The following is a 230,686-nucleotide window of genomic DNA, read 5'->3' on the forward strand; positions in this document are numbered from 1 at the left end:
GGCAAGGCCTCGATAATCAATTACATTACCGGATACTACAGCCAAGTCAGGCCACATCAATACAATGGTGGGCTAACACCGAACGAGTCAGAGCGCCGCTTCTGGCTCACCCATAAAACCGTGGCCAGTTTTACTTGACCACTTCATACCGCTTCAATGATTAGCTTGATGCTTTATCGAAGCAAAAGTTGGAAGAAGTGGTTGAATATCAGTGTATGCTGGCTCGTTGTTATGCTCGGGGCTAATTATTATCATTTCTTCGTCGGTGATGCCTATGCGTTTGGAGCTAAAGAAATAACAAACACCAAGCAGTCACTACCCGAACTTGATTATACCGTCTACCCTGGCCTGGCTCCGGTCTATCAGGCACAGCCCATCAACATTGTTGTGGTGGGTAGTACCCCCCAGAAACTCATGGACGAACTAGGCTGGATTGAAAATAAGACCTTCTCGCGAGATGACGTTACGTTTAGTCGTTACTTAAGTTTACTTTCTAAAGAGCTTCCTCCGATATCAGATCTTTACTGGGATCGTCAGCCACAATGGTACGCCTATCAACTTGCTGGTGATCTGATCAACAGGAAACACATTCGCTGGTGGTATGCAGGAAAAGAAGCACAATCGAAAAAGGAAATATGGGTTGGATCTGTCAGTTATGATAACGCACTAAAGCTTGCGCACTATAAGGGAATAATTACCATCTTGCATGCGATCGATCCTGATATCGACATGGAAAGGGATAAAGTTGCAGAGAGCGCCTCAGAGGCTGGGTGGGCAGTCCAATACAAGCAACTAGGCAAACCCGTCGCCTATTCAAAAAGCCGTCACTATTTCAGTGACGGCCGGGTCGTCGTACTCTCAAAGAAAAAGAGCATAAACAAAATATGACTCGCCGCTAACACATAGGCTGGCGGCGATGCTCGCTAATATTAACGTGGGCGAGCAAATACCTGAGTCCAATAAATACTGTACTGTGCACTTGAATTAGTCACTGAAGCGGCTCCCATCTGGGTAAAGTTTGCACCCATGATGTTTTTGCAGTGACCAGGGCTGTTAAGCCAGCTATCCATTACTGTAGCAAGATCTTTCTGGCCAGCAGCGATGTTTTCACCTACCGAGCTCCAGCTATAGCCCTGATCAGATACACGATCGCTTGGCTGATCGCCATTCAGGCCCGTGTGGCTGAAGAAGTTATAGTTCGCCATGTTGCTTGAGTGGACAAACGCAGCCTGCTCTAGACTATAATCCCACGTTAGTGCAGGCACTGCAGGCATCATCTGACCGCCACAATCACGAGCCTGTGCACGAGCAGCATTTACCGCCGCTAGCATCTGATCTGCAAAGTCCCCGCTCTGTGGCTCGCCATTGCTGCCGTTATTTCCGGAATTGCCATCGTTATTCCCAGAAGTACCACCATTATCAGAGCTACCGTCACCTGAAATTACCGTTCCGTTTCCAGAATTTGAGCCACTGTCAGCAACGGCACCATCATCAGAGCCGCCACCTGAACCACAACCTGTAACTAATAGCGTAGAAAGAATTAATAGTGATAATGTTCGCATGGGTACATCCAGTATATGTATAATTGAATTTATGATTTCCAAATAAACTTATATCGTATCCAAACAGCAAAAAAGTATATTAAGAAAACAAAGATTTGTTTCTAAGCCAATTCCCAATCAGCCTTAATGTGGTGAACAATATACTGACTCACAGCTGAACAGTTCAATATGCAACGGTTATTTTTCACACATCCTGACACACTTTTGACAAATAACACAAAACGAAAACACTGTTCAAGAACAAATAAAAACAATAAAATTCAATGCACTACCAACACAAAAACAAACATTTAATAATTGTAGACTTTTTAATGCAAGCGTATCCAGATAACTTGAATTATTTAATCTTTTCGTGCAAGAGCATATCCGAAAAGTTTGACATTCAGTTGAGACTGATATTAATAAGAGAAAAAACCAACCGCAAATAATTACAACTATTAACTTTATTATTGGTGTTTATTTGCGGTCGGTTATTAAAGTAGGATATTTAGCAATGCTGTTTATACCAATGCTTTCAACAGAGCTATTTACCAGAAGGACTATGCCAAATCATCCTGTGTAACACTCACCCCTTTGATTTGCGCAAAAACCTCATCACCAACCTTTAAGCAGAGCTCGTCAGCAGCCCATAAAGTAAGATTAGCCCAAAGCTGCGCCTCTCCAACACGAAGTCTTACTGCCACTTTCTCCTCCTCATTAACAGAAAGGATCTTATCAATCCTTGCCATCAATATATTTCGGATACTCGTTTGTTCCGGCTTAGCTTTAGTAATCGACACATCATTAGAGTGAATACGCACCCTTACCCATTCACCACGCGGGCGATGAAGCTTGCTAACCCATAGACAGGCATCATGGCTAAGCATTACCTGTGTCAAAGCATAGTCCGGATGAGTCTGATTTACCCGGGCGCTGATCAATGAACTTTGCTCTTTGGCTGGCAACCACGGTCGCATTTCAGGTGAACCCCAAACGCTATTAACATTACCTGCTACAACAACCTGCCCCTTGTTGATCATCACCATAAAATCAGCAAGACGTAAAATTTCATCAAGGCTGTGAGTCACGTAAAGAATAGGTGTATTTACCTGCTTAGCCAGTTTCTCCAAATACGGCATAAGTTCCTGCTTGCGGGGCAGATCCAGCGACGCCAATGGTTCGTCCATTAACAACATATCGGGTTTCATCAACAATGCCCTGCCAATAGCAACCCGCTGCTTTTCTCCCCCCGATAATGACGAAGGATAGCGTTGCAGCAAGCTATCAATTCCCAAAAGCCGAACCACATCATCAAAATGCGTTTGATCTTTGTCACAACAGCCATAGGTAAGATTGCCAGCTACAGTATAATGCGGAAATAAACGAGCATCTTGGAATACATAGCCGATCTTTCTTTTTTCGGGCGGCAGGAAAATCCCCTTTGCGCTGTCGCACAATATTCGGTCACCCAGTTGAATACTGCCTTTATCGGGTTTGCTTAAGCCACTCAACACATTAATCAGTGAAGTCTTACCTGTACCTGAACGGCCGAAAATTGCAGTAATTCCCTGCATAGGCAGGTCAAGCTTGATATCCAGTTCAAGGCTTCCAAGCACTTTTTGTACGTCTATTGTTAGCATTGGGCCTCCACTCGGTTACGTGCCATTCTCGTCATCCATTCAGAAACCAGCAATGAAGCCAAAGCAATAACAATTGCAATAATACATAAGCGCGCCGCTTCAGTTTCGGCACCCGGTGTTTCTATGAAAGAGAACATTGCCAACGGAATCGTCTGTGTCTCACCAGGAATATTAGAGACAAAAGTAATCGTTGCACCAAACTCACCCAAAGCCCGAGCAAAAGCTAGAATAGTTCCGGTCAAAATACCCGGGAGCGTGAGTGGAAGCGTAATTGTAAAAAATACTTTCACCGGGCTGGCACCAAGCGTTCGGGCCGCCTGTTCCAGCTTAAGGTCAACCCCCTCTAACGCCAGACGAATAGAACGAACCATTAACGGAAAGGAAACCACAGCCACTGCAATTACCGCTCCTCGCCAACTAAAACTGAACGTCAGACCAAACCAATCATAGAGTGTTCTGCCAATGATTCCCTGCCGCCCCATTAAAGTAAGCAGAAGATAACCAATAACAACGGGTGGCAGTACCAATGGCAAATGTACAATACCATCCAGAATAGCTTTACCATGGAACTGACACCGAGCCAGTAGCCATGCACACAAGATACCCAATGGCAGACTTACCAGCACCGCCACCCCTGAAATTTTCAAACTGAGCAACAGTGCCTGAAGCTCATAATCTGTTAGCACGCTTAGTTAACTCCAAAACCGTATTTTTCAAAAATCTCGCGCGCTTGATCAGACTGCAAGAACTCATAGTAGGCATCAACTTGTGTGTTAGCCTTATCTTTAACAACTGCGACAGGATATGTAATGGCCGTATGGCTGTTATTCGGTAACTCAGCAACAACTTTTACCTTCTTGGAAATCAAGGCGTCGGTTTTATACACAATCCCAAGCAATGCTTCCTGCTTTTCAACCAGCAGCAATGCCGAACGGACACTGCTTGCCCGAGCAAGCAATGGCGATGCCTTCTGCCACAAACCAATCTTCTCCAACGACTCCTTGGCGTAAATACCAGCAGGAACGTGTTTCGGATCACCCGTAGCCAACCGCGTCCCGTCAAGTGCCTTGGCCAGATCCCATGATGCATTTACTGTAATGTTATCTGCTGGGTACGAATTAGGCGCCACTAACACTAAGCTATTTTTCAGCAAACTTTTACGTGACGATGATTCGATAACCTGCTGCTGCTCAACATAATCCATCCACTTTTCATTGGCAGACAGATATATATCAGCCGGCGCCCCTTGCGCAATCTGCCTGGCAAGTGCTGATGATGAGGCAAACGAAAGCGTTGACTGAGTACCCGTCTTTTCCTTGTACACAGCAGCCACTTCATTCATTGCGTTAGTCAGCGAAGCCGCCGCGAATATTGTGACCTTCTCTGCTGCCAGCACAGAGCTCGATACTCCCAGAGCACAACTTACAGAAAATAAATATGTTAACAAGCGCTTGTTCATTTTTAACCTCTAGTTATCAGCATACTCAATAGCGTTATATAGTAAAGTATATAACGCCAACTGAAAACCTCCCTATCTCTCATTTTTTTTGGAAAAGCTGTCGATAAAAACACTTCCTCCACTTTGCAAGGAAATAAATAGTTCAAGTCGTTTTGCAACGCCCTCGACTGGAATTGCCTATAATTCTAGTCTCTTAGCATCTGGCAATTGAGAAAGATTTGAGCGTCAGGCTCAACACCAGTAAAGTCGAATGTTTCCAAAAATTCTTGCTCTTGTTGAGAAAACATCTAAGCCACAAAGCTTCTGAACCAAGTTCAGGAGCATGCTTGATTTAAGTTTTCTTAGTTGTCATTGTTCACCTCGTTAGTGCTTGTACTCACTTAACTCAGTGTTCAAAACTCCTGGTGCGGACAACGCTCGCAGAAAGCAGACTTGACCCCATTTCATGTTGTTAATGTAGCTTGTAGCACCCAAACTACTTTTATGTGAAAAACCTTGCCTCTCCCTACGTATTCCGATAAGAATGATACGTAATTCTAACGGAAACAGACGGATAACTATGGATCTCAATCTGCTTAAGACATTCGATGTCGTTATGAAAACACGAAGCGTTAATAAAACAGGCGAGAGCTTAGGCATTACAGCTCCTGCCGTTAGTCATGCGCTCAACCGACTACGAGAACAGTACCAAGACCCACTTTTTATTCGCAAAGGACGTGGCATTGCACCAACCAATTTCGCTATCGAATTGCATGAAGAGATCCAAGAGCCTTTGAACCTACTAATAAATGGTGCTAAATCGAGACAACATTTTAATTCTAAAGCGAGTCAACGTACGTTTCGCATCTCGAGTCACAAAGATCTAGATTTAGTACTCGTGCCACCACTTATTGATTATCGAGACCAATACGCTCCAAACGTCCAGCTGTCAGCAGGTGTCGAGCATGTTGACGAAAAAAATCGTCAAGATGACTTACGTATGCGCAAGGTGGATCTTATTATCACCACAACCCCTCTAGACGAGCATGGCTACCACAATGAATTCCTGCTTGAGCTACCATTGGCTGTTGTATGTAACAAAGAGCACCCTCGTATTCAGGGCTCATTAGACCATGAACAGTTTTTTGCAGAGCGTCACCTATTGTGGGGCACGCAACGCCTGAATCAAGATATCCTTGATTCATTGGTTCGCGAGCCGCAACCCTCTCGCCGTATCGCCTATAAAACTGATTCTATCTGCAATGCGGTAATGATGGCTGCACAAACCGATTGGTTATGTGTCGCAAGCCAATGGCATGCTGATCTACTTGCTGCTAGCCACCAACTGCAAGTTTTCCCACTCCCGTTTGAATTAATGCCTCTGTCTGTCTACATGACTTGGCATCATTCTCAGCAGCAAGATACGGGGCATCAATGGTTAAAAGAGTCCTTGCTGAATGTCACAAAGAAGTATCGATAGCACTATCGTAAATTAAATATAACTAAATCCACATTTAAGCTTCAGACCATCGATCAATAAATCCAGAATTCATATTATCTCCTCATCGACGAACGCATATCCGTTCGGACTTTCAGAGAGAGATGACTTATGAACTTTCAAAAATCAATTGTATCTTTATCTATCATTGCCGCTATTGCTCCAGCATTCAGTTTCGCAGCGCCAACAACAAGTGCACCGAAAGACGCGTCAAGTTTCACCGTTGAGAAAAACGACCAATTGAAACAATACCTAGACTTCGCAAATCAAAACGACTTTGACGATGCTTCTCGTGGATTCATTGCCACTTGGCCAGAAAAAACCATTAAGGACGCTGATGGCAAAGTTATTTGGGATTTCAGTAAGTACGACTTCATCGAACAAGATAAAAATACCGATACCATTAACCCGTCACTGCTTCGCCAAGCAAAATTAAACAACATTGATGGCCTATTCAAAGTGAAAGACGGCATCTACCAAGTGCGTGGGTTTGACCTATCAGTGATGTCCTTCATTCGTGGTGATGTAGGTTGGGTAGTAGTTGACCCACTGATCTCACCAGAAACAGCTGCTGCTGGCCTAAAGCTACTTCGTGACAATGTTGAAAATTTACCTGTAACAGGGGTTATTTTTACCCACTCACATGTTGACCACTTCGGCGGTATCTTAGGCGTAACCAGCCAAAAGGACATTGATGCAGGTAAAGTCGACATTCTTGCGCCAGAAGGGTTCTTCTCTCACTCAATTGCTGAGAACTTAATGGCGGGTAATACCATGTCACGCCGCGCATCATACATGTACGGTAATTTGCTTGATGCGAGTAGCAAAGGCCAAGTAGACGGAGGATTGGGTAAGACTACCTCTTCTGGTGCACCTGGCATTGTCAAACCTACGCATATCGCCAACATCACGGGCCAAGAGATGGGAGTGGATGGTGTTGAGCTAGAGGTCGTGATGGCTCAGGAATCCGAAGCACCTTCAGAGTTCATGTTCTACTTCCCACAGTACAAAACCATGATGGCAGCGGAAGTAATGACGCACACTATCCATAATATCTCGACGCTACGCGGCGCTAAAACGCGTGATGCTTCTTCATGGGCACAATACATTGATGAAGCGCTACATACGTACGGTGATAAAGCGGACACCATGATTGCGTCGCACCACTGGCCAACCTTTGGTAAAGAAAAAATCCAAAACCAGCTAGAGAAAACACGTGACATGTACAAATTTGTCCATGACCAAACGCTTCGTTTAGCTAACAAAGGCTACACACCAAATGAGATGTCAGCATCGATTAAGCTGCCAGATTCATTGGGCAAAGAATGGTACAACCGTGGTTACTACGGTACGGTATCGCACAACGCACGTGCAACGTATGATTTCTACTTTGGCGCATGGTGGGATGGTAACCCAGCAAACCTAAATCCGCTTACTCCAACTGAGCAAGGCACAAAATATGTCGAAGCAATGGGCGGTGAAAAGAAAGTCATCGATCTAGCTGAAACAGCAATTGAAAGGGGCGAGTACCGCTGGGCGGTAACATTACTCAACAATGTCACTTTCGCAAACCCAGAAAATATGGATGCGCGTTACCTAGAAGCCGATGCAATGGAGCAATTAGGTTACCAAGCGGAGTCTGGCCCATGGCGTAATTATTACCTCGGCGGTGCAAAAGAGCTTCGTCAGGGTATAAAACCTGTCGCGACACCAAATACCGCTGCAATCGCGAAGAACATGCCGTTTGATCAGTTCATGAACTACCTTGGTGTCACTGTAAAACCTGACGCAGCGAAAGGCTTAGACATTAAAGTCAATATCGATGTGAAAGGCGATGGCCAATACGCAATGGATTTAAGTAACTCGGTACTCAAGTCCTACTCAGACAAACAATTTAGCGACGCAGATTTGACGATTACCATGACACGTCAAACATTCGAAAACATGATGACAAAAAAGGCAACACTTCAGGAGGAAATCAAAGCAGGTAACTTTAGAGCTTCTAATCAAGTTGAGTTTAACAAACTAATGTCTGTGTTTGACCAATTTGATATGTGGTTTGGTGTTGTAACACCATAAGCCACTATTAAAATCCAAATAGTTGTTTAAGTGAAAGCCCGTCATCCGCGGGCTTTTTGTAGTGTTCTGCACCAGTAGTTGCTAATTGACATTAGAGTAATAGCCTCTGAACCTTACTGAGAATAGAATTACCTATGCTTAAGTTAAGTGCCAAGTTCCTGCAGCTCGTTTATATCTGTTTTTTTGCCTTTGCTTGTTCGTATACTGCCTGAATACTCATATAACGACAAAGCCCGCTAATAAAGTGACAGAAACGTGTCTATACCTACCTCCTTTAGCAACGAAATCTGTCGGTTCGGTAAATAATCGCTGATTATCATGATAACCTAACTGGCTCCCTTAGTTTGTTACAACGTTTGTTTGCTAAAAAAATCAGATGCAACCGTCAGAAAATCTGTGGTGATGCCATTCCAATATCGCCAAGTATGGCCACCAGGCGCAGTCTTGTATGTAAAATCAACGCCTTCATTTTTTAACAACTTAACAAGGCTTTCATTGCCGGAAAAACTAATATGGTCATTAGTACCACAATAGATATAAAGCTCTGGCTCCATGGTGATTTTTTCCGATTGGAATTCAGGATAATAACTCAGATCAAAATAACCACTGAGTGGCACAGACAATCCAAAAACATCCTGATGGCGATGCGCTAAATAAAGTGCGCCAAATCCTCCCATAGACCCCCCCGAAATGGCGGTAAATTTTTTACCCAATTTTATGCGGTATTGACCCCTTACATAGGGAATTAACTCCTCCATAATATGGATTTCTCTGTTGTTCACATACTGACTTTTGTCGCCATAGGGCATGACTATAATAAATGGTTCAATTGCACCTGCATGAACAAGATTATCCATGAAGTTTTGAACCTTCCCATCTCTTACCCACTGATTTTGATCGCTACCATAACCATGAAGTAACAGTAGAAGAGGATAACTTTTGTGGCTATCTTCTGAATAACCCGGTGGCAGATATACAGTAAAAGGACTATTTTCACCAAGAGCTTTACTGTCAAAATCACTGTTAATGACTGAGCCATGAGGGATATTCGAGTTGACGCTTAATTCCGCAAGTTCTTTCCCTAAAACAATAACCGAATTTAAACCGTCAAAGCCATCATCTGTTGTTTTTGGATTGCTTTTATCATATATCCACTGTCCATCTACAACGAATTTATACTGCCAAGCTCCTTGTGGTAAATACAACGTCAAAGACCAATTATTGTTTTCTCCTCGCTGCATTTCAAATACATTATCTTGCCAATCACTCATCTCTCCAGCAAGATAAACAGTTTTAGCGTCGGGAGCTGTTAATGAAAAAGTGTGGGCAATAGTTCCTTCTCTTGGTGATAGCATCGAATTTTTTTCTTGAACTCCCGATTGGATCGACGCCACATTTACCGTCGCCAAAATAGTGCCATTTATTTTAGTTATGCCTGAACACTCTGTATTACCATCACTCCATTTCCAATCATAACGTCCTTCTATTTTCTGATTCTGAATTTTGGCAGTCGCAGCAAGATAGGTGGCTACGCCGCCATCAATAGACCAAGGGGGGACATTCCATTTAACATCTGTGCCATCAATCGTACCAGTAGCACCATAATTATTTGATAGTTCACACCCTTCCTGGGTGACTGTGAATACCATTGTTTCTTTTTTTCCTGAGCCACCGCATTGTGAGTTGTCAGTATCTGCAATCAACTCCCAAGTGCCTGCCACGGAGGAGCAAGCTGATATTGTTGAACCGGGATTAATATAGCTATTACAACCAATCATAACCAAGAGTAACGTTGCGCTAACGCCCCCAATAAACCGCCTTAATGCTCTATTTTTATTTATCATATTCAACCACAATCTATTGTTATTTCTATTATTTAAAATCACCATCCTGAAGCAACCCAAGTAAAAACTGACGCCCTAACTTGGACATTTCGGATAAAGAAGCATAGCGAAACTTATACTGATGACGATTAGATATCTAGCTATTCTTTTTTATTTTCTAACCAGATTCTAGTGCTATTCCCGTCGTCTTATCTGCTTCTAGGTAGGCTTCGAAAATATTTCCACCGTTACGATCTAACAAGAAAAAAAACAATGAATCACTAGCATAAAGAATGAGATTAAGATTACAAAAATCGGCACTAAACCTAATACATCAAGCTTGAGCAATATAAAGCCAAGTACCAACAGTATTGCTGAAATAATTACTATGGACTTACTAGGCACATGTTTTTGCATAGGAAACCTATATACTTCAAAATCTTGTGTAGGCTACTAACAATTAATTGCACATACTTTGATATAGTCGGCAAAGATTGAAGCTTATAGACGAGATAAGGTGCATCGCATTAAACTCACCTTATCCGCTGATCTTCACATCAAAAATGCCGAACGCAACGCGTAATATTGATGACTTTCGAAAAGCTATGGGTGAGTTGTTGCTTTTACCTCTTACAATAACTTATTTAGGGCAAATCCATAAAAACAAAATGTGAATGAGATGTTACCCAGCAATAAATGGGGCATAAACGTGCCAGAATAGTATATTTGACACATGTGTGCCTCTGGCACAAGGTAGAACAGAAATATGATAGTGCTTATTCTCATTTGAGCTTAAAACTAAACTTAACAAGCTTTAGGTTAACGGCTTTCTTCTATGGTAAGTTTCTATATAAATATACTGGCATATAAAAAATTGACAGTGAGATTGCGTTACACCCAAACAGATTGGAAGAGCTAAATAATGAGTATAGAGAACAACACGGAACAGAAACATGCTTGGCAAACCACTATGCCACACGACCAGTTTGCGTTTATGAAGAAGGTACTTGCCTCGCCTTCACCAATTGGTTTTGAAGCCGCAATGAGCTATGGCGTGATCAAACCTGAATTTGAATCTTTTATGCCAGCCGGTTGGGGGGTTCATCAGTTTAAAGGGAATGCGGGTTTGGTTTTCGATTCTCATCCGGGTCGTGATGACCTAGTTAGCGTGATGATAGTTGGCCATGCTGACAAAATCCGCATGCAGGTACGAAAAATTGATGACGATGGCAAAGTGTGGATTAACACCGACTCTTTCTTGCCAACAACTCTGATCGGTCATGAAGTCAAAGTATTTTGCCAGAACCCGGATGAAGCAAGTAGATTCAAAGTGATTGAAGGGTGCACTGTTGAAGCTCTGGGAGCGATTCACTTCTCCACACCTGCTCAGCGCACAGGCGAACAAGGTATTAAACCAGAATCGATTTATCTGGAGCTACACACCCATGGTGAAGATCGTAAAGCACAAGTTGAAGCTTTAGGGCTACGCCCAGGTGACCCGATTCTTTTAGACCGCCCAATTAAGCATGGTGTTTCTCAGGATACTTTTTATGGTGCTTACTTAGATAATGGTCTGGGTTGTTTCTCTGTCACTGAGATTGCGCGTTTAGTGGCCGATGAAGGTCTTGATAATGTTCGTGTCCTTTATACCATTGCAACCCATGAAGAGATTGGCCGATTTGGCTCTACACAGTTAGTGGGTGAGCTTAAGCCAGACGTATTAATTGCAACTGACGTGAACCATGACTACGAAGCAGCGCCGGGAATTGGCAACCGTAAAATGAATCCACTGAAGATGGGTGATGGCTTTACCATTGGCCGTGGCTCTGTTACTTCAGAATTTTTAGTTCAGTCTTTAGAAAATGTCTGCCGCGAGCAAGACATTCCTTACCAGTTAGACTTCTCTGGTCGTGATATGGGCACAGATGGTATGGCTGCTGCATTAGCCGGCGTTGATAGCGCGGCAATCACCATTGGTTATCCAATTCGCAACATGCATACATCGTCAGAGTCTGCACACACGGGTGATCTACTTGCTTCTATCCATGCTCTTGCCGGATTATTACGCCAGTTTAATTCACTAAATGATGGTAAGGGTATTACGCGTGATGATCTAAAAAATAGCCATATCCGTCTGGATCACATCTAACTCACGGTTCATTCTGAATGACTAAACAGAGGTGCACAATCGCGCCTCTGGTTGTTTACATGTTATCCGTGAGCATTGAATGGGGTATAAAGAGGCTAAACTGAATGGCACCGTGACATTAATATTTAATAACTAAACGTATTCAACTAGGCTAAATAAAGATTCGTCCTCTCAGCCCAAATACAAAAGCGTTACTCTCACTTGAAAGCAGTGGGTTATTGATCCACTGTAGATCCGGTGTTAGCTGAAAGTACTCCCCAAACTGCATGTTATAGAAAACCTCAATAGCCGATTGGTTCTCATCTGTTCCCCAAGCTTCTTTGTTTGCCTGACTCCAGTTAACCGCAACACCAACGTTATTATTTGGTGTACCGAGTGCAAAGTAACCAAACCCAGCAGAGACCGAAACATCATAAAGCGCCGCATCACCTTCAAATGAGAACCCACCGCGTAAAAAAGGCATCAGCTGTGGCGTGGCAAAATAACTCAACGAGTAATTCAAGCCTTGACTTGCAAACGCGCCATGCCTGGCACTGCCATCATCATTAAATGTTGCATCGAGATGCCAATAAGTCAGATGAATATTATCTGTATAGATCTGCTCTTGCGAAGCCGTCCAGCCAAGCTCTAAAGTTGTAAAGTAGTCGTGTTTATTAAACAGAGTATCGAAGCCTTCAAACACATCTTCAATGTCCGATCGGCCATTAGCATCAGCCACACCCGCTACTATATAAAAATTGTCGGTGAGCATATGGCCAGCAGAGAGAGACAGTAAACCATCATCAGGCAATCCCATTGCCCCCGCCCCTGTTTGAAAGGCGAGATTAGAAAATGCTGTCCATGGGCTAGCCAAAGCGTAAGTATCAACGTAATCAGTCACATCCTGAAAACCAACAATGATTGAGGTTTTGCCGCTATTCAAGCGCTGCTTCCAGTGAAAATTAGTAAGGCGGCTACCTTGGTCATTAAATGCAGGCTGAATAAGGCCAATATAACCCAAGCCCTCATTACCGCTGAAACCAGAAAGGAAGGAATAATCTTTCGGTGGATAATCAGAGTAAGCATGCCGGTGTTCAACCTTCCATACCAAGCCCCCCGTATTACCTGTATCACGCCCAATAATATCCCACTGCCCATAGAAACGAGCCACACCGCCACTGGTGCTAACACGATTACCTTCACTGCCATTGGCCGAATTAAAGCCGACCGAGTTGTAATCGAGACCAAGAGTCACCCCCTTTTGCACAAGCCCTTCACGCCACGAGCGTTTCTCCGCGGGCTGCCCTGAGATAGTGTTCTCAACAGAGTCTGGACCTCCGAAATTTGCGGCAGAAGCAGCAGTTGAAAACAACGATGCAACCAATAGACCGCCACCATAGCTCTTAGTGTGTAGCATACACCTACCCTATCAAATCATGCTTACATTCAAACAATGCTCAATACGGTAAAACAACTCGTTATTGCGTATCAATTTGTATTGAGATATCACTCTAAATAAGATTAAAACTATTTATAATCAACTACTTTTGAAGCATCCAAGCTGTATCCCATCGTTATATTACTGATACCATCTACAATGTAGACATCTTCAGATTTAACAAACGAACTGATGATACCTTCCACCCAAACCGGGTGTTGAATATTTCTCATCTTGTACCCGCCAGGAAAGGATATCCGGACAATCTGGTTGGCTGGCGGTGGCGGCATATGTATACAAGCACCAGCAACAGGTACGAGTAAGAAATCGGTCGTCACCATAGCGTCAGAGAACTCTATTGGCACAAGAAATCCTGGGATTCGAACTTTTTTGCCATCGAACTCAGTGGTGATCGTTTCAGCCGCTTTTTTTTGCGCTTGTATGTACATTTCTCGTGATTTAAGCAACTCATCAGCATCAACACCTTCGATCTTTAGCTGCTTCTTTATTAAGGCTATACGCTCTAAATCTCGCGCTTCGCCAGATTGCATTAGTGTGAATATCTTTTGAAGCTGAAGTCGATTTTCATCACTAAGCTCAGGAAGCGTTATCTGATTTATTGGTGTTTCTGGCCTTAATTCTTGCCAATCAAGATCAATGGGGGCACTAGCGTTGCTGTATAAAGGTACAAATGCGAATAGCAATGGAATTAGCTTGTTCAAAACTACACACCCTTTCATCAAGCTCTGCATCATCAAACTCGGTGTCATCAAATCCACTCTCAACAAACACTGAAGTCACGGTACTTAAAGAAAGATTCACCTAGAGAGTATTCTTATAGATCACACCATCTTTCATGATGAGCTTAATCGTCTCAGGGCTCTCTGAACGCTTCTCTGCACCAAACCACTTATCACCAGTACCGACCACTGAAAAGTCACTTAATGGGTTGCCCTCGAGCAAAAGGATATCTGCGTAAGCACCAGCTTCAATCACACCCAATTTTGCTTGAGGGTATGGGTTAGTAAAATCACCAGTCAGCTTTGTGATTTCTCCACCGACTGACGTCATAGTCTTCAAAGATTCGTAAGGCCCAAAGAAATCATTGTTTAAGTGTTTTTCGTAAGCAATCTGAATATTACATGCATCGACAGAGCCAACGCAGTCAGTCTGGAATCCACGCTTAACCGGGCACTTCTTCATGTTTGGTATGTAATTTTTAAACGTTTCAGTCGCTGATTTCGCTTTCGCCAGACTAGAAGGAACATTTTTTACTGCAGGAATGTCTAAAAGACCAGGATCAAATGCTGTCAGGTTCGTAGTTATATATGCCCCTTTTTCATTCATTTTTTCGGCTATTTCACAATCAAAAGCGAAGCCATGCTCAATGGACATTACACCAGCATCGAGAGCGCTAAGAATCGCTTCCTTACGGTAAGAGTGAGCCATCACATAACTGCCATAACTTTCAGCAACCGCAACTGCTGCCTCAATTTCTTCAGGGGAGCCAGCCAGAAGCTGCCAAGGGTCAAATGCAGATACAACGCCACCAGACTGCATGTATTTCAGCTGCGTTGCCCCCATGCGAAAATTGTTTCGGGCGTATTTTTTAACCTCAGCAACACTGTCAACTTCTTGCGAGAGGTTTAGGCGGCCAAAATTAGTTTCTGTACCAACAGGGGCCGAGTAGTTTGCAAAATCGGCGTGACCACCGCGAGTGCCCAGAAATGCACCCGATGGATAGTAACGTGGACCTACAATCTCTCCTGCATCAATAGCTCTCCTCAAACCACCGTTTGCACCACCAGCATCACGCACAGTGGTGAACCCTTGCATCAGATACATCTCAGCCATTCGGGTGCCATGGATGGCAAAGTCTTCCCAGGTCTTATCGGCCTCCATCGCTGGCAGGTTCGGCCCCATTAACATCAAGTGAGCATGGTTTTCAATAAAGCCAGGAGTGAGGGTTTTGCCCGTACCATCAATGACAGTCGCGTCGTCTCGAGCATTGATTTTCTCAGCGGAAATGATTTTGATGATATTCCCTTCAACCAAGACATGATGATTTTCAAACAGCTTATTTTCAATTCCATTAAATATATCGACATTCATAAAAACAATTTGGTTTACTGGTTGCTCAGTAGGTGGCTTTTCTGTCGCAAAAGCCACTGAGGTCATCATGCTAAGCGTAGATGTAAGAATAACCTTCTTCATTTAAACCCCTATAATAATAAGTTTTATCGTCATTGGCATAATGCCCATATATTTGGGCAATATAGCGTTGTGACCTCAACAGGAAGTTAAGCCCACGCTTATAATCTTGTCAACATTATGCAAAAACAATAGATTTAAATATTTACATTTAGTCCTATACACTCCAAAAATTAACATTCACCTCTCATTTAACATCCAGCAAATAATATAAATACTTTTCACACACCGTAGTAGTATATAAGAATCAGTTAAATACAGTATTACAGGAAAGGAATTAGAAGCGACCAATAATGTCCAGGCAAATGGAAGATAGCGATCAAGTATCTGCATGTGTCCTCAACTTGTTATTCTAACCTTACAAACAAGATTATCAAAATCGAAAAGTTAAACTAAATAAGACGAATAATTTAAGGGAGCAAATAGCTCCCCACTCATAACCTAAGCGATGCAGATATCATATTTCGGAAGAACATCACGAACGACCTGAAGCCTGAATGTTTTCAAAGCATCATGAAAGAGTTTCCAATCAGAATCTAAAAAACTTTCATTGTATTTATACTCAACAACATCATTAAGCATTGGAATAGATGTACCTCTACCACGAGCCTTATATTTCCAACTTTCCTTACCACTTGTGATAAAAGTTAGCTCTATTGGATCGAAGTTAAAGTGACCTTCTGCTATTAATTTCAACCACTTCTTGTGACGTTCCTCACCATCATCATCGGTTATGGTCTCAAAGACAGTTCTGATTCTATTTAAATCGTCAGAAGGCATATGATCTTGCCGATCAATCTGCATCTCATCATCTCCTGAAAGGTAACACTTAATCACTTTATACATATGATTTGCAGCGTCAGTGAAGATCTCGGTGTTGTCTCTCGCAACCATCTCACCCAGTCCGTTAGTATATGACCATTTTACATACGGTCTATCAGGAAATGAGAGTGCAGGACCATGGCCAAGCGGAGAAACCGAAGAAACACTCCAGGTCGCAATCCCATCCTTTACTCTTTCAAGCAAACTACTAGACTCCGATTCAATATCCTCAACTTCATTAATCTCATGAGAAACACCAGCAAATCCCTGATGAGCAAAGGTATCTGCATAAACATGCATTGCTATTCCCATCAAATGTAGCCCAAACTTTTCATTTCGATGCTTCGCTGCGACCTTTAGCATGTCATGCGCAACATAGCTGTTGGGTTTACAAACTAACTTTTTAATAAAACTCCCATCTGGATTTTCTCCTGCCGGTAAACCATCATTACCCAGGAGGAAATGAAAAGGAATCCATGCCAAATGGTTGGCCATTGCATTGGAATTACGATAATCAATCATCTTATGTGCTGATGAAATCCGAGAATACATTGCACCATTCTTGAATTTAACCGGAGCTGAGTTCACCGCCTCATCTACATATTGTGCACAATATGCAAGCTTCTCAGCATCTCCATGCGGCATCCCCGCTATTCTTGCTACAACATAAGTTAATGTATGATGTCCATCTATTTGCATCGCAAGTTCTCCTTTAATTAGAATCACTTGCTAAGGCTACCCCTTTAGCTGTTTATTTCTTATACAGCGGTCTCAATTCTTGAATACAGCTGATTTATATATACAGCAGATATATGTAGCAATAACATTAGGCATGTGTGGATGTATTGGTAAGATAACTATGAACTGAAGTGCCAGTAGTGAGAATAATAGTGTTATTCGAATAGAGCCAGAAGGGATGATCCGTTTAAAAAACCATAATCTTTTTATTAAATAGCGCTCTTTTCTGATTGAAGACATCGATAAGATTTATGCTCGAGATCGTTTGCTGTCAGACCAAACTTACTTGCTAAACTAACAAGTTCAGAGCGATAACTTTCTAACAAACCTTCCTCATCAGTCATAATCGCAAATTCTGCAAAGTTACCGATGCCTTCTAAATGGTCGACGGTAATATGAAACTTATCGACAAAATAGATACTTCGTTCCTTTTTCATTTCCAGCATGACATCATAGCCCATCGTTTTTAACATGCTCCGAGCATTATTGGCATCGGTGATATTTGTTGCTTCGCAACGATCTGATTCTGGCCCCTTCACTATCCATAACTTAATGCCCGATGGTTCCATTTCTCGTATACAGACACTTTTATTTTGAGCTAATAGGTGTTGTTCCTTTGTGTCAAAATAACTGTCTGATTCAATATTATCTTGAAGCATCACCTCATGTTCCATCGAGCCTAGTACGTCTATAAATGCTGACTTTGATGCAAGACGATACTTTAGTTCAACCTCAAATTTCCCCTTAAAATGATCGTGACTCATCGGTTATTACTCTCGGTTGATATCGATTGGTATATTTGCCTAATTAACAAAAGTGAATTCAACTTAAAGCCCCTTGTTATGGGGCTTTCAAAGATTAAATCAGAAAATCTTCCAGTGATTTACCTTCATTTTCAATCGCTTCCTTCAGGGGCGCAGGCATACGACCTTGACCTGTCCAAGTACGCTCTTCGCCATCAATAGTAAATTTATACTTGGCAGGCCGAGGAGCACGTTTAGACTTTGGTGCATTACCTAGCATAGCCATCAATTCTTCAGGTTCGATACCATCTGCGGCCAACATATCTCGATAAGTTTTCAGTTTGTCTTCGCGTTCTTTATTCTTAGAACGTTCTTCAGCTTCAGCTTCTTCTCTTTCTGTCACTACAGATTGTAATTTCTGAAGGCCTTCTTGAAGCTCTTCTAGTGTCAATTCACGTGCAGTTGCCCGCAGTGAACGCAGGTTTAATAGTGTGTTGAAAACGTCGCTCATAGTTCTAATTCTGATTCAAATGGAAATAAGAGCGGTATTCTAACCAGAATTTACTCTTTAAACCAGATAATGATTTATCTATATCTTATTTTTATTAACTCACGCGTCATATAAAACTTATTGTTTAGCATGACCAGTAAAATCAAAGCTATCATTTTTGATTTATACCGTGACTAAATATGGGCTTAATTTCATCAAATAATGGCAATAAAATGAGCGGTGGGTCACTTAATACTAAAAACCCCAGTTAACAATCGTCTATTCTATCATCATGTCACTCCTGCGGCTTCAATGTTGACACAGAGGTTACAAACAGATGGAGAAAAAGGCTAATATTGTCATTATTTGCTGCCTTTTCAGATTATGATTCGCTTTCAACATCTTGGCTTACTTGTTACTGGTCTTATTACTACTGGCTTTATTGCTATGGCCTCTAGTCCTTTGCCAACCACCACCCAAGAAAGTGCAATAGACCTTCAAAGCCTTTGGCAGCAGTTTTATCAGCAAGCTGATCAACTCGCCCCTCAACAAAAAATTAGCCAGACAGAGATCAATCACTATCCGAAACTGCTACTTTTGAGCAATAGTCAATACCCCGACTTCAGTCAGCTTAAATGGCAAGAAATCCAGAAACTGTGGCAGGCCCGTCAGAACTGCAGGGTTGACCAACCATACCAGGCCAATGCCAACCTGAAAGATGCTATCGAATTTGAGCTGGCACTATGCCAAAAAAGGCCATTGGCAAACTCATGGTTTAATAAACAGCTTAATAACAAAGCTTTGCTTCACCCATCTGGAGGCAGCTTTGCCGACAGGTATCTGGCATCGCTCGATCAAACTACCGCCAACAGTTTTCTGGTCCAACATCAGAATCAATTGACATTGGCTAACAAAGCTCACCCGCTCCACCCTTTACTATCAGAACTAGAGCCTAAAGGCGTTGATGCTTTGTTGTCAGGCTATCGAGCCTATCTATCTAAGAAAAATACATTATGGCTAAACAATGAATCGGGCTGGAAAGCCATCGCCGTCAATCAATGGCAACCACTTGCGCAGGCGATGAAATTACAGATAGTAAATAGCCCAACAGCAAGCTGTTCATTTCGTTACAGCAATCTTTGTTTAAATATCACGACACCTGAATCACAGTGGTCTCGATGGGCACTGGCTTTATGTTCATTGATCATTACCTATCTGGTATTTCGTAGCCTTCATCAGCGCCGACAGGATACAAAAGAACGACAGTTTATCCTCCAGTTGCTAACTCACGAACTGAGAACACCAATCACCAGCTTAGGCTTAACCGTTGAGCTGTTTCGTGATCAGTTTGATAATCTAAACGATCACACACAGCAGGCGGTATGGCGCTTAATGGCTGACCACCAGCGGCTAGCTCAACTGACCGAAACCAGTACAGGATATTTGACCACCAACTCTGACGTTCAATTCCCACGCCAACGTGCTGATATTACAGATTGGCTGGATCACTGCCTAGGTAAATACCAGCTTCCATACTCCATCAATGAGGAACACGAGTTGGAACTGCCCTACTACTGGCTCGGGATCTGTCTCGATAACCTAATTAAAAATGCCCAGCAGCATGGTAAAGGCGAAATAACCATCGATGTTCAGGTCGATAAAGTACTACGTATCCAAGTTTCCGACCGGGGCCATTTCCCAAACTTTATCCAGCGCTGGTTTAACATTGTTCCCCCCTCCTCACGCCAAGCCAATATGGGGATTGGTCTCACTATCGTCTCACGCTTGATGAAGAAAATGGGCGGCAGGCTTATCTGCCAACGCAAACCCACCCGCTGTATTTTGGAGTTACCGCTATGAGTCAAATTCTGTTGATTGAAGACGATAAACTGCTCGGGGAAGGACTGAGTGAATACTTAAAACAACACGGCTTTAGCTGCCAATGGCTTAGCAATACCAAAAGTATTGAAAAACACTGGTATCGTGCTGATTTAGTGATCCTTGACCGTCAGTTGACAGAAGGAGACAGTATCAACTTTCTTCCCCAGTGGCTCATGCTCAAAGCTCTGCCGGTTATCATCCTTACCGCAAAAATTGACGTTGAACAGCGAGTCGAAGGATTAATGGCAGGGGCAAAAGACTACGTCCTTAAGCCGTTTTCACACCAAGAACTACTGGCCCGCATATACGCCCAACTACGTCCTCTGGGGGACAGTACAATTTGTTATCAACAAGTAGAAATCGATGTTTCAAATCGAGCTGTAACTGATAGTGGCTGCAGTATCGACTTAAAACCCAAAGAGTTCCAGCTACTGCTAATGTTGGTGCAAAACCAAGGCCGCGTATTTCACCGAGAAGAGCTTTTGAATAAAATATGGGGCTATCAAGCATTTCCGACCACCAGAACCGTGGACAACCACGTGCTACGGCTCCGACAAAAAATCCCAAACTTACAGATAGAAACGCTGCGTGGTGTCGGCTACCGATTGGTAAAAGATATATGAAAAGACTGACTTTTTTCGTAGTTAGCAGCTTATTAAGTTCGAGTTCGCTAGCCAATGATTGGTTTCCAGAAACTCCGCTGAAAGCAAGCTATTCAGCATTAGTCGAAGGCAATACGCTGCTTGCCTGGCAAGAACTCCAGCTCAGCTTAAGCCGTCATAACGTTGAAGAGCGCTACTGGCGGCCGGTCAAACAAGCGATATTGAGCGAAACCCAATGCGGTAGGCACCTTACCAGCACAGCTTCTATAGCTGCAAATATCAGCCTTACTATCATCAGTAAAGGCAACGCGAACAATCAAGGCTATCAAGTCAAACTGTCGACAGAGCAAATCACACAGCCTCTTGAGCTGCAGCTGTTTGATGAATACAACACACTGATCGTGTCAGCGACAGTCACTTCACCGACCAAAGAATATCTCGAATTTGAAAGTGACGAACTATTGAGCGAACCGAAAGCAGGACTGTATCAATTAGCGGTTAATGGCATTCACTATCCATTGATCATTTCCTCGTTTACAACGACACCCTGGCTTCATTCCACGGCAGCTCGAGCTTTCAAATCCTTGACCATCACACCACCCAACCAAATCGCTTCATGTGCACCAGCCTCTGTTCGTTGGCAATGGTTTGACGAAGACTACAACCTGCTTGAAAGACCGTCCCCTATGAACCTTACACCCGCCATCACGGATAACAATGACTCGTATAGCGTATCACTTCCTCCTGCTGCGCCAGCCAAGGCCTACTGGTTAAGCGGTGTAGTTAGCCAATTTGAATATCAAGGGAGAATAAAAGTGGAATATATCCAGCGCTTTAGTCTGCCCACGTCGGTAATAGAGACATATAGGTGACAAATCGGCTCTGGCTTTGGTTTCTAATAAAAACAAATCCACACAAGACAGTCGCGATGAAAACAATAACACCTCTATTCATGAGCTTAACAGTAGCAATGAGCTTTTCGGCTTACAGCACTGAAATACAGCTAACTCAAAACAATCAGCGTATTTCTATCGATCCGGCCAGCTTACAAATTAGCTGGCAAAAACAGCGTCACAACCTATCGGTAAACCAAGCTGCACTTGCTATCAACGGTCTGCCACAGCGCGCAACACAACTATCAAAAAATGCCGAAAACCAGGCATCTTGGTTGCTCAAACCAAGCAATGTTGAGGTTAGCGCCACATTTGATAAAAGCTTGAAACTGGTATTTGCCGTTCGCAATGAAACGACCATCAAGCGTAACCACCCAATCAAGTTAACTTGGTTTGATTTGGCAGAACATGAAACGCAAAATTTGTTGCTCCCTTTTAACGAAGGCATGCGCGTACCAACCAATAACAAAACATGGATACGCTACCTAAGCGAAGAACATTCCGGTTCAAATACTACTCAAGATCTAAAAATGCCGTTTTGGACAACTGAGCAAGACGGTCTATTTGTCAACTATCAGCTACTTACTGCCACAGACAACGAACTCAACTTCACGCAGTCGCAGAAAAAACTAGATATGCAGGCAACACACGACTTTACCCAATTAAACCGAGAGCAAGCCTTCAGCGTGCAGATCACCTTGGGCAGTGACGCGTTAGCTGGAGCAAAACAGTACCGTGAATGGCGGATCAAACAACAGAAGGCACAGCCACTCTCTGCCAAGCTCAATGATAATCCTGAGGTCGAAAAACTAATCGGTGCCAGTCATGTCTATTTGTTTGGTCGTGATGCCTTTGCGGTGGAAGACGTAAAAGATTGGTGGGGGCTAAAAGATTGGTACTTCAGCCAACCAAACCTCGAGCCATCCCAAGAAGCGACAAAAGAACTCAACAACCTGCATCAAGGGCAAGATTGGCTAAGCAACTATCATAAACGCCTGTTGGTTGAGAGTATCAATCAGTCGGTAAACCTCGCCTTTCCTGTCGTGCCAACGATGCCAGATAGTAATCGTATAAAAGAGCAGTACCAAGCAGCGGAGCAACGCAAAAATTGGCTTGCCAAATACGCTGGCCGCTACCTGATCTCACCAGAACGATGGGGGCAGGCAATCTCTCAAGATATGGTCAATAATCTGAAAAAAGCTGGCTTAGAAAAACTCTGGTTAGGTTTCGACAACTGGATGCCCGCGTTTTATCAACCGCAAGTCATCAACCAAGCCAAAGAGGCGGGATATCTCGTAGGCACTTACGACTCTTACAATACCGCAATTCCCCCCGGTGTTAATGACACTTGGCTTACCGCGCAGCTTCCACGAGAAATGCGCGAAACGTGTGCCATTGAAAAAGCCAATGGTCAAAAACAAAAAGGGTTTCGCGGCAATGGCTTTTACCTAAACCCAGCCTGCCGTCGAGACTATGTAGAACAGCGAATCAAAGACATAATCCACTTTGGGCGCTTTAACAGCTTGTTTTTAGATGTTGATGCGACGGCAATGGCTCGAGAAGATTACAGTGAGTCAGAGGCTCGTATGAACTCAGATAGCATGAAACACGGCGGAGTGAACCTAGGCGGAATGAGTCAGGCAGACATGCTCACTGCGTTTAATGACCGTATGCAGTGGATCGCAACCGTTCCTAATGTGTTGCTAGGCTCGGAAGATGGAAACAGTTTAACAACTCAGGGCATTGCCTTCGCACATGGAATGGAAACGGTCGGTTTTGGTTGGACAGATCCTGATATGAAGAGCAACCGCCGATCTCCCTATTTTTTAGGTGCTTGGTACCCAGACCAGAAGCCAGACTTTTTCTTCAAATCAGCTCAGGTGAAGGAACCCTATAAAACACTGCTTTTTGCTCCGCAGTACAGAGTACCGCTGTACCAAACGGTATTCCATGACGAAGTCATTAATAGCCATCACTGGCATAGCGACAGCCTGAAGTTCAGCAATGTACAAATGGAACGCGACCTAATTGCCATGCTGTACAACACCCCGGCAATGGTGCATCTAAGCCGTGATGAAGCAAATAGCATCAAGGCTCCGCGCTTACAGGCGCTAGTCCACTATCAAAAAGGCTTTACTCCCATTCACCAACAGCTATGGAACAAAGCAATGGTTGATTTTCAATGGCTTGATCAGCAAGGGCTACTGCAGCAAACCCGCTTCAGTGATGGCAGCAAAATTATCGCCAACTTCTCTGAACAGACCCAAGAAACAGAAGATCAAATGCAGATACCTTCAGGTGCAATTTTGGCATTATTAAGCAATGGCGAGAAAGTACAGTGGCGTTCTTTGGCAACAGAGAAAACTGATTAACTTCGTTTAAAGCGACGAGTATCTTAGAATTCAGGCTGCAGTATCATGCAGCCTGTCTCGTTCACCAGCGCGTTGAGATTGGTTTTAGCCAGTTCAATTCACGAAAAGAACACGTCAATTCGGCTTGTACTTTGACGAGGAGCTCTTATTCATCGCCTTTTCGAGCTAGAACTCGAATATTGTCGTTTAGCATATTGAGCGGGATATCTGTTCTAAGTGACTTTACTGTATTGAATTAACGAGTGTATATCTGTCAATATATCCCAAGGTCTTTCTTTATATGATCGGTCAATTCACTTTCATATAACCTTTTACAGTTAAACTCTCCATACATAAATGAACTTTTAATAAATCGCGTAATGACTCTAGAAATAAAACGTTTCATTTATCCAACCTAAATATCATCTTTGATGACAGAATATCAAGATACAACTTTAGCAGCTTAATAATGCCACCTTTTATGTTTGAATTACTTTTCATAACTTCCCCATGATTTTAAGACAACAACTATGGCCACACATACAAATTAACAGAACACTTGAATTTCAACTTAATAAGCTTTAGTTTAAATATATATTAGTAAATACAAATTCAACAAATGGTTTTCACTTAACACATTGTTACTGAGAAGGAACAGTTAGATGCTTGATTCTTACAATGAACTAATCACATTTGCTTTTATATGCAAGACGTTGTCCATTACTGATGCAGCAAAAGAACTAAATAAATCGAAAGCCCATGTTAGCCGTCAATTATCAAATCTAGAGAAGCGCATTGGTACAACACTGGTTTACAGAACAACTCGTAATTTAACATTAACTGAGAATGGATTAGCACTCAAAAATGATGCGATTTCGTTGTTAAATACATCAGTACAGTTAGATTATAAAGCCAAATCATTATCAATCGGCATATGCGGCAGGTTTTGTATTACCATTCCTACATCTATAGCGACCTCGATCTTTTCGGAGCTTCTTTTAAATTTAAATCAAAACTTTCCAAACGTATCATTCGAGATAATCGTCAGTAATAAAGTAGAACCTTTACTTAATAAGAGAATTGACATGGCAATTCGCATTGGTGAGGTTAAAAATGATAATTTAGTAGCACACAAAATTGGCTCTTATCGCGATGTTTTTATATCATCAAAAAGCACAGAGCTTCCCAATAATATTGAATCATTAACATTCATCAACAATTCATACCATAACCAACTTGATTTGAAGTGTTATCTAGAAGACGAAACGTTAAAGATTAACGAATTTAAAAACATCATATCTGTAAATGAGGCAGCAACACAACTAACATTTATAAAAAATGGATTAGGTATTGGACTAGCTCCTTCCTACATACTTAAAACTTCAGAGAACAATAACAAGATATATAACATATTCCCTGAGTATCATAGTAAGGAGCGAGACATGTATATTGTTTACCCTTTCCAAACGCCATTACCAGAGAAGCTATCAAAAATTTCAATGTACTTAAAGAAAGAACTTAAAAAATATCTAGAACAATAACAAAACTCACAAAATCCGGTACATATGCCTTAATTGAAATATTATTTAATCACACCCTATCTAAAAGCTTCATAGCCAAAAAATAATGAGCCTAATTATATTGATAAAGCAATGGGACAGGATAGTGAAATTAAATTTTAGTATTTTTTGTGAATTTCAGTTTTATTGACTCAGAAAGTTTCCTCTATTCTTCGATGCCATAAGATTGTACAAACTTCACAAATTATCAAATCGAATAGCATTCAGCCCCTTTTAAGCTGGATAAATTAAGTTCGTATTAATTTAAATAAATCTGTAGTCATCATCAATAGATGAACACTACGAGGCGCCTCAAATCTTGCATAATTATCACGACTAACAAGAAGCTCGCTAGAAATATGGACCTAAAGTTTGACAAACAAGAAGTCACCATCAACTAGTGAAATTTCAACTCTGAAAGGTTAGAATCGCCGCCTAACTGCCGCAGGAGCTATATGCTCCTTCAGCTCTCAACTGTTATTACAATAGATCAGCATATGCACTCCCCGGAACATTGTTTTACGCCATTTAAAGAATCAATCGACACATATAGCTTGCCAGAACGGTTCACTTTTCCTTTCTATTATGAGCCCCACCCTTTATGTTTACTGGCGGCGAAAGAGCTTCAGCACCACCTACAAACACAAACGCTGTGGCAACATAACTTTGGCCTTTCCGAGGACAAAACTGCCGCTATCGGTAAAATGTTTGGCGTTCTTCTGGTCCAAAATACACAAGGTGAGATTGGCTATCTATCTGCTTTTTCTGGGAAAATAGCCGAACAAAACCTGCTGCCAAATTTTGTGCCTCCGGTGTTTGATATGCTAGCGGAAGATAGCTTCTTTCTTTCCGAGCAAGTAGAAATCAATAAGATCACCGCCAAGATCGAACAGCTAGAACGCAACCCGAAAATAGCGGAAACTGAAAAGACACTGAAAACCGAGCAAGCAACCAGCAGTGAGCAGCTAAACGCTCACCGAAACCGAATGGTTGAAGGACGTAAAGCCCGCAAAGCACTTCGTGCTAACGGCTCTGAACTTGTGCCCGATGAGCTACGAGAGCTGAAACAACGGCTTAGCCAAGAAAGTGTCATAGAAAAGCTGCAGCTAAGAGATCTGAAACTACATTGGGAAGCACGCCTAAATACGGTACAGCTTCAGCTAAGTGCACAAACGGATGAAATTACCGCACTTAAAACCAAACGAAAAGCACTCTCGGCCGCTTTGCAAAAGAAACTGTTTGCCCAATACCGTTTCTTGAACGTAAATGGCATTGAGAGAGATCTCAATGATCTGTTTATCGATACCACACGACAAACTCCCCCAGCAGGTGCGGGTGAGTGTGCAGCCCCCAAATTACTACAATATGCCTTCAAATGGGGAATGAAGCCGCTAGCTATTGCTGAGTTCTGGTGGGGATCATCACCCAAGTCCGAAATCAGACAACATGAAAATTTCTATCCTGCCTGCAAAGGAAAATGCCAGCCAATTCTTGAACATATGCTGGAAGGTATAGATATGGACGAAAACCCGTTACTTGCCAACCCCTGCGAAGGAAAGACCGTCGAGATTATCTACCAAGATAACGACATGGCCGTAGTTAACAAACCGGCTGAGTTTTTATCTGTGCCAGGGAAAACTATAGAAGATTCCGTTTACCTTCGGATGAAGCAACATTTTCCGGATGCTACTGGACCGCTTATCGTTCACAGGCTTGATATGTCTACTTCAGGCTTGATGGTTATTGCCTTAACCCATAGAGCAAATAAAAGCCTACAAAAGCAGTTTATTCAACGAACAATCCAAAAGCGTTATGTGGCTTTGGTTGATGGTTTGATAGAGCAGGATGAAGGCATTATCAATTTGCCGCTACGCGGTGATCTTGATGACAGACCGCGTCAGCTGGTCTGCTACGAACATGGCAAGCCGGCAGAAACAAAGTGGGAAGTTATCGAGCGAAAGTGCTCACGAACTAAAGTGTATTTATACCCCAAAACAGGTCGGACACACCAACTCCGTGTTCATTGCGCCCATGTAGAAGGCTTGCACATGCCAATGATTGGCGACGATCTCTACGGCAACAAAGCTGATCGATTACATTTGCATGCCGAACGGCTAGAGCTCGCACACCCAATCACCAACGAATTCATGCAATTTCAGGTTGAGGCTGAATTTTAAAAAAAGCCCGGCTGATAGTTATTTATATCAGCCGGGCTTGTAGTCATTCACTGAATCCGTACTACCAATTACTTGGAGTCAGCACGGCTCATAAACTTATGTTCAGTGGTATTAATTTTGATTTTTTCACCGCTTGCGATGTACTCAGGGACTTGAACGGTCAGGCCTGTTGAAAGCACGGCTGGCTTTGTACGAGCACTTGCCGATGCACCTTTAATTGAAGGATCCGTTTCAACAATAACCAAATCAACTGTAGCAGGCAGCTCGATAGCAACAGGAGAACCGTCAACAGTCAGGATTTGAATACCTTTCGTCTCTTCTGTAATGAACAGAAGCTCTTCAGCAATCGCCTCTTTGTTGAAGTTGTATGGCGTATAGTCTTCGTCATCCATGAAAACATACTCGTCTCCATCAATATAAGAGAAAGATGCTTGATGACGGCTAAAGTCCGCAAGATTAATCATCTCATCAGCCTTGAAACTCTCATCAGCTTTCGCGCCAGTTGCTACATCATAAAGACGCATTCTGTACAGACTTGCGCCTGCACGGCCGCTAGGTGTTAACTTGCTAATTTCTTTAACAAGGAACACTTTACCGTTATGTTCGATCGCTGCAAACTTTTTAATTTCACTTGCCTTTGGCATGGTAGTTATCCCAAAAATAAACAGTGAGGAGAAATTATCATGAACTGGATGTTAGGCAAGTATTATTGGAAATAAATGCTGGTTTATTGACCGTTCAATCCATTCAAATACAACTAAGCACTTTTTAGCAGTATCTCTTGCTACTTATTACCCGTCCAGTGATGTAACAGCTGACCTGAGCGTGTTTCCAGATAATCTCCATCAGCCACTTTCCGGCAGCCATTAACCCATAAATCACGTAAGCCAGTGGCGAAGACTTCCGGTTGGTCTACTGTCGAATTATCCCTGAATTCATCCGTAAACATGCTGATATCAGCATAGTAGCCCGGTACAATTTTTCCACGCTTGTGCAGCGCAAAAGTGTCAGCGCTCAAAGCCGTCATCTTGTGTATCGCTTGCTCTAGGGGGAGTAGTTGCTTGCGCTTAACAAACTGATCAATAATTCGAGGGAAAGTACCACTGACCCTTGGATGGATCCGACCACCGAAGATAGTATCAGTCCCAACCATTCCTCGCGGATGTTGAAAGATCCTTTCCACCAAAGCCTCATCCATAAAATAATCGATCATCCGTACATTACCGCGTTCGCTAATAAGAAGATCGAGAACAAAATCAACTGGGTGCTGATCGGTTTGCTGAGCACACTCGAACACTGAACGTCCCAGCCATTGCCTTGCTGGCTGATTTTCAACCTCGCATATCAGGATATTCTCCCAGCCCACCAGTGCCGGTAGGTTATCCCACGGCTCACCAGCCTGCGGTAAAATCCGCTCGGCAAACCAGTCACGCACCTGTCGCCTGATTGCTAATGTTTTCAATGCTTTCATCAACTCATCCGGGGCATACTCGCGTATAAGCGCCGGAGGCAAGATTGAAAATAGAGTCGTACTACCATAGTGATACGGATATTGATCAAAGGTGAGATCGTGGCGGTCAATTAATGTCAATAATGGCTCTAACTTGGGGGCGTTACGACGACCGATCAGCTTCAGATGAGATATATGCAACTGACATCCTGCTTGGTTCGAAATCGCAATCATTTCCTGCACGGCTTCCAGGATCTCATCACTCTCGCTGCGCACATGCACGACTAACGGTTTTTGATGCTGTGCCGCAACCTGTGCGACTGTAAGCAACTCTTTCTGATCACTAAACAGTGCCGGATGATAAATCAGTCCCAAACTGACGCCCCAAGCTCCGGCAGCCAAGCTCTCATCCGTTAACCGCGCCAATTGCCGTAGCTCTTCCGAGTTCATCGGCAAATGGTTATTGCCGCATATCTGATAGCGCAACAAACCATGTGGAAGAAAAGCAGATACATTGACTTCGAGGCCACGCTGACTAAGTGCAAAACCAAAACTAGAATAATCATCCCATGTCCACTCGACCGGAGGATTACCAATAATCAAGCGGTCTCGCACTTCACGCTGTAATGCCTTCGGTAGCGGAGCAACACCAAGCCCACATAGGCCAACCAGCTCAGTTGTGATCCCTTGCAGTACTTTGGGCCTGGAGCCCTGCGGCATAAATGTCGCCAAATCGGAATGGCTGTGTACGTCAATAAACCCCGGAGTCAAGTATGCGCCATTTGCCTCTATAATCTCATCAGTTACCGCGGTTATGCTCGGTGCAACGGCTTCAATCACCTTGCCGTTAATTAATACATCACCGTTAAAAGCATCACCGCCACTCCCATCAACAACCGTGGCATTTTTTATCAACTGACGCATCGTAGTACTCCCAAATAGCTCTGCTATTACAACCAACTATGCCTGAACATTCTATACCTCAAACAGACATAAGCAACCGGTTGATATACTTCACAGCCATTCAATTTTAACAGGTAAAAGAAAGCCACCCTGTTTGGGGTGGCTCAATATTATCAATCCAGATAAGTCGTTAAACTTAGTAATAAACCTAACTGATGGTTATGGCTTTATCTTGCTGAAATCGGTAAACCGACTGGTGTATAGAACACCTTCCGGTTTCTCTTCATTGTCAGCGAGCGTTACGACCTTCGGAGTGCTTGTTGATGCATCAATCGCATTGATCGTTCTGTCATAGTTGACGGTATATAGCACATCATTAGCAAAACCATTTGGCTCCTGCCAGTACCATACCTGAGTATTTTTAGCGAAATCTTCAGAGCAATTAGAACTTAAGAACAAAGTTCCACCCTCAGTATCGAGACACTGATAAATATTGGCAATACTACGATAGCGTTTTTCCTGATCGTAAATAAACGACTGAGATTTAGAACCGTCAATACAATCCTCAAATGCTAACGTACTACCCTCCTTAACAGTCAGACACTTCGCAGTTTCTTGGCTGAGATAGGTTGATTTAATCGTCACAGAATCAGCACCGAGGAACCACGGACTATCCCAGTCCACCATCAAAGAGAACTGGTCGGTATAAGATAGTTTTTCAAAATCAACTGACTCTTTCCAATCACGATCGGCACTGGTATTTGATGTCCACAATTGGCTACCCGATGCATAACGACGCCCTAGAATCCAACGGTTATGACCAAACAACGCTAAACTGTTTACGGTCGTCTTAACCGTAATATTAGACGAGCCCGACACCGTATCTTTCGCTGCAATCTTGGCAACAAAATCAGGCCGTAGCCCACTGATGGCGAGCGAGTTATTCGCTCTTAGCTTGTCAAAGTCCCATGGGTTACCACGACGCTCATCATAATCCCAGCACCAACCATCTGCCGTACCCAGATTACAAAACCCATTAACAGCCTTAACAGCCGAACCATATTTGTTGTTCACGTATTTGATGTTGTAACCATCGCTGTTCGTTTTGGTTACCAAGCCAAATTCTTTTTTATTGGTGATGCTGTATTTGTCGGTAAAGCTATATTCAATATCCTTGATCGGAATCTTCGGTGAGAAACCTAAACCGACTTTGATACTAGTACTGGTTTCTTTTTCAATTTTAGATTCAACTTGATCCTGCATCCTTGGATATAGGTCATTAAGGTATATTTGCCCCGACTGCAGCTTCGCTTTGTCGTTAACTTTAATATCAACATCAACTGCATCAAGATATTCATTGTAAACGTAGCTAGTGTTGCTGTTATGGTACCAACGACGATAAATGTCAGACCAGCTACCCTCCATCCCCATATCGACGCCTGAACCTTCGGCAAGTACAATTTCTACATATTTATCCTTGTCGCCAGAACGGGCATAAAATGGGGACTTGCTGTAATAACGAACTTTATATTTTAAAGTGACATTACCCTTATTCTGGCGCTCGACATTGAAGCGTCGATGAAGAACAAACTCCATCACACTGCCACTGTCTTGAGCTGTTGAGCGTCGACTCCGGCTTCGCTTGCTAAGATCATTCACTAGGCTTGAAACGATATAGTCTGTGTCCATGTTATCAAGAAGGTAGATTTCTCTTTTTTTAAGGTCGTTCGGCTTTGTAACCAATACCGCTTCACTTTCTACCCCTAGGCCCAACACCCCATATGTAAATGTTTTTCGTTGTTCTTTACTTACATCTGTCAGGTTTAAAACATAATAACCACAGTCATCAGGTAACGACTCTTCCGTTCCGTATAAATGGCATTCCTGCTGAAAATAGGGTGTTGTGGATTGGATTATATCGGATATTGTGTCTGTCTGGCTGAGGTTTGACGAGTAACCGAATGCGCTAAACGTCATGAAAGTTATACCTGCTACAGGGTATAAGATCTTACTCATGTCATTTCCTTTTATTAATTTACTACTTATTCACCGAAATGATGCTTCAGGGGAATTCTAGAAATAAAGTAAATACTCAGCCATAGTGAAAAGTAATAAATGAGTGGCTGAGCAAGAAAATAATCACTTTTTCAACAACTGATGCTTCTATGATATTACTTTATAAAATACGGGCTAAAAACAACTCACACAGTGTATTAATATTTCACACAAATAAAGTTAAAGACATTTCAAACAATGACAAGTTGATAACATCAATAGATGTGAATCTACGTTGCACGCACATTACATTAAGTGTAGCGGCTAGATTTAAATACCATACGAATAAGGAAAAATTCACATCAAATTAGAACACTAATGTGTATTGTATTATTATCATAAATATCAGGCGACGCCCTACAGTATTCCCTAAAACCATCAAATCAATAGTTGGAAGGAATATCTCAATTTTCACGATCGCCAATTGAACACAAATATTCAACCAATAACATAGCCCGCTATTTCATAATGAGACTAAATTATAGTCCCATGCAATAACTCGGGAATTTCTACCATATGAGCTTTAAGAACCTGTCAGTCGGAAGAAAGATTGGCGCCGTATTTATCGTCATCTCTATCGCAATCGCCGCGTTGGGGGGCTTTTTAACCTCTGAAGTCGGAAAATTAAAAGACAGTGTATTAGTACTAACAGATACATCGCTACCTAGCATTGTTTTAGTAAAAGATATGCAGACAGATGCTGCCACGATTCGTAAAGACCAATTCTCTCTCATTCCTAATATCAACCATCCAAGCATCAATTCTTGGTTAAACGACTACGACAAAATGATGAGCGAGATGGACCATAAGCTCGCACAATACAAAGAAACCCTGTGGAGTGAAGAAGACGTTAGGCATTACAATGCTGTAGACACTGCCTGGAAAAGCTACAAAACACAGCAAAACGCATTTATTGCCGCCATTCAGGCCAAAGAGACCACACGCGCGAACGAGCTCGTATTAAGCAGCTTTGATAGTTTCCTAAAACTGGATCAAAGCATCCAAAGTTTATTTGAACTCAACCAGTCCTATACTGCAGAAGATCGGTTAAAAGTCTTAGACCGTGTGTCACAGGCAAACACCTTAACAATTGCCGGTATTGTCATTATTTTGGGCTTTATGGTCGCGATGACAATATTCCTCACTCGCCAAATCTGCCAACCGCTAAATACAACAATAGAAATGGCTGAGCGAATTGCCGCTGGCGATCTCACTTATCAGCTTGATCTCAATACGTTAGGCAATGATGAATTAGGCAAGCTGGCATCAGCTTGTGTCTCAATGCAGGACAAGTTGCGTGATCTGATTCATGATATATCGAGTGCTGTTACCCAATTAAGTGCTGCGATTGAAGAAGTCAGCGCCGTATCCGAACAAACCTCGCAGGGCATGAAGCAGCAACAAGATGAAATCAACATGATTGCAGCAGCAATGAACCAAATGCAGTCAACAGTCAACGAAGTTGCCAGCAACACAGAAGATGCCTCTCACTCAGCAACCACCGCCACTGAAAATGCCAATCGCGGCGGTAAAACCGTACGACACAATATCCAAAGTATCCAACAAGTCGCTGAAGTTATCGAAGATGCTGGCAACATGGTTGAGCAGCTTGAGAAAGATTCAGCCAGTATCAGCATGGTCGTTGATGTGATCAGCGGAATTGCCGAACAAACCAACTTGCTAGCCTTGAATGCCGCGATTGAAGCCGCACGAGCAGGTGAACAAGGCCGTGGTTTTGCAGTGGTCGCCGATGAAGTCCGTACCCTTGCAGGAAGAACACAAGCATCAACCAGTGAAATCATCACTATTATCGATCAACTGCAAGCTCGAGCCAAACATGCAGGCGAAGCGACGAAACAAAGCTGCACACTTATTCACGGATGTGTGGACCAATCGCAAGAGACAGGCAACGATATCTCCGGCATCGAACAGGAAGTTAGTCAGATTGCATCCATGAGCATGCAGATTGCCAGTGCGTGTAGCGAACAAAATTCAGTGACTGAAGAACTAGGGCGTAATGTAGAAAACATTAGCCAGTCCTCTGCAGAAGTCGCTTCTGGCGCCGGGCAAACAGCCCAAGCCTGTGTAGAGCTCAGTCAGTTGGCAACAGGCTTACAAGATAATGTTGCACAGTTTAAGCTCGCATAACCTAACTGCTGAACGCAAAAAGGAGTTTTCGAGGGATTAATTTCACCAAGCCCATTAGCTATTACAGTTTTATTAATGATTAGTGGGCAAAGCCCTCACCGATAGATATAAATAATACTTTATATTTTAAACAAAGCCTTTATTATTAATCACAACATAATCCTAATCCGTTTTAAATATAACGGTTCATCTTTTATCATATATTTCGCTATCAACGTCCAGTATTAATTGATATCACCCACTCATCATCCCAGAATAAATTGTGTGAGTATTGCCACATTTATTATGTATTAATAAAAACTTCCAATAACAAGCGACACCAAGCAATATTCCCTCAACTACATAAAGCTATAGTTGGAATAAATATCTCAAATTTCATGTTCACTAATTGAACACACATACTCAACTCGTAACATATCCCGCAATTTCATAAAGAAACTAAAGCATAGTAGCATCTACTAGATTGGGAATTTTTATCGTATGAGCTTTAAGAACCTGTCCGTCGGAAGAAAGATTGGCGCAGTATTTACTGTAACCTCTATCGCAATTGTTGCATTAGGAGGCTTCCTAACCTCTGAAGTCGGAAAACTAAAAGACAGTGTATTGGTACTTACCGATACTTCACTGCCAAGCATTGTATTAGTGAAAGATATGCAGACTGAAGCTGCAACCATTCGCAGAGATCAATTCTTTCTTGTTTCGAATATCAACCACCCAGACATTAAAACCTCGTTAAGCGACTATAACAAACTGCTGGGTAAGATGGATAGTAAGCTCACACAGTACAAAGAAGGCCTTTGGGATGATGAAGACGTTAGGCATTATAATACCGTCGACAATGCATGGCGTCAGTATAAAACACAGCAAAGCGCTTTTCTTGCAGCCATTAAAGCAAAAGAGACTGCGCATGCCAATGAGCTGGTATTTAATAGCTTTGATAGCTTCCTCGCATTAAATCAATCCTTGGAAAACCTGTTCAAGCTCAACCAATCCTATACTGCTGATGATCGTTTGCTGGTAATAGATCGAGCATCACAGGCAAATACCCTGACATTTACCGGCATTGCCATCATTTTGGGTTTTATGATCACGATGACAGTGTTCCTCACTCGTCAGATATGCCAGCCTCTTTACACAACGATAGAAATGGCTGAACGAATTGCAGCTGGTGATCTCACTTATCAGCTTAATCTTAATACCCTCGGCAACGATGAGTTGGGTCAACTGGCATCAGCGTGTGTCTCAATGCAGAACAAGCTGCGCGATTTGATCAACGAGATTTCAAGTGCTGTTACCCAGCTAAGTGCCGCGATTGAAGAAGTCAGTGCCGTATCCGAACAAACATCGCAGGGTATGAAACAGCAACAAGATGAAATTAATATGATTGCTGCGGCAATGAACCAGATGCAGTCTACAGTCAACGAAGTTGCCAGCAACACGGAAGATGCCTCTCACTCCGCGACCACCGCCACTGAAAATGCCAACCGTGGCGGCCAAACTGTACGACACAATATCCAAAGCATCCAACAGGTCGCCGAAGTTATCGAAGATGCAGGTAACATGGTTGAGATGCTAGAGAAAGACTCTGCCAGTATCAGCATGGTTGTTGATGTGATCAGCGGAATTGCCGAACAAACCAACTTGCTAGCCTTGAATGCAGCGATTGAAGCCGCCCGGGCAGGTGAGCAAGGCCGTGGATTTGCTGTTGTCGCCGATGAAGTTCGCACCCTGGCGGGAAGAACGCAGGCATCAACCAGTGAAATCATCACTATTATCGATCAACTGCAAGCGCGAGCCAAACATGCAGGCGAAGCGACGAAACAGAGCTGCACACTTATTCACGGGTGTGTAGACCAATCACAAGAGACAGGCAACGATATCTCCGGTATCGAACAAGAAGTTAGCCAGATTGCATCCATGAGCATGCAAATTGCCAGTGCGTGTAGCGAACAAAACTCAGTGACTGAAGAGTTAGGACGCAATGTTGAAAATATTAGCCAATCCTCCGCAGAAGTGGCTTCTGGCGCAGGGCAAACAGCTCAAGCCTGTATGGAACTCAGCCAGTTGGCTACCAGCCTGCAAGATAATGTTTCCCGTTTTAAGATCGCCTAGTTTAGCCAATACGTACAAAGGATAAATCCGAGGTACTGCAAAACACCAAGCCCATGTGACCTCTTTTCTTAGTAGGATTTCATGGGCTTGGCTACTTTCTTATTTAAACAACAACCATATCCTGCTGCCTGCGCAAGATCCGTTGTTCAGCAATTGTTGAGAGTATGAACATCATGACATACCCCAATCCGAGGGCGACAATAATGGCAACAACATTGGTGGTAAACATAGAAAGAAAATAAAACGCAGCAACCAAAGTAACGATACCACTAAAACGAATAAGCAAGCTCTGAGTGAAATTACCGTGTGCTTTAATATAAGCCAACTGGTACGCATTGAGCATCATGAATACAAAGAAGATCGAAAAATGGAACAATACCGGCACTGCGCTTTTGTATTCAGCAGGGAATACCCACAGTACGATCTTCTCTCCCCACAATAGCATGCTTACAAAAAAGATAGCTGAAACAGAAACAGCCAACTTAAACACCCAGCGCCGAATTGATCTAATTTGAGCATGCTGTTCCTTACGCACGCAAACAGCCAGCTCTGGCAATACAAAGCGGTATATTGGGAACACAAATAACATGGTCATATAAGTAAAGACCGGTCGTACAATCACCTGAAAATCCCCAAGCTCATCGACACTGAAATGGCTGATGGTCAGCAATACCGTGATATATATCATCAATATACTCGCACCGGCTTCCAACGAGGCCGTGAAGCTTTTTTTGACATAATTGATGAGTGACGGATTCAGGTGTACCGTGGCCAAAGGCCGGGTTGCTATCTCTTTTCTACGGCGGATATACATGAATGCAGCCACACTTAGAGATGATAAGCTCATGCTATAGAATAAGGAGGAAAGCGCCTCAAGCTTTAATACGTAATAGCACAGCAGGAACAGCACCACATTACCCAACGGCTCCATCCAGGTCACCTTGTTGGAAATACTGTACAGCCGGTACATAGCTACCAGGTTGGTAAAGTAGACTTTCAGCCCCATGCTAAATATCACACCGACCAGCTCCAGATAACCCACGTTGATATGAAGCCGGTGCTTGATATAGGGAATCACCAGCCCCCAGGTAATCAGTACCATAACTATGAGGCTGAATCGAAAAATGTTGATAATGTCGCGATCATTTTGGGTCTGGCTGTAGCTCACTACCATCGACGAGCGAAATCCTGTCATCAAAATCAGTGACAGCGAAATAATGTCGACCACGCTGTGAAACAGGGCCAGGTCCCCTTTCGGCACCCACTGCGCCAGCCATATTTTGAAGAGAAACCCAACGGAAATACTGGCCAAAGTTGCCCAAACACCGGTGATAAATGCTTGTTTGAGCCGAGACAGTGCATCATCTTGCGGCATCTCTTGAGCTAATTTCTTTTCCATAACACTGACAACGTTAACTTCGATGACTGCATATTACTTCATTCACGAAACCAGATCCCTGCGAAGTGATGGTAAAACTAAAAAATAAGTATTCTCATTCGGAGGTGAGAAGGCTATACACCGAAAGAATTCCTGCCCTATTGAAGAAAATGTCAGCAACATAACTATACTTACCAACTGGTACGATCTGTATGCAATTAATTATTGCCGTTTTGTTTCCAACAAAATTGGTAATTAAAAAGGAGATAACAGGCATGACGGAATCAGTGGTACAGGACAATCCGCTAGAGAAACGAACCCTGAACGACCTCCCCCAGCCCAAAGGCTGGCCAGTACTCGGTAACTTCCTCCAAATACAAACGACTAAGCTACACCAGCAATTAGAACAATGGGCAACTGAGTATGGTGATACTTATAAAATTGATATTGCCGGCATGATATTTGTGGTGATTTCTGATCCCGTTGTCGTCAAAGATATTTTGCGTCGTCGCCCAAAGTCCTTTAACCGTACTGCCAGCCTGGAACGAGTATTCAAAGAGCTTGGCATCCACGGCGTACTTTCCGCCAATGGCGAAAGCTGGAAGCGACAGCGCAGACTCATCATGCCCGCATTCAGCAAAAAGAGCCTCGCTTCATTCTTCCCATTATTAGAGCAAACTAGCGAACGTCTTAGACTTCGACTATTACAAAGCTGCAGTCACAATACCAATATCGACATTCATGATGATCTCCGGCGTTTTACCGTCGACATAACAACTGCTCTGGTATTCGGTCATGACACTCGGCTGTTGGAAAAAGATGAAGACGGGCTTCAGATGTACCTCGAAGTCATTTTTCCACAACTTAACAGCCGTACAAAAATGCCCTTCCCCTATTGGCAGTACATCAAACTAAAAAAAGATCGGAAATTAGATCAAGCATTGGTCGAGGTTGAAAAATACGCAATGAAGATAGTCGACCAGACTCGGAGCGAGTTACTATTAAAGCCGGAGCTGGCAAATGCACCCGTTACTATATTGCAAGCTATGGTTGCCGCATCTGATGATGAAGATAACCGCCTAAGCGATGAAGAGCTGTTTGCCAATATCCTGACTCTGCTGCTGGCAGGCGAGGATACAACCTCCAACCTGATCGCCTGGATGCTGTATTTCCTCCGCCAAATGCCAGATGTTCAGCAAAAAATCACCGAAGAAGCTAACAGAGTCTGCACAATGCATAATGGTTCTCTTTGTGTTCAAGGGCTTGAAGAGCTTACATATCTAGAAGCTGTTGCTCGGGAAACTCTGCGACTAAAATCCACAGCACCAATGATATCGGCAGAAACTGCCAGCGAACAAACACTACTTGACGGAACTGAGTTGCCTGCCGGAACCAGTCTTTTTCTACTAACTAGGCTCGGCGGGCTGAATGCTGCACATTTTCCTGACGCCGAGCAGTTCAAGCCTGAACGCTGGCTAGAAGGCTCGTTAACCCAAGAAGCCTGCCCGCATAGAGCCACCAGCCATTTTCCCTTCGGTGGCGGGGCCCGTCATTGTCCGGGAGAAACACTGGCCTTCATGGAGGCAAAAATGGTTGTTGCTATGCTTTGCCAGCACTTCGAGATCTCTCAACCAAATGTCTCCACCGTTGTGGAAGAGGAATTTGCTATCACTATGCGGCCGAAAAACCTCCAAGTTTGTTTACGGCCAAAGCCATAAGGAATGGCTGAAGGTGGACGGCAATTCATGCGCATAACAGCATGAATTGCCACGCTGTACTGATTTACCGGCCTCTTTCGGTGTCAGAGGTATCAAACTGCAATTCACACAGACGCTGATACAGCTCAGATTGTTCCAGTAACTGTGCATGGGTCCCTTGGGCCAATATCCTGCCTTGATCCAGCAGCACGATCATATCAGCATGAATAACGGTAGAAAGCCGATGAGCAATGATTAGCGTTGTCCGGTTTTCCATTAACTCGTTAAGAGCAGCCTGTACATGAAACTCGCTTTCTGCATCCAAGGCACTCGTGGCCTCGTCCAGGAGCAAGACTTCCGGATCTTTCAGGATCGCTCTGGCAAGCGCAATGCGCTGTTTTTGGCCGCCGGATAAACGTACACCTTGCTCACCAAGGTAGCTCTTGTATCCTTCAGGCAGATCAAGAATGAATTCATGAGCATGTGCTCGTTTGGCTGCCAAGATAACCTCTTCATCCGTGGCATCGGGACGACCATAACGGATATTGTGCCAGACATCCGAGCTGAACATGGTCGGCTGTTGTTGCACCATCCCCATCTGCTGGCGAAGATGTTGCGGTTCAAGCTGTTGAATGGGAGTCTCTTTGAACCTAATTTCACCCAGAGACGGATCATAGAAGCGTTGTAGCAATTCAAACAGCGTCGTTTTCCCGGCTCCCGAAGGTCCAACCAAGGCAACTACCTGTCCTTTTTTAATATCCAGACTAATGTCTGCCAAAGCCGCGCTATTCAGACGTGACGGGTAGCTGAAATGTACCTGTTCAAATGCAATGACAGTGTCGGCTGACTCATCAAGTTTTGCCACTTTGTGTGGCGCTTTAATTGCACTTTCTACCGCCAATAGCTCAAACAACCGTTCTGCCGAACCCGCCGCCCGCTGTAGCTCACCATACACTTCCGAGATCGTGGCCAGAGACATGGCAACCATAACGGCATAAAAAATAAATGCTGCCAATTCACCTTCGCTGATCCTGCCTGCCAGCACATCCATGCCGCCGACCCACAGCATGATACTGATGGCGCCAAATACCAAGAAAATCACTGCCGCTATAAGGACAGCCCGTTGCTTTACCCGTTGCCGCGCAACGGCAAACGCGGTTTCAACTTCCGCGCCGAAAGCCTCCTTTTCCTCCCCCTCTCGGGTATAGCTTTGAACCACTTTGATATTTTGAATGATCTCACCTGCATAGGTTCCTACATCGGCAATACTGTCTTGGCTTTTTCTCGCCAATCGACGAACCTTACGACCGTAATAAAGCATCGGTAACAGCACAACAGGTACGAAGCCCACCACCAGCAGGGTCAGCTTCAGGTTGGTAAGCACCAACATCAGCAAACCACCGACAAACATCAAGACACTTCGCAACGCCATAGAAAATGACGAACCAATAATAGACTGCAGCAAAGTGGTATCTGTCGTCAGGCGAGACATGATCTCGCCGCTACGGTTTTCTTCAAAATAACTAGGATGAAGGCCGAGCAAACGGTCGAACACAGCCTTGCGAATGTCGGCGCAGACTCTCTCTCCCAGCCAGGACATCAGATAAAAACGGATAAAGGTGCCCACAGCCAAAATACTGATCATCACCACCATCACGCCAATTGCATGGCTTAGCTGCTCTTCTGAGCCAGCCATAAAACCGTTATCAATAATCATCTTAACCCCCTGCCCTATTGACAGAGTGATAACGGCCGTCACCAGCAAGGCCAGTAGCGCCGCAATAACCATTGTTTTATAAGGCTTCACGAACCTCAGTATCGGCAACAGTGGATCCAGTGCTTTTGTATATTGAGTGTTGTCACTCTTGTCGTGGGGCATAACCTACCGTGATGTTGGGTGTAAAGGATAAGGATAATACGTCGGAATGGATGGATTAGAAAAGTGCTGATTAGTCAGTATATTTACGAAGCGCCCATACAGCATCCATGCCGCGGGCACTTCGCTAGGGGCTTAGCTATGAAACGGTTTAACATCACCCGGCTTTCTAAGCATTTTGTCGACCTCATCAAGGTGCAGTTCTTCCTGGGCTATCATTTCCCTCGCATACTCTTCCAATAATACCGACTCACCTTCAGCTAAATGCAAAAGCTTATAATACAGGGCCAAAGCGGATTTCTCATGATCCAGGCTTTCCCTGAGAATATCGCCAATATCGTGTTTTCGTGTTTCCAATAAAGGACCGACCTTCAACGATGGATGCCCGCCAAGTAAAGTTACCATTTCACCGGCTTTGTGGGCGTGGGTAAGCCCCTCATTGGCATTACCTTTTAGCCAGGAAACAATCGGTATCCGGTTATAACCAAAAACCATCAAAGAATAGTGGGTGTAGCGAACCACACCGGCCAACTCTACTTCCATAATATTATTCAACAAATCTATTACTTGTTGTTTTTCACTGTCATTCATCATGAATCCTTACCTGTCTGCAAAAGGCAACAACATGTGATTCGAAGCCACCGCCTAGAGTGAAAGTAACCAGTACAATTTTAGTCGAGAAACAGGTATGAGGTGCGATGTAGTATAGTTCACTCCAACCATATTAATAGCTCAACTTATCAGATACTTAGCTCCTGAGATCATTGGCAGCTTGTACAAATTGTCCATCAACTTTCGATGCCGTCTTTCCTCGTTGTTCAAAAGCCGATAAAACGACCGTAACTCATTGTTGAGATAAACATCGCTACCAAACGTCGCCTCCAACTGATACGCCCGTCTGATAATCTGTGCATTTATATTCCTGTTTTTTGGCAACGTGTGGTTATAAGTTTCGATTGCATCAACCCTATTAAGTATATGTTTTATATAAGACATATTTTTCAGGTAATTTTTCTGTGCAAAACCGTTGATATGCGGAATCGAAAGATAGCATTGCCTTTCTGCAAGCAAATCAAGATAGTAATAAATGTCTTTGTTAGTTCTCTTCATTCTGCTGCGGTGCTTATTACCCTCAACCTCTCTGCGATAAAACGCCTCAAGATCTGCTATCTCCTTGAAATAAACTAAAACATCAAAGCCATCTTCACACCCAAGTTCAATACCTGGTACATTATTGATACCAGCCTCATAAGCAGCAACGGCTCCCCTAATTTCATTATGATCCGTAATAGATATCAGGTGTTTTTCTCTCTTCAGAAATTCATGCAAAAAAGGAAATGTTGTAAAGCAATCTGAAGCGGTTGTGTGCAAATGAAAATCGAGATAAATAAATTCATCCCTTGGCTTAAACTCATAAAAACCCGAAAAAAAATCGGACACTTTATCAAATTCAATCATAACGGCCCCCCTAATAAAGATAGAAGAAACCGTCCAATGTTGATAAGCATATTGGCGTATCAACAAGCCCTCCCCTGACATGTCACCTCAGATGAATTCACCTGTAAAGTCAGTCAAAAAGATCATTGATTATTATACTTAGCGATACAACAACGATGATAGGTGAACCAGCGCTATGAAAGATTTTTCATCAAAAAACAGCCCACTTAGTGGTAAGGAGGTTATCTCAACCCAAGCAACAAAACTGAATGCTGGCGAGTTGTACCACCCCTGTGACCCAAACCAATTCGATTTTGAAACCACCAACGACATCGAACAAAGTACCAGCCCTCTCGGGCTGGACCGCGCTATTGAAGCAATCAAATTGGGTATTGGGATCCGATCAACAGGCTTTAATATCTTCATCATGGGTTCAACCGGACTCGGTAAACATGCTATCGCAGAGCAACTGCTTCTTCAGCATCGAGATCTCAACAAAACGCTTTTCGACTGGTGTTATGTCAATAACTTCGATGATGCAAACAAACCTGTCGCACTTCAATTACCCGCCGGAATGGGCGTTAGGCTGAAGTCTGAAGTACATCAACTCATAGAATCGCTTAGAAAAACTGTCCCCTCATTATTGCAAAATGAAGACTACATCCAAAATACAGATCGGCTTCAAAATGAACTTAACGAGAGGGAAATTGCAGCATTTCAGTCAATCGAAGAGAAGGCTAAAGCCCAGAACTGTATCTTAAAAAGATCCCAAAACGGTTACCTTATTCATCCAGTCAAAGATGGTAAAGTTCTCAGTAAAGAAAAATTCGCCAAACTACCCGATAATGAAAAAGAGGTAATCGACAAGTCCATTGAAGAGCTCCGTCTATTGCTAGTAAATCTACTCAAGCAGGTTCCTCTCTGGGATCAGGAGATGAAAGAGAAGAAGAACAAACTAGAGCGAGAATATGTAGTCATCACTGTTGACTATCTTGTTGGACAGCTTCCTGAAAAATTGATGGCTATCGACTCCGTTAATCACTACATAGAAAGTCTAAAAAGACACGTACTCGACAACATTCCCCTCTTTACCGGTAGCCTTGAGACAGAAGTCAACGAATATACAGGGCAAAAACTCAGCTTTAGCCCTTTTACCGCTTATGATGTAAATATTATTATCGATAACTGCAACACTGACGCGCCGCCAATTATTTATGAAGACAACCCCACCTACGCCAATTTAATTGGTCGAATTGAACACAAAGGAGAATTAGGCACTTTTTTAACTAACTTTACCTTAATTAAACCCGGTGCTTTTCATCGTGCCAATGGTGGATATTTAATTATTGATGTTATTCAGCTGCTTAATAAACCCTTTGTCTGGGATGTATTTAAACGGACATTGCTTTCAAACAAACTGAAAATCCAACCCTTGGAACAGCTTCTTAGCGTCAATAGCATCGCCAGCCTGGAACCTGAGAGCATCCCTCTTGATGTCAAAATCATTTTGGTTGGTGATCGCCTAATGTACTACATGCTCAAACAGTACGATCCTGAATTTGGTCTGCTTTTCAAGGTTCAGGCAGACTGTTCTGAAGAAATCAATCGAACGACGGAGTCTTGCTTGCTCTATTCACAGCTTATCAGACAGATTCAAGCAGACGCACAAACACGCCCGCTCGATCGTACCGCAGTGGCAAGGGTCATTGAATTTGCTGCGCGTCAAGCAGAAGACGGTGAAAAGCTAACCCTTCATAGGGGCAACATCAGCACTATCATACTCGAAGCTAATTTCTGGGCAGAGCAACATAACCATGATGTAATAAACAGTAGTGCAATTCAGCAAGCTATAGAGGCAAAGCAGTTCAGAGCCGGCTATCTGAAAGAGTGCATTACCGACAATATTCATCGCGGCATTAACCAAATTGATACCCAGGGAGAAAAAATAGGCCAGGTCAACGGACTTTCAGTCATTAGTGTCGATGAAAATATGTTTGGCCGCCCCTGTCGTATCACTGCTGCCGTCCATCTGGGGCAAAGTAATGTCGTCAACATTGAGCGCGAAGTGGATATGAGCGGCCCAAGCCACTCCAAAGGTGTAATGATCCTGACAGCCTTTCTTCGCGAACAATACGAGCAAAGACAACCCCTATCCTTCTCGGCAACTCTCACTTTCGAGCAATCCTACGGAATGGTTGACGGTGATAGTGCTTCTACCGCTGAGCTCTGCGCCTTGTTGTCCGCAATTGCACAAATCCCGCTAAAGCAAAATATCGCAATCACTGGAGCTATCGATCAGCATGGAAATATCGAGGCTATCGGCGGCGTCAACGAAAAAATCGAAGGCTTCTTCGATATTTGCAACCTCAATGGATTAACCGGAGAACAAGGTGTCATCATCCCGAGAACTAACATTGCCCACTTAATGGTTAATGAGAACGTTCGTCTATCCGTATTAGAAGGACGCTTTCATATTTGGGTCGCAGATCATGTCAATCACGTAATGACTCTACTCACCGGAATACCGATGGGGAAATTAAACACCAAAAAACAATACCCGGCCAATAGCGTCAATGCAGCCATTACTTCCCGAATTAAACAGATGAACAAAGCCCTTAATACGCCTAATGGTACAAGGGCTTCCAGAAAAAGATAAGCTATAATGCCAACTTATATGAAACAACAAACAACTGCTTGATACCCGGATAGATTTCTTGGATAACCTCTTTGAGTACAGGTAATGACATATTCTCTTGTTCTGCATGAAAATCTGATAGCTCATCAAACAAGATTGGCTCTACCGACAAGATTTCTAACCGGCAAAACTCTCGACCATCTTCAAATGTCGAAACATTGACAACGGTACCCGGCACATAATTATTCTCAGATTCATCACGAATCGTTATCGTCTTTTTTCCGGCTAAAATATCGGCTTCAAAGCGTTCAAAGAAAGTCATCACTGTTGGGGCTGCCATACTAATCCGTTTTATCAAAATTTAAGGGATAGTCATTGTACCCTAGCCAACGGTAAGCGAAAGTACATACCTCCAAAAACGCCTACCACTCACCTTATATCCAACACATAACGCTAGCAATCCAACAATATTAACAGGTATTCATTTATACCCACAAAGCATTAACATACTCAAACTTCCTATTAATGTGTTTTGTATATAATCCTGTTTCAGCTTCTTTAATACCTTTTCATCGATAATTATTCATTTTCTAAAACACGATGAAACCAGAACAAGGCTCAACACAAACAGCTGTACAACAATAACCATATAAATATTAAAGGATTTTTCGTGTTTAAAACAATTCGAACACGTATTGCTATCAGCGCTGGTATTGCGATGGCATTTACACTAATTATTGCGATGGGTATGACTACAAGAGCGTTTACTAATGTTAATCAACAAGTTAGTGACAAGGTTAAAATTCAACTTAGTGATGCGACGAACCTTAACTTAAAGGCCACCGCTTCCGAACAAGGCAAAACCATCGCAAACCAACTGTTTCCAGTTCTTGCCAACCTCAACCAGATACGTTCTATTATTGAACTAAGCGGTGAAAATGCATCTGGTGCAGACACCATAGTTAAACAGTTTACTGCCGCACTAGAAGCTCAAGATCGCGCAGTTTTTGCTGGCTACATGGTATGGGAGCAGAAGACTTGGCCAGCAAGCTCTGAACTTAATGCCGCTGCGGCAATCAACAGTAAAGGCTACCTTGCACCGTTTTTCTCTCCAAACAGCAACGACAGCTTTGACCCTGTTGCCATGGAAAGCTTTAGTAACACAAAGCTAAACAGTAATGGCGAACGCACGGATGACTGGCACTTAATGCCATTCGAAACGGGACAAACATTTGTCATGGAACCTTACATGTATCCAGTACGTGGCAAAGAGGAGCTCATCACAACCATCAGCCAACCTATCATTGTTAATGGTCAAACCGTTGGATCACTGGGTTTCGACTTATCTCTGGCTGAGCTCCAGGGGCAAAGCGAGGATCTCGCCAGTAATTTATTTAACGGCGAAGGCAATATCATCATAACCTCCTGGAAAGGTGCAGTACTGGCAAACAGTGGTACACCTTCTCATGTCGGTAAAAAGGTCGCCAGCGAACTCGCATCGCAATGGTCCGATATCCAGTCATTGGCGCGTCGAGACGGTATAGACCGCATAACGATCGGAACCGAAGAATACGCCATCACTTCCGTCGATACTTCTGGCGCACCTTGGATTGTGATGGTGTCTGTGCCAGGTAGCAAGCTTCTCCAGAGCATTTCAGCATTTGAACGTTGGATCAGCGACCAAAATGACAATGCCATTCAAAAAGGCGTTTTTGCCGGACTGATTGCAGCGATTCTTGGTATTGCTGCTATTGCAGTCATCGCTAATTCACTCGGTAAGGTACTGTCTAATCTCGTTGAACGATTTAAAGATGTCGCCCATGGTGATGGTGATCTGACTTACCGCCTAGACGTAAAAGGGCAGGATGAAACAGCTCAGCTAGCCCATTGGTTCAATACTTTTTTAATTCGGTTGCAAGAGACACTCTGCACCGTAAAGCTGACAGCCGATCAAGTTGACCATAGTGCACTGGAAGGAAGATCAAAAGCCGAAGATTCCAAAACGAAGCTGTTAGATCAAGTCAATGAAGTCAACTCGCTTGCAACCGCAATCAATCAAATGAGTGCTTCCGCGCAAGAAGTCGCGGGGTCTGCTGTTCAAGCCGCAGCGGCTGCAAGTCAGGTACAATCTAGCAGCATCAGCGGAATGGGCCAAATGGACAATACCGCGACGACTGCCGGCGAGCTTGCAATTCGTATCAATGATGCTCAGGGTCAAATCCAAAGCCTCGCCCAGTCCAGCGCTGCCATTCAAGGACTGTTGACAGAAATTGGCGGTATTGCTGATCAAACTAACTTACTTGCACTCAATGCTGCCATCGAGGCGGCACGTGCAGGTGAAGCGGGACGAGGCTTTGCTGTTGTTGCTGATGAAGTACGTAATCTGGCCACCCGAACTCAAACTTCAACTGAAGAGATCCGTTCTATGCTTGGCCGTCTAGAACAAGACACCCAGTCAATCGTTGTATCAATGCAGCAGAGCCAGCAACAGGCAATGGATACCAAAGAAGAAACACAGGCCGCTCAACATGCTCTTGCAGAAATCAATGATGCAATCGAAGTCATCAATGACATGAACAACCAGATCGCTTCCGCAGCTGAGGAACAAAGTGCAGTAGCAGAAGAAATCAACCGCAATGTTGTCGTTATCAATGATACCGCCACGGATGTTATGGATAGCATGAGTTCTTCACTCATAACCAGTGAAGAACTCGCAGAGAAAGCAACTGATCTTCATAAAGAGCTAAATAAGTTTAAAACCTAAATCTCTGTATCAAAAATTTAATCTATTCATCAAAGCGGCCAATTATTATTGGTCGCTTTCTTATCTAACTCGCCACCCAGAAACTTAAAATTATTTTTGCCGTTTCAGATAATATAGAATTATTCCCCACCCTATAATAAAGCCCGTTTCTTTGTTCCTGGCATAAACCAAAGAACAAAGATCCGCTTATCGCATGATTCATACGGCTGATATTGGTAATGACATTACAACTCGAGTTTTTTAATTAATTCCTCTAATGACTCCGATGGTGTTTTAGCGAAGGTATCAATCCTAATCACTGCTTCCTCCCACTTATCATAGTGCCTATTCTGTACCTGCTGCCAACTCGGAAGTTGCAAGTTCTCGATAGTGCATTCTCGATGGTCGACTCGATATTTATGTTCATTTTCATCAGAGCAATACACTTCGATGTTCACATAGTTTGCATTGGTTGCGGTAGCTACTGCTTTCCATTCGGTACGTGTTAGAGCAATAGGGTTACATGAGTCAGCTATCACGCTATGAGCTAATTTCAAGTTATCATGAGCCAACCGATAACTTAGCCGATAGCCTTCGCCTTCAACCTTATAATCACATAAATCTCTTAAGCCTTGCTCCACAGTATCAATTCGAAGGTAGAACGCGTTTATTTGCTGAGACAGTAGACGTGCTAATGTTGTTTTACCCGAGGCTGGCAGCCCAGAAAAAATATACAACGTCGGATTAACCATTAGTTTTCTATTCGCTTGGCGAGTTTCCCATGTTTCTTTACTCATTATCATGGTTCCTTATTAGGCCGTCCAAACAAAAATAGTCAACATGCTTTAATTACATTCAAAGTAATAAACAGAGAGCTCTTGCTAGCTTGATTGGGTTATTTTTGCCACTGATAATTCAGATATTTTCACACCAAAACTAGATATATTGGGTAGCGTGCAATTGTGATGCTCCCGAATTTGTTGCCCCGTCGCATGATCTTTATCATGTGTCGTGTGAGCATCAGATACAAGGTCAATCGAATAGCCAAGTCCTGCTGCGCGCCTGGTCGTTGTGTCAACGCAAAATTCTGTTGCATAACCGCAAATAACCAAATGTTCGATATCTTCCTGTTTGAGGATACTTTCAAGCTCTGTGCTCAAAAAAGAGTCTGGTGTAGTCTTACGTACAAACTTATCATCAGATTCAACAACTAAACCTACTTGTAATTTCCAGCCATCACTTTCAAACTCAATGCTTGTATTAGGTTGCTCATGCTGAATAAAAATAACGGGATGACCACTCGTCCTCGCCCACTTTGTTACTAAGTTAATTCGGTCTACAACTTCTTCCGCCTCAAAGGGCTGAGGCATAGGGTCAAATAATACACTCTGAACATCTATTACCAATATTGCTGTTTTCATAAGATTCCTTTTATTACTCTTAAAATCCAAACCAGCTCAAGCGGCTTGAAATTAGACTTGCTAGCCGATATTCGGTGTGCTCCGAGTTCAATTATTGGATGCTGACTGAGCGACAACTTCGCCAATCCCTTGCCAAAACTGCTCGACGGCTGGACGTGTTGCCCCTTTAGCACGATAACAAACAATATCCAACGGGATTGCAAGTTCAGACCTTTCCGGAAAAGCTTGGACTAGTGTGCCTTGCTCCAACTCACTCTCAATGGCATGCAAAGGTGCCCATGCGATCCCCATACCACTGACAGCCATTTTAATTAACGACTCGCTCAAGGTGGTTTCAAATACCTGTTCAAGCGGAAGCTGCATTTGCTCCGTTAATGGTGCGACAACATTAAACAAAAAGGTATGTTCAGAGTATGCCAGATAAGGATAACTCCCCCCTTGCGGAATGCTTTCTAACAATTCGGGAGAGGCTACTGGGATGATTTTTTCCTTAAGTACCAAACGTCGTTCTACTTGGTCTTCGAGCAGAAACGAAGGGCGCATCCCCTTGGTGTTATAGGCAAGCAATATATCATTGGAATTATCCAGCAGCGCCTGAAAATGGTTGTCGATTCCCTGCACAGAAGGATTAAGGGCCAAGTTGAGGCCATCCAACAATACCCCTGCTTCTCGAAACAATCGTGGCATTAGATTCACCGCGAAAGAATGCAAGCAGACTATGCGAACCGAGTTGTCTGTTTTGAGTGACGCCTGGGAAAAATCTTCTTTGGTAACTTTGATCATTTCGAGCAAATTTTCGACATAGGGAACAAACTTTTTGCCATGTTCAGTCAACGTTATCGGGTAAGAGGTACGATCGAATAACGGCACCCCAACCCACAACTCCAAAGCCTGGATCCGGCGGCTAAAAGCCGACTGGGTAACATGCCTAGCTTTGGCTGCCGCAGAGAAGTTACCTAACTCCATTAGACTCATGAAGTCATCTAACCATTTGAATTCCATGAAAATACCCTCGAACAACAACACCTATGATCTGAGCGAATACTATCATTCAAAATCAGCAATGGAAATCAAAATACTTATATCAATAGTAGGGGTATGCTCATTCCCGTTGATTGGAAGCCTTACTTAACAGAGCTTTTTTTCATCATATTACGATGTGTTTCAATACGTGCAACAAGCAACGATTATCCAAAACAATACGAAGAGGAAATCATGTTTACCCTACTAAAAAATACCAACCTCTATAGCCCGGAGCATATTGGCAAGGCCGATATTTTGCTCAGCCAGGGCAAAGTCCTGGCGATAGAGCCAGATCTGAATATCTGCGGATTGAGTGAAGTAACAACCATAGATTGTCGAGGGAAAACCGTCTCCCCGGGCCTGATTGACCAGCATCTCCATCTTACCGGTGGCGGCGGTGAAGCTGGCTTTGCCAGCAGGACACCCCAGGTTACACTGACGAAGTTGATCCAGGCTGGAACCACTACCGCTGTCGGAGTGCTAGGTACAGACGGGATCTCCCGTTCACCACGGGATCTGTACGCCAAGGCTGCAGCACTGTCCGAGGAAGGTATCAGTGCTTTTATGCACACTGGATCCTATGAGGTTCCGACCAAAACGATTACCGGTTCTATCCGCGACGATCTCGCTTTCATTCCTGCCGTACTCGGGGTAAAAGTCGCTCTGGCAGATCATCGGTGTTCTTTCCCTACCACCCAGGAACTGGCCCGGATTGTCTCTGATATTCGAATTGCCAGCCTGCTATCAGGAAAGCGAGGCTTACTGCATGTCCACATGGGCAGTTTGCCGCAGCCGTTTGCCCAGATCAACGAACTGCTTGATATGGGACTGCCAATTCATCACTTCTCCCCAACCCATGTAGCCCGTACCGAAAGCCTATTTGACGAAGCAATAGGATTTGCTCTGCGTGGCGGCAGTATCGATATTACCTCCGGCGGCAGCCGATTTACCCAACCCGAACAGGCAGCCAAACTGGCACTCGAATCAGGTGTCGCAGCCAACCTGATCACCGTCAGCTCTGACGGCAATGGCAGCTTGCCAAAATTTAACTCACAAGGAGAGCTCACCGGCTTAGCTGCTGCCAGCGTCGATAGCAATCTTTTATTGCTGCCAAAACTGATCGATCAGGGAATAGCTCCGCAGCAGGCTATTGCCTTAATGACAGCCAACGTTGCCGACTCGCTCGGAATCAACAAAGGTCGCATTCAGCTTGGCCGAGATGCCGACCTCTGTATCTTCAACGATGACTTCAGCCTACACGGCGTGATTGCCAAAGGTAAGACATTACTGCTCGACAACGAACTTCTGGTAATCGGTAACTTCGAGTAAAGGACTAATGATGAGTTTACTTATTGCTTTGATCGGACTGGTATTTGCCGGTCGACTGATCCTGAAAAACTATAATCCTCAGGCCGTACTGTTTCTTACCGGTATTGCCATGATGACCATTGCCATTTTTACCAACAACGCCGTGTTTGTCGATAAATCAACTGGCTGGATCGGCTTTGATATCTTCGAATATATTCGCAACACCTTCAGTAACCGAGCCGGTGGGCTTGGCCTTAAGATCATGCTGATTGGCGGCTTTGCTATGTTCATGTCGGCTATTGGTGCCAGTCAAGTCATGGTTAAGGTAGCAGCCAAGCCGTTAATGAAACTGAATTCGCCTTACCTGATGCTTGCCATGGCCTTCATCTTGGGGCAATCACTGTCACTGTTCATTTCCAGTGCAACTGGGCTAGGTCTGCTACTGATGGCCACACTCTATCCAGTACTGATCCGTCTAGGCTGCAGTAAAGCCGCTGTTGCCGCTGTACTCGCCAGTACATGTGCCATTGAGTTCGGGCCAGGATCAGGTAACTCTATTCTTGCCGCTCAAACTGCTGGGGTAGACATTACCGAGTTCTTTATTAACGAACAGTTACCGGTGATCAGTATTTTGATTGTGGCGGTTGCCGCTATTCACGCTCTGGTACAACGGTACTTTGACGGCAAGCTGGATCAAGCCGAGCAGTCTGTCCAATTACAGGGCGAGAAACAGGATACCGAAGCGGGTGCGCCACTTTACTATCTGCTGCTGCCCATGTTGCCGCTGTTTTTTATGCTGACATTCAGCAAAATGGGAGTAGGCACGATCAAGGTTGGCATGGCCACTGCGATTCTACTGAGCCTTTTTATCAGCCTGGTCTGTGAATATATCCGCCTAAAGCAAGCCAAACCCGTATTTGGAAAGCTACAGGGGATCTTCAATGATATGGGAAAGGTCTTTGCTACTGTGGTCACCCTGATAATCGCAGGTCAAACTTTCGCTATGGGACTAAAATCTATCGGAGCTATCGACGCCCTTTTAAACATGGCGAGCAGTGCCGGCTTTTCCGCCAGTGTTATTGTACTTTTTATGGCTGTACTGACCTTTTCAATTTCGGCCCTGATGGGTTCGGGTAATGCAGCGTTCTTCTCCTTTGCTCCTATGGTGCCGCAAATTGCAGAGAAAATCGGTACTAATGTCACCGATATGATCCTCCCTATCCAGTTATCGGCAGGCTTTGGTCGAACTATATCCCCGATTGCCGGGGTGATCATCGCTGTAGCCGGTATTTCTGGTTTGTCACCTTTTGATATTGTCCGCCGTACCCTCATACCAATGCTGAGCGGTTGGTTAATCATGCTGGTAATTACCTTTACCCGTAGTGGCCAGATAATGCAATTACTTCCCTTCCTGATAGGTATCGTCGTGCTGGTAGCAATAATAACTCTTATTATAAAAAAAAGGTCAGGACAACAAATCACCAGCGACGCTTAATAATATTAAGAAACAAAACTAAGTTTGCGGGCCATATTTGTCCATTAAAAAAAGGGCTAGGCATACAATGCCTAGCCCTTTTTCAATCCTTCAGAATTATTCTGCGAACTGTAGCAGGTGTTGCTTCACTGCATCAGACGCGAATGAATGCTCGACACTAACTTTGTAGATAGCAAAGTAATCTTCGCGGCTTAGGTCGAACTCTTCCACAACCTTGCGAACTTCATCAGTCATCGTTGTGTTAGACACAGTCCGGTTATCAGTATTGATGGTGATCAATACGCCATCTTTATGGAAAGCTTTAATCGGATGGCTACTCAGGTTGTCAACGGCCTTCGTCTGGATATTGCTGCTAGGGCAGGTTTCTAATGCCACAGCTTCATTCTTAACTAGAGCATACGCTTCTGGGTGGCCTTTGATATGAATACCGTGACCAATACGCTCCGCACCTAATAGTGATACCGCATCATGCACATTTTGACCATCTCCTTGCTCACCGGCATGGATAGTGACTCGGTATCCCTTCTCAATAGCATACTTAGCATATGGAATGAACTCATGACAAAAACCCGAGACTTCACTGCCGGCCAAATCGAAAGCAACGACACCGTCATTCAGATACTTTGCACCCGCATCAATAACTTCGTTAATACGATCTTTCGGCATTGTTCTCAGTATCGACAGGATATAGTTGCCTTTAATGTCATACTGTTCTTCAGCTTTCTTCATCCCTTTAACAACGCTACCGATGATCTGGTCAAAAGTTAGGCCGTTTTGCAAGTGAAGCATAGGACCGAAGCGCACTTCCAAATACTTGACGTTCTCTTTGGCTGCGTCTTCAAATACCTCAAATGAAATACGCTCAAGGCCTGCTTCTGTTTGCATAACAGATAGCGGCAGCTCGAAACGCATCAGGTACTCATCAAGGTTTTGACATGTCTCTGGCGCGACCATCAGTGATTTAATTTCACTAATATCTTCACTTGGTAGGGTTAAGTTTTGCTGGTGTGCAAGATCAATAATAGTTTGCGGACGAACGCTACCATCCAGGTGGCAATGAAGATCGATCTTGGGCAGGTTGAAGTAGTTCATGAGTCTCTACCTTTATTAAAATGGTACATAAAGTTACAGACTTCATAATCAAGAGTTTAAGGCTCTTGGTAGAAACTCCCAAACCATATCATTGGGATTATACGAAGCAAGTTGGCTGAGGAGTCTATCATTGTGATTAACGCCCTGCAATCCATACGGTTAGCGTATCGATTACAGTCAAAATGAACATTCTTGCTACAGAGGAAAGAGCCCTATGCGATAGCAGCAACTACGCCGCTATTGAATAGGACTCTCGTCCTCCGTGCTTACCCTTGCGCTGAAAACTACCCTTCCCTTTTTTCGCCTTCGCTACTCGGGTTCGAAATAACTTGCTCGTCACTGCTGCCTTCAGGGCATTGTCTTGAATTGTGCCGCGACCTAGCTCCGTTTGTAGCTCACTCTGCTCAGCTAACTGGACATTGTCCACCAGCTGCAACTTCTTTTTTCTTGCCATTGTTTAATTCCTTCGATAATCAATTATTGTCGAGATAGCGATAAAGTCCAGCCACCTCTGGGTGTAAATATTACCGCCGAAGAGGCAAAGAAGCAAAAAAGGAAAGCGACTACTAGCTAAAGGCTCACTCCATATGCTTTCTATAGAGCTCTAAGAATTCAAGTACGATTTCCCTCGCGACCTTCGTTTCGCAATTGGTTAAAAAAACCATTCCCGTTTGAGTGATCCGATTAAAAACCATCTCCGTCCTGATCCCTTTAACCCATCCCCCGTGGTGAACAAACCCCGTGATCCCTTTGTAGTCAAAAGTACGCCAGCCCAAACCGTAATACACGTTGCTTAGCTTGGCCCGATAACGGTACTGATTCGCTCTGATATGGGGTTTATGCATAATTTCCAATGCCGATGAACGCAACACAGAAGGGTTATGACCAAATTGTGCCAACATCCACTTTGCCAGATCTTGGGCACTGGCATTCACCCCGGCAGCAGCCGGAACCTTATAGTAGTAAGGAGCTGGTTTTACAGCTGCATAGCCTGACTTAACTTTGACGTGCGGAACAACTCTATTCGGAGTCTGCACGAACTCATCCAGCCCGTATGATGCATGGTCCATTTTCAACGGGATAAATACCTGTTCTTTGACCAAGGTAGGAAAATCCTTTCCAGAAGCCTGTGCTAACATATCCGCACTTAGGTTATACACCACGTTTTGATAGCCGTAACAATTTCCGGGTTCACAAACAAACTTCACTCGTTTAAGCGCCCGAAGTATCCGAGTATAGCGAACATTATCTTCAAGCATATCCGAATAGGCCTGAGGTACCAGCCCACTGGTGTGTGACAGCAGATGCCTCAATGTGACATTCTTACCAAGATCCGGATCACTGAACTCAATGTTATCGAGATAAGGCACCACATGGGTATCCCACTCAATAAGTCCTTTTGAGACCAGTATTGATGTCGCTGCCGAGGCAAATGTTTTTGATATCGATGCGAGAGGAAAGACCGTCGCCGAATTAATCCTCTTTTTCCCTCCGGCTTTCGTTACCCCATATCCACGCAATAACCGAATATTTCCATCAATTACAATAGCCAACGACGCACCGGGAATGCTCTGTTTCACCGACTGTTTTACATAGCTGTCGAGTGCAAAAGCTATTTCATCCTTAGGTGCAGAATATCCAGCACCATAAGGCAGCAGGAGAAGAATGACAGGCCATAATCTGTACATCACAGAAACACCAACCTTATCGAATTTTCACTAAGGGTAGTGCCAAACAGCGTCACTTCATCTTCTCTGTATTGAGAATCAAACTCGATAACAATAAAGTGTCAGCAAACATCACAAAAAAAATCATTTATAAGAAAATAGTGCAAGAAATGTACTTAATTTTCCACTATGATTATTTTATTGTTCAGTTTTGACATGGTGCACTTATTTGCTATTAGTTTATCTAAAATTATATTTTCTGCTTACAAGTGTTCGCTAAAAATAGCATTTATGCGTACAGGTGTTCGCTGAAATTATTATTTCCTGTGTACAACTGTTCGCTGAAAATAGTGTTTTATTGTGAATAAACACCACTTGTGTGAAATATAGTCAATTTATTAGATTATTTACACTATCCTTAATAAATTCGTATATTATTGATAAATAACAATAAACACTCATCGGATGAGCTGTAAAGTGAGACTTGGGGCACAAAACTTCTTTTATTGTTTCGTATAGCCGTTACAATACACCGCCTCAGCCACTTCAAGACACATATTAATAAGGTCACATAGTCATGAATGTAGTCGATTTTTTTAAACAAAAGCGTGATGTTTTATCAGTACATCCGTTCGAACTTAAAGATCTCCTATCTCCTTCCCTGCGTGACTACTGGCTTGAATTGATAAACAAAGCGAACAATAGCCAACTCGGTGTCTTAATTAAGGATCATAAACTGGCATCCAACGATGATGTTGCAGTCCCTGTCAAGCCAGTTGTTCAGCCAGCTCCTATTGTGATGAAACCTGAAGCGCAAGAGCTGCTGAATGAACTGAACGATACTCTTGGTGAGGTGATTCATGTCGGTGAGTGGCTGACTGTCGATCAAAGCCGTATCAATAGTTTTGCGGATGTCACCGAAGATCACCAATGGATTCACACCGATCCTGAACGTGCCGCTGCTGAATCACCATTTAAAACAACCATTGCGCACGGCTTTCTTACCCTGTCACTACTTTCCGTTCTAACTGACAGCGTTGATCCTGAAAATCAAAAATTCCCAACAGCAAAAATGACGGTTAATGTCGGTTTGAATCAGGTGCGCTTCCCATATCCGGTAAAAGCGGGTAATCGCGTTCGTGCCAGCACCAAAATTCAATCCGTTACACCTATCAAGCGTGGACTTGAGATTGTTCAGGAACTTACGGTTGAAATTGAAGGAGTGCGTCGTCCTGGCTGTGTCGCTGAATCCGTGATCCGTCTACACTTCTAAGCTCACACCTGAATTTATTAACCAGAATTAAAGAAGGCCATCAGATGGCCTTTTTCGATTATAGAACTTGCTCTCTATACTTTTTCAATAACTTTCAGTGCTTCTTTTTTACTCAGTGCGGAAAGCTTATCTGAGTAATTTGCAACGAAGTCTGACACAAAACCAGGATCTGTTTTGGAGTACTCTCTCAATACCCAACCTATTGCTTTTCGGATAAAAAACTCTTCTTCATGAGCTAGCATCAAGATTGTCTCTTCCAATAGAGGCACATTAGTTTCTGCCTTATGCTTGAGGTGAGCCAGCAATGAAGCTCGGCGCAACCACATATTCTCAGACAGGCGCCATTCTCTGAGTTTTTCTTCTAGCTCACGGTGCTCTTTGATCAGGCCACCGATGAGATTAGACGCTATTTTATCTACCGTATCCCAATTGCTGGCTTCTAGCAGCATCTCTTCATAAATATTGAAGGCTTCTCTGGTACGAAAAACCTTGTAATGCTCGGCAGCATCCATGGCCAAGTATTGTTCTTCCCGGTTCTCTCCAGACCAAAGCCAGAGAACTAAACGGCTATATTCCGTAAAAGTGCTCACCTTGGTATGCTCGCGAGCTTGTTTGAATATGGCCTGACGTTCGGGCGTCTTTACCCCGTAAAAGGGCTGCTCCGTCTTCATGTATGCCTGCATCGCCTTCGTATCCTCGGGGTTGCCAGCTTCGGCCATACGTTGCTGCATTAAGATCACCATGGGGATGATGAGAGACATAAGAACTTCCTTTACAACTAACTATTATTATTTTTATATTTGAACACAGTTCTTAACAGCAGAAAATTAGTTTTTGGCCGACTTGCCCTGATAGGCTAAATATTCCAGAATACTATCAATTTGCTGAAAGCTGAGATCGGTGTGATCGGGCATCTGGGTATATCTGAATTTTGAAGGCTGACGGATATACTCGCGCAAGGTGTCAGCGTCACGATAAGAAAGGATACTCCTCGGAGCGTTCAGATCCGGACCAACTTTTCCTCCTTGTTGATCTAGAGCATGACACTTCATGCACCGGTCTTTAAACAACCTGAAACCTGCGAATACACTGGTCGTTTCTTTTACACTATGTGGGTACAGTGCCGGGTATTGATTCTTGAACTCAACGGTGTCTACAGCCGCAAGCTGATAAGGCCATGGAAATGCTTGTTTCGGTGTTTGTTTACTGCCAGTCCAAACTAAATAGAAAGGCCCCGGATTTGATTGGCTACGCCCAATCAGCTCCCAACCAGGCAGATCTGCATCACGGTAAACAATATAACCTCCTTGCTCTAGTAACTTGTCAAAAGAGGAAACGGCCTGATAACCATCTAATGCGGCAAACTTCACGTCTGTACATAGCTTGCCCTCCCAAGACTTTCCATACGCCAACGCCATTACATCATGCAGTGAAAAAGCCAGATATCGCTTATCTTTACCATACTGGGGATCATAGATACTAACCTGGTGTGTCAATAGTTGCTTCTTCATTACCCCCAAAGTCAGTTCCTTAACAACTTCTCCTTCTTCAGAAAAAACAAGTTTCGCCGAATAGACATTTGCCGACCACACACACAGCAAACAAAGAATTGATAACCATTTCATCCAGAAAATCGCTCTTATCATCTTAATGCCCTTTATTCGTTCTATTTATTCAGCTATTTACTAACTACCTGATTTAGTTTGAATATAGTCAGTAATCATCAAGGGGACCAAAGCCTTGAAGACGTTGGAACTAAGGTCACAGGTTCTGTTACTTTTTCGCCATTTTTGAGCAAATAACATATCACCGACAGCAATCATATGAGCCATTAGCCAGCAGATCTCATCCTCATCGCAAGCTATAGGCCTCACCTTAGTTGACTAATACCCTTCGCCTTCCTACGTTAAATATATCAGCCACCTATAAAACCTTATTAAGTTAACAATGACATTATTCGGCTGCTCTTACATTGAACAGGGATGCCAGCAATATGGAAGCAAGAGATGTAAAAACGATCGACGATGCCAAAGCCATTATTAACGACCGTGGACTCACCCATGTCAAAGTCGGATTATTTGACAATGACGGCGTCATGCGCGGCAAATACATGTCGAAAAGCAAGTTCTTCTCTTCGCTAGAACACGGGTTTGCCTTTTGTGATGTCGTCCTCGGGTGGGATGTGAAAGATCAGCTCTATGACAACGCCCAATATACTGGCTGGCATACCGGTTATCCCGATGCACCCGTCCGTATTATTGCTGACAGCTGCCGAGATATACTCGACGAAGATGGAATGCTGCTGTTCATTGCCGAGTTTTCCGGCAAGGCTGAATCGATTTGCCCCCGAGCCACATTAAGAAAAATGATCGAAAAAGCTGACGAGATGGGATTCGATGCCTTGGCTGCGCTTGAATATGAGTTTTTCCTCTTCAATGAAACCCCGCATTCAGCAAGAGAAAAAGGCTTCAGAAACTTAGAAACTGTCACGCCAGACTGGTTTGGCTATTCAATGATCCGCAATTCAACCTATTCAGATTTGTACAAAAGCATTCTGGCCATGGCCGAGACTATGGATTTCCCAATTGAAGGAATACACTCAGAAACAGGCCCAGGGGTAATAGAAGCCGCAATAGCCGTCGACCACGCCGAAGCCGCAGGCGACAAAGCGGCCTTGTTCAAAACCTATATGAAGGTGCTCGCACAAAAACAGAACCTGCTAGCCACTTTTATGGCCAAGTGGAGCAACGACTACCCCGGCCAAAGCGGTCATATTCATCTTTCACTGATGAACAAGGACGGCTCGTCGGCATTTTATGATTCAAACCAGCCCTATGCCATGAGCCAAATACAGCGACATTTCCTCGCGGGCCAACAACGGCTAATGCCAGAACTGCTGTGCATGATAGCTCCTTCTGTCAACAGCTACAGCCGAATGATCCCAGGGTTCTGGGCCCCTACCGATGCGACATGGGGTATAGAGAACCGCACGACAGCCCTGCGCGTGATATCAGGCTCCGCCAAAAGCCAGCGGATTGAGTACCGGATCGGCGCTGCTGACGCCAACCCCTATCTTGCCCTTGCTGCAGCTCTAGGCTCAGGGCTCTATGGCATAGCAAGGGGCTGGGCTCCCTACGAAGCCGTTACTGGCAATGCCTATGAACAACCGCATCCATCCGATTTAGAACTTCCTCGCACCCTTTGGGATGCCACCCAACGCTTTAAAGCTTCACAAGCCGCACGAGAGCTATTTGGTGATGCCTTTGTCGAGCATTTTTCCGCCTCTCGGGAGTGGGAAGATCGAGAATTCAGGAAACATGTGACAGATTGGGAACTCAATCGTTATTTTGAAATCATCTGAGGCCAGCTGGCATGACAAATCAACATGATGAACACACAGTTTTAGAAACAATCTCCCCGGCGGACGATAGTATCCTTGTCACTCAGCCACTAGCTAACCAGAAAGATATTATTGAGTCGCTGGAACGGGCAAATATCGCACAAAGTCACTGGCGCCAGACTCCCCTTGCACAACGGAAAACCTATTGCAGCAGAGCAATTGATGCCCTGCTAACACACAAAGAGATGATCGCCAGCGAGATCAGTTGGATGATGGGGCGGCCAATTCGCTATAGCAGTGGCGAACTATCGGGAGTAGAAGAACGAGCGCGCTATATGATATCAATTTGTGATGAAGCGCTGGCCCCTATAAAGCTTGCTGACAAACCCGGCTTTACCCGCTATATCAAACATGAACCTCTCGGTACCGTCTTCGTTATTGCCCCCTGGAACTACCCATACCTCACGGCCATCAATTCCATCATTCCAGCATTACTTGCAGGCAATACAGTCATCCTCAAGCATTCGTCACAAACACCGCTGTGCGCAGAGCGGCTTCAACAAGCCTTTGACGAAGCTGGTCTGCCAAGAGGGATTTTCCAACATCTATTCCTCAACCATTCCAATACCGAACAACTGATCGCCAGTGAGCAAATACAGCACGTTACCTTTACCGGCTCAGTCTCCGGAGGGAAAATGGTCGAAAAGGCGGCTGCCGGACATTTCCACAATATCGGCTTGGAACTTGGCGGCAAAGACCCGGCCTATGTACGCGCCGATGCCAATCTTGAACATGCCGTTAAAACAGTCGTCGATGGGGCTCTGTTTAATTCAGGACAATCATGTTGCGGCATCGAGCGGATATACGTCGATGCAAGTATCCATGATGAGTTTGTTGTCAAAGCCAAACAGGAGATCTACACATACCAACTCGGGTCCCCACTCGAACACGACACCACCTTGGGACCACTGGTACGAACCACTGCCGCTAATTTTATTCGCGACCAAATTCAGCAGGCTATAGAAATGGGGGCAACCGCCCATATTAATGAATCTGATTTTCCGGCTAGCCAACCAGATACGCCGTATTTGGCCCCTCAGCTATTGACCGGTGTCACCCACCAAATGAGAGTCATGACCGAAGAGACATTCGGACCCGTTGTTGCCGTACAAAAGGTTCACTCCGATCATGAGGCAATCGCCCTGATGAATGACAGCGAGTTCGGGCTGACAGCAAGCATTTTCACCCGCAATACAGACCAAGCCATCGAATTGGGCGAACAACTGGATGTCGGGACCTTTTTTGTCAACCGCTGTGACTACCTTGATCCGGCGCTCGCCTGGACAGGCGTCAAGCACTCCGGTCGCGGCTATGCACTATCGAAGCTTGGGTTCGAAACCTTAACCAGACCAAAGTCTTTCCATATCAAGCACCTTCAGGAGTAACCGTTATGCTTGAGGCCCAATGGAACTACCCCACAGCTATTACCGTTGCCGAACATTGCTCAGACAAACTCGCTCAATATTGCCAAGAAGCTGGCATCAGCGCACCTTTGATGGTGACCGATCCCATCTTGGCCGACAGTAAAATGGTTCGCAACGCTCTGGGAGCGTGTCGCCTTTCAGGTTTGGCTATCCAGTTATTTAGCGGCGTACAGGGCAACCCGACAGGCCAAAACATCGAGACAGGGATCCGTCACTACCTTGAGGGCCAACATGACGGCATTATTGCTTTTGGTGGTGGTTCCAGCATAGATGCGGCCAAGGCCATAGCGTTAGCCGCCAATCAATCCCTATCGCTATGGGAGTTTGAAGACAAAGGGAACAACTGGAAAAAAGCCGACACCGATGTTATTGCACCAATTATCGCAGTGCCGACGACGGCCGGCACAGGATCTGAAGTAGGCCGTGCAGCGGTTATCACCGACGAAGAGCATCAGGTTAAAAAGATTATCTTTCATCCAAAAATAATGCCAGTTCATGTCTTGCTTGATCCTACGCTGACAACGGCACTTCCACAACCTTTGACAGCTGCAACAGGCATGGATGCCCTCTCCCATAACCTAGAAGCCTTTTGCTCACCTTCCTATCACCCCATGGCTGAAGCCATTTCCCTCGAAGCGATGCGGATGATCATGCACTATCTTCCCGTTGCATATCTTGACGGCGATAACATTCAAGCTCGTACCCACATGCTTGTAGCCTCCACCATGGGCGCCACCGCCTTTCAGAAAGGACTCGGTGCCATGCACGCCATCGCTCATTCGTTAGGTGCGGTCTACAATCACCATCATGGATTGCTCAATGCCATTTTGATGCCTTATGTACTTGCAGCCAACCAACCAAAGATAAATGAAAAAATGGGCCGCCTCGGACGGTATCTGGCTCTGACTCAGCCTAATTTTGATGGTGTCATGAAGTGGATTCTCACGCTACGACAAGAATTGAACATTCCCCATACCCTCGCCGATATCGGTATCGACAGCCAACAGGCACAGCGTATTGGAGAAATGGCAGCTTCTGACGCTGCCGCTTCAGGCAACCCCGTCCCGTTCACTGCTACACAATATACGGATATCTTTAACCGTGCCGTTGATGGCACGCTAACTAATTGAGGCGATATGATACTGGGTATTTTACTCTGTGATGATGTGAGGCCAGAGCTACAGACAAAACACGGTAACTATCCCGCCATGTTTAGTGAACTATTTAGCCAGGTCGATTCAGGTATCGTGCTCAACTTCTATCGGGTTATGGATGGCCAGTACCCTGAGTCATTGGATGAGTGTGATGCTTATATCAGTTCAGGCAGCAAGTTTAGCGTCTACGATAACATAAGATGGATCCGCACTTTTGAAGCCTTCATTCACCAGTTGTACCAGCAGCACATTCCTTTTATCGGGATCTGTTTTGGCCATCAGATGATTGCGAGAGCACTGGGAGGCGAAGTGTGTTGCTCGAACAAAGGTTGGGGGCTCGGTGTCGCCAATGTGAAATTGAATCGAGACATGGTAAGTCAACACGGTTGGCTTACTGATCCAAAGAAGGGCTATTCACTACTTGTTAGCCATCAAGACCAAATCACCGAACCGCCCAAAGACACAATTGTACTGGCAGGCAGCGAGTTTTGCCCTTACGCGATGATCCAGGTCGGCCATCATTTTCTCGGGATTCAAGGGCATCCGGAATTTACTCCAGATTACAGCCATGATCTAATCCAGCTACGTAGTGATAACTACCCGCCACAAATAACCCAAACAGCATTGGCTTCATTAAGCCAACACACCGATCATCTGGCCGTCACCCTGTGGATCATTAACTTTATCAAGCTACGCCATCTCAGCTTCTCTCGCTGAACACTTACTTATCCCGATTATTATTCGAAATATCTGAACATCTTCTTCCACATTGACCTATGGCGGTCACTAGGCATAACGGTCAATCCATGATTAGACCCTTTGTTTTATCCTTTTCCTAGGCCACAACAGCAGCCAGATATATCGAGACAAGGTAGCAAGAAAAGCACTCTACAATTAATGCGTTGGTTCACATTACAATACCGGGCAGAAGAGAAAATAACGTTACCACTCCAAACCATCATCAATCACATGACATTAATCATTAAAAACAGACTCACAAAGTAAGCGTCAAAGAAACACCACGACGCCATATTTATGACACCTATCACACCGAAATGAGAACCAATGATATTAACCGCCATTTATTGGGATAAAGATCACTGTTCGGACCAGTCTGAGCTTTCTCCTTATCAAAAAGATGGAAAAACAAAAAAAATCATAAACCACTTACTAATCAAAGAGATATAAATAGAGTATTTATACGAAAATTTAATTGGGTGCCTGATTTTTTAGTCACCATAAAATGGATTTTAATACTCACCTATTGATATTGATAATGAAAATAAGTAACCTCTCGGCCGTAATATAAACATAAGAAATATAAATAACACGGATATTGATTGAGCTGATATTGATTTCATTTTAGGTAATGAATTCGAAAAATAATCAGCCTTTAATTTGAAAGCCTCACTTGCATTGGTTACAAAGCACATTTTTATAAGATCATATTAGCCTGACAAACTTCGTTGTCTGTCCAGCTTATATAAATAGGTAGTAGAATGAATCAAAACTGGGGACTAAGAGGCAAACTATTGGCTTGCTTTTCAACGTTGGCATTCTTAATCATAGTGTCATATTCAACATATTCATACAATGTAATATACAGAACGGCAATTGATGGATTAGACTCAAAGCTAACAGCTTCTGCATATGCCTTAAATGGTTTAATTGGTGAAAATGCTCATGACACATTACCGTCAGTTTCAGATAACTACGAATCTATTAGTAATAAGATTAGTCGATTTACAAAAAAATCAGAAATTGACTGGGCTTATTCGACAATAGAGAAAAATGGAAAAGTATATTATACCTACATCAATCAATCAGATAATGAGCTAGCCTCTGGCAAGTATAAGAACTGGTACCTTGAAGAGTATAAAGTTGTTCCCCAAGGCTTACGTGATGCATTCCAAACTCATAAAATTCAGTTTGAAGAATACGAAGGTGAATTTGGAATGTGGCGTTCAGTTTTCATTCCATTTAGAAATATCAACGGCGAGTACTATGTCATTGGCGTTGATGTAGCATTAAGTTACTTAGATACGTTAAAAGATCAAATACTAGTTCAAGTTGGTATTTTTGCAGCCATTATTATTTTGATCACATTGCTAGTGACATACAATATATCAATAAGAATAGTCAAACCACTAAACTACCTTAACCGCGTATTACAGGGCTTTGCAAATGGCAACTGGGATTTAACGAGGGAAATACCGACCACTAGTCATGATGAAATCGGGAAAATAACTAAATCGTTTAATATTTTCATTGCATCCCTTCGGATTAGAATTCTGGAGATTAACGATGGCTCAAACTCCATAACAGACACATCAAAACAACTCAATAATATCTTTAATGGAATATCTGATCGTTCCACTTCTCAGGCTGAAAATGTACGCAGTAGTGCCGCTGCTATCGAGGAGTTAGCCGCCAGTATCCAAAGTGTTTCAGGCATAACAAATAGCATAAACGATCAAGCAAAACAGTTTGAAGTACAAACACAGGAAACCGTAACAAAAGTCGATCAAGCTGTAGATGGTATGGTAGATGTTCAGGAAGGGGTCAATGAACTGGCTTCAAACCTTGAAGAATTAGATAAAAGTGCCAATAAAATTAATACGATTGTTTCTGTCATTAAAGATATTGCAGATCAAACCAACTTATTGGCATTGAATGCTGCAATAGAAGCCGCTCGTGCCGGTGTACAAGGACGAGGATTCGCTGTTGTTGCCGATGAAGTACGTAACCTTTCGGAACGAACTGCTCTTGCAACAGTCGAAATCGAGAATATGCTAAAAAACATCCATCACGATACCAACATTACTTCTGAAAATATGAAGAACTCAGTTGATCTAGTCAACATAAGTACTTGTCATGCAAACGAAGCACGAAGCTCACTGATAAGCTTTACTGATGAAATTATTTCTTTACTCAATAACATGGAGCAGATATCTAACTCTATGCAGGAACAATCAGATGCAGCTCAACACTTGTCAGGCAGTGTGTCTTGTTTAAGTATAAGTGCCGATGATAATCAGATTGCAACTAAAAACTCCGAAACTGAGTTAACAGATTTGAACAATCGCACAAGTAATCTTCATGATATTGTTGGCCAATTCAAATTATAACGACAGTTGAAATAACTTCAATTACATAAAATCCACATGAGAGTATTAAATGAAATTTAAATTATCGCTTATAGCTTTTTCAATTTCTCTTGTTGCCAACAATGCCATGAGTGCCCCGTTCATTCTATCAAGTAATGATATTACACAGGAACAGCAAGCAATGCAGCCTAATGCCTGGGTTGAAGTTGATAGAGGCATTTTCGAAAATAATATTCAACTGCTTCAAAAAGAAGTTGGAAACAAGACCAAAATTTGTGCTGTGATGAAGGCAGATGCGTATGGAAATGGGATCGAAAACCTTATTCCTTCAGTTATTAATAGCAACATTTCATGTATAGCAATAGCCAGTAATGAAGAAGCCAAAATAGCCAGAAAAAAAGGCTTCAATGGTCAAATACTTCGAGTAAGAGCCGGTGCTCCTGATGAAATAGAAGCTGCTGTTAAATTTAATATTGAGGAGCTTATTGGCACCCTTGAGCAAGCTGAAGCTATCTCTAAAATCGCCAAAAAACACAATACAAGTATTTCAGTACATCTTGCTTTCAACTCTGCAGGAATGGGGCGTAACGGTATTGACCTAACAACCGATAGTGGTAAAAAGGATGCTGTCAAAGTAACAAAAACACCACGCGTTAATATTGTAGGTATGATGACCCACTTTCCGACAGAGGATTTAGATACAACAAGGCTAGGCCTAAAACGATTCATGAATGAGACTAGTTGGCTAATAGAACACTCTGACTTAAAGCGAGATGATGTAACTCTTCATGCAGCTAACTCTTACACGACATTGATGCTACCAGAAGCTCGTTTGGATATGATCCGTCCAGGAGGAGCACTGTATGGTGACACAACATCACAATTTCCAGAGTACAAAAGTATTGTATCCTTTAAAACAGAAATTGCTTCTGTTCATAAATTCCCTGCAGGTTCGACTGTTGGTTATGATAGTACCGAAATCTTATCGAGAGAATCATTACTGGCTAATCTGCCTGTAGGTTATTCTGATGGTTATCCTCGGTCACTAAGTAGAAAAGGCCATGTCTTAATCAATGGTCAAAGAGCCAAAGTCATTGGAAAGACATCAATGAATACAACGATGGTTGACATTACAGACATTAAAGGTGCAAAACCTGGAGATGAAGTCGTTCTATTCGGTCAACAAGGTGATGGCGAAATATCCAGATCAGAGATGGAAAACAAAACCGGACGACTATTATGCGATTTATATACTCTATGGGGAGGCGTTAATCCAAAGTATATAAAGTAGCCTCGATATAACAGCTAAAAGAATAATTGTCAGTAAGTATAAAACCACTAGAACACAGCTTGGCTGACACAATCTAAAGAGGGGTATCATAATGAAAGACGGTGATGATGAACAGCCTCAGTTAAACACTCATCAAAACCTAGTAGTTATCGATAAGGACAAAAAGTTCATGGGCTTTAGCGAGTTTAATAAGTACTGTGATAGTGCTGGCTGTGTACCATTTATTAATGTGTTTGATATTTATGAAAGCTGGAAGCATCTAAATAAAGCCGAAAGCCCGAAAGATGATAATCAAAACATTCAATGATATTTTTAATATAAAAGAGTTCGTTGCTCGATCTCTTTAACACTGGCTACATGACGTGTAGAAAGGAAAAAAAACGCCGCATGGATGCGGCATATAACAGTTTCATTGTTATTGCTTCACTTTAACCTTTCTTACTCAACACCAGAGCAATACCACCAAGAATCGCAGAAGAAGCCAAGAACAAGCGTATCGAAATCGACTCGCCAAGGAAAAAGACCCCACCGATTGCTGCGAGTACCGGAACACTTAGCTGAACCGTAGCAGCCGTAGTCGCCTGCAATGCAGGAAGTACGCTATACCACATCACGTAACCGATCCCCGACGCTATAGCACCGGATAAAACGGCATACCCGACTCCCGTCCAGTCTAACGACATGCTGCCGAGCATCAGAAAGCTCAACGCTAGGGAAAATGGTACGGCTCTAAGAAAATTACCAGTGGTTGCCAAAACCGGATCGACAGCCGTTTTACCTCTTATTGAATAAATCCCCCAGGCAATGCCTGCCGCCAACATTAATACCGAACCCAGCAATGGTGGAGCCGACACACCGGGTAGCAACAGCCCTAAAAGACCGCCTATCGCCAAGCTAAAACCTAGCCATTGAATAGTAGTCAGACGTTCCCCTTGCCAAAGACCGTACCCCAACATGGTTGTTTGCACTGCCGCAAAAAGCAGCAGCGCTCCAGTGGCCGCGGACAGGTTAATATAGGCAAAAGAAAAACCTGCAGCATAAATAAACAAGGCAAGTGCAGACGGCCAGTTTCCCTCTGTATGCTGAGAACTGTTTTTCCAAGTAGAAATCCACCACAACATCACCGCCCCTGATAGCATACGTATCGATGTAAAGGTGGCAGCATCTATATCAGTATCAAGCAAAGCCAGTCTGTTTAGCAGTGAGTTTCCGGCAAACGCCAACATCGCAAGCGTAGTAACAATCATCACTCTGGAAAGCTGCATTTGATTTGACGGCATAAAGCTCCCCACATAGATATCATTGTTTTCTATAGCGACTGATATAAAAAGAGCAGCGCCCACAAGTGCTGGGGAGCTGCCCTATATTATGACTGATATATCTCGCTTAACGCGCTATACCTCGACTATCACCTTCTTAGCCAACGACATCGCAAGATTATTATCGTAATACGCCGCCTCATTGATGAAGTGCGGGTAGGCTTCATAATCCCCTATCCAGCAAATTTCCTTGCCATCAAATAAGGTAAACACCGGATCGCCCGAACGTATTGGTTTGAAATCAGCATCTTGGATATTTCTATGTACCATGCCAATACGTTCCCCTTTATCATCTTCCGGTAACTTCAGCGTTTCTTCGTATTTGAATGCCTCATAGCTTGCCGGTAGCGTCGGCAAAGAACCCGTATTATGTAACTCGACATAATCAAGAATATGCTGAGTCATCTCTTCCATCCAGTCCAGTACATCCTGACGGAGTACCGACTGCGACTGCGGGCCAACTTCAACAATCACTCCCTGCTTGGTGATTGAACTCAGGAAGTAATGTTCCTCGACAGTGGACTGATCTTCCAATACCACGACGGCCTCGGGCATTTTAGCTTTAACGTAAGCGCCCATTTTGCGGTTAAACGCATCAGACTGCAGTAGGATTAGCGTCGGGCCCATATTGCTGGTTGTATTGTGCAAATCAATAATGAAGTCAGTCTTGGCATTCCCTTTCGGGCCAACCTGAAGGTTGATGGCTTTTGCCCTGCTCTGCTCATAATTAGCCAGTTCAGGATTGTTCAAATCATCAAGGCTAAACTGGCGATTCAGATCGCAATCAAGATAGCGCTTGTTTTCCTCAAACGCTTTCGGATTGGCAAAAACAGTTTGGGTCGAAAAGGAATCTCGGATAATCAACGTGGGATTTTGCTGCCACTTGCGAAGCAAGTAAATCCCGCTGAATTCGTTTCCATGCGTGCCGCCGATAACAGCAACCGAATTAATTGTATTCGTCCTTGTATTCACAGGCCTGGTTCTCACTCGTCATTCTAAAGAATTGATCTCAATATAAAATGAATACCAGTTTCACTCTCTATTTGCCAGTGAAACAGACTAATTTTCGACAGGTCGGGTTTGTGCCAACTTCAGATAAGAGTGCAACTCACCGTTTTTATACTCAATTGCCGAATGGATATTAACCGTTCTATTTGCAAGCACGGCACAACGATACTGGTCTTCACCTTTGTAAATAACCATCTCAATCACGCCATCAATCAACTCCCACCGCCCAGTGGTTCGCTGGCGATTAAATAACGTATATTCATCCAGTCGGCCATCAGGAAAGAATGTCAGCTCAGTAATATACCCTGCACTACAGGTTTTTATCCATTGCTGTGACGCGATCTCGTCCGGTGAAAAGTTTCGCTTGGTAGCAAGCCAATCATGCATATTGGCTTGCTCGTCTGTATCCAATACCGGCAATGCATCCAAGTCCAGCAACCTGACACGTTCTGACTCACGAAAATACAACTGGAGCAACTGGCATGTTTTCTTCTCTGACATCCATATCACCTTTACACATCATCATGTTAGAAGTGAAACTAAACGCTATCGAGGCATCTTTCACGAACTAAAGAATCAAAGTGTTAACCTGCTCAAAACTTAACCTTCCCTCGCATGTTTTTCGTCTGCCCACGCTGAGTTTTCTTATCCATCCGGCGCCGCTGCGACCCTTTCGTAGGTTTGGTCGCCCGACGTGCCTTCTGCTGAACGACGGAAGCTTGTATCAATTCTTTGAGCCGTAATAACGCGTCTTCCTTATTCTGCTCTTGAGTACGATACTGCTGTGCCTTGATGATGATCACACCATCTTTTGTGATGCGGTGATCAGATAATTTAAGCAGACGCTCTTTATAAAAATCCGGTAAGGTTGAGCGTTTTATGTCAAAACGGAGGTGAATCGCACTGGAGACCTTGTTGACATTTTGACCACCCGCTCCCTGAGCGCGAATCGCGGTAATTTCAATTTCCCAGTCAGCAAGTTGTACAGAATTGGAGATAGTTAACATGAATAGAAGTGCAAACCTGTTACGAAAAGGTATTCAGCTTCGATTATAAAGTATCTAGTACCACTTGTACGAAAATATGACTGATCCATTTTTCACCAAAAAATATCCTAAATGTGATCATGCTTACAGGCTCGTCCAAAGAGAGTACTGGCAATAGATAAGAACCAGTATTCTTTGCTGCATCAAACATCATTACTCTTATCTTCATGAATATACTGATTGAGTTTCTAGCAGATTCCGGCCAATTCATCCGCCCTTGGCTTAGTGAAATTTCAACGGCAATGATTGCTTGCCTGCTTGTTGTTTTCGGTGCTGATATTAACCGGCTACTCAGACGGCAACTATCTGGGACCAATTTTGTAATACGGACCCTTGTGTTTATCCTGGTCAACGCTTTTGGTTATGGCTTTCTGATTATCACGGTTTCACCTTGGTTGGCCAATCAGCTCAGTCATATTCCCAGCCAATGGTTAATATGTCTGGTTGCAGCGACTTTTATCTTTATAGGCACATGGGCACAACGCAACAGACAAGCCTAGAACGAGATACAAAAACTGACAAAAATAAAGCCCGGCAATTTAGCCGGGCTTTATTTTTGTTCAACGAGCATTTTTCTACAGTTACGGAACCTGCGCTGTTACACTCTGCGATAAGGCAGGTAAGCTGGCTCCCACATATGTTCAGCTAGCTCCTGTTCAACATCTTTGCCTCGCAAAATACTATTAGGATCCGTTGCCTGCATATTGTGCAAAATGCTGGTAGCAACACGTAGTGAGACTTCTTTTAGCTCACTGATCCGTGGATAGACACAACCCACAGCCAAATCCTCCTCAGACACACATTCAGCCAATGCATAAGAAGCCATGGTGAACATATCGAGAGTGATTTTCTTCGAACGTGAAACAATGGCAGCAAGACCTACACCAGGGAAGATAAACACATTATTACCTTGTCCAATCCGGTATTCATAACCATTGTAACTAACATTATCAAATGGGCTGCCTGTCGCCACGATCGCCTGTCCGTCACTCCATTTATAAATATCTTCTGGTAGTGCTTCACAGTTGGCTGTCGGATTCGATAACGGGAATACCATCGGACGCTTGGTATATTCCATCATTTTCTGGACATGCTCTTCTTTGAACGCACCGCCAATACCACTCGTACCAAGCAAAACCGTAACCGGATGGTTATCAATTAGCTCGGTCAAAGATACTTTACCCAACACCTCGGTATGCCAATTGTCTGCCAACGAACGAGGCTTCGCATACCGTTTCTTATATTCATCCAGCCCTTCACGATCATCAAAAACCAAACCTTGAGAGTCAAGAATGAAAATCCTGTCTCGAGCTGCCGTGTGAGAACAGCCTTCTTTTAGCAAACCGGCATAGATCTGGTCAGCAACCCCTACCCCTCCAGCACCAGCTCCATAAACCACATAGGTTTGATCAACTAATGACTCACCTTTGATTTTGACTGCGCCTAAAATACCGGCAAGAACCACCGAACCTGTACCCTGAATATCATCGTTAAATGATGGTAAGAAATCTTCGTAATCGGCCAAATTATCAAAAGCATTCGACTTGCTAAAATCTTCCCACTGCAAAACAGCTTTCGGGAAGTGTTGCTTCACCTGACGAACAAATTTCTTGATGAAGGTTTTGTATTCTTCGCCACGCATACGCTTGCGCGGTACACCCAAATACATAGGATCATCCAACAAGTCCTGATTGTCGGTACCCACATCCAGTGCGATTGGCAAGCAGTGTGCAGGATGGATCCCCGCTCCCAATGTATAAAGCGACAGCTTGCCAATCGGAATTCCCATTCCGCCAACACCCTGATCACCCAGCCCCAAGATTCCCTGGCTATCTGTTACCACAATTATTTTAATATCTTTACCGGTAAAATGGCGGGCCTGCTCGGCCATGCTTTCTACATTGTCTTCAGTGATATATAAACCACGGGCTTTCTGGTAGCGGTGGCTGAACTCCTGACAGGCTTTACCGACTGTCGGGGTGTAAATAATCGGCGTCATTTCTTCAATATGGCGAGACAACAACGCATAAAAGAGGGTTTCATTACGATCCTGGAGGGCACGCAAGAACAGGTATTTCTCAATATCAGTCGATGCATTTCTAAAGCCGTCGTAAACACGATTGAGCTGGTCATCAAATGTTTGGACGCGCGGGGGTAACAAGCCACTCAGCTGAAAAGCCTCTCTTTCCTCGTAGGTAAATGCAGTACTTTTGTTGAGTGTCCGGTCGTTAAGCAACTCTGTTCCCGTCAAAGAAACAGGTCTGAACTCATTGCCATCTTCATCTTTCCAACGCAGATATTTGCCTATCGTCATGGTATCCCTCCAGTCTTATTTTTGACTATCAGTCCTCATGAAATTTCTGTGGCGATGACAGACAATTGGAGGGCTGACATTGACTCCGTTAGGAGATAACGAAAGATTCTACGCCCTTAGTTGGATGAAAAATGTGATATTCGGAGAATAATTAGTTGATTTTATGGTAATTATTTTAATGAAGAACCCGCTTGGGTACCGGGTTCTTCAAATATTAGAATTTGAACGTTCGACCACTGGCGGTTAATACTTCACCAACAAAACTCGAATCAATGGTTAGCTGGTCACCGGCCTTTTCGGGGTCGTCTTCGCCGCCATTACATACTAAGACGATGTCATAACTACCTAGCGGCACATAACCAATCTCAAACTTGCCAGAAATAAGATCAACCCCTGCCGAAGTATATGGTTCGCTTGAGGATCCTAAATCCCCGTGCGCACCACCTGTAGGGGCACTATACACATAGACGAACGCATCATCGATAATGTTGCCACACGCACCACCTCCCAGCTCTACTTCACCGGAGATCGTTGCAACGTCTTGATTGTTTACCAAACGAATACCACGAGGCTTCAGCTGATAACCGTTGGCGTTTTCAACCATACTTTTACGCAGATCGAACTCAAGAGTATAGGCTTGGGTTGCATCAGCCACCACATCAAAACCATCAAGCTTCAATTCTCCGCTCGGAACACGAATTCCCTCAGTTGCGTTCGTATCAGTAACAACATGCGAGTAAGGTGTTCCATCAGTGTAATTACCTTTCTCAAGCACAGACAAACGCATCTGAGTGTATTGGCCAGCTTCCATCTGCTCGTCACTTAGCACCTGCAAAAACTGTTCGCCTTGATAAGCCATCAAGTTGATAACCATAAATTCAGGGTTACCGTTATTATCAACTGGGATAGCATGTCCATCAGGGACACACTCAGCAGAACCTTGATCCGCAGCAAAAGACGTTGTTCCCCAGTTAGATTCATTACCGTTTATGTGATGTACCGTGATCTTGTCGAAAGCAACGCAAACTTTTTTCAGACCGTCGACAGGCGCATCCGAGAATGCCAAATTGAACTTTCCACTGTTGCTACTACTTTCCGATGAACCTGAATCACATCCTACTAACGCCAAACTAACTAAACTGGCAATGACCAACTTGCGCATTGATAAAACTCTCAATAATTAATCCTGACCGGAAGAATACCCATCTTTACATTATTCCCAAAACCGATAGTTCCCGTCTGGCGCAAGTCTGACAGAGATTTTACATAACGATACTCAAGTGACCTAAATAAGCAAAATAGTGCTTCCCGATAAACGAGTTAGTGCTTTCTAACAAAAGAAGCCTCACTGCGTGAGGCTTCTGGAAGAATCATGATAGTTAGTGTAAAACAGCCGTCTCTAACCGTATTAAGCAGCCACCTTTTCCGGTGTACGTAATACCTGGCGATCATTATCAACCCGCTTGATCCAGCCATCGGACTCCATACGGTTCAATACCGGAATCATATACTTTCGTGACAGACCGGTTCGGTCACGGGCATCAGAAATCTTAAAACGCTCGTTAACTTCTCGTCCCTCGATGATCTCGTTGACCAACTCATCATAAAGGCCTTTTTCATAGTAAATTTTGCCTTCGAGAGGCACAACAAAACCAAGCCTAACCAAGTTTCTTAGCTCTTTCTGAGCACCTGGAATTTTCTCTTTATCGGCTTCATAACCTTGCTTCTCGGCCCGAGTCAGTCGCTCAAGGATCTGTTTTGCCGTTGGTGATAGCTGGGCTTCACTGCGTCCATTTCCAAGCGAGAAAAGCTCACCGCTCAGCTTTAGTTTCCCTTCTTCAACAAGCTCCTGTAGCAATGCCGACAAGACATCAATTGGCATCTGAAGCTTGCCACTGAGTTCATTGGCAGACAAATCAATCTGCTCTTGCTTGAGAATCGATTCTATTGCTTGATGAGAGCTGTTATAACACTCTTCGGTAAACAACCAATCACTGCAAGCTTTATACCCAGCTTCATCAAGCTGGTGATCACCTCGCTTAGCGTAGCCATACAACGACATGTTAATCGTGACATAGTCTTCCCATGACGGCAGATCTGGCATTGCCATTAACAAATCATACAGCTTATTGCGATATTGCTTGGCAGCTTCCCCTCCCCATACAATTGCACCACAATTGATAATGCTACTGCCACCATGCTGGATGAGCAATGCGCGCTGATTCCAGAAACAACAGGCCGGCTCTTTCAAGCGCAGACGAGCGAGGTTAGTTCCTTTGAACACAAATATTTTGGCGAGCGTATTAAAGGTGCCAAATGCCACTTCTACCTCGCTGTTATTACGACATTTATTCTCAAACAACATGCCGTCGAGCCGCACAATCAATTCATCAACAACAAAGCCGGACTCGTTCGAGGCCATCAGGCAAAACCCGCGCTCAACCTCTTTTTTCTTCACACCTTTCAGTGCAATTGCAACCCGTGATACTGGCTCCGCCGTCTCGATATTCTGGTGATAGGACTGCAAGCTTTTTACCTGAACCTCCCTCCCTGACGGTTGAAGGATCAGCTTCTGTCCGACATGAAACTCACCACCGCACAAGCTGCCTGTCACGGTCGTACCCACGCCGTTTACCGTGAACACCCGGTCAATATATAAATGAGCCTGGCGCTGCATTGCCGTCTGTTGACGTTTTTCATTTGAATGATTATCGAGTTTCCGGCAGATATGGTAGCGTAGCTCATCGATTCCTTTTTGCTGATGGGCAGATACCACCATTGAGTCTGGAATAAAGCCTGCAATTTCAAGGAACTGTTCCAGCGCTTCTTCCTCAACCAGCGCCAACATCTCATCATCGACCAAATCAGATTTGGAGATCACCAAGGTAACGTTGTCGATACCCATCGATGCAATAACCTTTAAGTGGTCAGTTGACATTTGCATCCAGCCTTCATCGGCTGCGACAACAAACAGCACCATATCGAGGCTCCATACCCCCGCCACCATATTACGAATAAATCGCTCGTGGCCCGGTACATCAATAACCCCAACAGGCGTACCGTCTTGATGCTTAAAAAATGCAAAACCAAGATCAATCGTCATCCCGCGCTTCTTTTCCTGTGGCAGGTGCGCGGTATCTATTCCTGTCAGGGCCTTAATTAATGCTGACTTGCCATGATCGACATGCCCAGCCGTTCCGACGACATAACTCATAACAACACCTCCGCCAGCTGGCTACGTAGATAAGAGATTTCAGCTTCTTCTATCGTGGCAAGATTAAGCTGCACTCTGTCATGTTTAATCACTCCGATCACTGGCAACGGCCAGCGGCGCATTACTTGTAATAACTTCTCGGCCGAGCGCTTGTTTTGACCATTATCAGCCATGATCTCAACTGACCATGATGGATCGCTTTGATCCGGCAGTGAACCTCCCCCCACGGTCATCTCTGAACGAACGGCCCGAACTTGATCGCCAAACCCATCCGATAGCAAACGTGCTCTTCTCTCAAGCTCTGATTCACAGAGTGAACGCTTGCTTTCAGCAACACCCTGCCCGCTTTCAAGTTGATTCAGCTTGCGTACCACCAGCTCTTCAAGTAACGAATACACAATTCTGCTTGGTCTGAATGCCCGCATCATTGGGTTTGTTTCAAGCTGCTTGATCAACGATTGCTTACCGGTTACCAGTCCCGCCTGCGGGCCACCCAGTATCTTGTCCCCCGAGAAACAAACAATATCGGCGCCTGATTGGATATAACTGGCGACCGTAGGCTCATCAGGCATATCTTCGAAAGTCGTTCCTGATCCCTGATCGACAGCAAGGACGACATGATCAGGAAGATCCCGTGCTAACTCCTTGATATCAGCTGATTCCGTAAAGCCACGGATCTTGAAGTTGGAGGTATGAACAATCAATACCATTGCAGTATTTTCAGTTACCGCATCAAGGTAGTCCTTCGCCGTTGTAATGTTAGTCGTTCCGACCTCCACCAGCTTGGCACCAGAGAGTGCCAGAATATCTGGAATTCGGAATCCTCCACCAATCTGAATCTGTTCGCCACGGGAAACAATAACTTCTTTGCCTTTAGCCAACTCATGCAACATCAGGTAAATTGACGATGCATTATTGTTAACGACCAAGGTGTCCTCACCTTTGACCAGATACTGCATCAACTGCTGCAACATCCCCTTACGCTTACCGCGCTTTCCGGTATGTAGGTCAATTTCAAGGTTGTTGTAATGCGTATTTACCTCGCTGACGCTTTGCCATAACTCAGCATCTAACGGAGAGCGCCCCAAATTAGTATGAACAATAACGCCAGTTCCGTTTACAACACGCTGAAGACGCTGCTGATTCATTACCCAGCAGCCTTGTTCGATATAGTCGTAAAGCAACTCTAAAGAGAACGGAACACCATCAGGATCGCTTAAGTGCTTTTTTTTATAAGTTTGTACCTGTTCACGAACAATATCAGTCACGACCGGGCGACTTAATCTTTCGATATAAGGAGACAAAAAAGCTTGCTGAAGGATTTTTTCGATTTGTGGAATAGAAGATAAGGTGCTTACTGTCATAATCAAGCCCCGGTTGAAAATTAATGAAAACAGAAACTCAATCAATACTCAGAGTAAACCAGTTCTCGATTTATTTCAGGTAACTAATTGAGAAACCATTCAAGAGAATGTTTTGAATTTTTTCAGAGGGCTATGTATGGAAGAGTTCAGAGGCCAGTATAAAGATGAAAACTAACTTTCTATTATTAGTTGGCGAGTAACATTGCCACCGTCATTCTTCTTCTAACCCTGACTAAAACAAGTATAGATATTTAATATATACTCATTCTTAATAATTAGTCTCTATAACGTTTATGAATTGACAATATAGTGATTGTCACGTTAAAGAGTTGGCGGAAGGAGCAGGAATCGAACCTGCCAAAGCCTATTCAGCTCACGTCGGTTTTGAAGACCGGGAGGGCCACCAGACCCCATCCACTTCCGCGTTTTGATGAGGCCAATATACCGAATAAGATTATGATTTAAAAGTGCTTAACAGAGATTCTGTGAGCTTTTCAGCAAAGATGATCATATATGAAACTTCTTTCCAAATTGGTTATCTGGCTAACATTTTTTATCACCAGATACCGATAGTAACACGTTAATTTACCCATAAATAAAACAGCAGAGTCACATCTTTTTCACATTAGCCGTTAACAAATTCATGATGGACATTAGTTATCCTAATATTGTTTAACAAATAGCAAAAATAAGATGTTTGCCAGTAATTAATAACTTTACTTTTATTATAATAATAATCACCAACTGAACGCTTTATAACCATCTGAGCAGTAAACCTTTTATTGTTATGGTTATATTTAGGGATATAAAAATGAGATACGACAAACTTGAGATCATTACTAACAATCCAAGCATTGCAGATTTAAACACTTCAATAAAGTATACCCAGCGAAACCATATCGAAGATGTATTGATGCTAACCAGAGATAAAATACATCTTGGCGGAAAGCTTATCTCCCACCCTCTCGCGGGTAGTGTCAAACCTCATGAAACACCCTATCGCAGTATTATTGTGTTTAATAACCATGACGAACTGGATATGGAATCTTTGAGCACTATCGAGCAGGCAATCGAACGTTATCAGGCTCTTTGTAAGGCTAACCCCAAACACTTAACTCTCACGAATGAAGAGATTGGCGTTCAGTTTCCTGAAAAGCAAAGGACTGATTTTGGTTTCATTGATCTACAGCTAATCAAATCCTGTCTCGACTCACTTGGCTTCAAGGGCCTTAGCTAAATTCCCCCTTCCGCAAAACGTCATCCCCGCAAAGGCGGGGATCCTTTACCAGCTTACTATCTCCAGCTTCAGGTTATTAAGTCATCGTTGAACCAGGTATGACCAACCCCATCTAGCTTCCCCTTTTATAAACTCTTTCGATCTCAATAAATTATTGAACAAGGGGAAGGACTTTCTCTGATGTTGAACTATCACCACTCATATACAGTCGCAGCTGTTAACGGTGATGACTAACTTCCTACTGATGAAGAACCTACAGGCACAGTGGATAACTCTCCCCCTAAAGTGAAGTTCTAACTTGGCAACAACTGTTACCAGAAGGGGGAGCTGGAGGGGATTGAAAGCTCGGAGCTAACGACTCTCACACTAGATAGAAAATCTCCATCTTCCAGTTTCGGAATGCAGAAACAAAAAAAGCCAACCGAAAAACCGGTTGGCTTTAGTGCTTCTTGCTCTATTGTTTTCTAATATTTAGAACACAGTCTGCTCATCGATCTTAGTCTGAAGTGCACCTAGTGCTTTTTCAACTAGCTGACGACGTGCATACTTCTCTTCTTTCGGCTGCATCTTAGGATCACCCAGTGGGTGAGGGATCGCAATTGCAGGAACGATACGGTTTGCACCGACCGTTTTAGAGATAGGCACGACAGTTAGAACGTGAACTACAGGCATTACTTTCTCGATTTCTTTAAGCATCGTTGCACCGCAACGAGTACAAGTTCCTCAAGTGGAAGTAAATATGGCTGCGGTAACCCCAGCCTTCTGAAGTTTCATCGCAATCTCTGCGCCGTATTCTTTCGCCTTCGCGACCGCCGTACCGTTACCGACCGTGGTGTAGAACATGTCATGCAGGCTTCCGATAACACCTTCTCGTTCCATGTCTCGCAACACGTCGACTGGAAGAACTCGGTTAGGGTCCTGGTTACAAGCAACTGGGTCATATCCACCGTGTGCTGTTTCATGAGTCTCTTCCGTCAAGGTTTCCAAACCACGAATACTATACTCGCCATACTTAGATGCACTTGAAGATTCGATATGGTCAGGGTTACCTTTAGGAACTACACCACCTGATGTCACTAGCGCAATCTTAGCTGTGCTCATCATTTCAACTGGCGGCTGAGGATCAACACGGTCAAACACCGGCATAGGATATTCAGTCGTAAACTCAGGTCCTGCCAGCTTGGCAATCAGCAAGTCAACTGCACGCTCTGCACCACGTTTTTCTGCGAAGAAATTCACGCGGATACCACGAGGCATATAACCCGCTTCTTCTGGTGAACCAACGTCACCTTCCGTTTCAACATAGCGGTTAATCAGCTTAACCATCGCAGGTATGGCTTTACGCATGCTCGCTGCACTGTTACCAGTTTCAACCATGTAAGCATACTGACGGAACAGTTCATAACCAGGGTTTTCCAGGTACATGCCTGAAATGGTGGTAATACCCATTTCGTGCGCAACTTTCGCCACGGTACCACAAGCCATACCATAACGACCGGCGTTGAAAGCAGGACCCGCAACAATCAGATCCGGTTTCAGCTGAGCTAGGATTTCTTGCAATCCATGGCAGCACAAGCTTTCATTTTCGTTGAAATAGGAGTCACCACAGATAATTGTATGCGTGATCTCAGCCTTGTCCTGTAGCATCGTGTTCACTTGTGAACCAACGCCAACAGTACCTTCTACCACTTCCATCGGAATGTGGGCCATCTCTTCGCCACCTTTTTGGGCGAAGAATTGGTTCAAGTAATAAACTACTTTCAATGTCATGTGAGTATCCTCGCTTAGCTTGCTTTAGTGGTGAGGTGATGATAACCAAGTTCACTGGTTGCGCTAAGAATAGCCTGTATTTCAACCGTGATAGAGCCATCTTCATGCAAGCTGCCATGGAAACCACCGGCAACCATATCCGCATAGCGGTCATGACCGATCACTTTGTCCATCGCAGGTAGTGTCACTAACTGGTTAGCATTACCATTGGTGATCACGGCATCAGCACTCTTATGAGAGTCCGCCAATGATTGGCTTTCACCGTTTTGACCTGCATATTCATCGGTCAGCAAGACAGTTTGAATACCGGCTGCTTCTAGCTTGGCACAGTTCATCATCAAATCGGCATCAGGGTTACCAAAGCCTTCCTCACTAACAATCGCAGCGTCCCAACCCATTTGCTTGGCAAGCTTAACGACAAAGTTAGATGAGCGATCTTTGTCACGCAGAGTGACGTTTTCGTTAGTCACGATAACGCCCATGAAGTTGTACTTCGAACCATGGTGACGATAAAGATCATAGATAACCGGACTGTTCTGGTGAACAAAACTGGTGTTCTTATCACACGCCGACACGCAGTTACCGCTGATAATTGCACCGTCCATCACTTCTGTTGGGTACATCAGTGTAGGAAGCATGCCTTTTACATCAACACCGTAATAGTAGCTATCGTGCAGTAGGCCTTGGCTCTGCAGCATGTAAACATAACCGACTTTTGGCAGGTTAGGATACTCAGCCGCCTGCTCTAGCAGCGGTTTTGTTTCGTAAGTGTGGATCTCGTCTGGCTCAACATCAGCTGCCAACTTACCAATCCAGCGACCCGCTTCCAGTCCAACCAGACGAAGTACACCTTCGTGATCGTACTGGTCACAAGATTCATCCACTTCACACTGAATCACCAGGTTCATGGTTGAAGAGAATGGTGTGAATTCCGCACCAGGGCCGCTCATATCCAGGATACCTTCCTGGAAGCCGACAACCTCACCGGTAGTGATCACCGCCATACCTTTCAGCACATGCGTACGACCTTCACCAACCATTGCTTCTTCACCTAAGTGACGTCCGGGGAAGATGTCTCCACCACCGTTGACTTTCACTCGTGGTTCAATAGCATCTTTTACCGGCATGATGCGGATGCTATCGCCTGGTTTTGCGATTGATAGTTCAATCGAGCGGATGCGGTGATCCAGTTCGCACAAGTAGTTCAAAAGTGCTTGCTGTTCAATCACAACTGTATTTTCTTTTACTTCGCTCACTGGCCCGAAAGCCAAATCACGAACATGAATATTGCCTAGTTCGAGTTTCATTTATATCTCCAAACAAGCGTCAATTGGGATGGGTAGCCTTCAATATCCGTACTAATGGCTTACTTTGATGCCGGCTCCTGCCTCGGCGTACCCGACAACCCAACATGGTTCTTCACTATTACTAAATTCAGTTAATAAAGCATCCAGACAATCTTTCGGTACCGCTGCCAACAAGCCGCCGGATGTTTCCGGACAACAAAGCTTGCGCTGCCAGCTTTCATCTAGATCCGGTGCAAATTCAATCTCGTCATGATAGGCATCCAGGTTACGCTTCGCCCCACCGGGGAATAACCCCTGGGCGGCGTAATCTTCTGCTTCAATCAGGAAAGGCACCTGGGTCGCATTAAAGTGCATACAAACTTCGCTTTTTTCAGCCATTTCCAGAGCATGGCCAAGAAGCGAATAACCAGTCACATCAGTACAGGCTTTCACCGGATAGCGAGCGAAAATTTCTGCAGCCTTACGGTTAAGCTTTTTCATACTGTCGGTTGAGGCCGCAATAGCCTGCTGACTAGCCTTACCCCGTTTTGCTGCGGTTGAAATTAAGCCAGTACCAATTGGCTTGGTAAGTACCAAGATATCGCCGCTGTCAACAGCTGCCTTGGTTTGCACTTTGGAAGGATGGATTGTACCCATTACCGACAAACCGAATTTCGGCTCATCGTCTTCGACGGTGTGACCACCAACCAATACCGCACCAGCTTCACGGACTTTCTCCGCTCCACCTTTGAGGATTTGGCCAACGACCTCTTGGGGAAGATCACTTGGAACACAAAATATATTCATTGCCAATGTTACTTGACCGCCCATGGCGTATACATCGCTGAGTGCATTCGCAGCAGCTATGGCGCCAAAGTCATACGGGTCATCCACAATTGGAGTAAAAAAGTCCAATGTCTGAATAACGGCAATATCATCAGTAATTTTGTAGACGGCAGCATCATCACTTACCGTCAACCCAACCATCAGATCGGGATACGCTTGTTCGGGAAATAGGGGTGAAATGGACTGCAGAACCTGCGCCATGGCCTTAGGGCCAATTTTCGCCGCTCACCCAGCTTTTTTGGTCATCTGCGTAAGACGCACTACTGTTTCTGTCATCTCTATATCCTTAATAACGGACGGTAATAGCGCTACTCTCTATGCTGCCGATTTCGCGCTCGCGAATTTCCTAATAAGTGACTTCTCTTGTCATCGAAGTAGATTGACTGGAGTATTGGGCTACAGTCACAATCAACCGATATATTTCGTTTCAGTCAATTGCGTCCGAGCCTGCTCCAAATCATCTCTTGCGACCAACACTATCGGGCCAGTACAACCCATCCCAGTACGGGCAAAAATATTGGCTTTCCACAGCACCTGGCATGCATCTTCGATCTCAAGGATGTCGATACCGCCAATCTCTGCATCTGTCACTTTCTCCGGAGGCGCAGTCACTTCAGCCTTGGCTTCAGCGGGTTGCTTAGGCTGGCGATACTTGGCCAGCACACTGTTCAGCCCCGCCAAAGACGCCGCTTCCCACTCTTCGTCGACTCGCTTCATGACACTCCCTTTCGCTGCATCAGCACACAGTCTCATCGCACCTGCTACAACAGGGGCGCCAGAGGCTCTTGAAATGATATTTACCAGCTTGTCGGAAGCGCCCTCACCCAATCCCGGCCCGTAACCGAAGCCTGATGCTTCATAGCTACCGCCAGTCGTGAATGAGGAGAACATTTTCATGAGTAGGTTACCGGTCAGGCTATCTGTCACCATGACATCAGGAGTACCTTGCAGCAAATCATTGCCTCGCATGGCTATCCCACCGTCGGCACGGCCTGACTGGGCAAAATGAATGTCGTAACCAGCATCGGCCAGCTCGCGCAAGCTTCGCTCGCACAATGCCGCACCATCGATATTCAACACCCCAACAGTCGGCTTTTCGATACCGCTGGCTTTTGCCAGTGCAATACCGTAAATGGTATTTTTCAGCAGCGCCGCCTGTCGGTTAGTGTCAGTTGTTCCCGTTGTTGATGCGATGATCATTTCACGACCAACCCCAGGTGTCACCACTTTACCCATGGTGCTCACCCCTAACGGGAATGCATAATGCAAAGTCACGCAGCCATCAATTTTTTTGTCAGCAAACAGCGCTTCCATCACCTTGTGACATTCATGCAAATCTGCTGCCGGATAGCATTCGAATCCACATTCAGGGCCTTCGCAACCAATCAGTACTGGCTCGATATCGCTATACTGACGTGCAACCAGTTCTGCGCCTCGAAGAAGTTCCTGGGGACCGTGCTCACTGCCAACCAGTGTCAGAGCAATGCGGATCTTTTTGCCAAACTGACCACTCAGCAGGCCATCAGCCATTGCATTGAAGGTGTCGGACAGTTGTTGATTGATGTTCATAGCAACCTCCGATTACTGCTCACGCGGTTCGCGATTAAGCAAGTTCTCAGCCACATCACGCATTGCCTGGGCAACAACCTGCTTGACCTGAGTCTCATCAAACACTTCTTCCTGCTTTCCGCTGTTCTTCTGAACGACAAAGCTCAGACCATCAAACAGGTTGGTCATACGGCCAAGGAACAAGCTGCCCTTACCTACCATCATGAAGTTGTTGATGTCACCGTTGATGATCATTTCACGGCCAAAGCCAAGGAATGGAACACCCGACGGAATGTGGCCCTGAGTCGGTGCAAAGCCTGTCATACCATGTTTTTCAACAAAGGCAGGTAGCTGAGTACGCTCAAGCTGGCCTTCTTTAACAGCCAATGCCGCAATCATTTTGTAGTTTGACTCTGGTACGTTACCTGCGCCGGCAGGCTTGGTAATTTCAGGGTTCTGCATCTCGACAGAGTATTTATCAATATCTGTCATCGCCATTCCGGCATTTTTCAGCGGGGTGGCAATCAGTGCAGTCATAACAGCCTGAGGGGAAGAGCCGGTACCGATCTGATGGCGACCAACGATATCAGTATTGATTTCAGGGCTGATACCGTCGTTTTCTGTCACCATACAAGCAAAGCCAGCCAGACAATCTTCCAGTACCGGCATGTTATTTTTAACATGGTCACGGCCGTTCATGCCTAGTTTTGCAACAGCACCACCAGCGACAACCATAACGTTCTTGAATATGCCTGATTTAACAAGAGCAGCAGCCAGTGTCATAGCATGAGCTGGTGCGGCACAGAAACCACGAACATCCGAACCCGTTGCGCTGTTACACCCAATGACCTCACCAATCGCCTTGGCAAAGTTACCACCACCACGCTGGTTGATATCACCGCATGCTTCTTCTGAACATTCGATAAGATAATCGACCTTGTCTAGCTCAATGCCCTGTTGCTTCAGGTTCATTGCCGCCATCACGCCTGATGCCTTGGTACACAAGTTCTCGAGCATGATGTGAGCTGACAGGTTTTCATCTTCATCGTGGGCGGCTTTTACACAACCGACCAACTCACCGTTCATCATCAGCACTTCCGCCTGATGATTTTCAACCAGTGCCAGGATCTCATCTTTGGTGATAAGCTGATGGCCGGCAAACAAGTCAACATCGCCATATAGGGCATGTTGACCAGCCGTTGATTGATAGGTGTCGATAAATTCTTGAGTAAGATGAACCAGGTTGAACACGTCTACGTGATTCAACATGGCGTAAAACTGGGCTTGGTTATAGATTTCGCCGTACTTGCCTTCGTGAGAAGTATATTCTTTATTCTCAAACCATGGCTGGGGAATATCTGCCAACTGTTGTGGGGTCAAGTTACCGATATAACATTGGTTAGCTGGGTAAGAAACCACTTCTTCGAATGGACGTAGGTGGTCTTTTAGCTGCTGTAAGTAGCTGTCTGCCGGGTCTTTTGCCCGAGACTGCACTTGTACCGAACCATGTTGAATCAATACATCTGGGGTATGGGCGAGCATGTAGCTCACACCTTTAATTACTGCGTATCCCATTGTTACTCCTGCATCCGAGCCGGATAGTAGGTTCGAGCCAGGAGTCTGACCCGAACCAGCATTGAGATATACTTATGCTAATGCAGTTTCGCTGCGGTATTGTTGCATTTCCGCTTTAATCGCATCGACATCAAGTACCATTTCCATCATTCCGACCTGTTCTTCATAGACAGCTGGATCGACGGCTTCTTTTACTTCGTCTTCAACCACGTGATAACAAGAAAGTCCTAACTGGACTCCCGCCAATGGTCCTGCAAAAGTCGGATCGCCGGTGGTGACGGTTTCACATGCCAGGCCAGAAGCTTCTGCTTCTGCGCCGCCAAGAATCACAACTAGATTCTCTGCGCCTTTTTCCTCAGCAAGGGTTTTAATCCGCTTTTGGTTCTCAAGATCCATTGCGCCTGCGCTTGTTCAGACGAAACATTCTGTAGTAGAGAAAGCAACGTGAGCACCTGTGGTCTTCATGCAAGCTTCGATTGCCTGACCAGGTACGCCATCGCGGTCTCCAAGAATGATCACTGTTTTATTAGCGAACACAATCTTTCTCCCGATTAAACATACTTTCCGAATTGCTCACGATACTCTTTGACCTCTGCCACGATGGCATCGACGTCAAGTACCATTTCCATCATGCTTATCTGCTCGTCATAGACAGCAGAATCCACATTATCTTTAATTTCCGGCTCAACCACATGATAACAAGAGAGTCCTAACTGGACTCCGGCTAATGGACCGGCAAAAGTAGGATCGCCGTTTGTTACGGTTTCACATGCTAGGCCCGAAGCTTCAGCTTCAGCACCACCAAGTACGACTACCAGATTCTCTGGGCCGAACTCGTCAGCAAAACCTTTGATCCTCTTCTGGTTTTCCAGATCCATAGCACCTGCGCTGGTTCAGACGAAACACTCAGTTGTAGAGAAAAGAACATGTGCGCCAGCAGTCTTGATACAAGCTTCAATAGCTTGTCCTGGTACACCGTCTCTGTCTCCCAAGATAATAACTTTCTTATCTTTGAGCATTGTTCACTCCAAGGGTACAGATTACTAAGGTTATGTTGTTGCCAGTTGACTGGTACAACATGTTTTATTAAAAACGCAGTTCCTCGTCGAAACATTGTTTTTACTATTTGTTCAACAGGTTAAAAAACCTATTCAATACAAATTCTTTAAGTGCTCGTACCGTCGCTTATTAAGCGCCGACACCAATGTAGCTTTCTACTCGCTGTGCTACATCTTCCATTTCTAGCTCTTCGCCAGAAAGATGTTCAATTTTTTCACCATTCTTGTAGAACACAAATGAAGGCAAGCCCATCACTTTTTGTGCCATAGCCAAACGGCGGTTACCCTGAATATTCAGCTTGCAGAATTTGATTTCACTGCCATATTTCTCAGCAAGTTCCATCACATCAGGCATTAGCTCAATACAACGGCCGCAGTTTTCGCTCCAGAAATCCACCAAAACAACACCGTCAACGTTAACTTCAGCATCGAAATTTTCTTTGTTCAATTCGATCATTGCTTTTCCCTTAATACAGAGTTTCTAACTCAGCGATATCCTTCACATCTACTCGCTTGGCTTCCTGCCCAGCGTCAAATCGGATTACTACGGGTACTTCGGTAACATCGAAGCGATTGGCAATGTTCTGGCTCTTGTACGTATCAATAGTAACAACGCGCTGATCAGGATTATCTTTGCAGTTTTGTTCAAGCTGGTTAATCACTTCTAAGCTTTCTTTGCTCAGCGGGTTCCAGAATGCCACCATTGCCGTACCACCAAATTCAGCAACAGACTTACGCCAGTTCTCTTCTTCTTCGATATAACGGTCTGCAGCAACTGCTGCGACTGCGCCGTCACCGGCTGCCGTCACTACCTGACGAAGGAATTTATCTGTTACATCACCGACCGAGAAAATACCCGGAACGTTGGTTTCCTGCTTCTCGTTAGTCAGTACATAACCCTGTGGTGTCAGTGCAACCAAACCTTTGATAAAGTCTGTTTTTGGCACGGTACCAACAAACATAAAGACACCATCAGCTGACATCTCGCTGATTTCACTCGTTTTTAGGTTCTTCAGCTTCACGCCGCCCACGAGGTCATCACCTGTAATTTCTTCCACGACAGAGTTCCAGACAAACTCAATTTTATCGTTCGAGAAAGCTTGCTCTTGTGCGGTACGGTCAGCATCCAGGATGCCCTGCTCATGCAGAACAATCATGGTAACTTTGTTGACAAACTTGGTTAGGAATACTGATTCTTCAACCGCTGTATTGCCTGAACCAACAACCACTACATCCAAGTCTTCATAGAAGTCTGCATCACAGGTTGCACAGTAAGAAACACCTTTGCCTCGGAATTCAGATTCACCCTTAATACCTAGGATTCGTGGTGTCGCACCTGTTGCAACAATAACGCTCTTGGTCTGGTACTCTTCGCCTTTATTGGTTTTCAGGGTTTTGATAAACCCGTCTTCAGCGAGACTGATCTCAGTGACTAACCCTTTAGCGAACTCAACACCAAATTTATTACAGTGTGCACGGAACATATCCATTAACTGTGGGCCCGTAGCTTCAAGGATCCCTGGATAGTTTTCCATCTCACTGGTCGTTGCCGCCTGACCACCGGTATTACGCTTCTCTTCAATAATTAGCGTTTTCATTTTGCCGCGAGCTGCATAGACACCTGCTGACATACCGCCCGAGCCGCCACCAATAATGATGACATCGTATAGTTCTGACATATTTTTCACCGATTTGTATTTTCACTACCACATGCCATTAACTTCGAACAATTCTTAGTGCTTATTTCACCTTGAATAAATATTGCGAATATCTATGGCACATCAAAATAAATCAGTTTCCGACGCAAGCTTAATAAGCCCTACGGTTAATACGAACAATGCGAGATAACTAAATTTCATTCTCTACATTTTAAATTTGATAGTAAAAGGAACGACGATCTCTATATAAATAATGAATTTACTGTTTTCCTTTATATTAGAGATGGTCTCTTATTCCTTAACAACTTGAAGGCGATTATAATTAGTAATGTTTATTTTTTTGTGAGCAAGACCCAATTACAGGATAAAACACTGAAATAGAACTGCTAATGATACATAGATCATATTCAACAATAAACGCAGTGCATAACGGGATTGCTTTTTATTACCAAAAGCAATTAAAACAGGAAATACTGTTACACTATAGGAAATTCCATACCCATATGGTGTCAAATTCCATCAATTTTCTATGATATGACACTTTAACTACCAACATTTTATAAATTTTAACAAAGCTGACAAATAACCTTTACCATTAGAATAACTAATGATTGACGCAAAAAAATATAGTGCACTAGTTGCACATGAAGTTGACACCAACCTTGTGATTAAATTTTAGGCGCAAATTATTATGATTTATCGAGTAAATATGATTTAAATTTATTTACTATCAATATATTTAATACATAGAAGCATCAGTAACAATACGAGCCTCAGGGTTTAAAGTTAACTAAACAATCAGTTCGTTTGATTTTCAGGTTTGTATCGCCAAAAAGAGCAACAATACGAACTAATGACTCAAAATACTCAGCGAAATAGCGAAACCCGCCCAATATGTTTTGAGTGATAAGAGGATAATGCTCACAAAAACCTTATTTAATAGAATGATAGTCTCCGCTTCGAAGTTCACATAGACATTTGGAGTTACGCAATGGATACACTGCACTACACTAATGGTTGGCTCAATCTTAAAAATAACCGAATCGATGAGATCAATCATTTCTGTGAAGACTATAAACATTTTCTCAATGCAGGAAAAACAGAACGCCAATGCGTGAAAGCATCAATAGCTGAAGCTGAACAGCATGGCTTCCGCCCTATTGAAGAGTTTGAACAATTAGTCGCTGGGGATAAAGTCTATTTCATCAATCGCAACAAGAACGTTGTATTAACCGTTGTTGGCAAGCGTCCTATTCGCGAAGGTATTCGTTACGTCGTTTCTCATATTGATTCCCCTCGCCTCGATCTAAAACCAAATCCACTGTACGAGAAAAGTGAGCTTGCACTAATGCGTACTCACTATTATGGCGGCATCAAAAAATACCAATGGGCATCTCGCCCTCTAGCCTTACACGGTATCGTCGTCACAAAATCGGGCCGTAGCGTCGATATTGTTATCGGCGAAGATCCTCAAGACCCTGTTTTCACCATTCCTGATCTGCTGCCGCATCTGGATAAAAAAGTTCAGCGCGAGCGTACTGCTGCAGAAGTACTGAAAGGTGAAGAGCTACAGATCATCGTCGGCTCCGTACCAATGGCTTTTGATGACGACAAAATTAAAGACAAGGTCAAACAGCATATCCTCATTAAGCTTCACGAGAAATATGAGATCTCTGAACCTGATTTTATCTCAGCCGAGCTAATGCTGGTGCCTGCTGGCGATGCGCGCGACGTAGGTATTGATCAGGGATTGGTTGGGGCCTATGGCCAGGACGATCGTATCTGTGCCTACACTTCACTCGAAGCCATTCTGGATATTCCAACCCCTGAGCAAACTGCAGTCTGCTTCCTCGTTGATAAAGAAGAAATTGGGTCTTCAGGCGCTACAGGCCTTGAGTCACGCTACCTTGAATTCTTTACCGGCGAATTATTGATCCGTCAGTCAGACGGTAACTATAACGATCAAATGCTACGTCGCTGCCTATGGCAATCCTATGCCTTGTCTTCAGATGTTAACGCTGGTCTCAACCCGCTGTTTGAATCTGTACATGATGCGCAAAATGCCTCCAAGCTAGGCTATGGCTTAGTACTGACCAAGTATACCGGTCATGGCGGTAAGGCAGGATCGAATGACGCCGATGCCGAATATGTTGCAGCACTGCGCCGCATCTTCGACGACCATGAAATTACTTGGCAAACAGGCCTGCTTGGCAAAGTAGACGAAGGGGGCGGTGGTACGGTAGCCAAATACCTCGCACATTATGGCATCAATACAATTGATGCAGGTGCTGCCTTGCTGTCAATGCACTCGCCATTCGAACTTTCCTCTAAATTCGATATCTACGAGCTGTACCGTGCCTATAAAACGTTCTACACCCAAAAATTGTAGCATCCCAGTACTAATGGAGAGTAAGTCATGAAAAAACGTCATCCGTTGACCTTTTACATTCTATGTTCATGCCAGTTCTGGTGGGCACTATCTTTCTATAGCCTATGGGCTATCTTGCCGGTATTCCTCGGTGAAGAGTTAGGTATCGATCAAAAAACCTCATTTGCAACATTTGGTGCTTTTGCCGCACTGGGTGCCGCTATGCTGTTTGTCGGTGGCTGGCTTGCAGATAAAGTTCTTGGCGCCAAGCGGACTCTTGCTTGGGGCTTTTTCTTCCAAGGTCTAGGTTATTTTATCATTGCCTATTCCGCGGTAACGGCTCAACCGCATTTTGTCTTTATTGGTTTGGGTACCGTCGCAGTAGGTCGTGGTATTGGTAGTGTGGCTCCTCCTACTATTATTGCCGCTTCATACGATAAAAACGACCCTCGCCTTGATGGTGCTTACACCCTGTTCTATATGGTCAACAACATTGGTGCATTCCTCGCTCAACTGGGCGCGCCAATCATGGCATATAGCATCGGCTGGACATCGGCCTTCATCTTGTCTGCCGTCGGTATGACCGTCAACGTGGTGACATACTTACTTCTTAACAAGAAAATCAAGCAGGCAACTGAAGCCGACAAACGTGCGGTTCCATTCAAGACCAACAGCCTGTTCCTGTCAGGAGCACTACTTGCGGTTGCTGCAGCTAGCTACTTGCTCACCAACTTGCCGCTGGCACAGTTTGTCTTGGCAATAGCGGCTCTGACTATCTTGTTCCTAATAACAAAGGAAATGAAGAAAGAAAAACCAACCAGCCGCAAACGTATGGTTGTTGGGTTGGTATTGATGGGGCAGGCACTGGCATTCTTTATCCTATACAACCAGATGCCAACGTCACTGAACTTCTTTGCAATCAATAACATTGTACCTGAAGTATTTGGTATTGCAGTCAACCCCGTATCCTATCAGTCTCTGAACCCGATGTGGGTTATCTTCCTTAGCCCTATTCTTGCTCATATATATACGACACTGGGCGAAAAAGGCAAAGACTTGTCGATGCCGGGTAAGTTCGCTCTGGGTATGCTTATTTGTGCGGCTGCATTTGCCTGCGCAGGTTTCTCACAATACTTCGGCGACGAAAAAGGAATGCTAAATCCATTCTGGATTGCAGCGCCTCACTTCTTGTTTGCTATTGGCGAACTGCTTATCTCTGCTTTGGGTCTATCGGCAATCGCCAAACTGTTCCCAAGCCGCATCCGTGGTTTCATCTACGGTGCATGGAACATGACATTAGCCATCGCTTCTGTTGCAGGGGCTTGGGTTGCAGGGCTATCTTCATCTGGCGAAGTCGAAATGACTCCGGTAGAAAGCTTAGTATCCTACGGTAATTACTTCTTCGCCCTGGCTGTTGCTTCCACTATCGTCGGTATAGTCTGTGTTATCTTAGCTCCTCGCCTGAACAAACTGATTGAAAGCGACACAGAAGAACAACAAAAAGAAGATCTACAAACTGCTTAATGCACAAACGTAAAGTTGGCTAAATCAAAAAGCGAGAGCTGCTATTGGCTCTCGCTTTTTCTTGTCTTACCTATCAAAGATACGTCTTGCTCTACGCATTTATTTTAATATGTTTCTTAACTTTCTTAAGCGCCATCTGTTTTTTTAACGGAGAAAGATAATCGATAAACAATTGCCCCTTAAGGTGATCAATTTCATGCTGCATAGCAATTGCTAAAAATCCATCACTTTCAATCGTAATCTCCTTTCCGCTCCGATCTAGAGCTGAAACCGTAACCTTGGTAAATCGCTCGATATCGGCATAATACCCAGGTACCGACAGACAACCTTCTTGCCCTGTCGCCTTGTATTCCCCGCTTTCAACTTTTGGGTTAACCAGAACTAACGGTTCTTTCCGAGACTCCGAAATATCGATTACAACGATAGCCTCAGTGCTACCTACTTGGGTTGCAGCCAGACCAATACCATTATCAGTGCTGTACATGGTCTCAAGCATATCGTCTATTAACGGTTGAACAGCCTCGATATCTACCACATCAGATGCTTTAAGTTTCAACTTTTCGTTTGGAACAGTCAGTATTTCTAATATTGCCATTTGTCCTCGAACTATCGCTATTAAGTGCTATAACGTAAGATAATTACATATCTTGAACCGCAATGCTCGCAAAGCTAGAAGCTAACAACTTTATCTGCTGCAAGCGTCCATTGCGCCAAATCATCCAATGTTCCTATTTCAGCCCCTTCAATAAGTGGCAAATGGGTTAGTCCTCGAGCATCCGTACACGTCTTGCATAACCTCACTTCAGCACCTTGTGCCAATAGAATTTCTATCATCTGCTGAACATTATACCCTTCAGCGGGAACTTGCTTGACAAGAGCACAGGCAACTGCATCCGACATTAGGAATACTTTTATCTGTGTCTTGGCCCTATCTTGCTCATTGAGGTTAATTGCCAGTCTCAAACCGTTGAATGAGCGTTCTGAGCCGTAGGGGGCATCATTAAGAATAAATAACAAAGTCTGTTTGGGTTTGTCTAACATCGTTATGTCCTGGGTTATGTTCTGGGTTATGTTCTGGGTTATGTTCTGGTGAATGCTCAGGCAACCTTATGCCTGAAAGAATAATCCGCTATACTCTACGCCAATTGTGCAGTTACACTCATGATTTAGCTCTATTTTTCGCTCACACAGGATCTACAATTATGGATTTCGACGCGCTGCTCACCCTTTCCGAAAATGGAAAGCTCTTTGCCAACCCTCGCCGTGTTGCATTGCTTAAGGCAGTCCGGCAAACAGGCTCAATAAGCAAGGGGGCCAAACTGGCAGGAATCAGCTATAAAGCCGCCTATGACGCTATCAAAGATATGAATACGCGTTCGGAAACACCGCTGATCACCAGTGAAAAAGGAGGCAAAGGTGGCGGCGGCGCTTCACTAACCCATTTCGGTCAGCGCATTATCCAAATGTATGATCTGCTGGACACTATCCAGAATATGGGGCTTCAGGCGCTAAATGACAAGGATGCCCCACTTCACAGCCTGCTTGGTGTTATGGCTAAATTCTCATTACAAACCAGCGCAAGAAACCAGTTTTTTGGCACCATCAGCGGCATCGAAAACCATGCGTTGCATGATCGTATTTTCATCAGCCTGCAAAATGGACAACAAGTTATCGCAACAATTACCCATGGCAGCACCATGCGATTACAGCTGACTATTGGCAAAGACGTTGTCGCTTTGGTTAAAGGGCCTGCGATTCAAGTTTACTGTGAGCCTCCTGAAGATCAGCAACTCGATAACCAGCTTCAAGGCACTGTGCTGGATATTCAACATGGCGACAGTTCTGCTGAAGTGTCAGTAAAACTTGAAGGAAATGATGAAATCTGCGCTCTTATCCACAAAGATGAAAATGATTTCAATCGCTTAGGCTTGGGTAGCAAAGCGCTGGCCTGTTTTTCCTCATCTCAGGTTATCATTGCAACTTTATGTTAATCGAACTGAATACAAGTGCCGCGGAACACACCGTAATTAGCCCCCTGTAACAGGCAGTTTTCAAAATGCTTGTAATCCAAATACTGGAAAACCACCAGTAGCAACACAGCTAATACCAAACCAACAAGAGCGAGCCTAATCAGCCAAACTTTTTTCTTTTTCAATGCCAGCCACAACAAAAACACCGATATTGGCGCTAGCAATAAAGTGAATGGTAAGAAGTTCACTGCCGAAAGTGACATATCAGACGTCATACCTCAGTAGAATACATGCAGAATTAAATGATAAGTCTTTTTCTGCTCCTAATTCAAAGCATTCCGACATTATTTGCATTAAATTACACAATCCTTACACAAACCATTCATCATAAAAAAACAGCGCTTAAAATCCATATCTCAACGATATGAAATTACATCTTTTTGATGTGATCAGTCCCTCTATTTATTCACAAAAAGCATATTTGTTCTGACCCAAGTCACACTTTGCTATCTTTACTGGTGCGCATCGAAACGTTTCGCTCTACATTTACAGCCATCGAAACGTTTGCGTAAACGTTTCGATGTATAAAAAAACAGCAAGGAAAGAAAAACCAAGGCTGGCGAGAACAAACGCATCACCACCATGAATTAATAAGGTGCAACCCATGAAAAAAAGCGCACTCATCAATGCTGAATTGTCTTACATCGTCGCAACCCTAGGTCACACCGACGAAGTTACTATCTGCGATGCAGGGCTACCTATTCCTGACGAAACACAACGTATCGATCTTGCACTTATTCCTGGTGTACCCACTTTTATCGATACCGTAAAAGCAGTTCTTGGCGAAATGCAAATTGAAGGGGTTGTGATGGCTGAAGAGTTTCAGCAGGTAAGTCCCGATCACCATCAGGCTCTGATTGAACTCATCCGCAACGAAGAAATACTGTGCGGAAAACCAATCAATATCTCCTATGTCAGCCACGAGGCATTCAAAGTTCATACTAAAAATAGCAAAACGGTGATCCGCACTGGTGAATGTACACCTTACGCCAATGTGATTTTTCAGTCCGGCGTAGTGTTCTAACACCCTACTCATCTGCTTAGTTGCAAGGAACTGACATGAAACAGCCAATATTAGAATTGAAAGGCATTGAGAAAGCTTTCCCGGGTGTAAAAGCGCTCGATAATGCTTGCCTCAATGTCTACCCGGGCAAAGTGATGGCTTTGATGGGTGAAAATGGTGCAGGTAAGTCGACCTTGATGAAGGCACTCACCGGTATTTATGCAATGGATGCTGGCGAGATCCGCTACCAGGGCGAACAAGTTAACTTTAACGGTCCTCGTCACTCTCAGGAAGCAGGTATCAGCATCATCCATCAGGAACTCAACCTGATCCCTGAACTAACTATTGCCGAGAACATCTTCCTTGGCCGAGAAAAAACTAATGCCTTCGGTGGTATCAAATGGTCAGAGATGTACCGTGAAGCTGATGCCCTGCTCAACCGCCTGAATGTCAAACACAGCTCGCGCCAGCTGCTGGGTGAACTAAGTCTGGGTGAACAACAAATGGTAGAAATCGCCAAGGCATTGTCATTTAAGTCTCAGGTCATCATTATGGATGAACCGACAGATGCCCTAACGGATACCGAAACCGAATCACTGTTCAAGGTAATCAATGAACTACGCGAAGAAGGCTGCGGTATTGTTTATATCTCACACCGCCTGAAAGAGATATTCGAGATCTGTGACGATATCACGGTGCTTCGTGACGGTAAGTTCATTGGCGAACGTCAGGTCGCTGATATAGACGAAGATACCATGATTGAAATGATGGTTGGTCGCCGGCTGGACGAACAGTACCCGCGCATCGATGTTAAGCACGGTACCACCTGTCTCGAAGTTAAAAATCTCTCTGGTGCAGGTGTAAACAACGTGAGCTTTACCTTGGATCGCGGTGAGATCCTTGGTGTTTCCGGCCTGATGGGTGCCGGGCGAACCGAACTAATGAAAGTGATTTACGGAGCCCTCACCCGTGAGTCTGGTGAGATCATTCTTGATGGCAAAACTATCAACCCGATTAGCCCGCAAGACGGTCTTGCCAATGGTATTGCCTATATTTCTGAAGATCGTAAGGGTGACGGCCTGATTCTGGGACTATCAGTCAAAGAGAACATGTCTATTTGCTCGCTTGACCAACTGTCCAAGGGTATTCAGCTCAAACACTATGATGAAGTCACCGCTGTTGAAGACTTTATCCGCCTTTTCAACATCAAAACACCAAGCCGCAATCAAATAATTGGCAACCTGTCTGGTGGTAACCAGCAAAAAGTGGCTATAGCCAAAGGCCTGATGACCAGACCGAAAGTACTGATCCTCGACGAGCCGACCCGAGGTGTCGATGTCGGCGCAAAGAAAGAAATCTATCAGTTAATCAACCAATTTAAAGCCGAAGGAATGAGCATCATCCTTGTCTCTTCGGAAATGCCTGAAGTACTTGGTATGAGTGACCGCATCATGGTCATGCATGAAGGACAAATCAGCGGTGAGTTTATAGCCACTGAAGCCGACCAAGAAAAATTACTAGCCTGCGCTGTGGGTAAACAAATCAACGAGGTAGCAGCATGAGCACCAACGCTATGACCAAAACACAAGAGACTGGTAGCAACAAGCTATTTACCAAAGAATGGTTAATTGAACAGAAATCACTAATCGCGTTGGTTTTCCTTATCGTGGTGGTGTCTTTCCTTAACCCGAACTTCTTCACCGTCGACAACATTTTAAACATCCTCCGTCAAACCTCGGTGAATGCAATTATCGCAGTAGGTATGACTCTGGTTATCCTGACTGCCGGTATTGACCTCAGTGTCGGTTCAGTGCTTGCCCTGTGTGGTGCCTTTGCCGCAACCATGATCGGAATGGAAATTCCGGTAATCATAGCAGTACCAACAGCGTTGTTGGCTGGTGCGGCTCTAGGGGCAATCAGTGGCGTGATCATTGCCAAAGGTAAGGTACAGGCCTTTATCGCAACCTTGGTTACCATGACTCTGCTTCGCGGTGTCACTATGGTCTACACCGATGGTCGCCCGATTTCGACAGGTTTCACTGACGTAGCAGACAGCTTTGCCTGGTTCGGTACTGGTTACGCAATGGGAATTCCAGTTCCAATTTGGCTGATGGTTATCGTGTTCGCAGCAATCTGGTATGTACTGAACCACACTCGCTTCGGCCGCTATGTCTACGCACTAGGCGGCAACGAATCAGCAACTCGTCTTTCGGGCATCAATGTAGATCGCGTCAAGATTGGCGTCTACGCAATCTGCGGCCTGTTAGCAGCCTTAGCTGGCATCATCGTTACCTCTCGTCTTTCTTCGGCACAACCTACAGCCGGTATGGGATACGAACTGGATGCGATTGCTGCTGTCGTTCTTGGTGGCACCAGCCTGGCTGGCGGTAAAGGCCGAATTATGGGTACCCTCGTTGGCGCTCTTATCATCGGCTTCCTAAATAACGCACTAAACCTATTGGACGTATCGTCCTACTACCAGATGATTGCAAAAGCAGTGGTAATTTTGCTTGCTGTCTTGGTAGATAACAAAAATAAGTAACCCTCTGTAGCTAGGTATATCTAGTAACGCGGGCGGTATCTTCTGCCCGCAACCAACCCGACATATGTAGAAAGGAAAACAGAATGAAAAAGTTAGCAACCCTAATCTCTGCCGCTGTATTGTCTGCTTCATTCAGCACTACTGCTGCAGCGCAAGACACTATGGCAATGGTTGTATCAACGCTAAATAACCCATTCTTCGTCACCATGAAGGAAGGTGCAGAGGCGAAAGCACAAGAGTTAGGCTATAAGCTTATTGTTCTTGATTCACAAAACGACCCAAGCAAAGAACTTTCTAACATCGAAGATCTTACTGTTCGCGGTGTGAAAGCAATTCTTATCAACCCAACAGACTCCGATGCGGTTTCTAACGCCATTCGCATGGCTAACCGTTCAAACATCCCTGTTCTGACGCTAGACCGTGGTGCAAGCCGTGGTGAGGTTGTCAGCCACATTGCTTCTGACAATGTTGCCGGTGGCGAAATGGCGGGCAAGTACATCATGGAAAAAGTGGGTGAAAAAGCACGCGTTATCCAGCTAGAAGGTATCGCAGGCACATCTGCAGCCCGTGAGCGCGGTCAAGGCTTTATGAATGCCGTTAAAGCAAATGGCATGAACCTACTTGCCAGCCAGCCTGCTGACTTCGACCGTACCAAAGGTCTGAACGTGATGGAAAACATGCTTGCTGCAAACCCAGATGTTCAGGCCGTATTTGCTCAGAACGATGAAATGGCGCTAGGTGCCCTACGCGCAGTTCAGGCATCAGGCAAAGATGTACTGATCGTTGGCTTCGATGGTACTGACGACGGTATTGCCGCAGTTAAGCGCGGAATTCTGGGCGCAACTATTGCCCAGCAGCCAGATATGATCGGTGCGTTAGGTGTAGAGACAGCTGATAAAATGTTGAAAGGCGAGAAAGTTGAAGCAAACATTCCTGTTCCGCTTAAAGTAATTACGCAATAAGAAACATAGTGGCGAGTGTCGAGAAACTAGTACCTAGAAACTCGATACTCGCCTACCATAGCAAGAACCAGAGTCTATCGTTTAGCACCCTGCTTAAACCGCACTGCTAACCCATACATTTTGGCCAGATAAAAACGGCAGTTAGTTATAAAGGTCCCGATATGAATAAATTAGTTGTTCTTGGTAGCGTGAATGCTGACCATGTATTGCAAGTAGCCTCTTTCCCACGCCCGGGAGAAACGTTACATGGCCACAGCTATTGTGTTATTCCCGGAGGCAAAGGGGCTAATCAGGCGGTTGCAGCAGCGCGTCTTGGCGCTGATATTGCCTTCATTGCCAGTGTCGGTGATGACAGTTTTGGCCGCGAGATGTGTGAAGCATTTGCCAGAGAAGGTATCAACACCGAAGCCGTAATGATTGAAGAAGGCATGCCAACAGGCATTGCTATGATCCAGGTTGCTGCGACGGGTGAAAACAGTATTTGTATTTCAGCAGAAGCCAACGGCAGCCTCAGCCCTTCACGTATTGAACCTCACCATCACCTTATTAAGAATGCCGATACTCTGCTGATGCAGCTTGAAACGCCAATCGAAACCATTGAAGCAGCCGCCAAGGTCGCCAAGCAGTCAGGGACACGCGTGGTTCTCAATCCTGCCCCTGCGCAACCATTAGCAGATGACTTATTGCAACTTGTTGATATGATTACACCAAATGAAACTGAAGCAGAACTGCTGACGGGTGTTAAAGTAGAAGATATGGCCTCGGCACAACATGCAGCAGATGTGCTGCATAGCAAAGGCATCAAACAGGTAATGATCACGCTTGGCAGTCAAGGGGTATGGTTCAGCCAAAATGGCGAAGGCCAACAAGTTCTTGGGTTCCGCGTCGAGGCGAAAGATACAACGGCAGCCGGCGATACTTTCAACGGCGCACTACTTACCGCGATGCAGGAAGGTCGAGCATTAGAACCCGCGATTCGATTTGCTCATGCCGCCGCTGCAATTTCAGTTACACGTATGGGTGCTCAGACTTCCATTCCACACCGTAGAGAAGTGGAACGCTTTCTAATAGAGCACTAATAAGTCAATCGCCTATATGGCCTAACCCTTCTGTTGTTGGATTGGCTATATAGGCAATACCAGATTTCTGGTATGTGTCAGGGAGAATTCAATGGCGACAATAAAAGACGTTGCTAAACATGCCGGAGTATCCACCTCCACGGTTAGTCACGTCCTGAATAAAACGCGCTTTGTCAGCGAAGATATTTCAGTTCGCGTACAAGCTGCCGTAAAAGAGTTGAACTACGCGCCATCAGCCCTCGCCCGCAGCCTTAAGGTCAATCACACCCGTACATTTGGCATGTTGGTAACAACATCGACCAACCCTTTCTTCGGCGAAGTTGTCAAAGGCGTCGAGCGTCGATGCTACCAACAGGGCTATAACCTGATCCTGTGTAATACCGAAGGTGATGTCGAGCGTATGCACTCGAACCTTGATACCCTGCTGCAAAAACGTGTTGATGGTCTGCTGTTGATGTGCAGCGAAGTTGAAGGCAAAGAGTTTGACCTTTTCACCCGCCACCAACCAGTACCAACCGTGGTAATGGACTGGGGGCCTATCGATTTCCCTAGCGACAAGATCCAGGATAACTCCCATCACGGCGGATACCTGGCAACAAGGCACCTTATAGAGCAAGGACACAAACGCATCGGTTGCCTAACGGGCCCATTAGATAAGCTTCCTGCTCAGCAACGTCTTTCTGGCTTTATACAGGCGATGGAAGAGGCAAAACTGGAGATTAACAAAGACTGGATTGTCTCCGGCAGCTTTGAATGCGAGGGTGGCGAAGTTGCTTTCAATCAGCTCTATGAACGGGGAACACTTCCTACAGCATTGTTTGTCTGTAATGACATGATGGCGATGGGTGTGATCAATACGGCACACAAAAAAGGCCTGTCAGTCCCTGATGATTTATCCATTGTTGGTTACGATGACATTAAGCTTGCTAAATACATAACGCCGTCACTGACGACGATCCACCAGCCCAAACATCGGCTTGGCCAGCAGGCTGTCGATACCCTGCTGGATAAGATCCAGAGCAAGCGCGAAAGCAACCAGATAATTCAACTCGAGCCGACTCTTGTTGAACGCGACAGTGTGAAATCATTACAATAGTCGCTGCATTAATAATTACAATAACCCGTGTATCATACTCTATAGCGGCAAACTCCGGGCAGAAGTCCGGAATTTGTCTTAACTGCAACTTTTCGCCCCAACGATTAAGAGGATGCTTTTGACTCTTCCTCATTCAAGCTCAGATAATAATCTTTCAAAGTATGACGACCATACTGTGGCGCAACCATCTCAATTCCCATCACCGTCAGAAAAAACTCAAACGGACCGTAAAACTTGCTGCTAGTAAGAGTAGTTAGCAGTTTGCAGGCTGCCACTCTGCACCAATCGGGGATGTGCGTTACTTTGGCCGTTTTTCCCAAGGCCTGGAATGCAGTCATGGCGATATCGTTCTGGCTGAGAGTCTGCGGCCCACCAACATTGACCACTTTTTCTGCTCCGGCAATCGCATCGATACAGACTTCAGCCAAGTCCTCACCGTGAATAGGGTTACCTCTCAACTTCCCGTCCCCAAACAGATACACTCTCCCCTTCTTTGCCATATGGTAAATTTCTGACATGTCCGAAAAAAAGCCATTCGGTCGTATGACGCAATAATCTAGCCCTGAGCTTTTAAGCTGCTCGACAAAAGCTTCTTTTGCCTGAAAAATTTTCAAGTGTTTTAACGTGTCACCATTTAAAGCTGATACATAGATGAATTTTCTGACCCCACTCTGTTTTGCCTGCTGTAACAGGTTCATATTGGCCTGATAATCAACATCCATGTATGTCAGACCGTCTTTCTGTCTCGTTATACCAACCGTTGAGATAACAGCATCCACACCTTCGCAGCAGGCCGACAAAGATTCCGGATTAGTCACTTCGGCTTCAATTACCTCATATAACTCTCTTTCTTGAGCGGTCAGCCTTGATGCGTTCCGAACTACCGCACTAACAAGGAAACCTCTTCTCTTAAGCTCGTGCGCTACATAGCGCCCTAGGTACCCTGTCGCTCCGGCCAAAAGTACTCTTTCCATGAAATACCCTCTCTCGCTGAAATTTAGAATGGTACACACTGCACCAGCCCATGTATTAGTTTGTTTCGTGTTATAGAGGCAATATTAAATTACTACTCACCCAACGGACGATACGGCTCTTCTTTCGGTAGATGACTTAATAGTAACTTGATATAGAACATTGGCAGGAACCACTCTAGACCGGTTGGCTGTTCAAGCGCATAGAGAGTAATAAGCAATGAACCAACATATAAGATCATCGCAATTGACCTCTGTAAATACAAAGCCGAACTTATTATCAAATAAGCGGCAACCAACATGTAGCCGCTCGTTACGGCGATCCAAGTCAGATCGAATGAGAGAAAAAGCCAGGAAACAACAATTAAATGAACTAAATGTACCGAGATGAAAGTCATATGCTGCTTTATTCCCTGCCCGTCTCGATGAAACCATCGCTTAGCACTTGATGTTGAATTGGTGATTATTCCGCCTGTAATATCAAAGGCGAGAAAGGCACAAATCACTTGCTGAACTAATGACCACCCTGTATCAATCCAAGCTGCATATAGCAAAGAAACAATAACGGCGATTACTGGGGGAATCGTTTGAAGACGCACTTCCGCGCATGTTGCTCCAGGGCCAAACAGCTTGTCGATAGCCCCAGCCATCCCTTTCCTTGGCTTTGGATAGTTCCAGTTAATTGCCATAACGATATTTCCTTATCTAAGGTTTCAATTTCGTCAATCACAGAGTTCGACTGTTTTGTGACCGTTTAACTCAAACCTTCGTTATTCCGACCACCTGGACTATAAAATTACCACTTTGCTTGAAAGCCATCAAGCGTTATGGTCCAACCGGACTAAAAATAAGGGAATACGCCTAAGATCATTACTCACAACCAACACAAACAAAATATTGCAGAGCAAGGCTAACCAGGAACAAGCTATATCGAAAAGTACCCAGTACTTAGGCTAAGACAAATCAAAACAGGTTTATTGTATGTTGCAGGGGGGACTAGGGCACCTGACGGCGGTAGATCTACTGATTGGAATAAATCGCTGAATGGATCAATACAATTTTGAAGGAAAATAGGAGGGGTAGATATAAAAAATGCTGGCCTTAGCCAGCATTTTCTTATTCAAAGATAAATCTTCGAATTACAGCTTAGTTACGTTAGCTGCCTGAAGACCTTTCTGGCCTTGCTCAGTTTCGAAAGCAACTTTTTGACCTTCTGCAAGAGTCTTGAAACCTTCAGAAGCGATAGCACGGAAGTGAACGAATACGTCAGCGCCGCCGTTGTCTTGAGTGATGAAACCGAAACCTTTCTCTTCGTTGAACCACTTAACGATACCAGTTGATTTAGACATGATTATATCCTAATTTTTTAACAAATAATTCGCATAATGCGTGTATAGCCGGGAAAAGAATTACTTATGTGAGGAATAATTATGAATGGAAACTTCATGACACTAACTGGTAAAGCAGATGTAGAGAAGCGTTCTAATAGCATAATTTTGTATTTCATATAAATAGGTCTGATTACAGGCCGACGACAATAGTACCAGCATTTCTGAATTTGTATAGTGTTTTTATCACTTATTTCAAACAGCTCTGCCTCTGTGGCGAAACGATAGCAGCAACGAATATTAAATCACCAATCCACCATCTATTATCAATATCTGACCGGTGATAAATGAGGAGCTGTCGCTTGCCAGACACAGGTCCTTCAGCAAATATCTTCCGATTTCCCCATACGCTCAGGAGCCATCAGCGCCTGCTGCCAACCGCGACTTAATGGGCTTGGATAAAATATGAGAGTGAGCCTATTCAAGCGCACAACAAGGAAGCCCCTTCCTACTCAGGCAGACCAACGCCTTTATGATAGCTTCAAGGTCTATCAATGAGGCACAAAAAAGCCGGGCTAGTGCCCGGCTTTTTTTAAATCGTTTTATTAAGCGTCTTGACGAGGCTTACGATCACGACGTGGACGCTGTTCAGCTGATCCATGGTTACGCTCACCACGGTAGCTACCACGATTGTCGCCACCACGGTTACGGTCGAAACGACGCTCGCCGTCACGACCACCGCCACGGTTACCATCACGGTTGCCACGGTAGCCACCACGGTTACCATCACGGCCACCACCGCCACGGTGCTCACGAAGAACTTCACCTTCAACAACAACAGCTTTCACATCGTTTTGACGAATGCGTAGTTTCTTAAGCTGTGCTGCAACTTCCGCAGTCATCTTCTTAGGAAGTTGAACAAAGGTGTGTGCAGGAGCCAGTTTAATCGCACCGATGAACTCTTTGCTTAGGCCAAGTTCGTTTGCAATTGCGCCAACGATATCTTTAACCTGAACACCTTGCTCACGACCAACCTGAAGCTGATAAGTATCCCAGTCAGCGTTGTTGTATGAACGACGCTCACGACGCTCACCACCACGCTCACCACCTCGGTCATCACGACGACGCTCACGACGCTGCTTGTCACGCTCGATAGCAGCAATCATCGGGTCTGGGCCTTTGTAGAACAGAGGACGGTTACCCTGCTGACGCTGAAGAAGCATTGCTGCAAGTGTTGTTGCATCTACTTCGATAGACTCTTGTAGTTTTTCTACAAGCTCTACGAATGCTTCAACATTTACCTGCTCTTTTTGAACCGCTAATTCTTCACCAAGGCGGTTCAGACGCGATGCTGCAACAAGATCACGGTTTGGAAGTTGGATTTCTTCCATACGAGACTTAGTTACACGCTCGATGGTACGCAGCATGCGGATTTGGTTAGTGCGAACAAGAAGGATCGCTTTACCAGCACGACCAGCACGGCCTGTACGGCCAATACGGTGAATGTACGACTCAACATCGAATGGGATGTCGTAGTTAAATACGTGAGTAATACGAGGCACATCAAGACCACGAGCCACAACGTCAGTTGCAACTAGGATATCGATCACACCTTTCTTGATGTGATCAACTGTACGTTCACGTAGAGACTGAGGAATATCGCCGTGCAGTGCAGCAGCTTTAAAGCCACGAGCAGACAGCCAATCAGCTAAACGCTCGGTATCTTGACGTGTACGTACGAATACGATTGACGCATCAGTTTCTTCAGTTTCAAGAAGACGACTCATTGCTTCGTCTTTCTCTACGCCTTTAACAACCCAGAACTGCTGCTCTACCTGAGATACAGTACGGTTTTCGCCAGCAACGTCGATACGTGCAGGACTACGTAGGAAGCGATCAACGATTTCTTTAACGATTGGAGGCATAGTTGCAGAGAACAGAACGCGCTGTGCTGATTCTGGAGCCTGCTCCATGATCCAAGTTACATCATCAACGAAACCCATTTTTAGCATTTCATCAGCTTCATCAAGTACAAACGTGTGTACTTCATCAAGGTGTAGACGATCACGAGTAATCAGGTCTTTTACACGACCAGGAGTACCGACAACAATGTGAGCACCATTTTTCAGTGCACGCATTTGATCAACGATAGATGCACCACCGTAAATCTCAAGTACTTTTAGGCCCTTGATGTTTTGACCTAGAACTTTAATTTCTGCTGCAACCTGAATTGCAAGCTCACGAGTTGGAGCCATAACAATTGCTTGTGGCTTATGCTGGCCAAGGTCAAGCTTGTTCAGAAGCGGTAGTGAGAACGCTGCTGTTTTACCAGTACCTGTCTGTGCTTTACCAAGCGCATCAGTACCAGTTAGTAGTAGAGGAATTGACGCCGCCTGAATTGGAGTCGGCGCAACGAAGCCCATTGAGTCAAGTGCGGATAGTAGTGTGTCGGCCAGTTCTAACTGACGAAATTCTGTAACAGATTCTTGCATTGGGATCCCAATATATAATCTAACGTAAAACGGGGCCCCTTTGGCTTTAAACGGTTCTGCAACAGCAACCACAAGCATGGGCCTCGACGATTTGAGGCGCGCATTGTGCGCCATTACTCGATAAAATGCCAGAAAAAATTGAGCGTTGTCACAAATTAACTTTCAAAAACCTATTTATTGTACAATAAGCTTGCCACTTAAACATGTTTCACATTATTTAGGGTGTTCGTTTTGCCCATCCCATTGATAAAACTGATCTCTGCCGCACTTCTTTGCCATATACAATGCACGATCAGCACCTTCGATTAACTTCTCACGGCCAATATCATTACTCGGAGTTAAGGTCTGGCATCCTAGGCTGATTGTTACCTGCCCTTTATCAACGCCTTCGTGGGTTAGTGCCAACTGACTAATTTTGGCCTGCAACTCTGACGCAATTAATGCCGCTGTTTGCGTATCAACTTTTGGCAATAAGCAAACAAATTCTTCACCGCCATATCGGCTAAAAAGCGACTTTTGATACGGTTTCACTGCTTTCTCTAAAGAAGTCGCTATTTTCTTTAAACAATGATCCCCTTCCAGGTGGCCGTATGTGTCATTAAATAACTTAAAATTATCCACATCAATCATGATCAAACTGAGCGGCACTTGCCTTTCCAGTGCTTTTTGCCAATAGCGTGTTAATGTCAGGTCAAAAAGGCGTCGATTGGCTATTCCTGTCAAGCCATCCTGCATAGACCATTGCTCCAACCGTTGGTTGGCATCCCCAAGGGCTCGATTAGTTGCTTGAAGCTCCTCGGTTCTCTTTAGCACACGCTCTTCCAACTGGGCATTTAGACTAGTTAGCTGCTCATAATTTCGCTTAATCACAATCTGCTGCCCCAATGCGGCACCAAATAGCTTTAGAATTTCTTTTTGATGTTCGCTAAGCATCCGTTGGCTAATCAGGTTATCCGCCGCAATCCAGCCTATGCAGTCATTGCCGTTCCACATCGCAATCATCGCATTCCACCCCGTCCCTACTTGATTAGTTCCATAGTAGAGCGGTGCATTTTCTTTAACGACAACATAATCTTTCCTGCTCAGCGCCTCATGCACCAACGGGTGGTCTGGTATCTTACTCGTAAAATCAGAACGTGGTACAAGGTTGCCTTGAGGATCCGTTCCATAAGTCCCTTGCATTTTATTCGTTTCAAAGTCAGTTAAAAAGATCGCCATCCGATCGATACCAAGGTATTTCCGACCGAGAAAAATAGCATTATGGTAAAGCTGATCGAGATCGCTTGCTTTTGACAAGCTCAGTGTTACCTCTTGTAAGTTTCTCAATAACGCCAGATATTCGTTTATTGAATGCTTACGGACCTCCAGTTCCGCTTCCACACTTCGCCTTGTAAGATGGTGGTCGAGAGCTTCCTGTCGCAACACCCGAGCACTGATATCCGATGCCAGCAGAAGTAACAAATTACCAATATGCTCTTCGTTCTCCTCGAAGAAAGTCGGCTCTTGAGTCTCTGCATAGATGAAGGCTACATTGCTGCTATGCATCTTTATGGGCAGCAACAATTGACACCATTCATTATTACTTTCACGCCAAATCGCTTTATAAGGCTTGTCCACACTTGCCTTGACATAGCGGCCACTGTATTTTGCCTGCTTTAGCAATTCCGCAGGTACGCCGTTATATTCATCCAAAGAGAGTGTTGTGCTGTAGTACTTGAATTCATCATCAGTCAGGCTTGATAGCACCTTAGTTTGGTAATTCTGTTCTACCATCAGTGTCAGGTAGCTAAACTTTAGCTCCTTCCTTAATACCGAAAGCAAGCAGTGACACCAACGTTCCATATTTGCCTGACGTGCCAGCAAATCCACGAGCTGATTAAATTCGTCTTTCAAGCTTACAACCATATTCACCCTAACCTTCCGAGTCTTGCTGGTGTGCTGAACACATCTTCTTTTATGATAGTTATCATAGTTATCTTATTTACCAGAAACTTATGATTGTAGTAACCACTATTTCTGAGAGTGTGACGCCTTGCAGCCGAAAGTAATACAAACAATATGTATCTATTAAGCATCCTCTCGCTTTTCCGACCAGTCAAAAATAGTCATTTTTACCTTATTTTCAACACGTTAGGTAATAAAGCCCATTCAATCAATATGGTGACAGGCTACAGATAGGCACTGTGAATACAATCGCAATCATAAACAAGTTAAAAACCACAAATAAATAGGCCGTTTGATAGGCTATAGAGCTTGGTTTTAGCGCATGAAGGCCTTATAGTGTGTCGGTTCACAATCTGAGACCGGGCATAATGTTTCAAGACAATCCATTATTAGCACAGCTTAAAAAACAAATTCAGGAAACCCTTCCAAAGAAAGAGGGCAATATCAAAGCTACGGACCGCGGCTTTGGCTTCCTGGAGACTGACAACAAAGAAAGCTTCTTCATTCCGCCAACTTATATGAAAAAAGTGATGCACGGTGACCGTGTCATTGCTGTTATTCGTACAGAGAAAGAGCGTGAAGTTGCTGAGCCTCAGGAGCTGGTTGAACAGTTCGTTAATCGCTTCATCGGCCGCGTAAAACTGATTCGCGATCGCCTGCACGTGGTTCCGGATCATCCGCAACTAAAAGATGCAATTAAAGCGCGTACCATCAAAGGCCTTAACCCAGAACTACTAAAAGAAGGTGATTGGGTTGTTGCGAACTTGACCCGCCATCCATTGGTTGGCGACAACAAGACCTTCTTCTGTGATATCAAAGAAAAAATCACAGACAGCAATGATAAAATTGCGCCGTGGTGGGTAACCTTAGCCCGCCATGAGCTGCCAAATGCAGAGCCAGCGCCTCAAGACAGCTGGAGCATGCTGGATGAAGATCTGGAGCGTCAGGATCTCACCGAACTGCCTTTCATCACTATTGATGGTGAATCCACCAAAGATATGGATGATGCTATTTATACGGTAGCAAATGACAACGGCAGCTTTGAGATCACCATTGCTATCGCAGATCCAACATCTTACATTTCTGTTGGTGATAAAATGGATGATGAAGCACGCCAGCGCGGCTTTACCATCTACCTGCCGGGCCGTAACATTCCAATGCTTCCTCGCGAATTGAGTGATGAGCTTTGCTCGCTGATTGAGAATGAGAAGCGCCCAGCAATCTGTTGCCGAGTGACTGTATGTAAAGACGGTATTATTCAGAACGATATTCGTTTCTTTGCCGCATGGATTAAATCACAGGCCCGTTTGGCTTATGATAATGTCTCCGACCTACTTGAAAATGGTCAATGTGACAGCTGGGCACCAAACACTGTTATCGCAGAGCAAGTCAAGGCGCTGCAAGGCTTTGCCAATGTACGTAGCGACTGGAGAGCCAACAACGCTGTTGTCTTCCCAGACCGTCCCGATTACCGTTTTGAACTTAGCGCAGATAATGATGTTGTTGCTATTCATACTGATCCTCGCCGTACCGCAAACCGTATGATCGAAGAGGCGATGATCACAGCAAACATCTGTGCTGGTCGCGTATTGCAAGATAAATTCGGTATGGGTGTATTTAACTACCATAATGGTTTCAATCCAGAGAAGCTGGATACGGCCATGGACTTCCTACGAAACGCAGAAGCACCGTTCGAAAAGGAACAGCTCACGTCTCTGGAAGGTTTCAGTACACTTCGCCGTTGGTTGAATGCACAGGAAACCACATACCTCGATAACCGCCTCCGCAAGTTCCAGGCATACAGTGAAGTAGGCAATGCACCGGCACCTCATTACGCAATGGGGCTGGATGTATACGCAACGTGGACATCACCTATCCGTAAATACGGTGACATGATTAACCATCGTCTGCTTAAAGCGATTATTTCAGGTAACGAGCCAACACAAACACCAGATGATTCCGTTGGCGAGGAGATAGCCAATCACCGCCGTCGCCACCGCATGGCTGAGCGTGATGTTTCAGATTGGTTATACGTTCGCTTACTGAAAGATGCTGTCAAAGATGAAACCGTATTTACTGCTGAAATTTTTGATATCAACCGCGCTGGTATGCGTGTACGTCTGTTAGAAAACGGCGCTGCAGCTTTTATTCCGGCTCCTTTGATCCTGGATAACAAGCAACGCATCGAATGTAACGGCGAACTTGGTATCATTAACATTGATAAAGTTAAAGAATATCAGTTAGGTGATTCTTTTGAGGTTAAGCTGACGGAAATCCGTAGTGTTACCCGCCAACTGGTAGCCAAGCCGGTGAAAGAGTTCCCAGCCCCGACAGCCGAAGGGGAAACCGAACAACAACCAACTGAAGAAAAAGCATAATTCACTTTTTCCTCATACAAAGGGCCAGTCGTTACTGGCCCTTTTTAATGTCCACTATGCACCATTGCGCTTTCTTTCTGGCTCAATCTTGTTACTCTTAGCCAATAATTATTTTAAGTAGTACATCGAGTCAGCAATGTCAGACGCAGTAAAATCGGACGTTATTCAACAAGTTCAACAATGGTTGGAAGATGTAGTGATTGGCCTCAATCTATGCCCTTTCGCTGCCAAGCCAAACCGTAATAAGCAGATAAGAATTCACGTATGTGAATCCAAAGCCGAGGATCAACTACTCGAAGAAATTTACCAGCAAATAAAAGAGCTGGATGAGACTCCTGCCGAGGTGCTAGAAACGACACTCGTTGTTGCCCCGAACCTTTTTGAGAAGTTTGATAACTACAATCAGTTTCTCGATCTAGTCGATGCCCTAATCATCCAAACAGGCAAAGAAGGTACCTATCAAATTGCGAGCTTTCACCCTGACTATTGCTTCTATGATACAAAACCGGATGATGCCGAGAACCTAACGAACCGCTCCCCGTTTCCTATCTTCCATTTGATCCGTGAAGCCAGCATGGAGAAAGTGCTCAAGCACTATCCAGATCCTGAAGGTATACCAGGCCAAAATATACAATGTGTCGAGAGTTTGTCTCCCGAACAAATTAAGAAATTATTCCCTTTTCTTATCAAGTAATTCAACTTACTTACGATAAATATAGTCAAGGGAGTAGAGATAACTCCCTTGACAGAAATGTAAGGGGTAATATTCTGCTGCTTACTTGATGAACTAAATTCGTAATGATGCGTCCTTAGTAGATAAACAGGTTGTAATGCCACCAATTTCATTTGCAATATTTAGGAGCGCAGGGGTTCGCTTCGGATTACCGCTATTACTCGCTGCTCTGATGATCATGTCATTAGAACCGGTGCTGGCGAGCTTTTCCCCTTACCGCGGGTTATTGCTTGTACTTCCTTACATTCTGTTAGTCCTTGTTATTCTATTAAGCCAACCCTTTAATCAAGGTAAGACTGCCCTCACGGCCCTGCTAATGATGATTGCGTTCTACATCATTCAAAATCACCTTCAATCTCCGCTTTCAGATAATCGAACGCATATCATATACGTCTTACTGGCAACATTACTGCCATTGAATCTGCTACAGCTTCACCTCCTACCTGAACGACGCCTCTTCTCCCGTTTTGGAACAGGCTACCTGATATTTCTCATTTCTCAGCTCGCTTGGGGCACATTGGTTGTGAATCACTTTACCGATCAAGATCTAGGTGGGCTATGGGATAGCTATCTTTACGCATTACCTGATATCTCTCCCCTACCAGTATTGCTGATACTCCTATACCTAGGCATAGGCCTAGCCTGCGCATCGGCAATCCTCAAGCGTAACCGGGGGTATGATCAGGCAATATTCACCAGCTTGCTGTTTGCTGGTATCACTTTTAGTGCATTCGACCAAGACTTCATTTCATCCACGGCATTTTCGGTAGCTGCCGTGCTGCTGCTCCTTAATCTCATTACTTGTAGCCATGAACTGGCCTATGTCGACCAACTAACTGGTATCCCAGGCCGCCGAGCGCTTGAAACAGAGCTAAAACACCTTGGCAGAACCTATACACTCGCCATGCTTGATGTTGATCATTTTAAAAAATTCAACGATACACATGGCCATAAAACCGGTGATGATGTTTTGAGGCTGGTTGCCCAGTTTATGCAACAGGTTAAAGGTGGGGCTGAAGTCTTCCGTTACGGCGGTGAGGAGTTCACAGTTTTGTTTAAAGGAAAAGAAAGCAACCAGTGCATCGAACACCTTGAGCAGTTGAGGCAAGATATTGCTAATTATGAAATGAGTATTCGCCAATACGAAGAGCGGCCCTCAAACGACCAGAAAGGTGCCAAACTGAGAATAAAATCATCCAAGCAAGAGACGGTGACAGTCACCGTTAGCATCGGCCTTGCAGACAGCTTTCCCGATCACAACCCGTCGGCAGTCCTGAAAGCCGCAGATGAAGCTCTGTATAAAGCCAAAAAGTCTGGTCGGAATAAACTGAGCCAATAATTGCTTGAGAAAAGGAAATAAAAAACCCGATGAATTCTCATCGGGTATCGGTTACCAATAAAACTTCTCTTTTCCTATTGCTAGCAGAAGAGTAAGTCCAGCTATGCAGCAACGCCAATATAAGATTAAGTACAGAGTACCCTAACAGATCGGCGGCCAAACCAAAGTTAGGAACTGCACTTGGGAGTAGCTCATCATAAGCAGAATGAGCCTTATTATTATTCTAAACACTCGTCAGGAAGCTACTATATCTTAGAGCTTCCGACTAAATCCTGTTGCAGAGCCCTGTCACCTGATAATACAGCGTAATCATTGGTAAAGAGCTCACAAAAATAAATACCTTGTGCGAATTATAGTAGCAGCCAATGTGACGCTTTAAAACAAAAAAAACAGTGACTCGATGATTATTCCATACCCTTCACAGTTATCTACTCTGTACTGCAACTACTATATAGGATGTTATTAATACCGAATCACGAACAGTTTCTCATGAGCAATTTACCTCACATAAAAACTATGCTGGCAGTTCTGTGTATATCAAAGCTCCCCCTCCTACTAATTATCAAATAGTAAGTAATACACTCGGCATATTAAGAAAATTTTCTGGCCACGAAGGAATATCATTGATTTTAAGAATACTGAAGAACAAAAAAAAAGGCTTGTCTGGAAGACAAGCCTTTCATATTAAAGCTATTGAAAATTAACCTTTCACGCCACCTGCAGTCAAACCACCCACCAGGAATTTCTGAGCTAGCAAGAACACGATAGTAATAGGAATTGCTGATAGTACCGCTGCCGCTGCAAAATCACCCCATAAGTAGTTCTGAGGATATAGATACTGCTGCATGCCTACTGCTAGAGTGTAATTATTTACATCCGTTAGTAGCAACGATGCCACAGGCACTTCTCCAACCAAACCGATAAACGACAGGATGAAAACAACCGCTAGAATTGGCACTGATAATGGGAGCAGAACATAACGGAATGCTTGCCATGGCGTCGCACCATCAAGTGCTGCTGCTTCTTCAAGTGAAACATCAATCGTTTCAAAGTAGCCTTTGATAGTCCATACGTGAAGAGCAATCCCCCCCAGATAAGAAAAGATCAAGCCACCATGCGTATTCAGACCCATGAACGGAATGTATTGGCCTAAACGGTCAAACAATGCATACAGAGCAACCAACGCAAGTACTGCAGGGAACATCTGGAAGATCATCATCCCTTTAAGGATTGTATCCTTACCTTTAAAGCGCATACGGGCAAATGCATAAGCACTGGTTGTCGATAGCGCAACAATGATAATTGATGTAATACCTGCAACTTTCACTGTATTCCATAGCCACAGCAGTACAGGGAATGGCGGTGGTGTTACCGTACCGTCACTGTTAGTTACTGCAAAACCTAAAGCCAGGCGCCAGTGATCCAATGTCGGATGAGTCGGTATTATCTCACCACCGGCAAAGTTACCTTCACGGAATGAAATCGCAATGATCATTAACAGCGGAAAGATAATCATTGATAAGAAAATACACAAGCCGATATGTGTTGCCCAAACTCTGTATTTCAATGACTTAGATGGAACCATAGCCATAATATCTCTCCTTAGTCTTGTGAAAGCTTAGTGAATCGAAGATTAAGTAGCGCCATACCACCCACCAATAAGAAAATAATTGTTGCGATTGCACCAGCAAGACCAAAATCTTGACCGCCACCGCCTTCAAAAGCGATACGGTAGGTATAACTTACAAGCAAATCCGTGTAACCAGCAGGTTCTGAGGTACCCACCATGTTTGGACCACCAGCAGTCAATAGCTGAATCATTACAAAGTTGTTGAAGTTAAACGCAAAGCTAGCAATAAGCAGCGGTGTCAACGGCTTAATAAGCATTGGAAGCGTTATTGTAAAGAAGTTCTGAATCGGACCGGCACCATCAATAGCCGACGCTTCGTATAAATCAGACGGTATGGATTTCAACAGACCCATACACAGAATCATCATGTAAGGGAAACCTAACCAGGTATTCACCAACACAACCATTACACGCGCCATGATTGGGTCAGAGAACCACGATGGCTTAATACCGAATATTGCTTCAAGGAACAAGTTGATTTCACCAAAGCTCTGATTAAACAAACCTTTGAATATCAAGATAGAAATAAACGCTGGTACCGCATAAGGAAGAATAAGAAGTACACGATAAATGCTGCTGCCTTTCAGTGGCTCCCACTGGACAAGACACGCGAGTACCATGCCTAAAGCCAATGTTAACGCAACCGCCAAGAAAGCAAAAACAACTGTCCAGATAAAGATACCGATGAAAGGTTCTTTAATACCATCATCCGTCATCACTCGCTCGAAGTTAGCCGTACCAACACCTACCGCAAATCCCGGAGAGATAGTCTTGCCGACAAAGTTACCGTCAGCATCAACCGGCTGATAGAAACCTACCTCCATATTCGGCTTGTATAGCTGCTGAGTTTGATTATTCATCATACTCAGGCCATCTTCCTGAAGAGTAAACAGAGGGGTATCGGCTGCAAACTTGCGCAGGCCGCTCATTCTGATCTCATGACCGCTAGGCATAACCAGCTCAACTTTCGACAAGTTCGCACGGTTTTTAACGATCGCTTTGATCTTCTCTTTCTCACCCTGAATACTATCTACTTCACGAAGAGTTATCGCTTCCGACGTCGGGGCTGCGATGTCAAAAACATCAGAAGCCAGTAGCTCACCATTCGCGTTAATCAACAGCTGATGGCCGTTATCCACTTTGTACAAGTCAAAGCGATAGCTTTCGCCAGACTGGAAGCTTCTCTGTTCCAGAACATCCTGCGTTCTTTCCAGAGATAGCTGATTCGATGCACTGTAGTTTGTAAAAGCAAGCCCAACGGTATACACCAATGGGAAAATAATGAAAATGAGCATCCCTGCAACGCCAGGGAAAATGTAACGGTGGGCGTAAGTTTTGTTGCTTCCGAAAATATAAAGAGCAAGTGCGGTTAGGACAACGGTAAGAAGTGCAAAAGGCATTTCACCTTGTGCATACATTAATACGGTAGCATAACCATTAACAACACCGATCATGCCCAGAAGCGACCATTTCAGCCACTTGCGATAATTTAATTTAGGACTTTCCTGTTGTGGTTCCAAAAGTCCTGCACCTTGAACTGACTGCATCTCAGCTCCTTGCTAGCAAAAAATGACAATAAAATGGGGAGAGTTACCTCTCCCCGCAAAAAGGTATTACTTAAGCATGTGACCAGCGGCTTCGTCTAACGCGCCATCAATATCCTGACGACCGTCAACAACGTTCTTGATTGCATTACCCTGTGCGTACCAGAATGCTGCCATCTGTGGAACGTTTGGCATGATTTCACCGTTCATTGCATTATCCATAGTAGCGGCGATACGAACATCTTTGTCTAGCTTCTTCTGGAATGATTTCAGAGCTACTGCGCCTAGTGGCTTGTCATCATTTACTTTGCCAAGACCTTCATCTGTAAGAAGGTAGTTTTCAATGAACTCAACCGCTAGATCCTGGTTTGGTGACGCAGAGCTGATACCCGCAGTCAGAATACCGACGAATGGCTTAGACGGGCTACCGTTCAACTTAGGTAGAACAGCAACACCATAGTTAATGCCTGACTTCTCGACGTTACCCCAAGACCATGGGCCGTTGATAGTCATTGCCACATTACCTTTGTTGAACTCAGCTTCAGATACGCTGTAGTCCATATCCGGCGAGATCACTTTCTTGTCAACCAGTGACTTGATGAAGTTCATGCCACGCTTCGCGCCAGCGTTATTCACACCAACATCTTTCACGTCATAGCCACTCGCAGTGAACTTGAACGCATAACCACCGTCAGCAGACAGCACTGGCCATGTGAAGTACGGTTCTTTCAGGTTCCACATGATGGCTTTCTTGCCATCTTTCTGAAGCTTTTTATCTAGCGCTTCAACGTCTTCCCAGTTCTTTGGTGGGTTCTTAACAAGATCCTTGTTGTAAATCAGAGAAAGTGCTTCAACTGCAACAGGGTAGCCAATGTACTTGCCCTCGTACTGAACAGCATCCCAAGTGAAATCAATGATTTTGTCTTTTACTTCTTTAGATGGCTTCACTTCAGCCAACAGGCCAGATTTAGCGTAGCCACCGAAACGGTCGTGTGCCCAGAAGACGATATCCGGACCATCACCTGCTGCTGCAACCTGAGGGAATTTCTCAGACAGGCCATCAGGGAAAGCAACGGTTACTTTAACACCTGTGTCTTCTTCGAACTGCTTACCTACTTCAGCCAGGCCGTTATAACCTTTATCGCCATTGATCCAGATAGTAAGTTGACCTTCTTCAATCGCGGCATGTGCATTTACTGAGCCAAGAGCGGCAAGGGTACAAAAAGCTACAGTGCTGAGGACTTTCTTCATTTTTAACATCCTTCATGATTGTTATATGCTGTGCCGCAGAGACTCCTCTCCAGCACAATTTGCAGGGTGTATCATCTACCAGGAATCAGCACTCGGCATCATCCTGAGACCTACGCCCCCTCACCTTGAGATTTAAAAGCGTGATCTGCGTCAGTTGACTTAGTGACGGAGATCTAAAAACAACACCTGAATGTGATGCAACGCACATAGTACTTCGATTAAATACCCACATCAGCAACAGGAATAGCAAAGTGTGATCCAAACACTCCTCCCCCCTTCATCCCCCTTTTAAATTCTGCTCAAGGAGGATGTTTCCCTGTGACAGCTGCGTAAGAATAGCGGCATACCCAATGGGGTAGATGAAGAGAATTTAGTTGTTCTGTTTACGCAGTTTTGACTTTTTCAGTAACCACTTTAATTGGAAACGACAGCACCGCTTTACTTCTTGGGGAAGTAAGTAAGGTGGATTTGGTCAGGGTAGCTATTCATTCCACTGCCTGGGTGATACTCACGCTACCCATTTTTTTCTTCTCTACACCTAAAAATTCTTTACCCGTGAGGCCTGGCATGAATACTATGCCGTATGAATATGCCTTACAGGCTACAACAAACTTAGAGGAATAGGCTCGATGACGAGTGTCACTTTACGAAATGTATGTAAAGCATATGGAGATAACCTGATTTCCAAAAATGTTGATCTCGATATTGCCGACGGCGAATTCGTTGTATTTGTAGGGCCATCAGGCTGTGGTAAGTCTACCCTTCTTCGTTGTATCGCTGGTTTGGAAGATATTACATCAGGCGACCTATACATCGGTGAGGAGCGAATGAATGATGTTCCTCCTTCAGAGCGCGGTGTGGGTATGGTATTCCAGTCTTATGCGCTTTATCCGCACTTAAACCTGTTTGACAACATGTCTTTCGGGATGAAACTTGCGAAGGCTGACAAGGATCTGATTAAAAAGCGAGTCGATCACGCAGCTGATATTCTTCAGCTTGGTCACCTGCTTGAACGCCAGCCTAAAGCTCTTTCTGGTGGTCAGCGTCAACGTGTTGCTATCGGCCGTACGCTTGTCTCACAGCCAGACGTTTTCCTGCTGGATGAGCCGCTATCTAACCTTGATGCCGCACTTCGTGTTCAGATGCGTATTGAAATTGCCAAATTGCACAAGCAACTAGGCTCTACCATGATCTACGTAACGCACGATCAGATAGAAGCGATGACCATGGCTGAGAAAATTGTGGTCCTTGATGATGGTTATGTCTCTCAGGTTGGTAAACCTCTAGAGCTATATCATTATCCGCAGAACCGTTTTGTTGCGGGCTTTATCGGCTCACCAAAAATGAACTTCATGAGCGTCGCAATTGAACAAGTAGAAGACGAACGTGTCATGGTACAACTGGCAGATGGCAATACATTCTGGATCCCTGTTGACGGCACTACCGTTAATAAAGGCGACCGCATGTCACTGGGTATCCGCCCCGAGCATCTAGTTCCATGTGAGGAAGGTGATGCTTGTGTCGAAGGTAAAATTCAGGTTGTCGAGAAGCTAGGCTATGAAACGCAGGCTTATATCCACCTAGATCACATGGATGCTGACTTCATCTACCGTCGTCCTGATACGCTAGAGGTTGAAGCCGGTGATTCCTTTAAGGTAGGCCTCCCTGCACATCGTTGTCACCTGTTCCATAGTGACGGCCGAGCTTGTCGTCGCCTATACAAAGAGCTAGGCGCATAAGTCTCCTCTTTTCTAGACCCAAAGCGCTGTCTTTTTAACGACAGCGCTTTTTTGTATCTACTGCTTTATCACTGCCATCACTTCAATTTGGTTCTCGCTATGACTATAGATACCAAAACTATAGATACTCAGAAAATAGATGCTCGAGTCAGAAACTATGATCCTAACCGCATGATCTTGCTTTCTGACTTTGAAATACCCCAGCTTGACCGCCGCAGGATTGTACGCATCTATCTGCCCGCGGACTACAATACCAGCAGCAAACACTATCCGGTAATCTACATGCATGATGGCCAAAACGTATTTGAGCCTGAACTGTGTATTTCAGGAATGAGCTGGCAAGCAGCCGAGCACCTCGATAGTCTGCAGGCGCATGGTGAGATTGACGGAGCTATTATTGTCGCTGTCGACAACAGCCCGTTACAGAATGGCTTGGGACGTATGAATGAATACTCGCCTTGGCCTTGTAACACTGTATCTGAACTTGATGACTGGAATATCAAGCGGACGCTCGGAGGAGAAGGTGAAGCTTATGGCACTTTCATTGCTGAAACTCTAAAGCCTTATATCGACCTGCATTATCGAACCCGAGCAGAACGAGAATTTTCAACCGTTGCAGGCAGCTCTATGGGCGGCCTGATAAGCTTATATATAGCCCTTAATTATCAACACATATTTGCTAATGCCGGTGTGTTTTCTCCTGCGTTCTGGTTTACAGAAGCTTCACTAACACACTTCATACGACACACTTCATACGACACACCTCTGTCACCCATCCTCTGAACATCTATATGGATATCGGCACAAACGAAACCAGTGATCATGCAATCAGTGCTTTTGCTTCTGTCTATCTCGATGGGGCTAAGCGCATCCATCAGCTCCTTGAAACCAAAGACGACAAACTACATTGCAGCTTAATGATTGAAGAAGGTGCCATTCACAGTGAAAGTGCCTGGGCCAGACGCTATCCATACATGGTTAGACAATTCTATACTGGTTAGCTTCTAAAAATAACAGAGTTATTTTTATGTGGAGAGCGGCCCCCTTCACACCTAAACTTAAACAGGTAGGAAAGCTTTGGCATCACCAATGGTGCCACTCAAACAAATAATCACCCGGTTAAGATATCTCGACGTATCTTTGATGGAGGATCATTACATGAGCAGCCACGACAGAATTGAAGATATCGAACAACGGATCTATATGGCTTATCAGGAAGGAAACTTTCAGGAGGCCAAAGCACTTGAAACTAAAATCAAAAAGCTCAAAGGAGATGATCACCTCTATGATGATAACGAGCCCTATTCGATAGAAGGAAAAATATTTATCGATGAGTGAACAAATACCATCTTGGCCTTTTTCATCTATGCCTGTTACCACAGCTATATACCCGCAAGCCGGTATGATTAGCCCCAAAACACCAAGACGCTGCTCTATGAGCAGCGTCTTGTGATTTATATCTCTCGACCTTACAAGCGTATAATAGCCGACAGATACTCTTGCTTAATCCCCAGCCTTAGCCAAATCACTGGCTTCGACATACTGCTGCAATACATGTTGGCCCCGTAACACCGGGAAATCGATAGTAAGATCCGGTTGGGCAAACTGCAGCTGACCAATCTGCTCTTGGTAACTTGGCTGCACACAGACCAACGCCACTCGCTTGCCATTGATTTCAGCTTCTGCTGTTAATGGGTTAAAACAAACAGTTACCGGCTTATCCTTTAGTTCAAGCTCAAGCTGATACTTCGCCTTGTCTTCTGCCATAAGCACAAGCTCAAGCATTTCACCTGACGCGTGTAGGTAGTTCAACTGATAGCTCTCAACCCCATCTTCAGCTCGCTCAAAGCTGACATTCAGTGCATTGTTACCACCAAAACGCAATACCGCCTGAGCAGAATGCCACATCGAAGGCAAGCAAGGTGACAGTGTCACTTTATCAGCCAACAAATTAGGTGCAAAGCCCATATAATCCTGATAGCCATTGCGGGTAAACTCGGATACTGACCATGCCTGTGCATAGGTACCTGTCGTTGTCAGCTTTCCTTCAGCACCAAGGAATGCATCGAGATTCTCACTCATAGCACCGCGGTGGCCGATTGATAAAATCTGGCGGGATAGATCCTTTGTCAGCTCGTAGGCGAAATCGGCATAACCGTAGGTAACCAAACTTGAAACAGTGAAACCCGCATTCCAACCCCAAATAGTGCCGTTATGGTAGGCCGCATCTTTGTGGTATTCCTCTCGATTAGCATGAAACGGGTGAAAATCTGGATCATATTGTGACAACGATGTGATCCCCCAAGGGAACAACAGCTCACTGACTGCTGTCTTCACGACTTTCGCACCAATCGTTTTATCAAGCAGACCGCCGTCAAACGGCACGGTCAATGTCATCAGCTGGTTGGGGCGTATCTGCAGATCACGGCTATCGTCTTCACGCAAACGATCTGCCAGTAGCTCTTTATGCTCATCCCAAAACATTGACTGGAAGCTTAACTGTACCCTATCGGCCAGTGTGCGATAGTGCAGCGCTGACTCCAGATCATCATTCAGCCGGGCCAGCTCCACGGCTACTTTGAGACTGGTATACCACAACGCCTGGATATCATTGGCACGATTGCCCCGAGCCGACCATGGAAGCTTGCCTTCTAGTTTGGCATCCATCCAAGTATCCGGATCACGATGGGTCATCAAGCCATGCTCATCAAGATAATTTTTCTCGATGCCATCAATATAAGTTTGTACCACCGGATAAATTGACTTGGCATAAGCGAGATCCCCACTGTAACGTAGGTAATCCCACACTTCTCTTACCATCCAAGGCGTACCATCGGTGGTGTTGTAAATCATATTGGTCAGGCTAGTAACCCGATTAGGGATCCGGCCATAATTGAGGCTCTGCTCGTCTGTCAGCTGCATCGAAGCAAAGTTTTCTATGATTGTTTTGGCATCGTCAAAGTCACCATTTACCAAGGTGATACCCGGAAGCGCAATAAAGGAATCACGTCCCCAGCAGTCTTTGAACCAAGGGAGCCCAGCCCAAATACCCTTACCAAACTCATTGGAAACAAACACTTTACCTGACGCCTTGGCCCACATCAGCGCTCGGTTATATTCAAGATCCGATGTCCATAGGTATGACTGGGTCAACATATCGTAAGTTTGCTGCTGATGCTGGGTATAACCATCTTGCTCCACCAGCTTGCTTGCCTGCGCAACAGCCTCCGCTTCTGTTTCTGCAAATGCCAAGTACAGAGTAACGCTGGTTTCTTTCTCAAGCGTTTCAATGACGGGTTTAACATGGTTTCCACTCAAATGCATCACATCCTTCAAGGCAGGGATACCGGCGAAGGTTGCCTCTTTGAACTGGAAAGGACGATTAGCACAAAGCGCAATAAATGACGGCGTAGTTTCCTGGCGCAACGCAGGATCAAGCGCGTACACCACGCCTTTATCAAAGCATGTTACCGTCGACGCATTTATCGCGAGGTTGAGCTGCGGAGCAATAGACAAGGTCGCTGCGTGCTCTGAAGAAACCGTTATTGCCGCTCCACGCTGTTGGGAGAACAGCATAAAAGTATCTGCGGAACGATTGGCATAATGGTGAGTGACGCCATAAGGCAGAATGTCAGCCTCGGTTGCTCGATTTTTATCATTGATCACACCGTCGACAAAAGAGGCAAACGTCCCAAGATACCAGCCTTGTTTATGGCGGTACTTGCCGGCAGCCACAAAACCGTGGGTGACCCCTTCAAAATAGCCATCGACATTGTCACCAAACACAAACGGTACACTGCTGTCTGTTTTAATCGCAAGCTGTCCGAACAATTCTTCTGGTGCCAGTACAGGCTTGGCCTTGGCTTGTAACGTACCGGATACAGACGAAACAGCAAAATCAGCTGTTAACAATTCGCGATTCGGCTCGGCATCATGATTCTCGCCTCCCAGTGAAATCTGCATTGCATTTCCGCCAGCAGTTACGGCCAGCGAGATAGTATATAAGCCTGTTTCTGGGGCAGAGAACGTCAGATCATTGCCGATCCCCTTAGCAGCGATCAGCGCCTGAGGTTGATCAACAAAGCACGATACCGCTTTGTATTTGTCGGCAGAGAACGTCAGATCCTCACTACCTTGCTGATCCGATATCTTAAAACTGTGTTGATCCGCCGACAGGCAAACAACTGCCTGGTAACGCCCTTTACCTATATAAGCCATTGGGGTGTCATCCCCCCAACCGTTAAAAGTCCCTTTAACGTACAACTGCTCGTTATGCGGTGCCTGTTCTAACCCGTTCACTTGTATTCCTTATTCAGAAAGCACAATGCGCAGACTAGGCTGCGCATTGAATTGATTGTTATAGCCAAGCTACAGGAGCCTTATTACAGGCTCACAATCTGCTTATTTATTAATTTGAGAAGCGGCTGTATCTAGGGCCTCTTTTACTGTTTGACGACCAAGTAGTGCATTCTCAATTGCTGCACCTTCGGCAAACCAGTACGCTGTCATTTCCGGAATATTCGGCATGATTTCGCCATTTTCAGCATTGGTCATCGTGGCCGCAATTCGGCTGTCTTTGGCCAAGATGTTCTGGAATGATTTTAACGTTACCGCGCCCAGAGGCTTGTCATCGTTAACCATCTTCAAACCTTCATTGGTCAACAGATAGTTTTCAATAAACTCAACAGACAAATCCTGGTTCGGACTTGCCGCATTAATACCGGCACTCAAAACACCCACGAACGGGTTCGAAGCACCACCGTTCAGTGTAGGAAGAACCGCAACACCGTAGTTAACTTTTGATTTTTCCAAGTTGCCCCATGACCAAGGACCGTTGATGGTCATGGCAACATTGCCTTTGTTAAATTCAGCTTCGGATACCGCGTAATCCATATCCGGAGAGATGACACCTTTCTTCGACAAATCAAGTAGGAAACTCAGCCCAGCGATACCCGCCTTGCTGTTCACGCCAACCTGCTTGCCATCAAAGCCTGTTTCTGTCTTCTTAAAGGCATAGCCACCGTTAGCCGAAATCATCGGCCATGTGAAGTACGCATTCTTCACATCCCACATGATGGCTTTCTTGCCTTTCGCCTGCATTTGCTTTTCGATAGCATACAGCTCTTCCCATGTTTTCGGCGCTTCTGGCAATAGGTCTTTGTTATAAATCAGAGACGGTGATTCAACAGCCACTGGATAACCGACAAGCTTGCCTTCATAGGTCACGGCATCCCAGCTGAAATCGACAAACTTATTCTTAAACTCTTTAGAAGGTTTCACCTCGGCCAACAGGCCTGATTTCGCGTAGCCACCAAAACGGTCATGAGCCCAGAAAATAATATCCGGGCCACCACCTGTTGCGGCTACCTGCTGGAATTTCGCTTCCAAGGATTCAGGGTACTGAACACTGACTTTAACGCCGGTATCTTCTTCAAATTTACGGCCGACTTCGGCAAGGCCGTCATAGCCTTTATCACCGTTGATCCAAATTAGAATTTCACCTTCCTGCATCGCTGCTGAAGCAGCCATTGGGAATGCGAGTGCAGTTGTAAGGGAACAAAGAGTCAGAGTTTTCAGAACACGTTTCATAGTCGATTTCCGTTGTAATTTTTATGAACAGGGGGATTCTCCTCCCCCCTAGGCTGATGAGCATCATCCCCCACCCTACGCCCCCACCGAGTTTCGTTCGACTATGTGAAACTGCACACGTTTTGTTGGACAAAAACAGAAACGGCGCAGGAAAACCTGCGCCGTTTATCTACTTAATATGACAGGGCTAATCTTTTAGATTCAGGCCTAACTTATTCGATAAGGGTTCGATAGCCCAACCCTGAACAATCACAGAAATCAACACGATAAAGAATACCATATGCATCATTTGCTGCGCTCCCGGTACCCCTTCCGCAGCCGGGATCAAGGCAAAAACTATCGGTGTCGCCCCTTTCAAACCTATTGCTGAGATAAAAACCTTCTTCTTGATGCTGACGGTTCTAAATGGCAAAAAACTAATAAAGACAGCCAACGGACGGGCAACAAACATCAACATCAAGGCAGGAATGATCGCAACCCATACATCGCTGATCAACGCTTTGGGGAAAAACTGTAATCCAAGAATAATGAACATCAAGGCCTGCGCCAACCAGGACAAACTGTTAAAGAAGTGCTTACTTACTTCCTTGCCACGAAGCAGTCCATTACCGATCACAACACCGGATACGTAAGAAGCAATCAAAATATTGCCACCAAGCAAATCACTACCGTATGCGGCAATAACAAAACAGGCCAAAATAAAAACTGGGATCAAGCCATATTCTTCAAGCTTTATGTGGTTAAGTAACTTCACACCACAGAGCCCCACCAAATAGCCTGCAACCATCCCTACTATAATTTGCTGTGCCAGCTCTAATCCTATTTCAGCAGCTCCTATGGGCTGATCGGTATTCACTAGCAGACCTGTCAGGATCACAACCAACAGTAATGCCACAGGGTCGTTTGTCGCCGATTCAAACTCAAGCACAGTGTCGGTACTTTCTTTCAACTTGAGCTTCTTAGACTCCAGAATGGAAAAAACCGCAGCAGCATCGGTAGAAGAGACAACTGCCGCAAAAAGCATGCAGGTCAGAAGGTCAAAATCCAATACAAAATACAGTAGTCCACCCAAGATCCCTGAGGTTAGAAGTACACCAGCCGTAGAGAGCATTCCGCCCTCTTTGTAGGCAACAAGAATATTGGACTTCGAGGTATTGAGCCCTCCGACAAAAACAATAACATTAAGTGCTAGCGAGCCAATAAATGAAGTCAGTTCAAGATCATCATAGACGAAATCAAACTCACCATTGCCAAACAACAAACCGACCCCAATAAAAATCAGCAATGAAGGCAGGCCTAGTGTTTTAGACGGTTGGTGCAATAAAATACCAATCGCGGTCAGTACCGCCATTCCAAGCATGGTGAGTTCTGTACTCAATGCGTAGCTCCTTACAATGCACCCTGAACGATTTTACCCACAGGCCACTTCAAGGTACTAGCTTGGGGGTTTACAGAATAAATTACTGAGACAATTTTGAGATAACACGATGAAGTGTTTTATATCTAAGGATATTACAAGTTAATACCGTCAAATTCATAAAAGCTTAGACTCAGACTCTCTCAATTGCTATTAGCAAAATAAGCAAACGACACTTAAACGTCAATGCATAAAGGGGCTAGATACACATTTTGTAAATAAAAAGCCACCTGGCAGAAAATTCAATCAAAACCCAAATAAAATACACTTTTGCCAAGATGGCGATACCAGCTTAACTAAACTAACCTGATAACTTTTGTGTAATAAATAGCAAGACAACGGTTCTATATGTATACCTAAGAAACGGTGTAAATGGGTAAACGACTTGGGCATAAAACATCTTACGAAGAATCTTACGAGGAGAAGAATAATGAAGTTGAAAGCGCTACTTATTGCCAGCAGCTTATTCTTTGCCAATGTTGCTGTGGCATCCGATCACTGTAGCTGGTACATCGAAGATCGTGGCTGGTGTACTCCATATTTCCCGACTAGTGATCCTTACCCATCAAAAAAATAATAGCGTGGAGAATCTCGTTCAAATAATAAAGCCGCTGAATATATCAGCGGCTTTCGACATAACTGTGAAATTAGTATGGCGTTGAGATTAGCTCAGAGCAAAGATCTTTGCAGCCAAAGGCGTTAACTCAATACTGACCTCCCCCTTGCCTTCCAAAATGGAAAGTGCCACTTCCTCAGTGCCATACAACTGCTCAGTTAACAAATAGTCACCATCATTAAGCCGCCATGAGTCAACCAGTGCAGGAGGCAAAACAAGCTTAACGCTTCCATGGTCCTGATCTGTGAAATTCGCAATAATTAGCAGTTTTCGCTGCTCGTCAAAACGACTAAAGCAAAATAGCTGATCGTTATAGTCAGGATTGTACCGACGGTTATAACAATGGATCTCCTGATACTCGCCTGTCATTGCCGAATCTACCAGCGAGAAACTAAGCAGTCTCTGATAGAAGTCACGTAGCTTCGTCTCTTCATCACTAAGCAAGCCACCATCAAATTTTCCACCGTTCATCCAGCACTGATGATTAGGCACGCCATAATAGTCAAAGATAGTGGTACGTGATTTAAGTCCAAAACCAGCATCATCGCCACCAGCTTCACCCACTTCCTGGCCGAAATAGATCATGGTCGGTGATGTACTGAGTGTGGCCGATACCAACATTGCCGGTTTGCCCTTATTGGCATCCCCCGCAAACTCAGGGCTGGCGACACGCTGCTCGTCATGATTATCGAGAAAATGCAGCATGTGGTGCTCTATATCTTTCAGCTGCTCCTGCACCTCAGCAATTGCATCAGTTGAACCTTTTCCTTGCATCACCAATTTCAGACTGTCGTACAGATCAACCTTGTCATAAAGGTAATCCATTTTGCCTAGATGAATATAATCACGATACAAATGCGGCTGGTAGACTTCAGCCATTAAAAAGGCATCCGGATTGACCTGCTTGATAGCGGAATTCATAAAGCTCCAAAATTCCACCGGTACCATTTCCGCCATATCATAGCGGAAGCCGTCGACACCATGAGCCAGCCAGTACAGGGCAATATCGCGAAACTTAATCCAGGAATCCGGCACCACTTTATCTTGCCAAAACGAGTAATGATCGCCGTGATCTTTCGCTTCATACCCTTGGGGCAGCTCATCGAAATCCTTGGTTCCGTCCGGCTTCACTCCGTAATTCACTTTGACCGTTTCATACCAGTCATCGAAATTTGGCTGAGCCAAACGCGACCCATTACCTGTCCATTTGGCCGGGAACTCATCATAGGGCACACCAAGATCTGGATGCGCTTCACCACCCAGAGGTTGGTAACCATTCTCAGCATCAGGCAGCTTGAATGCCTCTCCCGGAATATAATAAAAATTATTATCCCGGTGATAAACTAGGCTCGTATCGTCAGAAGCACCAAAGTCTTCAACGCCTTCCGGGTTGGTTAAGCCTTCATAACGACGAGCCACGTGATTCGGCACAATATCAATGATCACTTTCAAACCATTTCGATGACTGCGTTCGATAAGCGCTTTAAATTCTGCCAAGCGGTTAACCGGATCATCAGCCAGATCCGGATTAACGTTGTAATAATCTTTTACTGCATAGGGCGATCCTGCCCGCCCCTTCACAACGCTTGGGTGATCGGCACTTATTCCGTATTGGCTATAATCTCTTACCAAAGCATGATGAGGAACACCGGTATACCAAATATGGCTAACCCCTAACTGCTGAATTTCAGTTAAAGCTTTATCCGTAAAGTCATTAAATTTACCGACACCATTTTCTTCAATGGTGCCCCATGATTTGTTGGTTGTATTGGTATTGCCGAACAAACGTGTGAATACCTGATAGACGACATGTTTTTTAGGGGCTTTGATTGTCTTAATTTCAGTCATGGCAAGATAACTCAGAAGGCTAATATTGGAGTCAGAGAGAGAAACAAGAACGGGAAAATGGACATCAACCCGTATCTCCAAGCCGCGTCAAAATGAGTGCTCTCATCCTGACGCAACCTGGATTATTCAGTGATTACTTTTTGATTAGTTGGATAAACGTTGCTTCGGCAGTACTAGAGCCCGCTCGTTTGGCTTCATCTAACAGTTGTAGCGCTTTATGCATATCGTTCTTTTCAACGGCAGCCTTGATTTGAGCATTATAAAACGCTTCACTTTCAGACAGCATTTTGGGGCTATTCGCTTTTTCTATGCTTGGCTGTTGTGTTGTTACCGCTGCAGCAACAGGGACTGGCGCCACGACAGCATTCGCAGGCGTATTAACTGAGGTATTAACCGGAGCTTTAGTTGAAGCAGGCACTACAAACTCATCGGCCCGGTAGGAACGTAAATTCAACGGTTTCAAATCCAGTTCCAACGAGCCAAACTTCTGATGCTGAATCACAGGATCCGTCACCATTGGTCTTGCAAGCCCAAGCTCCTCGGCACGAACACGTTCAGGGTGTGGGATCGTAATATTGCCTTCACGGTATTTCAGCGGAGAATAAATCACCATGTAAGGCGTTGTTTGCTGATCCATTTCGAATCGATGCTGGTAACTCGACAGGCTGAGAATATTGGAAGGCTTCACGTTAAAATCATCAAGCTCAATGGTTTTAACTGGCTTGAACTGTGGATCCAATAGCAAAATCTTTGGCGCAAAAACCCCAGCCGACTTCATTAAGCTTTTTACATCTACCTGCATACGTTCGACGTTATTTGGTAACGCAAAACCTGCATAGTAACTTTTACCGTCGCTAAACTGACCGACTTTCGAGTACTCGTCGATAACAAAATCAATACTGTCACCGTGCATCGGTACCCAAGAGAACTCACTGTATGCATTGCAGCAAACAGGGGCTGTGACTGCGACATCTTTTGCCACTACAACTGAAGGGGAAGCTGCACAACCAAGTAAACTTGCCGCCAGTAAAGCAGCAAGTGTCGTTTTAATTATTTTCATTTTTGATCTCCCATACCCCTATGACTTTATTGGGTATATATCTATTAGCATCGGACAAATCTACAACAGAATCCAATAGATATATACCCAAGCCACCTCAAGATGCTCGTTTCAGCGAGAATTACTTGGCTACTAGGCTAGGCACCGATTTGAAGATCTAGTGGTTCTAAATTAATAATCGGTAACAACACATAGAAGCCCCTTCTTTATTGATATAGAACAGGGGCTCGCCCTTTGGGAGTGAACCAGCGAGCCCATCTCTGTGTCAAATAACGTTGAAAGGGAATGCCATTCCTACCGTTATTTTCCTTGAACTGAACACGCTGGCTTCACTCTGAATCCTGCATCTTGAAGTAGCTTGGGTATATACTCAAAAAGGCAGCCCGAGGGCTGCCTTTAACACTAAATGGCTTAGAACCAGATTTCAGTGTGAACACCAACAACAACTTCGTCGTCGCCGTTCTTAATACCGATAATGCCTGCACTCGCTTCATCATCAGCTTTGATGTAGCTTACGTATGGTTTGATCTGTGGGCGACCAAAGTAGTCAGCATTAACTGTGATTGCAGAAGCTAGCTCTACGTTGATGATATCGCTCTCAACTGAGTCGCCAGTACGGCTCCAGTAACCTTCCTTACCCTCTTCGTGACCGTAAGATGCAGTCATTTCAAGACGTAGGTTATCATTCACTTTGTAAGAAGGGCGAACAGCTGCGATGTAACGCTTAAGGTCGTCTGCACCAAATAGTTCATCCAATGCTGCAAAGTAAGTCAGTTCAGAACCCATCTGCCAGTTATCTGAAATATTCAGCACACCGTATGAAGTGATGAAGATTGATTGTGCATCATCGTCACCGCCAGACCAACCACCGAAGTTCAAACCACGGTTCTGCGCAACGCCTTCACCGTAAGTAATGGCTGTTTGAGTCCAGCCGTCTAGGCCGTAGTAGTCACGGTTATATGTGATACCCGCACCAATACCGCTGTCTGAATCTGAACCTTTGTTCGCCTGGGACATTACTTTCAGGTCGAAATCAAAGCTACCGCCAAGTGCCTTAACACCGTAGTAGTACAAATCAATAGACGTCAGCGTAGAACGCTCACCTGCGCCATCTTTCTTAACTTTACACTTGTTAGGATCTGTTGAGATTGAGCCATCTTTTTGCTTACAATCCAGGCTATAAGCGTCAGCAGAGCCCGCATCTGGGTCAGCAGTGACAACCGCTAGACCAGCCGTGTGACCAGCAAGTTTAGTCTGAAGACCTGCACCAACACCTGAAGACTGCTTCCAGAACTCACCAGAAAGAAGGCCTGCAGCACGGTTAAAGTAACGCTGACCAGCCCAGATAGAAGTATCTTCGCCAAGGTATGAAATACCACCAATCTCAACAAAAGTTTCTTTAACTTCAAACTGAGCATCATCGTTAGCTTTTTGGCTGCCTGAAGATGACATTGCGTATGAGTTGCCGTTACCAAACTCAGAACGTACAACGAAATCAGACCAAACGCCGTTCTGGTGCTCAGTATGCTTCTTAACTACAAACTCAACTTGGTTAGTACTTTTACCGTGCGTACCAGCAGTTTTATAGTCTGGCTTACCGTATTCAGTATCAACTGTTTCGCCTTCTACCATACGGTAGTTCATAGAGCCATAGCCATGTACTTCCCAACCGTCAGTGATTACGTCTGTTCCAGACTCAGCTGCGACGTTTGCGGAAGCAAGTGCGGTTAGTAATGCCGCTGCTACAGGTACTAACTTGTGTTTCATAGGAATGTCCCTTCATAATTATTGTGTCGGTTGCTATCTGGCAACCTTTCTTTCGGGACTCATATTCAGCTTTCATTCAGACAAGCACATCCTCCTAATACTGGGGGGAGTAGGGAGGAGTAGAGGGGCGTAGTAATTAGGGAGTAGCGATGTTTCGTGATACGCCTCACGAAGATCAGGCGTAATACTGTAAGAAACATACGAAAAGCAAATGAAAAATAAGAGGCTAGTCACTTATTTTAAATATTAATGGAATAATCAGTAACCAAAATTAATTTAAACTTTTATCAAAAAAAAACATTGCTTGACTGACGCAATTTTCCCGATTTAATAGCAGGTATGAATAGGTTAAATAAGTAAAGAGATAAACTAAATGTTCGCTAAATTAGCTCAACCTTTTCCTTTAGGGGCTACATTATGTGATCAAGGTTGTAATTTTTCAATTCACTGCCCAGATAATCAAGAAATTAAATTAGTTCTGTTTGACGATGAAAATAAAAAAACAATCATTGACCTAAACCATCAGTACATGGGCTGTCGATATGCCTTTGTGCCGGATATAAAAGCCGGACAGCAATACGGCTATCAAATTAAGGACAAGCTTGAATATCGGTTAGTTCTTGACCCCTATGCACAGGCCCTTGGCAAAGCCCCCTTTTATGTAGAACCTTTTACTGCAGAAAAAAGTTGGGAATTTGCTAAATCGGTCGTCGTCGATCACCAGTTTGACTGGCAAAAAACCACGCTTCCCCAGGTTCCGTACGAAGAGACAATCTTATTCGAAACACATGTTAAGGGTTTTACTAAGCTTAACCCTCACATCGACGAACAATACCGTGGCAGTTACCTTGGACTATGCCAGCCCAAAGTTATTGAGTTCTTTAAAGCTCAGGGGGTTACAAGCCTTCAATTGCTGCCCGTAACATCCTGTATGTCAGAGCCTCATCTACTGAAGATGGATAAAGTGAATTTCTGGGGTTACAACAGCCTATGCTTTATGGCCCCGGAGCCACGATATGCCAAAGATGATGCCGTGGCTGAAATGAAAACCATGGTGAGGGAACTTCACAAGCACGGTATTGAAGTTATCATGGATATCGTGTTCAACCATACGGCAGAGGGAGGCGAAGGCGGCCCTAAGTTCCACTTAAAATGTCTGGATAAAAACTACTATCTCCAGGATTACAGCAAGAATTACCTCAACTATACCGGTTGTGGTAATACCCTTGATCTGACGTACCAACCTAGCCTCAATATTGTACTAGACACCCTGCGTCACTGGGTAACCCACTACCAAATTGACGGTTTCCGTTTTGATTTAGCCGCCACTCTGGGACGTAATCGTCATAGGTTTGATACGCAAAGTGCCTTCTTCAAAGCCGTAGCCCAAGATCCGATCCTGCGGAAAATAAAACTTATCGCCGAGCCGTGGGACGTAGGTCCTGATGGCTATCAGCTAGGCCACTTCCCCCGCGGTTGGAACGAGTGTAACGATAAATTTCGAGACACCGTCAAAAGCTACTGGCTGGAAGGCAACAATAACGTCAAAGAGTTTGCGACTCGGCTGATGGGCTCTCGTGATTTATTTAGCGCCGGAGGTTGGCCGGATAAGCTTCCCGTCAACTTCATCTCTTATCACGATGGTTTTACGCTACGTGATCTTGTTTCTTACAATCACAAGCACAACCATGCCAATGGCGAGAACAACCGTGACGGACATGGAGACAATCGCTCAAATAACCATGGTGTGGAAGGTGAATCGTCGAATTTCTCTGTCATTCATAAACGAGAACGGCAAAAACGCAATCTGATGACAACCCTGCTGTTCAGTTTTGGTATTCCTCACCTGCTTGCCGTTGACAGTCTTTCACACACCCAGGGAGGCAACAACAACGCCTACTGCCAAGATAACGAAATTAGCTGGGCAAACTGGGCATTAAGCGGCGAAGACGAATGCTTTAGTGCTTGGCTATCGCAGATGCTGGCGGCACGCAAGCAAGTGATGAGTCCATTTATTCGCGCATTCAGCGGCCATGAGCGCGGCCACCACCGTATCCATTGGCATCGTTCCAATGGCCAGGGAATGACGGCTGAAGATTGGCAGGGACTGGAAGCCTTCGCACTATACCTAGGGTTATACAAAGACGGTAATGAATTGATGTTCCTGGTTAATAGCTCCGACATCCCTACCCGCTACCGTTTACCACCAGGTAGTAAATGGTCGGTGATTTGCGATACCTCAGAATCTCGCCTAAGCCAGCGACAGACTCAGACTACCTACATGCAAAGCGCCAACTCACTATCGATACTTTATCGGCCGTAGTTTTCACCGTAATTTTGTAATTGGTAGACTAAGCGAGAGCCCAGCTATTATGCTGGGCTCTTCCATTTATACTGGCACCGACCAATTTCACTAACAAGCCTATTCGTTGCAGGACAGATGCTGACACGCCCTGTCAATTACCGAGCAAGGCAAGCCAAGTTGTAAGAGATAATCCTTCACAACCGAGCTACCTCCAAAAGAACCGGCTTCAAGAGAGCCAGCTTCAAAACACCCCTCGCCTAGCGCACGGTATAATGCCTGCTCTAGCAAACGAAAACTTCGAAACTCCCCGATAGCCATTTCATTGGTTCGCAAATAGTTCTGTTCGACTTCCGCCTTGCCCGCACCCATCAACAGCTGAAGAAACGCAACAACTACCCCTGTTCTATCAGAGCCTAATCGGCAATGAACATGGTAAGGGCCAGGGCTGCTTGCAATATGCCTGATAATCGTTTGGATCCCAGTCTGAAAACCCAGCTCATCAGCATTGAAGCTTTCGTCCCGATCCGACATAAAATAGACGGTCTCGTAGGCCATAGGCGCATGCTTTACCTGCCCCTCCGACCACAGCGCTTTGTAATAGCTAAGTGGGGCTAAACGAAGAAAGTTTGTCAGTTCTTCTGATGTTTCTGACAAATTGATCACGGTACGGACATGATGCTCTTCGAGTAGGCGCATCGCAGTCTGCTGTCGCTGAGCTTCAATATCACTAAGTAACGGATGCTCAGAACGAGATGGAATAACCGGATGGTAAGAACGAAATAGAACACCAGCAGCTAAATCCCCCCCAGTCACTTGCCGAAAGTTTGCCAAGGTATGCTCCGAGGAAAATTCAGCACTTGTTTTTTTTACCGTTAAAGAACGTTCACTGTCTTTGCCTATTTGTTCCAGTTCAGCTTGGTTAATATTTTCTGGTAACAACAAATAATTACAGCCACCGTTACCTTGGCAATCAAAGCTTTGGCTATTGAAAAAATAACCGACAGGATAGTCTTTAATAAACGGCAAAGGCTGAGAATCGTCTTCACCCCAAAGGCAGTATTCTATGTATCCTGAGTTCCCTATTTTATTTAGATCATTACGGCTTTTCTTCAATACATAACCGCTCTCAACTTTTTCAAACTTAAATGCAGCCTGCTTTTGCCAATTACTGAAAGTACCGACTAGATAAAGCGGCTTTCCCTGAAGAGGCAGAGTAAAGATAACATCATGCTCTTTATATCGATAATGCAGCATTTTCTTCCCATATGATTTATTTAATTCCCACCGAGGCTCAACCAATTAAAAACGAAATCCACAAAGGTATCGAGATTTCTTGATTATGCGGATAATCAACATATTTATTTGATTTTCATCAAGAAAAGCATTCATTCATAAAAGAGATGTTGTGGGCTGCCTGATTTGTATGACCAATATTCAGATTCCTATTGTATTACCTGTCGAAGCTCAGTTCTAGAACTAATGACAACAGTTATTCCAGAGGATCTTTGAAGCGTCTTCGCATTCACACCTTGCCTGAACATGATAATTACTTATTGACTTACGATAAGTAATTGCTGTTTAATGGTCTCGGAAATCAAGTTATTTCATACAAAACACGACAAATAAGTACAAAGAACCGTTGTCGGTTTAGGCATAATTTTGCTGCGATAAACATTTTCCCTTTATCTTCTTCTCAACCACGGAATACATTATGAAAAAACGCTGGATAGCAATGTCATTGACTGCTGTTTGCTTGGCCGGTGTCGGGTATTACTCGTACCCAGTATCGGAGACTGATGGCTCCCTGCCTGTAATCATGGCAACAACCGGAACTATTGAAAAGCAGGCGGTTGCTGTTGGGCAGATAGTTCCTGCACATTCGGTACAAATCAAATCCCAGATTGAAGGTATTGTCGGCGAGATTTATCACCAAGAGGGTGAAAAGATTGAAATAGGAACACCGCTATTTAAAATTCGCCCCAACCCGACACCCGCTCGCCTTACCCAGGCAATGACCGAACTGATGTCAAGCGAGGCCGAGCTTGAGTCCAGTCAGATTCAGCGAGACAATCTTAAGCGCCTTGTCGTTCAGGAAATTGTGCCGGAAAACTACGGGCAATACATTGAAGCTAAAGCCAAAGTAAAACGTGCGATTGCCGATCTTCAGCAAAAGCAGCAAAACTTGGATTTAATCCGCAGTGGCGAGTCATCAGTAGGCGCATCTAAGCTGACATCGACTATCTTTGCACCGATCAGCGGCACCATTCTCAACTTAAAGGTGGAAGTCGGCGAGCCAATTATTTCGACCGAATCCAGTCAGTCTGCAACAGAAATGATGTCGCTGGCTGATATGAATGACATGATTTTCAAAGGTAGTGTAAGCGAGCATGATGCTGCGCAGTTACATGTCGGCATGCCGGTTACGATGACCTTGGCTCCGTATTCAGAACAAGAGTTAACAGGCATCTTGCAGAAAGTAGCGGTCCAGTCAGAAAAGCTCAATGCAACATCTAGCAATAATAACCAAAGCTTTGATAATGGGTTTGAAGTTGAGGTCGGTGACATTCAGTTCCCGGAAGGTATCACGATCCGCTCAGGTTTTTCGGCAACGGCCAAAATAACCCTAAAAAAAGCAGAATCAGTGACGACCATTCCAGAACGTGCCTTACAGTTTGAAGGAGAAACACCGGAAGTACTGGTGGCCGATGAATCTGAACAGGGGTTCCATACTAAACCTGTTAAGCTCGGGCTTTCAGACGGCATTAATGTTGAAGTGTTATCCGGCCTAAATGACGGAGACGAAATCGTAGATTCAAGCATGATGGGGGCGCCTAATGCCTAGCCATTATTTTTATCAGCGGTTCAAACATATCACCGAGTCCAAAGCGCTATGTTCTGGATTATTCATGGTATTACTTTGCACAAGTCTGCCAAGTTACGCACTGACAATCGAACAAGCCTGGAATGCAGCAAAATCTTATGATCCGAACTACCAGAAAGCACAGATTAACGAAAAGATAGGCGAAGCAAATATCCGCAGCAGCCGTAGTGAATTGCTTCCAGGGCTGTCACTTGGGGCTAGCAGTAACTGGTATGAACATGAACAAAATAGCAATGGCTACAACGTTACCTTGAATCAGGTACTGTGGGATAACAGTAAATGGTCTCAGTTGAATGCTGCCGAGGCGTCAGCGGTGGAGTCACAGCTAAGAAATCTGCAAGCGCATAATGAATTGGCCGAAAGATTGATTACGGCCTACCTGGAGCTAGCCAAAGCGCAGGGGGATCTACGGCTTGCTGAGCAAAAGTTGAAAGAAGGCACAAAAATGCTCAATGTCATTGAGCAAAATTTCAAAGCCGGCAAGGCGATGTCAACCGAGTACGAAGATACCCGTGCGAACCAACTTGATATTGAGGCGACACGATTGGCACGGCGTTCCGATCTTGAACAAAAGAAAGCGGCCCTTGCTGCCCTTATTAGTCATTTTCCACAGCAAGTAGATGAGATTAGCACCAACAATCTGATACAACCGCGCATGGCTGTTGAGACAGAAGCCGAATGGTTGGCAATGGCGAAAAATAACAGTCCTGAATTGCTTGCCGCCAAACAAAAACTCAAATCAGTTGAATTCAAACAGGATCAGGCACAATCCGGCTACTACCCGACCGTCAACGGGCGAGTTATCTACAGCGATAGCGACAAAGCTCGTCATGATGATTTGAACGCTAGCATCACTGTGAATCTACCGCTTGATCTTAATGGCGCAACTCGTGCCAGTGTTGATCTGGCCAAGCTGGATGTGATGCAGGCAAAACAGGATGTCCGTCTGGTTGAAATCAATATCAGGGAGCTTATACAAAGCCGCTTTAATCAAATAGACCTTGATTGGCAACGTGTCGAAATGGCACAAAAGCAAATTCGCTCACGAGAAAAAGCGCTTGAAAGTAAACAAACAGTTTATCAAGCAGGACTTGCGGACGCTGACGATGTGATCACGGCACACAATAACCTGTTTGACAGTCGCAACCTATTGCAATCGTTGCTGTACCAATATTGGCTACATCGGGTTGCACTGTTTAAATCTGTTGGCCAGCTCAACGACGATACCGTTAAGCATATCTCACAGGCATTACAATCATGAGTGCAATGCTTCAACAAACGCTGCAGACCCTGCTGGCACACCGCCTGCGTAGTTCACTGGCGGTAATTGCCATTGTATGGGGGATTGTTTCTGTGTTGGTGCTGGTGGCTCTCGGTGAAGGGTTTTATCAGGTTAATACTAAATCATTCTCTATTTTAATGAGTGATACTCAGTCGGTTTACCAGGGAATGACCAGCAAACCCTGGCAAGGGTTGCCTGCCAGACGGGCAATAAAGATCAGCGAAACCGAAATGCGCCAGCTGGAACACCAATCTGCAGTAAAAAAACTCTCGGTAATTTACGAAAACTGGGAAGCAACCGTTACAGATATGCATGGTCGCAGTTTACCCGGCTACGTCCGGGGTGTTGACGGTCATTTTGTTACCTGGCGCAAGTTCAAGCTGATCAAGGGCTCTCGTAATATCACTCCGAGCGACATTATAAACCACAACCGAGTGGTCGTAGTCGGCTGGCAATTAGCCAATATCGGCGGATTGTCTTTGGGCGGACAAGTAAAAGTAAATGGGATTCCTTTTACGGTTATCGGTATAACAGAGCAAAGTGAAGGAGGAGTCCGTATGGATAATGACGAGCAGCAGGTCATGATGCCAAGCCCTACTTTTACCGATTTATGGCAGAAGACGCCTTCGATGTTGCTGGTTGAACCCGCAGAAGGGATCGCCGGCGTTGCTCTAAGAAAAAGCCTGATCTCATTCTTTGCCAAACAGCAGCATTTTGACCCGACAGATAATCGCGCGTTATATCTACCTGACTTTAGCCGTGAAGCCAAATTCTTCATGACATTGCTTCGTGGCATCCAGTTGTTTCTTGGTGCTAGCGGTGCAATGACGCTGGCTGTTGGGGCACTCGGAGTGGCAAACATTATGTTTTTATCAGTAACGGAGCGTACCCGAGAAATCGGTATCCGTTTGGCTATCGGAGCCACTCCAACCTCCATATTACTGCAATTTATTACCGAAGGTGGCTTGTTGGTGATAGCTGGTACGGCGATCGGACTAATGCTGTCTTATGGCACAGTGGCCCTAATGACGGCTGTCGGTATACCCGATTGGCTCGGCATCCCGCAAATTACCCTCAGTGCGGTTGTAATGACCCTTGGTGTTACTGGCATATTGGCTCTTATTGCGGCATTTTTTCCGGCAAAAAGAGCATCCATGCTAACCCCTGTGATTGCCTTGAGTGCGAGGGCATAAGATGTTTGTAATTCGACAAATGATTCAAGAAATGGCAGCCGAGAAAGTACGTCTTTTCCTGACTATTTTGGCCGTGGTATGGGCGACTGTTTGTATTACGGTAATGCTGGCTGCAGGTGAAGGGCTTCGTCAGGGGCTGATTAGAAGCTCAGAAAGCGGTAACGGTAAATTGATTTACTTGAATGGTGGTTATGCGGTTAAGGATTTTGGTCGATTCCATCAGGGAGAGCAGCTAAAGCTAAAGCCTGAAGATATTGATGTCATTCGCGCACTTCCGGGAGTTAAAAGAGCCGAACCGAGCGCCATTGGTAGCATCAATGTAACAAATGGGGATAACGGCACCTGGCAGTCGCCTCTAGCCGTTTTTCCGGGATATCGCGATCTGATGGGGTTTGACATATCACCTGGCGGGCGTTGGTTTAATCCGATGGATATAAAAGAACAGCGCAAAGTCATTGTTCTGGGCCAGAGTGCCGCCTATCAGCTATTCAGTGAGAATGATGATTTTGATTGGATTGATTCACCGAAACTGACGTCCAACCCAGTAGGGAAAACCGTTAATGTCGGCAATGAAGAGTTCACTCTGATTGGCTTGTTAAAAAGTGATAGCTCTTATATCGAAAACGGTATCCCGCTGGATTACGCCGTATTCGTCCCTTTTTCTACCTGGCAACGTTTCAAGCCTCATGGTGCATTAAATGCTATCAATATCGAGCCAAACAAAGCAGTCGATCGGACGGTGGTTGCGCAAAAAGCAAAGCAGGTAATTGCCCGAAAATACGGGGCCAGTATGGAAGACGCTCAGCTCATTCAGGTGCAGGATCTGTTATTGCGTCAAAAGACCATGCGTCGTTTCCTGATCGGCCTCCAGAGCTTTCTCGGCATTATTGGCTTGGTAACATTGGGAGTCGCTGGTATTGGGATTGCCAATGTCATGTACGCAACAGTGAAACGAGCGACCCGTGATATCGGGATCCGAATGGCTATCGGTGCCACACCTGGCGATATCAAGCGACATTATCTATTGCAATCATTGCTGACCATGACAATAGGCGGTGCGCTCGGACTCACGCTGACATTTAGCCTGGTAGAGCTGTTACAAAGTTTGCCTTTCGACGGCAACGTGATTTATGACGAATTAGGGAAGCCGAAACCTGAGCTTTCAGTTCCCATTGTATTAATTGTTGTTCTGGCATTGGCCCTTGTAGGTATCGCTGCAGCATGGTTTCCGGCCAATCGCGCAGCCAGTATTACGCCATTAGAGGCATTGCAGAATGACTGATAGTAAAAATCAAACCAACAGGACAAGCATGTCGACATCGACCCCAATAGTACAATTACAGAATATTAGTAAGCACTATCAGAGTGGTGAGGAAACGGTTCGTGCACTGGACCAAGTTTCGCTGGAAATAGAAAAAGGAGAATTCCTGTCAATTTTGGGCCCATCCGGTTCTGGGAAATCGACTCTGATGAATGTAATAGGCTGTCTCGATAAGCCAACATCAGGCGATTACCAACTGGATAATGAAGATGTTTCAGTCATGACCAGCAAACAGCTGGCGATGATACGTAACCGAAATATAGGGTTTGTTTTTCAGGGATTCAACTTGCTGGAATATGCAAGTGCATTGGACAATGTCGCATTGCCTTTAGTTTATCGAGGAATAAAGGCGAAAGAGCGGCGAGAGAAAGCGGCATATTTATTGGAACGTGTCGGACTCAGTGATCGTATGGATCATAAGCCGAATCAGTTGTCGGGCGGGCAAAAACAACGCGTGGCTATTGCCCGCGCATTAGTCAACGATCCGCATATAATTTTGGCTGACGAACCGACAGGCGCGTTGGACTCACGATCGGGCGCTGAAATTGAAGCTCTGTTCAATGAACTACACCAAGAAGGCAGAACACTGATCGTTGTGACTCACGATGTGACTTTGGCAAAACGTACCCATCGGATAATCAATATCAAAGATGGCCAGGTAGTTGATGATGAACGACTGAAGCATTAACTACAATTTCTTTGCAGATAATACCGATGTTTGAAAAAAGGCTCTATCCAAACAACTATTGGATAGAGCCAAGACAATGAACGGAGTTATAGCGAGTTATTCATCCATCCCGCATTATTTAATGCAGGTAATGGTTTAAGCCGGCAGCAATATCGCAAAAGACTCATAAGGCTTAAGCGTTACCGTTCCACCTACCTGCTGGCGGTATTCATAGTTAGCAATAATACATTCAGCCTTATTGGCTTGAAGTTCCTCAGGAATGTTCAACTCAACGTCTTCAGCGGTGAAGTTATTCAATACGAATAAGCGATGTTGTTCATCAGAGCGAATATAACCGAACACTTTTTCATGGTCTTCAAATACAGGTTCAAAATCACCGTATACAATCACAGGCAGGGATTTCCGAAGCTCAATCAATTTCTGGTAGTGATAGAAAATTGAATTTTGATCTTCTAATGCCGCTTCAACATTAATCTCGGGATAGTTCGGGTTAACCTGCAACCAAGGCTGCTGCTCAGAAAATCCAGCATTGGTTGAATCATTCCAATGCATTGGTGTACGGGCATTATCACGGCTGTTTTCATGCACCGCCGCCAGCATTGCCTCAGGAGCGACACCATTTTCGGTACGCTCTTTGTAGAAGTTCAAGGTCTCGATATCACGGTAATCGTCAATACTGTCGAAGGCAACATTGGTCATACCTATTTCTTCACCTTGGTAAACATAAGGCGTACCTTTCATCATATGCAGCGTTGTCGCCAGCATCTTAGCCGATACAAGACGGTGCTGGCCTTCATCTCCATACTTAGATACCACACGAGGTAAATCATGGTTATTCCAGAACAATGAGTTCCAGCCTTCCTCAGCCAACTCGACTTGCCATTTAGTCAGCGCACGTTTGAATTTCGGAAGGTCAAGTGCGATTGGGTTCCACTTATCACCATACTTCCAGGTCAGAGAAATATGCTCGAACTGGAACACCATTGAAAACTCATTACGCGCAGGATTGCTATATAGCTTGGCGATTTCAGGCGTTGCATCCCAGGTTTCCCCAACCGTTAGCAAATCTTTATCACCAAAAGTCGCCATGTTCATTTCTTGCAGCAACTGATGGAGACGAGGTCCATTACCCGTGATTTTCTTGTCGATTTCCTTACCAATTAGATCTATGACATCAAGGCGGAACCCACCAATACCCTGATCGATCCACCAGTTCATCATCTTATGCACTTCTTCTTGAACTTTAGGGTTTTCCCAGTTCAAATCAGGCTGTCTCTTTGAGAAGATGTGATAATAATATTCGCCCGTAGTGTCATCTAACTCCCAGGCACCGCCGCCAAATACAGAACCTTGGTCATCAGGAACAGAACCATCTTCTTTTGGCTGGCGCCAAATATAGTAGTCACGGTAAGGGTTATCTTTTGACTTACGTGCTTCGATAAACCACGGGTGCTCATCAGAGGTATGGTTAACCACCAAGTCCATAATAAGGCGAATATCACGTTGCTTGGCTTCAGCAAGTAGCTGCTGCATATCTTCCATCGAACCAAATTCAGGTGCGATGTCCTGATAATCAGAAATATCATAGCCATTGTCATCCATCGGCGAACGATACACTGGCGATAACCAAATCACATTGACACCCAATGTCTTTAGGTAATCCAGCTTGCTGATAATTCCCTTCAGATCTCCGATCCCGTCATTATTTGAATCGCAAAAACTACGAGGGTAGATCTGGTAAACAACAGCATCATGCCACCACTTTGGCGTCATTTTCATGATTATAGGCTCCCTAAAAAAGGCAAAAATCAAACAAGTGATATCTTCATTACCAATAGCATAATGCTGTTTTTCCGCAATTTAAAATATATAAGCCTCAAGGTGATATAGAAAAATCCTATATCATTACGAATTTAGGCGATCATGATCACAAGAATAAAGAATTCAGGATTTTCTCCAGTTCGAATAAATGTGAGACTTGTCGATTATATTTTTTAGCTTTTCTGTGATCCCTATGGATAGAAGTTATAAACAGTTTCTCGTCGTTGCCGAGCTAGGCAACATTAGTCAGGCTGCCACCTACCTTGGGCTCAGCCAACCAACGTTGACCAGTAGCATGAAAAAACTGGAAGCAAGCTTTGATGTCCCGCTATTTATTCGTAAATCAAAAGGGGTCGAACTCACGGAGTACGGACAACTATTGCAGGAACAAGCGCTCGAACTGCAACGCCGCCATGATTCACTGCTACATCAAATGGCAGATCTCAAAGAGCGTAAAACTGAGAAAATTAAAATGGGCACCGGTGATGCATGGTGGGAAGTTTTCGTCAAACAGGCACTGCAACAATACAGTACGAGTAACCCTTCTATCTCTATTCAGCTGGAATTTGGTAATCACCTGAAGCTCATGGATATGTTGATTCATGGACAAATCGATCTATTCGTCGGTCATGAGATTATTGGCTTGTCTCGACGCTGTAACGTCAGCTTTATTCCTCTTCTCCAAGACAAAGAAGCCCTCTTCGTCCACCAGTCTCACCCGTTGCTGGTTAATAAAGGGAGTGAAAAAGATACCGAGATCTATCCGTTGCTGCAGGTTACGCCAGATTCTGACACCTATCAGCACCTGATTGAAAACCCGCAACCGAAACAACTGGAGCGGGAGAGGAAGAAAGTTTCCGAACGCATTGTATATGAAATCAATTCTTTGACAGCAAGTGTCGATATTCTAGCTACAACAACAGCAGTTATGCCCTATCCACTCAGTATGGCGGAATACTTCTTACGAGCCAATATCGTTCCGCTTCCGCTCGTTCAGGATGCACAAACCGGCACCGTCGGCATTTACCATTTAAACGAGCCCTTAGTCGACCACGTCAGTGATATCAAGCAGCAACTGATCACAAATGGACAGCAGGTTAATGTGTAACGCATAGCAAAAAGCCCGTGATAACTTACCTTGATACGAATTACGGTATCGAAGTAAGGAACCACGGGCTTTCACGTGCTTATCTACACAACAAATGTCGCCACTTTGTCATTCAGGTTTGTCGCCTGAGTACTAAGATGCTCTGCCTGTTGACGAGCATTTCTGGCATCGGCCGCCAACTGGTCGGTTACATCTTTAATTGTGGTCGTATTCTGTGTGATTTCATCGGTAACATGGGTTTGCTCTTCCGCAGCTGTCGCAATCTGCGTCGCCATATCACTGATCATTGTCACAGAGCCATTTATTTGCTCCAGCGCCGCCGTCGCCTGATCGGCATCGTCTACTGAGCACTGTGCGAGTTGCGAGCTTGTTTCCATCAAATTCACAGCTTTAGACGTGGTTTGCTGCAAAGTAGCAATCATAGACTGAATCTCTTCTGTCGATGTATGGGTTCGCTGGGATAAAACTCGAACCTCATCAGCCACAACCGCAAAACCACGCCCCTGCTCACCCGCACGAGCAGCTTCAATCGCGGCATTCAAAGCCAGCAGATTTGTCTGCTCTGCAATACCCTGAATTGTAGAAAGAATACTGTTAATACCCTGCGCATGATCATTAAGCTCACTGATCACGGTCGTCGCTTCATTTACTTCTGTTGCCAGATTATTGATCGAGACTTTGCTCTGAGCCACCAGCTCGCTACCACTATTGGTATGAGTAGTAGAATCCTGAGCCGCACGGGCTGTCTGTTCAGCATGTGATGCAATTTCCTGAGTGGCAGACGCCATCTCGGTCACAGCAGTTGCAACCATGGCAATTTCATCTTGTTGACGCTGCAGATCACGGGCCGACTTATCAGCACGTTCCTCACCTTCACTAGACGCATGGCTCAACTCAACACCCTGAGCACGAATATGACCAATCAGTACCTGTAAGCTAGCAACAAACTGATTGAAATTAGAGGCTAATTCACCCACTTCATCATTACTATCCAAATCGATACGCTGGGTTAAGTCACCCCCCCCCTGAGCAATCAGCGCCAATGCGTTAGATACCTGTTGAAGAGGCCTAAACAAATAGCCACAAAGCAGGTTAAACATGAATACACAAACAATTACAACAAGTAGCGTCGTCAATAGTTGTTCATATAGCATACTGTAGAGAGGTGCAACTACAGACTCATAGTCAATCACAACAACTGTATTCAGATTCTTGCCTTCAATTGGCGCGACAAACACAAAGCTTTCACGGCCATTCAGCACCTTTTTTTCAATATGTCCTTCACGAGCCAGACGCTTGATCAAACTATCCGTTAGGTCACTATCCAACGAACTAACCGCCTGATTCAAAAGCGACGAATCAGCATGAGCAAATACATTACTGTCGGCATTGGCAATGAACATGTAACCTTCACCAGGTAATGTTACATCTTCCAGTTGCTTGATAATATTAGCCATTTCAACATCAGCACCAAGCACTGCTCGCTGGCCTGACACGGTTATCGCTTTACCCATAGAGACAACCGAAGCCCCTGTCGCGGCGGCAACTGTCGGATTTTCCACCGTCACAGCACCACTAAGCCTCATAGCATTTTGATACCAGCCCCACTCTCGCGGATCATCATTACCCGGAGGAAGCTTAACATCATTGGCGTTAACCTGACTGCCATCAGTATATGCAAGGAATACATTGTCGAATTTTGCCGAGTCCCGTACTTGCTTTAAGTGATCAGTCAAAGATTCTCTCGCCACTGTCATAGGCAAAGCTGATAGTGCAGCAGCTTTTGAGTCCATCCAATCCGTAACATAATTGTTATAGGCCGATGCGACACCGCGAAGCCGATCGTTAAGATCTTCATCTAAGCGGCCTAGCGCAGACATAAAAGAAAGTGCTGTCACCAGCATTCCACCCAAAATAATGGCTATACTGGCCGAGAGCGCCAGTTTCTGCCGAAGAGTTAGATTAGACATTGATTCCCTTTACTATTTTTATTATGTAGCAACTAAATACGCTTATATTTTTTACCGACAACATGAATAAGACCAAAAGCAGCTAGAAAGTGAGCTCCCTCAAATTCAAGCCTGGCCAACTGCCATCATTTATTTCATAGCGTGAAATTATTACACTTTTACGAATAGTGTTCATACTATCAACAGTATTTTTTTGACATGAGTCTACAAAAAAATTCCTAATAGCGATAAACCAATGGGATAGAGCCTAGGTTATACCAATAGAGACAGGTCAATACTCTGATGATGTTATAACAATTTAAACCAGCAAAATGACCAAAGACTTTGGGTGATTGGTATTCTCATAAAAAAACAAAGCCCTCACAAAGGAGGGCTTTAGAAGTATCGGGGATAGCTGATATATTACTGCGTTAGAGCTTTATGGAAAGTATTAAACCAAATACTCGGAAGAAGGTGCTAAAACAAGTCGCCCCAGCTCTAGCCCCATGTACATACTGACGTATTGCTCAGCCGATTCTTTCCATTCAAACTTACACGCCATGGCATTTTGCTGCAGGCGCTTAAACTCTTGTGGTCTTTGGCAGTACAGTAACAAACTGCGCTGTAGCTTAATAAGCAATGCTTCCGGTGTCGGTGCATCATAAATAAAGCCTGTAGCAACCTGAGGGGTGTGATCATAATCAATCACGGTATCTTTCAGACCACCCACCCCACGAACAATTGGCAAAGTGCCGTAGGCAAGGCTGTACATCTGGTTCAATCCGCATGGTTCAAACTCTGATGGCATCATGAAGAAATCAGCACCGGCCTCGACGCAATGCGCTAGCGGGTTACTATACGCCTCAACGAACGCAAACTTTTCCTTATGAGCATCGCTGATTTCACGAAGAGCTGCCGCCAACGTTGGATCACCCGTCCCAACAATCACAACCTGTACATCATTGACTAAGAAGTCTTTCAAAACCGGGATCAGATAGTGGATACCTTTCTGCTCGGATAAGCGGCACACCATCCCGTAGAGCGGAACATCTTCAACGGGTAAGCCGACTTGCTGCTGTAAATCACGCTTACACGCTTTTTTACCACGGACAAGGCTGACTTTATTCGCTTTAAAACTCTGCTTGATAAACGGATCAGTTTCAGGATTCCAATCTCGATAGTCACAGCCATTAACGATACCGTAAAGATCGCTGGCGCGAGCCTGAAAATCAGCTTCCATACCATGCGAGCCTAAATGCGTTAGCAGTTCAGACGCATAATTCGGGCTGACAGCATTCACTTTATCGGCATAGGCCACGCCCGCTTTAAGCATACTCACGTGTGATGGGTCTATCTCGGCATTAATGTAACGACGCTGGATCAACTCAGGAACCAAGCTGTATTGGTCATAGTTGAATACGCCCTTAAACACGGCATTATGAATTGTGATCACGCTTTTTGTCTGGGCAAAAAACGCATCATTAACATACCGAGTACGGAGCAGGAAGGGAACCAGGCCAGTATGCCAATCATTACAGTGGACAATATCCGGCTGAAAACCAATTTTTTCACACAAATCCAACGATGCGGCGCTGAAAAATGCAAACCTTTCACCGTTATCGGAATAAGCCTGATTATTCTCGGCATACAACTCGGGACGCTCAAAATACTGAGGCGCATCAACTGCAAAAACAGTCACATTATCACTTTGAAGCTGCTTTACCTGATAGCTCACAGGCATTGGTTGCGACGTAACGTAAAGCTCGGTATCAAGTAGTGGCTCGGCTTGATCAGCGCCGGCTACTTTCTGATACAGCGGCATGACGATACGTACATCATGACCCATTTCTTTCAGTGCCGAAGGGAGCGACTTAGCGACATCTGCTAGCCCCCCGGTTTTGACTAAACCTTCAACTTCAGAGGCGACAAACAAAATCTTGAGTTGCTTCCCTGATGCTGGTTTCTTACTAGTAACCAATTTTTGCTCCTTTCGGTATCACGACAATTCCTTCGTCTGACACATGGTACTTTTGCTTATCTTCTTCAATATTTTCTCCGATAACCGTACCAGGTGCGATCTGTACATTTTTATCGATAATAGCACGGCGAATTGAACAGCCCGCGCCAATCTTTACATCACCCAAGATGACTGACTCACTGATCGTGGTGTGATGGTCGACATTGGTACGGAAACCCAATACCGATTTATACACTTTGGCCCCACAAATATAACTACCAGCAGAAATCATGCAGTTATTGATATCGACTTTACAATCTTCGCTATCAAGCACTGTCGCTGGAGGTAATGGCGGGTAATAGGTATGTAGCTGCCACTGTCGGTTGTATAAAGAAAACTGTGCATCTTCTGACAACAAATCCATATGTGCCTGCCAGTAAGATTCAATAGTACCTACATCACGCCAGTAACCAGTACTCTTCTCTCCAGGGATCTCATTAGTGGTAAAGTCATAGACAAACACTTTGCCCTGTGGGAATAGTTTAGGAATGATATCTTTACCAAAGTCATGGCTGGATTGCTCGTTGACTGCATCTTCCTCGAGCTCTTTACTCAGCACACCAGTTTCAAAAATATAATTACCCATGGAAACCAATGCGTGGTCAGGGTCACCCGGAATTGATTTCGGATTTTCTGGCTTTTCGTCAAAACCAACCATACAACCACTTTCGTCAACTTCAATCACACCGAAGGCACTTGCTTCACTCAATGGCATACGTAACGCAGAGACCGTAAGATCGGCTTTTTTCTCAAGATGGTAGTCAAGCATCTGCTTAACATCCATTTTGTAGATATGATCACTGCCGAAAATACAAACCTGATCAGGCTCTTCCAGTTCAGCAAAACGTAAATTCTGATAGATTGCATCAGCAGTACCATCATACCAACGCTTACCCATTCTCATCTGGGCAGGGATCGGGTCAATAAAACGCCCAGTAATACCTGAAACGTTCCAGCCTTTTTTCATGTGCACGTAAAGTGACTGAGACTTAAACTGGGTCAGCACATAAATCTTCATAAGATCAGCATTAAGAAAGTTATTTAATGCAAAATCTATCAGGCGGTAACTGCCTCCAAATGGCACAGCAGGCTTAGTACGCGTATCTGTTAAAGGGCGCAGACGCGATCCTTCCCCACCTGCCAAAATCATTCCTAAAACACCAGCCATGGTGTACCTCCTTGTTAGTAAGCAATCAAACACATATATATCATACTTCCATACCTATTGAGAATGCTTTTGCAGTGAATGTTGATTGATATATTTCAAAGGTCAAAATATATTACATTGATCGCACTAATTGGTATGACAGCAACACCTTCACACCGCAAGTAGCTTGTTCGTGCTTTTATTCATTGATAATGAATATCAAAGACAACATTTTATATAATTGTCATATTTCCCGGACTGCACGAATTTACTGGCTAAACGCCACTACTCCCCCCTACCTCCTACCTCTTTGGATAATGAATAGCTGAATACTTTTTCAAGTACAGCCAGTAGACTCTCCGTAGTTTCGTTTATGGATATAGAAATAATGACGACGTGCTTTTCAACTCACACATCGCCAAAGGCAACAACTGTAATTCTTCATGCCTTTGACTGGCCTTACAGCCGTATAGCTGAGAACGCCGAAGCCATTGCCAAAGCAGGCTTCAAAGCGGTATTAGTGTCGCCGCCAATGAAATCAGAAAAATCAAAGACTGGCACCCCTTGGTGGCAAAGATACCAGCCTCAGGATTATCGGGTCATTGACAACCAGCTCGGTGATACCGCTGATTTCGAACAGATGACCAAGACACTACAGCACTATGACTTGCTGATTTACGCTGATATCGTATTCAACCATATGGCAAACGAATCGGATCGCAGAAGTGATCTTGACTACCCTAATATCTGCGTATTACAAGACTATGACGACAAAGATGCATATTTTAAATCGATAAAATTATTTGGTGATTTATCTCGCCCAATTTTCACCGAGAAAGACTTTGTTCAGGCATTTCCAATCGAGGATTGGACCAATCCGTGGCAAGTCCAGAACGGTCGGATCAGCGGAGGGCATGATGATCCCGGTCTGCCGACGCTCAAATGCACCGAAAATGTAGTAAAAATACAGCAAAACTACCTAAAAGCACTAAAGCGTTTAGGCGTAAGCGGTTTTCGTATTGATGCAGCCAAACATATGACTCTTGAGCACATTCAACAAGTTTGGGACGAAGATATTAGCGAAGGCACCCACATTTTTGGAGAGATTATTACTGACGGCGGCTCACCGAAAGAAGAATATGAATTATTTCTAAAACCATACCTAAAAGACACAAGACTTGGCGCGTATGATTTCCCATTATTTCATTCACTTTTCAAAGTGTTCGAAAAAGGCCACCCTATCACCGACCTCGCCAACCCATACTCTGTCGGCCAGGCACTTGCTAACGATAGGGCTATAACCTTTGCGACAACCCATGACATTCCGAACAACGATGTGTTTCTCAATCAAGTCATGTCCGAGGACAATGAGCGACTCGCATACTGCTACCTGTTAGGTCGAGATGGAGGGGTGCCACTGATTTATTCCGATTTGGATACCAGTGGGATTATGGCAAACAACGGTCAGCCACGATGGCTTGATAGCTGGCAAAGCCCCGTACTACAAAAAATGATCAAGTTCCATAATTTGGCTCACTGCCAAACGATGCATAGTTTCGAACATAGCGATGAACTACTCATGTTTCAACGCGGAGAGATGGGTATTGTGGTTATCAATAACGGAAGCGTCGCAAAGACGGTTTCGCTGCCAACCGGGAGCTATGCTGATTTACTTGAGATGGAAGGCACTCAGCTTTTTGCAGAAGAAAATAAGGCGGCTAATTCTGAAATCAAAAACGATGTCTCTTATAATATCAGACTTGCTGCTAAATCCTGCGCAATGTTAGTCAGAATCTAGCAGAACCAGAACAGGCTAATTGATAGGTTGATAGCCGAGTGCTATCAACCTAATGACTATCGATATCAATAACCTTGCCCGTGTACAAATCTATTTCCAGCTCTACCCGTCGACCACTTTTATCTCGGGCTTCCACTTCAATTTCATTTTCATCACGTTCAACTTTGATTTTTCTGAAATCATGATATCCCTGGCTTTGTAACATTCTCATCGCCTTAGGTACCGTTAACGCACTAGAAGCTGTTTTTTCAACTGGATCGGCCATTGCCGGCACTGCTGTAAACAGACTCCCGAGAAACATCCATGAAAAAATAATGCTTAATACTTTCATACAACTTCCCACAAAAAAGTACATGATGCCGATATCATACCAGAGCAATCACACTAGCCATCATTACAAGCATAAAAGGATTGTGAATTAGATCACTCTATATACTCTGAATAACATAAAATTCGCTATTTATATCATAGCGATTACAAAGCCATATTCCATGAGCGAATTATGAGAACATCGATAATCAACGTAAACCCAAGCGATCAGCAAAGTCAGCCGGAGATAGTATAAACTTAATCGTAAAACATACTTGAACCTTGCACATTAGCAAACCAGATGATAATAATTATCACTCAGTTAATTGCGAGGAGTTTGGTACGCCGTATGAAAAAACAAGCACTGCTCTACAATATGTATTTCAAAGCAGAAGAGCGATTTCTCAATCATCCTGTCGTACCTGGTTTTGAGCCTGATATTATCATCGAATTTATCCAGTCAGGCCTTAACCTCGCTTCCTACTATTGTCGCCACTCACCAAACTGTAACCCCTTACTACAAGAGCTTTTTTTACGCCGTGTGTTCTTTCATCTTATCGATACCATCGATCACAAAGGACACTCGCGCATTTTCCGCCGCATTTGCATTGATCATCTCCACTGCCCTTTACTGGCTTTAAAGAAATACTACGGCAACTCTGATGAAGGCAAACGCCAGCTTCAATCTCTACAACGTAATCTCTTACAAATACATCACACCTCCGGACTCTAAGGATACCCATCATGAATTCTGACTATCGTATAGAAAAAGACAGCATGGGCGAAGTTCACGTTCCACAAGATGCTCTCTACCAGGCTCAAACCCAACGAGCTGTCGACAACTTTCCGATCAGTGGTATCACGATGCCCAAGCAGTTCATTCAAGCAATAGCTTTTGTCAAACAAGCAGCAGCGCGCAGTAATTTGGATCTCAAACTACTTGAATATGATATTGCACATTCCATTATCGACAGCTGCCAGGAAATCATCGACGGCCAGCATCTAGAGCAGTTTCCTATCGATGTATTTCAAACAGGATCTGGCACCAGTTCAAATATGAATGCCAACGAAGTCATTGCAACATTGGCTTCTCAGAAGAGTGGAAAAATAGTCAGTCCTAATGATCATGTAAATATGGGACAAAGTAGCAATGATGTTGTCCCGACAACCATACAAGTTAGCGCTGCCCTTGCCTGCCACTTCCAATTATTTCCTTCATTGGAACGCCTGATTGAAAGCATAGATAAAAAAACAGAGTCTGTAGGACACGTCGTAAAGACTGGTCGTACCCATCTCATGGACGCCATGCCTGTCACACTCGGTCAAGAGCTTCAGGGCTGGAAAGTACAGCTGGAAAAAGCACAGCTAGGCATTACCCATGCACTAGAAAATGTAACTGCATTGGCACAAGGTGGGACAGCCGTCGGAACGGGGATCAACGCAGAGCCTGAGTTTGCGGCTATCTTTGCCAATAATATTTCAGTTTCGACAGAAATCAGCTTCTCCTCCAGCGATAATTTTTTCTATAACCTAAGCAGTCAAGATGCCATCGTCTCCCTATCGGGTCAGCTAAAGACAACAGCAGTGGCCATAATGAAGATATCGAATGACTTGCGCTGGATGAACTCAGGCCCACTTGCCGGCTTGGGGGAAATTGAATTAGAGGCGCTACAGCCTGGTTCTTCTATTATGCCGGGTAAAGTTAACCCTGTTGTACCAGAGGCAGCAGCCATGGTAGCTGCACAAGTGATTGGCAACGACGCGACAATAACAGTAGGTGGGCAATCTGGTAACTTCCAGCTCAATGTCATGTTGCCGGTCATAGCGCTTAATCTCATTCAGAGTATTGAACTGCTCGCCAATGCCTCCGTACTGCTGGCAGATAAAGCCATAGGTAGTTTTGTGGTTCGCGAAGAAAACTTACAGCTTGCGCTAGCTAGGAACCCCATCCTGGTGACAGCCCTCAACCCTGTTATTGGTTATTTAAAAGCAGCAGAAATTGCCAAGAAAGCCTATAAAGAGCAAAGGCCCATCATTGATGTTGCAGAAGAAGAAACCGAACTCAGCCGCTCTGAGCTTGAATCACTACTCAACCCCGAAAAACTCACTCAAGGCGGTGTAGCTCACTAACTATTCCTTTCTCCTATCGTTTCTCTCATTGTCTGCCGAAAAGCAGAGAATGAGGGAAGTGCAGATTCATTGAAACAACATTATATAGGCTCGAACAAACAAGGAAGACCGTTAACCTGAACCGGGCGACCAATGTAATACCCTTGCATATATTCGACCCCCAGTTCTTTTACCATCATAAAATCACTCTTGCTTTCAATCCCTTCGATCAGCACCTTGGCATTTAACTCATGAGCCAAATGAATAACCGACTCTAACTCTTTCGGTTTGCCGGACATAAAGTCAGTCAATAAGCTACGGTCAACTTTAATAATGTCCGGTTTCACATTTCTCACACGTTGCTCCGATGAGGCATCAACGCCATAATCATCGATAGCAATTCGGAAGCCATACTGCTGCATATCCTGAAGCGATCTCACCAGCAATTTGTCATTAGCGCAGGTATGTTCGAGAATTTCGAAATAAATCCTATCATTAGATAAACCAAGCTCTTTAACTTTCGATATTAGAGAGTTATAGCCACATTGTTGCCCGCCAGCATCTAATGCAGCGATCGGTGTCAGATTCAAAAACAATGACCCTTTTGATACAAAACGTACAAAATTTCGCAAGTGTATAACCCGTGCCAAGCGATCGAGATTAATCCGGTCGCTGGAAGGCATATAGCCAGCACTAAAAAAGGGTTCTGTTTCTAGCTGAAGGCCGTCCTGATTGTAAATGCGCAGCAGAGCTTCATAACCAAACAACTCCCCTGATGAAGAAACAATCGGTTGGAAAGCACTTTTCATCGTTTTTCTCACATAAAAAGCACTATAGCTACCATCCTGAGATTGAATCAGGTGTTGTTCAAGCTCATCCCTTGATCTTAGTATTTTAGCCACTGACTATCCGTAGTTGCCGATGTGATAAAGATAAACATAATTCTTCCCGCATACTTTCACAGCAACCGTATTATAAGTTAGGAAGCAACTCACATAATTCCTCAGGACTATACAGATTTTTCAGATCTCAATGCGTTTCATTAATGAGACACCATTTAAGTTTCAGCTATTTATAAGGGGAAAATCACATTGAAAACGTGTCATGACATTGGAAATACATCTAAATGAAAGCTAACTGTCATATTCCTTATCTATTCTTTCCGCCTATACATATACCTAAAGGAAAAGTAATTTGACGCACACAAATCAGGCGCTGAGCAACAAGCCATACCTGGCTATTTTCGCTCTTGATGAAACGCTTATCGCCGCTGACTCTGCTAGCCTCTGGAGCGAATTTATTACAACCAAAGGTCTTGCTTCCAAGTCACAGCTTGCCGAAGAGCAAGAACTAATGACAGCCTATACCAAAGGTACGCTGGACATGAATACTTACATGCAAGCAACCCTAAAACCTATCATCGGCATGGATAGTCATACACTAGCTCAGCTAGTTAAAGAGTTCATTGAACGAAAGATCAAACCGGCTTTTTATACTGAGGCCATCTCTCGAATCGAATGGCATAAACGGCGCGGTGACAAGGTATTGGTGATTTCAGCCACTGGCGAACACTTGGTCAAACCGATTGCAAAAATGCTTGGTGCGGATGATGCCATTGCCATTAATCTCGAGCAGATCAACGACATAATCACCGGGAACACAATTGGAACACTCAGCTATCAACAGGGAAAGGTAATTAGAATGAAAGCATGGATTGCTGATCAAGACATCCAGTTTAAGGGTAGTTATGGCTACAGCGATTCAATCAATGATTTGCCTTTGCTTGACGCTGTAGACCGTCCGTTTGCAGTGAACCCGGATCCGGCACTGGCACTCCATGCCCAAATGCAAGATTGGACAATCATGGACTGGCGTCATGAGAACAATATCTTACGCTAGTCGACCAGCTATTCATTGTCTATATATCAAGCCCAAATAGCCTCATTAGCATCGCTACTGGTAACAGTGACCGATCATAACGACACCCAAACCTCTCCATATCTACAGAGCAGCTCTTGTGCAACTTCACCCTGCCAGAGCGGCTTGCTTTATCTGTTTATAGCCAGGCCACCTACTCTCCTAAATAGTTCATTCAAAGAAATTGATGTTGTTGTTCAACTACCGCGACTTATGTTTCACAAATTTATAACTAAAATATAGCTATTCAAGTTTGAAACAGATTGATTTGCCGTAATGAAAAATGCACCGAAAAATTATGACTGGCTATCCATCACTATCCACTGGCTGTCTGCAGTCGTGATCATAGGGCTATTCGCTGTTGGTTTATGGATGGTTGATCTGAACTACTATTCACAATGGTACAAACCCGTCCCCCACTGGCATAAGTCAGTCGGGCTGTGTCTCGCTTTTATCACCGTTTTCCGTCTTGTGTGGAAATCCCTAAGAGGACATCCCGGTATTGAAGGTGCCCGCTGGGAAAAAGTGGGAGCGAAACTCGCCCATGGGATTATTTATTTAATGCTTTTCGGGCTTTTTATCTCAGGTTATCTGATTTCCACCGCCGACGGACGAGCTATTGAGGTATTTAACTGGTTCTCGATGCCGGCGGTTGGCGAACTGTTCCTAAATCAGGCTGATATTGCCGGAGAGATTCACTACTACCTTGCATACAGCCTAATCGGGCTGGCTGCACTACACGCACTTGCTGCTTTAAAGCATCATTATATAAACAAAGACAATACGTTAAAAAAAATGTTGGGAGTAAAGTAAACATGAAAAAGCAACTACTGGCTCTGGGTCTACTGACTGCGTTCTCCATTCCGTCTATTGCTTCTGCAGCAGACTACGCAATTGATACCAAGGGGGCACATGCCTCTATCAACTTGAAAATAAAGCACCTTGGCTATAGCTGGATTCAGGGCCGCTTTAACACTTTTGATGGTAGCTTTAGCTACGATCCTATGAATATCTCAGCATCGAAAGTAACCGTGAATGTCGATACAACCAGCTTTGATACCAACCATGCCGAGCGTGACAAGCACGTACGCAGCGAAGATTTTCTAGATATAAAAAAATATGCTACAGCAACTTTTACCAGCACAAAAGTAGAACCTAAAGGCAACGGTGAAATGACTATCAGTGGTGATCTGACCCTACACGGCCAGACTAAACCTATTGCCATTGATGCCCAATTTATCGGCGAAGGCGATGACCCATGGGGCGGTTATCGTGCTGGTTTTAGCGGTACAACACGTATTGAGCTAAAAGACTTTGGTATTCAGATTATGGGCGAATCAAGCTACGCCGATCTTGAGCTGCATGTTGAAGGTGTTCGACAATAACAGCAACAAAATTCTTCCCTTGATAAAAACCCGGCACTTTGCCGGTTTTTTTATTTTTAGACCAGAATTATCAACATGCAAAATCGTTACGCATAGTTACAGATTGAAATATACCCTCTGAGCTAGGATGATAACTATAACAACAGCGTTATCACGTTGAAGAGAAGGTAAAGAAAATGACCCCACAAGAAAAAGAACTGATTCAAAATGTTGCCAGCAAACTAAAGCAGAGCCCAGAGAAAGCCAAAGATGCAGAGGCTGAGCAATTGATTGGTAACGAAATCGGTTCTCAGCAAGATGCCATCTACAAACTAACCCAGGCCGTACTCGTCCAGGAAATGGCTCTCAAGGAGATGAAGCAAAAAAACGAGTACCTTGAGAAATGTGTTGAGCACCATAAGTCTGAGTCAAACCGTGGCGCATTTAGCAAAATGATGGGCGGTAATAAACCAGCCCCTCAGCCACCAAAACCAGCCCATCAGCCAAGCGCGTTTGGTAGTTTTATGCAAACAGCAGCAAGCGTTGCTGTCGGTATGATCGCCGGCAATATGATCAGTAATGCCCTGTTCAACAACGATGATCCGGCTGCCGATACAATGGCAACAGCAGACGCTGCACCCGAAGCAGCAATGGGTGAAGACCTAGCATCTTCCGAAGAAGGCTCCGGTGGCTTCTTGGATGACTCAACGGGTTTTGCGTCTGAGTACACTGAAAACAGTGGTGGCTTTGGTGATGCCGGTTTCGGTGACTCAGGCTTTGGAGATGCCGGTTTCGGCGACAGCGGCTTTGACGATAGCTTTGCCAATACACCTTCAGATGATGCAGGCTTTGGCAGCGACGACAGTTTCTTCGGTGGCAGCGATGACTTCGGTTTTGGAGACGAGGACGTCTAGGTCATGATCACTAAGCTGCTGTATCGCTAAATTACAATTTCATTAAGTAGTAATTTATAGACCAAAGGCTCTCCTTTGGTCTTTTTTACCCCGGTTTGCATCGCCGTAAACCCTGAAAAATACCTGCCCCGTCCTATCGCACCATACCAATATCACAAAACAATAAACCTCACTCCCCATCCCCAAGAACGGAAGTAGTGTCTATAACGCCACCAATACAGTATTGCATTCTGTAATTTACTGATATACCTTCACCCATATACAGAACGATGAACCGTTAAAGCAACCAGCTAACTTTTAGGCCATTTAAAATATTTTTAATTCTTATTCGAGAGTAGTAGTTAGTATGAAAAAGACACTTATAGCCACAGTAATCGCAGCATCAATGGTTTCAGGATGTTCTATGTTTGGTGCAACAGAACAGACTCCCGCAACACTAAATCTAAAAGCTCAAGAACTTTCCACGCAACAGTATACAAACTCAAGCATCCAGCAAGTGGAGCAAGTCCGTCTGATTATCAACTCACTATTCACTGAATCAGTACCTATCTACAGTGATTACGCCAAGCACATAGAAACCAATCAAGTAGGCGGCCAAGTTAGCAGTGCTCTGATGATGAAAGAATCTGATGAAGAGCGAGATACCTTTATTGCGGACCTGAAGGCAAATAAAAATGATGACTACAACGCATACATTGCATTTATCAATGACACATATATGGATTCAATCTACAAACGCTCGTTAAAAGTCGGGGCTGAAATTGCTGTTCAAACTTTGGCTTTTAATAAGATCGATCAATCAGCCTTACTTGGTGAATTAGATTTTTCTCAGTTAGGTACTGAAAAAGATAAATTAACTTTGACTACCGAACAAATCTCAGTGCTTAACGACACGGTTTATTCGCTCTACCAAGAATACCAGTACAATAAAGCAGCAGAACTAATTAGATAGTTCACCTAACAGCCTAAGCTTGTTCTTATCAGGCTTAGGCTAGTTCCGAGGATTTGCCCAATAGCATAGTGTCAAGATATAAACCTGAACCAACACGACAAGAATAAGTATTCCGATGAATACAAATGGCTACAAACCCATACAAAACGTGTAAAAGATCACACTTTCGACCAAATAATCACTTCAACTTATTGATAAACTTCAAAGTATTGAATTATGAGCATTGTTAAGCATACACAACAAGTATACTGTCACCCAAAAGCATATATCACACAGATATCGTGTGACCATATCGCCTATAACAATGAACGTTTAAAACAATTTCGATTTTTATCATTAAGTAGTGGCTAGTATGAAAAAAACTCTTCTCGCAGCAATTATCGCGGCATCAATGGTTTCTGGTTGTTCAATGCTTGGCGCAACTGAGCAAACACCAGCACAGTTAAATGCAAAATCACAAGAACTTGCTGCACAGGAATATACTGAATCAAGTATTCAACCAGTCGAACAAGTTCGTATGGCTGTGAACTCCTTGTTTAAGGAATCAACGCCAATCTATGCTGACTACACCAAGCATGTTGATACAAATAAAGTCGGTGGCCAGGTCAGCAGCGCACTGATGATGAAAGAAACCGATGAAGAGAGAGATGCATTTCTCGCAGATCTAAAAGCGAATAAAACTGACGATTACAATGCATATATTGCATTTATCAACGATAAATATATGGATTCAATCTATAAGCGTGCATTAAAGGTTGGCGCAGAAATCGCAGTCCAGACCATGGCGTTCAGTGAACTTAATCAGACATCTTTGTTGAGTCAAATCGATTTCTCAGAATTAGGCAATGAGAAAGACAAACTCGTTCTTACAGCCGATCAAGTAATGATGCTTAACGATACTGTCTACTCACTGTATCAAGAGTATCAATATAATAAAGCAGCAGATTTGATTAAGTAAAAACAAATATTGAATACCAAGCCTGATAATTATCAGGCTTTTTTTGGATAAAAAGATGAAAAATAGTAAATTATTAGTTGCATTTACACTAATGAGCCTATTCGGCTGTCAATCGACAACGCAATTACGCGCGGACAAAGAGGCAGATATTGCATCTAACTCAACCGTAAGTTATATCACCGCTGAAGGACTTAAAGACGAAGCAAATATTGAAGTACCGCCAGGCTTTAATGTCAAAGAATTCGTCAAGCTCTCAATCGCACCGTATCTCGTCGAAGTCAGCATGGACAAAGATTCGCTCGAAAATTCCATCGATACCGGTATGCCTGCAAAAATGCTAGGCGGCGAACTTTCACGTACAGAGCGATTTAATGTTCTTACCCGTACCTGTAATGCATGTGACTATGAGGTAGCCTTTCAAGCAGAAAATACTGTAGCTGAAGGGGCGATTGAACACGGTAAGGCTAAGAATCCAGACTATGTTCTGGAAGCCAACTTGCAACTAGGTACGTCAACAAAGCTAATTAAAGATAGCAACGGCTCATACTACGAATTAACGTTCAGAAGTACCGTTAGTGCACAGCTAATTGATGGTACAACCAAAGAAATTAAACATACTTTCCCACCGATTAGACAAAACCTATCTCCTAAAAAGTATGCCAAGAGTTCAAACAATGGCTATCTAGCTGGGTTTAAATATTTTGACAAAGAAGCTATCAATCAAGCGTACCAAGAAGCGGCTCAAAAAAGTCTGCAGGTTCTGGTTACCGACGTAATGGCACAATTCCCTATTGGCGGCAAAGCCAAACACTACCGTAGCGAGCGATTCGCAATCGCTGCCGGTTCAAGCCAGGGAATCCCGAAACAAGGTGTGAAGATCCCAGCAGTTATTTTCCAGGACGACTTTGGTATCGCTATTCCACTGGCCTCGGGCTACATCACCCCAGGCGGCTCAGACACAAGCATGTTTGAAGTGATCCAATGGAAGAACAGCGACAAAGACGCCATGGACATCAAGAAAAAACTCGATGCCATGGGACGTGAATATGTTAGCCGAAACAAAATCTATGCCGTATCAGTTGGCACACCTGAAGACTGGAAGCTGTAATAGATGAACCAACCTCGACGTAATATTTGCTACCGCCTGTTGGCGGTAGCAACTTTGTTTTTCGCCAGCATGTCTGCAATTGCCGGCGATCCTATGGATGATGTTTTTTCTCTGCTCGATAGCGGTGGCGGTACGCGATCTGGAATCAATAAGGTTGACGGATATTACGTCGTTGCTATGGGCACCTCGGGTCGTTCTTCCGAGTCTAAAGGCTATGAAGAAGCCAGAATGGGAGCCCTTCGACAACTAACAGAAATGATCAACGGCGTTGCTATGAGCGGCAGCACCCAGGCTTCGATGACATATATCACCGTTACTGACGGAGATAACTCCCGTGATTTTTCCCGCGAAAGTTTTGTCGATGTCGTAAATACCCAGTTTCAGGGACAACTTTCAGCCGCCAAAGTCCTCAAAAAAGGCAAATATGACGGTGACTACTTTGTCGCAATGGTCATTGCCCAGTCGGATCTTGCCAACATCGCCGCCCTGAGAACTCCGGGGGCTACCCAAAATCAACAGAGTGGAAACACAATTATCATCGCTACAGATGCCGCCAACCAGCAAATTGCAGACTTTGCCAACGGCCCGACATCCGTAGAATCCAAAGGCCTGGCCTCGATGAAATCTGGCGAGCAGAAAGCGCGTGAACAGGCTATGCAGGACGCAATCCGTAATGCCGTTCAGCAGGCGCAAGGCGTCATGCTGCAGGGTAAGTCTGGCATGTTCAACGATGCACTGGCCATGGCACTTTCCACCAAAACAGAAGGTTATGTTAGTAGCTATGAGATCTTGGATGAAGATATAGAACGCGGAAGTTACTACGTCATCATGATGGCCGAGGTTGATTCCGGCAAACTGCTAAATGACGTCAACTTCTATCTCAATATCCTTGGCCAACCAGTTTTTAGCGTCAAGTCAGACAACAAAGCCAAAACTGACTGGATCACCGATGAGCTGGAAAGACTGGGTTTTGCTATCAACGATGGTTCCGGTAAACCGACACATACCTTCTATTTGAAACAAAACCAACGCCCGGTAGAAGATCATAAACATTCAAAAGGTATTGAAACCTCGCTTAGCGTTAGTCTTAAAGACAATCACACTGGCGACATTTTATTAACGGTTAACAATTTACCGATCAAGACCCGAATCTATGTCCAGCCGGAAAGCCGTGCCAAGCAAGTCTCTGAGCATGTTGCTTTCAAGCAAATGAAGGCAAAGCTTGGTCCTGAAGTTATACAATCGCTGGCTCGTCATGCAGAGAAAGGAACCATCTACAAGATCGTGCTAAAAAACGCCAAGCGAACTGATGTCGATATCTTCAAGCATGTTCTTAACAACGGTACTAACGGTACGGTTGAAACTTGGAACTGGGATAAAAAAGGAAAAACAATGACCTTGGACTACCGATTTTCCGGCCCATTGACCGAGGCATTTGACCAAAGCCTGAATGAGATCTATTCCAGCTTCAAGAAGCAAGGCAAAGGCCGACGCCCCCATATGAAGAAAGTAGATAACCGCTCGGCGTATTTTGACATTGTGAGAAGTTAATGAAAAAAGTACTCTTGCCATTATTAGCACTTGTTTCAACCCATGCCCTCGCATTCGATGCGAGGGATGTTTATGAGCAGAAATACGCTGAACAGCCAAGCGGCGTGTACCAAGACTCAGGCCATTTATTTTTCGTCGTTAAGCAAGCTTGCGAAGGGGACAAGAAATATTCAGGCACCAAGGAATCTAAACTTGCCGAGAAAGCGTTCTATCAGCAACTCTTGGCTGAAGCGAGCCTTCGCCGAGTCTCATTTGATCCGAACTCGATCTCGTTGAGCGGCCAGCTAAAAAAAGATGTACTTGTCTCAATTGGGCAGCAGTATGATGCCAAGGCTCTGATTTCACACCAGCTACTTTTTGATCGTGATAACGGAAGCTGCTTGCGCGAGTACGTTCAAGTTGCAGATGCAACACAGTTCGAGCAGGAAAAAATCCAGGTTCCAGCAGATACTGCCGAGAAAGTTAGAAATAAACTGCTCCTTGATGCCATGGAGCAGCAAGACTTGCCGCTATTGGCCAGCTATATGCGTTCACTGGATTTGACCAATCTCGAATCTGTCTATGCAGAACGGACAAAAGCCCCCTATTACGCCGTCGACTTCCAACTCGGCGATGATCCAAGCGCTTATTCCCAGTTCTGTGAGCAAGACAGCAAGTACTGCCCAAAACAAACTCAAAACACCTATCAATTCGACTTTAACTCGGTACTCGATACGGCGTTTTCGGAAAAGGGGATCATCAACCTTAATTCGATCCATCCACGAATCAAGATGAGCTCGGCACTATACGCAAATGCCAAAAGCAATTTTGACTCAGGAAAAAATCCGGCCCAAATCGAGCTGGACCTAACGCTTTCCCTAAATGCCAATGCCAACAATCCTCTTGCATGGCAAATGCTAAGCAGTCTCTATCGAGCAACAAACAAGCCGCAACTGGCACTCTATTCTGCTCAGCAATATCTCAGCCAGCAGCCATTCTCGACCGAGTCGTGGGTTTACCTCCTTGCACCGCTACGCAATGAAGATCAGCAACAGGCCCAACGCTTACATGACGTTTTATCTTCACTAGCTAAACACGCCCAGTTTTCTCCGTGGGCACAGAACCAAATAAAGGTATATCAATGAATAATAAAATAAAGCCACTCGTTTTAGCTATCAGCCTTGCTGTATCGCCGTTTTCTCTGGCTCAGGACTTCATCCAACAAGATGCAACGCCAGCTCTCGAAGCGGTAGCAGAAACAACGCAACAGCCTTTTGAACAAATCGAGGTTGCTGATGAAATGATGTCTGCTGAAGAACAAGTAACAGACTACATGATGCAGCGCGGATGGGGAGAGGGCTGGGATAGCAAGAAGAAACGCCTATTTGTTGTTCACTCTGAAAGCTTCAACACTGAAGACCCTTCCTACGATGATAGCTTCATCACCAAGCGTTCAACATACGCTATGTTGGCAACCATGGGCGCAAAAGCCAAAATGGTTGAGTTCATGAGAACGCAAATGAGCGCTACCGATCAGCTGAATGCACCGGGTACCGATGTCTATGCCGAGCTCAATAAGCAATACCTCAAGCTAGAGAAAAAGCTAGCATCGCAGCAAAAGAAGCTGATGAAATTGCTAGAAGATGTTAATGCCAAGGAAGCGGATAAGCTTAAGGGGGTTACCTGGTCTGATCGCAGTGATGCATTTATCGATGCTGTTATCAAAAAACTGGACGAGTCATACAGCGCCGGCAATATCCAAGATGACAAAATTGCCAAATATGAAAAGGCAAAATCGCGTTATGAAAGTGCCCAGTCCGAGATGGATGTATTGGCCGAGAAAGCCAAAGCTATTCGAGGCAGCGTCGCACTTGAATCCACCAGCACCGTTGAAACACTAGCCAAAGCACCGATTCTAGGCGCTTCAATATTGGTTCAGGCAGAATCGTGGAATGCCGACGAGGAAGAGTACCAAGTCGCTACGCTGATGGTCTGGAGCCCGAAATTGGAATCAGCCGCCAAGGCGATTATTACCGGTGAAGATGTATCGGTGAAACCCAAGCAAGCAATGACAGTCCAGAACTGGCTGAAAACACAAGAACTATCAACTTTGGTAGGCCCTCGTCAATACGTAGACCAAGATGGCAACCGCTGGTTTATCGGCGTATTTGCCATGCCGTATGAAGGATCTTCTTCACTGAAGCGCAAAAATAAAGGTATTGCGGAAGCCTTCGCGAAGAAAGAAGCAGCAATGGCACTTTACGCTGATATCGAAGTGCAAAAGCAAGCCGCTATTGCTTTGCAAACACGCAGCGGTGACCTACAAAGCAACGACCATACAGAGACAGCAACAAGCCTTGCCGAGCAAACCCGCCAATCAATCGAAAACCGGCCGGTTAACGGCCTGTCCAAACTGTTGACCAAAACAGTCACCCACCCTATTTCTCAGCAAAAAATCCACGTGGTTGCATACGGTATTTCCGCAGATAGTGCGACTCAGGCACTGGAAATTGAACGCTCTAGTCTAGGTGCCGCTGCATCAAGCAATCGTGCAATTCAGCAAAATACCGCGAATAAGAAAGAGCTGGACAAGGCTCTCGACAGATCAAAGCAACCTGTGACAAGCACCTCGGCATCATTGAAGGAAACCTCGGCAGTTCCTAACACCAAGGTTACCCAAAATACACGCCAGGAAAAGACAGGCAATACAAGCCTGCTTAATGCTCCAACAATCGACGAAGACGACTTTTAAGTATAAATTTGTATGGAGTAACAAATAGTTACTCCATAGGCTAAATAAAGCAGTGTGTAAGGAATAACAATGAAAAAGATTCTAGCTCTATCAGCATTCACTATCGCCCTTGTAGGCTGTCAATCGACCAAACAAGAAGAACCTGTTCAGGCTAAAGTTAATGTCCAGCCTGCTATCGCAGAGTGCTATTTCTATGGCAAACCAGAGTTGGCAGCACCGAATTGGATTTGTAATCCAAATGCAAATCGCGAAGAATTCATTCGCGAAGCTGTTGGGTTTAGCGGTGATACTGCCGGTGGCATTGCACACCAGAAAAACCTGGCTATCCTCCAAGCCAAAAAAGAACTGGCCGACCAGGTGAAGTCTGAAATCATCTCCAAAGTGAAGAACAAAACTGGCACGCTTGGTGTCAATGGCTCGGCAGGTGCCAGCGCTGCGACATCGTCAGAAATGGAAGCCATTGCCAACGTTGAACTCGAAGGCGTTGAAATCATTCGCTCATTCCGAGGCCCAGATGGTTACTTCTATGTTCACGCAGGTCTTCCTCGCAACGTTTTCAAGCAGAATGTTGAAAATATCGTTGCCGCTGTAGATGAAAAAGCGCCGCAAAAAACCCAAGTAGCACCTCAGTCTTCTCCGGCGCAAAACAAGCAGCTGGCAGACGAGATTGCACAAGCACTTGGTGAGATGTAAGGAATAACCGATATGGCTAAGTTTGTTACACCAATCGTGCTTGGCATGAGCATGAGCTTGATCTCAAGCTTAGCCATCGCCCAGGACACTGTGGACACCGACAGTTTCAGCGCTAAAAAGGCGAGTATGATCTCGTCGTTCAGCGAGTCAAAGCAGGCCTCTATTGATGCATTTGAGAACTCGAAAGCAGAATACCTGGCTAAATTTAACCAAGTAAAGCAAGAGCTATCCAAAAAATGGGACAACCCACAGCTGACCAATAAATCCACCTGGATTCAATACAGCCAAAATAACGATATCAAGCGTTCCGTCAACTTTGAAACGGGCGAAATTACTGTCGAAGTTGTTGGTAACAACCTGACCGAAAAAGAAATCAACACTGTCGTTCAAAAGCAGTTGAATGAGCTAAAAAGTGAAACAACGTCTGATGCCTACAACAAGGATCCCGTTCTTGCGGGTACCAAGCCATCGAAACTGACAGCAAAAGAAAAAGTCCTGCCAGACGTCAATGTCAACGAATTGGCCAGTACGGCAAAAAAATCATCGTTTAAGCAAAATAACGGCTTGCAGCTTACCAAGGTAAGTATGTCCTACCCAGCAGACCGTATTGCCAAAAAAGCCATGATCTATATGCCGACGGTACTTAAGAACGCCAGCAAGTGGGATGTGGACCCAGATCTTATTCTGGCGATTATGCATACTGAAAGCCACTTCAACCCAATGGCTCAATCTCACATCCCCGCCTACGGTTTGATGCAGGTTGTACCGACCTCTGCCGGTAGAGACGTCACTAAACGCTATTTAGGCAAGGAAAAACTGTTACCAGCAGAAGTTCTGTTCAAGCCTGATTTTAATATCGATATCGGTACGGCCTATCTCAATGTCCTTCAGGCGCACTACTTGAGAAAGGTAAAAGATCCGACCATACGGACATATCTGGCTATCTCTGCCTATAACGGCGGTATCGGAGCCGTTGCAAAGCACTTTACTGGCAAAGGCTCACTGTCTCGCCTTGCAGACAAGGTAAACACGCTGCAACCAAATGATGTATACCAATCCATAACCAATGATTTCCCGTACAAGGAAACCAGAAACTACCTAAAAAAGGTCCACACCAAGCAGACCTATTATAAAACCCTACTTCAGGCCAGCGTAATTTAATGACTAAGTATTTATTAACCTTCGCCTTATTAACACCTTTAACGGCATGGTCTGCCCCTAGCTGGATAGAGGCACCTGAGCACCTTCCCGGCCACATCACCGGGATTGGCCTAGGCGAGGATATAGACAAAGCCAAGCAAGATGCGATGGCGGATATTGCCAATACCCTATATTCAAATGTGAGTAGTTCCGTCAACGTCAACGTTACCACCTCTCTCGACGGTGGTAACTACCAGTCCAAGGCGTCTAAGTCGATCGAGAGCAGCAACGTATTGCTACCGAAGATCACCTGGAAAAACATTGCTGCCGATGAAGGCATCTATTATGCGATGGGGGTAATCAGCCAGCAGGAAACCGTGGAACTGTACGAGCATTCGTTGCAAATGGCTTTAAAGCCTTTTGGCGCTATATCTGACAGTTCAGAATTAACACTGAATGAGTACCTGTATATTCAAGCTAACGAAAGCCAGTTATCATTGGCTTCTGATCGTGCTCTCGTCATCCAGTCGCTATCCAAGCCATCAAGCCAGTATCTTGACAATATTGCCCTGTTATTCGATAAGCGAAATCAGTTTGCCCGTACCACCTGTTTCACTGTAAAAGAGAGCCACTCTCGCCTGGCTGACAAATTCTACCTACCTGCCATTGAGAGTGCCATTCAGTCGGACAAATTCGCACTAAAGAACAACAGCCAATGTATTCCGGTAAGGTTCAGATCTAAGACAAACAAATCAGGCAAGACGATTGCCAGTGTTAACATGCAACTTACCATCGGCAGTCCCGCTGTCGTCAGCAAGGTGATACACTTCCAGGGGCAAAGTTCCGGTTCGTATAAGTCCGCAATGATTGATGCTGCCGATAGCTTCTCTACCTACTTTGCTCAACATGGTGGCTTGCTGCACAATATGCTCAACAAGCCGGGAAGCTCCCTGACCATCGAACAATAAATATAACGATAATATGCAGTTACTTCTCCTATCGGCGATTTTCATTGGTATGCTGGTGCTTCTGCGCCAGATAGAGGTCTATTCTGCATCAAAGCTAGCGCAGTACGGTAAATACCGCCTGCGTTACCTTACCGCCTTTATCGGAACCCCGGTTCATGAAATCAGTCACGCTTTACTATGTGTTCTCGCTCGACACAAAATCCATGAAATCAAACTGCTCCAGTTGAATGGCAACAGTCAGCTTGGCTATGTCCATCATAGCTATAACCCGAAGAGCCTATACCAGCAATGCGGTCGCTTCTTTATCGGCAGCGCCCCTATCTTTGGCGGCCTGCTGACTATGGCCATCGTTTCAAAAATCGCCTACCCTCATTACGACTTCGATCACCTGGTTGGCTCCAATCAAAATCAGCTTTTGGCTATCAGCAACATCTCTGATTACCTTGTTATTTTTATGCAAAACATACGTCATTCGTTTGGGCTTTACGTTGAGTTATTCGACCAGGGAAGTCTAAAGTTTATCGTGTGGTTTTTTGCTATGGCGTCTATTGTGTGCCATATCTCCCCATCAGCGGCTGACATGAAAGGAGCTGCCAGCGGGGCACTCTTTTTAACGGCCCTACTCGCCTTACTCTATTTCGCTGCCAACATCGATATTTACAGCATTGCTTTATTGAGCATCAGCCTGCTACTAAGCATTCTGACACTGGTTTTTCTGGTGATTATCGTCTACTTGCTGTTGCTTGTTGTTCTCGCCAAGCTATTACCTTAAAGAAAAGGCCACCTTTTCGGTGGCCTTAACAATCATTTCGCCTCTTGTTTCAACAGCTAATTTACTGCTTTGCCAGATCATCAAGCGGCAACCAGTCAACAGTTACTCCTGCCTGAATAAACATATCCTGGCTGACTTTAATCTTGTCCCCCCAGCGAGAGAGAAAGTCTTCCGTCTGCTCAGGACAATGAACAGCCGAAATACCGGTTTGAATAATCTTTGCCGCACAGTTCGGACATGGGAAATGCGTTACCCAGATGTCACTGCCTGCCAAATCACGCTTGGCAAACAAAATTGCGTTCTCTTCTGCGTGAAGCGTTTTTAGCAGCTTCATCTCGCGATCATCGATATCTGCACTGTCTGAAATACCATGCGGATAACCATTAAATCCAACCGAAACAATCCGGTTACCGTGAGTAATCACAGCCCCCACTTGTGTTGATGGATCTTTACTCCAAGAACCGACCAACTCGGCCATTTGAAAAAAGCGCACAGCCCACTTAGAAATCATGTTCTTTACCTATTTTGTCGATTTCTGTTATTTTGCAAAACTTATCCGCCCACCTCAAGAGCATAATAGAAGATTATTAAAAACAAGTTTTTACCAGAGTCATTTAGATAACCAATAGACACGCTCAAATCATAACCATTGGCGTTATTACATAAAATTAATGCCACTACCCCGATCACTTGAGAAATAAGTATCAATAAATATGCATTAGACATTAATTCGACACCGTATATAGATAATTCCATCTTGAACTTATGAACAAAGAGAACTCAAGATGGAAAAAAAATATTTAGTCTGCTGCATGGCACTATTTAGCGGGCAAGCACTAGCTGAATTAGGCGAATCAGGTTTTTCTGGGGAAATTTCAGCGCTTATTGGATTTGGTTCCGAAGAATCTAACTTCAATACAGATAGTGATAAAACGATTAACAATGTCGATAACTCAGGCCAATCAAAGTCTGAGGTCTTGGCAGCCCCTCTCGGTCAACTTCGTTATACATTCGGCCAACTAGACAACCATCAAGTCTTTATCGGTACATCAAGAGAAGATATCGCGGTCGGTGATTTTGCACTGGAAGCCGGTTACCGATTTGGGTTAACTGAGGACTCTTCAGTCGCAGTCTCATTTCTACCGACCATAATGGGTGGGGAAACATGGGAAGACCCATACCTAGTAGGCGCTGAGCGAAAAGCAACGGACATATCAGGCAATGCATTCCGATTTCAGTACAACGGCATCATGGATTCTCCTTTTTCGTTGGATTTGGCCTATTACACCCAAGATATCGATGTTGAACACTCGGGTTCTCAATATACCAGTACACAACAGAAACTCTTGGATCGCAGCGGAAACGGGCTGTACTCAAAAGCGTCATACAAATACATGATTGACAGTACATCGCTACTGCAGCCTGCACTAATCTATAAAACTTTTTCTGCTGACGGCGAAGCAATGTCTAGCAAAAGCTACGGCGCTGAGCTGTCATACATGAAATTTGTCAGCAAGCATGCATTTTCTATCTCGGGTAAATATCTAAACATATCTTATGATGCATCTCACCCTGTTTTTGATATCGAGCAGAAAAACTCCGAGTACAGCTTGTTTGCAGGATATGAATACGATCAGTTCATGGGATGGGATGATTGGGCATTTAATGCCATTGCCGGATATGACGCAAAATCGTCTAATATCACCTTCTTCGATGAAACTCAGTACATGGTTGGCGTAGGCGTTACCTACAAATTCTAACTTCCGCCAAACATAGAAAAGCCCACACCTAAGTGTGGGCTTTTCTTAAAGAATTCTTGGAGCGGGCAGCGGGAATCGAACCCGCATCATCAGCTTGGAAGGCTGAGGTAATAGCCATTATACGATGCCCGCTTTATTGGTTCCGCTAGCGTTAAGCTGAACACATTGCATCGAACTGTGTTCATAATGTCAGATCCTTGCGCAAAATAAAGCACTTAAAATCAAAATGTGACACAAGTCACCAAAGCACCCGCTGAGTGTTTGAAAAACAATCACATATAACTCACTTGAAATGCATATTTTCCACCACGATGGACTTCTATGGCACTCAGTTGTTAACAAGGTCACGACTCTACTTGAGCCTCGAAAGTCTATTCTTAATCTCTGAGTGCAAGTTCTCTCAGTTAAATTATTGCCAGAAAAAAGCATTTCAGAAAATTAAAACTAGTTAAGAAATTGATTTAACTAAGCCTATTTTGAATTTATTTGAATACTGAGTTTCCTCTAAAGTATTTGCCTGACCATCCGGCATCGCTTGCAGGCTTTTCCGCTAACCAGTTAGTTATCACTAAAGATAAGTAACTCGCTGTTCGTTGTACGAAAAGTGACTATCCTATTGAAAAAAGTGATGCTACAAATTAAAATGATAATTATTAACACTAGAGAGCAAAATGTGATTTCACTTTACTAACATAGACTTATCATTAATATATGACAAAACCTACGATTTACATCAATGCTGAAAACATTTCTAGTGGCAGTAAAGTCCCATTGTTGAATGTTGATGAACAGCAAAATCTGTCTGAAGGTGTATTTGACGCAGCTTCTGAAAGCTATGAAGCACTTCAATTTGATAGATCAAGACTCAACATATCAACTTATTCCTTTTCGGGAATTAAGATTGTTATTTTCGAGGGCACAATTTACCAAGAAATTGAAATTCCTATCCAGGATAACAGCGAATATTTGTCATTGGCTTTTGTTAAGAGTGGCACTATCACTACTAAATCCAAACGATGTAGTTTTGAGCATATTGCCACAGCAAGGACCGCCAACCTCTGCTGCCATTGTTGCTTCGAAGGCACAGCATATTTTGCTCCAACAGAACATTTACAAATTGTTTCAATTTGCTTTCCTAAAGGTTACCTGACCGAGTTCGATGCTCTTATAGCACAGTGCAATAGCTATAAAGCATATGGCTATATGCATATTCCCATGGTCAATAATCTTCCCATGCAAGAATGTGTGGATATGTTAATAGATCCTCCTGTAACAGGTAATGTTAAACAGGTGTTTCTTAAAGGCAAAGCATACGAATTAATATCTTTGAGTATACAGTCAATGTATAGTCAACCAATATCATCTTGCGGTGTTAGCGATAAAGAAAGACATAGGGCTTATCAAGCGAGGGATATTCTTGAGGACTCTTTACTCAATCCGCCGAAATTACGAGCACTTGCTCATTTAGTCGGCACAAACGATTGCAAGCTTAAAAAAGATTTTAAAACTGTTTTCAATACAAGCCCTTATGCCTATGTAATTAGACGACGCATGGAAAAAGCATATCAACATATTATTACCAGCGACATGGCAATCACAACTATTGCCCAAAATCTTGGTTATAACAATGCGAGTCATTTTTCATCTACCTTCTATAAACACTATGGCGTTAAACCAAGGGATCTAAAACACCTGCGCAAACGCAATTAAGCGTTGAATAATCTGATACATTGAGCAGTCCCATCTAAAATTTGTCCTGCCACGTAGATGATACGAGACAGGACGTTATCAATTTATTAGCAATTCTCAGCTAGATGCCAATTTTTAACTCTTTGCTGTGCTTGCCACATAGAGCAATAGCGGCCAGGGTTGGCGATAAGTTCATTGTGTATACCCTGCTCGACGAGCCGACCATCCTCCACCACTACAATATTGCTAGCAGAGGTAACTGTCGACAAACGATGCGCTATCACAATTACTGTTTTATCCTTAATCAAAGTATCAATTGCAGACTGAACAGCAACCTCACTTTCAGTATCAAGTGCAGCCGTTGGCTCGTCTAGAACAAGTATTGGTGCATTTTTCAAAATCGCTCTAGCGATACTGATACGCTGACGCTCCCCCCCTGACAATCTAGATCCAATGTCACCGACATGGGTTAGATAACCTTGAGGAAAACGAGTTATAAACGCATGGCAATTAGCTGCTTTAGCCGCTTGCTGCACTTCCGAGTCGCTTGCTTCAGGTCGAGCCATGCGAATGTTCGCCAAAATCGTATCATCAAAAAGGTAAACATCCTGAAAGACCACAGATACTAAACTATTCAGTGTCTCAGGCGGGATAGCTCGAATATCAACACCACCGATCTTCACCCCCCCTTTTTGAGGGTCTGCATAACGCATCAACAATCGCGTAACCGTTGTTTTTCCGGCCCCAGAAGGCCCAACCAACGCTGTCATGCTCCGTGCCGGAATCGTCAGGTTGAAACCTATCAAATTTGGCTGATTCGAACCTTGATATGAAAAATCCACCTGCTCAAAACTAATGTCGTAACGTTGTGGATGTTGCTCTGGCAGCTGCGGCAGTTCCGGCACTATCAATAATGCTTCAATACGCAACAAGGAAGCTTCCACTAAGTGAATAATCTTGGTGTAGTTAATAAATGAAGCCAATGGTTCAGCATATCTAACTATCACAACTAACAACGCGGCTAAAACGGCAAGATCTGTCTCACGCTGCACTACCCAGTATGCCCCGCAACCAAAAACAATTAACAACCCCAGCTCAAATACACTAGAAATTAATAAGTTTGGCTTAGTGCCTTTCTCTTGTCCCTCAGTTTGTACCTTCTCAAGGTAAGCCAGGCTTTCTTGAAGCCTTTGTGCCTTTTCACCCGCACATCCTGTTGAGCGCATCACTTGTATACCTTGTGTGTACTCAAGAACATTAGCATTCAACTGCTGGTGAGCATCGACATAATTACTAATTCCCGAGTTAAAACGCGGTGCCAACCAACGGTACAATGGAATTAAAGTCGGGAATATTAACATCAGCAACATCCCGAGACGCCAGTCGTAGTAAAGAGTGCACACTGCTACGATCAATGGGCACAACAAGGCATTCAGCAACATGTTGGCAATTGTCAGGGTATAAGCCATATTTTCATCAACATTACCCAGCAGTGTTGCATTCACCTCACCAGCACGCTTGTCTTTCAGACTCTCTAATGGAACCACTCGGAGCTTTTCACCTAAGCGAGTTCGTAACTGATGAGAATTTTTCGCCATATCACCGCGAAAATCAAACCCTTGCGATCCCCATCTCGCCACCAAACTCAAGAGTGTCAATAGCGTCATCACGACAAGCCACTGCACCACTGCCTGAGCGTCTTGAATAGTAAAAATGGCGACAAACATAGGCAGTATGCATGCTAACGCCCCTCCTTGGAGCACAGCCGCCGCTATCAACAACCACATACTACGTTTTAGTTTGGGTCCATAGCTGCCACTAATAACAATTAGCCGCTGCCATATCTCCCACCATGTAAGTGAACGAGAAGGCTGGATCTCATTAGCATTCTGTTCAAGTTGATCTGCATGACTCATCGCATTTCTCCCTTGAGCTGATTGTCTGATACTGCTGATATTTCGCTAACCAGCCGCTGTTCAGGTATTGCGTTAATGTTACCGTCTTTTCTGGATAACTCCTCTTGATTCAGAGCCCAAGACTGAGCCTGCTCATAGCTATCCCACAGACGGGCATAAGTGCCTTTATTTAGGATTAAATCATTGTGTTGACCAGATTCAACAAGGCTTCCGTCATCAAAGACAAGGATTTGATCAGCATCTTTTATTGTGGTCAGGCGGTGGGCAACCATGATGACAGTTTTACCTTTCATTAATGCTGCCAGCGCTTCAACAATGGCGGCTTCATTTTCTGGGTCGGCAAATGCTGTAGCTTCATCAAGCACGAGAATGGGGCGATCCTGCAGAACTGCTCTCGCTATTGTAATACGCTGCTTTTGACCTCCTGAAAGAAAGGCCCCTCGCTCACCAGCACAGGTCTCGTAACCATTTGGCAATTGCATGATAAACTCATGAGCCTGAGCAACTTTTGCCGCCTCAATCACGTCTTGCATTGTTGCGCCCGGATTACCAAGACGAATATTATCCGCGACACTTTCGGCAAACAAAAAGGTATCTTGAAAGACAAAAGCAACATACTTCATTAGACTTTCCGAAGTCAGATCTCTTACATCCACTCCTCCAATCGTTATTGCACCTTGGCTTACATCCCAAAAGCGTGGCAACAAACGAGCTATCGTTGTTTTTCCAGCCCCCGACGCTCCAACCAGAGCAGTAATGGTCCCATCAGCAACAGTAAAACTGACATCTCGTAACACATAATCACTCACTTCATCATAGCGAAAGCTTATGTTGTCAAAACAAATATCATGCCCTTGCGGCACACTTTCATGCTCCGGCTGAGAAAGCGTTTTTTCACCTAATACCTCATTGATTCGAGCAATGCTTATCTTCGCTTTGCCTATAAGATGTTGTAAAGAAATTAAAGGCATCATTGATTCAGCCATACCCGTACCTATGAGTAAGGTGGCTAACCAAGTGGAGAACTCGAGATCATGGTGCCAAAAAAGCCATGCTCCACTCCAGAGCAACAACACAAGCGTCGGCATTGGGTTCAGTAAGGCAATAGAGAAACGAGAAGAAAAACTGACACTCTGATACCAACTCACGACGACTTCTCGGTAAGCTTCCAACGCTTGGTAATAACGACCAAATGTGCTGCTTCCCGTATCAAATGTTCGTACCACTGGCATCGCCTGTACATATTCAACAACGGCAGCGCTAACTTGTTCTCGAGTTTCCATATAGCGCTTTGAAAGATCACCATGATCCTTCCTTGCAACGCCAAGAACAATAAACCCTGATATCAGCAGCCCTACCGTTACAGCCGCTAGCCGCCAGTCAAGTATCAACAAGCCAAGTAACGTCATGATTGGCGCTGCGTACGCTCGAGCATAGAGCGGCGTACTATCTGCGACGAACACATGAAGTTCTTTGACATCATCTTGGATAACTTTACTGAGCTTACTCGCACCAGTTTGCTGGATGTACCCCATAGAAACGTGTGCAAGATGCTCACTTAGCTGGGTACGGAGAATCGTTTCCAAACGAAATGCAGCACGGTGCGACTTCGCGAAGGAACGCAGCCTAAGCACATAAGCAATGACAGTAAAGCAGACTGCCGCTAAGATCTCACGACTCGGCCAAGCTTGATCTGTTTCTATCATCGCTCGAATAGCAAGCGCCAGCGCAAACAAGCTAGCTAACACCGATAACGAGCTCAACACCGATAACGCCATCGCAAACCTTATCTGCCCTTTCACAGGCGACATTATCTGCCAATCATCTTGAGTTGATTGTTGTTTTTTCACACAAACAGTCCTTATAAATTGCGAATTATCATGACAAACGTTCAACAAGTATTGCCGTCGACTGACCACCTCCGGCACATACTGCAGCGATACCAAGAGACTCGTCTTTCATTTTCATTGAATGCAGGAGCGTAACAAGAATACGTGCGCCCGATGCGCCAATAGGATGTCCCATCGCCAATGCTCCACCATGTGGGTTCACTTTGTCAGGGTCCAAACCCAGGTCTCGCATAATTGCGAGAACCTGAACCGCAAAAGCCTCATTGATTTCAAACTGATCAATATCTTGGATAGTCATTCTAGCCCTCTGCAATAACTGACTGATTGCAGGTACTGGGCTCATTCCCATCATTTCTGGCAAATATCCTACCGAAGACCAGGCAAGAACCCTCGCCATAGGCTCAATTCCCTCTTGAGCTGCACGTTTGGCAGACATAAGTAATACGGCAGCCGCGCCATCGTTAATTCCTGACGAATTTCCGGCGGTAACTGTTCCATGGGCAGTAAAAGCAGGAAGCAATGCTGAAAGAGATTGTTCATCGACATTACTATCAATAAGTTGGTCTTTGTCAGCAATTTGAACCTTTCCATTCGCCAAATAATGGACTGGTACTATTTCTTGCGCCGATTGCCCGGCAAGCGCAGACGCTTTTAATCGCTGCGAAGACAGTAGTGCATAAGCATCTTGCTCACCGCGGCTTATCTGATAGGCTTTAGCAATGCGCTCAGCCGTCATACCCATTTTTTCACCGTTAATGGCACAGGTTAATCCGTCTTGCATCAAGCTATCCATCAGGCGTAATTCACCCAAAGCCTCTGGCTGAATTGTCGAGCGATTAAGTAGAAAAGGGGCATTGGACATACTTTCCGTTCCGCCTGCAATCGCCACCTCTGAGTCTCGAAGCGCGATACACTGAGAGGCCTGAATAACGGCCAATAACCCACTACTACAAACCTGATTTAAACTGTAGGCGACCGCAGAAGAATCAATTCCAGCTTGCATTGCTATCTGCCTTGCTGGATTCTGTCCATGACCAGCCTGAAGCCCCTGCCCCAGCACAACATGATCTACGATACGAGAAAGTGATTCAGCATGAGTGACACTCTTGCAAACCGCTAAGCCTAGTTTTGCTGCGGTCAATGAACTAAGTTGGCCCTGAAACCTTCCCATTGCTGTTCGAGCTGCATTCACAATAACTATTTCTTCAAGCATTGCTTAAATCCTTTATTTAGCAGCCAATATCGAACCATGCCCTTTCCCATATTTATGGAAAAGAGCACTTCACTTACCAAATGAATAGTGAGGACGATAACTGGCCTGTTTAGCTATTGCGCGGCGGGTTGTTTCGGCTGCTCAGGTATACTTTTCCAACGCATCACCACCAAGACACAAAACAGTCCTAGTAATAATGCAAAAAGCTGGAAAGGTAACTCGGCTTTTATCTGATATAACAGCGCCGAAAGCAGAGGACCTACCACATAACCACCAGCCTGAGTCCCTGCAGCAAGACCAGAAGCAGCTCCTAGCTCATTGCTATCTACAGCTAATGTCACCGCAGTATTGAAACCGGTGGTCATCATGCCAACGGATACACCAAACAACACAAAGAGAGCATGCATCTGCCATAGCTGTTCCGGCAAAGCCATCAGGAAGAAAGCCCCTGCTCCGGCTGTCAGACCAACTACAATCTGATTTGCTGGCGATAAACGCATTCGGCCGATTATCAGCAACTGCGTAACAATAGTAGCAATAGCTGAACAAACGAAGCCAATACTCGTTTGTGCCGCAGCATGTTCTGGGCCGAGTTGGAACAAGTCCTGATACCTGAATGCGGTAACCTGCATCAACCCGGAGAAAGCAATAAAATATGCCAGACCGGTAAGCAACAAAAAGAAAATACGCGAATCAGTTGGCTTCAGCTTAACTTTGCTTTTACTGACCGACTTTGTCTTTCCTTCAGGCATAATAACAAGAACAAGTACACCTGCTACGGCAGAAATAACGGCTGAAACATACAAAGGCAGGGTGATAGACAGAACCACTAACAGCGAGGCTATCCCTGGCCCGCCTATCATCCCGATACCATAAGCAGCTTGGATAGAAGCCATTGCCGATGAGCGGTTCTCTTCACCAGTAGACTCCGCAATCGTAGCCTGGACTGCAGGAAAGACCCCGCTAGACAATAGCGCATAAAACAAACGTGCTATTGCCATAAAGAAGAAAGCCGAAGTCGCAGTAATAACACCGAACCGGCCTAGGTCACCAAACAACCCAAACAAACCGGTAGAAGCTGCGTAACCAAGAAAACCAAAAGCGATGATCTTCTTTCGCCCCCACTCATCACTTTTTCTCCCCCAATAAGGGGCAGAAACCATGAAAGCAAGCGCTGCTGAGGTAAAAATCAACGCTACTTGATAATCGGGCATTCCTATCTGTCGCCCAAGCGGCGGTAATACAGAAAAAATAATGGATTGGCCGGCCCCGACAGTCGCGAGCCCGCACAGTAATATCCAAGTCGTTATTTTAGGCATAGCTGATACCTTACTTTTGAAGTCAAACAGGTATTAGAAGTCTACAGACAGACCCAAACCGAGTGTTCTTGGTTGACCCGCTCCGGCAATAGGTGCTGGTCCAGGGAAAGGCAAGGCATAGTAGTTGGTAACATATGATTCATCCAACAAGTTTGAACCGAAGATATAAACGGTATAGTCATCAAATTTATAGCCGAGATGAGCATCAACTAAACCGTAGCCGTCAATTGTTAAGGTATTGGCTGCGTCAGTATAAGTTGATGAGCGATAGTTATAAGTAAGATGCCCATACAAGCCTTGGTAGCCGTCGTAATTCAGCGAAAGCGCAGATGTAAACTGGGGAGCATTTGCCATTCGTTTACCGGCAAACTCACTGGTTTTATATTCAGCTTTGTTCAAGCCGGTTACACTAGTAAGCGACCATTCCATATTAATGAGCCAGTTAATATCAAATTCAGCACCATAACTACGGGCTTTATCTACATTGAAAAATGAAATTTGATTCAATGCGCTAATACTCCGCCCATGAGCATCTTTGATATCTAAATAAAATAGGTTTAAGTCTAAATTAAGCTGGTTTTCGAACCACGAGGATTTCACCCCTAATTCATAGTCAATAGTTTCTTGCGGGTCATATTTCGCGTTATCTGGATTAAGTTCAGTAAAGTTGAAACCTCCGGATTGATAACCTTTCGAAACGCTACCGTAAAACAAATTGTCACGGCCTAGCTGATAGCCAAATGCAGCCTTCGGCAACCAGACATCCCACGATGCACTTCGGTTATACTGACTAGCCATCTCCATACCCGAAATTACGTTACTAGTCGATGAATCAATATTCTTCTCGTCTTTTTGCCACCGTAATCCAAGCGTCGCTTCAAGTTTATCCGTCACATTGAACGTACTTTGACCAAATACCGCATACTGATCGCTGGATACGTCAGTCATATTATGTGATTCCATCGGCCCAAAGAGCGAATTTGGAACTACTGTGCCATTATCTTTAGCATCATATAAATTATCTTGATAGAAAATCCCGCCAACCCAGCGGATCTCACTGTTGTTGGAATTAAACCTCAATTCATGTGACTGCGTTTCAATATCGGAATCATCCATGAACTTAGCACCATCGAAGTTGCCCAATACAGGAGATACTGACCCGTTAGTACGATCCATATCAGAAATATGCTGTGCAGAAGTATGCTGGTTGGCAGCCAGGTAAGTAACAACAAAGCTATCAGCTTCATGTTCAACTTTAAGAGCCTGATCTGCCACTTTGACATTATTTTTCGCATCAACTTCTTGGCGCGTTGTTAGCGAACCATCATTTTCGGCATAGAAAGGAAGACCACCATTATCACGGCTCTCGCCATTAAAACTCAGTATAGCGTGAGTCCTGTCTGATATATTCCATCTAAAGTGGCCATTATATTGATTGGCTTTAGATTCATCGTAATCAGATCTGGAGCCCGGATAATTATTAGTTAAGTGACCTGAACTATCACGAAAACGCCCCGCGATATTAAAGCTCAGAACATCTTCAATCAAATCTTGTCCATACGCGCCATAAATCATTCTGCTGTTGCGTTCAGCAATTTCCGCAACCAGCTTGCCTTCAGGCTCACCGCTTGACTTACGTGTTATCACATTGATAACACCACCAAGGCTGCTCTGACCATACAAAGTACTTTGTGTACCGCGTAGGAACTCAACACGTTCAACGTTCAATAAACCTAAATCCATACCATAGACGGAGGAATGCGGTACACCATCAATGTAAACTGTGATTGGTGACTCTTGAGCAAATGCTGATGTCGCTAAACCACGATAGCTGGGTGAAGAAAATACACCATAGTTGTTTGAAATGGCGACGTTTGGCAAGGTCTTCATGAATGGTTCAAGGCTATAAATGCCCTTTTGTTCAAGCTCTTCTCCCGTAGTAACTTGCACCGACACTGGAATTTCTCTTACATTCTCTTCCATTTTGGTGGCCGTCACCGTCATTACCTCGGCTGGACGGTTTGCTGATGATAAGTTATTTTGAGATTGAAGCTCTGAAGAAGCTTGCGCTTTTATAGATAAAGCAAACACCACTGATGCGGCGAGCAGTGTCATACGAATAGGCATTATAGATCCTTTGAAAATATGGTCACCCAGAAACCGTAACGATAGCCATTCTCATTAAGGATGAATATTAGAAAAGGGAGCTTTTACAACAGAATGCGGAATTTCAGTAAAATTTGTTGCTTTCACTGAACAATGTATGACTGAAAGAACAATAACCAGCTCCAATCAATGTTGCTGGCAACTACTAGTGACAAGCTTATAAATACATACAGTGAGGAAGCTTCCATGCTTCCATTTGGCACATCCATTTGAATTCTATGCGGTTACTTGAATCGTTCAACTGGCTGCAATATAACGCCTTCGCATGCCGAGGAAAGGTTTTTCAATTGCATGCCAAGTTAAAGTAGATAACATTAAGCTTGCAGGCAAAACAAGTAATATTGTTGTCATGAGGGCGTCATAATAAGGGTCATTGGTAATAACTAGCCACCACTGCCCTTTCTGAATAGTGCTTATCACCACATAGTGCCACAGGTAAACTGAAAAGCTAAGCATACCTAATGATTTAAACACCTGACAAAGGCGTGTAGGTAACCATTTCACTACGGCACAATAACCTAAAATAAAACTGACACAGATTATGGCCTCAACGAGAGGAATGAAAATTCTCCAGACTTCATCAACAGGCCACCCTCCTCGGTGATTAAACCAAAATGCCAAAAATATAAAACCCAAAAGCCCAAAAACCAAGTAAATTGGATGTTTTATTTGCTTTCCAGAAGCCAATGCATTTCCAGCTAGCATACCAAGTAAAAACTGATCGGCTCTTCCCAGTAACGTCCAGTAACTCATATCTCGCGGACTGGCTCCGTGCATCACTCCAATAAAGCGCAACAAAAGCATCAATACCAATAACGCTAGTATGATTTTCATCCCATTACGATTAAGCAATAACATAAGCAATGGAAATAGCAAATAAAACTGAAATTCAACAGCTATAGCCCAGAACATTGCCGTGAAAGGCCAGATATCAAGCCTGCCATTTATATTCCCCATCATAACTATTGTTTGAATAAAAGATTGAAAATCAAACTGTTTAGGGAAGGCACAAATACCAGCAACCAAGAACAGCATCATCAATGGATAGATACGTAACACTCGATTATATAGAAACGTTCGATACTTTATGTCTTTGCCGGTGCTCCCATAGGCCAATAAGAATCCACTTAACACCATAAATAGAGCCAAAGATATATGAGCTTCTGCTAATAGCGCCATCAATGGGTTATCAGTTTCAATCCAGTGAGTAAAATTAAACGGCTGGTTGAAACGTAATTGGTAAGAAAAAACATGCAATCCATGATAAAAAAGAATCATGAATGCAGCAAACCCCCTGATATGATCCAATTCAGGCATATATCGGATATTCTGACTTTGCATTAATAATTCACCTTAAGTTCACCCATGCCATTCAGAGTATATTGAAGATCTGAGGCCATTAAGTCCGATACTACTCTGCCCTGATCATGAATAAAAAAATGTTCCCCTTCAAACAAAGAGATCACGACTTGTTTCTGTGTATTATTCCACCATAAGTCTAACTTTCGATAATCGACCTCGGCATCATTTTTGGCACCAATAACATGAATTGGAATCGACACTCTCTTATTTGCGTCATAACGAAGTAACCACTCACTTAATGAGAAATCAGAACGTATGATTGGCAATAGAAAAGACATCAGCTCTTCATTTTCCAACACTTCTGGAGGAGACCCATTCAAAAACATCAATTCTTCAATAAGTTCCGCATCAGACAAATTAACACGAGGTCGGATCCCTTTGGCAATGACTGGAGCCTGACGTCCAGAGACAAATAATGCATGAGGAGCAACACCTCTCTGCAGGGCATAATCGGCTAAATGAAAAGCCAATCCAGCCCCCATACTATGGCCAAACAAAGCAAAAGGTCGTCGTTGCTGTGCCAGCAAGTCAATAAACAGCTCCTCTGTTAATTCAGGCACGCTTGCCACTAGATCTTCACAGATACGAACACCGTGCCCTGGAAATTCAACGGGTTGAACTGCAATCCATTCAGGCAAATAACTGTCCCATTGACGGTATATACTGGCATTTCCTCCTGCATACGGTAAACAATACACATCTATTTCTGCTGATGTTTTGGTAGACGGAAATGGTAGCCATCGGTTTGACATAATAAAATCACCTAGAAAGTAAAGCTCTGCCCCTTCGCTCGACGTTGACGAGCAGCTGGCGCTTTTTTGTTATTAAGTTCTTCGTCTAATGCTCTAAGGCATGAATAGGTAAATAACCATGTGACAGGAAATTCTCGTTGCAGTGCCTTTTGTAATTTGCCATGGGCAGCTACCAGAGTGACCGAAGTAGCTCCAGCTTCAAAAAAATTATCCTCAGGGTGTAAATCACCTAGTTTCATCGTTTCGCAAAGTATATTTTTCAATACCCGTTGCGACGGAGAAGAATCACAGTGGGTATGTACTTGCTTAAACTCAACAGCAGGTAATGCTCTGCGATCAACTTTTCCATTCACGCTCAAAGGTAAGGCAGGCAAAACAACGAAGTTATGCGGAACCATGTAATAAGGCAGAAATTTAGCGACATATTCTTTTAGAATTTTGGTATCAAGCGCTAAAGAACTCCGAGCAACAACATAACTAATAAGTACACTCTGGCCTGCGTTCTTTTGTACTTCGACTACTGCACGCTCAACCGCTAAATGTGACTGCAACACCTGCTCTATTTCACCCAGCTCGATCCTATGTCCACTGATTTTGACTTGATGATCATTACGCCCAAGAAACTCTAACGTTCCATCTTGCCAAAACCGAGCTCTGTCTCCCGTTTTATATAGACGTTCTTGCCCAAGCATAACGAATGCGGCAGCGGTTTTTTCCTCGTCACCCCAATAACTTTTTGCCAACCCAGCCCCGCCGATATAAAGATCCCCCTCAACCCAGTCAGGTCTGTCACTCATATATTTATCCAATACGCGATAATATTGATGTGATAACGGCTGGCCATATGGAATTGAAGCCCAGTGACTTGGAACATGATCCGCCGATTGCCAGTTAGACCAAATAGCAGCCTCTGTGGCGCCGCCTAAAACAACGACACGAGCATTGGGAGCAATTGCTTTAATACGTTGCGGGAGACTAAGTGGTGCCCAATCACCACTCAGTAGGACCAACCGCAATGAGGCGGGTAGTTGCAGGCTTTGGTTTTCGCACCATGTTACGAGCATGTCTAACAAAGCAGGCACAGAATTCCATATCGTTACCTGACTTTGATGCAACTTTTGGTACCAATGTTCTGGGTTTCTCTCACTGCCCTCTTCAGGAAAGAGAACACTTCCCCCGGACAACAGTGGCATAAAAATATCATAGACAGATAAATCGAAATTCAGGGCGGAGAGGGCAAATGTGCGATCTTCAGGAGCTGCGCCAAAGCGTTCCGCCATATCATCAAGCGTATTTCGCACTGCGCCATGTTCCATTTCAACCCCTTTGGGTACCCCCGTCGAGCCTGATGTAAAAATAATATATGCCGAATGCAATCCATCATATGTCACCGCACCCGCTTCAATCTCGCTTTCCTGCTCCCGAAACGGCCCGATAGTCATAGTGGCAAGCTGACAGGTATTCGCGACGGAACCCGTGTCGCAATGCAAGGCCAGCACGGGCTTCGCTTGTCCGATAATATTTTTATAACGCTCTGGCGGAGTATCGACAGACACAGGTACATAAACCGCACCGATCATATGGCACGCGACAACTGCTGCAACTTGCCCAGCCCCTTTCGGTAGCATGACTAACACACGGTCACCTAAAGCGACCCCTTTCTGCTGCATTTGTTTGGCCAATACGCAACACCACTTGGATAGCTCTTTATAAGTCAGGTGATCACCGTTCCCGTCAATAACCGCAACACGATTCTTAAAACGAAGCATGTTATCGATAACTGGCTGGTGCAGAGTATGCGCCTCTGTAGAAAAATGCTCATCAAAACAGTGGGTTATTCTGCGTGGCACCTCCTGGTCAGCGTGTAATGTTCGTACTGGCGGCTCTGACCAGGTGTCATCCTCCCACGCCAATTTTTTCAGGCACCGAAGGTATTGCTCCAGCATCACCTCAGTCGCGGTTACATTAAGGGCTTGCCTAGAGATATCCCAGTTAAACAGCAGTTTTCCATTTTCTTCTCGAAGCTGGTGATCAAAGGTTACTTGGGGTGTCTGACTTAACCCGTACACTTCTTGCCAGCCTAAAGATTCAAAGTTTGTACTTTCTTCTCCCATCAATAGACTGGTAAACACAACAGGCATGAGTGCCCCAGAATAGTTCTGGTTCATGCGAGCTAATTGACGAAGCAAATCAACACCGTCAACCAAGCTATATTCTATTCTCTCAAGCAACTTGTCCTGTACCAGTCGAACCTGCTCGATAAATGGCAGCGTCATATCATCAAAGTCGACCAGTGTATTATTGGTAAACTCACCGAGAATTTGCTGTACCTGCTCATGAACTGGATGACGATTGAATAAAGTAACGTTGAGCGTAAGTGCCTCATTGGCACTCCAGCGTGACAGGGTAACAGCGAACAGCGTCATTAAAGCCGTCGATGGTGTGACGTTGTACTTTCGACAACGCTGTTTGAATGCCTGCCAATAAACGGCATCCACCTCACCTCTTAAACGGTGGAACCCGGCCTTGTTTTGATCATGAACAGCAGCAGGGAGCTTGGGGGCAGATGGTAACGTTTCGAGTACGCTATCCCAGTATCGTTTCGCTTCTGATCGCCGCGACGAAAACGCCTCCCCGTGCACGTACTGTAAATAATCTCGGAAAGTCACGTCAGGAGCCGCTGACAATGTATGCTTGTCTATCAGGCTAAACCATTCACGGAACAGTAACTGACAACTCCACGCATCGAGCGTCATCAAGTCAATGCTCGTGTGAAGGCGCAAGCCATGTTTATGCAGCGTCGCTTTGATATCAAACAGTGGCCATTGCTCCGCAGGCCGAATTTGTGACTCCATCTCCAAGCGTATATCTTGCAGGGCTTTATCCACTTCTTCGCTTGACGCCTCGCGAAGATCACGACAAGAAATAGTGTAAAAAGGTACTTCCTGCAATACCTTCTGATAACCGTCATTAGAAATAATGGTACGCAACATATCATGACGTAGAACTACCTCGTTAAGCGCCAATTCAGTGGCCTCAAGGCTGGCTGTTGGATGTTCGAGCTCGACGTAAGAATGAGCGGCTACGCCCCCTAAATTTAATGCTTCAGAGCGTCCTACCAAGTAGGCCTGCTGAATCGGCGTTATCTCAAATGGCAGGAACCTTTCCGATTGATTATGTACAACCCCTTTTATTACCTCTTTCTTTTCATTGGTTTGAAGTTGCTCAATCAATGCGGGTTTATTCTGACGTAACGCTTGTTTTAGCGCCTCGTCCATTGCCCCTTTCGGAGCCCTGAACTTAAGCTGTCCGGCTTCTTGCCAAATTTCAATATGACGCTCGGCAAGCGTATTTAACAAGTTGGTCATCATCATAGCGCTCCCTCCTCAAACGACTGGGTGAAAGACAGTTGTGGCTGGGATGCTGGACCCGCAACACCACCGACCATGCAGGATAAAAATAACTGGGAGGAAGACAACGACAGCGCCTCTCTAAAAAGCTCTGGGCGAGCATCACCAATCTGGCAAACAGAGAGCCCATTCTGATGCGCCGACATTTCGAGCAATTGACAAATAGCACCGGTTTCAATCAAACCAAATGGCAAACTGGCCTGTTCATACAAAGGAGCAATAGCCGACATTTCAAGAACAAATACCGCCATGAAAGGGGCATCACCCACCCACGTACCATTACCAATGGAAAAACGGCTAAAAAGATTATCAGGTAGATGATTGGTTACACGTTGCAATTGGTGTGCATCAGGCTGATAGTAAAAAGCCCCGGCCATCGACTCCGTTTCGAATTCTGGATTTATCAACAGATAAGTTTGTACCGCTTGCAGGCCGCCGGCAGATGCATAATTGCACTTTCGCTGGTCGTTTGAATAGTAACTACAGAGTGGCTCTAGCCATCGCCCCAACTGTGTCTCGGTAAGTGGATTAGCTTCGAAAATTCGGCCACTCTCACGGAACCACTTCAATTCAGGTTGATCAGACAGAGGCAGCGATATTTGTTGCTTTAGGTCATCACGAATTACCGTGCGTGACTGTTTAAACAATAAACGTGCATTTTGGTCTTTCAAGGATTGATGGGTTGCAAAATAACCATTTGCACTAGCTTGATCTGCAAACCATTGGACGTCATTCGACAACACGCCATTTTCAACAGGCGTACAATGCCGAGCAACTAGCTCTATGATAGCTTTCACTGTCGGGCTACGAGCCAAATCTGGAAGCTTAGGCCTAAAACCAAATGTCGCTTCTATATGCGTGGCAATTGCGATTAAATCCACCGATGACGCACCAAGATCAAGTAATGAGTCACTAGCCTGTATCGACGACTGCTTTAAAACATCTGATAACAAACTCAAGACTTGCGGAGTCATATCTGTAGCTGACGATGTGGCCTTGTTCGGCTTAGCTGCGTGCTCAGCTGACGAATGCATACTCTCTAATACAGAGCGGTCAAGTTTTGCGTTTGCAGTCAAAGGCCAGTGTGATAGAAAATACCATGCAACAGGTACCATGTATGATGGCAATGCAGCTTGGCTGCGTTCAATCAATTCGGCTTCAAGTCTCTCATCGCCAATCACAAACGCCACAAGCTGCATTTGATGGCGTTCACCAATAGCAATGACTATGGCATCTTTAACCTGTGAGTGCTTGTTTATTGTCGCTGCAATCTCACCTGTTTCTACCCGAAATCCATTAACTTTCACCTGGTTGTCTTCACGCCCTAGAAACTCAATCGAACCGTCATCACGGTAACGTCCATAATCTCCTGTTTTGTATAGAAGAACGCCAGTATCTGGGTGTGGGAAAAAGCTCTGGCTCGTTTTTTCTTCATCCGCAAAATAACCGGAAGCAAGCCCTTTCCCTGCAATATAGATTTCACCCTTTTTCCAAGACGGTGCAACATTTAACTGCTGATCAAGTACATAAACTTGCTGGCCACCAAGCGCATAACCATAAGGAACACTCGTCCATTCTGGTTCTACCTGTTTGATCGCGTAATAGATTGACCAAATCGATGCTTCTGTTGCACCACCCAAGCTATATTGGCTAAGTTCAGGCCAAAGCTTCCAAGCCATCTCCGGCAGATCCAACGGAATCCAATCTCCGCTCATCATCACTGTATGTAACGGAATTGCTGGCGCTTGCTTTGGATGTAAGGAGACATAATCCACCAGCAAGGCAAACAAGCTCGGTACGGAGTTCCATACTGTAACCTGGTGCTGGATGCACAGCGATGCCCAATGAGATGGATCCAATGCGAGTTCTTCGCTAGGCAGTACTATCGTGCCGCCCTGACCGAGTACACCAAAAATGTCGTATACCGATAAATCAAAATGCAGGGCTGAAATAGACAATGCACAATCTTTATCTGTGATATTAAAGCGCAAATTAATATCCAGCACAGTATTCATGGCTGCCTGATGAGTGATCATCACTCCCTTAGGCATACCCGTCGAGCCTGACGTGTAAATGATATAAGCCAGTTCATCAGCAGTTAGACTTGATGAGCTTCTCAAGCTTGCCAGATCACCGGACAACGTCATATCAGCACAAATCACCGAGATATCTGAAGGTAGATCAAGATGAGGCCGTCCCCCAATCGCGACTCGCGCCTTTAGATCAGACAAGATTTTATGTTTGCGCTCTTGAGGCTGTTGGGCTGAAATGGGTACGTAAGCCCCGCCGGCAATTAGAATAGCCAAGCATGCAGCCACTTGAGCCGGGCCTTTGGGCATCAGAACAGGAACTGGCTCTCCAGGGTTAAGTTCTAGCTGGTTAAGTTTCTCAACCAGTGCCGCTACTGTTCTCGCTAGCTGCCTGTGTGTGGTAATTTGACCATCCTGAATGATCGCTGATTCATTAGCATGAGCTGACCAATTTTGAAGCCATAATGTCTGTAACAAAGCATTCGGCTGATCACAGTGAGCTTGAACCGCCAAATCAGATGGAACCGGTTTAGTTGCCTGATAACACAAAGTACCCAATGCACTTTTTTCTGCTGCTACGCCACGAATATAAGATATAAAGACATCCATCATGGCTTCAATCATTTGACTCGGGAATACACCTTCTACCACATCCCACTGAACTAACAGCTCGCCGGACATTTCAGTAATCTGGTTGTCCAATAAGACTTGGGCTGTCTGACCTCGGGCGTGCACAGGATGACCGGGTTGTAAATGCTGATTTTTAAGCAAACGCGCATCATTTTGAGTCAGTGTGCTTGTAAACACGACGGGCATCAAAATGCCCCCAAGCTGGCTTGCCTCAGAGGCCATATCGGACATAACACTCATTCCGCTATAGTCTTGATGCTCGATGTCATGCCATAGCTGTTGTTGCAATCGCTGAGCCCGCACCAATTTCGTCTCAGCAGGCCTCATGTCCATCTCAAAAATCATGGTATTGGTAAAATCACCCACCAGGCGGTCCACATCCCGATGGAAAGGCTTACGGTTGAACATCGTCATATTGAGGCAAAAATGATCATTTTCACTCCACTGTGAAAGTACCTCTCCAAATAGGGTTAGCAACAATGCCGACGGTGTTATTCCAGCCTCAATACAGATATCCTTGACGCACTGCCAAGTATCCGAGTTGACCGTTTTGATTAAACGGTCAAATGTCGGAACACCAACATCCTCCGGCGCTAAATTTAATGGCAGTGCTGGTGCTAAAGGAAGGTGCGCAATTTTATTTTTCCAGTACGCCACATCACGAGGATCAATCACCTCCTGTGACTCCTGTAGCACGTAGTCACGGAAAGAGAACTCTAGCGATGGCAGGTTCTCTTGCGGCGAGTGATAAAGCACTGCGGCTTCGTCCAACAAAGTCAAAAAACTTTGTTGATCCATAATGAGCAGATCAAGGCCAAAGTGAATTCGCCAACTCGAATCGGGCAAGCGAGTGAACTCCAAACCGAACAAGGGCCATTGCTCATGAGGGCGAATGCCTGTTGCAATACGCTGACGTATATCATCTAAGCTAGATTCATAATCTGAACAGGCAACCAAATCATGTACGGTATATGCCAAATCAGGAACTGAAGGCAATATTTTTTGTTCCTCATGATTGAGGATGACACAGCGCAACATTTCATGCCTATCAATCAACTGCAGCCACGCGGCATGGTAAGCAACCGGATCGAGATCGACACAATCCAGCTCATAATAAAATTGACACGGCAACCCGCCGAGCGGTAGAGCTGTACTGCGACCTAACAGGTAGCCTTTCTGTATTTCAGTGAGGGGAAAAGGGGCATATTTTTCTTGTTCTGTACGGACTGCCATCGGCTTCGGTTCCGACGCCGCCAATAACTGTTGCAGCAATTCTTCATCACTAACGTTGTCATTTATAAAACTCATACCGAAGCTACCTCTTGTGACTGACTCTTTTTCTGCTCGATAGACTGGGAAAGCCCAAGTCTTTCTTCACTATTCATTTGATTTAACTTTAAATATAGTGATGATATCCGCTCAGCCTGCGCTGTATCCGCGAGTTGAACGGCCAACTGTCGAGGCGTTCTGTGACGAATAAAATCCGCCAACCCCATCTCAGTTTTATAAATACTTCTCAGTTTGGATAACATTCGCACGGCGGCCAAGGAGTCTCCCCCCGCCTGCAAGAAGTCATCCATCACATTGACACTTGTTAAACCGAGGCTTTCTGCAAAAAACAGGCATAAACAACGTTCAAGATCCGACTGTGCGCCACTGTCTTCTTTCAGCACGAAGGTCGATACATCCGCTCTTTCTTCCGCCAGTACCTGGGTAATAATGGCTTGGCGTTTTTCCAAACCGAGACAAGAGACCAATGAATAAGGCAGCCCTAATCGCATAAGGTCACCCATAATCGCAACACCTTGCTCAATACCGATTGCACCTAGCAAGCTTTCTTGGAACAACCCTTCTGAAGATTCAAGACTTTCTCCCAATGCACCGGCAGGAAGCCATGCATCCCATGCAATTGTTTGAATCAGAGGTGACTCACTCTGACCTTCTGCCAGAGCGTTCAAGAACATGTTCGCGGCGCCATAATCAGCGCAGCCAACACCGGATATTTCTGAGGTGATGGACGAGAATAAGACTAGGCTCCGACAAGACAATCGACAGAGCCGTTCTTTGACATGCCATGCCGCACGAGCCTTGCAATGGACATTACTGTCTGTATTGAGCGGATCAAGCAAGCCTAAATCTTGGTTGATATAACGGCCAGTCAACAACCAAGCGCTGTCTACCGAATCGTGTTCTGTTTCGATTGAGGCGAACAACTTTTCAAGGGCATCCACATCACCGAGATCGACCTGGTAGTAGCTCAATGTCGTTTGAGATTGCTCCAGTCGCGCTTTGAGCGAAACAAACGCAGGGCGCTTTTCAAGTTCCGTGTAAGATGAAAAACCCGTCAAGATTAAATGCTCAGTTTTACCGACAAACCTACGGGCAAGTTGCAGCCCAATCCCACCCGTTCCTCCGAGCAACAACACGGCCTTCTTTTCCTGTGCTGATGTATCGTCGAGTTGCGGCGATGTTTCTACTTTTTTATCAAGCGGTACTGAAGTCCACTCTTTGTGCCACAAGCGCCCGAATCGCTCCGCAACGTACGGAAGATCCAATGTCTTAACGGCCTCGCTAGGCACTAATTTCGTAATAATCTGCCAGTTCAGTGATTTCTCGAACTCAATCGTGTTCACGGTAATTGATGGATACTCAAGCGATAAGTTTCTCGCGATTCCAATCGCCAACGCCCCAAGCGGGTTCACAGGCTCACAACCGATCACGGTGTGCAACGCAGGAATGACCACCGTAAGATGTCCTTGCCACTTTCGCTTTATTAACTCACGAGAAAGGTATACTAGTGCGTCATAACCCAGTGTTTTGCCTTGCTCAAATTGCTGAGCTTCCTTCTGCATTGGCCAGGCAAAAACAATGTTGAGACAATCATCGAGGCGCTGACCAAGATCTTCGAACAAAGCGCTAAAGTGTTCGGGCTGGGACGGGTTGATCTGAAAACCTTGCTCAACCTTTTCAAAGTCTTCAGCTGGCTTTACGCAAATCCCCTCAACCACACTCTCGTGGCAAGGCAAGAAGCAAAGTGCATTTTTTAGTACATCAGAAGCTGTCTCTGCCGGTACACGCCAAAGCGGAACCGGTGACCACTTCGTCGTCTGTACCCACTCAGATTCTGGCAAGATTTCCTGCCCCGAATCCGCTTCTGTCAGAGTCGTCGCGAGGGGAAGTATGTGTTCTTGTCGAACAAATGGATAAAGAGGCAGCGGAATACGCTGTCCTGACTCAACCTGTGTAGGCGAAATATCCCACCCTTCGACCCATAGACGAGCCAAACAGGTTAGCCAGTCTTCATCTTGTTGTAGATAGGAGCTAAACGTCTGTGCTGTTTCAATATTCATTTCCGTGCACTGAGAACGAACCAGGCGAGACAACACGCACCCAGGCCCTACTTCAATGGCCTGAGCTTCTGGATATTGATTCGCCATTGACTGAATATTGTCACTAAAGCGTACTGTTTCTCTAAGGTGTCTTACCCAGTATTCCGCCGAAAGAGCAAGATCCGGATCGTGTAATTTGCCCGTCACATTACTGAACACCGGAATGCGAGGAGTTTTGAATTGGATTTTCTCACAACACTGGCTAAATGACTCCAATACAGGATCCAGCAAATGAGAGTGGAATCCGTGAGAAACATTAAGACGCACACTGTCAATTTGGCGAGCTGAAAGCTGAGCGGCTAACGCCTCAATGTCTGTAGGCAGGCCTGAGATCACACAACGGTCGGAACGATTAATAACCGCCACAGAGAGCTTGGAACTTAGCAGCGAGGAAAGTTCTTGCGGCGAACATGATACCGACAGCATCGCAGCTCCAGGAAGGGCGCTTACTAGTGAGCCTCGCTCATAGACTAACTGCAGTGCCTCCTCAAACGACATTACGCCGGCAATTGCGGCGGCAACATACTCGCCAATGCTATGTCCCAACATGGCAACGGGCTGAACACCCTTTTCAATCAGTAATTCCGCAACTCCATACTCAACAATAAACAAGCATAGTTGCGTGTTGAGGGTAGCTCGAAGCGCCTCTTCATCATTGCCAAACATCACTGTACGAATGTCGTACCCCAACAAGGGTTGCAAGTAGAGTGCGGCAGTATCAATACGTTCACGGAAGGAGCTCTCATGCAGATATAAGCTGTTTCCCATGCCTGCAAACTGGCTTCCTTGGCCCGGGAAGAGAAATACCGCATCTCTCCTTTGGTGTTTCTCTGTTCGTACAGAACGAAGTACACTCTCACCAGTTAACCACTGGGCGGCATCTTGTTGCGAGTTCAACACCGAGGCTTGCCGTTGAGCTAAGTGCGTTCGTCCCGCCCACAAAGTATATTCTGCATCCGCCAAGCTATCTGGGGACTGTCGAAGACACTGTGCCAAAGACCGACGCTGCAAGTTAGCCTGCTGCTCTGTATTCGCCGACCAACACAATACATGCGGCCGTTCATGCTTGGCTGGTTCTTGAGTTCGCAATACAGGAGGACCACTGATAATTGCATGAACATTCGTCCCTCCAATGCCAAACGAGCTAACCGCAGCAAATGGGACTTTCTGATCCTCTGCCCAAGGAATACAGTGCTGATTAAAGTGAAAACGACTCCCTTCCAGCGGCAGCTCGGGATTAGGCTGGCTGAAATGACAGAGCGGCGCGATCTGGCGCTCTCTGACTGTAAAAATAGCCTTGATCAGCCCAATAACACCTGAGACCGTATTGAGATGACCGATATTGGCTTTAGAGCTCCCCAAATAACAGGCTTGAGAAGCTTCACCATAAATATGTCGAATACTTTCAAACTCAATCGGGTCACCCAAATGGGTTCCTGTACCATGGGTTTCTATATACCGAATATCATCGGCACTCAGACCACTTAGAGCTAACGCCTCGGCAAGTACGGAATTTTGTCCTTTTACACTTGGGGCAGCCAAACCAGCCTTATCAAAACCATCATTATTAGCGGCAGTGGCATGAATGACAGCATGTATGGTGTCTCCACTTTCAATTGCATCATCAAGACGCTTCAATATCACTGCCGCAGTACCATTACCGCCAATAATACCGTCGGCAGTCACATCAAACGGGGCGACTCTCCCTGTCGGTGACATCGGGCCTCCCGGTTCAGCGGCGTAACCTGATTCAAGGTCTAAACACACCGCAGCCCCACCGGCCAAAGCCATATCACTTTCGCCTTGCAACAAGGATTGAACAGCCAAATGTACAGCAAGCAAACCACTAGAACAGGCACTCTGAACACAAACGGCTGGACCTTTCAAGTTCAGGTAATACGCTGTTTTAGTCGCGATAAAATCCTTATCGCTATTAACTAGCATGCGGAAGTATTCAGCCCCACCTTGATGATAACTGTGCGGTTTGACGTGCTTAGTCACATAATCATTGAACCCGGCGCAGGCAAAGACCCCCGTATTCAATGCGTCATCAGATTGACCATACCCTGCATGCTCCAAAGCATGCCAGCTTGTTTCAAGAAATACGCGTTGCTGAGGATCCATCATCTTCGCCTCAGCAGGCGATATACCAAAGTGCGCGGCATCAAAGCAGGTAGCTTCTTTTAATGGAAATGTTTTATCCACGTAATGAGGAGAGGTGCTCGATACCGCCTCTTTAACGGTTTCTATAGCGCATTTTCCGTCTTTGACGTTATGCCAAAACTCTTCTGCTGTTTCTGCGCCCGGAACGCGAGCTGCAAATCCAATAACGGCAATAGCATCACTATTATTCATGTATATTTACCTCAGACATTGAATTCTGTTCGATTTTGTTTTGACGTCTGCGGCGACGCTGTCCCCTTGCTATCGCTGACAAGGTACTACTGTCTTGTTTAGCCTGACTGTCATAACTGTTGGCAAGTTGCTTTAACACTGGATTGGCAAATATGTGGGAAACCGATTTTTCCACACCGGTCAAAGTCGTTAAACGGGAGTTAAGTGCCACGGCTTTTAAAGAGTCACCTCCCAACAAGAAAAAGTTGTCGTTAGGTGTCACGCATTCAATTTGTAATAACGCTTTCCATTCGTTAGCAATCATATTTTCGAGCTTGTTCAACGTCCCCTCAACGGCTGATGGCTCGGCCTTCACATCGGCTAGTCGCTTTTCTATCGCCTGCCGATCCACCTTGCCGTTCGGGGTAACGGGTAACTGACTCAATACGACAACTCGACGGGGAAGCATATATTCGGGTAGGCGATCACTTAGCTCTCTACGCAGATCAGCAAGCTGGAGATGATGTTCATTGGTATTGCTAGTCAGTGCTACTCCAATTTGTGGGCTATTTCCCGCATTCAGCACCAACGCGATAGCTTGATTAACGCAATGTAGCCGCTTGCATTGCGCTTCGACCTCACCTAATTCAATACGTTGTCCATTGACTTTAACTTGGAAGTCTTCTCGCCCGACAAACTGTATCTCTCCATCGTGGCGACGATAGCCCAGATCCCCCGAGCGCAACAGACGACTCTCTTGGCCCAGAAGCTCAGCATTCACATCTGTAAGCACGCGCCGTGCCGTCAACTCAGGTTGATTGCGATATCCTTTCGTTATGCCTATACCCGCATGACCTATTTCACCGACTACACCTTCGGGACAAATTTCAAGGAGTTCATTGAAAATATACTGTCGGGCGTTTAGAGCAGGCGAACCATAAGGAATCGCTTCACCCAACTTAAAACCATCCACGGATATCTCGTGAATAATATCCAGTAAAGAGACTTCCGTTGGACCGCCAACACTCACCAAACGACAGGATGGAAGCTTTTCGACTAAGGCCTGCACCAATGACGGGTCTATCCAATCACCTCCCATCGAAATCAATCTCAGTGACTGGGGCAGCGGCTTGTTGGCATGTTCACAAGTACTGACAAGCATACTCATAAACGTCGGTACAGAGTTCCAAGCCGTCACTTGATGGTGATTCATCATCTGAATCCAAACATTTGGCTCGCGCTTATGCTCTGCTGCTGGCATAACCAGTGCGGCACCAGAAGATAGGGTAATAAACACGTCGAATACCGACATATCATGATGAAATGCCGAGATACTCATGGTGCGATCTCGCTCGGTAAACTCGAACCGTGCCTTTAAATCATTAATACGATTACAAATTCCCAAATGCGTTATTTCGACGCCTTTGGGTTTACCTGTTGAACCTGAGGTATAAAGGATATAAGCAAGCCCGTGCTGATTTATCCCCTTTTCAGATGCCGACAATGCTGTCTCAGCCAGCATCGATTCACTGACAACTAATTGCGGAATTGACGAGGACCAACAAAGCGCAGAACTTTCTTCATCGACAAGCAACAGACCTACACCACTGTCTGTCAGTATTTCTGTTCGACGATATTCAGGTTGTTCGGGGTCAATAGGCACATAAGCCATACCTTGGCGTAGCACCGCCAAGATACTTGCCACACATAATGGTGTCTTTTGCATGCATATTGCGATGCTCTCTGCACCACGAGGCAGTAATGCGGCAATTTTCTCTGCAACAGAAAGTAAATGCGCATAACTCCAGACTTCATTTGAAGTAATAAGTGCGTCTAATTGCGGATGATTACGCACCTGTTGCTCGAACATTTCAAACAAGGAAGTGGCAGCTAATTCCGCATCGGTGGCATTTATCGCCAGCAAAGCCTGCTCTTGACGTTCCGGCAACGGAAGGGTTGCCGGAGCCATCCATCCCTTGCCCACACTCAAGTTTTCAACAAGAGCGGTAAAGGCTGCAAACATCTCGTCAATTAACAGCGACGGAAACATCTCTTCGAGGACATCCCAGGTTAGCTCCACTCCCTTGGCCGACACCCAATACTGGCAGTCAATCCATACTTGCGGCGTCTGCGTCCGCATCTCCTTGATTCGCCCGAGTTTACCGAGATGATCATGCAAGGTTTCCTCTTGATTATCTGGCATAGTAGTAAACACATACGGCATCAATACGTTGTTACCTAAATCCCGTAACAACTGAACACCGCTCACCAATCCATGTTCCAGCTGCTCCCAAAGTGTTTGCTGTAAACGCTGGGCGTAATCTGCAAAACAGTCTTGTTTATTGCGCTCGCATGGAAGCAGTGTAAATGAAGCAAACTCGCCGATAATATCGTTGACCTGCGGATGCAGCGACTGGCGGTTAAACCTTGGCACATTCAAAGTGATATTTTGATGTTGACTCCAGCGGGATAACACCAGCGCATAAGCCGCCATTAAAGCACTCGATGGTGTCAGCTGATGGTTTCTTACCTGAGACTGAAACTGCTGCCACTGCTCAATAGTGATGAAACTACGTCGACGTTTCATAACACTCTTCCCGACGTCCTCGGCCCGTTTCACAAGAGGCAACGCAGGGGCTGGATATAACTTCGGCAGTTGGCTTTCCCAATAGAGCTTCGCTCTGGACATCTCTTCGGATTTATCAAGTTCAGACAGCGCATTGATATAATGAGAGAAAGTCAGATCCAACACCGGAAGGCTGGCATTAGGGTTTTGATATACGGTAAGCAGTTCTCTGAACAAAATCTCGTAACTTGCCCCGTCAATACACCAACCATCAAGCAAAAAATGAATGACATATTGATCGGTACATTGGTAAACATACACAAAATGTTGAGGCCACTGTTCAAGGTCTCTTGATGAGTGCCACAGCATTTCTCGCCGCTCTTCAATATACAGGCAACACTCTGCGCCAGGCTTATCAAGCGTCTCATGCTTAAAGTGAGGCTGATCCGGCGAAGCAATCACCTTCTGCTTACCGTCTGTTGTCACGGCCGAATGCAAGCTAGGATGACGATGCATGACAGTTCGCCATGCCGCTTGTAAACGATCTACATCCAGGGTTTTCGCTTCAAGTTCAAAAAAGACTTGGATTGGCATTCGGCCGGCGACCCCGTCACCACGCCCCACCCAATATGCCATCTGCATATCAGTAAGCGGAAATGCGGTATGAAGAGTGGCTAACTCCGCATCCACGCTGTGAGATTGAGCCGTTACGGGTTCAGCAACAGTAGTATTGTTCGTCACAAACTGTTGCAGTCCAGAGAGCGTTTGCGCTTTCAATACATCAGTAACACTAATACGGATACCTAAACAACGTTGCAGCTCTGTCGCTATGCGGCTTGCCAGCAGAGAGGTTCCTCCCAGAGAAATGAGGGAGGCAGATGGATCTTTTTGTCCTTCAGCCACAACTAACGAATCCCACCATGTTCTCTCGCAAATAGAGTCACGTTCAGAAGAAGAATATTGCGGGGGTTCCTGGCATTCAGATACCGATGCCTTACCTATACATTCCGGCCAATACTCTTTATGTGTAAAGGCATATTGAGGTAGCCCCCATACTCGCGGTAGTGGGCCGTCTACGGTTGGTTTATTCCCTCCATTCAGGAAGGCTTTAATGTGATAGTCCGCGCTATCTACTTGTTCACCGTGGCAAGTATTGTGACACTCGACCTCTTTCAACGTCTTCAGTGCCGTTGCTATATCGGGACAGAAAACTGCGGCGCGCCAAGGCAAAGATGCGCAACGCTGGAGGGCTGACGCAAGCAGCAATGACAAGCTATACACACCGGTAAGAGTCGGTAGAACCTGACGCCATTGCTCAATTTGGAGTCGTAGCGCGTCTTCACTGTGTGCACTTAAAAACAACCACTGGCATGCAGGTTGAGCCAGTTCTTCTTCATTTTCCTGAACAGAGCTCAAAACTGCGTGCGCATTTGTACCACTGAATCCGAAGGAATTTACTCCCCCATAATTCACACTTATGGGAGATAAGGCCTGAGTCTCTAACGGGATTGTTAAGCGGCTCTGCTCTAATGTTAGGAGGGGATTGACAGCGCCAGTCATCGGTTGAGCTGGCCATTGTTTGAAGTGCAACGACATCGCGAGCTTTAATGCACCGGCCAAACCTGCCGCCGCTTCGAGATGACCAATACATGCCTTTACGGACCCTAACGCACACGGTGAATGGCCATTATTTTCGTTAATAAATACGTTTGCCAATGCATTAATTTCAATCGGGTCACCAAGTGACGTCCCGGTGCCATGACATTCAAAAGCAACAATCTGTTCGTGATCAAGTCCCGCTTTTTCTAATGCACTTGTAACCAGCAAACGCTGACTCATCCCATTCGGAGCCGTAAGACCATTACTGTGACCATCTTGATTCACCGCCGTGGCACAAATATTTGCTATCGGCGTTACTGGGTAGGCCACACCAGGGCGACCCAAAAATAAAGTGACATACCCTTCAGAACGAACATAGCCATCGGCATGTTCAGCAAATGTATGGCAGCGACCCGATGGGCTCAGCATATTGCCGTTTTCTAACGACTGGGCATACTGAGGGTCAAGAATCACATTAACCCCGGCGACCAAAGCATAATCACATTCTCCGGATGACAAGCTTTGACACGCCTGATGCAGGGCAACAAGAGATGATGAACAGGCAGTATCAACCGCCCAGGCAGGTCCGATAAAATCAAACTGATAAGCGATCCGCCCCGCAATAACTGATAGCGATGTTCCTGTTCCGGAATGAATATCATTCGGGCTATTATCACTCAGTAGCAAGCGTTGGAAATCTTGGGTGCTAGCCCCAACAAAGACGCCTGTTTTGCTTTTCTTTAGCTGTAACGGATCCATGCCCGCACTTTGTATAGACAACCAACAGGACTCCAGCAACCAGCGTTGTTGCGGATCCATAGCACGGGCTTCAGCCGCAGAGATTCCAAAAAAATCAGCATCAAATTGGGCATGGGAGCCAACAGTCCCTGCCTTAAACATTGGCCTGGATGTATTTAAGCCAGCCTGCTGCGCCAGTTGATAAAAGCAGTGTTCTGCCGGTATATCTCCAACACTCACTTCTGCCTCACGGACGACTTTCCAAAAGGCTTCGAGGCCGTTAGCTCCTGGTACATGGCAGTCAGCCCCTAATATAGCAATCTGCTCTTTGGCTGTATTATCAGCAGGTGAACTATCATCATGAGGAGTGTGCGTCTTTTCTCTCGTGTTTTCTGAAAACGTTCGCTCTTCCAACATTGCCATTAAGCAGGCTTGCAATGCTTGCAAGTTCGGGTAGTCATACAAAATTGTACTCGACAGAGGTAGGGATAATTCAGTTCCCACTCTGTCAATAAATACCACCCCCATCGCCGAGCTCATACCCAGTTCTCGAAATGGAATTTGGGGAGAAATAATATCTGCTGGTAACTGCAGTTGATCTGCCAGCACGTTAATTAATGTATCTTTCAGTTGTTGGAAATTCATTTATCGCTCCACGTTTTCCAATTTCCTAGATATCAGGGCGATTATTAGCTCTGACTGCTCATAAAGATGAGGAGAGCTAAATAGCTGTTGCAAAGACAAGCGATGGCCGAAAGCTTTTTCGATGCTGCTAGAAAGTCGAACCGCCAGAAGTGAATTACCGCCTAACTTGAAAAAATGCGATTGCTCATTCACTGACACCGCATCAAATAAACCTTGCCAGATGGCAATGAGTTTAATCGTCACCTCATGTCGTTCCGTCTCCTGACAAAATGTTTGTTCTCTGGCCTCTTGATCAATGCTTTCCCGCACCAACACTAATGCTCGTTCACGATCAATCTTGCCATTTTGACTTAGCGGCAAATGTTCACACCGTATGAAGCGTGCCGGGACCATATATCTCGGTAATTGAGTTGCTAATTTCGCCGAAAGTTGAGCCTCAGCAAAGGAATGGCCGGTATAAACGGCAAGCAAAGTCGCACCAACAAATTCATTGCGGAGAACGAGGATAGCGGCACTATCAATTCCGTTGACTTGCATTAGCTGAGTTTCAATTTCGGTTAATTCAACACGGAACCCATTAATCTTTACCTGGCTATCTTTTCTTCCCAGGAACTCAATCGCGCCATCTGGGAAATAGCGTCCCAGATCACCCGTTCGGTATAACTTTTGTCCAGATGGATGATCGGCGAACTGTTCCGCGGTACGTTGAGGGTCGTTCAAATACCCCAGTGCTAAGCCGTCGCCAGCAATATGGATTTCGCCAATAGCCCCTGTTAGGCACTCGCGCCCCTGCATATCAAGGATGTAAAGCTGTTGATTTGACAAACCGTAACCATAAGGAATAGAGCGCCAATCAGGATTTATCTCATTGACCTTGAAGAAGTTTGACCAGATCGAAGCTTCCGTTGCGCCTCCCAGCGAAATCAACTCAGCTTGAGCACAGGCTTTCTTTAATTGCTTAGCTAATGGCAATGGAATCCAATCTCCGCTGAGCATAATCAGCCTCAAAGAAGATAATGCAGGCAGATCTGGCTCGGAAACCATCGTCAGCATATGTAGAATTGCCGGCACAGAATTCCACACCGTAATGTTATGCTTTTTGCATAACTGAATAAGAAGCGATGGCTCAGGCCGTTCGGCTTCTCCCGGCAGAACCAGCGTTGCACCGACACTCAGAGTGCCAAAAATATCTTGCACCGACAGGTCGAAATAAATTCCACTCACACCTAGCACTCTGTCGCTTTCATTCATGGTGAAACGACGATTAATATCCTCGATGGTGTTAAGCGCTGCGTCATGGCTGATCATGACCCCTTTGGGTTCACCGGTTGAGCCAGATGTATAGATAACGTAAGCCAAACGCTTATCATTGTTTACCAGTACTGGTGGTTGAGCTTTCTCCATCAGCAGCGTTTTAATCGAGATGGCTTGCGACGAATGCTGCTCCGTTTGGGCGATCAGCAAGCTTGCACCGCTACGTTTTAATATGTTGTCGATACGCGCTTTAGGCCAGTGAATAGAAAGCGGCAAATAGGCAGCATTACTGAGCAATACACCATATAGTGCAATCACTTGTTCGATAGATTTGGGCAGGTTAACCGCAATAATGTCGTGCTCTGCCACTCCCCGTTTAGCCAAACCCGCCGCAACTGACTGGGCTTTGCTCAACAAATCACCATAAGAGATGCTTTGATTGCCAAACTGTACTGCGAGACGTGTAGGGGTTCGCTTTGCCTGAGCGATGAAATCACTACAGAGCAACTTGCCGGCAGCCACTTTAGGGCCTTCAACCCAAGGTTTGAGAGAGTGATTTTCTGAGCTGCCAGGATAAGCGTCTTGCCACGCGACCTCAGAAGCTATCAATGCATCAATAATGCGTGAAGACTCTTCAACCAAAGCTTCGATGGTTCCGGGCTCAAAAATTTCCTCAACACAATCCCAATAGCAAATTAACCCTTCATGGTTTTCGATAACCTGATGATCCAGCCAAACTTGAGGTGTTTGCAGGTGGCTGTCCAATAATTCAAATCGATGCATATCCGGCAACAGCTCATCCAACTGACCCGATTGCAATCCGCTTGTGAATACAAAAGGCAATACCGGATCATCGCTGGCGCTTTTTTGCTGAATACGTCGCATCAGCTCGACACCAGGTATGATGGCATGACCCAAACGTTCCGTTAGGCAATCTTGCAAGCACTTGACTTGATCTAAAAACGTACCGGTTGGATGGCTTTCGATTGGCACGGTATTACTACAGTTACCAGCCATTGCCTTTAAATCTGGATCAGTAAACGGCCGAAAGTTAGCCAATACATTCAAGGTGAAAGAAGGTTCACTACTCCACCGCGAGAGCGCGGTGGCATAGACAGCAAGCAGTACAGCATTTGCTGTTACTCCGTACTTACTCGCAACGTGGCGTAAAACCTGCCATTGTTCCATGCCCCAACGGCGTGAATGACGTTTAAAAACAGCTTTTTGTCGAGACTTCCCTGTTTGGGGCAAGGCTGGCGAGGGAGGTAATAACGGCAACATACGTCCCCAATATTCCTCGCTGACAGTCGCATTCGGTGTACATTGAAGCGCTTGGGTTGCCAGAACATAGTCACGAAACTCTAGCGTTCCGGCTGACTGCTCCACTTCGACTTTTCCGTATCGCTCTACCAAGCCACGCAGCAGCATTGCTAACGATGGACCGTCGATGATGTTCAATCGAATCGTTACCAGCAACCGATCGGAGTCTGGCCTTCTGATGAAGGTAAAACGAAACGGCTCACCACCATCCAACGGCGGTAATTCATTCAAATGCTGGTGTTTTAGCTCTGAACATAACGTTTCACACTCGGCAGGCGCTAATGCCTTGAAGCTCCTGACATCTAAACGCCAGTTGTCATTCAACGGCATCACTTGTTGGCGGTTATCTTCGAAAAATTTCAGGCGTAAAACCGGAAAATCCTTTATCAGAGCACGGATCGCCGACTCAAGACGATCCGAGTCCACATCATGCAAGCGGTACTCATGATAAAAACAAGGAAGCGTACTTTGTTTTAAACCACCACATTCACCGACATAATATGCCTGCTGAATAGGCGTCATCGGAAACGGCTGGTAGGCTTCGCCAACATGCCGACTTATACCTGGCAGTGCAGGTAAACTGTCTTGCTTTAACTCAATAACCAAACGCGGCTTATGCAATCGGATAGCTTGCTTGATTTCTTCGGTCATGACTCCTTTAGGGGCAGAGAATTTCAGTTGTTCCCCCTCTAGCGACAATTTAATGCTACGTTCATCAAGCATCTGCTTTAATACATGCAGTTCCATTGGCTGTTCTCTCACTATCACAGGAACCCTTCCTCTACGTCTTCAACATCAATGTGGCGTTGTTGTTCAATCCATGCGGCTTGCTGCCTAAGCTCTGGCATACGAAGCAACAGACCAAGCGATGGACTTAATTGGAAATGCTCTCGAACCAAGGCACTGATTCTGGTCATCAATAGAGAATCGCCGCCATAAAGGAAAAAGTTGGCATCAACATCAGCAATGTCCTGATTTAGCACCTCTCCCCAAATCTGTGCCAGAAGGCGCTCACTCTCGGTTGTTGGAGGTACGGTTTCTTTAAGGCCATCTGCGGGATTTCGCTCACAGGCAAGTGTCAAAGACTGCTGTAACCGCTGACGGTCTACCTTGCCGTTTGCTGATAATGGGAACCTATCCAAAGCCACTATCTGCTGAGGCACTAACTGGCTAGTGAGGTGCTCTCCGGCCCAAGAGGTCAATACTTTTGAATCGAAGTGAGCCACGGATGCTGCGTTTTGGGCCGCAATCAGGTGATAACGCATACATTCTGCTGCTTCACCCTGTTTCGGGAATTGGCTGGTTCTAGAAAATCCCGCCTCCCGTAATGTTGACTGCCATGCATCTGCCGGCAACATTGGCAAGTGGGATTCCAAACGTAGGTCTTCATAGTGAGAAAGGCCCTCAACAAAACCGAGGCTAACCATTTGGAAGCGCGGGTTGCAGGTTCCTTCTATAAGCAGTAGCGTTCCTGCAGGTTTAAGCAGCCTTCTGAGTAAACGGCTTGAAGTATTTACATTATGAGCATCGTGTAGCACATTTGCGCCGATGATCAGATCGAAGCTGCCATCCTCAAGCCCAAATAGGCTCGGATCCTCATTAATGTTATAGAATTGAAAGTCAATGAACGGATAGTTAGCGAACTTGTTCTTGGCATGGGCAAAGAAATAATCCGACAAATCAGTATAAACATACTGACACTTGTCCTCCGGTAGTCGAGGCAGTACTTGGCGTGCAGCACTACCAATCCCGGCACCGAACTCCAACACGCGGAAGGTACTATTGCGCTTGATGTTTATCAGCGACTCAACCGCATCTGCAGCTACACGATTAAAGTGCTGGGATACAGGGTTATCTTCATACCAGCTTTCCACAAAGTCAGTCTGGCCTTGCTCAAACATTAGATCGAGCGGATTAAACTGGCCCTGTAATAGGTCTTCAATTCGCTCCACACAGCCTAAATACAAATGCCAGAATTTCTGTTGATGAGGTTTGCCATTCGCGACATCAGCTGCAATTTTCGATCTCAACTGATACAGCTCTTCTGCATTAAACGGTTCAAGACAAACTATTCTTTCTTCATCCTGAACAAAATAGCCGTCTTGGCATAGTACGGTTATCCAGCTTTGCAAAACCTTCAGGTACTTATCGCAAACATTAAGCTCGCGCACTAACTCCGGTAAGCAGCAACATTGTCCTTGCTGATAAAACAGGCCACTTTGATGCAATGCATAACGCATGACCAAAGTACTCAGCTGTTCCATCTCCTGATAATGTTGATCGTAGTCTTGTGGAACAAAGTCGCTAGCCATCGTCTGGCAAGAACTATCCCCTCCCTGTTCCAAAGCATCCCACTCCGCATCGGCTTGCTGGCGACACACCTCACTACCTTGCAACAGCATCTGATCCAATGATTCGCTTTGTTCAACGTTTTGCGTTTTCATTCCTTCGGACAAGGTTACGAAACCATGCAGGCGATCATTTTGTGTTAGAACGACGGCTTGGTTAACCGCGGGGTGCCTTTCGAGGGTGCACTCAATTTCTCCCGGCTCAATACGTACTCCGTTGATCTTTACCTGGTTGTCAATTCGGCCAAGCAATGTCATCACGCCATCTTGGTTCAAGACGGCCAGATCCCCGGTACGGAACAACTTACACCCAGAGTGAGGATCAATTCGGTACTTTTTCGCCGTCATCTCTGGGTCATTAAGATAACCTTGAGACATGGCAAGTCCGCCCATGCAAATTTCACCGGCAACACCTACAGGTACTGGCTGCCCCGCTGAATTCAACAGCTCGATATGCTGATTGGGTAACGGTCTTCCGTAAGGAATGCTGTCCCAACCTTTTTCTATTGATTCAATGTGGTACCAACTCGATACCACAGCGGTCTCTGTTGGTCCACCAATGCTATAAACGTCACAATTTGGTGCTAAGAATTTAACTCGCTCAGGTAAAGTCAGCGGAATCCAATCCCCGCCAAGCATCACCTTGCTCAGCCCCGATAAATGATCTCGTCCTTGCTCGGAACTTTCGGCAACATCAACAAGCAACTGCATCAAGGCAGGAACGCTATTGATAACCGTTACTTTGTGGGTATCTATCAAAGATAACCAATGAGAGGCAAAATGCTGCTGCGCATCTGGCATGACTACAGCCCCGCCAGAAATTAACATGCCGAAAATGTCATACACGGACATATCATGATGTAGTGCACACAACGATAAAGTCCTCTGCCCGGCACTTACATCAAATACATGGTTCATCGCCGTCAAAGTATTCAGTGGACAACGGTGATCCAAAAGAACACCTTTCGGGATCCCGGTGCTTCCTGAGGTGAAAATAATATAAGCGAGTTCATCAGGTGAAACATCTGGTAGCGGCATGCTCACTGATGCCCCTTTATTAAGAAGCTGTTCCAATGAGCAACATTCTGCGGAAGTGAGTTCTGACAAGCGCCCGAAAGACGACTCGGAACATAGGACCAGCACAGGGTCAACCTCAGCCAGAACATGCTGTAAACGCATGTCATCATAGTCTGGATTCACAGGTACATAGACACAACCGGCCATCATGGCACCCAGCGCTGCTATCACGGCCTGATCACCCTTAGGGGTCAAAACCACTACGTGTTTCGCACTTGCTGTTTTATATTGCAGTATTGCTCGCGCTGCAGTTTGACTTGTTTCAGCAAGCTGTTGGTAAGTTAACTGACCGGTCGTTGTCAGCACCGCAGGGGCATCCGGTGTTAATTGCGCTTGCTTTAAGAAACTATCATGTAGCGTCGACTCAGAACGAGGTTGCTGCCAACGGTTGAGCTTGGCAACTACCTGCTTATCTGACTCGTCTCTGGCATCACAGTCCAAGCCATCCCAACGGTTGGCCTCTCTCGCTAGTTTTTCAAGCTGTGTGGTATATGCGGTAAATAAGCCTTCAATAAGACCCGCGTCAAAGATTTCATCGACGATAAACCAGCGATTAACCAGCGCACCGCCATATTCGGTTGCTTGGTAATCCAGCCATACTTGAGGTGTCTGATTAATTTGAAAAACTTGACGGCTCATCAGCTCCCAGTCTGGTTGCGATGGATCATCAAAGTCCATACCAATCATACTGGTAAATACCACTGGCATATTGATTTGATCAGCGGCTGCAGAACTCACCCGGCCCAGATCTCTCATGACTTGAATACCGCTGTAATCCCGATGTTCTAGTGCATCCCATAAATCTTGCTGAATACGTTGCGCAGCGCCAGTGAACTGTTCATTGGCTTCAAATTCGACAGGCAGCAACATTAACGATGTAAAATCACCGCACACGGACATCACTTGAGGGTGGACATTTTTCCGATTGAAATATGTAATATTCAAGGTAAATGACGGCGACTTACACCACTGAGCCAGTACTTGGGTAAATACAGTGAGCATAACGGTACTAGGTGTTAAACCTCGCTCTTTTGCCTGGCGCTGAAAGCTCTCCCACAGCATCGGAGACAACCTGTGATCCAGCGTTCTGAAAGTTGGCTGAGCCAATGATTCCGCATCACAACGCAGCGGCAACTGTGGTGCACCCGGCATGGTCTCGACTTTGCTCTGCCAGAACGATTGAGCTTGTAAGTACGTATCGGTTGTTCGTTGATGATGTTCTGCCAATACGTAGTCTCGGAAAGACAAGTCCAACGAAGGTAGCTCAGCCAATGGATCTTTTAGTAATTGATTGAGTTCGCCGTAAATAATCCGGAAGCTCTGAACATCAAATACCAGCAAGTCCATATCGAGATGGATACGAGTGATATCGTTCGGCAACAATGATGCCCTCAGCTCAAATAGCGGCCACTGGGCAGGATCCATGACTTGATAGCTCATTCTCTCGCGAAGAGCACTCAGCTGCTGCGTTTGCTCATCTTGCGATAAGTGCTGCATGTCGCTCACTGCAACCTGATAATGAGGAACCTGTTGTAAAAATTGCTGCTGGCCTGACTCTAAAATAATACAGCGCATCATTTCATGACGTTGAACCAGCCGGTTCCAAGCCTGCTCTAATCGCTCTGGACGAAGGTTTTCAAGCTCTATTTCAATGTATTGGTGGCATGCAACATTGCCAAGCTCCAAGCTGCCGTTGCGACCAACCCAAAATGCCTGTTGTAAATCAGTTAAGGGGAATGGCTCGTAGCGATGATCCATATCCTGTTCAATCATCACGGTATTATTTTGCTCAGTCGCCGAAAACGCTATGTCATCATGCTTCTGACACTGTTTCAGTAAATAAGCACTCAATGACTCAATGCTGTCATACTGAAACGCATCTCGCACCGAAATCTCAAACCCGACCTGATTACGTAACGTCGATGTCAGTTCAATCAGCAACAGGGAGTCCAACCCTAGAGTTGGAAATGCACGCCCCGTTTCAGGAGCCTCAATTTTAAGCAATCGCTGAACCAAGCCACTGACGGTTTCCTGTAATTGTTCTTTCTGCTCTTGCGCTGGTAAATCAGCCAACTGGCTAAGAGTCAATACACCACGCTCGGTAAATTGAGTCTGTTGGTTCTTACACGTATCCACATTTTCGCGATTGTTCCAGTGTGAATACATTGGCGCAGTTGCAACAAGCTTTTTCACCGCACGACTAAACTCTGGCTCACGGCTATCGAACACCATAAGGCCATGGCTGTTTGGCATCGCCAACACGTTCAATGCCGAATCGGGATTTAGCAGGTTCAGCCCACTCGCTTGAATTTGGCTGGTAATGTTCTTTTGTTGCGTCAGCCCGCAATCCCACGGTCCCCACAGAATGGTTACAGCGGGCAAGCCTTTCTCCTGCAACGCCATTGCGGCATGCTCTTGCCATCGATTCGCGGCGGCATATGCCGATGTAAGTGGCCCATTAATCCAACTAACCATCGAGCCAAACAAGCAAAACTGCTTAAGTGGCAGGTATTCGGTCGCTTCGGCCAGTGCCATAACGCCATGAGTTTTAACTCGTAACGTTTGAATAAAAGCGTCTTCTTCAGCGTCAAAAAATGACGAATCACTCCCCGAATGGGCTGTATGGTAAACCAGTGTCGGTCGAATATTGTGCTGTTCCAAAGCATCCTTCAGCGCCTTGGCATCACAAATATCAACCACAATAACTTCGACATCAGCCCCCTTGTCGCGTAATGCTTTAATCGCTTTCTGCTGCAGTTCAGTGCATGAACGGCGCAGTATTAAACCAAAACTCCTTACACCCTGTTCAAGCAGCCATTCTCCGGTCACCTGTCCAAGCCCGCCATAACCGGCGATCAGGGCACTATCGTTACTAGAAAACGCCAATGACAAAGATGCTGAAGCGGCAATGGGTTCAACCACCGGCTCATAGAACTGGGGACCGCGCAACGCTAACACAGGCCCTGATCCCGGCAGCTGATTAAGCAAACTACAGACTGTGGCAATGGATTCTTCAGAGTCAAGATCCAAACATAAGTAACGTTTAGACTGCTCTTCGTTACATGCCGCCTGATAGAGAGAGGTCAATGCGGCTAAGGTCCAGTTGTGCTTATCGGAAATATCATTAATTACAAGCGCTTCCGGCAAAACAGAAATCAGAGGTAACGTTGCTTGACTATGAACACTGTTTATAAGTTTTAAGTGCTCTTTTGCCGCAATATCAAAGCTCGTCGCTAAATCATCCAGTTCCGTAACCGGTGACTGAAGATAAATGACCAAGTCAAAGCCTGACAGCATCTCCACTTCAGATAAGTGTGACAGGCAGATCGTTTGATGAGTAAGAACCGACAATTGCTTTAGCCAGACATCACGTTGATACTCGCCAATAAGCAGAATACGTAAACCATCACCAATCTTGCTGGGCTGACGAATAGTCGATAGCAATGATGACTGGGGCTGCCAGCGCACACGTTTTAAAGGTGGTAGTATCCGCTCGGTCTTCTTAGGCCAAACTCGAGTTACTTCAAATTGTTTCGGAGGAACCCTAACCCACGGAGCTAGACGCTGGCTGTAGTATTCTTTCAGTGGCGCATCCACACCGCAGCGAGCGGTCAACTCAAGTAACGACGCAAACTCTTTGTCGCCCTTCTGAATACCTAGAAATTGGGTGTCATCCGTGAATAATCCCTGATGACGGGCCAACCGTGCAAAACTACCATCAGGTCCTAAATCGACAACAACCTCAGGCGACAACGTTTCTGCACACTTCAGCGCTTGAGCAAACAAAACCGGAGAGCGTAATTGCTGCCACCAATAATTTTTATCCATTTCGTGGGCTTGCAATGGTTGGCCCGTCAATGTCGATATGAATTCAATGGATGGGTCAGTCACGGGCAAAGTAACCTCATCAAGCGCTTGTAAAAATGCCGCTTTAATAGAGTCCATGCTTTGAGAGTGAAATGCTTTTGTAACTGACAACCTCTTGGCTTTATCTGCATAAGCAGTAACAAACTCATTCACTACAGGGACATCACCACTGATAGTGATCCGCTCCGGGTGATTAACAGCTGCGATTGATAACGCAGACCAGCTCGACTGGATCGACTGAAACTCAGCCTGTGACATATTGACAGCCGCCATTGCCCCCGGTGGCGTTTGCATTTGCATCAGCTGTCCACGGCTGGCAACTATTGCAACAGCCGCTTCCAACGGAAGAAAACCTGCAACGACTGCGGCAGCGAACTCACCAATCGAATGGCCTACGACCGCTTTGGGTTTCCCCCCCCACGCCAGCAACTGTTGTGCCAGCGCAAATTGATACGTAAACAGAGCTGGCTGAGTGATATTCGTTTGCTCCAACAAAGAGCTCTCTTGAGGCGCAAATATCTCACTTTTGAGACTAGCCACACCATGTTGTGCAAACAAACCACAACAGGTATCAAATGCAGTTCGGAACTGCTGGCATTGGGAATATAGATGCACTCCCATTTCAGCGACTTGACTACCTTGGCCGCTGAATATCCAAAGGCCTTGATTATCCTCAGGTACTTTACTTGTGACGGCATGAGTCAACGCGGCCTGCAATTGCTCCTTGTTGCTCCCGCTCACCACCATTCGATACCGTTCGGCAGGGCGTCGCAATATAGCGGTACGAGCCACCGAATCGGCATTTTCACTCATTAAAGTATCGATATAATGATGGCGCACATGCTCTAAAGTCTCTTTGGTATGAGACTGAACCAACAATGTATGTACTTCATCATCTAGACACTGAGTGGAAGGCGGAGGACTCGGTGGCTGTGAAATGATCATATGGCAATTGGTACCACCAATTCCGAACGAGCTGACCGCAGCTAATCGGCGACCTTGATGTTCCCAAGGTTGGGTCTCATTAATAAGAAAGAATGGTGTATCGTGCAATTTTAAGTGTGGATTTGGAGGCGTTGCCCCCAAGGTGGCAGGTAAAACAGCATCTCGCACACTGAGTGTCGCCTTAACCAAGCTAGCAATACCAGCAGCAGACTCTAAATGCCCCAAATTACCTTTGATTGATCCAATACCACAGTACTGGTATCTCTGGGTATCCTCACGATATACGCTAGTGAGCGAATCAATTTCTACCGGGTCACCAATCAAAGTCCCGGTACCATGAGCCTCGACTAAACCAATCTCATCCGGTGAGACATTCGCAGCTGTTAAAGCCTGCCGAATCACATCCTGCTGCCCTAAGCCACTGGGCGCAGTAAAGCCAACTTTATCATTTCCATCATTTCCGACTGCCGATCCGACAATAACCCCATGAATATTATCGTTGTCGGCTATAGCATCTTCTAGACGTTTAAGGAGTATGACCCCTAAGCCATTTCCCGTGACGATGCCACTTGCCTTTTCACCAAACGGTCGACAGCAGCCGTCATCTGCAAAGATAGAACCTTCCTGACGATAGTAACCGAGGCCCTGCGGGAACGATATTCCGACGCCACCAGCCAGTGCCATATCGCATTCTTCATTTTGAAGACTTCGGCAAGCATAGTGGACAGCAACAAGAGAGCTCGAGCAGGCAGTTTGAACCGTTAGCGCAGGCCCAGTCAGACCAAGCTTATAAGCAACTCTTGTAGCCAGATAATCTTTATCATTACCAAGCAATTGAAGCATTGTGGTGGGGGTTGTTACTTGCTCCGCATGGGCAGTGGGTAAATATTTGTCGTAGCTGCTTTGTCGCGTCGAACCAAAAACGCCGACACATGCCTGCTGCCATTTTGGCAAAAGCACATACGGATAATTTCCGTCATCAAGAGCTTGAACACAAGCTTCAAGAAACAATCTTTGCTGAGGATCGATTAGCTCAGCTTCGTGATAGGAGTAGTGGAAGAATTGATGGTCAAACTGATCTGCTCCATCCACTTTTGTCCCTGCTCGCACAAAATCAGGAGAATGCCAAGATGAGGATTCAAGCGCCTCGCCAGGAAAGTCTTGCTGAGAAAAATCATGAATTGCACTGGTTCCATTTTTGATATTTTCCCAAAACTGAGAAAGGCTATTAGATCCTGGGAAACGGCAGCTCATGCCAATAATGGCGATAGGGTTATATGACATACACTATTCCTAACTAAATTTAGTTGGTGAATATACGTCAACAGGAAAAATGACAATGCCAGTGAACGGAGCTTTTTGGCGGTAAAAAGGAATTTATTAAATGATAATCATTTTTATTTGAGAGGGAAAGGAGGGGGAGATGAAACGGAAGGGAGAGACACAATATTCCTCTAGGACAAAGGAATATTGTGTATTAGTCACGGCAACATTCAGCCGACCCAAAAATCGTTACCGAGAAGTCTTACTTATAAAACGGCTGTCAGTCATGAATAAATCGGAGACTATCGCTGAGCCAAAGACTCTGTCAGCCAATTGCACCAAGCCTCCATCCCCTCGCCGGTTTTAGCCGAGACCTTAATGACCTGGATCGACGGATTTACCTTGCGGGCATTTTCAATACAGTCTTCAATTTTAACATCGACATACGGCAGCAAATCGACTTTATTGATCAGCATAAGCTCTGCTGCAGCAAACATATTGGGGTATTTTAGCGGCTTGTCTTCTCCCTCAGTCACTGACAAAATCACCACTTTGCTGGTTTCACCAAGATCAAAACTAGCAGGACATACCAGATTACCGACATTCTCGATAAACAACACTCCGGGCTCATTCATTGCTAGCTGATGATAGGCGTCATGGATCATCTTGGCATCCAGGTGGCAGCCTTTGCCGGTATTAACCTGGATAGCAGGAACTTCAGTAGCTCGAATCCGGTCGGCATCATTGCTGGTCTGCTGATCCCCTTCGATAACCGCACAAGCATGTTGGTGTTTCAGCTGGTTGAGTGTTTCCGTCAACAGTGTTGTCTTGCCTGAACCGGGGCTTGATACTAGGTTCAGTACCAACTGCTTGTTTGCATTGAAATGCTCGCGATTGTGGGCGGCCAGGTGATTGTTCTTGCCAAGAATGTCCTGCTCTAGCGTAAGCAGCTGACGCTGGGAAACGCCGGAAACATGCACCTCTGCCTCGCCCTTACCGTAATGCAAATCACCCTGTTGCGACATCTGCGGCTGATGATCTACCACAGGGTGCTGTTGGTGATTTTCTGGTTGCCCATCGTAATGAACATGATGATGCACGTCCCCTTGGTGATGATAATGATGGTGGATCACTACCGGCTGCGAGGTCATTCCCTCGACAATCTGATGTTCACCATGACTATGCCCATGATGTGCATGCTCTTGGTGATGATGGTGGTCATGATCATGCTGATGACCTTCAATCTGGCTATCCCCGCAGCCGCAGACATTACACATTTTACTCAACCTCTATATGTTTAATCATTAATTCTTCACCGGTCTCTATGACCAACTGGTAGCCCTGACAATTCGGGCAGCACATGCCACGGGCTGCCAATGTGACTGACTGCTGACAGCTCTGGCACCATGCTCGAGCCGAGATCATATCGATCCCTAGCATGGCCCCTTCAACCATGGTTCCACGACAGGCAAACTCAAATCCGGTTTGCAGCGCTTGCGGCTCGATACAAGACAATGTTCCAATTCCGAGGGTTACCGCTGTTACCCGTTTGAACCCTTGTCGCGTGGCATGCTCGACGACCGCATCAACGGTATTCAAGCTGATAGATAATTCATGCATTGCATATTCTCTGATTCCATCGACTTCTCTGACTCCATCGACTTCTCTGACTCCATCGACTTCTCTGACTCCACCGCAATTAGCAGATTCGCGGCAATAACTCACCATTGGGGAAATCCAAATAACGGCGGCTTCCCCAAGGGCTATTTAAAATGGTTTTATGGGGAGTATCTTGTGAGGCAAAACCAACAATAGCGGCATGCTCGGAGAACTGTTTCAAAATAGCTAATGCCTCTTGGGCTGCATCAGCAGGCACCGCCATGATAAAGGTTCCTTCATTGGCTAAATCGTAAGGTTCAAAGCCAAATAACTCGCATACCCCCATCACGTCATCACTTGCCACAACCGCCTCATCATCAAGCACAAGTTGTACTTGTGAAGCCTCGCACCATTCATTGAGCACCGCAGAGATCCCGCCTCGGGTGGCGTCTCGCAAGCTATGGATCGGGATTTCCTGTTCAAGGCAAGTATTGATCATCGGCCATAATGTGGCGCAGTCACTTTCAATCGGGCTCACTAGTTTTAAAGATTCACGCGCCGATAACACACAAGCGCCATGACAGCCAATATCACGAGAAATCAAAATTGCATCCCCCGGCTGAACATTACTGGCCGAGATCCCCGGCTTACGGATATGCCCGATACCGGTAGTATTGATAAACAACCCATCAGCGCAGCCTTTCGGCACCACCTTGGTATCGCCGCAGACAATCTTGGCACCCGAGACCTTTAACTCCTCAGCCATACTCTTGACGATAACTTCCAGCTCATCGAACGACAAACCTTCTTCGATAATGAAGCCACAACTGAGATACTCCGGCTCGGCTCCCATCATCGCCAGGTCATTAACGGTACCGGCTACGGCCAACTTGCCGATATTGCCCCCGGCAAAGAATAAGGGCGACACGGTAAAACAGTCGGTCGTCATAGCGATCTCACCCTGACAGTTCAGTACGGCTGCATCCTCATTCCGCAGGAGAATGTCATTACCCAGGTGGCGAAAAAACAGATTGGTGATCAACTGGTTCATCTCTTGACCACCGCCACCATGACTAAGTTGTACTCGTTTCATTTTATTTTCCTTAAGCATCGCTCTGTCATTTAGCATCGGTCGGCATAGCGGTAATAGGCATTGCAGGCACCCTCAGAGCTCACCATGCAACTGCCCATCGGGCGATTAGGTTTACAGGCTTTGCCGAATACTTTGCATTCTTGAGGAGTCGCTAAACCTTTAAGAATATCGCCGCAGCGACACTGCTTATGATCGGGGGTATCAATATGGGTGAAATGCCCGGCAAACTTCACTTCGGCATCACGATGACGAAGGGCCGGCTTTAGCTGCAGGGCCGAGTGAGGAATATTGCCCAGCCCGCGCCAGTTGAACTGTTCGCGGATATCGAAAACACGATCGACCTGACTTTGAGCGGCTTCATTGCCCGCATAGGTCGCAGCACGACTGTATTGCAACTGCAATGCCACTTGATGAGATACCGCCTGTTCTACCAACATCAGAACAGATTCCAAAACATCGACAGGTTCAAAACCGCCCACAACCAATGGCACACGGTAGTTATCTATAATTGGCTGATAAATTTTAGCGCCACTGATCACGCTGACGTGTGACGGGCCAATAAAAGCATTAATCGGCGACTCGCCGCCAGCCAGTACCGCCTCCATCGCAGGCATCACCAGCACATGGTTGATATGGAAAAACAGATTATCTAACTGCTGCTGTTCGGCACACTCCACCAATACAGCGGTCATCGGAGTCGTCGTTTCAAACCCAATAGCAAAATAGACCACCTGCTTATCGGGATTGTTTCGGGCAATTTTAAGCACATCCATGGGATCATAAATAGCTTCAACATTACCGCCCTCGGCACGGCATTGGGCCAGAGTGCTTTTCGAACCGGGCACCCGGATCATATCGCCAAGTGTAACCAGCACAACACCGGGCAACCGGGCCAGTGCAATTGCCTGATCTATCCGCTCTTTGGGCATAATGCACACCGGACACCCAGGACCATGCACAAACTGAAGATTATCTGGCAACAGTTGTTTCAAACCATACTTCATGATGGTGTGGGTATGGCCGCCGCACACCTCCATGATATAGAGCGGCTTCTCAAGCCCTGCCGCACGCTGCGCAATTTTTCCAGCAAGAGCCTTAACAACATCCGGCTGACGAAAACCCTGGTACAGATCTTTTAGTGGCATCATTGCAATAGCACCTTTATATCATCTTCATCCATTTCAGCCAGAAGCTGACGATAAGTTTCGAGGCTTTGTTGTGCCTCCTGCTGATCGATTTTGCTGATGGCAAAACCAACATGGATCAAAACATGATCACCGGCGGCCAAGGGAGCCGAAATCAGATGAGTGCTAACTTGTCGCTGTACACCCAAAGTGTCGACCAGTGCAGAACATTCATCCGGATAAACTTCTAAAACATTAGAAGGAATACATAAACACATTATTGCCTCGTTATATGTGCAGTGCGGAAGACCCGCTCAAGCCCTTTTCAGGCTGATGGGTGGCATACCAAAGTTGCCCAGCAGCGATACCCCCGTCATTCACCGGGATGGTTTCGCCGCAATAAATTGAATTCGTTAACTCAGACAGTTGTTGATAAACCAGATCGAGCAAAACTCGATTTTGGAAGACCCCGCCAGAAAGCACGACGGGATAGGTAGGAAAAGAAACAGCCACTGTTTTAATGTTATGCGCGATTGCTTCAAGCAGTCCTCGGCTGAGAAAGCTCACCAACAGCGACCATGTATCTGGCTGCGTACCTGACGATAGGCCAGACGGGGCTGCCGCAAGCAGCGACAATGCATTATCGAGCAGAGGCTGCCAATCAATCATATTGGTTTCGGCAAGCTGAAATTCCATCGCGACAGAACCCGTCGCTGCCAATGCCGCCTGTTCAAGCAACAAGCCGCATTCACCTTCATAGTCAACAGAATCAACCAACCCCAACAGGCCTGCCCATGCGTCAATCAATCGCCCCATTGAAGAGGTATAAGGCGAGCTATTACCTGACTGCCAAAGCTTAAATAGGTTATCCATTTTGCTCTCGGACCACGCTTTAAATACCGCAAGCCCCATAGCTTTGATCTCACTTAAGGTGTAACACTCAAGCAGCATTGCAAACACGATACGGGCAGGTGATTTAATGGCTTGTTCCCCCCCTAACAATCGAAATGGGCGCAAATGAAAAACCTGCTTAAAATGCCGAGGGGAGCTCAGCAGCACCTCGCCACCCCAGACAGTACCATCATCGCCCCAGCCAGTTCCGTCAAAGGCAAAACCCAACACAGTCTGTTTAATCTTGTGCTCCGCCATAACGGCCAATATGTGGGCATGATGATGCTGAACCTGATGCAGAGACATAGCTGGCGAGGCCTGCTGCTGACGCTCAATCGCATATTGTGTTGAAACATATCCAGGGTGCCTGTCGCAGACAATCTGTTCCGGTTCAACCTGATACAAAGACTCAAAGTGACGGATTACAGCCAGATAGCGATGCTGAGTATCAATATCATCGATATCGCCAACATAAGGCGATAGGATCCATTGCTGAGCCAAGGACAGACCAATTGCGGCTTTCTGCTGGGCTCCCATCGCCAATATTGGCCGTACAGATCCATTATCTGGCTGACTATACGGCGCATATCCTCTTGCCATTCGCATCACCCGGCACTTTCCGCCGGCAAAATGAACCACGCTGTCATCGCAGGGCTGAACAATCGGACGGTTGTGATCCAACACACCGTCAACCAAGTCGCCCAACTGATCACTAACCTCAGCGAATTCCGTCGCCATCGGCATACCAGAACCGTTAGCACTGGTAAGCACAATAGCCCGATCAAGATGCTCAAACAGCAAAACATGCAACGGTGTGTAAGGAAGCATTACGCCCAAGTACGGTACGCCAGGGGCAATATTGGCAGCCAAGCTAGATTGAGGTGCAGCCTCTTTTTCCATCTGCACCTTTTTCTGCATTAAAACAATCGGACTGGCTTGAGACTGCAGTATGTCCCACTCCTCGGCCTCTCCGCTTACCAATTGCTTGGCAGCATCACCATTTGCCACCATGACCGCAAACGGCTTGCGCTGTCGACGCTTGATTTGGCGCAGACGCGCAACAGCATCACTATTGCTGGCATCACAAGCCAGATGAAAACCACCAAGTCCCTTAATCGCGATAATCCCGCCTTGTCGCAAGGTTCTAGCTGCCATAGCAATCGCAGATGCTTTGTGTGCCAACACCTCGCCGGATCCCGACACATAGCGAACTCTCGGACCGCAGTGGTCACAGCTAATTGGCTGGGCATGATAGCGCCGGTCCAGCGGATTTTGGTAAGCCTGCTGACAGGGCTGGCACAACGAAAACGTCCGCATTCCGGTAACCGCCCTATCATAGGGAAGTGCTTCAACAATGGTGTATCGGGGGCCACAATGGGTACAGTTGGTAAACGGATAACGGTAATAACGCGAGGTCGGATCGGCAATATCTGCACGGCAGTCCTCGCATATTCCCTGATCTGGCGAAAGACACACGCTAGTCAGTGACCTCCCCTTGCTTTGCTCAATAGCAAACGACGTAACATGGTGCAGCGGGCGCGGCCAGACAGCAACCTGATCAATCCGGCTAAGCGGCGGAGCTTGCAGTGTTAGTTCTGAGATAAATTCATCCAACTGATCAACGTCCCCCTGCACGTCCACTTTTACCCCTTCGGAGTCATTGATTACAGAACCTGCCAACTGGTGACGAATTGCCAATTGATAGACAAACGGCCTGAATCCAACCCCCTGAACAATACCTGTAATATGGATAAACCTACGCTGCTTCATGTTTGCCACTCGATACACACCAATCTGCTTACTAACTAACCGCCGCTAAAATCACCAGAGATCCCAGTTAAGAAAACAATAATGAACCGCCAAATACCGTCATGCTCATTCCGATACCAAACCCAACCGCGTTCAGGATCACTCGGTTTTTCATGCAGCTAACAGCAAGCTGTACTAGGAAAATTCCAAACATATGCAACATCGTCGTCGCTAGCACAAAGCCTGAAAAGTAATACATAGCCTGGCTATCTAGCGGCATTTCCATGCCATGGGCCATGCCGTGAAACAAGGCAAACCCCATGACTAAGGCCAGCGTAGCTTTTTCTGACAAACGCGCACCGGAGCATAACAATATCCCCATCGCAACCACAGACAGCGCAATACCAATTTCAACGCCCGGCATCACCAGTCCAGAAACTCCCATCATTCCGCCAACAATCATGATGGCAACAAAGGCTAATGGCAGACGGTAGCGTGCCTGACCGCCAAAAAGTGCAGCGAGCATGCCAACCCCTAGCATTACGCTCAGATGATCTATCCCTGTCAGCGGATGAATGAATCCACTTTCAAATCCATGCGTACCAATATGGCCGGGATGAGCCAGCGCCAATGGTGAGAACAACGCAAGCAAGCCGGATAATAAATATTTCTTTTTCATGTCGAATGCCTTCTTAAATAAATAGAGAAAATAGTGTTAAATCATGCCGAAAATACGTTCAGGGTGAGCATAGACATCAGCGCGGCCGGGACGGCAGTAGCCCAGCAAGGTCACGTTGAGTTTTTCAGCCAGCTCGACAGCCATTTTGGTCGCAGACGAAATAGCAAAGAGGATTTCAACCCCTGCTGCGCCCACCTTTTGGACCATTTCAAAACTGGCACGGCTGGTTACCAATACCGCCCCGCCCTCGAAATGATGGCGATGGATATACCCCACCAGTTTGTCGAGCGCGATATGGCGACCTACATCTTCGAAAATCGCCTGAATCTGTCCGTCATTATCGAGATAGACCGCTGCATGAGCCGATCCAGTCAACTGGTTCAGTTGTTGTTTCAGCAATAGTTGATTCAATGCTCCGTCAAGGTGACAAATATCAAACTGAGTGTTTGAAGCCAGCGGTGTCAGAGAACGGCACACGGATTCCAACTTTTCCTCGCCACAAATACCGCAACCAGTCATTCCCGCCAACGAGCGACGTTTCTGTTTCAGGTTAAACAGGCAGCGGTTGGCAACACTGACATCCACAGTAATTCCGTTGCAGCCCGGAGAAATATCAATGTTATGGATATCTCGATGATGCTGGATAATGCCCTCGGACAACGAAAAGCCAATAACAAAATCCTCCAAATCATTGGGAGTGCACATCATTACGGTATATGCGATACCATTAAAAGTTATCGCTACTGGCATTTCTTCTATTATGTAGTCCATATCTTGCCAACTCTGTTTTCCTTTTCGAAAACGGACAATCGGCAATTCACTGGCGTTAGTGAACGCCGAAAAGGAAAGCAATTCGCTCATACTTAAACTCAACTAATATTATTTACAACCGAAATAGGTCTTAATGATTAATGACTACTATAATTAGGCGTAATAGTCATAATCAATTCGAAATGAATTCATTTAATTTCATCCAATCTCATCCAAATAGTCATGACTCTTAATACCCATTTTTTGCATTCTTGATAATAACGTTGTTCGTTTCACACCTAATTTAACTGCAGCACCTCTTGGCCCGGCAATTATTCCGTTACTCTCGCGCAATGCAGAGATAACAGCATCTCGGTCAAATATATTATCGCTCGCTGGTAATATAGGCTTAGATTTAACCATTTTATTATTTAAAGAACTGATCGTGATAAGTTCTTCGGTAGGAACACTCAGTACATTTCCTCGCGTCAAGATCACCGAACGCTCAATAAAATTACGCAGTTCACGTACATTTCCCGGCCAAGGAAACTTAGACAGGGTATCCAATGTTTCGGCAGCAATCGCAGTAATATCTTTACCCATTTTTTTCGAGATAACCCGTGTAAAGTGTTTAACCAACAAGGGAATATCTTCAGGGCGTTCGCGTAAAGGCGGGATCTTGATTGGAAAGACATTCAATCGATAATACAGATCACTTCTAAAACCTTTGGATTCTACCATCGACAAGAGATTGGCATTAGTCGCAACCACTATTCGTACATCAACCGATATCAGCTGATTTTTTCCGACACGCTCAATCTCATTTTCCTGCAGTGCCCGTAATAACTTAGGCTGTAGATCAAGCGGCATATCACCAATTTCATCGAGAAACAGCGTCCCTTTATGGGCTTGTTCAAATCGTCCGACCCGTTGGCTTATCGCTCCGGTAAAAGCCCCGCGTTCGTGGCCAAACAATTCACTTTCAAACAAACCAGCAGGCACTGCTGCGCAATTCATTTTGACCATTCGGGTATTGCTACGACGACTTAACTTATGGATAGCCTGTGCTATCAATTCTTTACCCGTTCCTGACTCCCCTAAAATCAATACCGTACTGTCGCAGTCTGCCACCATGGCGACTTGATCCAGTACCTTGTTCATCACCTCGCTCTGGCTGATGATGTCATCGAAAATCGCATGATCCATGTAGCTTTCTTCAATATTGATATAGTCTGTTGTCGGGATTGTTTTTGAAATCGCCTCGTGAACCTTCAGGCTGTGCATCGCCAAGGCAACCCGAGCAGCTATCTGCAGAAACAGCTCGACGTCATGAGGCGGATAAGGCTTATCTTCCCGCTGCATATAGCAGATATACCCTATCGTGCTGTTGCGAAAAACCATTGGCACAACACAGGCACTTTTTGCCGATAGAGGAAAAAAAGGGACATTATTGTTAAGGCTCAACTGTTGTATTGTCAAAGCGCTCAAAACGACAGGCTTATTCTTTTCCACTGCATCCTTAATCGCGTCATCATTGGAAAAGAAATGGCTTCGATAATCAATTTTACCATCACTATAGCCACAATAATCCTGTCCGTAATGGCCATCATGAGTCTGAATAATTGATAAGTCACTCATGGAAAAGTGCTGATATAAGAACTTCAATAGCGATGTGATTAACTCTTTTTTCGTACTACGACTGATCACTGCGTTGGTAACATCAACCAACATTTGAAAATTATTGCGCTCATCACTTATCTGCTGAGCAATATTAGAGGCCAATTCATGTTCAATAATATGCTCAACCATGGAGGTGATCATATTAGTGAACAACTTGAACTGTTTCTCTGAATAGTTATCATCTTTGATTTCCACATTAATGAACTCTATTGAACCGAGTTGTTTACATGCAGAAACTAGTGGTACTTTACAATAATTATCAATATTACTATAAGCTGGATGCTCAATTAGTTGGGGATAACTAAGATATAACGCCTCGCCTTGTATTCGATGAGTACAACCATCATTAACAATACTATGAAGTGAAAGACTATTCTGATTATACTGGTAACACTGAAGATCATTTTCCTGGTCAAAGAAATATAAGACAGGCAATGCATCAAGATCACTTTTCAAAATAATATTGACTCGGTCTACCTTGATGAAGGATAAATCATCATTATTTAGAAACGTCATCAAGCCTGAAATATCATTGCTCGATAGCAGGGCTTTCGATAAATTCATCAAATCACTTTCAAAGTGTTCCATGGTCCGGTCATCTCGCACAGTTAATTCAAATGACTGATAAATATCTACCAGCCCTATTTGTCATACAATTTTGAGCTATCTATCAAGATAGGCATTGATCTGCATCAACAAGAACAAAACACAACTATCTGATATTTAAGTATCTTTACAAGGTGACACTCAATAAAAGTGGTTTCCTTGGCAGTTCAATACCAAGGAAACCCACTAATCATTACGCATTCACGACATGATTTTTCAAACGGGCTTTCAAATTACTGTACTCTGTCTGTACATAATTCTCGGCCCACGCCTGATCATCAATCTGCTCGACTTTCACCGCACAGTATTTGAACTCGGGCGTGCTGGAAATAGGATCAACATGCTCAATAGTGAGTTCATTACATGCGCCTATCCACCATTGGTAAGTCATGTAAACCACACCCATGTTAATGCGATCATTGCAACTTGCCCGGGAAATGACCTTACCGCGACGAGATGACACCCAAACCAACTGCTGATCATCGATACCCAGAGCCCGCGCATCATCCGGATGCATTTGCACGTAACCCGGTTCATCAGCCAGCGTCTGCAACGCCGCACAGTTACCTGTCATCGAACGGCATGAGTAGTGACCGACTTCACGCACGGTAGACAATACCAATGGATAATCATGATCGGGTTGCTCATAAGGTGGCCGCCACTCAGCAGCAATTAGCCTGCCCTTACCCGATGGCATAGTGAACTTATTCCCTTCAAACAAGAATGACGTCCCTGGGTGATCCTCGGTCGGACAAGGCCATTGCACCGATTTCAGCCCAGACATTTTCTCGTAGGTCGCTCCGGTATACAACGGACATAGACCGCGCAGCTCATCCCAGATCTCCTCGGTGTTGCTGTAGGACATCGGGTAGCCCATTCGGGTTGCCAGCAAGCTGAAGATTTCCCAGTCAGGCTTAACGTTCGGCGGTGGTGTCACCGCTTTGTAGAAGCGCTGGAAACCACGGTCAGCACTGCTGTAAACCCCTTCGTGTTCGCCCCAGCTGGTTGCAGGGAAGATCACGTCCGCCATTTCAGCGGTCTGCGTCATGAATATGTCCTGAACAATCACCAGTTCCATTTTATTCATCGTTTTACGCAAAGCAGCCAAATCAGCTTCAGTTTGAGCCGGATCCTCGCCAAAGACATAGAATGCCTTACAGATCCCTTCATCAACTTTGTGGCCAATTTCAGTCAAGCGATAGCCCGGCTTGCCAGACAGACTTACACCCCAGGCATTTTCGAACTTATCACGAATACTGTCATCGGCAACGTCTTGGTAGCCTGGGAACTGATGCGGCAGCATGCCCATATCACAGGTTCCCTGTACATTATTCTGGCCACGAACCGGGCCACAGCCCACACCACGACGGCCAAAATTACCGGTTATCAAAGCCAACGAGGCCAAACCACGAACGACATCAACAGCCTGACCGTATTGCGTTACACCCATACCCCATAGGATCATGGCTTCTGGTGCAGCAGCATAGGTACGTGCAGCCTGACGGATTTCAGCCGCGGTCAAACCCGTAATCGTTTCAACCGATTCCGGCGTGTAGTTGGCAACCAGCTTGCGGAACTCATCAAAGCCTTCAGTATGCTTCTGAACATAAGACTTATCATATAAGTTCTCTTCTATCATTACATTGGCCAAGGCATTGACCAGTGCCATGTTCGAACCGTTTTTCTGCTGCAACCACTGATCTGCCACTCGGGCCGACTCAATTTTACGCGGGTCGCAGACAATAATTTTCGCACCTTTAGCACGTGCTTTTAGAATGTGTCTTGCTACAACCGGATGAGAATCAGCCGCGTTGTAACCGAATATAAGCAAACATTTGGTATCTTGAATTTCGGGAATGGCGTTGCTCATAGCACCATTACCTACTGTTGTCTCCAGACCGGAGACTGACGGCGCGTGTCACACCCTGGCGCAGTGATCGACGTTGTTGGTTCCGATGACCGCCCTTGCAAATTTCTGCATGACATAGTTGGCTTCGTTACCCGGACCTCGGGCTGAGCCTGTTGTCATAATCGCATCAGGGCCAAATTTGTCCTTGATAGCGAGAAGCTTCTCACTGGCAAAATCCAGTGCTTCATCCCACGATACCGCTTCCAGTTCGGCATCTCGGGTACGGCGAATCATAGGTTGCTTGAGTCGCGGTGTCAGTAGGTTGGTATCATTAAGAAAATCCCAACCATAATAACCTTTCAGGCAAAGCTGACCTTCATTAGTACGGCCATCAGCCGGTTCAGCAGCAATGACTTTGTCATTCTCAACCACCAACTTCAGTTTGCACCCAGTACCACAGTAGGGACAAACGACAATTGATTTTTTCATATTAGCCTATTAAATAATCTATTTATCAAAGAGAAGGAACCACAACAGCACCCAAAGCAGCCGCTTCACGTTTCTGTTTGCTGGTTTCATTCAGTGTTTCGGGCTCTATGATCTGTATTGCACCCGTCGGACAAACCTGTACACAGGCAGGTCCTTCTTCTCGGTGGCTACACAAATCACATTTCAATGCCTGGGATTCAGGCACCTGGCGCTTAAACAACCCGGATCCTTTGGTATCCTCAACCATTTTCGTCACGACATTCATTGCCCCATATGGACAAGCAATGACGCAGGTTTTACAACCGATACAGCGAGACTGCACCACTTTGACGTGGCCATCCTCAAGGACAATCGCATTATTGGGGCAAACCTGAGCACACGGAGCATCATCACACTGGCGACACATTATCGGTGTTGTCACTTGTGCGTTCTTCACCAACGTCAATCGCGGTGAAAAGTCAGATGGATCCAAAGCGGCAAGCGAGCTCTCTGCCTGATGAGAAATCACGCACGCCACTTCACAGGTTCGACAACCAATACACAAATTTGGATCTGCAAATACAAACCGGTTCATGGTGTATCCCTTGTAGAAATCGACACATCGAAGCCAAAACTGTGACCTCGCCCCTATTAAGCATGTAGTGTGCCAACAATATACAAATAACAATAAATATTGTAACCCACTAAAAACAAAAGGATTAATAAGAAAAGCCCAGCTTATACTGGGCTTTGTATGAATGTCGATACACAATGTCGACAGCTTTCGTCAAAAGTGTCGAAGAGTATCGACACGTTTCGTCAGCAATGTTCGAAACTATCAGCGCCCTGCCAATCCGACAGCTTGGTATAGACTGCCGACACAGCCTCTTCCACCATCTCGGTCAGCGGAAATGAAAAGGCAACAATTGCGGGCTGAATTCCAACAAAGACCACCTCGGGAACAAAGGTTTTCAGCTCGTCAATCAAGAAACTCAGCGGCAGGCTGTGGGTCGATACCATGAACATATCGGCGATGGTATCCGGATCGATAATCCGTACCGTTCCCGCCGTTTCACCGATATCCGCAGCATCAACCACCACCACACGTTCCGGCATCGCCGTGCGTATCAAGTGCAGACAATCTTCGGGCATTGCCCCGCCTTCCATCACCTCCCAACCTGACACCGGCTGGTTTCTTAGCCTCTCGGCCAACAGCGGTCCTGCACCATCATCACCCATCATGCTGTTACCCACGGTCAATACGATCTGTTTGCCCGTTGTTGCTGTTTGCATCTGAATATTGCTCACTGGCCACCTCGAATCATCATGTACATACTCGGTTCGTGGTAAATCGCCGTCAGAGCACGAATAAACCCCTTCGTCAGGCGCATAGACATTTCTGACTGTTCGTCGGATGAAATGGCATCAAAAGCACAAGCCAGCATATTAAGGTGATCCGGATAAATGGTGATTTCGCCGAACACCAGAAACCCCTGCATTTTCCGAAAGGCTTCACTGTCTTCGGGAAGCCCCTTAATCCACGCCAAATATTCTTCACCACTGCACTCCAATACGGCATTCAGGCAGTCCACTACCCCAAGGTGATGACCAATAGCCAAACTGTAATACATGATCTGCCTGGCTTCTTCCGGCACATCGTAGCTTTCATCGACAAACTTACGACTCAGACTATAGAAATAGACATGCCCCTTGATATGACGTGACTGTGCCAGCTCAGTGAATGCCTCACTCATCGGCCGTTACCTCACGCGGTTTCACCTTTTCTCCTGTGCTATTCGAGCAACCACTTAGCCCGGTCAATGCCTCCATGGTTTGACTCAGCAGAATATTGACGATTTCAGTTAAACGCGGATCATCTTTTTTAGTCAAATAAGCTGCTATCTTGCTGTCGACATTGTCAGCACTGCAGGTTGCCAGCACATCCATGACTTCATCAGCAATACGTTGTCCTTGCACGTAACCAGCCAAGAGGCGGGCTTGGCGCTCAATCATCACCTTGATATCAAGCGGAATACCGGTATGTTTCAGGCTCGCTTTCTGTACCTCTGGCTGATGGGTTTTGGCGTGAAGTTTTTGATCCAGCAGGCCTAGCGCCACAGCAAAACCGTAAATGGTTGCCGCGGGGGTTGGCGGGCAACCCGGAATATAGACATCGACAGGTACAATCTTGTCAGTCCCGCCCCACACGCAATACAAGTCGTGGAAAATACCGCCGTCGCAACCGCACGCCCCGTAAGACACTACAATTTTAGGATCCGGTGCAGCCTCGTAGGCACGAAGGGCCGGTGCGCGCATGGCGCGGGTAACGGCTCCCGTGAACAAGAGGATATCGGCATGACGCGGAGAGGCGACAACCTTGATACCAAAGCGTTCGGTATCAAAAACCGGTGTTGTGGCTGCAAAAATTTCAATTTCGCAACCATTACAACCTCCACAATCGACGCGGTAGACATAAGCCGAGCGACGGATTTGTTTAATCAGCGCATCTTTCAGTTGCTGACTGTTTGGCGCTTGAGCGACAGGAACGGTTTGGGTATGCGCTGTTCCGACCAGCTGTTTGATACCTTTCACAATTCCTCCTCAAGATAACGTAGATGACTGATATTTTCGCTGTCGAGCATATTATTACTGCGACGGCATTCCGGACAGGTTTCCAACTGCTGACGACGCAGCTTTAGCTGTTCCCCTGTTACCCCGCTTTGCGCCAGAGTATCTAACACATACTCCAGTAATTTACGGGCCACAAACGGGCGTCCGCACTGACAGCAGTCGGCCAGACTGAACACCGCCTCTTCATACAGATCTTCTTTGCGCGTTACCGCCAGCTCGAAATTCTGCGACAGCGTAATGGCCTTAGTAGGGCAAACCTCTTCACAGCGACCACAGTAAATACAGCGCGCCATTGACAGTTCCCAGCGGCGAGTCCCCGTTTTTACATCGGTTTCCATGATCAGGGCATTGGCAGGGCAGGCACGGGTACAGGCACCACAAGACAGGCACTGTTCGGCATCCAATTCGGGCTTACCGCGGAAATCTTCACAGACCTCAAGCGGGGCAAACGGGTACTTCTTCGTTGCCTCACCGGTTTTAATTACAGTTTTTAATAGCTTAAACACATGGCCTCCTGCTACAGCTTGAATGGTGAGTGCTTGCGGTTAATGCTGTACTGCTCAATCGCTTTATACGGGATGGTTTTGCTGCGCTTTTTCTTGGTATCGACAATGGTGACACGGTCGGTACAGGAGTAGCACGGATCAAGGCTACCGATGATCAGCGGAGCATCGGCAACGGTATTGCCGCGCAACATATAGCGTAACGTCGGCCAGTTGGCATAAGTTGCGGCACGGCAACGCCAACGGAATAGTTTCTGGTTATCACCCGTCATACTCCAGTGAACGTTCTCGCCACGCGGTGCTTCGGTAAAGCCAAGCGCAAACTTGTTCGGCACGTAATCAAACCCTTCAGTCAAAATCGCCCCAGCAGGCAGGTGATCAAGGCCATATTCGACAATATTCAATGAATCAAAAACTTCGCCGATCCGTACCATCACACGCGACTGAACATCACCGTTTTCCATGCTCTGCAGTTCAAAAGGGACATCACCGTAAGATTCCAGCGACTGGCCGTGGACAATACGCGCATCACGCTTAAAACCACTGGCACGAATGAGCGGGCCTACCGGGCTAAAGTCACGGGCAATATCTTTGGCAAGAATACCGACCCCGGCAATACGACTCTCGATATTGGGGGTGGCAAGCAGTACATCGACTAATTCAGAAAAGGTCTTACGTACTTCGCGTACTAATGCGATACCTTTTAGGCGCTGGTCTTTTAAGAAATCACGACGAACACCGCCAATGAGGTTCATCCCGTAAGTCTTACGGGCGCCGGTGAGCAGTTCAGCCAGTTCCATGGTCTTTTCACGGACGCGGAAAAACTGCATAAACCCCGAATCAAAACCGACAAAGTGGCTCGACAGACCGATATTAAGCAAGTGGCTATGCAGACGTTCCACTTCAAGTAACACGGTCCGGATCATCTTGGCGCGAAACGGTACATCGACCGACAAGGCGTTCTCGATCGTATTGCTGTAACCGACGCTATGCGTAAAACCACAAATGCCGCAGACCCGATCAGTTAACTGGGCGACTTCCTGGTAACCCATGCGGGTCTCTGCCAGTTTTTCCATCCCGCGGTGAACATAGAACATCCGGTAATCGGCATCGACAATGTCTTCGCCGTCAACAAATAGGCGGAAGTGTCCAGGCTCATCTGACGTAATATGCAACGGGCCTACCGGCACAATACGGTTACTGTCATTACCCAACTGGTTGTCAAACTGATAGGTTTCGGTCTCTGAGGTTGGTTGCGGACGCTGACGGTAATCCATCGCATCTTTACGTAAAGGGTGAAGATCTTCAGGCCAATCATCAGGCAATACCAAACGACGTTCATCTGGCAACCCGACCGGATGCAAACCGTACATATCACGGACTTCACGCTCGCCCCACACGGCAGCAGGGATCGTCGGTGTCACCGAAACAAACTCCTGGCAGTCCGCATCAACCAAGACTTTTACGGTTACCCAGCTTTTTACTTCACCTTCCATAGAAAGTGAATGATAAACCGCAAAATGCCCATTCAAGCTGCGTTCATCGTTACCAAACGTTACGGCTAGCCAGCCGCCCTGATCGTAATAAAGCCATTTCATGACTTCGACCAACGCCGTCATTTTGACCGTTATTGTCACCTGGTTTTCAGTCTGCCACTCTTCATCAATAATGGCTGACGGGAAGAAGTGATTGACGCCATCGACATACTGTTTACCAATCCGACCCTGTTGTGGCTTGGTGCTATATAGTTCAACTGTATTGTTTGTCATTACCGTTACTTACCAACCAAAAATTAAAAATACCAGCGCCAATACGGCCACCAGGAAAGCAGGAAAAATTGCGCGGTGAATTTTCATGAAACGAAAACGTGCCATGGTGTTTTCGGCAATACCGGCAATCAGGAACACCACCAGCAATTTAATGAATAAGATAACGAAGGCAGCAAACAAGCCGTCAGCATTCAAACTCGCCGCTTTTCCCCAAGGAATGAAAATAGCCAAAAATAGCTGAGCAACAACAAGTTGTTTGAGGCCAAGGCCCAGCTTTACCATCGCCAGACTGGCACCAGAGTATTCCGTCACCGGTCCTTCCTGCAGTTCCTGTTCGGCTTCTGCACTGTCAAACGGCAACTTGCCCATCTCAATAAACAACGCAAACGCACAGATAACACCGGCCAAGATAATCGTTAGCGGTTGGTGCCACGGGGTAGTTGCCAGCGCATGACTGATATAACCCAAGTCAGTTGTCCCGACTGCCAGTGCCACCACCACAATCGTCAGGATCAAAATAGGTTCTACCAGAATGCCGAGGGTGAGTTCCCGGCTGCTGCCCAATCCGCCAAACATACTGTTGGAATCAATACCCGCCAGCGCAAAGAAGAAACGAAAAATCGCCAGCAAATAGATATCGGTAATAATGTCGCCTGAAATAGGAAACGGAGATACCTGAGTCACGGTTGGCAGTGCCATGCCAATGAGTAGCATGGTGACAATTAACACCCACGGCATGATCCAGAAGATAAACCCGGCATTGGAGGGAGCAACAGACTGGCGACGGAGTAACTTGGCAATATCGCGATAATCCTGCAAAATCCCCGGCCCTTTGCGCGAGTGAATTTTGGCGCGAAGTACCCGAGAGAACCCGGAGGCTAACGGCGCAAACATTAACATGAGCATTGCTTGTGCGACGGCCAACACAATCCAGCCGGAAGCTGGCATTTCAAGTGGAGACATGATCAACTCACTCCTGACATGAAGGGAAAGAACAACACGACAAATAACGCGACGGTGCTACACAAGAAATGGACTTTACGGCTATCAAGACCATTATCTTCTACGCTCTGGCTACCATCGGTGGTTAGGCAAAGACGCGGCAGTATGTAGCGTTCAGTCAACGATTGCTGAGGACGGTTGTTATAAATGAAACCAAACATATGGCGCATCGGGCGAGTGACACCTGACGCAGAAACAGTCATACGGTGCTCGTACTGGTA

The 230,686-nt window shown here is 45.2% G+C and carries 170 protein-coding genes, 2 tRNA genes, 1 pseudogene and 1 riboswitch (1 of these 174 cut by a window edge); of the genes and pseudogenes, 71 read left to right on the plus strand and 102 right to left on the minus strand.

Annotated features, from left to right (window positions below):
- Both EDI28_RS09090 and EDI28_RS09095 read left to right on the plus strand, forming a co-directional pair.
- Window positions 1–138, plus strand: a pseudogene (locus tag EDI28_RS09090) (IS3 family transposase); the annotation flags it as partial.
- A 63-nt stretch (window positions 139–201) separates the two neighbouring features.
- Window positions 202–888 carry an LssY C-terminal domain-containing protein gene (locus EDI28_RS09095; RefSeq protein WP_233353328.1) on the plus strand — a complete coding sequence of 229 codons (687 nt, stop codon included), beginning with the start codon at window positions 202–204 and terminating at the stop codon, window positions 886–888.
- 41 nt (window positions 889–929) lie between these two features.
- Here the strand turns inward: EDI28_RS09095 and EDI28_RS09100 are convergent, their stop codons facing one another.
- The 4 genes from EDI28_RS09100 to modA form a co-directional block, all read right to left on the minus strand.
- Window positions 930–1,562, minus strand: a complete 633-nt coding sequence (locus EDI28_RS09100) for a CAP domain-containing protein (RefSeq protein WP_128783556.1) — start codon at window positions 1,560–1,562, stop codon at window positions 930–932.
- A gap of 539 nt (window positions 1,563–2,101) precedes the next feature.
- Window positions 2,102–3,181: a molybdenum ABC transporter ATP-binding protein ModC gene (gene modC / locus EDI28_RS09105; RefSeq protein ID WP_128783557.1), complete on the minus strand. Its 1,080-nt coding sequence runs from the start codon at window positions 3,179–3,181 to the stop codon at window positions 2,102–2,104.
- Window positions 3,175–3,867 carry a molybdate ABC transporter permease subunit gene (gene modB, locus EDI28_RS09110; RefSeq protein WP_128783558.1) on the minus strand — a complete coding sequence of 231 codons (693 nt, stop codon included), beginning with the start codon at window positions 3,865–3,867 and terminating at the stop codon, window positions 3,175–3,177. The genes modC and modB overlap by 7 nt, the downstream gene beginning before the upstream one ends.
- Window positions 3,868–3,869: 2 nt before the next feature.
- Window positions 3,870–4,640 carry a molybdate ABC transporter substrate-binding protein gene (gene modA / locus EDI28_RS09115; protein ID WP_128783559.1) on the minus strand — a complete coding sequence of 257 codons (771 nt, stop codon included), beginning with the start codon at window positions 4,638–4,640 and terminating at the stop codon, window positions 3,870–3,872.
- A gap of 559 nt (window positions 4,641–5,199) precedes the next feature.
- Here modA and EDI28_RS09120 point away from each other — a divergent pair.
- Window positions 5,200–6,099: a LysR family transcriptional regulator gene (locus EDI28_RS09120; RefSeq protein WP_128783560.1), complete on the plus strand. Its 900-nt coding sequence runs from the start codon at window positions 5,200–5,202 to the stop codon at window positions 6,097–6,099.
- 129 nt (window positions 6,100–6,228) lie between these two features.
- Window positions 6,229–8,196, plus strand: a complete 1,968-nt coding sequence (locus tag EDI28_RS09125) for an alkyl/aryl-sulfatase (RefSeq protein ID WP_128783561.1) — start codon at window positions 6,229–6,231, stop codon at window positions 8,194–8,196.
- A gap of 347 nt (window positions 8,197–8,543) precedes the next feature.
- Here the strand turns inward: EDI28_RS09125 and EDI28_RS09130 are convergent, their stop codons facing one another.
- Window positions 8,544–10,040 (minus strand): alpha/beta hydrolase-fold protein, encoded by a 1,497-nt coding sequence (locus EDI28_RS09130; protein WP_164918522.1) that lies wholly within the window; start codon window positions 10,038–10,040, stop codon window positions 8,544–8,546.
- Window positions 10,041–10,941: 901 nt separating this feature from the next.
- Between EDI28_RS09130 and EDI28_RS09140 the strand changes: the two genes are divergently transcribed.
- Window positions 10,942–12,168 (plus strand): M20/M25/M40 family metallo-hydrolase, encoded by a 1,227-nt coding sequence (locus tag EDI28_RS09140; protein WP_233353329.1) that lies wholly within the window; start codon window positions 10,942–10,944, stop codon window positions 12,166–12,168.
- Between the two features lie 151 nt (window positions 12,169–12,319).
- Here EDI28_RS09140 and EDI28_RS09145 read toward each other — a convergent pair whose 3' ends face one another.
- The 6 genes from EDI28_RS09145 to EDI28_RS09170 form a co-directional block, all read right to left on the minus strand.
- Window positions 12,320–13,564: a carbohydrate porin gene (locus EDI28_RS09145; protein ID WP_128783563.1), complete on the minus strand. Its 1,245-nt coding sequence runs from the start codon at window positions 13,562–13,564 to the stop codon at window positions 12,320–12,322.
- Window positions 13,565–13,674: 110 nt separating this feature from the next.
- Window positions 13,675–14,307 carry a DUF3299 domain-containing protein gene (locus EDI28_RS09150; protein WP_128783564.1) on the minus strand — a complete coding sequence of 211 codons (633 nt, stop codon included), beginning with the start codon at window positions 14,305–14,307 and terminating at the stop codon, window positions 13,675–13,677.
- Between the two features lie 100 nt (window positions 14,308–14,407).
- Window positions 14,408–15,763 (minus strand): metal-dependent hydrolase family protein, encoded by a 1,356-nt coding sequence (locus EDI28_RS09155; protein ID WP_428431390.1) that lies wholly within the window; start codon window positions 15,761–15,763, stop codon window positions 14,408–14,410.
- A gap of 474 nt (window positions 15,764–16,237) precedes the next feature.
- The gene (locus EDI28_RS09160) at window positions 16,238–17,317 is read right to left on the minus strand and encodes a DUF6765 family protein (protein WP_128783565.1); all 1,080 of its coding nucleotides are present in this window, start codon (window positions 17,315–17,317) and stop codon (window positions 16,238–16,240) included.
- A gap of 248 nt (window positions 17,318–17,565) precedes the next feature.
- The gene (cyaB, locus tag EDI28_RS09165; protein WP_128783566.1) at window positions 17,566–18,120 is read right to left on the minus strand and encodes a class IV adenylate cyclase; all 555 of its coding nucleotides are present in this window, start codon (window positions 18,118–18,120) and stop codon (window positions 17,566–17,568) included.
- A 94-nt stretch (window positions 18,121–18,214) separates the two neighbouring features.
- The gene (locus EDI28_RS09170) at window positions 18,215–18,610 is read right to left on the minus strand and encodes an H-NS family histone-like protein (RefSeq protein WP_128783567.1); all 396 of its coding nucleotides are present in this window, start codon (window positions 18,608–18,610) and stop codon (window positions 18,215–18,217) included.
- Window positions 18,611–18,973: 363 nt separating this feature from the next.
- Here EDI28_RS09170 and EDI28_RS09175 point away from each other — a divergent pair, with 363 nt between their 5' ends.
- From EDI28_RS09175 to EDI28_RS09200, 6 genes are all read left to right on the plus strand, one after another.
- Entirely contained in the window at window positions 18,974–20,449 is a 1,476-nt protein-coding gene (locus EDI28_RS09175) for an ATP-binding protein (protein ID WP_128783568.1), read from the plus strand.
- Window positions 20,446–21,093 carry a response regulator transcription factor gene (locus EDI28_RS09180; RefSeq protein WP_128783569.1) on the plus strand — a complete coding sequence of 216 codons (648 nt, stop codon included), beginning with the start codon at window positions 20,446–20,448 and terminating at the stop codon, window positions 21,091–21,093. The genes EDI28_RS09175 and EDI28_RS09180 overlap by 4 nt, the downstream gene beginning before the upstream one ends.
- Complete coding sequence (locus EDI28_RS09185) at window positions 21,090–21,944, plus strand: DUF2861 family protein (protein WP_128783570.1); 855 nt, start codon at window positions 21,090–21,092, stop codon at window positions 21,942–21,944. The genes EDI28_RS09180 and EDI28_RS09185 overlap by 4 nt, the downstream gene beginning before the upstream one ends.
- Before the next feature lie 56 nt (window positions 21,945–22,000).
- Window positions 22,001–24,337, plus strand: a complete 2,337-nt coding sequence (locus tag EDI28_RS09190) for a glycoside hydrolase (RefSeq protein ID WP_128783571.1) — start codon at window positions 22,001–22,003, stop codon at window positions 24,335–24,337.
- Window positions 24,338–24,978: 641 nt separating this feature from the next.
- Window positions 24,979–25,857: a LysR family transcriptional regulator gene (locus tag EDI28_RS09195; protein ID WP_128783572.1), complete on the plus strand. Its 879-nt coding sequence runs from the start codon at window positions 24,979–24,981 to the stop codon at window positions 25,855–25,857.
- 515 nt (window positions 25,858–26,372) lie between these two features.
- Window positions 26,373–28,052, plus strand: a complete 1,680-nt coding sequence (locus EDI28_RS09200) for an RluA family pseudouridine synthase (RefSeq protein WP_128783906.1) — start codon at window positions 26,373–26,375, stop codon at window positions 28,050–28,052.
- 68 nt (window positions 28,053–28,120) lie between these two features.
- Here the strand turns inward: EDI28_RS09200 and efpL are convergent, their stop codons facing one another.
- The 3 genes from efpL to EDI28_RS09215 form a co-directional block, all read right to left on the minus strand.
- Window positions 28,121–28,696, minus strand: coding sequence for an elongation factor P-like protein EfpL (efpL, locus tag EDI28_RS09205; protein WP_128783573.1), 576 nt, complete (start codon window positions 28,694–28,696; stop codon window positions 28,121–28,123).
- Window positions 28,697–28,836: 140 nt separating this feature from the next.
- The gene (locus tag EDI28_RS09210; RefSeq protein ID WP_128783574.1) at window positions 28,837–30,426 is read right to left on the minus strand and encodes an N-acyl-D-amino-acid deacylase family protein; all 1,590 of its coding nucleotides are present in this window, start codon (window positions 30,424–30,426) and stop codon (window positions 28,837–28,839) included.
- 198 nt (window positions 30,427–30,624) lie between these two features.
- A complete protein-coding gene (locus EDI28_RS09215) occupies window positions 30,625–32,421 on the minus strand; it encodes a ricin-type beta-trefoil lectin domain protein (RefSeq protein ID WP_128783575.1) in 1,797 nt (598 codons plus the stop codon).
- Window positions 32,422–32,976: 555 nt separating this feature from the next.
- On the opposite strand from EDI28_RS09215, the gene EDI28_RS09220 reads away from it, so the two are divergent.
- Both EDI28_RS09220 and EDI28_RS09225 read left to right on the plus strand, forming a co-directional pair.
- Complete coding sequence (locus EDI28_RS09220) at window positions 32,977–34,608, plus strand: methyl-accepting chemotaxis protein (protein WP_128783576.1); 1,632 nt, start codon at window positions 32,977–32,979, stop codon at window positions 34,606–34,608.
- Between the two features lie 480 nt (window positions 34,609–35,088).
- Window positions 35,089–36,720, plus strand: coding sequence for a methyl-accepting chemotaxis protein (locus EDI28_RS09225; RefSeq protein ID WP_128783577.1), 1,632 nt, complete (start codon window positions 35,089–35,091; stop codon window positions 36,718–36,720).
- Window positions 36,721–36,823: 103 nt separating this feature from the next.
- On the opposite strand, the gene EDI28_RS09230 is transcribed toward EDI28_RS09225, so the two are convergent.
- On the minus strand, window positions 36,824–38,119 hold the full coding sequence (locus tag EDI28_RS09230) for a polysaccharide biosynthesis protein (protein ID WP_128783578.1): 1,296 nt from the start codon (window positions 38,117–38,119) through the stop codon (window positions 36,824–36,826).
- 254 nt (window positions 38,120–38,373) lie between these two features.
- Between EDI28_RS09230 and EDI28_RS09235 the strand changes: the two genes are divergently transcribed.
- The gene (locus tag EDI28_RS09235) at window positions 38,374–39,816 is read left to right on the plus strand and encodes a cytochrome P450 (protein WP_128783579.1); all 1,443 of its coding nucleotides are present in this window, start codon (window positions 38,374–38,376) and stop codon (window positions 39,814–39,816) included.
- 64 nt (window positions 39,817–39,880) lie between these two features.
- Here the strand turns inward: EDI28_RS09235 and EDI28_RS09240 are convergent, their stop codons facing one another.
- The 3 genes from EDI28_RS09240 to EDI28_RS09250 form a co-directional block, all read right to left on the minus strand.
- Complete coding sequence (locus EDI28_RS09240) at window positions 39,881–41,674, minus strand: ABC transporter transmembrane domain-containing protein (protein ID WP_128783580.1); 1,794 nt, start codon at window positions 41,672–41,674, stop codon at window positions 39,881–39,883.
- 132 nt (window positions 41,675–41,806) lie between these two features.
- Window positions 41,807–42,265, minus strand: a complete 459-nt coding sequence (locus EDI28_RS09245) for a ferritin-like domain-containing protein (RefSeq protein ID WP_233353331.1) — start codon at window positions 42,263–42,265, stop codon at window positions 41,807–41,809.
- Between the two features lie 138 nt (window positions 42,266–42,403).
- Entirely contained in the window at window positions 42,404–43,129 is a 726-nt protein-coding gene (locus tag EDI28_RS09250) for a PHP domain-containing protein (RefSeq protein WP_128783581.1), read from the minus strand.
- 175 nt (window positions 43,130–43,304) lie between these two features.
- On the opposite strand from EDI28_RS09250, the gene EDI28_RS09255 reads away from it, so the two are divergent.
- Complete coding sequence (locus tag EDI28_RS09255; protein WP_128783582.1) at window positions 43,305–45,764, plus strand: Lon protease family protein; 2,460 nt, start codon at window positions 43,305–43,307, stop codon at window positions 45,762–45,764.
- A 1-nt stretch (window position 45,765) separates the two neighbouring features.
- Here EDI28_RS09255 and yqfB read toward each other — a convergent pair whose 3' ends face one another.
- Window positions 45,766–46,083, minus strand: coding sequence for a N(4)-acetylcytidine aminohydrolase (gene yqfB, locus EDI28_RS09260; RefSeq protein ID WP_128783583.1), 318 nt, complete (start codon window positions 46,081–46,083; stop codon window positions 45,766–45,768).
- Window positions 46,084–46,413: 330 nt separating this feature from the next.
- Between yqfB and EDI28_RS09265 the strand changes: the two genes are divergently transcribed.
- Entirely contained in the window at window positions 46,414–48,507 is a 2,094-nt protein-coding gene (locus tag EDI28_RS09265; RefSeq protein ID WP_128783584.1) for a methyl-accepting chemotaxis protein, read from the plus strand.
- A gap of 224 nt (window positions 48,508–48,731) precedes the next feature.
- Here EDI28_RS09265 and EDI28_RS09270 read toward each other — a convergent pair whose 3' ends face one another.
- The 3 genes from EDI28_RS09270 to EDI28_RS09280 all read right to left on the minus strand — a co-directional run bounded on the left by EDI28_RS09270 (window position 48,732) and on the right by EDI28_RS09280 (window position 50,909).
- Window positions 48,732–49,238, minus strand: a complete 507-nt coding sequence (locus tag EDI28_RS09270; protein WP_128783908.1) for a P-loop nucleotide/nucleoside kinase family protein — start codon at window positions 49,236–49,238, stop codon at window positions 48,732–48,734.
- Between the two features lie 129 nt (window positions 49,239–49,367).
- On the minus strand, window positions 49,368–49,907 hold the full coding sequence (locus EDI28_RS09275) for a cysteine hydrolase family protein (RefSeq protein WP_128783585.1): 540 nt from the start codon (window positions 49,905–49,907) through the stop codon (window positions 49,368–49,370).
- An 87-nt stretch (window positions 49,908–49,994) separates the two neighbouring features.
- The gene (locus EDI28_RS09280) at window positions 49,995–50,909 is read right to left on the minus strand and encodes a LysR substrate-binding domain-containing protein (protein WP_128783586.1); all 915 of its coding nucleotides are present in this window, start codon (window positions 50,907–50,909) and stop codon (window positions 49,995–49,997) included.
- 213 nt (window positions 50,910–51,122) lie between these two features.
- On the opposite strand from EDI28_RS09280, the gene iadA reads away from it, so the two are divergent.
- Together iadA and dcuC are read left to right on the plus strand one after the other, a co-directional pair.
- Window positions 51,123–52,259 carry a beta-aspartyl-peptidase gene (iadA, locus tag EDI28_RS09285; protein ID WP_128783587.1) on the plus strand — a complete coding sequence of 379 codons (1,137 nt, stop codon included), beginning with the start codon at window positions 51,123–51,125 and terminating at the stop codon, window positions 52,257–52,259.
- Window positions 52,260–52,269: 10 nt separating this feature from the next.
- Window positions 52,270–53,733, plus strand: coding sequence for a C4-dicarboxylate transporter DcuC (gene dcuC / locus EDI28_RS09290; protein ID WP_128783909.1), 1,464 nt, complete (start codon window positions 52,270–52,272; stop codon window positions 53,731–53,733).
- 96 nt (window positions 53,734–53,829) lie between these two features.
- On the opposite strand, the gene add is transcribed toward dcuC, so the two are convergent.
- From add to EDI28_RS09305, 3 genes are all read right to left on the minus strand, one after another.
- The gene (add, locus tag EDI28_RS09295; RefSeq protein WP_128783588.1) at window positions 53,830–54,825 is read right to left on the minus strand and encodes an adenosine deaminase; all 996 of its coding nucleotides are present in this window, start codon (window positions 54,823–54,825) and stop codon (window positions 53,830–53,832) included.
- 25 nt (window positions 54,826–54,850) lie between these two features.
- Window positions 54,851–54,950: riboswitch (purine riboswitch) on the minus strand.
- 104 nt (window positions 54,951–55,054) lie between these two features.
- The gene (locus tag EDI28_RS09300) at window positions 55,055–55,279 is read right to left on the minus strand and encodes an alternative ribosome-rescue factor A (RefSeq protein WP_128783589.1); all 225 of its coding nucleotides are present in this window, start codon (window positions 55,277–55,279) and stop codon (window positions 55,055–55,057) included.
- A gap of 124 nt (window positions 55,280–55,403) precedes the next feature.
- Window positions 55,404–56,513 (minus strand): serine hydrolase domain-containing protein, encoded by a 1,110-nt coding sequence (locus EDI28_RS09305; protein ID WP_128783590.1) that lies wholly within the window; start codon window positions 56,511–56,513, stop codon window positions 55,404–55,406.
- 556 nt (window positions 56,514–57,069) lie between these two features.
- On the opposite strand from EDI28_RS09305, the gene EDI28_RS09310 reads away from it, so the two are divergent.
- Complete coding sequence (locus tag EDI28_RS09310; protein WP_128783591.1) at window positions 57,070–57,765, plus strand: MaoC family dehydratase; 696 nt, start codon at window positions 57,070–57,072, stop codon at window positions 57,763–57,765.
- A gap of 74 nt (window positions 57,766–57,839) precedes the next feature.
- Here the strand turns inward: EDI28_RS09310 and EDI28_RS09315 are convergent, their stop codons facing one another.
- Both EDI28_RS09315 and EDI28_RS09320 read right to left on the minus strand, forming a co-directional pair.
- Window positions 57,840–58,526, minus strand: coding sequence for a DNA alkylation repair protein (locus EDI28_RS09315; RefSeq protein ID WP_128783592.1), 687 nt, complete (start codon window positions 58,524–58,526; stop codon window positions 57,840–57,842).
- Window positions 58,527–58,592: 66 nt separating this feature from the next.
- Window positions 58,593–59,411 carry a c-type cytochrome gene (locus EDI28_RS09320; RefSeq protein ID WP_128783593.1) on the minus strand — a complete coding sequence of 273 codons (819 nt, stop codon included), beginning with the start codon at window positions 59,409–59,411 and terminating at the stop codon, window positions 58,593–58,595.
- A gap of 347 nt (window positions 59,412–59,758) precedes the next feature.
- Here EDI28_RS09320 and EDI28_RS09325 point away from each other — a divergent pair, with 347 nt between their 5' ends.
- The 7 genes from EDI28_RS09325 to EDI28_RS09355 all read left to right on the plus strand — a co-directional run bounded on the left by EDI28_RS09325 (window position 59,759) and on the right by EDI28_RS09355 (window position 68,448).
- On the plus strand, window positions 59,759–61,126 hold the full coding sequence (locus tag EDI28_RS09325; protein ID WP_128783594.1) for a glutamine synthetase family protein: 1,368 nt from the start codon (window positions 59,759–59,761) through the stop codon (window positions 61,124–61,126).
- An 11-nt stretch (window positions 61,127–61,137) separates the two neighbouring features.
- Window positions 61,138–62,550: an aldehyde dehydrogenase family protein gene (locus tag EDI28_RS09330; RefSeq protein ID WP_128783595.1), complete on the plus strand. Its 1,413-nt coding sequence runs from the start codon at window positions 61,138–61,140 to the stop codon at window positions 62,548–62,550.
- Window positions 62,551–62,555: 5 nt separating this feature from the next.
- Window positions 62,556–63,719: an iron-containing alcohol dehydrogenase gene (locus EDI28_RS09335; protein ID WP_128783596.1), complete on the plus strand. Its 1,164-nt coding sequence runs from the start codon at window positions 62,556–62,558 to the stop codon at window positions 63,717–63,719.
- 6 nt (window positions 63,720–63,725) lie between these two features.
- Complete coding sequence (locus tag EDI28_RS09340) at window positions 63,726–64,460, plus strand: glutamine amidotransferase-related protein (protein WP_128783597.1); 735 nt, start codon at window positions 63,726–63,728, stop codon at window positions 64,458–64,460.
- 782 nt (window positions 64,461–65,242) lie between these two features.
- Window positions 65,243–66,871, plus strand: a complete 1,629-nt coding sequence (locus EDI28_RS09345) for a methyl-accepting chemotaxis protein (RefSeq protein ID WP_128783598.1) — start codon at window positions 65,243–65,245, stop codon at window positions 66,869–66,871.
- A gap of 49 nt (window positions 66,872–66,920) precedes the next feature.
- Window positions 66,921–68,141 (plus strand): alanine racemase, encoded by a 1,221-nt coding sequence (gene alr / locus EDI28_RS09350; RefSeq protein ID WP_128783599.1) that lies wholly within the window; start codon window positions 66,921–66,923, stop codon window positions 68,139–68,141.
- Between the two features lie 91 nt (window positions 68,142–68,232).
- Entirely contained in the window at window positions 68,233–68,448 is a 216-nt protein-coding gene (locus EDI28_RS09355; protein ID WP_128783600.1) for a hypothetical protein, read from the plus strand.
- A 121-nt stretch (window positions 68,449–68,569) separates the two neighbouring features.
- Here EDI28_RS09355 and EDI28_RS09360 read toward each other — a convergent pair whose 3' ends face one another.
- The 4 genes from EDI28_RS09360 to arfB all read right to left on the minus strand — a co-directional run bounded on the left by EDI28_RS09360 (window position 68,570) and on the right by arfB (window position 71,475).
- Window positions 68,570–69,421 (minus strand): DMT family transporter, encoded by an 852-nt coding sequence (locus tag EDI28_RS09360; protein WP_199287395.1) that lies wholly within the window; start codon window positions 69,419–69,421, stop codon window positions 68,570–68,572.
- Between the two features lie 114 nt (window positions 69,422–69,535).
- Window positions 69,536–70,432 (minus strand): aspartoacylase, encoded by an 897-nt coding sequence (locus EDI28_RS09365; RefSeq protein ID WP_128783601.1) that lies wholly within the window; start codon window positions 70,430–70,432, stop codon window positions 69,536–69,538.
- Between the two features lie 87 nt (window positions 70,433–70,519).
- Entirely contained in the window at window positions 70,520–70,969 is a 450-nt protein-coding gene (locus EDI28_RS09370; RefSeq protein WP_128783602.1) for a hypothetical protein, read from the minus strand.
- Window positions 70,970–71,061: 92 nt separating this feature from the next.
- On the minus strand, window positions 71,062–71,475 hold the full coding sequence (arfB, locus tag EDI28_RS09375) for an alternative ribosome rescue aminoacyl-tRNA hydrolase ArfB (protein ID WP_128783603.1): 414 nt from the start codon (window positions 71,473–71,475) through the stop codon (window positions 71,062–71,064).
- A 206-nt stretch (window positions 71,476–71,681) separates the two neighbouring features.
- On the opposite strand from arfB, the gene EDI28_RS09380 reads away from it, so the two are divergent.
- The gene (locus tag EDI28_RS09380) at window positions 71,682–72,014 is read left to right on the plus strand and encodes a DUF3392 domain-containing protein (RefSeq protein ID WP_128783604.1); all 333 of its coding nucleotides are present in this window, start codon (window positions 71,682–71,684) and stop codon (window positions 72,012–72,014) included.
- Window positions 72,015–72,112: 98 nt separating this feature from the next.
- On the opposite strand, the gene EDI28_RS09385 is transcribed toward EDI28_RS09380, so the two are convergent.
- From EDI28_RS09385 to EDI28_RS09405, 5 genes are all read right to left on the minus strand, one after another.
- Window positions 72,113–73,828 carry an NAD-dependent malic enzyme gene (locus EDI28_RS09385; protein WP_128783605.1) on the minus strand — a complete coding sequence of 572 codons (1,716 nt, stop codon included), beginning with the start codon at window positions 73,826–73,828 and terminating at the stop codon, window positions 72,113–72,115.
- A 214-nt stretch (window positions 73,829–74,042) separates the two neighbouring features.
- Window positions 74,043–74,990 carry a DUF4382 domain-containing protein gene (locus EDI28_RS09390; protein ID WP_128783606.1) on the minus strand — a complete coding sequence of 316 codons (948 nt, stop codon included), beginning with the start codon at window positions 74,988–74,990 and terminating at the stop codon, window positions 74,043–74,045.
- A 246-nt stretch (window positions 74,991–75,236) separates the two neighbouring features.
- The gene (gene selB / locus EDI28_RS09395; protein WP_128783607.1) at window positions 75,237–77,042 is read right to left on the minus strand and encodes a selenocysteine-specific translation elongation factor; all 1,806 of its coding nucleotides are present in this window, start codon (window positions 77,040–77,042) and stop codon (window positions 75,237–75,239) included.
- On the minus strand, window positions 77,039–78,406 hold the full coding sequence (gene selA / locus EDI28_RS09400; RefSeq protein ID WP_128783608.1) for an L-seryl-tRNA(Sec) selenium transferase: 1,368 nt from the start codon (window positions 78,404–78,406) through the stop codon (window positions 77,039–77,041). The genes selB and selA overlap by 4 nt, the downstream gene beginning before the upstream one ends.
- Window positions 78,407–78,736: 330 nt before the next feature.
- Window positions 78,737–78,828 (minus strand) — tRNA-Sec (locus tag EDI28_RS09405).
- 389 nt (window positions 78,829–79,217) lie between these two features.
- Here EDI28_RS09405 and EDI28_RS09410 point away from each other — a divergent pair.
- On the plus strand, window positions 79,218–79,643 hold the full coding sequence (locus EDI28_RS09410; protein WP_128783609.1) for a GrdX family protein: 426 nt from the start codon (window positions 79,218–79,220) through the stop codon (window positions 79,641–79,643).
- Between the two features lie 471 nt (window positions 79,644–80,114).
- Here EDI28_RS09410 and grdB read toward each other — a convergent pair whose 3' ends face one another.
- The 9 genes from grdB to trxB form a co-directional block, all read right to left on the minus strand.
- The gene (gene grdB / locus EDI28_RS09415; protein WP_128783610.1) at window positions 80,115–81,413 is read right to left on the minus strand and encodes a glycine reductase complex selenoprotein B; all 1,299 of its coding nucleotides are present in this window, start codon (window positions 81,411–81,413) and stop codon (window positions 80,115–80,117) included.
- A 14-nt stretch (window positions 81,414–81,427) separates the two neighbouring features.
- Window positions 81,428–82,720 (minus strand): glycine/sarcosine/betaine reductase component B subunit, encoded by a 1,293-nt coding sequence (locus EDI28_RS09420; protein WP_128783611.1) that lies wholly within the window; start codon window positions 82,718–82,720, stop codon window positions 81,428–81,430.
- A 51-nt stretch (window positions 82,721–82,771) separates the two neighbouring features.
- Window positions 82,772–83,821: a selenide, water dikinase SelD gene (selD, locus tag EDI28_RS09425; protein WP_128783612.1), complete on the minus strand. Its 1,050-nt coding sequence runs from the start codon at window positions 83,819–83,821 to the stop codon at window positions 82,772–82,774.
- 132 nt (window positions 83,822–83,953) lie between these two features.
- Complete coding sequence (gene grdD, locus EDI28_RS09430; protein ID WP_128783613.1) at window positions 83,954–85,114, minus strand: glycine/sarcosine/betaine reductase complex component C subunit alpha; 1,161 nt, start codon at window positions 85,112–85,114, stop codon at window positions 83,954–83,956.
- Window positions 85,115–85,126: 12 nt separating this feature from the next.
- Complete coding sequence (gene grdC / locus EDI28_RS09435) at window positions 85,127–86,668, minus strand: glycine/sarcosine/betaine reductase complex component C subunit beta (RefSeq protein WP_128783614.1); 1,542 nt, start codon at window positions 86,666–86,668, stop codon at window positions 85,127–85,129.
- A gap of 72 nt (window positions 86,669–86,740) precedes the next feature.
- Window positions 86,741–87,205, minus strand: coding sequence for a glycine/sarcosine/betaine reductase complex selenoprotein A (gene grdA / locus EDI28_RS09440; protein WP_128783615.1), 465 nt, complete (start codon window positions 87,203–87,205; stop codon window positions 86,741–86,743).
- A 14-nt stretch (window positions 87,206–87,219) separates the two neighbouring features.
- Window positions 87,220–87,687, minus strand: a complete 468-nt coding sequence (grdA, locus tag EDI28_RS09445) for a glycine/sarcosine/betaine reductase complex selenoprotein A (RefSeq protein WP_128783616.1) — start codon at window positions 87,685–87,687, stop codon at window positions 87,220–87,222.
- A gap of 169 nt (window positions 87,688–87,856) precedes the next feature.
- Window positions 87,857–88,183 (minus strand): thioredoxin TrxA, encoded by a 327-nt coding sequence (gene trxA, locus EDI28_RS09450; protein ID WP_128783617.1) that lies wholly within the window; start codon window positions 88,181–88,183, stop codon window positions 87,857–87,859.
- Window positions 88,184–88,193: 10 nt separating this feature from the next.
- Window positions 88,194–89,405 (minus strand): thioredoxin-disulfide reductase, encoded by a 1,212-nt coding sequence (gene trxB, locus EDI28_RS09455; protein WP_128783618.1) that lies wholly within the window; start codon window positions 89,403–89,405, stop codon window positions 88,194–88,196.
- A gap of 970 nt (window positions 89,406–90,375) precedes the next feature.
- Here trxB and EDI28_RS09460 point away from each other — a divergent pair.
- Window positions 90,376–91,773, plus strand: coding sequence for an aminopeptidase (locus tag EDI28_RS09460; RefSeq protein WP_128783619.1), 1,398 nt, complete (start codon window positions 90,376–90,378; stop codon window positions 91,771–91,773).
- Window positions 91,774–91,800: 27 nt separating this feature from the next.
- On the plus strand, window positions 91,801–93,276 hold the full coding sequence (locus EDI28_RS09465) for an oligopeptide:H+ symporter (protein ID WP_128783620.1): 1,476 nt from the start codon (window positions 91,801–91,803) through the stop codon (window positions 93,274–93,276).
- A 91-nt stretch (window positions 93,277–93,367) separates the two neighbouring features.
- On the opposite strand, the gene def is transcribed toward EDI28_RS09465, so the two are convergent.
- Both def and EDI28_RS09475 read right to left on the minus strand, forming a co-directional pair.
- Window positions 93,368–93,871, minus strand: a complete 504-nt coding sequence (gene def, locus EDI28_RS09470; protein WP_128783621.1) for a peptide deformylase — start codon at window positions 93,869–93,871, stop codon at window positions 93,368–93,370.
- A 74-nt stretch (window positions 93,872–93,945) separates the two neighbouring features.
- Complete coding sequence (locus tag EDI28_RS09475; protein ID WP_128783622.1) at window positions 93,946–94,317, minus strand: DsrE/DsrF/TusD sulfur relay family protein; 372 nt, start codon at window positions 94,315–94,317, stop codon at window positions 93,946–93,948.
- Between the two features lie 161 nt (window positions 94,318–94,478).
- Here EDI28_RS09475 and EDI28_RS09480 point away from each other — a divergent pair, with 161 nt between their 5' ends.
- Entirely contained in the window at window positions 94,479–95,267 is a 789-nt protein-coding gene (locus tag EDI28_RS09480) for a TOBE domain-containing protein (RefSeq protein WP_233353332.1), read from the plus strand.
- Here the strand turns inward: EDI28_RS09480 and EDI28_RS09485 are convergent.
- A complete protein-coding gene (locus EDI28_RS09485) occupies window positions 95,264–95,509 on the minus strand; it encodes a hypothetical protein (RefSeq protein WP_128783623.1) in 246 nt (81 codons plus the stop codon). The genes EDI28_RS09480 and EDI28_RS09485 overlap by 4 nt on opposite strands.
- A 401-nt stretch (window positions 95,510–95,910) precedes the next feature.
- On the opposite strand from EDI28_RS09485, the gene rbsD reads away from it, so the two are divergent.
- From rbsD to EDI28_RS09515, 6 genes are all read left to right on the plus strand, one after another.
- Window positions 95,911–96,330 (plus strand): D-ribose pyranase, encoded by a 420-nt coding sequence (rbsD, locus tag EDI28_RS09490; protein WP_128783624.1) that lies wholly within the window; start codon window positions 95,911–95,913, stop codon window positions 96,328–96,330.
- A 35-nt stretch (window positions 96,331–96,365) separates the two neighbouring features.
- The gene (gene rbsA, locus EDI28_RS09495; RefSeq protein ID WP_128783625.1) at window positions 96,366–97,871 is read left to right on the plus strand and encodes a ribose ABC transporter ATP-binding protein RbsA; all 1,506 of its coding nucleotides are present in this window, start codon (window positions 96,366–96,368) and stop codon (window positions 97,869–97,871) included.
- Window positions 97,868–98,851, plus strand: coding sequence for a ribose ABC transporter permease (rbsC, locus tag EDI28_RS09500; protein ID WP_128783626.1), 984 nt, complete (start codon window positions 97,868–97,870; stop codon window positions 98,849–98,851). Before rbsA ends, rbsC begins: the two co-directional genes overlap by 4 nt.
- A gap of 83 nt (window positions 98,852–98,934) precedes the next feature.
- A complete protein-coding gene (gene rbsB / locus EDI28_RS09505; protein WP_128783627.1) occupies window positions 98,935–99,813 on the plus strand; it encodes a ribose ABC transporter substrate-binding protein RbsB in 879 nt (292 codons plus the stop codon).
- A gap of 161 nt (window positions 99,814–99,974) precedes the next feature.
- Window positions 99,975–100,892: a ribokinase gene (gene rbsK, locus EDI28_RS09510; RefSeq protein WP_128783628.1), complete on the plus strand. Its 918-nt coding sequence runs from the start codon at window positions 99,975–99,977 to the stop codon at window positions 100,890–100,892.
- 91 nt (window positions 100,893–100,983) lie between these two features.
- Window positions 100,984–101,988: a substrate-binding domain-containing protein gene (locus EDI28_RS09515; protein WP_128783629.1), complete on the plus strand. Its 1,005-nt coding sequence runs from the start codon at window positions 100,984–100,986 to the stop codon at window positions 101,986–101,988.
- A 104-nt stretch (window positions 101,989–102,092) separates the two neighbouring features.
- On the opposite strand, the gene EDI28_RS09520 is transcribed toward EDI28_RS09515, so the two are convergent.
- The 5 genes from EDI28_RS09520 to EDI28_RS09540 form a co-directional block, all read right to left on the minus strand.
- The gene (locus EDI28_RS09520; RefSeq protein ID WP_128783630.1) at window positions 102,093–102,962 is read right to left on the minus strand and encodes an SDR family oxidoreductase; all 870 of its coding nucleotides are present in this window, start codon (window positions 102,960–102,962) and stop codon (window positions 102,093–102,095) included.
- 92 nt (window positions 102,963–103,054) lie between these two features.
- Entirely contained in the window at window positions 103,055–103,648 is a 594-nt protein-coding gene (locus EDI28_RS09525) for a hypothetical protein (RefSeq protein ID WP_128783631.1), read from the minus strand.
- 450 nt (window positions 103,649–104,098) lie between these two features.
- The gene (gene cspE / locus EDI28_RS09530; RefSeq protein ID WP_128783632.1) at window positions 104,099–104,308 is read right to left on the minus strand and encodes a transcription antiterminator/RNA stability regulator CspE; all 210 of its coding nucleotides are present in this window, start codon (window positions 104,306–104,308) and stop codon (window positions 104,099–104,101) included.
- Between the two features lie 584 nt (window positions 104,309–104,892).
- Window positions 104,893–106,779 carry a DEAD/DEAH box helicase gene (locus tag EDI28_RS09535; RefSeq protein ID WP_128783633.1) on the minus strand — a complete coding sequence of 629 codons (1,887 nt, stop codon included), beginning with the start codon at window positions 106,777–106,779 and terminating at the stop codon, window positions 104,893–104,895.
- 213 nt (window positions 106,780–106,992) lie between these two features.
- Window positions 106,993–108,684 carry a diguanylate cyclase gene (locus EDI28_RS09540; protein ID WP_128783634.1) on the minus strand — a complete coding sequence of 564 codons (1,692 nt, stop codon included), beginning with the start codon at window positions 108,682–108,684 and terminating at the stop codon, window positions 106,993–106,995.
- Between the two features lie 407 nt (window positions 108,685–109,091).
- Between EDI28_RS09540 and EDI28_RS09545 the strand changes: the two genes are divergently transcribed.
- The 3 genes from EDI28_RS09545 (at window position 109,092) to EDI28_RS09555 (ending at window position 113,173) form a co-directional block, all read left to right on the plus strand.
- Window positions 109,092–111,101 carry an exoribonuclease II gene (locus tag EDI28_RS09545; RefSeq protein ID WP_128783635.1) on the plus strand — a complete coding sequence of 670 codons (2,010 nt, stop codon included), beginning with the start codon at window positions 109,092–109,094 and terminating at the stop codon, window positions 111,099–111,101.
- 136 nt (window positions 111,102–111,237) lie between these two features.
- Window positions 111,238–111,795 carry a DUF1415 domain-containing protein gene (locus EDI28_RS09550; protein WP_128783636.1) on the plus strand — a complete coding sequence of 186 codons (558 nt, stop codon included), beginning with the start codon at window positions 111,238–111,240 and terminating at the stop codon, window positions 111,793–111,795.
- 136 nt (window positions 111,796–111,931) lie between these two features.
- A complete protein-coding gene (locus EDI28_RS09555; protein ID WP_128783637.1) occupies window positions 111,932–113,173 on the plus strand; it encodes a GGDEF domain-containing protein in 1,242 nt (413 codons plus the stop codon).
- Window positions 113,174–113,873: 700 nt separating this feature from the next.
- Here EDI28_RS09555 and malG read toward each other — a convergent pair.
- From malG to malE (EDI28_RS09570), 3 genes are all read right to left on the minus strand, one after another.
- Window positions 113,874–114,764 (minus strand): maltose ABC transporter permease MalG, encoded by an 891-nt coding sequence (malG, locus tag EDI28_RS09560; RefSeq protein ID WP_128783638.1) that lies wholly within the window; start codon window positions 114,762–114,764, stop codon window positions 113,874–113,876.
- Window positions 114,765–114,775: 11 nt separating this feature from the next.
- Window positions 114,776–116,350: a maltose ABC transporter permease MalF gene (gene malF, locus EDI28_RS09565; RefSeq protein ID WP_128783639.1), complete on the minus strand. Its 1,575-nt coding sequence runs from the start codon at window positions 116,348–116,350 to the stop codon at window positions 114,776–114,778.
- A 66-nt stretch (window positions 116,351–116,416) separates the two neighbouring features.
- A complete protein-coding gene (malE, locus tag EDI28_RS09570) occupies window positions 116,417–117,598 on the minus strand; it encodes a maltose/maltodextrin ABC transporter substrate-binding protein MalE (RefSeq protein ID WP_128783640.1) in 1,182 nt (393 codons plus the stop codon).
- 629 nt (window positions 117,599–118,227) lie between these two features.
- Between malE (EDI28_RS09570) and malK the strand changes: the two genes are divergently transcribed.
- The 4 genes from malK (at window position 118,228) to EDI28_RS09590 (ending at window position 120,675) form a co-directional block, all read left to right on the plus strand.
- Window positions 118,228–119,337 (plus strand): maltose/maltodextrin ABC transporter ATP-binding protein MalK, encoded by a 1,110-nt coding sequence (gene malK / locus EDI28_RS09575; protein ID WP_128783641.1) that lies wholly within the window; start codon window positions 118,228–118,230, stop codon window positions 119,335–119,337.
- A gap of 99 nt (window positions 119,338–119,436) precedes the next feature.
- On the plus strand, window positions 119,437–120,120 hold the full coding sequence (locus tag EDI28_RS09580; RefSeq protein ID WP_128783642.1) for an alpha/beta hydrolase: 684 nt from the start codon (window positions 119,437–119,439) through the stop codon (window positions 120,118–120,120).
- An 8-nt stretch (window positions 120,121–120,128) separates the two neighbouring features.
- On the plus strand, window positions 120,129–120,338 hold the full coding sequence (locus EDI28_RS09585; protein ID WP_128783643.1) for an alpha/beta hydrolase: 210 nt from the start codon (window positions 120,129–120,131) through the stop codon (window positions 120,336–120,338).
- Window positions 120,339–120,495: 157 nt separating this feature from the next.
- Window positions 120,496–120,675, plus strand: coding sequence for a hypothetical protein (locus EDI28_RS09590; protein ID WP_128783644.1), 180 nt, complete (start codon window positions 120,496–120,498; stop codon window positions 120,673–120,675).
- A 165-nt stretch (window positions 120,676–120,840) separates the two neighbouring features.
- On the opposite strand, the gene EDI28_RS09595 is transcribed toward EDI28_RS09590, so the two are convergent.
- The 3 genes from EDI28_RS09595 to EDI28_RS09605 form a co-directional block, all read right to left on the minus strand.
- Complete coding sequence (locus EDI28_RS09595; RefSeq protein WP_128783645.1) at window positions 120,841–123,636, minus strand: amylo-alpha-1,6-glucosidase; 2,796 nt, start codon at window positions 123,634–123,636, stop codon at window positions 120,841–120,843.
- A gap of 102 nt (window positions 123,637–123,738) precedes the next feature.
- Complete coding sequence (gene malE, locus EDI28_RS09600) at window positions 123,739–124,926, minus strand: maltose/maltodextrin ABC transporter substrate-binding protein MalE (protein ID WP_128783646.1); 1,188 nt, start codon at window positions 124,924–124,926, stop codon at window positions 123,739–123,741.
- A 187-nt stretch (window positions 124,927–125,113) separates the two neighbouring features.
- On the minus strand, window positions 125,114–126,304 hold the full coding sequence (locus EDI28_RS09605) for a potassium/proton antiporter (protein WP_128783647.1): 1,191 nt from the start codon (window positions 126,302–126,304) through the stop codon (window positions 125,114–125,116).
- A gap of 469 nt (window positions 126,305–126,773) precedes the next feature.
- Between EDI28_RS09605 and EDI28_RS26920 the strand changes: the two genes are divergently transcribed.
- Window positions 126,774–126,920, plus strand: a complete 147-nt coding sequence (locus EDI28_RS26920; RefSeq protein ID WP_164918523.1) for a hypothetical protein — start codon at window positions 126,774–126,776, stop codon at window positions 126,918–126,920.
- 87 nt (window positions 126,921–127,007) lie between these two features.
- Here the strand turns inward: EDI28_RS26920 and EDI28_RS09610 are convergent, their stop codons facing one another.
- From EDI28_RS09610 to EDI28_RS09620, 3 genes are all read right to left on the minus strand, one after another.
- Window positions 127,008–128,807, minus strand: coding sequence for an alpha-amylase family protein (locus EDI28_RS09610; RefSeq protein ID WP_128783648.1), 1,800 nt, complete (start codon window positions 128,805–128,807; stop codon window positions 127,008–127,010).
- A gap of 133 nt (window positions 128,808–128,940) precedes the next feature.
- Complete coding sequence (locus EDI28_RS09615) at window positions 128,941–129,867, minus strand: MalM family protein (RefSeq protein ID WP_128783649.1); 927 nt, start codon at window positions 129,865–129,867, stop codon at window positions 128,941–128,943.
- A 411-nt stretch (window positions 129,868–130,278) separates the two neighbouring features.
- Entirely contained in the window at window positions 130,279–131,634 is a 1,356-nt protein-coding gene (locus tag EDI28_RS09620) for a carbohydrate porin (RefSeq protein ID WP_128783650.1), read from the minus strand.
- A gap of 373 nt (window positions 131,635–132,007) precedes the next feature.
- Here EDI28_RS09620 and glgX point away from each other — a divergent pair, with 373 nt between their 5' ends.
- The gene (gene glgX, locus EDI28_RS09625; RefSeq protein WP_128783651.1) at window positions 132,008–133,957 is read left to right on the plus strand and encodes a glycogen debranching protein GlgX; all 1,950 of its coding nucleotides are present in this window, start codon (window positions 132,008–132,010) and stop codon (window positions 133,955–133,957) included.
- A gap of 99 nt (window positions 133,958–134,056) precedes the next feature.
- Here the strand turns inward: glgX and EDI28_RS09630 are convergent, their stop codons facing one another.
- Window positions 134,057–135,193 carry a tyrosine-protein phosphatase gene (locus tag EDI28_RS09630; RefSeq protein WP_128783652.1) on the minus strand — a complete coding sequence of 379 codons (1,137 nt, stop codon included), beginning with the start codon at window positions 135,191–135,193 and terminating at the stop codon, window positions 134,057–134,059.
- Window positions 135,194–135,650: 457 nt separating this feature from the next.
- Between EDI28_RS09630 and EDI28_RS09635 the strand changes: the two genes are divergently transcribed.
- The 5 genes from EDI28_RS09635 to EDI28_RS09655 all read left to right on the plus strand — a co-directional run bounded on the left by EDI28_RS09635 (window position 135,651) and on the right by EDI28_RS09655 (window position 141,304).
- A complete protein-coding gene (locus tag EDI28_RS09635) occupies window positions 135,651–136,781 on the plus strand; it encodes an efflux RND transporter periplasmic adaptor subunit (RefSeq protein ID WP_128783653.1) in 1,131 nt (376 codons plus the stop codon).
- Between the two features lie 64 nt (window positions 136,782–136,845).
- On the plus strand, window positions 136,846–138,081 hold the full coding sequence (locus EDI28_RS09640) for a TolC family protein (RefSeq protein WP_164918536.1): 1,236 nt from the start codon (window positions 136,846–136,848) through the stop codon (window positions 138,079–138,081).
- Window positions 138,078–139,295, plus strand: coding sequence for an ABC transporter permease (locus EDI28_RS09645; RefSeq protein WP_128783655.1), 1,218 nt, complete (start codon window positions 138,078–138,080; stop codon window positions 139,293–139,295). The genes EDI28_RS09640 and EDI28_RS09645 overlap by 4 nt, the downstream gene beginning before the upstream one ends.
- Before the next feature lies 1 nt (window position 139,296).
- Window positions 139,297–140,577, plus strand: coding sequence for an ABC transporter permease (locus EDI28_RS09650; protein WP_128783656.1), 1,281 nt, complete (start codon window positions 139,297–139,299; stop codon window positions 140,575–140,577).
- A gap of 28 nt (window positions 140,578–140,605) precedes the next feature.
- Window positions 140,606–141,304 carry an ABC transporter ATP-binding protein gene (locus EDI28_RS09655; RefSeq protein WP_128783912.1) on the plus strand — a complete coding sequence of 233 codons (699 nt, stop codon included), beginning with the start codon at window positions 140,606–140,608 and terminating at the stop codon, window positions 141,302–141,304.
- A 135-nt stretch (window positions 141,305–141,439) separates the two neighbouring features.
- Here the strand turns inward: EDI28_RS09655 and EDI28_RS09660 are convergent, their stop codons facing one another.
- Entirely contained in the window at window positions 141,440–143,077 is a 1,638-nt protein-coding gene (locus EDI28_RS09660; RefSeq protein WP_128783913.1) for a glycoside hydrolase family 13 protein, read from the minus strand.
- Window positions 143,078–143,318: 241 nt separating this feature from the next.
- On the opposite strand from EDI28_RS09660, the gene EDI28_RS09665 reads away from it, so the two are divergent.
- Window positions 143,319–144,233, plus strand: a complete 915-nt coding sequence (locus EDI28_RS09665) for a LysR family transcriptional regulator (protein WP_128783657.1) — start codon at window positions 143,319–143,321, stop codon at window positions 144,231–144,233.
- An 83-nt stretch (window positions 144,234–144,316) separates the two neighbouring features.
- Here the strand turns inward: EDI28_RS09665 and EDI28_RS09670 are convergent, their stop codons facing one another.
- From EDI28_RS09670 to glgC, 3 genes are all read right to left on the minus strand, one after another.
- The gene (locus tag EDI28_RS09670; protein WP_128783658.1) at window positions 144,317–146,203 is read right to left on the minus strand and encodes a methyl-accepting chemotaxis protein; all 1,887 of its coding nucleotides are present in this window, start codon (window positions 146,201–146,203) and stop codon (window positions 144,317–144,319) included.
- Window positions 146,204–146,633: 430 nt separating this feature from the next.
- On the minus strand, window positions 146,634–148,160 hold the full coding sequence (glgA, locus tag EDI28_RS09675; RefSeq protein ID WP_128783659.1) for a glycogen synthase GlgA: 1,527 nt from the start codon (window positions 148,158–148,160) through the stop codon (window positions 146,634–146,636).
- A complete protein-coding gene (gene glgC / locus EDI28_RS09680) occupies window positions 148,150–149,367 on the minus strand; it encodes a glucose-1-phosphate adenylyltransferase (RefSeq protein WP_128783660.1) in 1,218 nt (405 codons plus the stop codon). Before glgC ends, glgA begins: the two co-directional genes overlap by 11 nt.
- A 367-nt stretch (window positions 149,368–149,734) precedes the next feature.
- Between glgC and EDI28_RS09685 the strand changes: the two genes are divergently transcribed.
- A complete protein-coding gene (locus EDI28_RS09685; RefSeq protein ID WP_128783661.1) occupies window positions 149,735–151,144 on the plus strand; it encodes an alpha-amylase family glycosyl hydrolase in 1,410 nt (469 codons plus the stop codon).
- 49 nt (window positions 151,145–151,193) lie between these two features.
- Here the strand turns inward: EDI28_RS09685 and EDI28_RS09690 are convergent, their stop codons facing one another.
- Window positions 151,194–151,475 (minus strand): PepSY domain-containing protein, encoded by a 282-nt coding sequence (locus EDI28_RS09690; RefSeq protein WP_233353333.1) that lies wholly within the window; start codon window positions 151,473–151,475, stop codon window positions 151,194–151,196.
- A gap of 327 nt (window positions 151,476–151,802) precedes the next feature.
- On the opposite strand from EDI28_RS09690, the gene EDI28_RS09695 reads away from it, so the two are divergent.
- Complete coding sequence (locus EDI28_RS09695) at window positions 151,803–152,186, plus strand: hypothetical protein (RefSeq protein WP_128783662.1); 384 nt, start codon at window positions 151,803–151,805, stop codon at window positions 152,184–152,186.
- An 11-nt stretch (window positions 152,187–152,197) separates the two neighbouring features.
- Window positions 152,198–153,583 carry a class II fumarate hydratase gene (locus tag EDI28_RS09700; RefSeq protein WP_128783663.1) on the plus strand — a complete coding sequence of 462 codons (1,386 nt, stop codon included), beginning with the start codon at window positions 152,198–152,200 and terminating at the stop codon, window positions 153,581–153,583.
- An 80-nt stretch (window positions 153,584–153,663) separates the two neighbouring features.
- On the opposite strand, the gene EDI28_RS09705 is transcribed toward EDI28_RS09700, so the two are convergent.
- On the minus strand, window positions 153,664–154,464 hold the full coding sequence (locus EDI28_RS09705; protein WP_128783664.1) for an EAL domain-containing protein: 801 nt from the start codon (window positions 154,462–154,464) through the stop codon (window positions 153,664–153,666).
- A 292-nt stretch (window positions 154,465–154,756) separates the two neighbouring features.
- Here EDI28_RS09705 and EDI28_RS09710 point away from each other — a divergent pair, with 292 nt between their 5' ends.
- The 14 genes from EDI28_RS09710 to EDI28_RS09775 all read left to right on the plus strand — a co-directional run bounded on the left by EDI28_RS09710 (window position 154,757) and on the right by EDI28_RS09775 (window position 168,630).
- Window positions 154,757–155,461, plus strand: coding sequence for an HAD family hydrolase (locus EDI28_RS09710; protein WP_128783665.1), 705 nt, complete (start codon window positions 154,757–154,759; stop codon window positions 155,459–155,461).
- Window positions 155,462–155,755: 294 nt separating this feature from the next.
- The gene (locus tag EDI28_RS09715) at window positions 155,756–156,292 is read left to right on the plus strand and encodes a cytochrome b (protein ID WP_128783666.1); all 537 of its coding nucleotides are present in this window, start codon (window positions 155,756–155,758) and stop codon (window positions 156,290–156,292) included.
- A 2-nt stretch (window positions 156,293–156,294) separates the two neighbouring features.
- Window positions 156,295–156,864, plus strand: coding sequence for a YceI family protein (locus EDI28_RS09720; RefSeq protein ID WP_128783667.1), 570 nt, complete (start codon window positions 156,295–156,297; stop codon window positions 156,862–156,864).
- 176 nt (window positions 156,865–157,040) lie between these two features.
- Window positions 157,041–157,757 carry a DUF2076 domain-containing protein gene (locus EDI28_RS09725; protein WP_128783668.1) on the plus strand — a complete coding sequence of 239 codons (717 nt, stop codon included), beginning with the start codon at window positions 157,041–157,043 and terminating at the stop codon, window positions 157,755–157,757.
- Between the two features lie 346 nt (window positions 157,758–158,103).
- Complete coding sequence (locus EDI28_RS09730) at window positions 158,104–158,709, plus strand: hypothetical protein (protein ID WP_128783669.1); 606 nt, start codon at window positions 158,104–158,106, stop codon at window positions 158,707–158,709.
- Between the two features lie 352 nt (window positions 158,710–159,061).
- Window positions 159,062–159,667 carry a hypothetical protein gene (locus EDI28_RS09735; protein ID WP_128783670.1) on the plus strand — a complete coding sequence of 202 codons (606 nt, stop codon included), beginning with the start codon at window positions 159,062–159,064 and terminating at the stop codon, window positions 159,665–159,667.
- A gap of 55 nt (window positions 159,668–159,722) precedes the next feature.
- A complete protein-coding gene (locus EDI28_RS09740) occupies window positions 159,723–160,775 on the plus strand; it encodes a penicillin-binding protein activator LpoB (protein ID WP_128783671.1) in 1,053 nt (350 codons plus the stop codon).
- Between the two features lie 3 nt (window positions 160,776–160,778).
- Window positions 160,779–162,326, plus strand: coding sequence for a flagellar assembly protein T N-terminal domain-containing protein (locus tag EDI28_RS09745; protein WP_128783672.1), 1,548 nt, complete (start codon window positions 160,779–160,781; stop codon window positions 162,324–162,326).
- Window positions 162,326–163,450, plus strand: a complete 1,125-nt coding sequence (locus tag EDI28_RS09750) for a hypothetical protein (protein WP_128783673.1) — start codon at window positions 162,326–162,328, stop codon at window positions 163,448–163,450. Before EDI28_RS09745 ends, EDI28_RS09750 begins: the two co-directional genes overlap by 1 nt.
- On the plus strand, window positions 163,447–165,057 hold the full coding sequence (locus tag EDI28_RS09755) for a hypothetical protein (protein WP_128783674.1): 1,611 nt from the start codon (window positions 163,447–163,449) through the stop codon (window positions 165,055–165,057). The genes EDI28_RS09750 and EDI28_RS09755 overlap by 4 nt, the downstream gene beginning before the upstream one ends.
- A 69-nt stretch (window positions 165,058–165,126) precedes the next feature.
- Entirely contained in the window at window positions 165,127–165,750 is a 624-nt protein-coding gene (locus EDI28_RS09760; protein ID WP_128783675.1) for an LPP20 family lipoprotein, read from the plus strand.
- A gap of 12 nt (window positions 165,751–165,762) precedes the next feature.
- Complete coding sequence (locus tag EDI28_RS09765) at window positions 165,763–166,911, plus strand: transglycosylase SLT domain-containing protein (RefSeq protein ID WP_128783676.1); 1,149 nt, start codon at window positions 165,763–165,765, stop codon at window positions 166,909–166,911.
- A complete protein-coding gene (locus EDI28_RS09770) occupies window positions 166,911–167,858 on the plus strand; it encodes an LPP20 family lipoprotein (protein ID WP_128783677.1) in 948 nt (315 codons plus the stop codon). Before EDI28_RS09765 ends, EDI28_RS09770 begins: the two co-directional genes overlap by 1 nt.
- Before the next feature lie 13 nt (window positions 167,859–167,871).
- The gene (locus EDI28_RS09775) at window positions 167,872–168,630 is read left to right on the plus strand and encodes a hypothetical protein (protein ID WP_128783678.1); all 759 of its coding nucleotides are present in this window, start codon (window positions 167,872–167,874) and stop codon (window positions 168,628–168,630) included.
- A 61-nt stretch (window positions 168,631–168,691) separates the two neighbouring features.
- On the opposite strand, the gene EDI28_RS09780 is transcribed toward EDI28_RS09775, so the two are convergent.
- A complete protein-coding gene (locus EDI28_RS09780; protein ID WP_128783679.1) occupies window positions 168,692–169,141 on the minus strand; it encodes a dCMP deaminase family protein in 450 nt (149 codons plus the stop codon).
- 274 nt (window positions 169,142–169,415) lie between these two features.
- On the opposite strand from EDI28_RS09780, the gene EDI28_RS09785 reads away from it, so the two are divergent.
- A complete protein-coding gene (locus tag EDI28_RS09785; protein ID WP_128783680.1) occupies window positions 169,416–170,390 on the plus strand; it encodes a DUF2860 domain-containing protein in 975 nt (324 codons plus the stop codon).
- 57 nt (window positions 170,391–170,447) lie between these two features.
- Here EDI28_RS09785 and EDI28_RS09790 read toward each other — a convergent pair.
- Window positions 170,448–170,522, minus strand: a tRNA-Gly gene (locus tag EDI28_RS09790).
- Between the two features lie 579 nt (window positions 170,523–171,101).
- Between EDI28_RS09790 and EDI28_RS09795 the strand changes: the two genes are divergently transcribed.
- Window positions 171,102–172,100, plus strand: a complete 999-nt coding sequence (locus EDI28_RS09795) for a helix-turn-helix domain-containing protein (RefSeq protein ID WP_128783681.1) — start codon at window positions 171,102–171,104, stop codon at window positions 172,098–172,100.
- Window positions 172,101–172,186: 86 nt separating this feature from the next.
- Here the strand turns inward: EDI28_RS09795 and EDI28_RS09800 are convergent, their stop codons facing one another.
- From EDI28_RS09800 to EDI28_RS09950, 31 genes are all read right to left on the minus strand, one after another.
- A complete protein-coding gene (locus EDI28_RS09800) occupies window positions 172,187–173,806 on the minus strand; it encodes an ABC transporter ATP-binding protein (protein ID WP_233353334.1) in 1,620 nt (539 codons plus the stop codon).
- A 185-nt stretch (window positions 173,807–173,991) separates the two neighbouring features.
- Complete coding sequence (locus EDI28_RS09805) at window positions 173,992–175,845, minus strand: ABC transporter ATP-binding protein (protein ID WP_233353335.1); 1,854 nt, start codon at window positions 175,843–175,845, stop codon at window positions 173,992–173,994.
- A gap of 28 nt (window positions 175,846–175,873) precedes the next feature.
- Window positions 175,874–177,058 carry a thiolase family protein gene (locus EDI28_RS09810; RefSeq protein WP_128783683.1) on the minus strand — a complete coding sequence of 395 codons (1,185 nt, stop codon included), beginning with the start codon at window positions 177,056–177,058 and terminating at the stop codon, window positions 175,874–175,876.
- 113 nt (window positions 177,059–177,171) lie between these two features.
- Window positions 177,172–178,377: an MFS transporter gene (locus EDI28_RS09815; RefSeq protein WP_128783684.1), complete on the minus strand. Its 1,206-nt coding sequence runs from the start codon at window positions 178,375–178,377 to the stop codon at window positions 177,172–177,174.
- Between the two features lie 33 nt (window positions 178,378–178,410).
- Window positions 178,411–180,504, minus strand: coding sequence for a TonB-dependent receptor (locus EDI28_RS09820; RefSeq protein WP_128783685.1), 2,094 nt, complete (start codon window positions 180,502–180,504; stop codon window positions 178,411–178,413).
- Between the two features lie 276 nt (window positions 180,505–180,780).
- Complete coding sequence (locus tag EDI28_RS09825) at window positions 180,781–181,884, minus strand: acyltransferase family protein (protein WP_128783686.1); 1,104 nt, start codon at window positions 181,882–181,884, stop codon at window positions 180,781–180,783.
- A complete protein-coding gene (locus EDI28_RS09830; protein WP_128783687.1) occupies window positions 181,884–182,657 on the minus strand; it encodes a thioesterase II family protein in 774 nt (257 codons plus the stop codon). The genes EDI28_RS09825 and EDI28_RS09830 overlap by 1 nt, the downstream gene beginning before the upstream one ends.
- A gap of 11 nt (window positions 182,658–182,668) precedes the next feature.
- Entirely contained in the window at window positions 182,669–186,031 is a 3,363-nt protein-coding gene (locus tag EDI28_RS09835; protein ID WP_128783688.1) for a non-ribosomal peptide synthetase, read from the minus strand.
- Window positions 186,028–190,035, minus strand: coding sequence for a non-ribosomal peptide synthetase (locus EDI28_RS09840; RefSeq protein ID WP_128783689.1), 4,008 nt, complete (start codon window positions 190,033–190,035; stop codon window positions 186,028–186,030). Before EDI28_RS09840 ends, EDI28_RS09835 begins: the two co-directional genes overlap by 4 nt.
- On the minus strand, window positions 190,032–194,471 hold the full coding sequence (locus EDI28_RS09845; protein ID WP_128783690.1) for a type I polyketide synthase: 4,440 nt from the start codon (window positions 194,469–194,471) through the stop codon (window positions 190,032–190,034). Before EDI28_RS09845 ends, EDI28_RS09840 begins: the two co-directional genes overlap by 4 nt.
- The gene (locus EDI28_RS09850) at window positions 194,464–199,998 is read right to left on the minus strand and encodes a non-ribosomal peptide synthetase (protein ID WP_128783691.1); all 5,535 of its coding nucleotides are present in this window, start codon (window positions 199,996–199,998) and stop codon (window positions 194,464–194,466) included. Before EDI28_RS09850 ends, EDI28_RS09845 begins: the two co-directional genes overlap by 8 nt.
- Window positions 199,999–203,340: a non-ribosomal peptide synthetase gene (locus tag EDI28_RS09855; protein ID WP_128783692.1), complete on the minus strand. Its 3,342-nt coding sequence runs from the start codon at window positions 203,338–203,340 to the stop codon at window positions 199,999–200,001.
- Window positions 203,337–212,093: a non-ribosomal peptide synthetase/type I polyketide synthase gene (locus EDI28_RS09860; protein ID WP_128783693.1), complete on the minus strand. Its 8,757-nt coding sequence runs from the start codon at window positions 212,091–212,093 to the stop codon at window positions 203,337–203,339. Before EDI28_RS09860 ends, EDI28_RS09855 begins: the two co-directional genes overlap by 4 nt.
- A gap of 281 nt (window positions 212,094–212,374) precedes the next feature.
- Window positions 212,375–213,349 carry a hydrogenase nickel incorporation protein HypB gene (hypB, locus tag EDI28_RS09865; protein ID WP_128783694.1) on the minus strand — a complete coding sequence of 325 codons (975 nt, stop codon included), beginning with the start codon at window positions 213,347–213,349 and terminating at the stop codon, window positions 212,375–212,377.
- A 1-nt stretch (window position 213,350) separates the two neighbouring features.
- Window positions 213,351–213,692 carry a hydrogenase maturation nickel metallochaperone HypA gene (hypA, locus tag EDI28_RS09870; RefSeq protein ID WP_128783695.1) on the minus strand — a complete coding sequence of 114 codons (342 nt, stop codon included), beginning with the start codon at window positions 213,690–213,692 and terminating at the stop codon, window positions 213,351–213,353.
- 79 nt (window positions 213,693–213,771) lie between these two features.
- Complete coding sequence (gene hypE / locus EDI28_RS09875; RefSeq protein ID WP_128783696.1) at window positions 213,772–214,764, minus strand: hydrogenase expression/formation protein HypE; 993 nt, start codon at window positions 214,762–214,764, stop codon at window positions 213,772–213,774.
- Window positions 214,765–214,793: 29 nt separating this feature from the next.
- Complete coding sequence (gene hypD / locus EDI28_RS09880; protein WP_128783697.1) at window positions 214,794–215,912, minus strand: hydrogenase formation protein HypD; 1,119 nt, start codon at window positions 215,910–215,912, stop codon at window positions 214,794–214,796.
- Window positions 215,909–216,166 (minus strand): HypC/HybG/HupF family hydrogenase formation chaperone, encoded by a 258-nt coding sequence (locus tag EDI28_RS09885; RefSeq protein ID WP_128783698.1) that lies wholly within the window; start codon window positions 216,164–216,166, stop codon window positions 215,909–215,911. The genes hypD and EDI28_RS09885 overlap by 4 nt, the downstream gene beginning before the upstream one ends.
- A 10-nt stretch (window positions 216,167–216,176) precedes the next feature.
- A complete protein-coding gene (gene hypF / locus EDI28_RS09890; RefSeq protein ID WP_128783699.1) occupies window positions 216,177–218,549 on the minus strand; it encodes a carbamoyltransferase HypF in 2,373 nt (790 codons plus the stop codon).
- A 67-nt stretch (window positions 218,550–218,616) separates the two neighbouring features.
- Window positions 218,617–219,207 carry a HupE/UreJ family protein gene (locus EDI28_RS09895; RefSeq protein WP_128783700.1) on the minus strand — a complete coding sequence of 197 codons (591 nt, stop codon included), beginning with the start codon at window positions 219,205–219,207 and terminating at the stop codon, window positions 218,617–218,619.
- 36 nt (window positions 219,208–219,243) lie between these two features.
- Window positions 219,244–220,068, minus strand: coding sequence for a formate dehydrogenase accessory sulfurtransferase FdhD (gene fdhD, locus EDI28_RS09900; RefSeq protein ID WP_128783701.1), 825 nt, complete (start codon window positions 220,066–220,068; stop codon window positions 219,244–219,246).
- A gap of 108 nt (window positions 220,069–220,176) precedes the next feature.
- Entirely contained in the window at window positions 220,177–222,225 is a 2,049-nt protein-coding gene (locus EDI28_RS09905) for a sigma 54-interacting transcriptional regulator (protein ID WP_128783702.1), read from the minus strand.
- Between the two features lie 211 nt (window positions 222,226–222,436).
- Entirely contained in the window at window positions 222,437–224,581 is a 2,145-nt protein-coding gene (gene fdhF / locus EDI28_RS09910) for a formate dehydrogenase subunit alpha (protein ID WP_128783703.1), read from the minus strand.
- 25 nt (window positions 224,582–224,606) lie between these two features.
- Window positions 224,607–225,155, minus strand: a complete 549-nt coding sequence (locus tag EDI28_RS09915; RefSeq protein ID WP_128783704.1) for a 4Fe-4S dicluster domain-containing protein — start codon at window positions 225,153–225,155, stop codon at window positions 224,607–224,609.
- A gap of 224 nt (window positions 225,156–225,379) precedes the next feature.
- Window positions 225,380–225,853, minus strand: a complete 474-nt coding sequence (gene hycI / locus EDI28_RS09920) for a hydrogenase maturation peptidase HycI (RefSeq protein ID WP_128783916.1) — start codon at window positions 225,851–225,853, stop codon at window positions 225,380–225,382.
- Window positions 225,854–225,864: 11 nt separating this feature from the next.
- On the minus strand, window positions 225,865–226,314 hold the full coding sequence (locus tag EDI28_RS09925) for a formate hydrogenlyase maturation HycH family protein (RefSeq protein WP_128783705.1): 450 nt from the start codon (window positions 226,312–226,314) through the stop codon (window positions 225,865–225,867).
- Window positions 226,307–227,152 carry an NADH-quinone oxidoreductase subunit B family protein gene (locus EDI28_RS09930; protein WP_128783706.1) on the minus strand — a complete coding sequence of 282 codons (846 nt, stop codon included), beginning with the start codon at window positions 227,150–227,152 and terminating at the stop codon, window positions 226,307–226,309. The genes EDI28_RS09925 and EDI28_RS09930 overlap by 8 nt, the downstream gene beginning before the upstream one ends.
- On the minus strand, window positions 227,149–227,697 hold the full coding sequence (locus tag EDI28_RS09935; protein ID WP_128783707.1) for a formate hydrogenlyase complex iron-sulfur subunit: 549 nt from the start codon (window positions 227,695–227,697) through the stop codon (window positions 227,149–227,151). Before EDI28_RS09935 ends, EDI28_RS09930 begins: the two co-directional genes overlap by 4 nt.
- An 11-nt stretch (window positions 227,698–227,708) precedes the next feature.
- Window positions 227,709–229,463: a hydrogenase large subunit gene (locus tag EDI28_RS09940; protein WP_128783708.1), complete on the minus strand. Its 1,755-nt coding sequence runs from the start codon at window positions 229,461–229,463 to the stop codon at window positions 227,709–227,711.
- A gap of 9 nt (window positions 229,464–229,472) precedes the next feature.
- Window positions 229,473–230,426, minus strand: a complete 954-nt coding sequence (locus tag EDI28_RS09945) for a respiratory chain complex I subunit 1 family protein (RefSeq protein WP_128783709.1) — start codon at window positions 230,424–230,426, stop codon at window positions 229,473–229,475.
- Window positions 230,427–230,428: 2 nt separating this feature from the next.
- On the minus strand, window positions 230,429–230,686 hold the 3' end of the coding sequence (locus EDI28_RS09950; protein WP_128783710.1) for a proton-conducting transporter transmembrane domain-containing protein. 1,692 nt of this gene lie beyond the right edge of the window; 258 of the gene's 1,950 nt are visible here — the last part of the coding sequence; its start codon lies beyond the right edge, outside the window — the gene reads right to left on this strand; it ends in the stop codon at window positions 230,429–230,431.

Origin of the sequence: Photobacterium chitinilyticum (genome assembly GCF_004104355.1) — a bacterium.
Lineage (GTDB): Bacteria > Pseudomonadota > Gammaproteobacteria > Enterobacterales > Vibrionaceae > Photobacterium > Photobacterium chitinilyticum.

Excerpts from the sequence above, each read along its gene's own strand:
- EDI28_RS09100 (WP_128783556.1), bottom strand. The coding sequence starts at position 1,562 with ATGCGAACATTATCACTATTAATTCTTTCTACGCTATTAGTTACAGGT.
- modC (WP_128783557.1), bottom strand. The coding sequence starts at position 3,181 with ATGCTAACAATAGACGTACAAAAAGTGCTTGGAAGCCTTGAACTGGAT.
- modA (WP_128783559.1), bottom strand. The coding sequence starts at position 4,640 with ATGAACAAGCGCTTGTTAACATATTTATTTTCTGTAAGTTGTGCTCTG.
- EDI28_RS09120 (WP_128783560.1), top strand. The coding sequence starts at position 5,200 with ATGGATCTCAATCTGCTTAAGACATTCGATGTCGTTATGAAAACACGA.
- EDI28_RS09125 (WP_128783561.1), top strand. The coding sequence starts at position 6,229 with ATGAACTTTCAAAAATCAATTGTATCTTTATCTATCATTGCCGCTATT.
- EDI28_RS09130 (WP_164918522.1), bottom strand. The coding sequence starts at position 10,040 with ATGATAAATAAAAATAGAGCATTAAGGCGGTTTATTGGGGGCGTTAGC.
- EDI28_RS09140 (WP_233353329.1), top strand. The coding sequence starts at position 10,942 with ATGAGTATAGAGAACAACACGGAACAGAAACATGCTTGGCAAACCACT.
- EDI28_RS09145 (WP_128783563.1), bottom strand. The coding sequence starts at position 13,564 with ATGCTACACACTAAGAGCTATGGTGGCGGTCTATTGGTTGCATCGTTG.
- EDI28_RS09155 (WP_428431390.1), bottom strand. The coding sequence starts at position 15,763 with ATGACCTCAGTGGCTTTTGCGACAGAAAAGCCACCTACTGAGCAACCA.
- EDI28_RS09160 (WP_128783565.1), bottom strand. The coding sequence starts at position 17,317 with ATGCAAATAGATGGACATCATACATTAACTTATGTTGTAGCAAGAATA.
- cyaB (WP_128783566.1), bottom strand. The coding sequence starts at position 18,120 with ATGAGTCACGATCATTTTAAGGGGAAATTTGAGGTTGAACTAAAGTAT.
- EDI28_RS09170 (WP_128783567.1), bottom strand. The coding sequence starts at position 18,610 with ATGAGCGACGTTTTCAACACACTATTAAACCTGCGTTCACTGCGGGCA.
- EDI28_RS09175 (WP_128783568.1), top strand. The coding sequence starts at position 18,974 with ATGATTCGCTTTCAACATCTTGGCTTACTTGTTACTGGTCTTATTACT.
- EDI28_RS09180 (WP_128783569.1), top strand. The coding sequence starts at position 20,446 with ATGAGTCAAATTCTGTTGATTGAAGACGATAAACTGCTCGGGGAAGGA.
- EDI28_RS09185 (WP_128783570.1), top strand. The coding sequence starts at position 21,090 with ATGAAAAGACTGACTTTTTTCGTAGTTAGCAGCTTATTAAGTTCGAGT.
- EDI28_RS09190 (WP_128783571.1), top strand. The coding sequence starts at position 22,001 with ATGAAAACAATAACACCTCTATTCATGAGCTTAACAGTAGCAATGAGC.
- EDI28_RS09195 (WP_128783572.1), top strand. The coding sequence starts at position 24,979 with ATGCTTGATTCTTACAATGAACTAATCACATTTGCTTTTATATGCAAG.
- EDI28_RS09200 (WP_128783906.1), top strand. The coding sequence starts at position 26,373 with ATGCACTCCCCGGAACATTGTTTTACGCCATTTAAAGAATCAATCGAC.
- efpL (WP_128783573.1), bottom strand. The coding sequence starts at position 28,696 with ATGCCAAAGGCAAGTGAAATTAAAAAGTTTGCAGCGATCGAACATAAC.
- EDI28_RS09210 (WP_128783574.1), bottom strand. The coding sequence starts at position 30,426 with ATGCGTCAGTTGATAAAAAATGCCACGGTTGTTGATGGGAGTGGCGGT.
- EDI28_RS09215 (WP_128783575.1), bottom strand. The coding sequence starts at position 32,421 with ATGAGTAAGATCTTATACCCTGTAGCAGGTATAACTTTCATGACGTTT.
- EDI28_RS09220 (WP_128783576.1), top strand. The coding sequence starts at position 32,977 with ATGAGCTTTAAGAACCTGTCAGTCGGAAGAAAGATTGGCGCCGTATTT.
- EDI28_RS09225 (WP_128783577.1), top strand. The coding sequence starts at position 35,089 with ATGAGCTTTAAGAACCTGTCCGTCGGAAGAAAGATTGGCGCAGTATTT.
- EDI28_RS09230 (WP_128783578.1), bottom strand. The coding sequence starts at position 38,119 with ATGGAAAAGAAATTAGCTCAAGAGATGCCGCAAGATGATGCACTGTCT.
- EDI28_RS09235 (WP_128783579.1), top strand. The coding sequence starts at position 38,374 with ATGACGGAATCAGTGGTACAGGACAATCCGCTAGAGAAACGAACCCTG.
- EDI28_RS09240 (WP_128783580.1), bottom strand. The coding sequence starts at position 41,674 with ATGCCCCACGACAAGAGTGACAACACTCAATATACAAAAGCACTGGAT.
- EDI28_RS09245 (WP_233353331.1), bottom strand. The coding sequence starts at position 42,265 with ATGATGAATGACAGTGAAAAACAACAAGTAATAGATTTGTTGAATAAT.
- EDI28_RS09250 (WP_128783581.1), bottom strand. The coding sequence starts at position 43,129 with ATGATTGAATTTGATAAAGTGTCCGATTTTTTTTCGGGTTTTTATGAG.
- EDI28_RS09255 (WP_128783582.1), top strand. The coding sequence starts at position 43,305 with ATGAAAGATTTTTCATCAAAAAACAGCCCACTTAGTGGTAAGGAGGTT.
- yqfB (WP_128783583.1), bottom strand. The coding sequence starts at position 46,083 with ATGGCAGCCCCAACAGTGATGACTTTCTTTGAACGCTTTGAAGCCGAT.
- EDI28_RS09270 (WP_128783908.1), bottom strand. The coding sequence starts at position 49,238 with ATGGTTAATCCGACGTTGTATATTTTTTCTGGGCTGCCAGCCTCGGGT.
- EDI28_RS09275 (WP_128783585.1), bottom strand. The coding sequence starts at position 49,907 with ATGAAAACAGCAATATTGGTAATAGATGTTCAGAGTGTATTATTTGAC.
- EDI28_RS09280 (WP_128783586.1), bottom strand. The coding sequence starts at position 50,909 with ATGGAATTCAAATGGTTAGATGACTTCATGAGTCTAATGGAGTTAGGT.
- iadA (WP_128783587.1), top strand. The coding sequence starts at position 51,123 with ATGTTTACCCTACTAAAAAATACCAACCTCTATAGCCCGGAGCATATT.
- dcuC (WP_128783909.1), top strand. The coding sequence starts at position 52,270 with ATGAGTTTACTTATTGCTTTGATCGGACTGGTATTTGCCGGTCGACTG.
- add (WP_128783588.1), bottom strand. The coding sequence starts at position 54,825 with ATGAACTACTTCAACCTGCCCAAGATCGATCTTCATTGCCACCTGGAT.
- EDI28_RS09300 (WP_128783589.1), bottom strand. The coding sequence starts at position 55,279 with ATGGCAAGAAAAAAGAAGTTGCAGCTGGTGGACAATGTCCAGTTAGCT.
- EDI28_RS09305 (WP_128783590.1), bottom strand. The coding sequence starts at position 56,513 with ATGTACAGATTATGGCCTGTCATTCTTCTCCTGCTGCCTTATGGTGCT.
- EDI28_RS09310 (WP_128783591.1), top strand. The coding sequence starts at position 57,070 with ATGAATGTAGTCGATTTTTTTAAACAAAAGCGTGATGTTTTATCAGTA.
- EDI28_RS09315 (WP_128783592.1), bottom strand. The coding sequence starts at position 58,526 with ATGTCTCTCATCATCCCCATGGTGATCTTAATGCAGCAACGTATGGCC.
- EDI28_RS09320 (WP_128783593.1), bottom strand. The coding sequence starts at position 59,411 with ATGATAAGAGCGATTTTCTGGATGAAATGGTTATCAATTCTTTGTTTG.
- EDI28_RS09325 (WP_128783594.1), top strand. The coding sequence starts at position 59,759 with ATGGAAGCAAGAGATGTAAAAACGATCGACGATGCCAAAGCCATTATT.
- EDI28_RS09330 (WP_128783595.1), top strand. The coding sequence starts at position 61,138 with ATGACAAATCAACATGATGAACACACAGTTTTAGAAACAATCTCCCCG.
- EDI28_RS09335 (WP_128783596.1), top strand. The coding sequence starts at position 62,556 with ATGCTTGAGGCCCAATGGAACTACCCCACAGCTATTACCGTTGCCGAA.
- EDI28_RS09340 (WP_128783597.1), top strand. The coding sequence starts at position 63,726 with ATGATACTGGGTATTTTACTCTGTGATGATGTGAGGCCAGAGCTACAG.
- EDI28_RS09345 (WP_128783598.1), top strand. The coding sequence starts at position 65,243 with ATGAATCAAAACTGGGGACTAAGAGGCAAACTATTGGCTTGCTTTTCA.
- alr (WP_128783599.1), top strand. The coding sequence starts at position 66,921 with ATGAAATTTAAATTATCGCTTATAGCTTTTTCAATTTCTCTTGTTGCC.
- EDI28_RS09355 (WP_128783600.1), top strand. The coding sequence starts at position 68,233 with ATGAAAGACGGTGATGATGAACAGCCTCAGTTAAACACTCATCAAAAC.
- EDI28_RS09360 (WP_199287395.1), bottom strand. The coding sequence starts at position 69,421 with ATGCCGTCAAATCAAATGCAGCTTTCCAGAGTGATGATTGTTACTACG.
- EDI28_RS09370 (WP_128783602.1), bottom strand. The coding sequence starts at position 70,969 with ATGTCAGAGAAGAAAACATGCCAGTTGCTCCAGTTGTATTTTCGTGAG.
- arfB (WP_128783603.1), bottom strand. The coding sequence starts at position 71,475 with ATGTTAACTATCTCCAATTCTGTACAACTTGCTGACTGGGAAATTGAA.
- EDI28_RS09380 (WP_128783604.1), top strand. The coding sequence starts at position 71,682 with ATGAATATACTGATTGAGTTTCTAGCAGATTCCGGCCAATTCATCCGC.
- EDI28_RS09385 (WP_128783605.1), bottom strand. The coding sequence starts at position 73,828 with ATGACGATAGGCAAATATCTGCGTTGGAAAGATGAAGATGGCAATGAG.
- EDI28_RS09390 (WP_128783606.1), bottom strand. The coding sequence starts at position 74,990 with ATGCGCAAGTTGGTCATTGCCAGTTTAGTTAGTTTGGCGTTAGTAGGA.
- selB (WP_128783607.1), bottom strand. The coding sequence starts at position 77,042 with ATGAGTTATGTCGTCGGAACGGCTGGGCATGTCGATCATGGCAAGTCA.
- selA (WP_128783608.1), bottom strand. The coding sequence starts at position 78,406 with ATGACAGTAAGCACCTTATCTTCTATTCCACAAATCGAAAAAATCCTT.
- EDI28_RS09410 (WP_128783609.1), top strand. The coding sequence starts at position 79,218 with ATGAGATACGACAAACTTGAGATCATTACTAACAATCCAAGCATTGCA.
- EDI28_RS09420 (WP_128783611.1), bottom strand. The coding sequence starts at position 82,720 with ATGAAACTCGAACTAGGCAATATTCATGTTCGTGATTTGGCTTTCGGG.
- grdD (WP_128783613.1), bottom strand. The coding sequence starts at position 85,114 with ATGAACATCAATCAACAACTGTCCGACACCTTCAATGCAATGGCTGAT.
- grdC (WP_128783614.1), bottom strand. The coding sequence starts at position 86,668 with ATGGGATACGCAGTAATTAAAGGTGTGAGCTACATGCTCGCCCATACC.
- trxA (WP_128783617.1), bottom strand. The coding sequence starts at position 88,183 with ATGATCGAATTGAACAAAGAAAATTTCGATGCTGAAGTTAACGTTGAC.
- trxB (WP_128783618.1), bottom strand. The coding sequence starts at position 89,405 with ATGTCAGAACTATACGATGTCATCATTATTGGTGGCGGCTCGGGCGGT.
- EDI28_RS09460 (WP_128783619.1), top strand. The coding sequence starts at position 90,376 with ATGGATACACTGCACTACACTAATGGTTGGCTCAATCTTAAAAATAAC.
- EDI28_RS09465 (WP_128783620.1), top strand. The coding sequence starts at position 91,801 with ATGAAAAAACGTCATCCGTTGACCTTTTACATTCTATGTTCATGCCAG.
- def (WP_128783621.1), bottom strand. The coding sequence starts at position 93,871 with ATGGCAATATTAGAAATACTGACTGTTCCAAACGAAAAGTTGAAACTT.
- EDI28_RS09475 (WP_128783622.1), bottom strand. The coding sequence starts at position 94,317 with ATGTTAGACAAACCCAAACAGACTTTGTTATTTATTCTTAATGATGCC.
- EDI28_RS09480 (WP_233353332.1), top strand. The coding sequence starts at position 94,479 with ATGGATTTCGACGCGCTGCTCACCCTTTCCGAAAATGGAAAGCTCTTT.
- EDI28_RS09485 (WP_128783623.1), bottom strand. The coding sequence starts at position 95,509 with ATGTCACTTTCGGCAGTGAACTTCTTACCATTCACTTTATTGCTAGCG.
- rbsD (WP_128783624.1), top strand. The coding sequence starts at position 95,911 with ATGAAAAAAAGCGCACTCATCAATGCTGAATTGTCTTACATCGTCGCA.
- rbsA (WP_128783625.1), top strand. The coding sequence starts at position 96,366 with ATGAAACAGCCAATATTAGAATTGAAAGGCATTGAGAAAGCTTTCCCG.
- rbsC (WP_128783626.1), top strand. The coding sequence starts at position 97,868 with ATGAGCACCAACGCTATGACCAAAACACAAGAGACTGGTAGCAACAAG.
- rbsB (WP_128783627.1), top strand. The coding sequence starts at position 98,935 with ATGAAAAAGTTAGCAACCCTAATCTCTGCCGCTGTATTGTCTGCTTCA.
- rbsK (WP_128783628.1), top strand. The coding sequence starts at position 99,975 with ATGAATAAATTAGTTGTTCTTGGTAGCGTGAATGCTGACCATGTATTG.
- EDI28_RS09515 (WP_128783629.1), top strand. The coding sequence starts at position 100,984 with ATGGCGACAATAAAAGACGTTGCTAAACATGCCGGAGTATCCACCTCC.
- EDI28_RS09520 (WP_128783630.1), bottom strand. The coding sequence starts at position 102,962 with ATGGAAAGAGTACTTTTGGCCGGAGCGACAGGGTACCTAGGGCGCTAT.
- EDI28_RS09525 (WP_128783631.1), bottom strand. The coding sequence starts at position 103,648 with ATGGCAATTAACTGGAACTATCCAAAGCCAAGGAAAGGGATGGCTGGG.
- cspE (WP_128783632.1), bottom strand. The coding sequence starts at position 104,308 with ATGTCTAAATCAACTGGTATCGTTAAGTGGTTCAACGAAGAGAAAGGT.
- EDI28_RS09535 (WP_128783633.1), bottom strand. The coding sequence starts at position 106,779 with ATGCAAGAATCTGTTACAGAATTTCGTCAGTTAGAACTGGCCGACACA.
- EDI28_RS09540 (WP_128783634.1), bottom strand. The coding sequence starts at position 108,684 with ATGGTTGTAAGCTTGAAAGACGAATTTAATCAGCTCGTGGATTTGCTG.
- EDI28_RS09545 (WP_128783635.1), top strand. The coding sequence starts at position 109,092 with ATGTTTCAAGACAATCCATTATTAGCACAGCTTAAAAAACAAATTCAG.
- EDI28_RS09550 (WP_128783636.1), top strand. The coding sequence starts at position 111,238 with ATGTCAGACGCAGTAAAATCGGACGTTATTCAACAAGTTCAACAATGG.
- EDI28_RS09555 (WP_128783637.1), top strand. The coding sequence starts at position 111,932 with ATGCCACCAATTTCATTTGCAATATTTAGGAGCGCAGGGGTTCGCTTC.
- malG (WP_128783638.1), bottom strand. The coding sequence starts at position 114,764 with ATGGCTATGGTTCCATCTAAGTCATTGAAATACAGAGTTTGGGCAACA.
- malF (WP_128783639.1), bottom strand. The coding sequence starts at position 116,350 with ATGCAGTCAGTTCAAGGTGCAGGACTTTTGGAACCACAACAGGAAAGT.
- malE (WP_128783640.1), bottom strand. The coding sequence starts at position 117,598 with ATGAAGAAAGTCCTCAGCACTGTAGCTTTTTGTACCCTTGCCGCTCTT.
- malK (WP_128783641.1), top strand. The coding sequence starts at position 118,228 with ATGACGAGTGTCACTTTACGAAATGTATGTAAAGCATATGGAGATAAC.
- EDI28_RS09580 (WP_128783642.1), top strand. The coding sequence starts at position 119,437 with ATGACTATAGATACCAAAACTATAGATACTCAGAAAATAGATGCTCGA.
- EDI28_RS09585 (WP_128783643.1), top strand. The coding sequence starts at position 120,129 with ATGGATATCGGCACAAACGAAACCAGTGATCATGCAATCAGTGCTTTT.
- EDI28_RS09590 (WP_128783644.1), top strand. The coding sequence starts at position 120,496 with ATGAGCAGCCACGACAGAATTGAAGATATCGAACAACGGATCTATATG.
- malE (WP_128783646.1), bottom strand. The coding sequence starts at position 124,926 with ATGAAACGTGTTCTGAAAACTCTGACTCTTTGTTCCCTTACAACTGCA.
- EDI28_RS26920 (WP_164918523.1), top strand. The coding sequence starts at position 126,774 with ATGAAGTTGAAAGCGCTACTTATTGCCAGCAGCTTATTCTTTGCCAAT.
- EDI28_RS09610 (WP_128783648.1), bottom strand. The coding sequence starts at position 128,807 with ATGACTGAAATTAAGACAATCAAAGCCCCTAAAAAACATGTCGTCTAT.
- EDI28_RS09615 (WP_128783649.1), bottom strand. The coding sequence starts at position 129,867 with ATGAAAATAATTAAAACGACACTTGCTGCTTTACTGGCGGCAAGTTTA.
- EDI28_RS09620 (WP_128783650.1), bottom strand. The coding sequence starts at position 131,634 with ATGAAACACAAGTTAGTACCTGTAGCAGCGGCATTACTAACCGCACTT.
- glgX (WP_128783651.1), top strand. The coding sequence starts at position 132,008 with ATGTTCGCTAAATTAGCTCAACCTTTTCCTTTAGGGGCTACATTATGT.
- EDI28_RS09630 (WP_128783652.1), bottom strand. The coding sequence starts at position 135,193 with ATGCTGCATTATCGATATAAAGAGCATGATGTTATCTTTACTCTGCCT.
- EDI28_RS09635 (WP_128783653.1), top strand. The coding sequence starts at position 135,651 with ATGAAAAAACGCTGGATAGCAATGTCATTGACTGCTGTTTGCTTGGCC.
- EDI28_RS09640 (WP_164918536.1), top strand. The coding sequence starts at position 136,846 with ATGGTATTACTTTGCACAAGTCTGCCAAGTTACGCACTGACAATCGAA.
- EDI28_RS09645 (WP_128783655.1), top strand. The coding sequence starts at position 138,078 with ATGAGTGCAATGCTTCAACAAACGCTGCAGACCCTGCTGGCACACCGC.
- EDI28_RS09650 (WP_128783656.1), top strand. The coding sequence starts at position 139,297 with ATGTTTGTAATTCGACAAATGATTCAAGAAATGGCAGCCGAGAAAGTA.
- EDI28_RS09655 (WP_128783912.1), top strand. The coding sequence starts at position 140,606 with ATGTCGACATCGACCCCAATAGTACAATTACAGAATATTAGTAAGCAC.
- EDI28_RS09660 (WP_128783913.1), bottom strand. The coding sequence starts at position 143,077 with ATGACGCCAAAGTGGTGGCATGATGCTGTTGTTTACCAGATCTACCCT.
- EDI28_RS09665 (WP_128783657.1), top strand. The coding sequence starts at position 143,319 with ATGGATAGAAGTTATAAACAGTTTCTCGTCGTTGCCGAGCTAGGCAAC.
- EDI28_RS09670 (WP_128783658.1), bottom strand. The coding sequence starts at position 146,203 with ATGTCTAATCTAACTCTTCGGCAGAAACTGGCGCTCTCGGCCAGTATA.
- glgC (WP_128783660.1), bottom strand. The coding sequence starts at position 149,367 with ATGGCTGGTGTTTTAGGAATGATTTTGGCAGGTGGGGAAGGATCGCGT.
- EDI28_RS09685 (WP_128783661.1), top strand. The coding sequence starts at position 149,735 with ATGACGACGTGCTTTTCAACTCACACATCGCCAAAGGCAACAACTGTA.
- EDI28_RS09690 (WP_233353333.1), bottom strand. The coding sequence starts at position 151,475 with ATGAAAGTATTAAGCATTATTTTTTCATGGATGTTTCTCGGGAGTCTG.
- EDI28_RS09695 (WP_128783662.1), top strand. The coding sequence starts at position 151,803 with ATGAAAAAACAAGCACTGCTCTACAATATGTATTTCAAAGCAGAAGAG.
- EDI28_RS09700 (WP_128783663.1), top strand. The coding sequence starts at position 152,198 with ATGAATTCTGACTATCGTATAGAAAAAGACAGCATGGGCGAAGTTCAC.
- EDI28_RS09715 (WP_128783666.1), top strand. The coding sequence starts at position 155,756 with ATGAAAAATGCACCGAAAAATTATGACTGGCTATCCATCACTATCCAC.
- EDI28_RS09720 (WP_128783667.1), top strand. The coding sequence starts at position 156,295 with ATGAAAAAGCAACTACTGGCTCTGGGTCTACTGACTGCGTTCTCCATT.
- EDI28_RS09725 (WP_128783668.1), top strand. The coding sequence starts at position 157,041 with ATGACCCCACAAGAAAAAGAACTGATTCAAAATGTTGCCAGCAAACTA.
- EDI28_RS09730 (WP_128783669.1), top strand. The coding sequence starts at position 158,104 with ATGAAAAAGACACTTATAGCCACAGTAATCGCAGCATCAATGGTTTCA.
- EDI28_RS09735 (WP_128783670.1), top strand. The coding sequence starts at position 159,062 with ATGAAAAAAACTCTTCTCGCAGCAATTATCGCGGCATCAATGGTTTCT.
- EDI28_RS09740 (WP_128783671.1), top strand. The coding sequence starts at position 159,723 with ATGAAAAATAGTAAATTATTAGTTGCATTTACACTAATGAGCCTATTC.
- EDI28_RS09745 (WP_128783672.1), top strand. The coding sequence starts at position 160,779 with ATGAACCAACCTCGACGTAATATTTGCTACCGCCTGTTGGCGGTAGCA.
- EDI28_RS09750 (WP_128783673.1), top strand. The coding sequence starts at position 162,326 with ATGAAAAAAGTACTCTTGCCATTATTAGCACTTGTTTCAACCCATGCC.
- EDI28_RS09755 (WP_128783674.1), top strand. The coding sequence starts at position 163,447 with ATGAATAATAAAATAAAGCCACTCGTTTTAGCTATCAGCCTTGCTGTA.
- EDI28_RS09760 (WP_128783675.1), top strand. The coding sequence starts at position 165,127 with ATGAAAAAGATTCTAGCTCTATCAGCATTCACTATCGCCCTTGTAGGC.
- EDI28_RS09765 (WP_128783676.1), top strand. The coding sequence starts at position 165,763 with ATGGCTAAGTTTGTTACACCAATCGTGCTTGGCATGAGCATGAGCTTG.
- EDI28_RS09770 (WP_128783677.1), top strand. The coding sequence starts at position 166,911 with ATGACTAAGTATTTATTAACCTTCGCCTTATTAACACCTTTAACGGCA.
- EDI28_RS09775 (WP_128783678.1), top strand. The coding sequence starts at position 167,872 with ATGCAGTTACTTCTCCTATCGGCGATTTTCATTGGTATGCTGGTGCTT.
- EDI28_RS09780 (WP_128783679.1), bottom strand. The coding sequence starts at position 169,141 with ATGATTTCTAAGTGGGCTGTGCGCTTTTTTCAAATGGCCGAGTTGGTC.
- EDI28_RS09785 (WP_128783680.1), top strand. The coding sequence starts at position 169,416 with ATGGAAAAAAAATATTTAGTCTGCTGCATGGCACTATTTAGCGGGCAA.
- EDI28_RS09795 (WP_128783681.1), top strand. The coding sequence starts at position 171,102 with ATGACAAAACCTACGATTTACATCAATGCTGAAAACATTTCTAGTGGC.
- EDI28_RS09800 (WP_233353334.1), bottom strand. The coding sequence starts at position 173,806 with ATGTTTGTCGCCATTTTTACTATTCAAGACGCTCAGGCAGTGGTGCAG.
- EDI28_RS09810 (WP_128783683.1), bottom strand. The coding sequence starts at position 177,058 with ATGCTTGAAGAAATAGTTATTGTGAATGCAGCTCGAACAGCAATGGGA.
- EDI28_RS09815 (WP_128783684.1), bottom strand. The coding sequence starts at position 178,377 with ATGCCTAAAATAACGACTTGGATATTACTGTGCGGGCTCGCGACTGTC.
- EDI28_RS09820 (WP_128783685.1), bottom strand. The coding sequence starts at position 180,504 with ATGCCTATTCGTATGACACTGCTCGCCGCATCAGTGGTGTTTGCTTTA.
- EDI28_RS09825 (WP_128783686.1), bottom strand. The coding sequence starts at position 181,884 with ATGCAAAGTCAGAATATCCGATATATGCCTGAATTGGATCATATCAGG.
- EDI28_RS09830 (WP_128783687.1), bottom strand. The coding sequence starts at position 182,657 with ATGTCAAACCGATGGCTACCATTTCCGTCTACCAAAACATCAGCAGAA.
- EDI28_RS09835 (WP_128783688.1), bottom strand. The coding sequence starts at position 186,031 with ATGATGATGACCAACTTGTTAAATACGCTTGCCGAGCGTCATATTGAA.
- EDI28_RS09840 (WP_128783689.1), bottom strand. The coding sequence starts at position 190,035 with ATGAGTTTTATAAATGACAACGTTAGTGATGAAGAATTGCTGCAACAG.
- EDI28_RS09845 (WP_128783690.1), bottom strand. The coding sequence starts at position 194,471 with ATGAATAATAGTGATGCTATTGCCGTTATTGGATTTGCAGCTCGCGTT.
- EDI28_RS09850 (WP_128783691.1), bottom strand. The coding sequence starts at position 199,998 with ATGAATTTCCAACAACTGAAAGATACATTAATTAACGTGCTGGCAGAT.
- EDI28_RS09860 (WP_128783693.1), bottom strand. The coding sequence starts at position 212,093 with ATGTCATATAACCCTATCGCCATTATTGGCATGAGCTGCCGTTTCCCA.
- hypB (WP_128783694.1), bottom strand. The coding sequence starts at position 213,349 with ATGTGTAATGTCTGCGGCTGCGGGGATAGCCAGATTGAAGGTCATCAG.
- hypA (WP_128783695.1), bottom strand. The coding sequence starts at position 213,692 with ATGCATGAATTATCTATCAGCTTGAATACCGTTGATGCGGTCGTCGAG.
- hypE (WP_128783696.1), bottom strand. The coding sequence starts at position 214,764 with ATGAAACGAGTACAACTTAGTCATGGTGGCGGTGGTCAAGAGATGAAC.
- hypD (WP_128783697.1), bottom strand. The coding sequence starts at position 215,912 with ATGATGCCACTAAAAGATCTGTACCAGGGTTTTCGTCAGCCGGATGTT.
- EDI28_RS09885 (WP_128783698.1), bottom strand. The coding sequence starts at position 216,166 with ATGTGTTTATGTATTCCTTCTAATGTTTTAGAAGTTTATCCGGATGAA.
- hypF (WP_128783699.1), bottom strand. The coding sequence starts at position 218,549 with ATGAAGCAGCGTAGGTTTATCCATATTACAGGTATTGTTCAGGGGGTT.
- EDI28_RS09895 (WP_128783700.1), bottom strand. The coding sequence starts at position 219,207 with ATGAAAAAGAAATATTTATTATCCGGCTTGCTTGCGTTGTTCTCACCA.
- fdhD (WP_128783701.1), bottom strand. The coding sequence starts at position 220,068 with ATGAGCGAATTGCTTTCCTTTTCGGCGTTCACTAACGCCAGTGAATTG.
- EDI28_RS09905 (WP_128783702.1), bottom strand. The coding sequence starts at position 222,225 with ATGGAACACTTTGAAAGTGATTTGATGAATTTATCGAAAGCCCTGCTA.
- EDI28_RS09915 (WP_128783704.1), bottom strand. The coding sequence starts at position 225,155 with ATGAACCGGTTTGTATTTGCAGATCCAAATTTGTGTATTGGTTGTCGA.
- hycI (WP_128783916.1), bottom strand. The coding sequence starts at position 225,853 with ATGCAAACAGCAACAACGGGCAAACAGATCGTATTGACCGTGGGTAAC.
- EDI28_RS09925 (WP_128783705.1), bottom strand. The coding sequence starts at position 226,314 with ATGAGTGAGGCATTCACTGAGCTGGCACAGTCACGTCATATCAAGGGG.
- EDI28_RS09940 (WP_128783708.1), bottom strand. The coding sequence starts at position 229,463 with ATGACAAACAATACAGTTGAACTATATAGCACCAAGCCACAACAGGGT.
- EDI28_RS09945 (WP_128783709.1), bottom strand. The coding sequence starts at position 230,426 with ATGTCTCCACTTGAAATGCCAGCTTCCGGCTGGATTGTGTTGGCCGTC.